This is a genomic window from Sphingomonas sp. P4_G2, from assembly GCF_056401155.1.
In genome coordinates this window covers 57,672-283,633 of record NZ_JBFUJY010000003.1, presented here as the reverse complement: position 1 = coordinate 283,633, position 225,962 = coordinate 57,672, and the positions used below count along the sequence as shown (strand labels likewise).

Genomic DNA, 225,962 nt, shown 5'->3' with positions numbered 1-225,962 from the left:
CGAAGGGCGGTATCGCGTGTTCATCGACATTTTGCGCAACAAGGGGGCGTTTCCCAATGCGCGGTGCTTTGCCGGGCATAACGGACCGATGCCGATCACGGTGTGGTGCTCGAACGATTATCTGGCGATGGGCCAGCACCCCAAGGTGATCGCGGCGATGGAAGAAGCGCTGCACGATGTCGGCGCCGGTTCGGGCGGCACGCGCAACATCGGCGGCAATACGCATTACCATGTCGATCTCGAGAACGAGCTGGCCGATCTCCACGGCAAGGAAGGCGCGCTGCTGTTCACGAGCGGTTATGTCTCGAACGAAGCGACCTTGGCGACCCTGGGCAAGATCCTGCCCGGCTGCATCATCTTCTCGGACGAGCTCAACCACGCCTCGATGATCGCCGGCATCCGCAATTCGGGCTGCGAGAAGCGCGTGTTCCGCCACAATGACCTGGCGCATCTCGAGGAACTGCTGGCCGCCGAAGACCCCAACGCGCCCAAGCTGATCGCGTTCGAGAGCGTCTATTCGATGGAAGGCGATATCGCGCCGCTGGCAGCGATCTGCGACCTCGCCGACAAATACAATGCGCTGACCTATCTCGACGAGGTCCATGCCGTCGGCATGTACGGACCGCGCGGTGGCGGCATTTCGGAGCGCGACCAGGTCGCCGACCGGATCACGATCATCGAAGGCACGCTGGGCAAGGCGTTCGGGGTGATGGGTGGCTATATCGCCGCCGACCAGACGATCATCGATGTCATCCGCAGCTATGCGCCGGGCTTCATCTTCACGACCTCGCTGTCGCCGGTGCTGGTTGCCGGCGTGCTGGCGAGTGTCCGCCACCTCAAGGCCTCGACCGCCGAGCGCGACGGGCAACAGGCATCGGCCCGGATGCTCAAGGCGATGCTGGCCGAGGCCGGGCTTCCGGTGCTGCCGGGCGACACGCATATCGTGCCGCTGATGGTCGGCGATCCGGTCAAGGCGAAGCGGATCAGCGACATCCTGCTCGCCGAATACGGCGTCTATGTTCAGCCGATCAACTACCCGACCGTGCCGCGCGGCACCGAACGCCTGCGCTTCACGCCCGGCCCCGCCCACGACGAAGCCATGATGCGCGATCTCACCAAGGCGCTGGTCGACATCTGGAACCGGCTCGAGCTGGAACTGCGCAAGGCGGCGTAGGTCCCTAGGCTCGGGCGCGTCGGCCTTAGACGAGTGCGATCAAGTTTGAATCGTCACCCCGGGCTTGTCCCGGGGTCCACTCTTCCACAACCGAGATGAGGCGTTGTTGCACGGTAGATGCCGGCACAAGGCCGGCATGACGGCCAAGCCTGATCGCGACGACCAGGCTTATACTTTCGCCGCGATCCGCCGTTCTTCTTCGCCCATATAATCCCGCGTGATCGGCAGGGCATCGCGGTTGCGCGCGAACTGAAGCTGGTAATTGACCATCCCACCATAGAGGAAGCTGACGCACGAGCCGGCGAGGTAGAAGATCCACATATTGTAGAAAACCTCGTCGTACATCGCGACGATCTTGTCGCGATTGGCGACGGCGCGGGCGTACCAATGCTGCAGCGTATAGCCGTAATGGAGGCGCAGCACCTCGACGTCGGTCATGTAATAGCGCAGGCCTTCATAGCCCTTGGTGATTTCCGACAGCGCCGGGATATAGCCGCCGGGGAAGATGTACTTGGCGGTGAATTCGTCGGTCACGCCCGCCCCGCCCGCGCGACCGATCGTGTGGAGCAGCATCACGCCGTCGTCGTTGAGCAAGTCGCGGCATTTGCGGAAGAAAGTGCGGTATTGCGGCGGGCCGACATGCTCGAACATGCCGACCGAGACGATGCGGTCGAACGTGCCGGTCATGTGGCGATAGTCGATCAGCTGGAACGTGACGTGGTCCGACACGCCGGCGTCCGCCGCGCGCTGCTTGGCGGTGGCGATCTGCTCGTCGCTGAGCGTGATGCCGACGACGTCGACGCCATAGGTCTTGTGCAGATAGAGCGCCATGCCACCCCAGCCGCAGCCGATATCGAGCACGCGCATGCCGGGCTTGAGCGCTAGCTTGGCGGCGATATGCGCCTTCTTGTCGAGCTGCGCCTGTTCGAGGCTTTCGTCGCGGTCGACGAAATAGGCGCAGCTATATTGGCGGTCGGTGTCGAGGAAGAGATCGTAGAGCGCGTTGCCGATGTCGTAATGATGCTTGACGTTGGCCCGCGCCGCCCGCGCGCGGTTGAACTGGTCTAGCTTGCGCTTGACCCCGACCACGGCCTTGGCGGCGAGGCCGGGATCGAGCGCGCCGGTCGCGTCTTCCCAGCGATTGTTCTTACTCGCCAGCGACAGCAGCTGCATGATGTCGCCACGCTCGATCACCATGCGGCCGTGCATGAACGCCTCGGCCACGCCCAAAGCGGGGTCGCGCAGGATCTGCCCTGGCACACTCTTGGTGGCGAAGCGGATCGCGACATCGGGATAATCGGGGTCCGCGGTGCCGAACGACTTGGTCGTGCCGTCGGCATAAGTGACGGACAGCGTGCCGCGCTTGAACGCGCGCTCGAAGAACAGGTCAATCAGGGCCATAGAGGACCGCTGCTATCGATTGAATGCGGCGACGGGAAGACCTCTTGTCCAGCTTCGCTGATCACGGCACCGGCGGCAAACCAAGAAAAGCAACCCGACGCACATCAAATACCGGCATACCAGTCGTAATTGACGTGATCTTCCCAATAACCGCCCTTGCCCAGGCCGATCCCCGCGAGGCTCGCCACCGCGTCGATCCGCATGACATATTTGGCGTTCTTGTAGCCAAGATGCCGCTCGACCCTGAGCCGGATCGGCGCGCCATGGCCGACCGAGACGCGCTTGTCGTTCATCGCCCAGGCCAGGATCGTCTGGGGGTGGAAGGCGTCGACCATGTCGATCGATTCGTAATAGGGGGCGCCGCTCCACAGATCGGCGCAGGTGAACACGATGTAGCGCGCCGAATTGCGCACCCCCGCCGCCTTCAGCACATTGCCCAGCATCGGCCCCTGCCACTTGCCGATCGCGCTCCACCCCTCGACGCAATCGTGACGAGTGATCTGCGCGCGTTGCGGAAAGGCGCCGATATCGCTCAGGCTGAGGCGTAGTGGCCGGTCGACCAATCCGCCGACCTCGAGCCGCCAATTGGCGAAATTCTCTGCGACGTGGCGGTTGTAATCGGCGGTGTTCGGGTTGGAATTGCCGTTAGTGCGGAACACCGGCGACATCTGCTCGGCACTGAATTCGGGGGCGAGCGCGTTACGGTCCATCAGCGCGCGCTGCAGGCCCATGTTGATCTTTTCGCCCGAGAACAGGATGCGGCGAAAGCCGGGTTGCTGGGCGAGCTTGTCGCAGCCCGACAGCAGCAGCCCGGCGCCCAGCGCGCCGCCGGTGACGAGCGTGCGTCGCGTGATGAGAGTCATTCGGCGGCCTCCGGTTCGGGCGTCGGCTCGGGGTTGGGCGCAGCGGGGAGTTTCCAGCGGCCGGTGATCATCGACCAGACTTCATTGATCGGTCCGGCGAGGATGACGAGCGTCAGATGGACGATGACGAACAGCACGATTCCCGACGCCGCGATGAAATGGATCGAGCGCGCCGATTGCCGCCCGCCGAATAGCTCGATCAGCCACGGCCAGGCCGCGTCCATCCCTGGCGACATGGCCAGCCCGGTGAAGATCATCAGCGGGATGAGGACGAAGATCGCGGCGACATAAGCGAGCTTCTGGAGCGTATTGTATGCCGCCGGATCGTCGGGATTGTGGAAGTCGAAACGCAGATGCGCGAGCAGGTCGGCCCAGAGATGGCGCGGCGCGATTTCCCTGGCGCGGACTCGCAGGTCGCGCTGGAAATGGCGATTGATCAGGCTGGCGATCATGAACGCGAGCAGGCCGAAGCCGAGCACCAGCGCGAACAGCAAATGCCAGCGCCGCGATATGGCGAGATTGTACCCCGCCGGGATCGTCAGCCAGCCCGAGCGCAGGATGGTGCCGTATGGCCTCAGATCGAGCCAGGCATGGTCGAAATTGGCGCCGTACTGGCCCCAATAGAGCCGCGGATGCGCGTTCAATATGCCGATACCGCTGCCGATCATGATGAAGATCGCGATCGCGTTGATCCAGTGCCAGATCCGCGTCGCCAGCCGGTGGCGATAAACGACATTGGTCGCGAGCGGCCGAGCGACCGGGGATTCAGCGGGGGCGTGCGGTTCGTCCATCATGCTTCCTTCGAACGATACGCCCGACCGGTTACACGCGATCGACGCTTCGTTTAGCCATAAGCGCGCGCGAAGAACACGATCGTCGTCACGCCCGTCACCAGCAACGTCCACACGCGCACCGCGGATGCAGGCAATTTCTTGCCGATATGCGCGCCCGCCCAGCCGCCCAGGATCGATCCCGCCAGCATCGGCAGGCACGCGATCCAGCGCACCATGCCGGCGGCGATGAACACGATCGCCGCGGCGAGATTGGCGATCGCCAGCATCAGCGTGCGCGGCGCGAACAATTCGCGCGGCGTGTGCCCGGCGAGCAGGCCATAGGTCGCCGTCGTCATCAACCCGACCCCGCCGCCGAAATAGCCGCCATAAATGCCGAGCAGCATCTGCACGACCATCAGGCTGCCGCGCCCGATCGTCACGCGGTCCCGCAACCACGACGCCGCGTGCTTGCCGAACGCCAGCACGACGAAGGCGTACAGCACCAGCCAGGGGATGATCACGTCGAACGCATGGCTCGGGGTCAGCACCAGCAGCACGCTCCCGGCCAGCCCGCCGACGAAGGTGATCGCCGACAATATCCGAACCCCGACGCCGCCGACCGGCCCCAGCTCGTCGCGAAACGCCCAGGCGCTCATCCCTGCCCCCGGCAACAAGGCGACGTTGGAGGTCGCATTGGCGGCGTTGGCCGGGATGCCCAGCGCCAGCAGCGACGGCAAGGTCGCGAACGTCCCGCCTCCCGCCAGCGCATTCATCGCGCCGCCGACAGCGCCCGCGCCGAACGCGAAGAGGAGGGAAAGGGTCGGACTCATCGCCCGCTCCCTTGAAGCGTTGGCGGCAAAAGTCGAGATCGCAATCGCGTCAGGCCGAGGCGCGAACGCGCGCCCGGCGAGGGAGGATCAGCGCACTATCCGGATCACGCCGCGGGCGGAGCGACCTGCATCGACCGCACCGGCGGCGTCCATTCGGCCTGATAGCTGATCGCCAGCGCCCATATCGCCAGGACCAGAATCACCAGCCAGGTGCCGAGCGCGCCGACCGTGCGCAACACGCTGGGTGCCGGGCGGACGATGCCGAAGGCGTGCGCCAGCCGCACCACGATGAACGTGGCGCCAACGATCCACAGCCACAGGCTCGGCCCGCTCGCCAGTTCGATCAACGCCATCAGGATCAGCACGGTCGGCGCATATTCGGTCAGATTGCCGTGCGCGCGGATCTTGGCGGTCATCGCCGCCTCGCCGCCATCGCCGAGCATGACCTTGCTGCTCACCCGATCGCGCCCGACGCCGAACGCCAGCCAGACGTTGATCAGCCCGGTCGCTGCCGCGATCACGAGCGTTACCGGTAATATCATGGCAATCCTCCCCTTGGTTTCCGTGGATGCGGCGTTTCGTTATTGCTCAGCCTTCATCCCGCCGCGCCGCCTTGGCCGCGCTCTCGACCTTGAGCGGGCGCGACACCGGGCAGACTTCCTGCAGATAGCCGTTCAGCGTGTTGGCCAGATTGTCCTCGACCAGCCGGTAATGGACATACTGACCGCGCTTCTCGCTCGTCACCAGCCCGGCATTCTCGAGCACGCTCAGATGCTGCGACACCGCGGGTTTGGAAATCTCGAAGCGCGCGGCGATCTCGCCCGCGGTCATTTCCGCCTTGGACAGATAGGCCAGGATCTTGCGGCGGGTGGTGGACGCCAGGGCTTCGAAGACGCGTTGCATGAATGCCTTATTAGGCGCTTGCTTAAATACTTTCCAGATGGCAATTAGGTAATTAAGGTACGGCTTAAATAATAGGGGTGTCGCCATGAGTCAGCGAGAGCATTGGGCCGATCACGATCGATGCGCGGTCAACTGGCTGGTCGAAACGCCGGGCGCCGACCCGTCGACCGGCCGCGTGCGCTGGGATCCGCTCCATTCGCTGTGGAATGGCGGCATGGCAGGCGTGGCGCTGATCGCCGGACCGCTGGTCGCGACGCCCGGCGCGCTGCTGCTGTTCGTCCTCACCACCGGCGGCGGCCTGTTGCTCGGCCATTCGGTCGGCTTTCACCGCCTGATGATCCATCGCAGCTTCCGGACCCCGCGCGCGATCGAATATTTCCTGGTCTGGTGCGGCACCGCGGTCGGGATGAGCGGCCCGTTCTGGATGATTCGCACCCACGATCTGCGCGACTGGGCGCAGCGCCAGGCGGATTGTCACGATTATCTCGCGCATCGCCGGCCGCCGCTGATCGATGCCTGGTGGCAATTGCATTGCCGGCTCGATCTCGCTCACCCGCCGGCTTATGACCTCGGCGCGCTCGAGCGGCAGGGTTTCTATCGGTTGCTCGATCGCTGGTGGATGGCGCAGCAGGTGCCGATCGCGCTCGCCTGCTGGGCAATTGGCGGCTGGTCCTGGGTGGTGTGGGGCGTCTGCGCGCGCGTCGCGATCTCGGTCCATGGTCATTGGCTGGTCGGCCATCTCGCGCATCGCCACGGCCCGCAATCCTGGCTGGTCGACGCGGCCGGCGTGCAGGCGCACGACGTGCCCTGGGCGGCGATCCCGACCATGGGCGAGGCATGGCACAACAATCACCACGCCTTTCCCGGCTCGGCGCGGATCGGGCTTTATCCGGGGCAGAGCGATTGGGGGTTCGTGCTGATCCGCCTGCTGCAACGGCTAGGACTCGCCTGGGACGTCTGCACACCCGACGCGCTGCCGTCGCGCGAGCGGCGGCTGACCGCGACGCCGCGCGGGTTGCAACGGCGCGCCAAATCGCTATAGGCGCACGCTTCGCGATGCATCCCGAGCCTTTGTACCGCGTGGCCGACCCGTCGGTTGCGCCGATAAACGTCCGGGCCTAGTCGTCTTGATCAATTCGATAGTTGAAGGTTGTCGCCGCAATGGCCGTTCCCAAGAAGAAAACCTCGCCCTCTCGCCGTGGCATGCGCCGCGCGCATGATGCGCTCTCGGTCGAGTCGTTCCAGGAGTGCCCGAATTGCGGCGAGCTCAAGCGTCCGCACAACCTCTGCCCGTCGTGCGGCCATTATAATGGCCGTGAGGTCGTCTCGGTCGAAGGCTGATCGGGGCCCAATTAGGGGGACTGTCGCGTGACCACCAACTCCTGGATCGCCATCGACGCGATGGGCGGTGACGAGGGGTTGGCGGTAATGTTGGCAGGCGTCGCGGAAGCGCGACGCCGGTTCGACGGCACGCATTTCTTCCTGGTCGGCGACGAGGCGAAGATCGCCGAGGGGTTGAAGAATCACCCCAATCTGACGGCGAATTCCGAAATCGTCCACGCGCCCGAGGTGATCAAGGGCGACGAAAAGCCCAGCGCCGCGCTGCGCCGCGCCAAGATCACATCGATGGGCGTCGCGATCGACCTGGTCAAACAGGGCCGCGCCGCCGCCGCCGTGTCGTCGGGAAATACCGGCGCACTGATGGCGATGGCCAAGGTCTCGCTGCGCACGATGAAGGGGATCGACCGCCCCGCGCTCGCCGGGCTGATGCCCAGCCTGGGCGCGAACGACACGGTTGTGCTCGATCTCGGCGCCAATACCGAGTGCGACGCGCGCAATTTGATGCAGTTCGCGGTGATGGGCGCGGCCTATGCCCGCACCCAGCTCGACCTCGCCAGCCCTCGCGTCGCGTTGCTCAACATCGGTACCGAGGACCAGAAGGGCACTGGTGAGATTCGCAACGCCGCCCAGGCACTGCGCGACGCGACCCATTTGCCGCTGACCTTTGCCGGCTTCATCGAGGGCGACAAATTGTCGCGCGGCGATGTCGACGTGATCGTGTGCGACGGCTTTTCCGGCAATATCGCGCTGAAGACCGCCGAGGGTACCGCCCGATTCGTCGCCGATTTGTTGCGCCGCGCATTCAGCAGTTCGGTGCGGTCGAAAATCGGCTTCCTGATCTCGCGCCCGGCGACCGAATTGTTGCGCCACCACCTCGATCCCAACAATCACAATGGCGCGGTCTTTCTCGGCCTCAACGGTCTCGTCGTGAAGAGCCATGGCGGCGCCAACGAAACCGGGGTCGCCAACGCGATTGCGGTGGCGGCGAAGAGCGTGCGCGACGACCTGGCGCGCAAGATCGCCGAGGATCTCAAATATTTCGAAGCGCATGAACCCGAAGGAGCAGTTGCGTGAGGCGTGCGGTCATCACCGGAACCGGGTCGGCGCTGCCGATGCGGCGCGTGTCGAACGCGGAACTCGCCGAGACCGTCGACACCAGCGACGAGTGGATCGTCGAGCGCACCGGTATCCGCTTCCGCTACATTGCCGGCCCTGACGAAACAACCGGCACGCTGGCCGCCGACGCGGCGCGCGCGGCGCTGACCGCAGCAGGCAAGGCGGCGGACGAGGTCGACCTGATCGTGCTCGCCACCGCGACTCCTGACCAGACCTTTCCGGCCACCGCGACCAAGGTCCAGGCGATGCTGGGGATCGACGATTGCGTCGCGTTCGACGTCGGCGCGGTGTGCTCGGGCTTCCTCTACGCGATCCAGGTCGCCGACAGCCTGATCAAGACCGGCAGCGCCAATTGCGCCCTGGTGATCGGCGCCGAGACGTTCAGCCGGATCCTCGATTGGGAAGACCGCACCACTTGCGTGCTGTTCGGCGACGGCGCCGGCGCGGTGGTGCTGGAGGCGCGGGACGTCGCCGAGGACGGCCCCGGTATCCTCGCCAGCCGGCTCCATGCCGATGGCCGCCACAATGAACTGCTCTATGTCGATGGCGGGCCGTCGACCACCGGCACGGTCGGCAAGGTGCGGATGAAGGGACGCGAAGTGTTCCGCCACGCGGTCAACAACCTCGCCAGCGTGATGGACGAATCGCTCGCCGCGGCGGGTCTGGTCCCCGGTGATGTCGACTGGGTCGTGCCGCACCAGGCCAATGCCCGCATCCTCGACGCGACCGCGCGCAAGCTCGGGCTGGCGGCCGGAAAGGTCGTCGTCACGGTCGACCAGCATGCCAATACCTCGGCCGCGTCGGTCCCGCTCGCGCTCGACACCGCGGTGCGTGACGGGCGGATCAAGCCGGGACAAATCGTCGTGCTCGAAGCGATGGGCGGGGGCTTCACCTGGGGCGCTGCGGTCGTCCGCATCTGAGGTCGGCCGGTCTGGCCATAGCCTTATTACGTCCGGTAACCGGTTCCGCGGTGCGAGCCCTGCCCCATAAAGGGTCACTAAGCCCATTTCATGCGTTCCTCCATTGTGTTACGGCAAGTTTCTGCCACGCAAGGGAGGGTGTGAATGGCAATTGTGGGTACGTTGACGCGGGCTGATCTGTCCGACGCGTTACAGCGTGAAGTGGGGTTATCCAGGGCCGATTCGGCCAAGTTGGTCGAGGAAATCCTGGATCACATGTGCGACGCGCTGGCGCGTGGCGAAAACGTCAAGATTTCGGGCTTCGGTACCTTCGTCCTGCGCGACAAGGGTCAGCGAATCGGCCGCAATCCCAAGACCGGTGTGGAAGTGCCGATCGCGCCGCGGCGCGTGCTGACCTTCCGCGCCAGTCAGATGATGCGCGACCGCATCGTCGACGCGGGCTGACGGAGCAGCGCATGGCCGCGCTCGATAAGGCGGCTGGCGCATTCCGTACGATTGGCGAGGTGTCGCAAGACACTGGATTGCCCCAGCATATCCTGCGCTATTGGGAAACGCGCTTCGCACAATTGCGTCCGCTGCAGCGCGCCGGCAAGCGCCGTTATTACCGGCCAGAGGATGTCGCGCTGATCCGGCGGATCGACGACCTGCTCAACCAGCAGGGCTATACGATCCGCGGCGTGCAAAAACTGCTGGCGAGCGAGGGGCGCGGGGGAGCGGCGGCTACGGTCGAGGCGACACCTGCGGCTCCTGTTGCGCCTGTTCCAGTGTTGGGGTCACCCGTGGATTTGAGCGCGCTCCGAGCGATTCGCAACCTATTGGCGGGTGCGCTCGAGGGGTAGGCTCGCCGCCTCCAATTTCCGCCATCCCCGCTTTCGCGGGGATGGCGGCCTATGGAAGCGCCGCGGTCGGTAGCCTTACCGCGCCCGCAACCCATCGCGCAGCATTTCAGCGACGATGTCCGCCACCGCTTCCGGCGTGCGATCCTCATCCCACACCCCATAACGCAGCCCGAGAAACACGTTCATCCCCATTACTGCCCAAGCGTGGATATCGGAGACGTCGTCGCGGATCTCCCCGCGCTCGGCGCCCGCCTTCAGCCGCTGCTCGATACGCTCAGCGGTGGTCGCGTAATGCGCGCGGAAGCTGGCCGGGTCGACGAACTCGGACTCGTCGATGATGCGGTAGATCTCCTTGTGGCCACGCACGAACTCGAGGAAGCTCAATAGGCCGGCGCGCTCGGCGGCGATCTGATCGGGCGCGGCGCGAATCGCCGGGGCGACAGTGTCGCGGACCTGGTCGGACATGTCGCGGACAAGCGCGCGGAAGATCGCATCCTTCGAATCGAAGTAGGTGTAGAAACTGCCCAACGCGACGCCGGCGCGGCGCGTGATCCCGCTGATCGACCCGTCGTGAAATCCTTTCTCGCCGAATTCGACCGCCGCCGCGTCGAGCAACGCGCGCAGCGTCCTCCGTCCGCGCTCGGTGCGCGGCGCCTTTCCCGCGCTGGCAATGGCATCGAGCCCACGGGCACCGGCGACGCCGGTCCCGACGACAGGCGTTGCAGTTGAGCCACGCTGGACCATTCTTTTCGCCTCCCCATCAACCGGCAAGTTGAAACCCGGTTCAGGTTTCAGTATAGGCCGGATCAACAAGCGTTCAACCGGGTCGTTTCCCGTACGGACGATAGACCATTGGGAGGGTTTGAAGGGATGATCCGTCACCGTCACGCACGCGCGCTCTATATCGGGGTCGCCGCCGCCGCCTTATTTGTCAGCCCGGCCTTCGCGCAGGACACACCGGCGGCGCAGCCGGTCGCGGACGATGTCCAGGCGAACGCCGACGCACCGGCCGATATCGTCGTCACAGCGCGGCGCCGCTCGGAAACCCTGCTCAATGTGCCGATCGCGGTGACCGCGTTCACCGCCGACAAGCTCGACAAGATGGGCGCGGTCGACCTGACCGACATCCAGAACACCACGCCGAACACGACGATCAAGGACGCGCGCGGCACCAATTCGACGCTCGCCGCCTTCATCCGCGGCGTCGGCCAGCAGGATCCGGTTCCGGGCTTCGAGGCGGGTGTCGGCATCTATCTCGACGACGTCTATCTCAACCGTCCGCAAGCCGCGGTGCTCGACATCTATGACGTCGAGCGGATCGAGGTGCTGCGTGGGCCGCAGGGCACGCTTTATGGTCGCAACACGATCGGCGGCGCGATCAAATATGTCACGCGCCGGCTGCCCGATCATTTCGAAGTCGCCGCGCGCGGTACCTATGGCTCGTACAACCAGGCCGACGGGATCGTCAGCCTGTCGGCGCCGATCGGGTCGATGCTCCGGGTCGGCGTGTCGGGCGCGCGGCTGACTCGCGACGGGTTCGGCCGCAACCGCAATCTCGGCATCGACAATTACAACAAGAACATCTGGGCGGGCCGCGGCACGATCGAGTTCGAAACGCCCGACAGCCGCCTGCTCGTCCGCATCACCGGCGATTACACTCACGACAAATCGGCGCCGCGCAACGGCCATCGCCTGTTCGCCGGCAAGCTGACCGGGTCGCCGGTGCTCGACAATGTCTATGACACCAATGCCGGGCTCAATTTCCCCAAACAGGATATCCAGGCCGGCGGCCTGTCGATGACCGCGACCGCCAAGCTGACCGACAATCTGACCTTCAAGTCGATCAGCGCCTGGCGCAAGGACCGCAGCTTCACCCCGATCGACTTCGATTCGACGCCGTCGGTCGATGTCGACGTGCCCGCGGTCTATCGCAACGAACAGACCAGCCAGGAATTCCAGTTCCAATGGTCGAGCAGCAAGGTCAACGGCATCGTCGGCTTCTATTATCTCGGCGCCAAGGCCTCGACCGCGTTCGACGTGCTGCTCAACACCACGCTGGCCAATCTCGATGCCTATACCGCCGGCGACGTGCGGACCGAGACCTCGTCCATCTATGGCGACTTCACCTTTGACTTCACCCCGCAGCTGAGCCTGTCGCTCGGTGGGCGCTATACCTGGGATCAACGCCAGTCGTTCGTCTACAAGGCGAACTTCCTCGGCGGGCCGCTTTATGGCGCGACCAGCGAGTTCGGTGGCAATCCGACGCTCAACCTCGGTGCGTCGACCAACTTCCGCGGAGAGGCGAACTTCAAGCGCTTCACGCCGCGTGCCAGCCTCTCGTTCAAGCCCAGCGCCGATCACATGTTCTACGTGTCCTATTCGGAAGGCTTCAAGGGCGGCGGGTTCGATCCGCGCGGCTCGGGCACCTCGGCGCCGATCAGCAATCCGGCGGCCGGCCGGACCTATCAGGACATCTATAACTACCTCTCGTTCGATCCCGAATCGGTCAAGAGCTACGAAATCGGCTGGAAGGGGTCGGCGTTCGACAAGCGGCTGACCTGGGCACTCGACGGCTTCTATTCCGACTATACCAACGTCCAGATCCCGGGTTCGGTGGCCTGCACGATCGGCGGTGTGGCTAGCTTCTGCGGCATCACGACCAACGCGGCGAAGGCCAAGATCAAGGGCGTCGAACTCGAGACCAATGCCATTCTGGCGCGCGATTTCGCTGGCCCGCGGTCGAACATCACGCTCAGCGGCACGCTTGGCTATATCGACCCGCAGTACAAACATTATATCGGCCCGACCGGTGCCGAGGTGTCGCAATATCGCCAGTTCCAGAACACGCCCAAATGGACGGTGTCGGGAACGCTCAGCGGGACGGTGCCGGTGGCCAGCGGCGATCTCAACGCCTCGACCACGGTGTCGTATCGCAGCCTGACGCATCAGTTCGAGGTGGCGAGCCCGTTCCTCGACCAGCCCGGCTACACGTTGTGGGACGCCAACCTGACCTACAGCTTCGGGTCGAAGCGGCAATATTCGTTCGGCGTGCACGCCAAGAACATCACCGATGTCCGCTACAAGACCAGCGGCTATCAGTATCTGGCGGCGAATGCGGCAACCGGGCAGATTCTCTACACCCCGACCGGTGGCGTCACCCCGACGCTCGGCAAGGAAGGCATCGCCACCGCTTTCTACGGCAATCCGCGCCAGGTGTTCGGAACCTTCTCGCTCAAATTCTGATGGCAGGGTAAAAGGGGGATGAGCCGGGTGCGCCAGCGTGCCCGGCTCGTTTCATAATAGGAGGGGCGCGATGACGAACAGGGCCGAGCGGCCGGGCTATCCGGCGTTGGTGCTGACGATGCTGCTGGTCGTCTATACGTTCAACTTCCTCGACCGGCAGATCCTCGGCATCCTGGCCAAGCCGATCCAGGCCAGCCTCCAGTTGAGCGATGCCCAGTTCGGCGCGATCGGCGGGACCGCTTTCGCGATCCTCTATTCCGTCCTTGGTGTGCCGCTCGCCTTGCTCGCCGATCGCGTCGGCAAGACCCGGGTGATCGCCGGATCTTTGGTGGTGTGGAGCGGGTTCACCGCCTTGTGCGGCACCGCGACCGGTTTCTGGTCGCTCTTCCTCTCCCGCCTTGGCGTCGGGGTCGGCGAAGCGGGCGGGGTCGCGCCATCCTATGCGCTGATCGCCGATTACTTCCCGGTCGAGCGCCGCGCCCGCGCGCTCGCTATCTATTCGATGGGCATTCCGATCGGGCTCGGTTCTGGGGTGCTGCTCGGCGCCTATATCGCCGCGTTGGTCGACTGGCAGACCGCGTTCATTACCGTCGGCGTCGCCGGTATCCTGGTCGCGCCGGTCTTCCTGTGGCTTGTCCGCGATCGCCCGCGGCCGGCCCCAGTCGCCGAAGCCGATGCGGTGCCGGTATTGGCGGTGATCCCGATCCTTGCCCGCAAGCCGGCTTATTGGCTGTTGTCGATCGGTGCCGGGTGCAGCTCGATGGCGGGCTATGGCCTGGCTTTGTGGGTGCCCAAGATCATCGCGGTCCATTACGGCTGGACCTCCAATCACGACCTGATCAAGGTCGGCCAGTTCATGGGCTCGCTGCTGCTGATCGGCGGGACCACCGGCATTTTTCTCGGTGGCGTGTTCGCCGACCGGCTCGGCACGGTCGACCGCGCCTGGTATGCGCGCTTGCCCGCCATCGCCTGGCTGATCACCGCGCCGACTTTCATGCTCGGGCTGTTCACGCCCTATCCGATGTTCGCCTGGTTCCTGCTCTTGATCCCCAACGCGCTCAACACGCTGTGGCTCGGTCCGATCGTCACCGCTGCCCAGCATCTGGCGCCGTCGCGAATGCGCGCGAGCGCGTCGGGCAGCTTCCTGCTGGTCAACAATCTGCTCGGCCTTGGTCTCGGGCCGCTATTGATGGGCACGCTGTCGGATGCGCTGAAGGCGAGCTACGGTGCCGATTCGCTACGCTACGCCGCGATCATCGGGGTCAGCTTGTACCTCGTCGCCGCCTTGCTCGCGTTCCTCGCGATCAAGCCGCTCAAGCGCGGCTGGGTCGAGGCGACGGACTGATCTTTACATCACGCTCTGGCCCAACGTCGCCGGGATCAGCCCGCGCAGGGCGTTGCCGACGAAGAAACCGTGAGTGAGATCGGCACGCGTCAGCGTCGCTTCGACGGCGCGGCCGCTCTCGATCAGCTCGGCGCGCAATATGCCGGGAAGCAGTCCGGCACTGAGCGGCGGGGTCAGCAGCACGCCGTCGCGCTCGACGAACAGATTGGTGAAGCTGCCTTCGGTCAGCTGGCCGTCGACCTCGAACACCGTCTCGAACCCCTGACGCGCGTCGTCATAAAAGGCGCGGTCGCTGGTCTTGTGGCGCAGGCGGAAATCGTCGGGCGCGACCGGCAGCGGCGCGATCGTCACCGCGACTGGCGTCTCGGGCATCGCCGGGATCGGCGCGACCTCGATCGCGACTGCGCCCGACGGCGCCAATAGCAAGCGGATGCGGGACGCCCCGCGCAGCCGGAAAGTCGCCGCCTGGAGTTCGTTGCGCGCGGCATGACGATCGAACGCGTAACCGAAGGCGGTCGCGCTCGCCTTCATCCGTGCGAGATGGCGTTCGAGCAAGGCGATCCCCTCGATCGGATCGAACGCCATCGTCTCGATCAGGTCGAAGCGGCGGGCGCCGGCGCCGACGAACGCGGTCTTGGCCTGCGCCTCGTCCCATTCCTCGCCCATCCGCGAATCGGCGACGATGCCGCCGCCCGCGCCCAGCAGCGCATGGTCCGCCCCATTCTCGATTACCAAGGTCCGTATCGCCACATTGAACATCGCCCCGCCGGCCGCATCGAACCGACCGATCGCGCCGGTATAGGGCCCTCGCGGCGCGCTGCCCATCTCGATCCCGGCCAGCGCCTCGATCGCGCGGATCTTGGGCGCGCCGGTGATCGATCCGCACGGGAACAACGCCGCCAGCACATCGATCGCATCCTGGTCGGGCGCCAGCGTCGCGGTGACGGTCGAGGTCATCGTGTGGATGGTCGGATAGGTTTCGACCGCGAACAATTCGGGCACCGCGACGCTGGCCGGTTCGGCGACGCGCGACAGATCGTTCCGCAGCAGGTCGACGATCATCAGATTCTCGGCGCGCTGCTTGGCATCGCCGCGCAGTTCCGCCGCGAACGCGCGGTCCTCCTCGGGCGTTTCGCCGCGCCGCGCGGTGCCCTTCATCGGCCGCGTGGTCAGCCGGCCGCCGTCGAGCGCGAAGAACAATTCGGGCGACAGCGACAGCAACCAATCGTGCCCGGTCCAGACCACCGCACCATAGCCGGCGCGCGCGCTGCCCCGCAGCCGCGCATAAGCGGCGAGCGGATCGCCGGCGATCGGCACGCGCGCGCGAAAGCTCAGATTGGCCTGATAGAGATCGCCCGCCTCGATCAGCGCATGCACCTCGGCGAAGCGATCGGCATAAGTATCGCGGTCGATATCGGGCACCGGCGTGCCGAGCCAGGCGGCGGCGGGGTCGGGCAGCCAGGATGCGACGTCGCCGGTCGCGATCTCGTCGAACCGCTCGAACAGGCCGAACCATAATAAGGGCGTCCCGGCCTGCGGCAGCGCGCCGACCACCGGTTCGAACGCGCTTGCCGCTTCATAGGCCAGGAACCCGGCGGCATGGAGCCCGCGATGCCGCGCCGCGCGCAGCCGCTCGAGCGCGGGTTTGACCGCGGCGATGTCGCGCGCCTCGATGATCTCGACCGGCGCGCGATAGAGCCGCGCGGGAGCGGCACCGCTCGCGCGGGCGTCATCGAGCAGAACGAAAGGGCGGTCGCGGCGGATCACTATGCCGCTGATGCAACCGGGCAAGGGGCTTCGGCAACCCCAAGCTTTGCCGCGACGGCGTCACGCGCCGTCGCGATCCGCTTGCGACAGGGCATTGCCCGTCGCGAATACAGACCTTAGGTCACCGCAATGGCCAGCACCGCGCAGCCGCTTCGCGCGGCGATCATCCCCGTCACGCCGCTCCAGCAGAATTGCACCTTGTTATGGTGCACCAGGACGATGCGCGGCGCATTCGTCGATCCCGGCGGTGACTTGCCCTTGCTCAAGTCGCAGATGGAAAAGCACGACGTCACGATCGAGAAGATCCTGGTGACGCATGGCCATTTCGATCATTGCGGTGGCGCGGCGCAGCTCGCCGAGGATCTCGGCGTCCAGATCGAGGGCCCGCATCCCGAGGACATGTTCCTGCTCGAAAAGCTCGACGAGGATGGGTTGCGCTACGGCGTGCCCGGCCGCTCGTTCGTGCCGTCGCGCTGGCTCGACCAGGGCGACACGGTCACCGTTGGCGAGGTCGAGTTCGCGGTCCACCACACGCCCGGGCACACGCCCGGCCATGTCGTGTTCCACAATGCCGAATCGAAACTGGCGATCGTCGGCGACGTGCTGTTCCGCGGATCGATCGGCCGCACCGATTTTCCGCGCGGCAATCACCAGGAATTGATCAACTCGATCGTCACGCGGCTGTGGCCAATGGGCGACGACACCTTCTTCCTGCCCGGCCATGGCGACCCAAGCACGTTCGGCCAGGAACGCCAGTCGAACCCGTTCGTCGCTGATTCGGTGATCGCCTGACGTTCTTCCCCGAGGGTCAGAGACCGTTTGAAAACTCGCGGTAGAGCGAGTTTTAAGCCGGTGCCGCGAAATGCGCCCGCGGCGCATTTCCAAACAGACTCTCAGCCCAGCGCGGCGAGCTTTTCCTCGGCGAGGCGGTCTAGTTCCGCCCGGCTCTTCTTCTCCGACGCGGTCTTGAGCTGGCCGCAGGCCGCATCGATGTCGCGGCCGCGCGGCGTGCGGACCGGCGCCGAGATACCGGCCTCGAAGATGATGTCGCTGAACCGGCGCACGCGCTCGGGCGTCGACGTGTCGTAGGGCGCGCCGGGCCAGGGATTGAACGGGATCAGATTGACCTTGGCCGGCAATTTGTACTTGCGGATCAGCCGGACCAGCTCGTGCGCTTCCTCGTCGCTGTCGTTCTTGTCCTTGAGCATCACATATTCGAACGTGATGCGTCGCGCATTGTTGGCGCCGGGATAATCGGCGCACGCCTGGAGCAACTCCTCGATCCCGTATTTGCGGTTGATCGGGACGATCTCGTCGCGGATTTCCTTGGTGACAGCGTGGAGCGAGACGGCAAGGTTGACCCCGATCTCGGCACCCGCACGCGCCATCATCGGCACCACGCCAGAGGTCGACAGCGTGATGCGGCGCTTGCTGAGCGCGAGCCCATCGCCGTCCATCACGACATGCAACGCGTCGCGGACATTGTCGAAATTGTAGAGCGGCTCGCCCATCCCCATCATCACGATGTTGGTGAGCATGCGTCCCTCGGGCTGCGACGGCCATTCGCCGAGCGCGTCGCGCGCCAGCATGACCTGGCCGACGATTTCCTGCGCCGTCAGGTTGCGCACCAGCCGCATCGTGCCGGTGTGGCAGAAGCGGCAATTGAGCGTGCAGCCGACCTGGCTCGACACGCACAGGGTCCCGCGATCGGCGTCGGGGATGAACACCATCTCGTAATCCTGGCCGTCGGGCCCGCGCAGCAGCCATTTGCGCGTGCCGTCGGTCGACACCTGCGCCTCGATCACTTCGGGCCGGCCGACGACGAAGCGCTCGACCAGCCAGGGATGCTGCGCCTTGGCGATGTCGGTCATCGCGGCGAAGTCGGTCGCGCCGCGATTGTAGATCCAGTGCCAGATCTGCTTGGCGCGCAATTTCGCCTGCTTGGCGTCCATGCCCGCGGCGAGCAACGCCTCGCGCAACTCGGCCTTGGACAGGCCGACCAGGTCGACACGCCCATCCTCGCGCGCCACCGTCTGGCGAGGCACGGGCACGGGATCGATGTGCCCCGGAATGGGCATGAGGGCGGCCGACTCTGTCTGCATGGCGCCGCACATAGGGGAAAAGGGCGCGATTTGCTAGGTGGGCAACTACACCGTGCCGACATGTGGACTAATCCTCCCCGTAAACGGGGAGGATTGGTGCTGGCCGCTACGCTCACGCCTGAATGTCGGTGCCTCCTAGGGCGTTATGCGGCGTCGACAGGTGAAGTCGTAAGCAGGGCTCCACGTCTCGTCACCGCCATCAAGTCAGTTGCAGCCGAGCGCCTTGAGGCTGGTCGCCATCGCGACGTCGAGCGGGGTGTGCTGCTCCGGCCCGATCGCGGCGACCAGGTCGTCATTGTCGAGCCGCACCGGATGTTCCCAGAACGGGCGCATCTCGACCATTTCCTTCATCGTCGGATTGAACAGCCCGATCAGCGGGAGCAATGCCCAAGGCATCCGCCAGGTCTTGACCGGCCGGCCCACCGCCTGCGCGATCGCGCCGGTGATGCGCGTGCCGTCGTCATCCCAGACGCCGGCGAAGTGATAGCGGGCGAACCGCGGCAACGCGTCGCTCTTGTCGAGCAGCCGCGCGAACGTCTCGCCGACATCGGGCAGATAGGCCCAGGCGTGCCCGATCCCCGCCTTGCCCGGCACCATCACCCGGCCGACCGGCTTGCCCGGCGTGACCAGGCCTTGGCTCAGCCAGCTATTGCCCGGGCGCGGCCCGAAAAAGTCGCCGGCGCGCAGGATCACCGCTTTCACACCCGATTGCTGAATCGCGCGCTCCATTTGGACGCGGATCGCGCCCTTTCTGGTGTTCGGATGCTGCGGACTGTCGGGCGCGATCACCGGCGAGGTGCGCGGATCGTAATTGTAGATCGTGCCGGGGAGCGCGAGCCGGGCATCGTTCGCCCGCGCCGCCGCGATGCTGTTGTCGAGCATCGGCATGGCGAGCTTTTCCCAATCGCGATAGCCCGGCGGGTTGACGGCATGGACGATCGCATCCACGCCTTCCGCCGCCGCCAGCACCGCCGCGCGATCCATCGCATCGCCGATCCGCCAGTCGATGCCGTCGCCCTCGCGCGGCGAGCGCGCCAGTCCGCGTACCGCCCAGCCATGCGCGATCAGCGCCCGCGCCGTCTCTCCGCCAACCCCGCCGGTCGCGCCCAATACCAGAACCGTCTTCGCCATTTTCCGTCTCCGCGATTTGATGACGGGGATATCGGCCAGTCGGCACTTGAATAAAATTGTCGCGATGTGACGACCGGCCTATACAAATTTGATGAGCGACGATTGGGAACGTCACCGCGCCTTCCTGGCGGTGCTGCGCGAAGGCAGTCTGTCTGGCGCGGCACGATGGCTGGCGCTGGCGCAGCCGACGGTGAGGCGCCGGATCGCGGACCTAGAGGCGGGGCTCGGCGTCGCCTTGTTCACCCGCGCGCCTGACGGGCTGGTGCCGACCGAGGCCGCGCTTGGCCTGCGCCAGCATGCCGAGGCGATGGAAATCGCCGCCGCCGCCTTTGCCCGCGGCGCGACGCAGGGGAGCGAGGTCGCCGGATTGGTCCGCGTGTCGGCGAGCGAAGTGATCTCGGTCGAGATATTGCCGCCGATCCTCGCCGATCTGCGCCGGCGCCATCCGCGGCTGGTGGTCGCGCTCAGCCCGAACAATCGCAACGAGGATTTGTTGCGGCGCGAGGCCGATGTCGCGGTCAGGATGGTACGGCCGGCGCAAGGCGCGCTGGTCGCGCGCCGGATCGGCGATATCCATGTCGGGCTGCACGTCCGCGCCGACCTGATCGCCGGGCGGCCGGCGCCCGCGACTTTCGAGGAGGTTATCGCGTTCGGGCTGATCGGAGTCGAGAACGACAACGCCGTGACCCGCGCGATGCGCGCTGGTGGCATCCCGATCCGGGTCGAGGATTTCGCGTTTCGGACCGACAGCGACCTCGCGCAAATGGCGGCGTTACGCGCGGGGCTGGGGATCGGCGTGTGCCAGGTGCCGCTGGCGGCGCGCGATCCGGCCTTGGTCCGCATCCTGCCCGACGCGTTCAGCCATCCGCTCGACACCTGGGTAGTGATGCATGAGGATTTGCGTACGTCCGCCCCGGTGCGCGCGGTGTTCGACGCGCTGGTGGCGGGGTTGCAGGATTATCTCGGCTCGGGAAAGGCCTGAGGCGAGGGGATGCAGTGCGATCGGCGCAATCTCCTCTCCCATTGGGAGAGGAAGGGGCCCGCTCGGCATAGCCGAGTGGGAAGGTGAGGGCAGGTGCGGAGGGATAGCGCTGCCCTCACCCTTCCGCCGCCTATGGCGGCTCCCTCCCTCTCCCAACGGGAGAGGGACCATGCCTACCCCCGACACGCCAGCGCCGCCGCATCGATCGCCGTAGCGGCGCCCGACAACGCATAGACATCGGCAAACGCCGACCCATCGCGCCCCAGCCCCTCCACACTCATCGACCGCCCGCTGCGCATCGCGGCGACGATCGCGGCGTCGGTGCGCGAATCGGGCGCCCAGGCGTCGTCGGTGCCGGCGACCAGATCGAACCGGCGCTCGCCGATCGACAGCGTCACGCGAGCATTGCCGGCGCGGCCGCGGCTGAGGCGGATATGGAGCTGGCTGCGGATATGCTGGCCGGGCCAGTTGGCGATGCTGGCGAAGCCGGCGCGATGGTCGGGATCGACCGGCTGCGCGATCGCGAAGCAGCGTCGCGGGCTCGGGTCGCTGAACGCGGCCCAGCGATTCCACACGCCGATCGTGTCGCGCGCTGTTGCCGGGGCGGCCGCGACCGTTGTTGCGATCAGCGCGATGGCAAGAACCGGCCGCCTCACACCGTTTCCCCGCCGCCGCCGAGATGGACGATCGTCTCGACGCCGCCTTCGATCATCACCAGCGATCCTTGCGGCAAATGGCCGGCGGCAGGCGCGCCGAAGCGGTCGACCCATGGCTGCCCGGTCATCACCCCGCGCATCACCCGGCTCGATATGCCGTGCATGATGACCAGCCGGTCGCCCGGATCGTCGTCGGTCTCCGCCAGCCAGGCCGACACGCGCTCGGCGATCTGCGGATAGAGTTCGCCATCGGGCGCGCTGATCAACAGGCCGCTCGGGCGGTCTACCACGTCGCCAACCTCGGCGATGACGTCCTGATAATAACGCCCGCCCCAGCTGCCCATGCCGATCTCGGTCAGCCGCGGATCGGTTCGCGCGTGATGCCAGTCGAGCCCGACATGCTCGGCGATCACCGCCAGCGTCTGCAGCGCGCGACCGGTCGGCGATGCCCATAGCGTCAGCGCGGGTTTGTCGCCCAAAAAATGGCGGAGCGCTTCGCCCATTTCGTCGGCCTGGCAGAATCCGGCGCGGGTCAGCGGGGTGTGCGGATGGTCGCCCTGCAACCGCCCGGCCGCGTTGAACACCGTCTCGCCGTGCCGCGCGATGAAGTCGCGTCCCCGCCTTGTAATCATCCCCCGCGCTTTCAACCCCCTGTGGCGCGAAAGCAACGGAATTCCTTGTTTATCTGAGGTTCATGCAACCTCTGGCGTCGCCACCTATTTGCCCCTTCCCGCGCCACCGACCCCCCGGTGCTCCGCGGGAATGTGAGTGAATGGAGTTATTTATGCGTAAGCTGATCCTTGCCACCGCCAGCCTCGCGGCGCTTGCCGTCGCCGTTCCCGCCTTCGCGCAGGATGGCCCTCCCAACCCGGATAGCGACACGACGTTCAGCGGTCCGCGCGCCGGCATCATCCTGGGCTATGACCGGATGCAGCCGGGCCAGGTGCCCAATTCGTCGATCGACGACAGCAACTCGGCGGACGGCCTGACCTATGGCGGCGATGTCGGTTACGACATCCGTTCCGGGAATCTGGTGTTCGGCGCCGAGGGCGAAGTGACCGGGTCGACCAGCAAGGTGACCAACAATCCGTCCGCAGCGGGGGCGCTGGGCTATGGACGGGTCAAGGCCGGTCGCGATCTCTATGCCGGCGCGCGCGTCGGCTATGTCGTCGCGCCGCGCACGATGATTTATGCCAAGGGCGGTTATACCAACCAGCGGCTCGATCTCGTCGCGTCGGACGGCACCACCGAAACCGGCCAGCATTTCAACCTGGACGGCTGGCGCGCGGGCGCCGGTGTCGAGCAATCGCTCGGCAGCAAGGCCTACGCCAAGGTCGAATATCGCTATTCCAACTATGGCAATGCCCGGCTGGAATATCCCAATGGCGGCAACACCAACAATTTCTCGGTCGATACCGACCGGCATCAGGTCGTCGCCGGGGTGGGTGTTCGCTTCTAAAGCGATTCATCCACAACAACAGGGGAAAACAGGGTGTGAAAGGAGGGTCGGGGCGCTTGCTCCGGCCCTTTTTCACGTTAAGGAAGACGGTAGGCGAATTGCCCCCGGATTCTCTCACGTCTGGCGGGTCGGAAAATCAGGGCACCGGCCCGGGGGTTAGGACATGAAGGCGACGATCGAACGCGCAACGCTCCTCAAGGGGCTGAGCCATGTGCAGTCGGTGGTCGAGCGCCGCAACACCATCCCGATTCTGTCGAACGTGCTGATCGAGGCGACGGCCGAGGGATCGCTCAAGCTGATGGCGACCGACCTCGACCTGCAGATCAACGAAAGCGTGCCCGCGGCGGTCGACACGCCGGGCGCGACCACCGTGTCGGCGCACACCTTGTTCGACATTGCGCGCAAATTGCCCGAGGGCAGCCAGGTCCAGCTCGCCGCGGCCGACGGCAAGATGACGATCGTCGCCGGGCGCGCGCGGTTCCAGCTCGGCACCTTGCCGCGCGACGACTTCCCGGTGATCGCCGAAGGCGAACTGCCGGTGCAGTTCGAGCTGCCGGCCGAGACGCTCAAGCAGATCATCGACAAGACGCGCTTCGCCATCTCGACCGAAGAGACGCGTTATTACCTCAACGGTATTTTCTGGCATGTCGCCGATGACGGCCAGCCGGTGCTCAAGGCGGCGGCCACCGACGGCCACCGCCTCGCCCGCGTCACCCTGCCGCGCCCCGACGGCGCCGAGGGCATGCCCGACATCATCATCCCGCGCAAATGCGTGGCGGAGCTGCGCAAGCTGCTCGACGAGATCGACGGCTCGGTCGGCGTGTCCTTGTCGTCGTCCAAGATTCGCTTCGACATGGGCCAGGCCCTGCTGACCTCGAAGCTGATCGACGGCACCTTCCCCGATTATTCGCGCGTCATCCCGACCGGCAACGACAAGATCCTCAGGATCGATCCGCGCAGCTTCGAGGAAGGCGTCGATCGCGTCTCGACCATCGCCACCGAAAAAACGCGCGCGGTCAAAATGACGCTCGACCGCGACAAGATCACCTTGTCGGTGACCAGCCCGGAAAACGGCACGGCGGCCGAGGAAGTCCCCGGCGATTACGCGGCGCAGGGCTTCGATATCGGCTTCAACAGCCGCTATCTGCTCGACATCCTCGGCCAGATCGAGGGCGACATGGTCGAAGTGCATGTGGCCGACGCCAGCGCGCCGACCCTGATCCGCGAGAACGACAAGTCGCCGGCGCTGTACGTGCTCATGCCGATGCGGGTGTGAGGCGGGAGCGGTAGAAGCGCGTTCTAATACCCCTCTCCCGCCTGCGGGAGAGGGAGGGGCCCGCCGCCGAAGGCGGTGGGAGGGTGAGGGTCTTCTTCCTTCTTTCTTCTTCTAGCGACGGGCTAACAGAAGACCCTCACCGCTGCGACTAATTCGCTTCGCTCATAAGTCTCGCTCCTCTCCCGCAAGCGGGAGAGGCTGGCCCGGTTGCGCCCTTTCGGGCATCAACGATATTGTCATCGACGCGGCGCATAAGGGGATCGGCACCGGCTTGACTCCGCGTGCCGCTTCACTTACTTACATGAGTGTCAGTAAGGAATCACCCGATGCCCGCAAAGCTCCCTCCCTTTCCCGGCACTACCGGCAAGCGTGACTGGAAGACCGCGTTCAGCTCGATCAGGAAGCTGCTCGCCAATGGCGATGACACGACGCAGGTGTTCAAGATCATGCGCGCCTTGAACGTCGGCAATGCGCCGATGAACTATGCGCGCTTCATCGCCACCGAAGAGGGCGGGCGGATGGCCTATGAGCGGATCGAGCTCGCGCAGCTGCTCTCTCAGCCCGGCTATGCCAAGCAATTCGCGCCGGGCACGGTCGGCGCGGCGTACAACCATTTCCTCGAATCGACCGGCTATTCGGCCGACGGTCTGGCCGAGGTCAGCAAGGTCAACCGCGAGGAAGACATGCCGCATCCTTATGCCTGGTTCGGGCGGCGGGTACGCGACACGCACGATATCTGGCACGTGCTGACCGGCTACAAGGCCGACGAAAGCATGGGCGAAGCGGCATTGGTCGCGTTCAGCTATGCGCAGGTCGGCGGGCTCGGCTGGGCGTTCATCGGCGGCGCGGCGGCGCTCAAGAGCCTCAAGGTCACCGGCAATTCGCTGTTCGCGAAGGCAGTGTGGGAAGGCTATAAGCGCGGCAAGAAGGCCAAGTGGATCTCCGGCGAGGATTATCTGCAGCTGCTGCACGAGCCGCTCGACGCGGCGCGCAAGCGGCTCGGGCTCGACGAGCCGGTCGCCTATCTGAAGGCACAGCGCGAATTGGGCGAAGAGATGGCCTCCTATCTCAGCGCGAAGAACCAGCAATCGGGCGCGGCGGAACCCGCCAAGCTGGCGGCCTAACCCAAAACTCCGCTGCTCCGCGGACGCATCGCTCTCGCGGAAAACCGGTACCCACTTTTCCGCGCGATGCTTTAGGGACAGGCGCGATGCTGTCGCGCCTGATCCTCACCGATTTCAGGAATCATGCCGAAGCCGTGCTCCACCCGGGGCGCGGCTTCGTCGTGCTGACCGGCGAGAATGGCGCGGGCAAGACCAACGTGCTGGAGGCGGTGTCGCTGCTCGCGCCGGGACGCGGACTGCGGCGGGCTGCGTTGAGTGATATGGCGCGTCAGGGAGGAAGAGGCGGATTTGGGGTGGCGACGACATTAAAGCCCCTCCCCTTCAGGAGAGGGGTTGGGGTGGGGGACGCGGGCGTCGACCTCTGCGAGGCATCCCCCACCCCCAACCCCTCCCCTGAAGGGGAGGGGCTAATAGAGATCGGCACCGGCACCCTGCCCTCGGCCCCCGAACGCCGCATCGTGCGCATCAACGGCGCCACCACGGCGGCCACGGCGCTGGCGGAATGGCTGACCGTACTGTGGCTCACGCCGGCGATGGACCGGTTGTTCGTCGAGCCCGCCGGCGAGCGGCGGCGCTTCCTCGATCGGCTGACCCTGGCGATGCGTCCCGACCATGCCCAGCACGCCAATCGCTACGAAGCGGCGATGCGCGCGCGCAACCGCGTGCTCGCCGACGCCAAGGACCATGGGCATCCCGATCCGCACTGGCTGACCGCGCTCGAGGCGCAAATGGCCGAGCATGGCGGGGCGATCGATGCCGGGCGGCGCGAGACGGTCGCGGCGTTGGCGGAGCGCTTGGCCTATCAACCCCAGGGGCCTTTCGCGCGTGCCGGCCTGACGCTCGAAGGATGGAGCGGCGCCGACACGCTCGCCGCCGACCTGGCGCAAGGCCGCCGGCGCGATGCCGCGGCGGGCCGCACGCTCGTCGGGCCGCATCGCAGCGACTTGATGGTGACGCATCTCGACAAGGATCAGCCCGCCTCGCTCTGTTCGACCGGCGAGCAGAAGGCGTTGCTGCTCGGGCTGGTGCTCGCGCATGCCGAACTCGTCGCCGACCGCGTCGGCCGCGCGCCAATCCTGCTGCTCGACGAGGTCGCCGCGCATCTCGATCCGGTCCGCCGGGCCGCCTTGTTCGATCGGCTCGCGGCAACCGGCAGCCAGGTCTGGATCACCGGCACCGAACGCGCGCCGTTCGACGACATCGGCGCGGCATCCTGGTTCATCGTCGCCGATGGAACGGTTTCGACCGCCTGAACGTCCCCTGTCCGTGCGCCTAAGGCCGGGTTCAGTCCCGCGCCGCTAGCCCATGTCGATGACACAGGGAGAATAGTCATGAAGATGTTGTTTGCCGCTGCGACCGCTTTGGTTGCGATTGCCACCCCCGCTATCGCGCAGGACCGCTGGGATTGGTCGGGCGGGCGTCCCGACGGCCCCGATTTCCGCATCGCCGGCCCCGGCGTGCGCATCCTCTATCCGGAACTGCGCGAATCGCGCCGCGGACGTGCCTTCGTGATGCGCAATTTCGACCGCAATCACGACCGTTTCCTGACCATCTTCGAGGCGCGTGAGGCCAACCGCGCGTTCGCGCGGATCGCCGGCCCGCGCCGCGGCGGGTTCGACTGGGAGTCGCGCGATCGTGGCTATGTCGTGGAAGAGCGCGGCGGCCGCGGCGGTGGCTGGGATCGCGGCGCGATGCACGGTTACGGCTTCCGCCAGACCGCGCGGGGCGCGACGATGCGGCTCGACGAGGACGTGCTGTTCGCCACCGACAGCGACGTGTTGCGCCCCGGCGCGATCGACAAATTGCGTCCGCTGGCAAGCTATCTGCGCGACAATCCCGGGGTCCGCGTGGCGATCGACGGCTACACCGATTCGCGCGGCAGCGATGCGCACAACCAGGACCTGTCCGAACGGCGCGCGGCGAGCGTCCGCGGCGCGTTCGATGCGATGGGCGTGACTCGCGCGCGCTTCTCGGTCACGGGACATGGCGAACGCGATCCCATCGCGACCAACGCCACGGTGGCGGGAATGCGTCTCAATCGCCGCGTCGAAGTGACCCTGTTGGGCCGACGCGCCAGCGAATTCTGATGCGAAAGGCCGGCACGCGACCCGCGTGCCGGCCCTCGCCAGAACGGGTGCTCCTGCCCGAGCGGGAGCCCGGATCGCACAGACAGCAATTGTGATCCTGGGCTCCTTCTCTTGCAGGAGCACCAATTTTCAGCTTGCCGCCGCCACCCGATTGGCGTGGGCATAGATCACTTGCCATTTGCCGCCGCGCTTCGCCCAGATGTCGGAAAAGCGGATGCGCACCGAATAGGGCTTGCCCTCGGACGTGCCCTTCATCGTGACGGCACCGCCCAGCACCGCGCCATCGGCCCAGACCTTGATCACCTGATCGTCGATCGCGAATGGCTCCATCGTGAAGCCCTTGGCGGTATAGTCGGCAATAAACTGCGCCTTGTCCTCGCGCTTGTCCTGGCTGTTGACCAACAGATAATCGTCGGCGAGCAGGCGCTTGAGCGCCTCGCCATCGCTCTTGACCTGGGCGAGGTCGAACTCCGCCGCCGCCTTGGCAAGATCGGCCGGAACACCCGGATAGGTCGGCATCGGCTGCGCGGCCGGTGCGTCCGCCATGGCAGGTGCCGACACCATGAGCGCGGCGGCGATTGCGATCCACTTCATTGCTCTCTCCCTATTTCTTGGCGACTATAGCGATCGTAACAAGGGCCACATACCCTCTCCCGCGTGCGGGAGAGGGAGGGGCCCGCCGCCGAAGGCGGTGGGAAGGTGAGGGTCTTCTTTCTTCTATTTCGGCCCAACCGCCTGGAAGAAGGAAGAAGACCCTCACCCAACCTGCACCGGGTGAACAGCGCCCCGCGCTGTTCAGGTCATGCCGGGGGCATGACCGACCCGATGCACCCGCACGCGGGAGAGGGCTTATGCTCGACACGCGCCGCTGGCGCCTATTACCACTCAGCCCAGCGTATCGTAGAGCCGCAAGATCCAGCTGAGATCGTAAGCCAGGTAGAGCGCCGCGAACAGCAAGTGGAAGCGGCGGTTGCCGGTCCAGGCGGCGATAGCGCACAAGACGATGCCGGCCGCGATCCGCGCCGGATATTCGGGGCCGAGCGCGCGGAAATGATCCGCGCCCTTGATCGCGGTGTCGATCAGGTCGGCGGCGAAGGTCGCGGCGAACAATCCGAAGAACCAGCGGCGTCGCGACAGGAAATAGGCTTCGTAGGTGTCGTGCTCGGCAAGATCGCCGGGAAACAACAGGCAGGCGAGCACAAACCAGAGAAAGGCGTAGAGCAGCAGGAACACGAACAGCTCGAACCGCCACGCGCCGAGCGAGATCAGCGCGAACTCCCACCACCAGAAATGGACGATCGAGAGCAGGATCACCGCGACCCACAACAAGTGCGTCGCCGACACCGGATTGCGCCCGGGATGCTCGACCATCCGCGCCAGTCCCGACAGGATTCGGGTAAGCCCGAGCCCCAGCACGACGCCGACCAGCACGCGGACATGGAGGTAGAGTTCGTGCGGATCGGGCGGCTGGGCCATGCCGGATGGGATCATTCCCGGCGGCCATTTGCAAGGGGTGCGATCGGGCCCGCGCGACTCGCCATTTTGCTTCCGTTTTCGAGGGCGAATCCCTATATGCTCGCTATGGCAACACCCCCTCAGACTTCAGATTACGGCGCCGATTCGATCAAGGTCCTCAAAGGCCTCGACGCCGTCCGCAAACGCCCCGGCATGTATATCGGCGACACCGACGATGGGTCGGGTCTCCACCACATGGTGTTCGAGGTTTCCGACAACGCGATCGACGAGGCATTGGCCGGTCATTGCGACCGGGTCGACATCTCGCTCAACCCCGACGGATCGGTCAGCGTGACCGATAACGGCCGCGGCATCCCGACCGGCATCCATGCCGAGGAAGGCGTGTCGGCGGCCGAGGTCATCATGACCCAGCTCCATGCCGGCGGTAAGTTCGAGAACACCTCCGACGACAATGCGTACAAGGTATCGGGCGGGCTGCACGGCGTCGGCGTGTCGGTGGTCAACGCGCTCAGTGAATGGCTGGACCTGACGATCTGGCGCGACGGCGAGGAGCATTATATGCGCTTCGCCCATGGCGACGCGGTTGCCCCGCTCAAGGTCGTCGGCAAGGCGGCGGAAGGCCAGAAGGGCACGCGCGTCACGTTCCTGCCCTCGCCGTCCACCTTCAAGATCACCGAATTCGATTTCGAGAAGCTCGAACATCGCTATCGCGAGCTCGCCTTCCTCAATTCGGGCGTGCGGCTGTTCCTGACCGACGCGCGGCACGAAGAGCCCAAGACGATCGAGCTCTATTATGAAGGCGGCATCGCCGCGTTCGTGAAATATCTCGACCGCACCAAGGCGCCGCTCTTCCCCGAACCGATCGCGATCTCCGGCCAGCGCGACGATATCGGCATCGACGTCGCGCTCGAATGGAATGATTCCTATTACGAGAACGTCCTGTGCTTCACCAACAACATCCCGCAGCGTGACGGCGGCACCCATCTCGCCGCGTTCCGCTCGGCGCTGACCCGCACGCTCAATGCCTATGCCGAGAAATCGGGGCAGATGAAGAAGGAAAAGGTCAGCCTGACCGGCGACGATATGCGCGAAGGCCTGACCGCGATCGTCTCGGTGAAACTGCCCGATCCCAAGTTCAGCTCGCAGACCAAGGACAAGCTCGTCTCGTCTGAAGTGCGCCAGCCGCTCGAAAGCCTGCTCGCCGACAAGATGGCCGAATGGCTCGAGGAAAATCCGGCCAATGCGCGCCAGATCATCCAGAAGGTGATCGACGCCGCCGCCGCGCGCGAAGCCGCACGCAAGGCGCGTGAGGCGAGCCGCAAGTCGGTACTCGGCATCTCCAGCCTGCCCGGCAAGCTCGCCGACTGCCAGGAAAAGGACCCGGCCAAGTCCGAACTGTTCCTGGTCGAGGGCGATTCGGCCGGCGGATCGGCCAAGCAGGGCCGCGACCGCCATTTCCAGGCGATCCTCCCCTTGCGCGGCAAGATCCTCAACGTCGAACGCGCGCGGTTCGACCGCATGCTGTCGTCGCGCGAGATCGGGACATTGATCCAGGCGATGGGCACCGGCATCGGGCGCGACGACTTCAACCTGGAGAAATTGCGCTATCACAAGGTCGTGATCATGACCGACGCCGATGTCGACGGCGCGCATATCCGTACCCTGCTGCTGACCTTCTTCTATCGCCAGATGCCCGAGATCATCACCGGCGGGCACCTCTTCATCGCCCAGCCGCCGCTCTACAAAGCGACGCGCGGGCGGTCCGAAGTGTATCTGAAGGATGAGGCCGCGCTGGAGGAATATCTGGTCGCCGCGGGCGTCGCCTCGAGCTCGCTCGACGGTGTCGGCACCGGCACTGCGCTGCGCGCTTTGGTCGATCATTCGCGCCGCATGCGATCGCTGATGCGCTTCGTGCCGCGGCGCTACGATCCCAGCATCATCGAGGCGCTGGCGATGGACGGCGTGTTCGATCCCGAAGCCAGCACCGCGCAGCGCGCGGAGCGGCTGCAGGCGACCACCATCAAGCTCGACGGCGGCGATCCCGAAGCGACCTGGACGGCGCAATTGACCGACGAAGGCTCGCTCCATTTCCAGCGACTGTGGCGCGGCGTCACCGATCATCATGTGATCGAGGCGGCGTTCCTGGTCTCGGCCGAAGCGCGCAAGCTGCACGGCCTGGCGGCCGAGCAGGTCGACAGCTACGGCAGCGCGGTCAAGCTGGTGCCGAGCAAGGCGCAGGCCGCGGCGACAGCTGCCGAGGAAGCCGCCGCCGAGGTCGACGAGGATGAGGATCTGCCGGTCGTTGTGGGCAAGGGCGAGTCGCTGATCGCGCGGCCGTCACAATTGCTCGAGGCGATCCTGGCGGCGGGACGCAAGGGTCTGTCGATCCAGCGCTACAAGGGGCTGGGCGAGATGAACCCCGAGCAATTGTGGGAAACCACGCTCGACCCGACCAACCGCTCGATGCTGCGCGTCGCGGTCGACCAGGCCGATGTCGCCGATGAGATCTTCACCCGCTTGATGGGCGACGTGGTCGAGCCGCGCCGCGAATTCATCCAGGAGAATGCGTTGAGCGTCGCCAATCTCGACGTGTGACGCGCGACGGTGTTGGGCGACCAAAAACATTGCGAATTGGGCCCAATAGATTGCGAGTTTGGGCCCAAATAGCCGCGCATTCCCTGGTTCCCGCCAGCAGCCTTGATGCGCTTGCCGCATTTGGAGCTGACTAGAGTCTTTTTCAGCTTTGCTGAATCGGTGCCGGCCCACAACACGCGCCGTTCGTGCGCCAGGCGGTGCATCCAGTAGGCAGCAAGGTCGTTGGCCAGGAACAGAAAGAACAACGACAACCACGTGTACGGCATGTCGAAGATCCGATCCCGATATACCGCTGCCATAACCGCGCCGTTGAGCGGCCCGACAGTTGATCGGGGCCTTGCTATCGGATGGTCGTCACGATCGTTGTCACCGATTCCGGCGCGGCGGTAAGGCGGGCGCCGGGTTTCGACGCGACCCGCACGGCCTTGTGTGCGGCATCGGTCACGATGATCTCTCGCACCGTCGCGTGGGGCAGCGCAATCGTCAGCGCGCGTTCATATGGGCCCGGATTCACGTGAACCAGCACCATCGTTCGGCCGTCCGGCGTCAGCGCACCGATCGTGTCGGCGTCGTCCACCGGGATAAGGCGGTAGCCGGGCCGGATGTGCCGGCTGAACATCGCCATCGCCCAATATTTGGCGGTGATATGGATCGGGTGCGGCGCCTGCGGTGCGGCACGCAAGTCCATCTTGATCAGGCCCCAGTTGGAGCCGGGCGCACCGTTGCGGGCACTGAGGGTCTCCACCGCCTGCCAGAAGACCCAGGCGGAGGGCTCCAACCGTTTTAGATCGTGGATCACATGTTCGGCAAAGGCCAGCGCCGAAGGCATGCCGTCGAAATCCTCGGGCTCCTTTTCCAGAGGAGTGTCGTTCTCGCTCATCCACAGGCGAATGCCGGAGACGCGCGCGATATCGCGCACCGCGGTCTGGTGGACGGTGCCATAGCTGTGGACATTGAGCTGGCCGATGCGCGCGCGTGTAGCCGGCGGATACCCTGCCCAATCGCGAACGAAGAGGTGCGAGTTGGTTTCGTCGGGGGCAGCGATCGTCGTCTTCAGCCCCTGATCCGCCAACGCCACCGCCGTGGCGTCGATCATCGCCGCCTGGCGCCCGGGGCTCCAATGCGCCCCTTCCTGTGTGTTCGCGGCGAACCAGTAATCGGTATTCGGCTCGTTGACCGGCGACAGCGTGCGGAACGTGATGTGGTGGCGCCGCTGCAACTCGCTTACGACGCGGGCAAGATATGTGGCGAACGGCCCCTCCTGTCCGGGACGCAGGTTCTCGTTGGTTCCTTTTTCCGCGCCGGATACCCGCCCGCTGACCGTCATGAACCAGGGCGGCGAATTGGAGAAGGCTTCGAAGATGGGCGCCCGGACGCGCGAGCGGATCGCATCGAGCCACCAGCGCTGGTTGGCGTCGGCCGACCAGTCCCACATCGCGGGATCGTCTGGCTGCCACCACGCATTCCCAATCGTGCCTGCCGGCTGTCGCCAAAAGCCCGGCACCGCGGCGCCTGGGCGAAGATAGGGCGCCGTCGCCGCCGCGTTGCCGCCGCCGATATTGTAGCGTGCGATAGTCCAGTCGAGGCCCTCAGGCCCATAGAATAAATCGGCCAGCCGCTCGCGCGTCGCGTCGGGGTAGCCGCCGGTAACCTCGGCGAACCACGCAAGCGCTGTGCCCCAGCCTTCGAAGACCGGTCCGGGACGCTCAATCGCGGGCCGGATAGTGATCGCGACCTCCGGGGACGCCGCCTGGGCCGACGTTGCCAGAGCCGCGATCGCGGCGAGGGTCGCGCGGATCAGGCGGGACCGGCCTACCAGGGGCCGGCATCTGGTGTGGGCAGGCGGTGCGTCAGTCCGCTGCATCGACCCTAACCGGAAAGCACCATGCCAACGCGTACCCATCGGTATCTCCTCAGCCTCGGCGCGATTGTCATCCGATCCGGGCAGTGTCTGTGCCTGATGCCGATCGTCGCGTTTTCTGCCCGGCCCGCCGCTCATTTGTAGGACTATAAAGATTCAGTCGTGCCGCATCAATGCGGCAGGGCGACCGTTTGGCACGATTATCTGCGCAATGAGAACTCGGTATCCTCCTGCGCTTGATCGATCAGGGCGATCGTCGCATCGCGCGCGCCGGGCGCATCCCCCTCCGCAATCGCGTCGAACAGGCGGCGATGTTGCGGCATCGAATCGCTTGGCTGACGGGTTTGCCGATGCTTGTAGATCGTCGTCCAGCGCACTGCAGCGCCGATCGTGCCGGCGAGACTGATGAGCAGTTCGTTGCCTGTCGCCTCCAGGATGATGTTGTGGAAACTCTGGTCGGCGGCCTGGCCGACCACGCTGGCCAGCCCGTGTTCCTGCATCTGTTCAAGAGCATGGCCCATCCGCGAAAGGTGTCGGGGCGTGCGCAGGGTGGCGGCCAGTTCGGCTGCGGCTGGCTCGATAATCATACGTAAATAGAATAGGTTGTGGACAAACCCAGCCGGAGGCTCGCCTTCGAACATCCAGGCCAGGAGATCGGGATCGAGCAGATTCCAGGACGATCTGTCTCGGATGCGTGTGCCAGCCTTGGGCTTGCTTTCGAGCAGCCCCTTGGCGGAGAGCATGCGGAGCGCCTCCCGCACCAGACCGCGCGAAACGCCCCGGTGTTCGGCGATCTCATGCTCGGCGGGCAGGAACGATCCTGGGGCATGTTGCCCTGTCACGATTGCAATGCCCAGTTCGCGTGCCAATTGGGCATGCGTCGGTCCCCGCCGGTGTTCGTCAGTCAATCGCCATCCCTTCGCGACGCACCCCCAGGCTCTTTTTGGAACCGCGCCGGCAATGCGCACGATAGCAAAATATTGCCTCTTGTCCTACAATAGCTCGGCGATTATTAAGTCGGACAATTGATCGGGACGGATGGGGAATGGTCTCCTGCGATGCCGACAATGTGGGGAAGGATGTATGATTCCGCTTCGCAATCGCCTGCTGGTCGGCGCGTCGCTCGCCGCAATCGGCATGGTCGCTGTGGCACAGTCCGCAATCGCACAAACCAGCACGGCGCCGGCCGTTGCCGCACCGGAGAAGGATGCGGCGGCGGGGAGCGAGATCGTCGTCACGGGCGTGCGCGCAAGTCTACGCTCGGCCCAGGCGACCAAGCGCAATTCGGATCAGATCGTCGATTCGGTCAACGCGCAGGATATCGGCAAGCTGCCCGACGCCAACACCGTCGAGGCGCTGCAGCGGATCACCGGCGTCCAGATCCAGCGCCGCTATGGCGAGGGCGCGACCGATTTCGACCATCGTACCCAACCCGCCATTACCGTTCGTGGCCTGACGCAAGTCAGCAACTTCATCGACGGACGCGCCGCGATCTCGGCATCTGGCGGCCGAACGCTCGATCTCGAGGCGACCCCACCCGAGCTGCTCGCAGGCATCGACGTCTTCAAGAATCCGCCCGCCAGCACAATCGAGGGCGATATCGCGGGCGTCGTAAACATCCGCACGCGACTGCCGTTCGACGCTCCCGGGCAGCTCGTCAGCGCGACCCTGAAAGGCAATTATTACGATCGCGCCGACAAGTTCGGCGGGTCGGGCTCATTGCTGTACAGCAATCGCTTCGAGACGGGCCTTGGCGAAATGGGCATCCTGCTCAATGCCACCTATGCGCGTAGCTCCTATCGCCAGGACGCGATCCTGATCGGCGCGTTTGGCCCGATCCCAACCGGAATCACGATTCCCGGCGCGCCCGCCAATGCGCAGGTCCCGTTCGGCGAACAGATCTATGACGATGGTGGCGATCGCAAGCGCTTCGGCATCGCCGGCGCCTTCCAATGGCAGGCGAGCAGCAATCTGCTCATCACGGCGCAGGCCCTCTTCTCGCGATATAAGTTTTTCCGCCAGGGCAAATATTTCTACTATAATAACAATGGTAATCCCACCACGACACCACTCAACGGGGCGGCGTTCACCTTCGATTCTGCGGGCTATGCCACCTCGGGCTCGCTCGCCAACCAGGTCTTCGAGTCGGCGCGATTCGATCAGGATCTGACCAACGACACGGGCAATTACACGCTCAATGCGAAATGGGATGTCACCGATCGGCTCCATGCTCGATTCGACGCGCAATATCTGAAGTCGTCCTACGATGCCGATCGCAACGGCTTCGTGATTTCGCTGTACGACCAGACCGGGCAAACACCCTATACGGCGAACAATCAAAGCATCGTCGATTTCGATTTGCGTGGTTCGCGACCGGTGTGGAACGTACGCAATCCGGGCTTACTGTCGAACCCTGCGAACTACGCCTTCACCTACATGGCGGATTCATTGCAACGGAACGACGCGAAGCAAGTGGCGCTGCAATCCGACCTCGAATATGACGTTGAGGGCGGCCTGCTGCAGAAATTGCGGGTCGGCGCGCGCTATGCGGAAAGCTCGATCGATCTTCGTGGCACCTGGAATGCCTTCTGCCTCCTGCCGTCAGGGCCGAACCCCAGTTGCTCCGCGCCTGCGGGCACGGCATTCGTCCCGGTGTCGGCGCATCCCGAGTTGGCGCTCGCGGGTCCAACGCCGAACTTCTTCGATGGGAGGACGCTGACGGGCGGAATTCTATATCCCGGCTTCTCGACCGGCAGCGGACTGTTCGACAGTCTCACCAAGACCGAAGCATTGTTCGGCGCCACGCCCAAGACTGCGTTCACCGCAGGCGACCTCAACCACCAGACCGAAAACACGCTCGCCGGCTATGTCATGGCGGATTACGCGACCGCACTCGGCGGGCTGAAAATCGATGGCACCGTGGGCGTGCGCGTGGTGCGCACCTCTACCGGCTCGCGTGGTACGGTGTTCAACAGCGACGGGACGCTGGTCCCACTCGAAGTCAGTCGCGATTATGTGAAGGCACTGCCCAGCTTCAACCTGCGGGCGCACCTGACCGACAAGCTTCAGATGCGTCTGGCCTTCAGCAAATCATTCGCCCGGCCGAATTTTGATCAGATGTCGACGAACGTTACGCTCAACCCCGCCACCCAGGTCAGTCCAATCACCGGACGACCGAGTGGCGGATCGGGCAATCCGTTCCTGAACCCGATCACCTCGACCAACTATGACGCGACGATCGAATGGTATTTCGCGCCCACGGGCTCGGTAACGCTCGGTGCGTTTTACAAGACTGTGGATGGGTTCCTCGCCGGTGGCACCGTCGTGCGTCGCTTCAACGGTATCGACTATGACATTGGAACCACGGTCAACACGGGCAGTGGCAAAATCAAGGGCTTCGAGGCAGCCTACCAGCAATTCTTCGACTTCCTGCCGGGCCTGCTGAGCGGGTTCGGTATCCAGGCGAACTACACATATGTCGACAGCAACGTCACCAACCCGTTCGCGACCGCGGGTAGCAATATCCCGACCCAGGTGCCGCTCGAGAAACTGTCGAAGCACAGCTACAACCTTGTCGGGCTTTACGAGAAGGGGCCCATTACAGCCCGTCTCGCCTGGAGCTGGCGCGGAAAATATCTCGATACAACCTACGGCAGCGGCGCGAACGGTATCCCGCAGTTCCAGAAGCCCTATGCCTCGCTCGACAGTTCGATCAGCTTCAACCTGAACAAGCATCTCGCAATATCGGTCGATGCCGTGAACATCACCAACCGGATGAACGTGACCTATATCGGCACGCCGAGCCAGCCATTGCAGTACACGCTGAATGACCGTCGGTTCGGTTTCTCGATCCGCGCGACCTATTGATCCCCGACCGCCGGCGTGGTGTTTCCTCCGACCACGCCGGCGATCCTTTAGGGGACGAGTGACATGACGATGCAAAGGGGCGGCGAGTGCCGGCAGTTGGCAGCATGAATCGGCCGCTGCGCAGCATCGCGATCGTCGGTGGCGGCACTGCCGGCTGGATGGCGGCGGCCGCGCTCGCGCGGGTGCTCGGCACCAGCGACGTCGCGATCACCTTGGTTGAATCCGAGGAGATCGGGACGGTTGGTGTCGGCGAGGCCACGATCCCGCCGATCCAAGCGTTTAATGCGCTGCTCGGCATTGATGAAGACGTGTTCGTCAAGGCAACCATGGGCAGCTTCAAACTCGGCATCGAATTCGTCGACTGGCTGCGGCCGGGCTCGCGCTATTTCCATCCGTTCGGCTTCTACGGCACCGATCTCGGCGCGGTGCCGTTCGAGGGGCTTTGGCAGCGATTGCGGTCGAACGGCGCGGCTGAGGCGCTCGACGCCTACTCGATCTGCGCCGCGGCGGCGCGGCAGGGGCGGTTCATGCGCCCGCTCTCCGATGGCGGCAACACCCCCCTTCACCGCATCGGCTATGCCTTTCACTTCGACGCATCGCTCTACGCCCGCTTTCTGCGCACCCATGCCGAGGCAGCCGGCGTGGTCCGGCACGAAGGACGGGTCGTCGACGTCGCGCTGCGCGGGAACGACGGCTTCATCGAGGCGGTCACCCTGTCGTCGGGCGAACGCATCGCGGCGGAATTGTTCATCGACTGCTCGGGTTTCCGGGCGCTCCTGCTCGGCGACGCGTTGCAGACCGGCTTCGAGGATTGGTCACACTGGCTGCCCAACGACCGGGCCGTCGCAGTGCCGAGCACGAATGTGGGTGCACCAACGCCCAATACGCGCGCGACCGCGCGGCCGGCCGGCTGGCAATGGCGCATTCCGCTCCAGCATCGCACCGGTAACGGTTACGTCTTCGCGAGCGGGCATGTGTCCGAGGACGAGGCGACCGCGACGTTGCTTGCCAATCTGGAGGGCGAGGCACTGGGCGACCCGCGGGTGCTGAGCTTCCGCGCGGGGCGGCGGGACGCCTTCTGGGTAAAGAACTGTGTCGCCCTGGGTCTCGCCAGTGGCTTTCTCGAACCGCTCGAATCCACCAGCATCCATCTGATCCAGGCCGGGATCGCCCGTTTGCTGGAGATGATGCCGACCCGGGCATTCGAGCCCGCCGATACTCGCCGCTACAACCGGCTGATGATCGCGGAATATGAAAGCATTCGCGATTTCATCATTCTCCATTTTCACGCCACCGAACGCGCCGACACACCCTATTGGGATCATGTCCGCAGCATGCCGGTGCCGGAAACGCTCGCCGAACGGATCCGGATCTACCGCGCCACGGGACGGGTCTTCCGCGAGGCCGACGAGCTCTTCTCCAAAACTAGCTGGCTGGCGGTGATGGATGGGCAGGGCCTTCGCGCGAAGGGCTTCGATCCGCTGGCCGGCGCGCTGCCGGAGGAAGAAGCGCGCGTGCGGATGGCGCGCATTGCCGCGGTGACTGCGGCTGCCGCGCGGCGGATGCCGCGGCACGAGGATTTCATCGCGCAGCATTGCAATGCGATGGCTGCGTAGCAGCGTCGGGACGGCATCGTTTGAAGCAAGGGGCGGCGCCGCCGCGGACAGGGAGATGGCTGTGAAGGTTTCGAGGATTCTGATCGGCGCTATCGCACTTGGCCTGGCAACCGGCGCACTGGCTGGAGACGAGCCGCGGGTGCAGCCGGTCCAAGTCGATCCGGCGCGCCCCGACTGGGAGAATCCGGCGGTCTTCGCGCGGAATAAACTGCCGGCTCATGCGACGGGTTTCCCCTTCGAGAGCCGCACCGCGGCGCTCTCCGGCGACCGGACCCGATCGACGCGCTTCCTGAGCCTCGACGGCCAGTGGAAATTCGCGCTGTCGCCCTCGTCGGACTCGGTCCCCGCCGGATTCGAGCAGCCGGGTTTCGATGTCTCCTCCTGGGCCAACATCAAGGTGCCCGCCGACTGGCAGGCGGAGGGATATGATCAGCCGCGCTATAACAACATCACCTATCCGTTCCCGGCGAACCGTCCGCTGATCCCGCATGCGACCAATCCTGTCGGCTCCTATCGCCGCGACGTCACCCTGCCGGCAGGGTGGGCGGGGCAGGATGTAATCCTGCACATCGGCGCGGCCGGGTCCGCTTATGACGTCTGGGTCAACGGTGCGAAAATCGGTTATTCCGAGGATTCGAAGCTGCCGAGCGAGTTTGACGTCACGCGCTTCGTCAAACCGGGCCGGAATGTCGTCGCCATCCAGATCCACCGCTGGTCGGACGGCTCCTATCTCGAGGACCAGGACTTCTGGCGCGTTTCTGGCATCGAGCGCGAGGTGTTCCTGATGGCGGTGCCTCGGGCGCGGGTGCGCGACATCTTCGTGCATGCCGGGCTCGATGCGGCCTATCGCGACGGCACGCTGTCGACCGAGGTCACCGTCACTCCCGCGACCGCGGCGATGACCGCACGGATCACGCTGCTCGACGGCGACCGCACGCTCCTCGTGCGCGCGATGCGCGTTGCTCCGAGCAGTGCCGAACGCACCGTCACGCTCGCGGCAACCGTACCCGGGGTGAAGCCGTGGTCGGCTGAATCGCCCAATCTCTACACGCTGCTGGTCGAACTGGTCGGGGCTGACGGCAACGTCGTCCAGGCAACGCCGCAGCGGATCGGCTTCCGCACGGTCGAAATGAAAAACGGCCTAGTCACCATCAACGGCAAGCCCATCGTGATCCGCGGCGTCAACCGCCATGAGCATGATCCCGAGACCTTCCACGTTGTTTCCGAAGCTTCGATGCGCCGCGATATCGAACTGATGAAGCGCAACAATATCAATGCGGTGCGGACGTCGCATTATCCCAATGACCCGCGCTGGTACGCGCTGGCGGACGAATATGGCCTCTATGTGATGGACGAGGCCAATATCGAGAGCCACGGTTATATGGATTATGCGAACAAGCATCCAGACCGGCGCGCCGAACTCCAGATCGGGTTCGATCCCGCATGGAAGGACGCACATGTCAGCCGCGTCACCAACATGGTCGAACGCGACAAGAACCATCCCTCGATCATCTTCTGGTCGATGGGCAACGAGGCGGGGATCGGGCCAAATTTCGCCGCCGCGGCCGCGGCCGCGAAAGCGCGCGATCCGGGCCGCCTCGTCAGCTATCTCGGTTGGGGCACCTGGGACGGCATCCACGATCATCGACCCAACTGGTATGCCGATATCTACGCGCCGATGTACGACAGCGCGGAGAAGATGGCCGACTATGCGACCAACTGGAACTTCAAGCAGCCGCTGATCCAGTGCGAATATTCCCACATGATGGGGAATTCCGGCGGTAATCTGAAAGACTATTGGGATGTGATCTACGCGCATCCCGACAAATTGCAGGGGGGCTTCATCTGGGACTGGGTCGACCAGTCGATGTATCGCTATACCAAGGACGGTCGGCGCTATTGGGGCGATGGCAGCGAATACGGGCCGAACCCGGGTGGGGAGATCGAGTTCGGCGATGGCCTCAACCAGTCCGACCGAACGCCCAATCCGGCACTCTACGAGGTGCGCAAGGTTTATGCGCCGATCCAGTTCGAGGCGTTCGACGCCGCAACCGGGCGCGTGATGGTGCGCAACCGCCACGATTTCCGCGACCTTTCGGGGTTCGCGTTCGAATGGGAGGTCATCGAGGACGGCGTGGCCGTCGCGCACGGCGCATTGCCGCCGATGACCACAGCGGCCCATGCCACCCAGGCTGTGACGCTGCCGATCGGTCCGATCGTGCGCAAGCCGGGCGCCGAATATTTCGTGACGATCCGCGCCCGCGCCCGCGACGGGGCAATCCCGCTGGTTCCGGCTGGGCATATCGTCGGCTGGGAGCAGTTCGCGCTGAACGCCACCGCCTCCGTTCCGCCCGCGACGCCCGCCGGGCGGGCTGCCGTGGCGGTAAAGGAGGCGGATGGCGCGATCACGCTTTCGGCCGGTACCGCAACCCTCGTGATCGATCGCAACAGCGGACTGGTTCGGCGCTATGCGCGGGACGGTGTCCTGCTCGCCAGCGGCGGCGCGCCGCATTTCTGGCGCGCGGTGACCGACAACGATATCGGCATCGGCACCGAGGTTCAGCTCAAGCCATGGAAGGCGATGAGCGAGACGCGCACCGTGCGCGGGGTTTCGACAGAGCGTTTCAAAGACGGCGGCGTCGCGGTACGGCTCGACTATGGCCTGGGCGATGGCGCTGCGCGCTTCGTCACCACCTATACGATGGCGGACGACGGCAGTGTTGCAGTGGTAGGCAAACTGACTCCGCTGCGTCAGGATATTCCGCCGCCGTTCCGGGTGGGGTTGGCCTTCGCGATGCCAACCGACATCGATACGCTCGAATGGTATGGGCGCGGCCCGCACGAAAGCTATGTCGATCGCAAGACCTCGGCGCCGATCGGTCTATGGCGTGGGGCGATCGCCGCGCAGAACCATGATTATATCCGCCCGCAGGAGACCGGCAACAAGGTCGATGTGCGCTGGATGGAGCTAAGCGGCGCCGGGCGCGGGCTGCGTGTCAGCGGCGATGCGCCGCTGATGATCAACGCGCTGGCGTTTCCGTATGCCGATCTCGACCGGCATGTGCCTGGTACGTGGAAGAGCACCGACGTCATACCGCACGGTCAGGTGACGCTGTTGATCGACGGCGCGCAATGGGGCGTCGGCGGGGACACTCAGTGGAGCGAGGTCGGCAAGCCGCTTGCCAAATACCGCGTCCCCCTGGCGCCGATCCGGTTCGCCTTCCGCCTCACGCCCTTTGCGGGCGCGGGGACGACCCCCGAGAAGGCATTGCCGGCCAGCGCGACCGGCGAGGAATGAGGGCTTACTCCGGCGCGCGCGGTAGCGCGCCGGGTTTCGCGCGACGCAGTTCAGGCCGTCCCGGGCAAACCTTGACGGCGGCGTTCGTCGCGGCGACGGCCTACCATATCCCATGCCCCGAAAGCATGGCGCCGGGGGCAGGTTGAGATGGATGACGCGCGACATTTCCGAAAATTCAGAACGCGGTGCCAAGCCGTATCTGCTACGAAAATCCGCTTTCCGACTGGAGATACAGCCTATATTACCGCTGCCTCGGAACGCTTTGTATCGGCGAGAGGATCTTGAAGCCGCACTGGAACACGTCGGAAATATGGTCTTCAAGAATAGGCGGCCTTTTGGGTAGGTGGCCAACGGAATGAGGGTTCTATTGCGGCTAACAATGGCAGCCTTTGGGGACCACGGTTCGACGCGCAGGGAGTGGCCGGTTACGAAATCTTTTGGGTCACCCGACGCGCGACGGTCATTGAACCGTCGCCGGACAGGTCTAGATCATGGGCGTAACGATAATCGTTGAAGGAGAGGATCGATGCGCTTTGGGGTGATGTTGGCGGCGGCAGCCGCAATCGCTGTGCCGATTGGTGTGGTGGCGAAATCGGACGTGTCGCCCGTGATCGCCAAGGCGCTGGCCGATCCGGCGCGCGCCGACCAGGCAGGCGACGATGCGCGCCGGCATGCCGCGGAGGTTGTCGCCTTTTCCGGCGTGAAACCGGGCTGGCAAGTGGTCGATTTTCTGCCGGGCCAGGGCTATTGGACACGCATCTTCACCGGCGCGGTCGGGCCGAGCGGCCATGTCTATGCTTTGTGGCCGAGCGCGGCCGGGGATCGCGCCAAGGCGACGGTCGATGCGCTCAACGGCCGCAAGCTGAGCAATGTCACCGCCGCGGTCGACGCCGGGCTGATCACGGTCGACAAGCCGGTCGACCTCGTCTGGACCGTGCAGAATTATCACGATCTGCCCAATGACGGGCGCGGCGAGCCCGCGCTCAACGCATTCAACGCCGCCGTGTTCAAGGCGCTCAAGCCCGGCGGTACCTATGTCGTGATCGATCACGTCGCCCCGGCGGGCAGCGGCCTGACCGATACCGGAACGCTCCACCGCATCGACCCGGCGATCGTCAAGAAGCAGGTGCTCGCCGCCGGCTTCACCTTCGCCGGCGAATCGAAGGCGCTGGCCAATCCCAAGGACGATCACACGCTCAAGGTGTTCGATCCCAAGATCCGCGGCGTCACCGACCAGTTCGTCTACAAATTCCGGAAGCCGCTCAAGTGATCCGGGCCGGGTTGGCGGTGCTGCTGGGCGCCGCCGCGCTCGGCGGCTGCACGCAGAAATGGGACACGGGCAATACCGCCACCGCGGACACGCGGCTGGCGCGTGACGTCGCGCTCGATGCGCGGCGCCACGGCCCGGAGATCGCCGCCTTCGCCGGGGTGAAATCCGGCGACAAGGTGATCGATCTGATCCCGGGCGGCGGCTATTGGACGCGCACCTTTGCCCGCATCGTCGGGCCATCTGGCCATGTCTACGGCATCTGGCCGCAGCCTTATGCGGCGGAAGCCGGCAGCGACGTCAAACGCTATGCGGCCGCCGCCGGCACGCCCGCCTTCGCCAATGTGTCGGCGAGCACCCAGCCGGCGACCAGCCTGACCGCGCCCGAAAAGGTCGACCTGGTCTTCACCTCGCAAAATTATCACGATTATCCCGACAAGTTCATGGGCTCGATCAACCCTGCCGTGCTCAACAAGGCGGTGTTCGACGCGCTCAAGCCGGGCGGCATCTATCTGATCATCGATCATGCCGCCGCGCCGGGATCGGGGATGCGCGACACCGATACGCTCCACCGGATCGACCCGGCGGTCGTCAAGCAACAGGTAGTCGCGGCGGGATTCGTGTTCGACGGCGAGTCGAAGCTGCTGGCTAATGCCGGCGACGATCACACCAAGCCGGTGTTCGACAAGACGATCCGCAGGCATACGGATCAATTCATCTACAAGTTTCGGAAGCCGTAGTCCTAGGTTGAGAACTCAAATAAGCCGTTGTTCTTGAAGCGATCCAGTTTCCAAAATTCGTCATCCCAGCGAAAGCTGGGATCTCAAGCGGCATCGCGTTACCGCCAGAGACCCAGCTTTCGCTGGGGTGACGGAGGAGGTTACTCGCGCTCACCTCGCAGCGGCCGGCTAAGCAGCGCGCCGATCACGTCGCCGACCGGCGCGCCGTCGAGCAAAGCACACACCGCTTCGGTCACCGGCATGTCGACCCCGGCCTTGGCCGCCGCTTCGCGCAGCACCGGCGCGGTAAAGGCACCCTCGGCCACCGTCCGCCGGTCGCTCAGCAATTCCCTCGCCGACCGCCCCTCGCCCAGCCCGACCCCGAGCGAGAAATTGCGGCTGCTGGTCGACGAGCACGTCAGCACCAGATCGCCCAGCCCCGACAGGCCGGCCATTGTCTCCGCCCGCGCGCCGCGCGCCAGCCCGAACCGCGTCATCTCGGCAAAACCACGCGCGATCAACGCGGCGCGGGCGTTCTGGCCCAGCCCCGCGCCCTCGACCACGCCGCAGCCGATCGCCAGCACGTTCTTGACCGCGCCGCCGATCTCCGCGCCGATGACGTCGTCCGACGCGTAGGTCCGGAAGGTCGGAAGTCCGATCAGCTCGGCGAGACTGGCGGCCAGATCGAGGTCTTCAGCCGCCAATGTAACCGCGGTGGGAAGGCCGGCGGCGACTTCGTGCGCGAACGTGGGGCCAGACAGGACCGCGATCGGCGATCCATCGATCACTTCCGCGGCGACCTCATGGAGCAGCTTGAAGGTGCCGGCCTCAATGCCCTTGGAGCAAAGGATCAATGCCTGCGCGTTGCGCGGCATGTCGTCGAGTACGGACCGCATATGCTGGGCGGGGGTGACCACGAACACCACTTCCGCTTCCGCTACCCAGGTGATGTCGGCGTTCGCGCAAATGCCGGGTGAAAGAGGGACGTTCGGCAGGAACGCCGGATTGAAGTGCGTGCTGTTGATCGCCTCGATCACCTCGGGTTCGCGCGCCCAGAGACGTACTTCGCGGCCGCTCGACGCTGCGACCTGTGCGAGCGCCGTACCCCACGCACCGCCGCCGAGAACGCCAATCACTCTTCCGCTCACGCTTTCACTCCTGCCCCACGCACCTTTTCCGCGTCCGGGTCGAGCGGCCAGCGCGGGCGCGCGGCGATGTCGAGCGGGTCGGTCAGGCCCGCCGCGAAGCGCTCGGCCCCGGCCCAGGCGATCATCGCGGCATTGTCGGTGCACAGCCATTGCGGCGGCACGCTGAACGGCAGCGCATAGTCGCCCGCCAGCGATTCGAGCGCGGCACGCACGGCGCCGTTCGCCGCGACCCCGCCGGCGACGACCAACGCGGTCGCATCGGTATCGCCCAATTGGCGGCGGGTGCGGTCGACCAGGCAATCGACGGCGGCTTGCTGAAAGCTCGCGGCGATGTCCTCGACGCGCCACTGCCCGGTGTCGTGCGCGCGCAGCACCGCGCTCTTCAGCCCGGCGAACGAGAAATGCGGCTCGGCCGATCCGAGCAACGGCCGCGGCAAGGGCACGATATCCTGGCCGATCGCGGCGGCACGCTCGACCGCGGGGCCGCCGGGAAAGCCGAGCCCGAGGATCTTGGCGGTCTTGTCGAACGCCTCACCCGCGGCATCGTCGATCGTCGTGGCGAGCCTGCGATAGCGGCCGACGCCTTCGACCAGCAGCAATTGGCAATGGCCGCCCGACACGAGCAGCAGCAGATAAGGGAAATCGAGCTCGGGATCGGCGAGCCGCGGGCTCAGCGCATGGCCTTCGAGATGATTGACCGCGACCAACGGCTTGCCCGCCGCATGCGCCAGCGCCTTGCCGGTGACCAGCCCGACCATCACGCCGCCGATCAGCCCGGGTCCCGCCGTCGCGGCAACCGCATCGACTTGCGACAGCGTCACGCCCGCTTCCGCCAGCGCCGCCTCGATCAACGGCTCGAGCGCCTCGACATGCGCGCGCGCGGCGATCTCCGGCACCACGCCGCCATAGGGGCGGTGCGCGGCTTCCTGTCCGGCCAATTTGTGCGCCAAGATGCGGCGGTCGCTGGTGACCAAAGCCGCCGCGGTCTCGTCGCACGAGGATTCGAGGCCAAGGATGAGAGTCATTTTATGTCTCTAACGGTTCGGCCTTGGCTTGTCGAAGCGCCGGAGTCTGCGCTGCCACCCGCCTTGGACTGCTATATCCGCGTCACCGCGTTGACCGCATCCGCCGCGCGCAGCGCCGCCATCAATTTCTCCAGATGCGCGGCGTCGCGCACTTCCAGGTCGATCTGGTTGGTGTGAAAGCCGGTGTCGCTGGTGTCGAACCGGATGTTGATGATGTTGGCGCGGTGCTGGCCGATAATCGTCGACACGGTGCCCAGCGCGCCGGGCTCGTTCTTCAACGTCACCTCGATCCGCGCCAGTCCGCCTTCGGACTTGTCGCCCCAGGCCAGGTCGACCCAATCGACATCGTCCGAATTGGCCAGCACCGGACAATCGATGCGGTGGACCTCGATCTCCTGGTCGGGCCGCCTCAGGCCGACGATGCGGTCGCCCGGTACCGGATGGCAGGTCGTATCGAGCTTGTAGGCGACGCCGGGGGTCAGGCCGGTGATCGAGATCGCCGACGATTGCTGCGGCAGCGCGCGGCCCGCGTCGGTGCTGGCCGATCCCGGCATCAGCGCTTCCATCAGTTCGGCATCGGTGATCCGCCGCCGCGCCACCGCCTCGATCAGCGCGTCCTCGTCGGTCAGTTGCAGCTTCTTCAGCGCGGTCTTGACCGCATCGACCGACAGCGGCGCCGGCAGGCGATCGACGATCTCGTCGTACAGCTTGCGGCCAAGGGTCAGCGTTTCCTTGCGCTCGATCGCGCGCAGATGCCGTCGGATCGCCGCGCGCGCCTTGCCGGTGATCGCGAAGTTGAGCCAATTGGGCTGTGGCGATTGCGCCTTGGAGCGCAGGATCTGCACCTGGTCGCCATTCTCGATCACCGTGCGCAGCGGGACGTGGCGGCCATTGATCTTGGCGCCGACCGCCTGGTCGCCGAGATCGGTATGGACGGCATAAGCGAAATCGATCGGCGTCGCGCCCTTGGGCAACTGATGCAGCTCGCCCTTCGGCGTGAAGGCGAAGATGCGATCCTGGTACATCGCCATCCGCGTATGCTCGAGCAATTCCTCGGGCGTCTCGGCGGTTTCCAGGATCTCGACCAGGTCGGTGATCCAGCTATGCTGGCCGTCGGCGCGGACCTTGCCGGTCTTGTACGCCCAATGCGCCGCCAGCCCATATTCGGCCTCGGCATGCATTTCGCCGGTGCGGATCTGGATTTCGACGCGCGTATCGCCGGCATGCATGATCGAAGTGTGAAGCGAGCGATAGCCGTTGCGCTTGGGCGTCGAGATATAATCCTTGAACCGCCCCGGCACGAACGGCCAGCGGCGATGGATGACCCCCATCGCGCGGTAGCAATCCTCCTCGGTCGGCACGATCGCGCGGAACGCCATCACGTCGGACAATTGCTCGAAGCTGATGTGCCGCTCCTGCATCTTCTTCCAGATGCTGTAGGGGTGCTTCTCGCGGCCCGATATGTCGGCATCGACACCGTGGCGAGACAGCAGCAATTTCACACCCGATCCGATCTTGGCGATGCGGTCGCCGCCTTCCTGCAATTGGTCGAGGCGCTTCTGGATCGATTCATACGCTTCGGGTTCGAGCTGCGCGAAGGCGAGCGTCTGCATCTCCTTCATGAACTCGTACATGCCGATCCGCTCGGCGAGCGGGGCGTAGATATCCATCGTCTCGCGCGCGATGCGCTTGCGCTTGTCCGGATTGGGGATGTGGTGGAGCGTGCGCATATTGTGCAGCCGGTCGGCCAATTTGACCAGCAGCACGCGGATGTCGTCCGACATCGCCAACAGGAACTTGCGCAGATTCTCGGCGGCGCGCTCGCTTTCGGTCTGCGCCTCGATCTTGGAGAGCTTGGTGACGCCGTCGACCATCCGCGCGACATTGTCGCCGAACAATTTCTGGATCTGCTCGGGGGTGGCGACCGTATCCTCGATCGTGTCGTGGAGGATCGCAGTGGCGATCGTCTCGTCGTCGAGATGCAGGTCGGTCAGGATGCCCGCGACTTCGATCGGATGGCTGAAATAGGGGTCGCCCGATGCGCGCTTCTGCGAGCCATGCGCCTGGAGCGAAAAGACGTACGCGCGGTTGAGCAAGGCCTCATCAGCCTCGGGGTCGTAAGAGAGGACCCGATCAACCAGTTCGTACTGACGCAGCATACCGCTAAGATGGGGCGGGTTGGCGCTGCTTTGCAACAAAATGTTGGCCGCGAGCAATTAAAGGCGCGCGGCCAACGAGGGGATGTATGATCGTGACAGGCTTACTGGGCCTTGGCGTTGCACTTTGACAGCGTGTCGGCGTCGAGCGCCTGGCCGCCGACGGTGAACGAGGTCAGCTTGCCGACGCGCTGCGCGACGAGCTGGCACAGCACGATATCGCGCTCCGGCGCCTTGGCGGCGGCGAACGCGCCGTCATGGAACTTCCACACGGTGTCGCGCGTGATCAGGCTGGTCTTGGTCGGCGCCTCGACAGGGGTGGCGGTGTAGTAACCGGGACCCTGGGGCTGCGCGACGGCGACGGTGGTGCTGACCATGGCGACGGCGATGGCGGCGAGAATCCTGGGGGCAATGCGGGACATGTTTTCCTCCTACGTCCGTTGCAACGCACAATAGGTTGCGAATCACCACCTAGTGTATTAGGTTTTCAGTTGCAACTAAAAATCTACATGGCATTTTCATGACGCAGGAAATGGGATACGCTTCGATGCATAGAGAGGAATTCTGATGGGCGGACACCTGAGGGAGCCGCTGCGCGAGCTCGCCGAATGCGGCCTTTCGGCGGCACTCGTGGCGATGGGCGAGCGCTGGAGCTTCATGATCCTGCGCGCTGCGTTCAACGGCCTGCACCATTTCGAGGAGTTCCAGTCGGAGCTCGGCATCGCGCGCAATATCCTGGCCAATCGTCTCGCGCGGCTGGTCGAGCATGAGATCCTGACCCGCGAGGCGATGCCCGAGGATCGCCGCAAGATCCAGTACCGGCTGACCGACAAGGGCATGGCATTGCTGCCGACAATGGTCGCGCTCCGACAATGGGGCGAGCGCTGGGAAACCGGCGTGCCGGCGGAGCCGGTGCTGGTCGATGCGCGCGACATGCGGCGCATCCGGCCGGTCGAGGTCCTGTCGCACGACGGACGCGTGCTCAACAAGGGCGACATGCACTGGGCGCTGCTCGAAGACGTGGTCGGTGACGACGAGCCGCTGCAGCAGGCGGCGGAGTAGCGATAAAAAGCCCCTCCCCTTCAGGGGAGGGGTTGGGGTGGGGCAGTGCGCCAAGCGCTGCACTCTACGAGGCCTCCCCCACCCCCTACCCCTCCCCTGAAGGGGAGGGGCTGAACTCACCCCAATTTCCCGATGAACTCCCGGATCGCCTCCGGGATCGCCACCGGCTGACCGGTCGGCAAATGGACGTTGACCGTGACCAGCCGTACGATCGAATGCAGCTCGCCGGTCGCGGCATGACAGAGTTCGAACACTTGCGTCATGCTGGTCGACCCGAGCCGCTCGACCTTGGCATAAGCAAGGATCACGTCGCCGTAAGAGAAGGGCTTGAGGAACTCGACCTCGGCATGGCGAACGTGGAATTCGGTCTCGGTCCAGACCGGCCCCAGTGCGTCGGCGATCCCTGTCCATTCCCAGAATTCGGTCCCGGCGACATCGGCATATTCGAGATAGCGCGAGTTGAAGACGACCTTTTGCCCGTCAATCTCTGCATAGCGGACCTTGATCGGGGTGGAGAAGGCGAAGCCGGGGCGTGTCATGCCTGGCGCATATCGCGTGCGTTACCAGACCGCCAGTTCGATCGATCGCGTCCGTTCGCCTCACCGTCTTGACTCCTAAATCTACATATGTTGTATTCTCTGCATGGCTACCAATCGTCGCCCTTCGAAACAGATGGTCCGGCTCCTCGACGCGCTGTCGGCGAGCCCTCGTGAGTGGCGCCACGGCTATGACATCATGAAGGAAACCGGGCTTCTGTCCGGCACGCTCTACCCGTTGCTGATGCGCATGACCGATCAGGGTCTGGTCGAGGCGGAATGGCGCGAGCCGGCGCAGCCCGGCAGGCCGCCGCGGCACGCTTATCGGCTGACGGCGCAGGGTCTCGCACTCGCGCGGGAAACGGTCGGGGATCGGGGTTTGTCGGGATTCAAGGAGGTGCCGGTATGACGGCGAAACTTGCTTGTGCCGTGATGGCCTTGGCGCAGGCCTGTCTTGGCGATCGACGCCGCGACTGGGCGCTGGCGATGCATGCCGAATTCGAGGTCGCGATCGACGATGGCAGGCCGCTTGCCTTCGCCTTTGGTTGCCTTAAGGGCGCGCTGCGCGACATGCCCAAGCATGCCGATGGGCGGTTTACGCTGACCAGCCATGCCGTCGCGCTGGGACTCCTCCCGATCGTCGCGCTGCTGATCATGGGCACGGGCGCCGGTTTCCCCTTTCTGCCGTCGGGACATGCCGGGATATCCGGATGGCTCGCAGGAAGCGGCGCACATTCGCCGTTGCTGACGCCCTGGAACCGTGGCTTTGCCCCGTCTTTGGCGATCCTGATCTGGGGACTCATCGCCGGGCATTTGCTGATGCCCTGGTTCATCCTCGAGCGCGATTGGGCGCGCGTCGGCACCTTGGCGCGCATCAACAGCGCGGCCACGGTCACGCTCCTCCTGTTCACCACCGTCCTGTTTCTCGACATGGCCTTCCTGCTGCTTCCGATGGCGGCGCTCGCGATCGAACTCGCAGCGAGCTGGTGTCTCTTCCGATGGCAGGCGGACCTGTTCGCCGGAGCGCCGCCCGGCACATCGGCCGCGTAACTTTTCGGGAATTCGTTTTGCGACGTCGAGATTGAACCGGGCGGCGGGCCGCCCGCCGGGGAGACGTGCGTCTTTCTTTCAACGCAGTGTAGAAGGAGACCAGAGATGAAAATGCCTCTCGCGATGATCGCAGTCGCGGTCGCGTCGGTCCCGGCCATGGCGGCCCCGGCGCAGCAACCCGCTTCGTCGCCCTTCCTCGGCCAATGGAAGCTCGACACTGCATCGATACCGGCGTCGGGTAGTGCGGGTCCCGCCAGCGTGACGGCGGAATTTGCCGATGGCGGCGCCGGCATCTGGAACACCATTTATGTGATCACGGCGAAAGACGGCAGCGCGCGGCGCATGACCTCGCGCGAACGGCTCGACGGCAAAGCCGTCCCGATCGCCGGCGATCAGACCGTCGCCGACAGCGTCGCGATGACGACTCCTTCGCCAGGCACATTGGTCATGGGATTGACCAAGGGCGGCACTCTCGCGTCGGTGCGGGTCTATACAGTGTCGGCGGATGGCAGCGAAATGATCGAGAATGCGACCTTCGTCGGCGACGACGGCAAGCCCATGGTCAGCCGCTTCCGCTGGGTACGATAGCGTCGGGGAAGCGGGCGGTCCGAATTGTCCCCACCGCCCGCTGCTCCTGGCCGACAGTCATTTCCGAGCACGTGACCCGCGCGCGCTCCCGATTGAAGATCAGGCAAGGCGGCTGACCGCCACCTGACCAATTTCCACTCGCCAGCCGGCAGCGTGTTTCACGCCACGCTACCGGCTTGCCCATCGCAGGAGATCGACATGCAACGGATGGCAATGCTCGCGGCGCTGTCGCTCGGGGCATGCGCAACGCTGCCGCCGCCAGCACCGGAACCGCACGTGACGGTCGAAATAACCGATCTGTCCCTGACCACGGTAAGCGGAAGGGCCGTACTCCGGCAGCGCGTCGCCGCGGCGGCGCATCAATTCTGCCGGCTTCACGGCGCGGAGATCACGCCGATCGAATCGCGCGAAGACCCCTGGTATTGCCCCGACATGATGCGCTCGGAAATCATGTACCGCATGACGCCGTCGACTCGCCGGGCCTATGCGATCGCCCGGCGCGAGGCGGGCCTGCGTGGCCGCGACCTCTGAACGCCACGTATCACCGTACCTCCGAAATGGCCGGCTTCGGCGGACCAGGATTCCGCGCGCACAGCCCGTCGAGGTAGAAATCGAGGTGCCGATGAGCGAGCGATCGCTCCTCGTCCGGCGGCAATCCCACCGCCAACGGCCGGGCGAAGCGCGTCAAGCCGAACACGATGTCCCGCTCGGACAGGTCATCGCGGAGAGAACCCTCCCGCATGGCGCGATCAACCAGGGATTTCATGAGCCTGGCCGCGCGGACACGGAGGTCGGGCCAGTCCGGTTTCTCCAGAAGCGGATGGAGAATGTTCACCGCGCCGATGCCGTTATCCAGGGCCATGTGCATATATTGGCGAAGCGCGTCGACGCCGTCGGGAACGGTTTCGATCAGGGCCTCTCCGGCACTGATGCTCTTTTCCAGCACGTGACGCGTGGCGGCATGGAGTAGCGACTGCTGGTCGGGGAAGTGCCGGTAGAGCGTTCCGATGCCAACCCCGGCGCGTTCGGCGATCGCGTCTCGCGCCGGCGCGCCGCCAACTTCCAGAACCAATTCGACAGCGACGTCGATCAGCCGTTGCCGGTTCTTTCGCGCATCAGCCCGCACCGTGCACCCGCGGCTGGTTTCCCGCCGACCTCCTTGACGCTTTCATAATCGGAGGATATTCCTCCGTTTGCTTGGGGTGTCAAGGCGAGCCTTGACCGCAATGGTAGCCGTCCGCGCGGCTCAAGGACTCGATCGAACGACGTACATCACCCCATCTGATCGGCCGCGAAGGGAGAGCGCGATGGATCGCAGGCAGTTTGTTCAAGCGTCTTTCGTCGCCGCGGGAATCCTTGCGTTCCCCGCGGGCGCATCGGGCCGCGACAAGAAAAGCGTGCCGACCAGATTGGATGCGGCGGCGTATCACGCGTCGCGGCGATATGTTTCCACACCGTTCGGGCGCATCGCCTTTGTCGAACGCGGACGCGGTCCCGCCGCCCTCTTCATCCACGGCTTCCCGCTCAGCGGCTTTCAGTGGCGCGGCGCTTTGCAACGCCTGGCCAACCGGCGGCGATGTCTCGCGCCAGACCTGATGGGGCTGGGCTATTCGGAGGTGGCTGAGGAGCAGGATCTCTCCCCTCATGCCCAGGCCGACATGCTCGTGGCGTTTCTCGACCGGCTTTCCATCCCGGCCGTCGACCTGATCGCCAACGATAGCGGCGGCACCATTGCGCAGCTTCTCATGGCGCAGCATCCCCGCAGAATTCGCACCGTCATTCTGACCAATTGCGACGTTCACGAGAACAGCCCGCCGCCGCAAATGCGCAATTCGATCCAGCAGGCTCGCGACGGCGTGTACGACAAGAAGATCGAGCGACATCTGGCGGATCGATCCTATGCCAGGTCTCCGCAAGGGATCGGAGGCGGTGCCTATGTCGATCCCGCGAATTTCAGCGATGAGGCGATCGAATACAGCCTCCGCCCGCTTATCGCCTCGCCGCCAAGAAGAGCCCAGCTCAACCGCTATCTGGCCGCGTTCGACCCCAATCCGCTTGTCGCGATCAAGCCATTGCTCGAACGCTGTGAGGCGCCAACGCGGATGGTTTGGGGAACGGCCGACCCATTGTTCCCGATCAAATGGGCGGAGTGGCTCGATCGCACTTTGCCCAAGTCGCGCGGAATACGCCTTGTCGACGGCGGCCGATTGTTCTGGCCGGAGGAGCATCCGGATCTTCTCGCCGAGGAAGCGCGAACCTTGTGGTCGATTTAGCAGCGCCGCCCGGTCGAGCAGCGATCGTCGCGCGCTGCTCCGTTTGTGCGAGCGGCATCAACTTTACTTGCCTTTGGAGACAGCGATGAGCGACCTCGTCCTCACGACATATGACTGGGTTCCCGAATTGCCGCGCGGCCTCGTGCGCGACCTGAGAGTGCGCTGGGCGTTGGAAGAGGCTGGGTTGCCCTATCGGGTGGAAAGCACGCCGTTTCACGATCGCGGCCCAGACCATTTCGCAGCGCAGCCGTTCGGCCAGGTGCCATGGTTGACCGATGGAGACGTGACCATCTTCGAGAGCGGCGCGATCCTGTTGCACCTGGCCGAGAAGAGTTCGGCCCTGATGCCCACGGATCGGCGCGGCCGGGCCGAGGTCATGGCATGGGTCATCGCCGCGCTCAATTCGGTCGACCTGCCCTGCCAACCCTGGGCCCTGTTCCGTTTCATGGGCTTTCCGGGAGAAGCGCCCGAGGCGAAGTTCGTCGAGGAATTCCTGAAGGCCCGGCTCGATCGCATGGAGGTGGCGCTGACCGGCCGTGAGTGGCTCGCGTGCGACTGCTTCTCGGTGGCGGATCTGCTGATGGCGGATGTCCTGCGACAAGTGGTTCGGTTCGACGGACTGGCAAACTACCCCAATTGCGCCGCCTTCGTCGCGCGCGCCACGGCTCGGCCGGCATTCGCCAAAGCCTATGCCGATCAGGTAGCCCATTTCGCTGCGGCTGACCCAGCCTGAGGAGGCGCCAATGTATGCCAAGGACGTTCCCCCCGGGACCCTTTTCTATCACGGTACCAAGGCCGAACTCGAGATCGGAAGTCTCCTGCGACCGGGCTTCGGGAGCAATTTCGTCGAGCGCGGGCTGAAACACATCTATTTCACCGCGACGCTCGAAGCGGCCACCTGGGGCGCGGAGCTTGCCAAAGGCGAAGGCCGGGGCCGCATCTTCATTGTCGAGCCGACCGGTCCATTCGAGGACGATCCGAATCTCACCGACAAGAGGCTCCCCGGCAACATGACCGCATCCTACCGCTCGGCCGATCCGCTATGGATCACCGGCGAGGTCGAGGACTGGGTCGGCCATTCCCCCGAGCGACTCCAGGAGATGAAGGACAATCTCGCCCGCATGAAGCAGGAAGGCAGCGACACGATCATCGAGGACTAGGATCCGTCGCCGTAATGTCGGGCCACTCGTCTGGCGAGCCCGTGGAAAGCTACTCGGCGGCGCAAGGCGCGCGCTGGTCAGCCAACATGGCGCACGTGCGCTCAGCAGTCTGCCGAACCCGTTCCAGCTGTTCTGCCGCATAATGCGCGCTGATGTTCGGAACGACATTGTCGATCATGATATGTTCGCTCTGCTTCATGGCAAATCCGCGCCAGAGGTAGACGTCGAATATTTCGCGGAGTGACACCTCCTGCCCTTGCGTGTCGAGCCAGGGATGCGATGTGCCGGACGTGCTGAACGAGAGCAGCGGTTTTCCTTTCAACGCATGCTGACCGACCTGGCCGACCATGTCGCGAAACGAATAGCCCGCGCCGAGTACGCGATCGACATATCCCTTCAGCATCGCCGGCGGCAAACCAAACCAGATCGGGTAGATGAGCACCAGAATGTCGCATGACATTAGCAACGCAAGCTCGGCCGCGACATCCGGCGAGGAGGTCCACGCATCGTGAAGCGGGCGTTCTTCCGCTCTCAGCACCGGGTCGAAATTCATTGCGTAAAGATCGCGCACCACGACGTCCTGCCCGCGGACCTCCGCTTCCTTGCTATAGGTCTCGACCATGGCGTGATTGAAGCTGTCGGAAGACGGATTCACGTACACCAGCAGATGACGAAGCGGCAGCTGTGCCGGTGCTAAGGCGGGGGCGGTACTCATCGATCGGCTCCAAATTTCTCACGGTTGCGGCCGTAACCGTCTCGTTTGACGGGTTTAGCCACAGTTACACGCGCTGATGCATCGGCCTTCATCAGGCCTGCGAACGGTCAGGGAGGCCTGCAGTCTCTTGATGAACTGCGGCTGCGGTGGCGCCCTCCTCAGCTAAGGCGCGCTTGTCCGGTATATCGAATTGGTCACAGGGAACTCCCGTTAAGCGGGAGCATCGTGGTCTCTCAGTCGCTGGATGCCTCGAAAAATGCGTCAGCGATGGAGCTTCATAGGCGCTGCGCATCTAAAGACCTAATCGCGCCCGGTGGGCCTGCCGATTGAGCCGCAAAAAGGAGTAAGTTTTTGCGAGTCATCCGTGACGGGCCTCGGCATTTTTATTTGAGTTTCAACCCAGTCTAGTATGGTATTTTCAATAAATGTTTCGTGGGTAAGTTAGATTTTAAATTGTCATGAGCGGAGGTCGATTTTAATTTAGGGCAGAATTACTACAGGTCGCGGCAGGAAATGTGGTAACGATGGACAACCGATCTGCGTCGGGGCCGATCAATATCCCGCGCGAATCTCCGCTGCGCACGCTGTCCAACGACGATCGCCCCAACCAACCGTCCCGCGTGCGCCTACCAAGGTAACCGACGTGAATAATCCAGGCCTCGATACGTTCATCACGACTCGCACCGGCGCGCGGTTTCACGTTCGACCCGTGAGTGTCGATGACGATTACACGATCAAGGACTTCTTCAGTCACGTAAGTCGGCCGGATCTCCGGTTTCGTTTTCTCACCGGCATCAACGAGGTTTCGCCCAGTCAGATCGCGATGCTTACCCATCCCGACCATCTGTTCAGTGAGAACTTTCTGGTCTTCACGGCCGATGGGTCGATGATGGTCGCCTCCGGCATGCTCGCTTGCGACAAGAGCTTCGATCACGGAGAGGTGGCGATCGCGGTCCGCGAAGATCACAAGCATCATGGCATCGGCTGGGAGCTGCTCGCCCATGTCGCCCGTTATGCGGACACCAAGGGACTGCGCTCGCTGGAATCGATCGAAAGCCGCGACAACCACGAGGCAATAGAACTCGAGCGCGATATGGGGTTCGTGATCAGCGATTATCCGGGCGATCCCACGCTGGTGCTGGTCAGCCGCTCGCACGCTCGCACGCTCGCGCCTAACGGGTCCTCAGAACAGCAACCGCACCCCGACCAGCGCGAGCACCACCGCCAGGATCGGGCCGAGCACGCGGTCCGACACGCGGCTGGCGATCAGGCTGCCGACGATGATCCCGGGGATCGATCCGATCAGCAGCGACACCAATAGCGCGCCATCGACCGATCCCAGTATCCAATGGCCGATGCCGCCGAGCAACGTCAGCGGCACGGCATGCGCGATGTCGGAGCCGACCAGCCGGTTGACTGGCAATGCCGGGTAGAGGATCAGCAACGCGGTCATCCCCAGCGCGCCGGCGCCTACCGAGGTGAGCGAGACCAGCAGCCCCAGCACTGCGCCCAGCAGGATGGTCGATCCCGCCAGTTTGCGCGGGCTCATCGTGCCGAAGCGCGGCGTCAAATAGGCGACGATGCGTCCGCGCAACAGGGTCGCCGCCGCCGACAGCAGCAAGGTCACGCCCAGGATCATCGACATGACGTGCCCGGTCGTCGCGGAAGCCGGGCCCGCCTGGCTGAGGACAAGCAGGGTCACGATCGTCGCCGGCACGCTGCCGATCGCCAGCCGCGCGACGACGCGCCAGTCGACCGTGCCGCGCCAGCCATGGACCGTGGTCCCGACCGTCTTGGTCGCCGAGGCGTAGAGCAAGTCGGTGCCGACCGCGGTGGTCGGGTGGAAACCGAACACCAGCACCAGCAACGGCGTCATCAGCGATCCGCCGCCGACGCCGGTCAGCCCGACGACCAGCCCGACCAGCACGCCGGCGAGCGAATAGAGCAGGTTGATCGTCATTGCCCGCTACGCGGCGTCACGAGGTTTGGCCGCGTGCGCCGCCGCGGCTAGCGGACGAACCGGGGAAGGAAGAACGGGTTGCGCCCGTTCAGCCACTATTGCTCGCCGGGGTGTTGACCCCCATCGACTGCAGGTAGCGCCGCACGTTGCGTGCCGCCTGCCGGAGCCTCTGCTCGTTCTCGACCATCGCAATGCGCACGTACCCTTCCCCATTCTCGCCATATCCCACCCCTGGCGCGACCGCGACCTTGGCGTGAGTCAGCAATTGTTTGGAGAACTCAAGGCTGCCTAAGTGCGTGAGCGCGGGCGGCAGTGGTGCCCAGGCGAACATGCTCGCCGGCGGGCTGGGAATATCCCAGCCGGCGCGGCCGAAGCTTTCGACCAATACGTCGCGGCGCTTGTGGTAGAGCAAGCGGTTCTTCTCGACGATATCCTGCGGTCCGTTGAGCGCGGCGCAGGCGGCGGCCTGGATCGGGGTGAAGGCGCCGTAATCGAGATAGGATTTTACCCGCGTCATCGCCGCGATCAGCTTGCGATTGCCGACCGCGAAGCCCATCCGCCAGCCGGCCATCGAATAGGTCTTGCTCAGGCTGGTGAACTCGATCGCGATGTCCTTGGCGCCCTTGACCTGGAGGATGGACACGGTCGGCTTGCCGTCGAAATAGAGCTCCGAATAGGCCAGGTCGGACAGGATCCAGACCTGGTTCTCCTTCGCCCAGGCGACGAGGCGCTCGTAGAATGCCAGGTCGACCGTCTCGGCGGTCGGGTTGGACGGGTAATTGACCACCAGGATCGACGGGCGCGGCACGGTGAACGCGATCGCGCGCTCCAGGCTCTCGAAATAATGCTCGTCGGGCGTGGTCGGCACCGCGCGGATCGTGGCGCCGGCGATGATGAAGCCGAACGTGTGGATCGGGTAGCTCGGATTGGGCGCGAGCACGACGTCGCCCGGCGCGGTGATCGCGGTCGCCAGGCTGGCCAGCCCTTCTTTCGAGCCCATGGTCACCACGACTTCGGTCTCGGGATCGAGATCGACCCCGAAGCGGCGGCCATAATAATTGGCCTGGGCGCGGCGCAGCCCGGGAATGCCCTTGGACTGCGAATAGCCATGCGCGTCGGGCTTTTGCGCGACCTCGCAGAGCTTGTCGATGACATGCTGCGGCGGCGGCAAATCGGGATTGCCCATGCCCAGGTCGATAATGTCCTCGCCTGCCGCGCGCGCTGCTGCCCGCATGCCGTTGACCTCGGCAATGACGTAAGGCGGCAGACGCTTGATGCGGTAGAAATCGTCGGACATTCAAAACTCCTTTCGCCTTCTCCTTAGGGCATAAGCGGGGGGCCGCGAAACCGCGTTGTTCCGGATGCGGCGATCCGTGCCGTAAAGCGGAGACAAAAGCGGGGTTGCCGCGTTCGCCATCGAGTAACCGGTGGAGAAACAAGATGATTGCCCTGATGCTCGTCGCAGCGGCCACCGTCGCCAGCGAAGCGCCGCCCACCAATGCTCCTCGCTGTCATGGAGTCGCGCTGGACGCGGCGGTCGGTCATTATGCCGATGTCGCGCGGGCGATGGACCCGCGCCGCACCGCTTCACTCTATGCCGCCGACGGGGTGCTGGTCGGGCCGAAAGGCGAGCCGGTCACCGGCCCCAGGGAGATCGAGGCGTTCCTGGCCGGGTTCGGCGGCTACAAGCTCGGCGAGCAGGTGATGACGGTCGATAGCATTGAGCGGACCGCCAGTGGCTGGCGCTCGATCGGCGAGTTCCGTCAGCGCGGCAACGACCCAAAGAACGAGGCCTTCGCGACCGGTGGGCGCTATCGCGCGGAGTGGCGGTGCCTTAAGGGAGGATGGCGCGTTCAGCGCATGCAGACCTTCGCCGGGGGACAATGATGGCCGACCAGACCGACGCACCCAGCCTCGAGGATATGCAGCACTGGACCTGGGTGATGGGCCGGGCGCAGCAGATGATGCTCGAAGCCGGGCTCGGCGCGGGTGTGCCGGTGATCCCCGGGTTCAACGATCCGGCGACCTTGGCCCGCGTCGGCGATTTCTGGTCGGACAGCCTCAAATTATGGCAGCGCTTCCTCGATCCCCAGGCCGCCGCCGATGGCGCGCAGGCCGCGATCAAGGATAGGCGCTTCAAGTCCGAAGCCTGGCAGAATCCGGTGTTCGACTGGATCCGCCAATCCTATCTGATGATCGCCGACCAGATGCTCAAACAGGTCGATGCGATCGAAGGGCTCGATCCCAAACAGCGCGAGCAATTCCGCTTTGCGACCCAAGGCGTGATCGACGCGATGAGCCCATCCAACTTCGCCTTCACCAATCCCGACGTGATCCAGAAGACGATCGAGACGCGCGGCGAGAATTTGCTCAAGGGCCTGTCCAACATGCTCAACGATCTGAGCAAGGGGCAGCTCACCCATACCGATGCCGAGGCGTTCGAGGTCGGGCGCAATCTCGCGACAACGCCGGGCAAGGTGATCTATCGCAGCCCGTTGTTCGAACTGATCCACTATACGCCGACCACCGAGTCCGTGCTGGCGACGCCGCTGGTGATCTTCCCGCCCTGGATCAACCGCTTCTACATCCTCGATCTGACGCCCGAAAAGAGCTTCATCCGCTGGGCGGTCGATCAGGGGCTGTCGGTGTTCATGGTGTCGTGGAAATCGGCCGATGCCAGCCTGATCGACACCAGCTGGGACGATTACGTGCTCGCCCAGATCGAGGCGATCGACGTGATCCGCGACCAGCTCGATGTCGAGGCGGTACACGCGATCGGCTATTGCGTCGCGGGCACGACACTCGCCGCGACGCTCGCTTATCTGACCGCCAAGAGCGAAGCGGACAAGGTCAGGACCGCGACCTTCTTCACCGCGCAAGTCGACTTCGCCGATGCCGGCGACCTGCTCAATTTCGTCGACGACGCCCAGCTCGACATGATCAGGCAATTGTCGCCCGAGGGGTATCTCGACGGGCGCTACATGGCGCTGACCTTCAACCTGCTGCGCGGCCGCGACCTGATCTGGAATTATGTCGCCAACAATTACCTGATGGGCCAGGATTATGCGCCGTTCGACCTGCTCCACTGGAACGGCGACACCACCAACCTGCCGGCGAAATGGCATTTGTCGTATTTGACCGATCTCTATCGCGACAATCTGCTGGTGCGGCCGGGGGCATTGGCGATCGCCGGCACGCCGATCGACCTGACCAGGGTCGCGACGCCGAGCTACATCCAGGCGGGGCGCGAGGACCATATCGCCCCGGCCGAGAGCGTGTGGAAGATCACGCATCTGTTCGCCGGACCGCTCAAGTTCGTGCTGGCGGGCTCGGGCCATATCGCCGGGGTGGTCAACCCGCCCGCCGCGGGCAAATATCAATATTGGACCAACGACACGCCCGCCGCGACCCTGGCCGAGTTCGTCGCCGGGGCAACCGAGACCAAGGGCAGCTGGTGGCCCGACTGGATCGGCTGGCTGCGCGTGCAAGACGCGACCGAGGTCAAGGTCAAGGGCGCGCGCGAGCCCGGCAAGGGCAAGAAGCGCCCGGCGATCGCCGATGCTCCGGGAGACTATGTCCGCGCGCGATAGGATCGGGCGCGGAACGAGTCGGCTGATCGGCCTGCCTTACCCGGCGGTTGACGGGCAGGTCGCGCGAGCAGCGCGACTTGCGCCGGTAAATCGCTCAAACACCTGTGTATTTCCCGAGGCGGAGGATGCGATGTGTTAACCAACTCCGCCTAAACTGGGGGCGTGAGACGTTCCGACCAACGCTTGTCGCGGGATCGGCGGCGGAGCATCAGGCTCCTTCTTCAGGAAGTCCCGCTTCCCGCACCGGTCCGTCGCGAATTCATCGACACGCTGTTCGACATGCGGCTGCCGATTCTCGGCATGGGCATCGTGACGGCGGCGATTGCGGGTCTCGTCGCGCGCGAATGGCAGGATCCGGTCATCGCCTTCCTGGCGCTGGCCGCGGCGCTGCTCACGGTCGTCCGGCTGCTGGTCCTGCGCGCCTATGACCGCGCGCGTCCCGTCGCCGACGCCGAGCTCGGCCGCTGGGAATTGCGGTACGCGATCGGCGCCTATGCGTTCGGGGCCCTGCTTGGTCTGCTCAATGTCTACGTCCTGAACTACCATTTCCCGCTCCTGCACCTGATCACGGTGAGCCTGGTGTTCGGCTTCGGCGCGGGCATCGTTTCCCGGATTTCGATCCGCCCGGTGATCTGCGTGATCAGCCTGTTGCTTGCGACCGTGCCGACCGTCGCCGCGCTCGCCGTTCACGCCGTCGAGCCGAACCCGATCGAACTTCACGCTCCGCTGTTCGCCACCGAAGCTTTCCTTGTTGCGATGATCACCATGCTCAGCCTGCAATCGGTCAGGCATCTCTATCGGTCGGCGGTACGGCATCTGACGGCCGAGCATGACATGGCGTTGCTGGCGAAATTCGACGCGCTGACCGGTCTGGCCAATCGCCTGCTGCTGCGCGAGCGCTTTCAGGACAGCAGCCTGATCGCCGCGGCACAGGGCGAGCAACTGGCGCTGCATTTCATCGACCTCGACGGGTTCAAGGCGGTCAATGACGGCCTGGGCCATCTCGCCGGGGATTCGGTGCTGCAACAGGTGTCGCGTCGGCTCGAAGGACTCGTCAGGGCCGAAGATACCGTGGCGCGGCTCGGTGGGGACGAATTCATCGTCTTGCAGACGCATGTCCGCGACCGGAGCGAAGCCGAAATGCTGGCGCGACGGATGATCAGGCAATTGAGCGCGCCGTACGAAGCGGACGGCGATTGGGTACGCATCTCGGCCAGCGTCGGGATCGCCATGATGCCCGAATTCGGCCGCGAACTGGAAACCTTGCTCTCCTGCGCCGACGCGGCGCTTTACCGCTGCAAGGGCGGCGGGAAAGGCAAGCTCCATTTCTGCACGTCCGACGACCGGATGAGCGACAAGCGGGCAGTCGCCTAACCGGCGATTGGATGACGGGGCTGGGCGCAACCGCTCTGCCAGAACAGTGCCTCAAGCCTTGCCAGGCGACGGTTTCGTGACCGTTGTGACGCTTATGTTGCACTGCACAAAAATCGCTTGACCTTTGCCTCCCAAGCCCTATTTTGTGCAATGCAGCAATGATGCCGCGGAGGATGTGATGGTGAGCAAGACCCCCGTAACCAAGGCGGCGAAACCCGCAGCCAAGGCGCCGGTGAAGCGCACGCCTGTCAAATCCACCAAGCCGGCTTCGGTTCCCGTCGAAACGAAGCCCGTGCCGACTCCCGCTCCGATCGTTGCCGAAACCCCTGCCGTAGAGCAGCCGATGGCGCCCGTCCTAGAAACCGCGCCTGTCGAGACCCCCGCAGTCGAGACCCCGATAGTCGAAAAAATTGCCGAAACAGTGACCGAAACCGTCGCCGCAGCCGCCCAAGAGGCGCCGGCCACCATCGAAAAGGAAGTTATCAAGATGAACGACACCATCAAGGAAGCCGCCGACAAGGGCCAGGCCTATTTCGCGGAATTCAGCGACAAGGCGAAGGCCGCGGCCGAAAAGGGCGCCAAGGCGTTCGAAGACATCAACGAGTTCGGCAAGGGTAACGTCGAAGCGCTCGTCGAGTCGGGCAAGATTGCGGCCAAGGGCTTCGAGACGCTCGGCCAGGATTATGCCGATTATGCGCGCAAGCAGTTCGAAGGCACCACCGCCGCGCTGAAGGGCTTCGCCGCCGTCAAGTCGCCGACCGAGTTCTTCAAGCTGCAGGCGGACTTCGTCCGTGGCCAGTTCGACTCGTTCGTCGCCGAGAGCTCGAAGAACACCGAAGCGATGCTGAAGCTGGCCGGCGATGTCGCCAAGCCGATTTCGAACCGCGTCGCGATCGCCGCCGAGAAGATCAAGGTCGCCGCGTAAGCGTCACCTTCACCTTCGGTGAGACATCGAAAGGGCGGTCGCCATCCGGCGGCCGCCCTTTTTGTTTGGCCTTTTCGTTTGGCCTTTTCGTTTGGGATGATGGCGTCGCTGGCTGACATTGTCAGCGGGCCGGGCTAGGCAAAATATCCCGCCGGGCCTCCAGGATCAGTGCATGCCATCTATCGATTTCGCCGCCTTCTCGTCGCGCGTCCTGGTCGATGCCGCCATCCCTGAACTACCCAACCATTATCGCGGCAAGGTCCGCGACAATTACGATTTGGCCGACGGGCGCCGGATCATCATTGCCAGCGACAGGCTGAGCGCGTTCGATCGCATCCTCTGCGCCATTCCGTTCAAGGGCGAAGTGCTGACCCAGACGGCGCGGTTCTGTTTCGAGCAGACGGCCGATATCTGCGCCAATCATGTGCTCGATTATCCCGATCCCAACGTCCTGATCGCCCGTCGACTGGAGATTCTGCCGGTCGAAATCGTGGTGCGCGGCTATCTGGCGGGAACCACCGGCACCTCGATCCTGACCCTCTACAAAAAGGGGCAACGCGCCATGTACGGCATGACGCTGCCCGATGGACTGGGCGACAATGCCAAGCTCGCCGAGCCCATCATCACGCCGACCAGCAAGGAGTTCGACGGCGGGCACGACGAGCCGCTGACGCCGACGGAAATCCTCGCGCGCAAGCTGCTGACCGCGGCGCAATGGGACGAACTCAGCGCCACCGCGCTGGCGTTGTTCGCGCGTGGGCAGAAGAATGCCGAGGAACGCGGGCTGATCCTGGCCGACACGAAGTACGAATTTGGCGTCGCGCCCGACGGAGCGATCGTCCTGGCGGACGAGATTCACACACCGGACAGCAGTCGTTATTGGCGAGCGTCCAGCTACCAGTTGCGTTTCGAGGCCGGCGAGCGGCCTGACAGTTTCGACAAGGACTTCGTGCGGTCATGGGTGACCACGCAATGCGACCCCTACAAGGACCCGATCCCCGAAATCCCGCAACAGCTGATCGCCGGCACCGCCGCCGTCTATGCCGAAGCCTTCGAGACGATCACCGGCCGTTCGTTCGCGCCCGATCTGGGGGGCGGCACGGTGTTGGAGCGTATCCGCACGAATCTGGCGCCATATTTCGACATGCATTGAACGCGCCGAGTCGGCCGCTTAGCCTCCATCGTCCGCATCGCGAAAGCCGCCGCCTGGTCATGCCAGCCGGATATTGCTCAAGCGAACATAGCCCCACGTAAGTTGCGCTCAGATACGTTCAGGGGCGCGCATTCACACCTCCAACGACGAAAAGCACTTAACGTGCGCCGCACCCTCTTGCCCCGGCGCACCGCAATGCCATATTTTGCGATCTGATATGCGAAACCCCGATTTCATGATGGCCAACGATCCCGATGGGGTCGGTAGCGGCAACGACGGTGACAACGACACCGGCGTCGGGCTCGCCACGCGTACCCGTACGAAGACCAAGCAGCCCACGCCGTACCGCGTGCTGATGCTCAACGACGATTACACGCCGATGGAATTCGTCGTGCTGTGCCTGCAGCGCTTCTTCCGCATGACTACCGAGGAAGCGACTCGGGTGATGTTCCACGTCCACCAAAAGGGCGTCGGGGTGTGCGGCGTGTTCAGCTACGAAGTCGCCGAAACCAAGGTCAGCCAGGTGATGGACTTCGCGCGGCAGAACCAGCATCCGCTGCAATGCACGCTCGAAAAGGCGTGAGTTCGAAGCTCTGATCCTCGGTTCATGTGCTCCTGCGAAAGCAGGAGCACAGGGCAGTGAAGTACCTCATCACCCTGGGTTCCTGCTTTCGCAGGAACACGAGGAAAGTGATTTATCCGGAACTTCACGCCGCTGGCAAAGCCGTCGGCTGGATCGAGGCTTAGCCTCGTCCGCCGGCCGTGCGGGGCGGTGCGCGGGCGCACCGGCGCGGGCGTGGCCGCGCCTCCGCCCCGCAAAATTACATTAACCATCAAGCGTTTCGCCGCGGGACACGGCTGATTCCGTGGGCGCTTCGGTAAGCTTTTTGCGGTAAGGCGCTCCGCGCCCGGGACGATGTGTCGGGCAAAGACGAAGGACATCGCTCGCACGTGATCGATTGGCGCAACTGGACGGTCCGGCAGACTCGCGTGGCATTGCTCGCGGGACTGGTCGGCGTGCCCATGCTCGCCGTGTCGGCCAAGGCCGCGGTGATCGCTTATTATGCTGCCCAGGCCAAGGCCGAGGCACCGCCGCTGCCGCCGATCGGCTATGAGAGCGAGGATCATTTCCCCGGCGCGGCCCTGTTCTTCGTCGCCGAGGAGCAAGCGGCGCCGACCGCGGGCACCACCGGCACCACCGCGTTGCCCGATCTGCCGGTTCCGGCCAATGCCGATCTGACGCCCGACACCGACGGCACCGTGCGCCCGGCCCAGCCCTTCTCGATGGCCGGCGCCAGCGCGCTCGACAAGGCACGCGCGCTCGATTGCCTGGCGACCGCGATCTATTACGAAGCGGCCTCCGAGAGTGAAGAAGGCCAGCGCGCCGTGGCGCAAGTGATCCTCAACCGCGTCCGCCACCCGGCCTTTCCCTCGACCGTCTGCGGGGTGGTCTATCAGGGCTCGGAAAAGAGCACCGGCTGCCAGTTCAGTTATGCCTGTGACGGGTCGATGGCGCGCGTGCCGATGCGCTCGGCGATGGACCGCGCGCGGCGCTTCGCGCTCGAGGCGCTCAGCGGTTATGTCGTGCGCGGAGTCGGGCTCGCGACGCACTATCATACCTATGCGGTGACGCCGTCCTGGAACCGCAGCCTGGTGATGACCGACGCGATCGGCATGCATTTCTTCCATCGCTGGAAAGGCTATTGGGGCACCCCCGCCGCGTTCAGCAATGCGCGCTATCGCGGCGGCGAGCCGGTGCCGGGACCGCACGCCAAGATAGCCCCGCCGCTGACGCCGCTGCCCTCCACTCAGTTCGCGGCCTATACGCCAGGAATAGCGGCGCCGGGCGTCCCGGGACTGGCGGTGCCGCCCGCGCCGAGCACCAATATCGCGCTGATCCAGCCCAAATATCAGGACACCAGCGTCGCCCGCGCAACGCCGCCGCCGGCCGAGGACAATCTGCCCGGCGCGTCGCAAATCCTCGACCGCTGGAAGGATTCGGGCAAGCCGCTGAAATAACGGCGGGCCCGCTCCTCAACCGTCATCCCAAACTCCCGTCATCCCAGCGAAAGCTGGGATCTTTGGCGATGGCGCGACGCAAGAGCCGCACGAGATCCCAGCTTTCGCTGGGATGACGGATAGCGGCCGTTGGGATGACGAGTGGCCGGTCCTATTTCCCCAGATACTGATCGAACCACGCCACCGTCCGCCGCTGGACGTCGGCCGCGTGGTCGGCGCCGCGGATGCCATGGCCTTCGTCGGGATAGATCACCAGGCTGGTCGGCACGCCGAGTTCCTTGAGCGCATGCCAATATTCGATCGACTGGGTCGGCGGCACCTCGATGTCGCGCTCGCCGACATAGATGAAGGTCGGGGTGCGCGCCTTCTTGATATAGGTGATCGCCGATGCCCTCACATAAGGCTCGGGATCGTCATAGGCCGACTTGCCGAAGAACGGGATCATCCACTGGTCGATGCCGTTGGTGCCGTAATAGCTGATCCAGTTCGACAGGCCCGCGCCGGCGACGATCGCCTTGAAGCGGTTGGTCTGGGTATTCGCCCACATCGCCATGAACCCGCCATAGCTGCCGCCGGTCAGGCCGAGCCGGTTGTCGTCGACCGGCGCGACCTTCTCGACCGCGTCGATCCCGGCCAGGATGTCGCGCAGGTCGCCGCCGCCGAAATCGCGGCGATTGGCCATGGTGAACGCCTCACCCTGGCCATAGCTGCCGCGCGGATTGGGCAGGAACACGTAATAGCCGGCGCGGACCAGGCTCGGCAGGCCGCCCATCGACGAAAATTTGGGGACATTGGCGGAGGCCGGTCCGCCATGGACGATGGTGATCATCGGCGCCTTCACGGCAGGATCGGCATTGACCGGTGTCAGCAGCCAGCCCTGCACGTCGTAACCGTCATTCTTCCAGCTGATGCTGCGCGCCTTCACCAGCGCGACCTGGCCGTCATTGTCGGTGGTGATCTTGCGGGGACTGCGCGCCGGCCCGGCATAGATAGCGGGGGCGTGTTCAAAGTCCGACACGATTGTCGCGACCGTCGCGCCGTCGCTACTATAGGCTGCGCGTCCGTCTTCCGCGGCGAAGCTCGACGGTTGTGCCCACAACACCGTCGTACCCTTGGCGCCCGGTGCCGCGATCTGCATGTCGGGGCCGGCCAGCCGCGTGGCGCGCAGGCCACCTTTGGTCCAGCTGAGCGAGGTCACGCTCGCCTTCTCGCCTTTGGTCATATCGACCGGTTCGCCCCCGGCGAACGGCACCGTCCAGATGTCGCCGCCGACCGAGCCGAAATCGCTCATCAGCCCGCCGATATAGGCGATTGTCTTGCCGTCGGGCGAGACGCGCGGCGCGTTGATCTGGGTCTTGGGTCGCGCGATCGGGCGCACCGCGCCGGTCGTGGCGTCGATCGCATCGAGCGTCGCCACCCACCAATTATCGTCGCCATTGCCGAGCGCGGTGGTCGCGACGAAGCCGGTGCCGTCCGGCGTCCAGCTATATTCGTAGACATAGCGGTCGGCGGGGGAGACCGGCTTGACGTCGGTCACCGGCGCGCCCGCCAGGGTGAACACCGCCAGCCGCTGTTCGTCGCTCTTCTCGCCGATCTCGCCAATTTGTCGGACGCCGGGCTGGGTCGCACCCGATTCCTTGGCAGCGTTGAGCGTCACCAGCAACGCGATCTTCTTGCCGTCGGGGGAGAAGCGCGGAGCCTGGGCGATGCCCTTCACGCTGGCGATGGTGCGCGTGGTCTTGCCGTCGGCCAGCGCCAGCGCGACCACGCCGCTCGCGCGATCGCGCTGCAGATAGGCAAGCGCCCCACCCGGCCCGAAAGTCAGCCCCGAATAGCTGCATTGCGTGCAGGGATCGAGCGTCGCCAGGATCTTGCCGTCCTTGGCCGACCGCACGACGATCCGGCCATGCGCGGGCTTGGCGGTGGCGCCTTCCTCTTCCTCGACGCTGGCGACGCGATCGCCCGCGGCGGACAGCGCCAGCCCCGAATAGGAATGAAGCGGCGCCGCGAGCGCGGGCGCGGAGGTGGCGGCGAGCAAGGCGGCGGCAAGAGCAAGACGCATCGGCGACTCCATGGGGAGGGAAGGATGCGATCGATACGCCGTCGCTAGGGATAGGCAAGCCCGGGAAGCGAGAGCCTATCGATAGCTAAAAGCCCTCTCCCGCGCGCGGGAGAGGGTTGGGTGAGGGTCTTCTTTCTTCTTCCAGGCGTTTGCCGAGGCAGAAGAAGTAAGAAGACCCTCACCCTCCCACCGCCTGACGGCGGCGGGCCCCTCCCTCTCCCGCAAGCGGGAGAGGGTTTTGGCTTACGAAAAAGGGGCCGGTTTCCCGGCCCCTCTCATTGCGCCCTCCTGCGCAAACCCGACTACCAGCGGCGCTGGCCGTCATGCTTGTCGAACCGCACCTTGGCGCTCAGCGCGTCGTAGCGGCGCTCAAGATCGGCGCGCTCGCGCATGTCGATCCGTCCGCCCGAGATGCGGTAACGATATTCGAGCTTCTGGATGCCGCGCAGCTGGCCTTGCAGCTGGAAAGCCTCACGGCGATTCAAATTGCCCGAGCGGATGCCCTGGTCGATCCGCGACTGGATCATCTGCGCGCGCTGGTTGAGCGGCGCGAACGGCGCGGCGACCGAAACGGCGGGGAAAGCGGCGGTGGCAAAGCCCAGCCCCATCAACACAACAGTCAGCTTTTTCATGTCTCTCACTCCTTACGCGACCGATCGAGCGGTCGAGAGACGATTTCGGCCCTAAGTGTCGCCGATCTGTGCCGGGAAATGTACCAATGTGTCGCGGATGATCGCGAGCGCGTCGGGTTCGTTCAGGTAGATGAACGGCGGCTGTCGGGAGTTCCACTTTCCCCTCCCTGCAAGGGAGGGGTTAGGGGTGGGTGAGCGCGGACGAGGCTCGATGCCTCGTCCGTCGCTGTTTTGACGAGCGCTCTTTAGTTTTTTTTTGGGCGCGCAGACGCGCGCACCCACCCCCTGCCCCCTCCCTGCAAGCAGGGAGGGGAGACTATTACCCGAACGAATAGGGCACCGGCCCGCGCGCGTCGGGATCGATATGGATCTCGCTCGCCGCCGGCGGAAAGGCGCGCTGGTCGCAATCGCTGCGCGGGCAGATGCGACACGACACGCCGATCGGCGTCGCCACGTCATCGGCGCGGAGGCCGTCGGCATAGACGAAATCGGCGGCATGCGCTTCCTCGCAGCCGAGCGTCACCGCATAGCGGCGCGGGCTGCGGGTGAAGCTGCCCGACGGCTTGACCAGCCCCTTGGCGATCGAGACGTAGCGCGTGCCGTCGGGCGTTTCGGCGAGCTGGACGGCGATGCGGTCGGGAATCGCGACCGCCTCGTGTACGCCCCAGAGCGGACACGCGCCGCCGAACCGCGCGAACTGGAAGCGCGTCGCCGAATGCCGCTTGGTGATGTTGCCCGCCATGTCGACGCGGCAGAAGAAGAACGGGATGCCCGCCGCGCCGGGGCGCTGCAGCGTCGACAGGCGATGGCAGGTCTGTTCGAAACTGACCCCGAACCGCAGGCTCAGCCGGTCGATATCGTGGCGCAGCTCGCGGGCCGTGGCGCGGAACCTGGCATAAGGCATAACCAGCGCGCCCGCGGCATAATTGGTCAGCCCGGCGGCGAGCAGCGCGCGGCCGGCATCGGAGGCGATCCCCGCGCTGGCGATGTCGCGGATCAATTCGGCGAATTCGAGCCGCGCGAGCTGGTGTGCGAGCGCGAAGCGCTGGCTCGCCTCGGGCAAGGCCGGGTCGAGCCGTAACAGCCGCGCCTCGGGATCGTAGGCGCGCACCGGCCCGCCGAGTTCGCGATCGGCGACGACATTGATCCCGAAGCGCCGGCCGAGCCGCGCCTCGAGCGCAAGGCGATCGATCGCATCCGCGCCCATCTCCTCCGCGATCGCCTCGGCCGCGCGGTCGAGCGCGTCGACATAATTGCGTTCGGCGTGAAACCAGTCGCGCACTTCCTCCCAGGGAAAGCGCGCCGCTTCGGCCGCGCCGGCCTCGAACCGGTCGTCGAACGCGCGTAACTGCTCCTGCGAGCGGCGGAACGCGGCGTGGAGCGCGACCATCCGCCGTGCCAGCTGCGGCTGTTGCCGCGCGCCGCGGCGCAACGTCGCTTCATCGAGCCGCGCATCGGGCACGCTGGGGTCGCTCGATGCCTCGATCGCGTCGACCAGCAGCATGCCTTCGTCGGCGGCGGCAATCGTCTCCCAATCGGTGGGGAAAGCGCGGGCCAGCGCGACCATCACCAATGGCGTGATCGGACGGTCGCCATTCTCGATCTGCGACAAATAGCTGACCGATACCGACAGCTGCGCCGCCAGCGCGCGCTGGCTCAGGCCGAGCCGCTGGCGCAGCGCGCGGATCCGGTGTCCGGCGAAGATACGGCGGATGCCTTCGGCCATGCCCACCGAATAGTTTGCAAACCTACCCTCGGCAAGTTTGCAACATTACAGTTGCGAAGGCGGGCTGCTAGGGGAAAGAGGTCGGGTCCTGAAGGAGTCTCCATGTCGTCGACCATCGCCGAACTCGAGAAGAAGCGCGCCGCGGCCCGATTGGGCGGCGGAGAGAAGCGCATCGCCGCGCAGCACGCCAAGGGCAAGCTGACCGCGCGCGAGCGGCTCGAGGTGCTGCTCGATGAGGGCTCGTTCGAGGAGCTCGACATGTATGTCGAGCATAATTGCGTCGATTTCGGCATGCAGGACCAGATCATCCCGGGTGACGGCGTGGTCACCGGATCGGGCACGATCAACGGCCGGCTGGTGTTCGTGTTCAGCCAGGATTTTACCGTGTTCGGCGGCTCGCTGTCCGAGCGTCACGCGCAAAAGATCTGCAAGATCATGGACATGGCGATGAAGGTCGGCGCGCCGGTGATCGGCCTCAACGATTCGGGCGGCGCGCGCATCCAGGAAGGCGTCGCCTCGCTCGGCGGCTATGCCGAGGTGTTCCAGCGCAACGTGCTCGCCTCGGGCGTGGTGCCGCAGCTCTCGTTGATCATGGGTCCCTGCGCGGGCGGCGCGGTCTATTCGCCGGCGATGACCGACTTCATCTTCATGGTGAAGGACTCAAGCTACATGTTCGTCACCGGCCCCGATGTGGTCAAGACGGTGACCAACGAAGTGGTGACGCAGGAGGCCTTGGGCGGTGCGGTCACCCACACCACCAAGACCTCGGTCGCCGACAATGCGTTCGAGGATGATATCGAGGCGCTGCTCGCCGCGCGGGATTTCATCGATTTCCTGCCAGCATCCAACCGCGAGCCCGTACCCGAACGTCCGTCATCGGATCCCTGGGATCGGATCGAGGACAGCCTCGACACCCTGATCCCGGCCTCGGCCAACCAGCCTTATGACATGCACGAACTGATCCGGAAGACGGTCGACGAAGGCGATTTCTTCGAAATCCAGCCCAAGCACGCCGGCAACGTGATCTGCGGCTTCGGCCGGATCGAGGGGCGGACGATCGGCATCGTCGCCAACCAGCCGATGGTGCTGGCCGGTGTGCTCGACATCAATTCGTCCAAGAAGGCCGCGCGCTTCGTGCGCTTCTGCGACGCGTTCGACATCCCGATCGTCACCTTCGTCGACGTCCCCGGCTTCCTGCCCGGCACCGCCCAGGAGCATAACGGCATCATCAAGCACGGCGCCAAATTGCTGTTCGCATACGCCGAGGCGACCGTGCCCAAGATCACCGTCATCACCCGCAAGGCCTATGGCGGCGCCTATGACGTCATGGCGTCGAAGCATCTGCGCGGCGACCTCAATTACGCCTGGCCGACCGCCGAGATCGCGGTGATGGGCGCCAAGGGCGCGGTCGAGATCATCTTCCGCGGCAAAACACCGGATGAGATCGCCGAACGCACCGCCGAATATGAGGCGCGCTTCGCCAATCCGTTCGTCGCCGCGGCCAAGGGTTTCATCGACGAAGTGATCCAGCCGCATTCGACGCGTCGGCGCATCGCTTTGGGCTTGCGCAAATTGCGCAACAAGAGCCTCGAGAATCCGTGGAAGAAGCACGACAACATTCCGCTTTGAAGAAAGGCCGCCCCTCATGATTTCACTCGTTGCCCTGTTGCTCCAGGCCGCGCCGGCTCCGGCGGCGGTCGCGCCGTGGACGGTGACGCCGCGCCCCAGCAGCGACCCCACGATCACCACGACGGTGACCAGCGCGCCGTCGGCCGACGGCAATGCCAAGCTCGTCGTGCGCTGCGACGCGGGCAAGGCGAAGGTCGTGTCGGTCCAGCTGTTCAGCCGCACGTCGCTCGGCGGCCCGCCGGCGCGGCCGGTGTCGCTGACCTTCGACGCCAACACGCCGATGATCGACAATTGGGAATTCGTGCCGCAGGGCGCGTTCCAGCGCGACGACGTCGCGGTGACCACCCTGACCACCGCCTTGGCCGCGGCCAAGACGATCAAGGTCCATACCACGACCACCACCGGCGAGCCGGTCGATGCCACCTTCGCCGGCCCGGCGAGCGCGCAGCCGATCACCACGGTGCTGGCGGCGTGCGGCTATACGCTTGGCCAGCCGCCGGTCCGCGCGCCCGAACCCAAGGACGGCAAAAAGGCGGATAAGTGAAGCTCGGCCGCCTCAATCATGTCGGGGTGGCGACGCCGTCGATCGCCGACGCCATCCCTTATTGGCGCGACGTGATGGGTGCGACCGTGATCCACGATCCGTTCGATCTGCCCGCGCAAGGGGTGAAAGTGTGCTTCGTCGACACCCCCAACACGCAGATCGAGCTGATCGAGCCGCTGGGGGAGGCATCGCCGATCCGCGCCTTTCTCGACAAGAACCCGGCGGGCGGCCAGCACCACCTTTGCTATGAGGTCGCGGACATTATGGAAGCCAAGGCCTGGTTCGAGGGCAAGGGCGCGAAAGTGCTCGGCGAGCCGCGCATCGGCGCACACGGCACGCCGATCTTCTTCGTCCATCCCAAGGACATGGGCGGGGTGCTGACCGAGATCATGGAGACGCCCAAGGAGGGGCATTGAAGCTTAACTCCCTCTCCCCTTGTGGGAGAGGGTTGCGCAGACTTAGGTCGGCGAAGCCGGCCTTAGTCGGAGCTGGGTGAGGGGTAAGCGGTCGCAAAGCGACCGCGCGAAGCTTCGCTTCGCGGACCCCTCTCCCAACCTTCGCTAGGCAGCGAGCTGCCAAGCTTCGGTATCCCTCTCCCCTTCCAGGGGCGAGGGAGGAAAAGAGGGGAACCGAATGGCCTACGAACACATCCTGTCCGAGCGGAAGGGCGACGTGCTGGTCGTGACGCTCAACCGTCCCGATCGCCTCAATGCCGCGCCGCCGGCGATGTTCGTCGAGATGCGCGAGGCGCTGGCCGATCTCGGCGGCGCGCGCGCGGTGCTGATCACCGGGGCGGGCCGCGCTTTCTGCTCGGGGGCCGATGTCGGTGGCGGTGCCTTGATGGCGAGCGAGCGCGGGCTCGATCCGGGCCAGGCGACCTATGACGCGCTGACCAGCAGCTACAATCCCACGCTCGCCGCGATCGCCGAGCTGTCGGTGCCGGTGGTGACCGCGGTGCGCGGGCCGGCCGCCGGGATCGGCTGCAGCCTGGCGCTGTCGGCCGATTTCTGCGTCGCGTCGGACACTGCCTATTTCCTCCAGGCCTTCGTCAATATCGGGCTGGTCCCCGATGGCGGCGCAAGCTGGATGCTGACCCGACTGATCGGGCGCGCGCGGGCCTCGGAAATGATGATGCTGGGCGAACGCGTGCCCGCGGCCAAGGCGGTCGATTGGGGCATGATCCACAAACAGGTCGCCGACGACGCGCTCGATGCCGAGGCGCTGGCGCTGGCCGAACGGCTGGCGGCGGGGCCGACCGTCGCGCTCGGCATGATGCGCCGCCAGCTGCACGAGGCGCTGGAGAGCGATTACGCCGCGGCGATGCAGCGCGAGGCCGACAATCAGCGCGCCGCGCGTGCGACGCAGGATTCGATGGAAGGCGGCATGGCCTTCCTCCAGAAGCGCAAGGCCGAGTTCAAGGGCGCCTGAGGCAAGAGAAGGAGCGCCCTTTCGGGGGCCGGACACGATCATGACGACCAACCCGACTCCCGACGACTGGAAGGCGCTCGCCGCCAAGGAAGTGAAGGGCAAGGACCTCATCTGGCACACGCCGGAGGGGATAGAGGTCAAGCCGCTCTACACGGCCGAGGATGTCGCCGGCATCGATCCCGGCCTGCCCGGCTTTGCCCCCTTCACGCGCGGCGTGCGCGCATCGATGTATGCCGGGCGGCCCTGGACGATCCGCCAATATGCCGGCTTCTCGACCGCCGAGGAATCGAACGCTTTCTATCGCCGCAACCTGGCGGCGGGGCAGAAGGGACTGTCGGTCGCGTTCGATCTTGCCACCCATCGCGGCTATGACAGCGACCATCCGCGCGTGACCGGCGATGTCGGCAAGGCGGGCGTCGCGATCGACACGATCGACGACATGAAGATCCTGTTCGACAGCATCCCGCTCGATCAGATGTCGGTCAGCATGACGATGAACGGCGCGGTGATCCCGATCCTGGCGTTCTTCATCGTCGCGGGCGAGGAACAGGGCGTGCCCCAGGCGCAGCTCGACGGCACCATCCAGAACGACATCCTCAAGGAGTTCATGGTCCGCAATACGTACATCTATCCGCCGGCGCCGAGCATGCGGATCATCGCGGACATCATCGCCTATACCTCGGCGCATATGCCGAAATTCAACTCGATCTCGATCTCCGGCTATCACATGCAGGAAGCCGGCGCGACGCAGGTCCAGGAACTCGCTTTCACCATCGCCGACGGGCGCGAATATGCGAAGGCGGCGATGGCGGCGGGGCTCGATATCGACAAGTTCGCTGGGCGGCTGTCGTTCTTCTTCGCGATCGGGATGAACTTCTTCATGGAAGTCGCCAAGCTGCGCGCCGCGCGCAAGCTGTGGCACCGCGTGATGAGCGACCTCGGCGCCAAGGACGAGCGCTCGAAGATGCTGCGCACGCATTGCCAGACCAGTGGCGTGTCGCTGCAGGAACAGGACCCCTATAACAACGTCATCCGCACCACGGTCGAGGCGATGGCCGCGGCCCTGGGGGGCACGCAAAGCCTCCACACCAATGCGCTGGACGAAGCGATCGCGCTGCCGACCGACTTCTCCGCCCGCATCGCGCGCAATACCCAGATCGTGCTGCAGGAAGAGACCGGGATCACCCATGTCGTCGATCCGCTCGGCGGCTCTTATTATGTCGAGGCGCTGACCCAGGAATTGTACGACCGCGCCTGGGAAATCATCGAACGCGTCGACGGAGAGGGCGGCATGGCCAATGCCGTTGCGCAAGGCTGGCCCAAGGCGATGATCGAGCAAGCCTCGGCAGGGCGCCAGGCGCGGGTCGACCGCGGCGAGGACGTGATCGTCGGGGTCAACAAATACCGGCTCGCCGACGAAGACGATATCGACATCCTCGACGTCGACAACCATGCGGTACGCGAGTCGCAGATCGCGCGGATCAAGCGGGTCAAGGCAGGGCGTGACGAGGCGAAGTGCCAGGCCGCGCTCGATGCGCTGCGCGAAGGGGCGAAAGGCAGCGCCAATCTGCTCGCCCTCGCCGTCGACTGCGCTCGCCAGCGCGCGACCCTGGGCGAGATATCGTCGGCGATGGAGGACGTCTTCGGGCGCTACGGCACCAAGCCGACCCCGGTCTCGGGCGTCTATGGCGGTGCCTATGGCCAGGATTCGCGCTGGGAGAATCTATTGTCGGGCGTCGCCGCGACCGAGCGCCGTCTTGGCCGCAAGCCGCGCATGCTGGTCGCCAAGATGGGACAGGACGGGCATGATCGCGGCGCCAATCTGGTCAGCTCGATGTTCGGCGATCTCGGCTTCGAGGTGGTGCCGGGCCCGCTGTTCCAGACCCCCAAGGAAGCCGCGATGCTCGCGCTCGACAGCGATGTCGACGTGGTCGGCGCGTCGAGCCTGGCGGCGGGGCACAAGACCTTGATCCCCGAACTGATCGGCCATCTCCGCGATGCCGGCCGCGCCGACATCAAGGTGATCGCCGGCGGCGTGATCCCGGCGCAGGACTATGATTTCCTGCGCGAGGCCGGGGTCCAGGCGATCTTCGGCCCCGGCACCAATCTGATCAAGGCGGCGGAGGATGTCCTCCGCCTGCTCGGTCACAATATGCCCCCTGAAGAAGAGGCTGCGCAATGACCGAGATCGAGGAGGAATTGGTCGAAACCGGGCAGAGCGACGAAACATTGCTCTACGACTATTTCAAGCACCTGACGTCGCTCTGCATCGTCTCGCTGGGCGGTGTGTTGGCGCTCGTGCCCAATGCAAAGGACCTGTCGCGTGGCATGATCATCGCCGTGCTCATTGTCCTTGGCGGTGCCGCGCTCATTTCCTTCACTGGCGCGGGGGAAATCGTCCGTGCGCGATACCGCCGCGAGCCGCTCGGCAAGAGCGTCAATCTCTACCGCATCGCCGCTCCCGTCCTGCTCTCGGTCGGCGTCGGCATGTTCATCTACCTCTTTACCCGGACCCTAAAGGCATGACCCGTTCCGACTGGACCCGCGACGAAATCGCCGCCCTTTTCGACCGCCCCTTTACCGAGCTCGTGTTCCACGCGGCCGAGGTGCATCGCGCGCATCACGCGGCGAACGAGGTGCAGCTCTCGACGTTGCTCTCGATCAAGACCGGCGGCTGTCCCGAGGATTGCGGCTATTGCTCGCAAAGCGCGAGCCACGAGACCGGGCTTAAAGCGACCAAGCTGATGGACGTCCGCGCCGTGCTCCAGGCCGCCGCCGAGGCCAAGGATAATGGCTCATCGCGCTTCTGCATGGGGGCTGCGTGGCGCAATCCCAAGGACAAGGACATCCCCGCGCTGGTCCAGATGGTGAAGGGCGTGCGCGAGATGGGCATGGAAACCTGCATGACGCTCGGCATGCTGACGCCCGATCAGGCGCGGGCACTGGGCGAGGCGGGGCTCGATTACTACAACCACAATATCGACACTTCGCCGGAAAATTACGCCAACGTCATCTCGACGCGCAGCTTCGAGGACCGGATCGAGACGCTCGACAATGTCCGCGGCGCGGGGATCAACGTGTGCTGCGGCGGCATCGTCGGGATGGGCGAGACGCGCACCGACCGCGTCGGCTTCATCCACGCGCTCGCCAGCCTGCCGGTTCATCCCGAGAGCGTGCCGATCAACGCCTTGGTGCCGGTCAAGGGGACGGTGCTCGGCGACATGCTGGCCGACACGCCGCTCGCCAAGATCGACGATATCGAGTTTGTCCGCACCGTCGCGGTCGCGCGGATCACCATGCCGGGCAGCATGGTTCGCTTGTCGGCCGGGCGCGAGAGCATGTCGGAAGCGGCGCAGGCCTTGTGCTTCCTCGCCGGCGCCAACTCGATCTTCACCGGCGAGAAGCTGCTGACCACCGGCAATGCCGGCGAGGACAAGGACGCGGCGCTGTTCGCAAAGCTTGGCCTGAGCTCGATGGCGGCCGAACAGCGCGACGTGATGGAGGCGGCGGAATGAGCGCGCCAGCCGATTTTGTCATCGTCGATGTGCCGAGCATGTTGGCGCAGAAGGTCACGATATCTGACGAATCCGGCGAGCGCGCGGATCCGAATTGGAATCGTGAAGCAGCCGAAAGCCAATATGTCTTTGCCGAGTTCCTCGCAGCAAAGGGATTGCTCGTCGACGGCGTGGCTGTCGAGCGGCGGCCCGATCTTACTATTCGCTGGTCTCAGCTCAGCGAACTGGGTCAAAAATTCGCTCGGAGCGACTTTCACAAGTGGCTCACATCCGTCGACAAAACGGGAATTCCGGAAGCCAAGAAGCTTGAAAAACTCGAACGTCGGAGGGTGAAATTCGCGGCGTTGCAATGATCGGAAGACTTTGATGTTCAAGAAAATCCTGGTCGCCAATCGCGGCGAGATCGCTTGCCGCGTGTTCCGCACCGCGAAGAAAATTAGGTTGGCGCCGATGGCGGCGGAGCAGCGTGCGGTGATGGAGGCCGCGGAATGAATTTGCGGCCGAGAACCGCGATTGCGCTTAGCTGCTTATATTGGGCAGGGGCGCTGACGCTCGGGTTTCTGGCCTTGGGAGCTCCCTGCGGGTTGGCACCGGGGATCGAGTGCGACACGCAAGGGCAGGCATTGCTCTGGCGAATCCTCGGGGTTGTTGGTCCGCTGGGCGTGCTTCTGCCTGCCATCGCGATCTATTTCGCCGCCGTTCGGTTCAACGGCCGGGGCAAAAAAGGCTCGCTGATGTTCAAGAAAATCCTGGTCGCCGACTGCGGCGAGATTGCCTGCCACGTGTTCCGCACAGCGAAGAAATTGGGGACCGCGACGGTAGAGGTTCAGCGCGATGTGAGGGAAGCGGCGGAGTGAGGATTGCCCTAATCGCATTTTTGCTCGGCTGCACGGCGGCCATCGGCGGATGTACAGCCCGATCGCAAGTTACTGCGGTTGGCCTCCTGTCCACGAGCGATCGTGCAGGAAATGGCCCTAAGATCGCACAACTGGCGGCCCAACAATGTTTCGACCATTCGAACAATCTTGGCGAGTTCCAGGATGCACTGAAAGCGACTGGCTGGCGATTCACGCGCAAGCAGCGGGCAGAACCATCCAATCCGCTTGCGCTTGATGCATGGGCAGTGCCGAACGTGACTGTGTTGCTGGGTCAGCCGCTTTCCAACGGTGCCCGGATATGTTCGCTGTTGGTTGAAGCGCCGGCCGCGCCTTCACTGCGATCGATGAAATCGGCGCTTTCCCGGCTGACTGGGCATGAACCCGGCGCCGACGGTGAGTGGTGGTGGAATCGCACTGCGACGCGCAAGCTCCACATGACCGCCGATGGCGATGGCGATCGCGGCCAAAATCTCTTCATCAATGTCGAAATTTATCCCTTGTCCTGGTGGCAGGGTCTTCTGGGGTAGCCAATGTTCAAGAAAATCCTGGTCGCCAATCGCGGCGAGATTGCCTGCCGCGTGTTCCGCACGGCGAAGAAGATGGGGATCGCGACGGTCGCGGTTTATTCCGACGCCGATGCGCGCTCGCCGCATGTGCTGATGGCCGACGAAGCGGTGCGGCTCGGGCCGGCGCCGGCGGCGGAGAGCTATCTCAAGGCCGAATTGATCCTCGACGCCGCCAGGATCACCGGCGCGGACTGCATCCATCCCGGCTACGGCTTCCTGTCCGAGCGCGAGAGCTTCGCGCGTGCCTGTGCCGATGCCGGCATCGCCTTCGTCGGCCCGCCGCCCAACGCGATCGCGGCGATGGGCGACAAGATCGAATCGAAGAAGCTGGCCAAGGAGGCGGGGGTCAATGTCGTGCCCGGTTTCCTCGGCGAGATCGCGGACACCGACGAGGCGGTGAAGATCGCCAGCGACATCGGCTATCCGGTAATGATGAAGGCCTCGGCCGGCGGCGGCGGCAAGGGCATGCGGCTTGCCTGGAGCGAGCAGGACGTGCGCGAAGGATTCGAGGCGACCAAGCGCGAGGGCCTCGCCTCGTTCGGCGACGACCGCGTGTTCATCGAGAAATTCATCGAGAGCCCGCGCCACATCGAGATCCAGGTGCTCGGCGATCAGCACGGCAACATCGTCTATTTGAACGAACGCGAATGCTCGGTGCAGCGCCGCCACCAGAAGGTTGTCGAGGAAGCGCCTTCGCCGTTCGTGTCGCCGGAGATGCGGCGCAAGATGGGCGAGCAGGCGGTCGCGCTGTCGCGCGCGGTCGGCTATTATTCGGCCGGTACCGTCGAGCTGATCGTGTCGGGCGCCGACACCAGCGGTGAGGGCTTCTACTTCCTCGAAATGAACACCCGGCTCCAGGTCGAGCACCCGGTGACCGAAGAGATTACCGGCCTCGACCTGGTCGAGCAGATGATCCGCGTCGCCGCCGGCGAGAAGCTGTCGTTTGGCCAGAGCGACGTCAAGATCAATGGCTGGTCGATCGAGAACCGCGTCTATGCCGAGGATCCGTATCGCGGCTTCCTGCCCTCGATCGGGCGGCTGGTGCGGTACGAGCCGCCGGCGGCCGACAGCCACCAATCTCCAAACCCCTCCCCTAAAGGGGAGGGGTTTGCCAAGGTTCGCGTCGACGACGGTGTCCTCGAAGGCGGCGAAGTCAGCATGTTCTACGACCCGATGATCGCCAAATTGATCACCTGGGCGCCGACCCGCGAGGAAGCGATCGACCGCCAGATCGCGGCGCTCGACGAATTCGCGATCGAGGGCCCGGGCAACAATCTCGATTTCCTGTCGGCGCTGATGCAGCATCCGCGCTTTCGCGACGGCGCGCTGACCACCGGCTTCATCGCCGAGGAATATCCCGACGGCTTCACCGGCGCGCCGGCCGCGCCCGATCTGCTCAAGGCGCTGGCCGCGGTCGCCGCCTTTGCCGCGACGGCGGAGGCCGATCGCGCGCGGCGGATCGACGGTCAGCTCGGCAAGCGCCTGCGTCCGCCCTCGGCCTGGACGGTGCGGATCGACGGCCAGGATCATCAGGTCGAAATCTCGACCGACGGCGTGGTGGTCGATGGCGACGATCTCGATTTGGCGCTCGAATATACGCCCGGCGACCATATCGTCACTGCCGAGCTCGGCGACGAGGACCTGACCGTGCGGATCGCGCGCACGCGCACCGGCTTCCGCCTGACCACGCGCGGCGCCTCGCATGTCGCGCGCACCTTGCCCGCGCATGTCGCGCCTTATGCCGAGCATCTGATCGAGAAGATCCCGCCCGATCTGTCCAAATTCCTGATCGCGCCGATGCCCGGACTGCTCGTCCGGCTCGACGTCAAGCAAGGCGATGCGGTCCAGCCCGGCCAGCCGCTCGCGGTGGTCGAGGCGATGAAGATGGAGAATATCCTGCGCGCCGAAAAGGCGGCGACGGTCAAATCGCTGGCGGCGAAAGCCGGCGACAGCCTGGCGGTCGATCAAGTGATTCTGGAGCTCGAATAGGCAGCTTGGAGTCTGTTTCAGCTAAGCTGAAACGGTTGCGGTGCCGGCCCGTTCCCCCACCCGACCTCCCATAGAATATCCTGATTGGGAGGTCGGGTGGGCGCGTTGGGTCGGCCATGCCCCGCATGGCCTGAACAGCGCGGGGCGCTGTTCACCCGATGCGGGGCCGGCACCGCGACAGCGAAGCGCCGAAGATGAACCGATCCGGCCCGATTGCGACAAAATAAGACATATTAAGCATGGACCTCTGTCCTACCGGCCGCCATGCTTTCGCTCATGAAACGGTCGCGTATCGCCTTGATGCTCACCGTCGTGCTGCCGCTCCAGGCCTGCATGGTGGGGCCGAACTACAAGCCGCCGGCGAGTGCTTCGCTCGGCGTGCCCGATGCCTATTCCGGACCGGCGACGACCGGCGCGCTGCCCGATATCTCGACTTGGTGGACGTCGTTCGGCGACCCGGAACTCACCAGCATCATCGACCGCGCGCGACGCGACAATCTCGACATCGCGCAAGCGGTGGCGCGGTTGAAACAGGCGCGCGAGGGGCTGGTCCAGGCACGCGCCTCGCTGTTGCCGACGGTCAGCGGATCGGCCGGCTATAGCCGCAATCTGCTCGATTCGGTCGGGCCGCGCGACAATTTCTCGATCGGCGCCGACGCCAGTTATCAGGCCGATCTGTTCGGCGGCACGCGCCGCTCGATCGAGGCGGCGCGGGCGACCGAGCAAGCCTCGGGCTACGACCTCGCCACCGTCCAGACCTCGATCGCGTCGGAGGCCGCGCGCAACTATATCCTGGCCCGCCAATATCAGGCCGCGCTCAAGATCGCGCGCGACAGCCTGGCGATCCAGGACGACAATCTGGAGATTGCCGGTTTCCGCGTCCAGGCGGGTTTGGTCTCGAGCCTCGATCAGGAGCAAGCGCGCGCGCAACGCGCCCAGACCGCCGCGCAAATCCCGACGATCGAACAGAATTATGCCGCCGCGGTGAACCGGCTGGGCGTACTGACCGGCCAGGCGCCGGGCGCGCTCAAGGCTGAGCTGGAGGCGGTGCAGCCGATCCCGATGGGTCCGGCCGATATTCCGACCGGCATTCCCGGCGACGTGCTGCGCCAGCGCCCCGACGTGCGATCGGCCGAACGCACTCTCGGCGCCGCGACCGCGCAGATCGGGGTGGAGAAAGCGGCGCTCTACCCGGCGCTCAACATCACCGGCGATATCGGCACCTCGGCCTCGGCGCTCGGCAGCATCGCCAATGTCATCACCGGCAGCCTGTTCGCCGGACTGACCCAATTGATCTTCGACGGCGGCCGCACGCGCAGCCGGGTACGGTCGCAGGAAGCCGCCGCCCAGGGCGCGTTCGCCGCCTACAAATCGACCGTGCTGACCAGCCTGGAAGATGTCGAGAACGCGCTCCAGGCGCTGCAGGCGGCGAAACAGCGCCAGCGTGAGTTCGCGGTCGCGCTCGATGCCTCGAACGCCGCGGCGATCCTCGCGCGCAGCCAGTATCGCGCCGGGCTGACCGATATCACCACGCTCAACAATAGCGAGGCGGCGTTGCTCTCGGCGCAGAATGGCTTGAACAGCGCGCGCGGCGACCAGGCGCAGGCGATGGTCGCGCTCTACCTCGCGCTCGGCGGCGGGTGGGATGCCACCAAGCCGCCCGAACTCCCGCAGGGATAACAATATGGCGACCAACCAGGCCGAACTCGACGACTTTCTCGGCGGGCGCCCGCCGTCCAAATTCAAGCGCTACGCCCTGTGGGCCGGGATCGCGATCGGCGTCGTGCTGGTCGTCCTGCTCCTGATGCGGCTGTTCGGCGCCGCCGCGACATCGGGCTATGCGACCGAACAGGCGCAAAAGGGCAATCTGACCGTCACGGTATCAGCGACCGGCAAGCTCGCGCCGATCAACCAGGTGACGGTCGGCTCGCAGCTGTCGGGCCAGGTGATCAAGGTGCTGGTCGACGTCAATGACCGCGTCACTGCCGGCCAGCCGCTGGCGCTGATCGACCCGTCGCAGTTCGACGATCAGGTCAAGCAGGCGCAGGCGACCTTGGCCGCGAACAATGCCGCGGTCGGCCAGGCGCAGGCGACGCTCGCCCAGTCCAAAGCCACGCTCTCGCGCTATCAGGAAGTCAGCCGGTTGTCGGGCGGCCGCGTGCCGGCCAAGACCGAGATGGATCAGGCGGTCGCCGATCGCGATCGCGCTCTGGCCAATCTCAGCGCCGCCAACGCCAACGTCATATCGGCGCGCGCCGCTTTGTCGTCGGCGCAGACCCAGCGGGTGCGCGCGGTGATCCGCTCGCCGGTAACCGGCGTGGTGCTGGCGCGCCAGATCGATCCCGGCCAGACCGTCGCGGCGTCGTTCAACACGCCGACTTTGTTCGTCATCGCCCAGGATCTGCGCCAGATGAAACTGGAGGTCGCGATCGACGAAGCCGATGTCGGCAACGTCAAGCAGGGTCAGCGCGCCACCTTCACCGTCGACGCTTTCCCCGGCAAGACCTTCCCGGCGATGATCACCCGGGTCGATGTCGGATCGAACCTGTCGGTTCAGGATGCGACCTCGTCGTCCTCGACCTCGTCGACCGGTTCCACCACCGCGCAAGTCGTGTCCTACGCTGCCGATCTCTCGGTCGCCAATCCCGACGAGGAATTGCGGCCCGGCATGACCGCGACCGCCGATATCGTCACGATGGAAAAGAAGAACGTCCTGCTCGTCCCCAACGCCGCCTTGCGCTTCAAGCCGCAGACGGCGGGAGCACCGGCGGCGCAGGCGAGCGGCGGAATCGCCGGCGCGCTCACTCCCCGGATGCGGCGGCGTGGCGGTGGCGGCGGTGACGGCGCGGCCCCGCTCGAACGCGGTTCCAGGCAGAGCGTCTATGTCAAACAAGCCGATGGCAGCCTCAAGGCGATATCGGTCACCACCGGCGACAGCGATGGCTCGATGACCGAGATCACCGGCGGCGATCTCCAGCCGGGGATGCAGGTCGTGACCGGCCAGCTTGCCGGCGCGACCAGCGGCAAGTCGGGCGGCAGCGGCAGCGGCCGGCGGCGCTCGGGCGGCGGGGGCGGACAGAGCGGTGGCTGATCCGCTCCCAGAGCCGCTGATCCGGCTGCGCGGCGTCACCAAGACCTATGGCACCGGCGCGACCGCATTCCAGGCGCTGAAGGGCGTCGACCTCGACATCGCGGCGGGCGATTTCGTCGCGGTGATGGGGCCGTCGGGGTCGGGCAAGTCGACGACGATGAACATCCTCGGCTGTCTCGACGTGCCGAGCGCCGGCGAGTTCACCTTCAAGGGCCATCATATCGAGAGCCTCGATCGCGACCAGCGCGCCTTGCTCCGGCGCAAATATCTCGGCTTCGTGTTCCAGGGGTTCAACCTGCTCGCGCGGACCTCGGCGCTGGAGAATGTCGAACTGCCCTTGCTCTATCGCGGCGACGCCAAGGCCGAACGGCGCGAAACCGCGCTCGGCGCGCTCGACAAGGTCGGGCTGAAGGAATGGTGGGACCACACCCCCGCCGAGTTATCCGGCGGCCAGCAGCAACGCGTCGCCATCGCCCGCGCGATCGTCACCCAGCCCGCGGTGCTGCTCGCCGACGAGCCGACCGGCAATCTCGACAGCGAACGCTCGGTCGAGATCATGGAATTGCTCACCGACCTCAACAAGAATGCCGGCATCACCGTGCTGATGGTCACCCACGAAGCCGACATGGCCGCCTTCGCCAAGACCATCGTCCATTTCAAGGACGGGTTGGTCGAACGGATCGAAGCGGGGCATCGGCAGGGGGAGAGAGTGGGATGAGCGATGTGCTTTCTTCTCCCCTTGGGGGAGAAGGATACGAAGCCTTGGCGACGCAGGAGCCTAGGCGAAGTTGGATGAGGGGAAGCGGCGCGAAGCGCCGCGCGGTCGCGTCGCGACCGCTTACCCCTCACCCAGCTACGACTAGGCAGCAAGCTGCCAAGTCTCCGCATCCCTCTCCCCCAAGGGGAGAGGGAGTTTAGCTATGCTCGGCACCACCTTCATCCTCGCGATCCGTTCGATCCGGCGCCACTTGCTGCGCTCGTTCCTGACCGTGCTCGGCATCGTCATCGGCGTCGCCGCGGTGGTGGCGATGGTGACTTTGGGCAAGGCGACCACGCTTCAGGTCCAGAAATCGATCGCGAGTCTGGGCACCAACGTGCTCCAGATCCGCCCCGGCCAGGGCTTCGGCCGTGGCGGCGGTGGGCCGCGGCCGCCCGATTTCGACCCGCAGGATGTCGAGGCGATCGGCAAGCAGATCACCGGCGTCACCGCGGTCGCCCCGCAAGCGCAATCGACCGGCACCGCGATCTATGAAGGCCAGAATTGGTCGACCACGATCAACGGTACCACCAACGGCTATTTCCAGGTCCAGCCCTGGCCGCTCACCAGCGGCCGCTACTTCACGCCTACCGAGGAAGCGTCGGGCAAGGCGGTCTGCATCATCGGCAGCACGGTCTATACCAACCTCTACAAGACCGCGCCCGCCATCGGCACCCGGATGCGCATCGCCGGCATTTCGTGCGACGTGATCGGCTTGCTGACGACCAAGGGCCAGTCCGGTTTCGGCGGCGACCAGGACGACGTCGTGATCATGCCGATCAAGGCGGTGCAGCGGCGGATGACCGGCAATACCGACGTGCGGCTGATCCTGATCGGCGTCGACGAAGCCTATTCGACCGCGCAGGTCCAGGCGTCGATCACCGATTTGCTGCGCGAACGCCGCCACATCACCGGCGGCAAGGACGACGATTTCAACATCTTCGACACCAAGCAGATTTCCGACACGCTGAGCAGTACGACCACCTTGCTCACCAACATCGTCACCGCGGTGGCCGGGATCAGCCTGATCGTCGGCGGCATCGGCATCATGAACATCATGCTGGTCTCGGTCACCGAACGCACGCGAGAGATCGGCATCCGCCTGGCGATCGGCGCGGTCGCCAACGAAGTGCTGATGCAATTCCTGGTCGAAGCGGTGGTGCTGTCGTGCCTGGGCGGATTGATCGGGCTGCTATTGGGTCAGCTCGCGGTGATATTATTGTCGATCCTCGGGCAATTGCCGTTCATCTTCGACGTCCAGATCAACGTCATCGCGTTCCTGATCTCGGGCGCGATCGGCGTGGTGTTCGGCTTCTTCCCGGCGCGCCGCGCGGCCTCGCTCAACCCGATCGACGCCCTGCGGCACGAATGAGCCTCTGACGGTCTGATCAGGATTCGAGGCGGCTGCGGATCTGTCCGAACTTGGCCATCAGTTCGTCGAGTTCCTCTTCGGTATCGACGTCGATCAGTTCGTCGGGATGCGTGACGACATGGCGGCCGGCCAGGATGAGGTCGCGCGCGCCGGCATCGCCATCGAGGCTTTCGAGCGCGTCGAAGCGGTTGGCGCCGAACAAGGCCGGCGGCTTGGGGTGGACGCCGTCGCTCGACGCGACGATCGTGTCGGGACCGGTCGCAGCGTGGAACAGGCGATAGATTTGCGCCGCAGTCACGCGCGGCATGTCGGCCAGCGCGATCAGCACCGCTTCGATCCCCGGACCGCGCGCCGCCGCGACGCCCATTTTCAGCGACAGCGACAATCCCTGTTCGGGGTGCCTGTTGTGCACCTCGTGATAACCGCGCGCGGCATAATCGAGCTGGACGCCATCGCGCACCGCCACGCGCCGGGCGAACGGTACCGCCTCCAGCGCGGTGACGACGTGCATACCGAGCGGCTGCCCCAGGAACATCTCGGTCAGCTTGTCGGACAGGCCGAAGCGCGCCGATTTGCCGGCGGCGAGCAGGATCAATGCGGTGGTTTCAGGCGCGATCATGCAATGCTCCCACCATACCGGCGGCGATCGACAAAGCGATCTCGGCCGGGCCGATCGCGCCGATGTCGATCCCGGCGGGCGCATCGATGCGGTCGAGGTCGGAGTCTGAAACGCCCAATGCGCCAAGTCGCTCCCGCCGCGCCGCGTGGCTCCGCCGCGATCCCAGTGCGGCGATATAACCGGTCGGTGCCGCCAGCGCGGCGGCGAGCGCGGGATCGTCGATCTTGATGTCGTGCGACAGCGTGATGACGGCGGTCGCGGGATCGGGCTTGAGCGCGGCGACCGCCTCGTCGGGCCAGCGGTCGTCGAGCGTCACGCCGGGGAAACGCTCGGCGGTCAGGAAGCGCGCGCGCGGATCGATCACCGTCGTCGCGATGCCGAGTTCGCGCGCCAGCCCGGTCAGCGCCTGCGCGATCTGCACCGCCCCGACGATCAGCAAGCGGCGCGGCGGTTCATAGCGATTGACGAACGCGGCGCCCTCGATCGGACGCAGGCTCGATTGGCCGGTGTCGAGATTGGTGACGACATCGAGCGCTGTGCCGCTCGCCCGCGCCTCGGCGATGCGGTCGAACAATTCGGGATCGAAGCCGTCGGCGGCGACCGGCTGGACCAGCACCGCGATCTCGCCGCCGCAGGGAAGTCCGACTTCCCACGCCGCGGCATCGGCGACGCCATAATGTTTGAGCTGGAATGGCGCGCCGGCAATCACCTCGGCGGCGGCGGTCATGATGTCGGTTTCGACGCAGCCGCCCGACACCGACCCCTCGAACCGCCCGTCCTGGTGGACGATCATATGGCTGCCGCGCGGGCGCGGTGCGGAGCCCCAGGTCGAGACGACGGTAGCCAGCGCCATCGGGGCGTCCCGCCAAGCCAAAGCGGCGGCGATGACGGCGTCGTTATCGGCCATGGGTAACTCCAAAATCCTCCCCAGGATGGGGAGGGGGACCAAGCCGCAAAGCGGCTTGGTGGAGGGGGCGCTCCTCATCGGAATCGGCTTGCGGGACGCCCCCTTCACCGCTCGCTTCGCGAGCGGTCCCCCTCCCCGTAAACGGGGAGGATTTTTGGTCAGCCCCCCTCATACCGGCGGCAACCCAGCCAGCAGCTTGTCGAGCGTAATCGGAAAGTCCCGCACCCTTATCCCGGTCGCATTGTAAACCGCATTCGCCACCGCCGCGCCGGCGCCGGAAATCCCCAGCTCGCCGACCGCCTTGGCCCCGACCGGATTCGCCTGATCATCGACCTGTTCGATGAAATGGCATTCGACCGCCGGCGCATCGGCATGAACCGCGACGTGATATTCGCCGAAATCGGGGTTCACGAATTGCCCGGTGCGGGTATCGACCACTGCCTCCTCGCTCAGCGCATAGCCGATGCCCCAGATCATCCCGCCGACCATCTGGTTGCGCGCGGTCTTCTCGTTGAGCACGCGGCCGACGTCGAACACGCCGATCAGCCGACGCACGCGGATTTCGCCGGTGACCGCGTTGACCGCGACCTCGGCGAATTGCGCGCCATGGCTGGCCTGGCTGGTGCGGCGGCTGACCTGGCCGGGGCCGGTCTTGCCATGGGCGGCGATCGGCTTCCCGCGGACCAGGTCGGCGATCGGCGAGGATCGCCCGCCGGCGCTGACGACGCCGTCGTGGAGCGATAACTCCTCGGGCGCCGCATTCATCCGCCGCGCGAGCTCGGCCAAGATGTCCTCGCACGCCAGCGCCACCGCCGACCCCGAGCTTCCGGCGCCGAACGATCCGCCCGATCCCGCGCTGACCGGCAGATCGCTGTCGCCCAGCCGCACGTCGATCGCCGATACCGGCAGTCCCAGCATCTCGCCGGCGACTTGCGCCAGCACGGTATAGGTGCCGGTGCCGATATCGGTCATGTCGGTCTCGATCACCGCGCGCCCCTCGGCGGTCAGCGTGACGCGCGCTTCGCTGTTGACGGTGAAATTGCCGCGCAGCGCCGCTGCCATGCCATGGCCGATCAGCCATTCGCCTTCGCGATTCTGGCCCGGCACCGGATTGCGCTGGTCCCAGCCGAACCGCCGCGCGCCCTCGTCATAGCATTGCAGCATCAGCCGGGTCGAAAACGGCTTGCCGCTGGTCGGGTCGGTCTCGGGCTCGTTGCGGCGGCGCAATTCGATCGGATCGAGCCCGAGTTGCTCGGCCAGCTCGTCCATCGCGCATTCGACCGCGAAGGTGCCGACCGCCTCGCCCGGCGCGCGGACCGCGCCCGAGGACGGCAAGTCGACGATCGTCAGCGCGGTGGTGAAGCGGCGGTGCTTGCCGGCATAGAGCGGGATCGTGCCGAAATGGACCGGCTCGAGGAATCCCTTGTCCGGTTTCTGCGAGGTCACGCTGTCATGCGCGAACGCGGCGATATGACCCTCGGCGTCGCAGCCGATGCGGATGCGCTGCACCGTGTCGCCGCGATGATGAACCAGGGCCGCGGTCTGGCGGCGCGGCAGCGCGATCTTGACCGGCCGCCCGATCTCGCGCGCGGCGACCGCGGCCAGGATCGTTTCGGGTCCGACCCCGGTCTTGCCGCCGAACCCGCCACCGACATAGGGCGCGAGTATGCGGACTCGCGCCGGATCGAGCCCCAATTGGGTGGCGATCGTCTCGCGCGCGCCGTTCAGGACCTGGAGCGAGGCGCGCACCACCAGATTCTCGCCTTCCCACCAGGCAATGGTCGCATGCGGCTCGAGCGCGGCGGGGAAATGCGGCGGGGTGGTATAAATCTGGTCGAAACGGACTTCCGCCGCCGCGATCGCCGCATCGACATCGCCGATGACGATATTGGGCAGGAAGCCGATCTTGTGGTCGACGATGGGCGTTTGCTCGGCAGGATCGAACCGCCCGTCGCGCGTTTCGTACGTCACCGCGACCGAGAGCGCGGCGTCGCGCGCGATTTCCAGGCTTTCGGCGACGATCAGCGCGATCGGCTGGCCGAAATGATCGATGTCATCGCTCCAGTCGCTCATCGGCTCGCGGCTGCTGCCGCCGCTCGACGGAAAATCGGGATGCTCGACGATCACCTTGACCACGCCCGGCATGGCGTCGGCGTCTTTGGTGTCGATGCTCAGCACCTTGCCGGCGCCGATCGATGCGCCAACGATATGCGCATAGAGCGTCCCGTCGGGCGCGCCTTCGACCGCATAAGGCGCGGTGCCGCTGACCTTGAGCGGACCTTCGTAGCGGTCGATCCCCTTGCCGATCAGGCCTTGCATGCCCTTGTCGAGCGCCGCCGGGCGATAGGGGGCGTCCATGGCATGATCGTTCATCGTCGCCTCCCGGTCACAAAACGCCGATAGGGCCGGGCGTCTGTAGATAGAGGAATCGGGTCGCGCATGACGGTTTTCAAGCGAATTCGCGCCGTAACGGTGCTGGGCATCGCCGCGCTGGCATCTTCCGCGATGGCGGGGCAGGGTGGAACAATGACGCCGCTCTCGGATCCCATCGTCATCGGCCATCGCGGCGCAAGCGGCGAACGTCCAGAGCACACGCTGGCGAGCTACAATCTGGCGATCGACGAGGGCGCCGATTTCATCGAGCCCGATCTCGTCCTGACCAAGGACAATGTCTTCGTCGCGCGGCACGAGAACGACATTACCGGCACCACCGACGTCGCCGACCACCCCGAATTCGCCAGCCGCAAGACGACCAGGCTGATCGATGGGGAAAGCCATACCGGCTGGTTCACCGAGGATTTCACCCTCGCCGAGCTCAAGACCTTGCGGGCCAAGGAGCGCCTGCCGCAATTGCGCCCGGCCAATGCCGCGTACGACGGCAAATTCGACATCCCGACGCTTGCCGAGATCATCGCTTTGGCGAAGAAGCGGTCGAAAGAGGTCGGCCGCACGATCGGCATCTATCCCGAAACCAAGCACCCGACCTATTTCGCCTCGATCGGCAAGCCGATGGAGCGCCAATTGGTCGCCGAACTCAAAAAGGCGGGCTGGGATTCGGCTGATGCCCCGGTGTTCATCCAGAGCTTCGAGGTGAACAACCTCAAGCTGCTCCATTCGATCACCAAGATCCGCCTGATCCAGCTGATGGATTCGACCGGCGGCCCCGCCGATAAGGCCGCGCCAAGCTATGCCGCGATGATCACGCCGGCGGGGCTGAAGGCGGTCGCCGCTTATGCCTGGGGGATCGGACCCAACAAGGACATGGTCGACAAGGGCGAAGGCGCGCCGTCGGCACTGGTCGCCGATGCCCATGCCGCCGGGCTGCGCGTGCATGTCTGGACATTCCGCGCGGAGAACTTCTTCCTGCCGGCCTCGCTCAGGAAAGGCATCGATCCCCGCGCGCATGGCGATGTCGACACGGCGATCCGGCGCCAGCTTGCGGCGGGCATCGATGGCTTTTTCACCGATTTTCCGCTAATTGGCGTCAAAGCGCGTGCTGCCTATCGGGCCGGCGCGGGCAAATGATCCTTGGGGACGAGTAGATGCGTAAGATCCTGATTGCCGCCGCGGCTGCCTTGCCGCTCCTGACCGGCGGGTGCCTCGCCAAGACCGCGGTCGATGTCGTGACCTTGCCGGTCAAGGCGACGGGCAAGGCGGTCGACTGGACCACCACCAGCCAGTCGGAAGCCGACCGCAATTACGGCCGCAAGATGCGCAAGCAGGAAGCCCGCGAGGGCGCCGCGCGCAAGAAGGCCGCGGAGGCGTGCAAGAAAGACCCGTCGCAATGCGGCACCTATGACGGCTACCGCGCGGGCGACCCGGCGCCGCAGAACTGAGGAAGTTCAAGCCCCTCCCCTTCAGGCGTTCCGGGTCGGTTGTGCCCCCGGCACAACCTGAACAGTCCGGGGGACTGTTCACCCGGAACGGGGTTGGGGTGGGGCAGTCACGGGCGAAGCGCTCTGCGAGGCATCCCCCACCCCCTACCCCTCCCCTAAAGGGGGAGGGGCTTGAATTGATTTCGTCCCCTTTTCTCCCCCCAACACCCCCGCAACCGCGCGCAGCGTTTCCGGGTGCATCTGCACCCCCATATGGCTGCTGACGATCTCGATCTCGCGGCATTGCGGGTCGTGGCACAAATGGCCGTTGACCAGCCCGTCGCTGGCCGACCAGATCGCGGTCGACGGCACCGGCAGCGGTAGCGCGATCTCCTCGCGGCGGGCGACGACGTCGGGCGAATCGACCTTTTCGCCGGTCAGCCATTCGAACGCGCGCCAGACATTGGTCGCGTGCGGATCGCCGGCGAACGGCGAGCTGACGGTGATCACCTCGCGCACCATGTCGGGCGCACGATGCGCCAGGAAGCGCGCCATGATCCCGCCCAGGCTGACCCCGATCAACGTCACCGGCGCGCCGGCGTCGCGATGATAGGCCTCCAACCGCGCGAGCAGTTTCTCGCCTTCCGATCCGATCGCCTTGGCGCCGCGATTGCGCCCCAGCCGCCAGCCTTCGACGCGATAGCCGAGCGCAGTCAGATAGCGCTTCATCACCACGTTCGACCGGTCCGAATTGAACAGGCCGGGCAGCAGCATGATCGGCCGCCCGTCGCCCGCCGGCGCCTTCATCAGCTCGGGCCATTCGACCGGGATGCGCGCTATCGTTCCCACCATTCGGGGGAATTCCGCCGCCCATTGCGCCTTGCTCGGCGGGGTCAGAACCATGCCATCACGTCGATCGGAAAAGGTGTCCATACGCCTACTCTCACGCCTGCCGCTCTAAGCGCGCCACCGGTCCATTCGTTGCATGTCCGGATCGCGCTGTACGATCCGCGGCCGTCATAGAAGACGTCGTTGACGTCGTACCCGCCCGCGACCTTGCCGCCCGGCCCGCGGCTGGCGCGGATATAAGCGACCAGCCGGCGATATTGCTCCTCGCTCAGCACGATCGCGCGGGTGTCGGGCGCGAGCGGCGGCTCGTCGACATGCTCGACATGGAGCACGGTGCGCGTGCTGCCGGTCGCGGCGCGCAGCACGGTGAGCGGATGGACGTCGCTCCAGGTCGGCGTCTCGACATAGAAGGCGCGATCGCCCCAGCCGACCGCGACCCAGCCGAACCGGGCATAGCGCGGATCGGCGATGTCGCCGGCCGGGAAATCCTGGCTCCAGTCGATCCCGGCGGCGCGGACCGGCAGCACCAGCCCGGTATGGATGCCATTATCCTCGACCAGGATACGCACGCCCTGCGCTGGCGGTGTCCAGCCGGCATTGGCCGGGATCGACCCGCCGACCAGACCCGCCGTGACATAGGCCAGGACGACGAAGATCAGCGCTCGGCCGAACCATCCCAGGACGCTCGAGGCGCGCGACACGATTTCTTTCCCCACGGTCGTCGTGATAGATGGTTTCAATGGCAACTGAAACGCACGTTCTTGATTCTCCGCCGCCCGGTGCCGCGTCCGACTGGACGATTCCGCAGGATTGGCAGCATTATACGCCGGAGGAGCACGCCACCTGGGATACGCTCTTCGCGCGCCAGGCGAAATTGCTCCCCGGCCGCGCATCCGAAGCCTATCTGCGCGGGCTCGACGTGCTCAAGCTCAGCAAGCCCGGCATCCCCGATTTCGAGGAATTGTCCGAGCGGCTGATGAAGCTGACCGGATGGCAAGTCGTCGCCGTCCCCGGCCTCGTCCCCGATGCCGTGTTCTTCGACCATATGGCCAATCGCCGCTTCGTCGCGGGCAATTTCATCCGCCGCCCCGACCAGCTCGATTATCTCCAGGAACCCGACGTCTTCCACGACGTGTTCGGCCATGTGCCGATGCTCGCCGACCCGGTGTTCGCCGATTATCTTGCCGTCTATGGCCAGGGCGGGCAGCGCGCCTTGGGGCTGGACGCGCTCAAATATCTCGGCCGGCTCTATTGGTACACGGTCGAATTCGGCCTGATCGCCGAGCCCGAGGGCCTGCGCATCTACGGCTCGGGGATCGTGTCGAGCTATGCCGAAAGCCAGTTCGCGCTCGACGATCCCAGCCCCAACCGGATCGGCTTCGATCTCGCGCGGGTGATGGGGACCGAATATCGGATCGACGATTTCCAGCAGAATTATTTCGTCATCCCGAGCTTCGAGGAATTGCTCCGCGTGACGGTGGAGACCGACTTCGCCCCGCTTTACGAACGACTGAAGGCGCAGCCTGACATTCCGATCGCGGCGATCCTGCCCGAGGACAATGTCATGACCCGCGGTACCCAGGACTATGCGCGGGGCAAGGGACCGGCGATCGTTGGCTAAATCGCCCTACGGACTCTGGATAGCTCTGATAGCCTTCGCGGTGGGTTGTGTTGTCCTGGTCCGCGCACAGCCCGTCGACCCTCCGCACTTGGCCGGGCTTGCACCCGGCGATTGCTGGTTCCGTGCTCAAGGCGTCAAGATGTTCTATGGCGAGCCGCGTTGCTACCGAACTCTGCCGCAACGCAGGATCTGTGGCGTGTGGATGCCGGGCTTCGAGCAATCCTTGTTTCTGCACGACGTCGCCGACCTCTCGGCGGTGCGGGCCATTCACTACGAGGATTTACCCTGGTTGGAAGTCGCCAATGGCGCGACCGGATTGCCGACGACAAACGACATCATGAGCCACCGTGCAGCCTACAGGCTTTGCTTTGTCGGGCGAGAGTCGGATTACTATGGCGCTTATGGCCATATGGGGATGTCGCGGACCGGCGTGTTGTTGGAAAAGGTTGAGATCATCCAGGAAATACCCATTCCCGCTGCGCTGAAATTTACCCCGCCCGTCGGCAATTAACTCACCGGATGCTCGCGGAAGCATTCGCCGGCATAGCGCTTGGTGTCTTCCTGTGACGGGCCGGTCATCAGCTCGCCGACGCTCTTGTTGGCGATCAATTTGTCGGCGACGCAGCCGCAGACGACCGAGAAGTCCTTGGTCGAGCCCGACGTCTTCTGCGCGCCTTCCTGGCATTGCGCGATGAACTTGGGCCGGAACGAATCGACGAACCCCTTGTCGAAGCTCGAACTCGAATTGCCGGCGGGACCGCCGCCGCTGCAGCCGGCGAGGATCAGCATGGCCAGGGTCAGCGGAACAGCACGAGTCATAAATCCCCCTTCGAGAATCAGATATCCAATGCCCAGCCGTCCCGGCCCTTGGGATCGAACGGCCTGGTCGGCACATAGCGGACCCTGCCGGCTTCGAGCTTCAGGATCGTCCAGTCGCCGCGCCGGTCGGTCTGTAGCAGAGTGCAACCGCAAGCGGCATAGGCTTCAACCACTTGATCGCGCTGCGTTTCGAGTAGCCCCGCCAGCACGATCGTCGCGCCCGGCGTCGCGACCGCCGCGAGTTCGGGCGCCATCGAGACGAGCGGCCCGGCGAGCACATTGGCGATGATCAGATCATAAGGCGCGGCCGCGGTGATCGCATCGTCGAGCGCGCCGTCGGCGACGATCAGCTCGACGCCGGCAATCGCGTTCGCCTCGGCATTCTCGCGCGTCACGTCGATCGCCATCGGGTCGATATCGGTCGCCATCACCCGCGCCTCGGGCCACAGATGCCGCGCGGCAAAGGCGAGCAGGCCGGTGCCGGTGCCGATATCGATGATATTGGCGAAGCGCCGCTCGGCCATCGCGTCGAGCATCTTCAGACAGCCCGAGGTGGTGGCATGGTGCCCGGTGCCGAACGCGCGCCCGGCATCGATCAGGAAAGCGCGCCCGCCCGCCGGCGGATCGATCGGATGCGCGCTGGTGTGGACGACGAAGCGGCCTTCGCGGATCGGCTCGAGCCCGGCCTGGCTCAACGTCACCCAATCCTCGTCATAGAGCGGCTCGACCAGCGGCGCGACATCGGCCGCGCTCGGCACCAGCGCGCGGATCGCCGCGATCATCGCCGCGTCGGGCTCGGCCTCGCTATAGGCATCGAGCCGCCAGCGCTCGACATCGTCCTCGACTTCCTCGGTCGTCATCAGCACCGCGTCGATCGCGATCTCGGCGGCATCGATCGCCTCGGCCTCGGCGCGCGTGCACGGCAGGGTCAGCCGCCAGCTGTCGATCGTGCGCTCCGCCTCAACGGACATAGCTGGCCCCGTTCACGTCGATCACCGCGCCGGTCATCGACGGCGGTGCGGAGGTCGCGAGATAGGCGACCGCATTGGCGATTTCTTCCGGATCGGCGACGCGCCCGAGCGGGATATCGGCGAGCAATTTATCGCCGCCGCGGCTCGACAGATACTCCTCGGCCATGCCGGTCATGGTGAAACCCGGACAGACCGCGAAAGCGAGGATGCCCTGGGCGGCGTAGCCGCGCGCGATCGACTTGGTCATCGCCACCATGCCCGCCTTGGACGCGGCATAATGCCAGTGCTGGGGACTGTCGCCGCGATAGGCGGCACGGCTGGCGACGTTGACGATCCGGCCGCCCGATTGGCGCTTTTGCCAATGCCGAACCGCGAACCGGCACAATTCGGCGCTCGCGGTCAGGTTGATCCGCATCGTGCGCTCCCAGCCGGCGACCCAGTCGTCGTCACCAAGGTCGATCGGATTGCCCTCGAACACCCCGGCATTGTTGATCACGACGTCGATGCTGCCGAGTTCGGCCAACGCCTTGTCCCACAATTGGCGCGGGCCGGCGGGGTCGGCGAAATCGGCGGCGATGCCGCTCGCGGTGCCGTGCCCGATCAGGCGGATGCCGTCGCCGGCGGAAAGAACCTGCGCGATCGCAGCACCGATGCCGCGGCTGCTGCCGGTCAGGAGGATGTTGGTCATGGGGTCGCGATTACGGGGTGCATCCGCGGCCGGCAATGCCTCCGAGGTGGGGGGCTGATTCAAATTCTTCGCGAGGCCGGGATGGGGTGAGGAGCCAAACCGGACATCGCCTCCAGCCCGGCTTATGGGACGTTCTTTCCCTTCTGATCGATCAGCACGGCTTGTTGCCATCGGCTCGGCGCCTTGTCGGTGCGATGGATGCAGCCGACCCAGCAACAGGGTCGCTTCTTCCCCTCCAGCAATTCTTCGCAGGTTCGCCCGATGCGGCGTTGGCGCGTCGCCGGCTGCTTCGCATCATCGACCCAGCAGATGAACTCGTTGCGACCGATCGGCGTCAGGCCTTCCCACAGCGCAAAGAGTTCGGGATCCGATCGCAGCGCTGCTTGCAGGTCGTCCGCTGCTTCGTGGACAGTGCCGTGCGGAAAAGCGTTCGCCACGAGACCTCCAGCCAATGCCACCGACCGCCCAATTCATCGACGCCGCATAGAGCGGCAGCCTCCGAGCTTGCCTGCTGGATAACGGAATGTCCATGATCGGGTCGTTAACGGTCTGACCGCTCTCGGATCGGGCCTACAGCACGCGAACGTCTGAGACTGGGTGGGAAACGGACATTGACCGCATGGGGTCCGACTGTAGTTTCTCCAGATGTCGACAGCTTACCTCTTCCGCTTTGGCTACGAGTCTCCCCACCAGTTTCGCATCAACCGCGCACTTGGGACCGATGACGAGTCGAGCGCAGCGTTTTGGATCGCAGGTGCGTCTGAACAGGAGGCTGTCAGATGGGGCCAATCTGTAGCCGACCGATTTGTGGCATGGTTGTTCGAGGAGGCTGGCGACGAAGGCTATTCGTGGCATGAAGGCCAGTTCGCGAACTGGATAGAGACAGAGCCAAGCGAGCTGGCAGCATGTCATGCGGCTAAACTGCCTGTCGTTGTGGTAGGCAAGGAGCCATCATTCGAGGCATTGGCAGGCTAATTGCCAACGTCCACAATGGGGTCGTTTGCCAACAGACGGCTTTTCAATTGGTTTCTACCTAGTTTGCCCTAGGTTGGGGGCTCAAATAAGCCGTTGTTCTTAAGGCGTTCCATTTCCATAACCCGTCATCCCAGCGAAAGCTGGGATCTCAAGCGGCATCGCGCCACTGCCAGAGACCAACATCGGGTCGGATCGTCCCCCAGACGATCCTTGAGCATGCGGGGCATGCTCAACCCGATGTTCTTTCGCTGGGGTGACGGGAGGATTCCACGGGGATGACGACAGAATATGAGTCCCCGACCTAGCCCCTCCACCAAGCAACTTTGCGTCTTGGAATCCATCCCGTGCCGGGGAGGGAATTAGCGGATCAGGCCGCCACGCTCGTCGAAAACTGGTCGGCCGCGTCTTTCAGCCCGCCCAGCCGGTCGTCGACATCGCTGACGTCGCTGGCCAGCGCGCCCATTTCGGCGGCGACGGCTTCGGTGTCTTCGCGGATCGTGGCGATGGTGTTCGACATCGAATCGGCGGCAAGCGCGGTTTCGTCGACTGCGGCAGTGATCGCGGTCACCGTCTGCGCCTGCGATTCCATCGCGAACCGGATGCGCGACGCCGATTCCTGCACCTCGGCGACAGTCGCCTTGATGCTGGCATTGGTATCGACGGTCGATCGGGTGGCGGACTGGATCGCGGCGATCTTGGCGGCGATGTCGTCGGTCGCCCGCGCGGTCTGGTTGGCCAGGCTCTTCACTTCCTGTGCGACCACCGCGAAGCCACGCCCGGCATCGCCGGCGCGCGCAGCTTCGATCGTGGCGTTGAGCGCGAGCAGATTGGTCTGACCGGCAATGTCGCGAATCAGCCCCAGGATCGATTCGATCGACTTGGCGTGATCGCTGAGCGCACCGCTGGTCTCGACCGCCTGGCCAGCCTGCGAGCTGGCGCGGGTGGCGATTTCGGCCGCCGCTTCGACTTCGGTCCGGGCATCCTCGATCGCGCGGATCAGTCCAGCGGCGGTCTGCGCCGCCTCGCGCATCGCCACCGCCGATTGTTCGGCCGCGGCCGCCACTTCGGCGGTCTTGTCGAGCATGCCTTGCGCCGAATTGGAGGTGCGCGCCGCCTGGCCGCGAATCTTGTTGCCGAGTTGCGCGGTGCCTTCGATCGACGCCGCGATCGATTCGCGGAATTTGTGCGAACTTTCCAGCCGCGCTTCCTGCGCGCGCGTGCTGACCAGATGGCTGATATAGCTCGTCAGCAAATGCGTCTCGACCAGGGACACGCGCTGCATCACATCGGCATAACGCGCCATGCGCACGCCATCCTGGGCGCACGCTTCCCCGATGATGCGCAACGTCGCCTGGTGCGCCGCGGCCAGCGAGGAGAGCAACGGCGCGAGCGGGACGCCGGCCTGGTCGGCGTCGCGGGCATGCGCGCAGGCCATCGCTTTCCAGTCGCGGCCGAGCGGATGCTCGAACTTGGCGCGCATATAGACGACGCTGCCGGCGATCTGCGCGTCGAACTTCTCCGGCGTGTAATAAGCGCGGACGTGCGCGGTCGCGGGATGCGCGACATAATGATCCCAGAAGACGCGGCAGATGTCGTGATAATGCGGTTCGACGATCGGCACGATTTCCGCGCAGATCGGCGCGACCTGACCATCCCAGTCGAACGGCGGCAGGTCGCGCTTGAGCGCCTGGCGCAATTCGTCGGGCCAAACGACCGGCGGAGTTTCTCCCACGTTATCCTCTCCTGGATTCATGCCGCTACCTTGGCGACGAAGTCGCTGGCGCTGGCTTTGAGCTGCCCGAGCTGACCGTCGAGCGAATCGAATCCCTTGCCGACGCCATCGATTTCGTTGGCGACGGCTTCGGTGTCCTCGCGGATCGTGGCGATGGTGTTCGACATCGAATCGGCGGCAAGCGCGGTTTCGTCGACCGCGGCGGTGATCGCGGTCACCGTCTGCGCCTGCGCTTCCATCGCGAAGCGGATGCGGTTGGCGCTTTCCTGCACTTCGGCGACGGTGGTCTTGATCGACGCATTGGTGTCGACGGTCGATCGGGTGGCGGACTGGATCGCGGCGATCTTGGCGGCGATATCGTCGGTCGCGCGCGCGGTCTGGTTGGCCAGGCTCTTCACTTCCTGCGCCACCACCGCGAAGCCGCGGCCGGCGTCACCGGCGCGCGCCGCCTCGATCGTCGCGTTGAGCGCGAGCAAATTGGTCTGGCCGGCAATGTCGCGAATCAGCCCCAGGATCGATTCGATCGACTTGGCATGATCGCTGAGCGCGCCGCTGGTCTCGACCGCCTGGCCAGCTTGCGAGCTGGCGCGGGTGGCGATCTCGGCCGCCGCCTCGACTTCGGTCCGGGCATCCTCGATCGCGCGGATCAATCCCGCCGCGGTCTGTGCCGCCTCGCGCATCGCCACGGCCGATTGCTCGGCCGCGGCCGCGACTTCGGCGGTCTTGTCGATCATGCCGCGCGCCGATCCCGAACTGCGAGCAGCCTGGTCGCGCAACGTCGCGCCTTCGCTGGTCGCGCGCTCGACCATCGCGGCGATGCCGTCGCGGAATTCGACCGACAGCCGGTCGCGCGCGCCCTGTGCCCGATGCTCGCGATAGGAATTATAGATATCGACGGTGATCTCGCCCTCGAGCGCGGAGAGCCGCATCAGGGTGTCGAGCAGCATCGGCAGGCGGGGATCGTCGCGATCGATTCGTGCCACCATCACGCCCAACGCGGCGCGGTCGCTGGCGGAGATCATCGACAGCAATGCCATTGGCGACACATCGGCGGAAAACGCCGCGGCGACCGAGCGCTCGATCGACTCGACCCAGGCGCGGCCCGACGTGTCGAGGAAGCGGTTGCGCAGAAAGTCGCAGCCGATGTCGATCATCTTCTGCGTCTCGTGCGTCGCCCAGATCCGCTCGTCGGCGAAGCACCGCAGCCATTGCTGCCAATAAGCTTCGGAAATAGCGTGGATTTCTGGCTCGAGCACGGCCCAGGCCTCGCGGCTCGACGCGGCGAGCGTGCCGTCGAAGTCGAACACCCTCAACCGCGCGCGAAGGTCGATCTTCGCGGCGATGGCGCCGGGGACGGGCAAGTCATGCGTGCTCAACGATTTTTCTCCGCCTTACCGGCCGCTGGGAGGAATTAGCCGGTCGGACGCCAGAGCTAGCGCGTACTTGGTTAAGGCAGGGTTAGGATGGGGGAGGGGGAGATACCACCAGATTGGATCTATCTGCCCTCTCCCGTTCACGGGAGAGGGTTGGGTGAGGGTCTTCTTTCTTCTAAAATCCTGCGCATGCGACCCGTCCGCCGTCAGATAAGCGAACACGCCTCCCAACTCCGCCGCGACCGAACCGACGCGGAGGAAAAGTTCTGGCAAGCCGCCCGCAACCGCCAGATCGACGGGTTCAAATTCCGCTTCCAGCACAGCCTGCTGCCGTACATCGCCGACTTCGCCTGCTTGGAGGCGATGTTGATCGTCGAGATCGATGGCGGGCAACATAGCGAAGCACGTGACGCCAAGCGGACGGCCTTCCTCGAATCCGAAGGTTTCGAGATTCTCCGCTTCTGGAACAATGACGTTTTGAGCAACTTGGACGGCGTTATTCACGTCGTTCGCGAAACGCTGATCCGCCGGATTCAAGAACAAGAAGACCCTCACCCTCCCACCGCCTGACGGCGGCGGGCCCCTCCCTCTCCCGCAAGCGGGAGAGGGGAAGTCGCGCGCTTCCGTCGCGAGGAGTCCCATTTGCCCTCTCCCGCTTGCGGGTGCACCGGGTCGGTCATGCCCCCGGCATGACCTGAACAGCGCGGGGCGCTGTTCACCCGGTGCAGGTTGGGTGAGAGTCTTCTTCTTTCTCCTTCTTTCTTCTTTCTCATCCCTCCGATCGAAGAATTAGGAAGAGCGCGAGAGAGGGGATTTAGGTGCTAGCCCCACCCTTGCATCCCGACGCTCCGGGGCTAAGAGGGCGCAGCGCTTTCGCAGGGGACTTTACTTGGCCACGCCGTCCAAACCCGACCGCCCGATTTCGCCCCACCTGACGCATTATCGGTGGGGTCCGCACATGCTGGTGTCGATCCTTCACCGCGCCACCGGCGACGGTCTCGCCATCGTCGGCGGATTGCTGTTCACTTGCTGGCTGGCGGCGCTTGGCGGCGGCAAGGAAAGCTACGACTGGTTCGTGTCGTGGTTCTCGGGCGGCTATTGGAGCGTCCTCGGCTATGTGCTCGGCGTCGGGCTCAGCTGGTCGCTGTTCCAGCATATGATGAGCGGCATCCGGCACTTCTTCCTCGATGCCGGCGCCGGCTATGAGCTCAAGACCAACAAGACCGGATCGATCCTGACGATCGTCTTCTCGATCCTCATCACTCTTCTGTTCTGGGGCGTGCTGCTCAAGGACGTCATCCTCGGAGTCGCCAAATAATGGGCCAGGGCACCGAACTCGGCCGCGTTCGCGGTCTCGGCAGCGCCAAGGAAGGCGCGCATCATTGGTGGCGCCAGCGCATCACCGCGGGATCGAACCTGTTCCTGTTGATCTGGTTCATGATCTCGCTAACCCGGCTCGGCGGGTTCGATTTTGAGACCGTCCATGCCTGGATCGCCTCGGCCTGGGTCGCGGTACCGCTTATCCTGCTGGTCATCTCGACCTGCTGGCATGCGCGGCTAGGGCTGCAGGTGCTGATCGAAGACTATCAGCACGACGAAAGCCGCGTCGTGACGATCGTCCTGATCGAATTCTTCCTCGCGGTGATCGCGGTCACCGCCATTTTCTCGATCCTGCGCGCGGCGCTGGCGGGGGCGTAATGAGCGACAGCTACAAGATCATCGATCACACCTATGACGCCATCGTGGTGGGCGCGGGCGGCTCCGGCCTGCGCGCGACCATGGGCGTCGCCGAAAGCGGCCTCAAGACCGCCTGCATCACCAAGGTGTTCCCGACCCGCAGCCACACCGTCGCGGCACAAGGCGGCATCGCCGCCAGCCTGGGCAATATGGGTCCCGATCACTGGACCTGGCACATGTTCGACACCGTCAAGGGCTCGGACTGGCTCGGCGACCAGGATGCGATCGAGTACATGGTGCGCGAGGCGCCGGCCGCGGTCTACGAACTCGAACATGCCGGCGTGCCGTTCAGCCGGACCGATGCGGGCAAGATCTATCAGCGCCCGTTCGGCGGCATGATGCAGAATATGGGCGAAGGCCCGCCCGCGCAGCGCACCTGCGCCGCGGCCGACCGCACCGGCCATGCCATGCTCCACGCGCTCTATCAGCAGAGCCTGAAGTACGACGCCGATTTCTACATCGAATATTTCGCGCTCGACCTGATCATGGAAGGCGGCGAGTGCAAGGGCGTGATCGCGCTCTGCATGGAAGACGGCTCGATCCACCGCTTCCGCAGCCATGCCACCGTGCTGGCGACCGGCGGCTATGGCCGCGTCTATCAATCGGCGACCAGCGCCCATACCTGCACCGGCGACGGCGGCGGCATGGTGCTGCGTGCCGGGCTCCCCTTGCAGGACATGGAGTTCGTCCAGTTCCACCCGACCGGCATCTACGGCGCCGGCGTGCTGATCACCGAAGGCGCGCGCGGTGAAGGCGGCTATCTGACCAATTCCGAAGGCGAGCGTTTCATGGAACGCTATGCTCCCTCGGCCAAGGACCTGGCCAGCCGCGACGTCGTCGCGCGCTCGATGGCCGCCGAGATCCGCGAAGGCCGCGGCGTCGGCGCCAACAAGGACCATATCTACCTGCATCTGGATCATATCGATCCCAAGGTGCTGCACGAGCGGCTTCCCGGCATCACCGAGACCGGCAAGATTTTCGCCGGCGTCGACCTGACCCGCCAGCCGCTGCCGGTCACGCCGACCGTCCATTACAATATGGGCGGCATTCCGACCAATTATCATGGTGAAGTCGTCCATCTTAAGGACGGCGATCCCGATGCGGTCGTCCCCGGCCTGTTCGCGGTCGGCGAAGCGGCCTGCGTCTCGGTCCATGGCGCCAACCGCCTTGGCTCGAACTCGCTGATCGACCTCGTCGTGTTCGGCCGCGCCACCGGCAAGCGCATCGCCGAGATCATCCGCAAGGATTCGAAGCACGGCACCGTCGTGACCGCCGCCGACGACCAGGCGATCGAACGGCTCGACCATTTCCGCAACGCCAAGGGCGCCAAGCCGACCGCGGAGATCCGCGCCGACATGCAGCGCACGATGCAGAAGCATTGCGCCGTGTTCCGCGACACCGCGTTGCTCGACGAAGGCGTCGGGCATATGGACGTGGTCTACAAATCGCTCGCCGATGTCGCCATCACCGACCGCTCGCTGATTTGGAACACCGATCTGGTCGAGACGCTCGAGCTCGATAATCTGCTCGGCCAGGCCGTCGTCACCATCCGCGGCGCATCGAACCGAAAAGAGAGCCGCGGCGCGCACATGCACGAGGATTTCCCCGAGCGCGACGACAAGAATTGGATGAAGCACACCATCGCGACGTTCGACGGCTGGGGCGGCAAGGGCGGCAGCGTGACGCTCGATTACCGCCCGGTCCACGACTACACGCTGACCGACGATATCGACTATATCAAGCCGAAGAAGCGGGTTTACTGATGCGCAAAAGCCCTCTCCCGTTTACGGGAGAGGGTTGGGTGAGGGTCTTCTTTCTTCTTCCATGCGTGTGTCGAAACAGAAGAAGACAGAAGACCCTCACCTTCCCACCGCCTTACGGCGGCGGGCCCCTCCCTCTCCCGCAGGCGGGAGAGGGGTTCACAGGCCAACGCCATATCTCCGCGCTGGCGTCCACCACTCCGCGGGTCTAGGAAATGCTCGCCTTGCCGCCCCCTGCTCTATCCTTCGGAGAGTCGTCCATGCGCCTGCCGCTTCGCCTTCTTCCCCTTTCGCTCGCCCTGATCGCGGTCCCCGCCGTCGCGGCGCTGTCGACCGGTGCCGCCGCGCCCGATTTCACCACGCGCGGCGCGATCAACGGCAAGGTCTTCCGCCTGCATCTGGCCGATCAGCTCAAGAAGGGGCCGGTCGTGCTCTATTTCTTCCCGGCCGCCTATACGTCGGGCTGCAATGCCGAGGCGCACGAATTCTCCGAACATATCGATGAGTTCAAGGCCGCCGGCGCGACGGTGATCGGCATGTCGACCGACGCGGTGCCGACCCTGGTCAAATTCTCGACCGAGAAATGCGCCGGCAAATTCCCGGTGGCGAGCGCGGGGCCGCGCATCGTCAGCGCCTATGACGTCGCGCTCGGCAAGCAGTTCACCGATCCCAAGACCGGCAAGGCGCGCGACATCACCAACCGCACCAGCTACGTGATCGGCCGCGACGGCAAGATCAGGTTCGTCCATTCGGACCTGTCGTACGTCGACCACGTCAAACTGACGCTGGATGCGGTCAAGGCGCTTAAATAGGGTCTTTGCAGCTTCGCTGAGACGGTGCCGTCGTTGTCACAAAGGCGGATAGGTAGTCACACGCAACGGCTACCTATCCGATAGGTTCGCAAACGCGATCTTAGCCTATCGCGGCTAGGACTTTGCCATCGCCCAGGTGCGATTTTGGCAAGGGAGCGGACGGTGGCGAGCGCCGTAGAAAATTCATCCAAGGCGTCGGATCGGCTCTATGCAGCGATCGGCGAATTCCTCGCGCGGCACCGCCTGAGCGTCGATCCGGCGCATTACGCCTTTGCCCACAAAGTGTTGAGCGATCCACGCGGGCCGCTGGCCGCCGCGGTCGCGCGGATAACCGATGGCGGTGTGCGGCTGAGCTCGCGCGATATCGAGGAGCTTGGCGGCAGGGCGGTGATGGGGGCCCCGGCGACCGCCGGCGGCGATTCGGCGCCCACCCTCAAGTCGCCGCCGCAGCTCACCGTCGTCGCCGACAACACCAAGGCCCAATCGCTGGTCGCGCGCGCGCAGATGCAGGTCGAGGATTTCGGCGACACGGTGCGGGCGATGCATGCCGATGCGCGCGGGTTCGGCCAGGATCTGCGCGCCTCGCGCGACGCGATCCGCGATGCGCGCGATGCCCGCGACGGCAGCGCGATCGATGAGGTGGTGCGCATGGCGAGCTCGATGCTCGACCGCGTCTCCTCGGCCGAGGCCAGATTGCAGGAAGCGACCCACGAGGCCGATCGGCTGCGCCACGAACTCGAGCAAGCACGCGACGATGCGCGCCGCGACCCGCTGACCGGCCTGCCCAATCGCCGCGCGTTCGAGGACGCCTTTGCCGCGGCCGTCGCCGACGGTGCCAATATCTGCATCGCGATCTGCGACGTCGACAAGTTCAAGTCGGTCAATGACCGGTTCGGCCATGCGGTCGGCGATCGCGTGCTGAAAGCGATCGCCGAAGCGTTGCGTGTGGGCTGCGACGAGCATCTCGTCGCGCGTTTTGGTGGCGAGGAATTCGTCGTGATGTTCACCGGCCTGACCCCGGCCGACGCCTTGTCGACGCTCGAGGGCGCGCGCGCCGCGGTCGCCGCCAAACGCTATCGCCTGCGCGAAACCGACGCGCCGCTGGGCGCGGTCACTTTCTCCGCCGGCCTGACTCAGGTCGCGCCGGAGGACACGATCGGCTCCGCCATGGGCCGTGCCGACCGCCTGCTCTACGCCGCCAAGGAAGACGGCCGCAATTGTATCCAATCGGGTCAGTGATACTCACCGACATATAGCGCAAAGTGCGATTTCATTGCGGTAAAAACCGCCATTGCACGCTTTCCGAAAATTACGAATCCAGCATTATCAATAGCTTATAAAACTGGCACGCTCCCTGCAATTCAGTCGGCATGGTCGTCGGATGGTCCGATAGCCATCCACAATAGGGAGTTAAGATCATGTCGGTTCGTTTCGCTTCGGCTCAGCAGGTTGCGGTTTCGGTGTTCAGCGCGCTCGTCTGCACGATGGTTCTCGTCAACGCCGCCACCTCGTTCGTCCCGGTCGCCTGACCGGGACGCACCCCTCCGCGGCGAGCGGGAGGGGGAGGCAAGCCAGCTCGCCAACCGGCGGCCGCGATAGGGCGGCCGCGCCGGGGCCGGGAAACGGCCCCTTCTTTTTATCTAGCGTCCGAGCAGGAAGGTCAGCGGGATATCGACCCGCGCCTGCCAGGCGCGCTCGCTATGCTCCGCGCCGGGAAACGCCCGGCTGACCCAGCCACCGCCGCGCGGCCCCGCCGCCCCATCGAGCTTGCGTTGGAACGGTTCGATCGATCCGTCATTGGTCCCGGTGCCATAATCGAAATAGAGCCGCGCGGTCCTGGGCGGCAGATGCGCTTCGAACCAGCGTTCGGCGAACCCGTCGCCGATCGGCCACGAGGTCGACAGGCACGCCGCCGCGCCGAACACTTTGGGATAGCGCACGACGGCATAGGCCGAGATCAGCCCGCCCATGCTCGACCCCATCAGCATGGTGTTTTGGGGGCCGTGTAACGTGCGATAGCGGCGATCGATCAGCGGCTTGAGCTCGGTCGCGAGGAAATTGACGTACGCGTCGCCGACGATCCTGGCACGTTCGACCGGCAGCTTCTTGAACAGGTCGGCCGAGGCCGGATCGCCCTTCGCCCCCAGCGCTGGCACCGCGGCTTGCGGCATATATTCGCCCAGCCGATTGTCGGTGTTCCACACCGCGACCAGGATCGCCGGCCGCACTTTGTTGGCCGCGATCAGCCGGTCGAGCGCGCGATGCACTTCCCAGCTCTTGCCCGAAAAGGGCGAAGGCGTGTCGTACACATTCTGCCCGTCGTGGAGGTAGAGCACGGGGTAGCGTTGCTTCGAGGTCGCGTAACCGGGCGGCAGCCAGATCTGCACGGTTCGCGCGGGCACCAGCTTGGACTGGACGGTGATCGGCGGCTGCAACCCGTCGGTAGGATCGCCGAGGGCCGGGGCGGTGACAAATGCCAGGACGAAAGCGATGAACAGGCGGATCATCCGCGCATTGACCGCGTAACCGCCTCTGTCGTCAACCTATTCCGCCGCCAGCGCTTCCTGCCGTTCCTGCGCCTGGCGTGCCCACATATCGGCATAGAGGCCGTCCTTGCGCAGCAGCTCGGCATGCGTGCCGCGCTCGGCGACCAGGCCGTTGTCGAGCACGACGATCTGGTCGGCATGGACCACGGTCGACAGGCGATGCGCGATGACGATCGTCGTGCGCCCGCGCTCGATCGCCTGGAGCGTGCCGAGGATCTCGGCCTCGGTACGGCTGTCCAGCGCGCTGGTCGCCTCGTCGAGGATCAGGATCGGCGGGTCCTTGAGCAGGGTTCGCGCGATCGCCACGCGCTGCTTCTCGCCGCCCGATAATTTCAGGCCGCGTTCGCCGACTCGCGTCTCGTACTGGTCGGGCTGGCGCTCGATGAAGCCGGCGATCGCCGCGCCCTTGGCGGCGCGCACGATCTCCTCTTCGCCAGCGCCTTCGCGGCCATAAGCGATATTGTAGCCGATCGTGTCGTTGAACAGCACCGTGTCCTGCGGGACGATGCCGATCGCGGCGCGCAGGCTGGCTTGCGTGACCGTGCTGATATCCTGGCCGTCGATCGTGACCCGCCCGCCGGTCAGATCGTAGAAGCGGTACATCAGCCGCGCGAGCGTCGACTTGCCCGCGCCCGAGGGGCCGACCACCGCGAGTGTCTTGCCCGCCGGAATGTCGAGATCGATGCCCTTCAGGATGTCGCGCCCCGGCTCATAGCCGAAATGCACATCCTCGAACCGGATATGCCCGCGGTCGATATTGAGCGGCAGCGCGCCGGGCGCATCGACGATTTCGGCGCCGGTATCGAGCAGGTCGAACATCGCCGCCATGTCGACCACGCCCTGGCGGATCGTGCGATAGACCATGCCGAGCAGGTCGAGCGGGCGGAACAATTGGGTCAGCAAGGTCGAGACGAACACGACGTCGCCGGGCGAGAAGCGGCCATGCGCCCAACCCCAGGCGATGAACACCATCCCGCCGCCGAGCATCAAATTGGTGACGAACGCCTGGCCGATATTGAGCCAGGCCAGGCTGTTCTCGCTCTTGACCGCGGCATTGGCATAGGCGCCGACCGCGGCCTCGTAACGCCTCGCTTCGCGTTCCTCGGCGCCGAAATACTTGACCGTCTCGAAGTTGAGCAGCGAGTCGACCGCATGCGCCACGGCGCCGGTGTCGAGATCGTTCATCCGCGTGCGCAGCGCATTGCGCCAATCGGTCACGATGCGCGTGAACCCGATATAGACGACGATCATCACCAACGTCGCCACGTCCAGCCACAAGCCGAAATTCGACCAGAAAATCTGCATGACGAAGCAGAGTTCGAGCAGGGTCGGCGCGATGTTGAACAGCAGGAAATAGAGCATCGTGTCGATGCTCTTGGTGCCGCGCTCAACCACCTTGGTCACTGCCCCGGTGCGCCGTTCGAGATGGAAGCGCAGCGACAGTCGGTGGAGGTGGCGGAAGACGGTGGCGGCGAGTTGTCTGGTCGCCTCCTGGCCGACGCGCTCGAACACGACGTTGCGCAGATTGTCGAACACGACGCCCGACAGCCGCCCGGCGGCATAGCCGATCACCATCAGCATGACGAATTGCGGGACGTTGGCGACGCCCCAATCGTTGCGCCCGGACATCGCATTGACCGCGTAGCGAAGCGCATAGGCCGTGACATAGACCTGCACCACCTTCGACAGGACGACGAAGGTCATCGCGATGACGATGCGTATCTTGAGCCCCGGCGCATCGGCGGGCCACAGATAAGGGAGGAAGCGCCGAAGCGTCGGGATCAGCGGGCGATCCTTGGTCGGCGGGAGTTCGGTGGGCGGCATCGCCGCTTTATGTAGGGTGCCGCGGGCAATCAGGGAACCGTCGTCATGCGCCAGGGATTATAGGCGCGACGGAGGAAGACATGGGTTCTGTATTCTACGTCATCGCGATCATGGGCTGCGGCGATGGCCAGACGCAATGCGCGCAGCAGCGGATCGAGCCGGTCCGTTATTATAGTGCGGCGCAATGCCGGGCAGCGATGCCGGCGGCGCTGATCCGCAACACCGATATCGACTATCCGACGATCACCGCGGCGTGCCGCCAGGTCGGCCAGTCGATGGCGGACAATAGCAAGGCGCAAGCGCGCCGCAGCTAAGCTGGCGCGGACTTCACCGCACCGGTAATGATGGCCCAGGCATAGGCCAGGGGACATCATGCGCAGGATTATCGGGACCATTATCGGGCTGGTGCTCGCCATCGCGCTGATCGATGGTGCGTGGGAGCTCGCCGAACGCAGGTTCCCCGCCGCGATCCCGGCCGACGCCAGCGACCGGGAGATGCTTGCGCGCTTCGTCATGGCGATGCCGCTCGCCGGCCAGGCGATCATCGCCGCGGGCTGGCTGCTCGCCGGTCTGGTTGGCGCGTTTGCGGCGCTGCGGATCGGCCAATGGCGGCCCGGCGGATGGATCGTCGCTCTCGTACTGGTCGCCGACGGCGTCTGGAACCTGACCCAGCTGACCCAACCTTTGTGGTTACAGGGTGCCACCCTGATCCTGCCCATCGCCGGTATGTGGCTCGCCGAGTGGCATTTTCACCGCGCGCGGCCGGGCGATCCGCTTATCAACTAGCGCCGACAATATGGGTTGTTGGCCCTGCACCGTGTTCCTGCGAAAGCAGGAACCCAGGGCCATGGAGTACGCCGCTACCCTGGGCTCCTGCTTTCGCAGGAGCACGGTCTAATCAACCAATTCGGCATCCGCACCGCGGCGGATCGGCAGCGACCAGCGGATCTGGTCGCGCAGCATCGCCTCGAGATCCTCGGCGCCGACATTGTGCGCGGCGGCGCGTTTTCTGAGCAAGGTCAGCAACAGCCCTGCGCGCGTCGGCGGCGGTGCCGGCTCGGCGCGGCCACGCTGCAGGGTACGCGCGAACTTTACGGACAACAGGGTCATATTGGGTAAGTTAGGCTGCCCGGCTTGCAGAGTCCTGACCGGACACCCTTTACGCACGGCTAACTACGTGGCCGCGCCCACAAATCCGGATCGCGCGGCACCGCGGGATAGAGCCGGTTGCGCTGCACGGCCTGACCGAGCGCCCGCGCGATCCAGCCGATCTTGGCGGCGGCCGAGGTGCCGGCGCGATGGTCCCAGGCATGGTCGCCGCGCGCGACCACTTCGCGCCCGATCGCGCCATAGATGCCCGCCGCCGCCAGCACGGCCCAGGCCGACCGCAGGCCAAGCCGCCGCGTGCCGACGCGCGCGCTCGCCTCGAACGCCGCCGCCCGCTCGACCAGGCGTCGCGCCAGCACGGCCAGGCGGGGACGGAAAGGCGGCTTCATATGCTGGCCGGGCGGCATGTCCATCTCGACCAGCCATTCCTCGGGCAGGTAACAGCGCCCGCCGCGGTCATCCTCTTCGATATCGCGCGCGATATTGGACAGCTGGAACGCCATGCCGAGGTCGCAGGCGCGGTCGAGCGTGTCCTCGTCGTCGGGCGACACTCCCATCGCCACCGCCATCATGCAGCCGACCGCGCCGGCGACGTGATAGCAATAATGATAGAGATCGTTTTCGTTGCGCGGTCCCCACTCCTCGAGGTCAAGCCGGAAACCCTCGATCAGATCATGCGCGAAGCGATGCGGCAGCCGCGTCTCCGCCGCGACGATGCGGAGCGCGTCGAACGCCGGGTCGCCGACCGTCTCGCCGGCCAGCGCGGCATCGGTCAGGCGGCGGATCAACGCGAGCCGCGCGGCGGGATCGGGGACGGCGGACAAATCACGGCCAAATTCCTGTCCGTCGGCGAGGTCGTCGCAGCGCCGGCACCAGGCGTAGAGCAGCCAGGCATGCTCGCGGGTCTTGCGGTCGAACAGCAAGGAGGCAGCGGCGAAACTCTTCGATCCGCGGGCGATCGACTCGTGCGCCGTGGCGACGATCGCCGCGCGGCTGGGAAGATCGCCGCTCGCGCTCACGTCCCCAACCGGTCGCGTCGAACGAAGGATCGGACGGTCACAGGTCCTTCGCGCCGATCTGTCCGATCGTGGTGGCCGGTTGAAACGCCGCCATCTTGTCGAGCAAGTCGCCCAACCTGGTCGCGACGATCAGCAGTCCCTGGTGCTGCGGCCGGACGAAGCCGACCCGCGCCATTGTCTCCCAGAATTCGATCAAGCCGTCATAATAGCCGTCGAGGTTGAGCAGCCCGACCGGCTTGGCGTGATAGCCGATCTGCGCCCAGCTCAGCGCTTCCCACAATTCGTCCATCGTGCCCGTCCCGCCGGGCAAGGTGACGAAGCCGTCGGACAGATCGGTGAACGCCTGCTTCCTCTGGTGCATCGTGCCGACGACATGGAGCTCGGTCAGGCCCTTATGCGCGACCTCGGCCGCGACGAGCGCTTCGGGAATGATGCCGATCACTTCGCCGCCCGCGGCCAGCGCCGAATCGGCGATCGCACCCATCAGCCCCAGCCGTCCGCCGCCATAGACGACGCCGATCCCGCGCTCGGCGAGCGTGCGGCCGACCTCGCGGGCGTTGTCGATGTAGCGCGGGTCGCTTGGGGAAGCGGAGCCGCAATAGACGGCGAGACGGTTCATAGATCCTCCCCGTTTACGGGGAGGGGGACCAAGGCGCGCAGCGACTTGGTGGAGGGGGCGGGCCACAAGGGATTCCGAGGAGGATATCCCCCTCCACCACACGACTTCGTCGCGCGGTCCCCCTCCCCACAAGTGGGGAGGATTTTTTCGATAAAACTCATTTCTGCTCCAGCATCAATTTGGCGGTCGCCTTGGCGCTCATCACCACGCCGGGAATGCCCGCGCCGGGATGCGTGCCGGCGCCGACGAAATAGAGGTTGGGGATATTCGCGTCGCGGTTGTGGACGCGGAAATAGGCCGACTGGGTCAGGATCGGCTCGAGGCTGAAGGCGCTGCCGAGATGCGCGTTGAGGTCGTGCGCGAAGTCCGACGGGGCGTAGCTGAACTTGGTGACGATGCGTTCGTGAATGTCGGGGATCAGCCGCGCGCCGATCTCATCGAGGATGCGCTTCTCCAGGATCGGGCCGATCTCGCTCCAGTCGACCGGGAACTTGCCGAGATGCGGAACCGGGGCGAGCGCGTAGAAGGTCGAATGCCCCTCCGGCGCCATCGTCGGATCGGTCACCGTCGGGTGGTGGAGATAGAGCGAGAAATCCTCGGCCAGCACGCCATGGTCGTAAATGTCGGCGAGCAATTCGCGATAGCGCGGGCCGAACAGGATCATGTGGTGCGGGATTCCCGGCCAGCTGCCCTTGATGCCGAAATGGACGACGAACACCGAGGGCGACCAGCGCTTGCGCTCGAGCCGGCCGACGCTGCGCTGCGCGCTGCGCGATCCCGCCAGCAAGTCGCGATAGGAATGCATCACATCGGCATTGGTCGCGACCGCGTCGGCCTCGCTCGACCAGCCACTGGCGGTGGTGACGCCGGTGGCGCGATCGCCGAGCGTCGCAATCCTCGTCACCGGATCGCCGAGCCGCAAGGTTCCGCCCAGCCGCTCGAACAAGGCGACCATGCCCGCGACCAATTTGTTGGTTCCGCCGCGCGCGAACCACACGCCGCCATCGCGCTCGAGCTTGTGGATCAGCGCATAGAGCGCGCTGGTTGTCATCGGATTGCCGCCGACCAGCAAGGTGTGGAAGCTGAGCGCCTGGCGCAGTTTCTCGTTCTTCACGAAGCCCGAGACGATCGAATAGACCGATCGCCACGCCTGATAGCGCATCAGCGCGGGCGCGGCGGCGACCATCTGGCCGAAATCGAGGAACGCGGTCGAGCCGAGTTTCTCATAGCCTTCGTGATAGACGTGCCCGGAATAATCGAGGAAGCGGCGGTATCCGGCGACATCATCGGTGTTGAGCCGCGCGATCTCGGCATGGAGCTGGGCGTCGTCGTTCGAATAATCGAAGCTGGTGCCGTCGCGCCAGTTGAGCCGATAGAAAGGCATCACCGGCATCAGATCGACATCGGTGGCGATGTCCTGCCCGGTCAGACCCCATAAGTCGCGCAGCGCCGCGGGATCGGTGATGACGGTCGGCCCGGCGTCGAAGGTGAACCCATCCTTCTCCCAGAAATAGGCGCGGCCGCCGGGCTTGTCGCGCGCTTCGACGATGATCGTCTCGACCCCGGCCGATTGCAGCCGGATGGCGAGGGCGAGCCCGCCGAAGCCGGCGCCGACGACGATCGCGCGCTTCATGCGTGCTGCCTGCGGATCGCCGCGATCGCGCGGCCGACCGGCACCGGCGGCTTGCCGGTCAGGATGCGGGCCTTGTCCATCACGCTCGATCGTCCGGCATAGAACCGTCCTATAAGGCCCGGACCCAGCCGGTAAAAGCGTTCGAGAATGCGGTAACGCTCTTCGGGTTCGGCGGCGCGGAACAGCATCGCGTCGAGCGTACGGTAAAACGCGCGGTCGGCCCAGGCGCCGCTCGCCATGCCATAGGTCAGATCGTACAAAGCCGGGGTCGACAGATCGCTCACCGTGGCGATCCGCGCCGCCAGCCGCACCGCATCGGGCAGCGAATAGCCGGTGGTCGGGTGGAACAGCCCGGCGCGCAGCCCGGCCTTGGGCACCCTGACCCCGCCGGCACGCCAGAACGCCTCGAAATCGCCGCCGATCGCGACCGGCAACGCCCCGCTTTCCTCGCGCGATACCGCCTCGGTCACCCAGCCGCGGCCAAGCGCATAATCGTGGATGCGGTCGACCAGGGCATCGCGATCGATCGCCGGCGTATCGCTGTAATAGGTGTCCTCGACGAACATCCGCGTCGCGGTGAAGGGCAAAGAATAGACGAAGCGATAGCCATCGATCTGCTCGACGGTCGCATCCATGATCGTCGGCCGCGTCACCTCATGCGGTTCGCTCAGCAGCAATTCGCGCCCGACGAATTTCTGCCAGCCGAGGTCGAGCGATGACATGTCGCCCGGACCGCGCGCGTCGATAATCCCCTTGGCCTCGATCCGGTCGCCGTCCGCCAGCACCACCGCGGTGGTGCCGACGGCCAGCGCTTTCTGCGCGATCAGCTGGCCCGGCGCGAGACTCGCGCGCACCACGCGATCGAAACGTTCGGACTCGATCGAATAATAACTGGTCGGAAGCGTCCGGGCATGCGCCGGAAAGGCGACCTCGTAGCCGCGCCAGCCATAGGAAACGAGCGGTGCGGCGAGCCAGCGATCCTCTTTGGCGACGTCACGCTCGAAGAACGACCAGACATGGTCGCCGCCGATCTGCGGGCTCGCCTCGATCAGCCTGAGGTCGAGGTCGGGGCGCTTCCTGCGCAGCGCGAGCGCGATCAGGCCGCCCGCCAATCCTCCGCCGACAATCGCAAGGTCACAGTCAACTTGGCCTGCCATGACGAATCGCTACCCGTTTTGGTCGGGAGCGCAACCCATGGAACGAGACGTTTGAGCCCTGCGGACGAATCCCCTGTGGAAAGATGCCGGATCGGGCGCGATCAGGCCGCCTGGCGCAGCGGCATTTCGGTCGCCATCGCCGCGGCGACCGACGGCCGCGCGCGCATCGCGGCGCGCCACGCCTTCAGCACCGGCCAGCCGTCCAGGCTCAATCCGGCATATTCGGTCCAGTTGAGCACCGCGAGCAGATAGGCGTCGGCGACCGAGAAGCTGTCGAGCAGATAGGTGCGCCCGGTCAGGTGCGTTTCGAGCAGGCCGAACCTCTTCTCGACCAGCTGCCGCGACCAGTCGCGCGCACCCTCGGTCGAGTGCCGCGACATCAACGGCGCGAACACGCCCTTGTGGATCTCGGTCGAGATGAAGTTGAGCCACTTGGTCAGCTCATACCGCTCGCGGGTATAAGGCGGCGGCGCCAGCACGCCCTCGGCGGCGAGATCGGCGATATAGGTCAGCACCGCAGGCCCCTCGGTCAGGGTCACGCTGCCCGCTTCCATCGCCGGGACATAGCCCATCGGGCTGATATCGGTGAAGGCGCGGCCATCTGGCAGCGCACCATCCGGCACGACCTGGACGAAATCGGCATCCAATTCGGCTTCGTTGATCGCGATGCGAGTCGCCAGGCTGCACGCGAACGGGATGAAATAGAGTTTCATGACAGTCCTCCTGGGGGCTTGTTTATTTCTGTACTAATCCGCATAAATGTATCCCGCGTCAAGGATTGTTTGCGATTTGGTACAAAAATTAGACCAGACACCGCGGCGGCGTGGCCGGCCGCGCGGCTTCGATACCGGGGAGGTGCTGGGCGCGGCCACCGAGCGCTTTCGTACGCGCGGTTATGCCGGAACCTCGCTCGACGATCTGGTCGACGCGACCGGATTGCAGCGCCCCAGCCTCTACGCCGCGTTTGGCGACAAGCGTGCGCTCTATCTGGCGACGCTCGAGCGCACGATCGAGCGCGCCGGGGCTGCTTTCGATCAGTTGATCGCGGCCGATCTGCCGCTCAAGCCAAGCCTGAAGGTGATGTTTCGTGCTGTCATTGAGGGATTCCTGACCGGCGAGACCGGGCCGTCGGGCTGCATCATGGTGTCGACCTCCGCCACCAGCGCGGTCGACGATGCCGAGATTCGCGCCCGGCTGGCGGCGTTCGTCAAGCTGGAGGACGGCAAGATCGAGGAATTGCTGGCCGCGCGCGGCGATCCGCGCGCCACGGCGCATGCGCGGTTGGCGACCTCGGTGATCCATTCGCTCAGCGTGCGTGCTCGCGCTGGCGCGACACGCGAGGAACTCGAGGCACTGGCGGCGGATTGCGTGGAATTGATCGCCGGGTGACGGCTGGCGACCGTTGCTCTAGCGTCGGGAGGTGATCCGCCAGCCTCTCACCGTCGATCGCCGCGCCTTGGTCGCCGCCATCGGCGCCATCGTCCTGTTCGCCGCGATCGAAATCGCCTGGGGTCGCCCGCCACTCTGTCCGTGCGGCCATATCGCTCTATGGGCCGGCGATCCCAACAGCCCGGAGAACAGCCAGCAACTCAGCGACTGGTATTCGCTCAGCCACATCATCCACGGCTTCCTGTTCTACGGGTTGCTCTGGTCGATCCTGCCCGGGCGACTGCGCCTCTGGGCGCTGCCACTCGCGGTGCTGATCGAGGGAGGTTGGGAATTGCTCGAAAACTCGCCGATCATCATCGACCGCTATCGCGCCGCGACCATCGCGGTCGGCTATTCGGGGGATTCTATCCTCAATTCGATGAGCGACATCGTGATGATGATGATCGGCTTCGCGATCGCGCGGCGGTTGCCGCTATGGGCAACGGTCGCGCTGGCGATCTTTTTCGAACTGCTCGCGCTCGCGGTGATCCGCGACAACCTCACGCTCAACGTACTGATGCTCGTCCACCCGATCGATGCGATCCGGGCGTGGCAGGCGGGCGGGTAGGCCAAGTGTCCCCTTTGTCGGGCTCGACCCAGGTCTAGGATCACCGCCATGACCAACCCCGACGACTGGCGGATCGACCATAGCGGGATCGGTGTGGCGGATGTCGCCGCGTCGGCGCGCTTCTACGACGTCGTTCTGGGTGCGCTGGGTTTGCAGTCGCTGGTCCGCATCTCGACCGTAAAGGCACCGTTGAAGGACGGCGACGACCTCGGTGGCGTCGCTTATGGCGCCTCGTTCCCGATCTTCTGGATCGACTGTTTCCATCCCGCCGGCGTGCACCAGCACACCGCGTTCCGCGCGCGCAGCCGCGCGGAGGTCGATGCCTTCCACGCTGCGGCACTGGCGGCGGGCGGGCAGGATAATGGTGCGCCGGGCTTGCGTACCCAAGGCTATCCGCCCGGTTATTATGCCGCGTTCGTACTCGATCCCGACGGCAACAATATCGAAGCGGTGTTCCGGGGCGAGTGAGTGATGTCGTCGGCCGGTACGGGCACGCCCGCGCGCCGTCGGGCTATGTGACGAATCGTTAATCGGCGCTCGATAGAATCGCTCGCAGGAGCCGATGCGATGTCAATTGGTGGATATCAGCCGGACCGGCCTATCGCCGATCCCCCGCTCTGGCTCGTGCAGATGAGGCGTCCCGGATCGGTGGTACTGCTCTTCTGCTTCGCAATGGCGACGGTCGCGCTCAAAAACTGGCTTTACCCACCCCCGCCATTCGTCAATCCGCGCATCGCAAGTTCGAGATATGAGCTGCCGGCCGGCTGTGTCAGAAAAACCTATTACAAGCGTGACGCCATCCCGGCCGCTTGCGCCGATCGGCGCTATTATCTTGGCGACGAATATCGCTACGGATTTCCACAGCATAGCAAGGGTCGGCCGGAATATTTTCGTGTTGGCAATGATGCTATCGATATCGCCTGCCCCATCTTTGGCGACGGATGCTTCGTCGATGCCGTGGTTCGGGATGTGTTCGTGGTCAAGTAGCGCGATGCGTTGGCGTCGCGGTGATCGCAGCCTAGACTGGCGATGTGACCGTCACGCTCGCCATCCTCCTCTCCGCGCTTGCGATGACGCTGATCGTCGGCGTCCGCTACCTGATCAGCAGTGGCGCTTTCGCGCTAGCGACACGTGCGGTGCGGCCGGGACTCTATGCCGGGCTCGGCAGGCAGATCCGGTGCGAGATCGCCTGGAGCCTCGCCTCGGCGGCGATCTATGGCATTCCCGCGGGCGTGGTTGCCTGGGGGTGGCAGAACCGCGGATGGACGCGGATCTATGGCGATCTCCACGCCTTCCCGCTCTGGTATCTGCCGCTGTCGGTGCTGCTCTACCTCGTGGCGCACGACACCTGGTTCTATTGGACGCATCGCTGGATGCACCGGCCGGCGCCGTTCCGGCTGGCGCATGCCGTCCACCATGCCAGCCGGCCGCCGACTGCCTGGGCGGCGATGGCGTTCCACCCGATCGAGGCACTAACCGGGGCGATCGTCCTTCCTGCCCTCGTCTTCGCGATTCCGATCCATATCGGCGCTTTGGCCTTCGTGCTTGGAATCATGACGCTTATGGGGGTGACCAACCATATGGGCTGGGAAATCTTCCCGCGCTTCATGTGGCGGGGACCATTGGGGGCATGGCTGATCACCGCCAGCCATCATCAACGGCATCACGCCGAGTATAGGTGCAATTATGGCCTTTATTTCCGCTTCTGGGATCGCCTCTGCGGCACCGACCGCGGGGTCGGCGGGTTCGCGCGCGGCGAAGGCCGGCGCCCTGCTGGTGCTGGGCGCGCTGCTCCCGGCGACGGCGCCGGCCGCCAGTCCGGCCGCCCCGGTCGGGAGCCTTGAGATCGATGTCGCCGGGATGCGCTCGGCGCGCGGGCTGATCCGAATCTGCCTGACAGCCGAGCCCAGGAACTTTCCCGGCTGCGTCGATGACAAGCACGCCGTCACGCGATCGGTCCCGGCCAGTCAGCACATCATCCGGTTCGACGATCTGCCGCCGGGCAACTACGCCGCCGCGCTGATCCATGACGAGAATTCGAACGCGAAGCTCGATACGCTGCTGGGCATTCCGCGCGAAGGATTCGGGTTCAGCCGCAACCCGCCAATTGGCTTTGGCCCGCCGCGCTTCGCCGCCGCCGAATTCGCGCTGGGCGGCGTTGCCGAAACGCAACAGGTGACGATGCGCTATATGCTTTAGTATCTGGGGCATGGACACAAAACGCCTGGGTGGCGTTGCTTTACCCAAACGTCATCCTGATCGGAGCCTGCCTGTGCGTCTTTTGCTGCTTGCCCCCGCCTTGTTGCTCGCCGCGCCCGCTTTCGCGCAGGACACTGGAGCGCCGCCGGCCCCCACCGCGCCGGAACAGCTCGATACCGGTAGGGACAATGTCACGATCGGCGCCGGCGCGGTCTACACGCCCGATTATGAAGGCGCCGATCATTCCGGCTTTTCCGTCGCGCCGGTGGTGATCGGATCGGTCTCGGGGTTCAATTTCCAGCTGATCGGCAATCGCGCCTCGATCGACCTCATCCCCAACAAGCCCGGGCCCAATTGGGATATTCAGGCGGGCCCGATCGCGGTGCTCGACCTCAACCGCTCGGCGCTGTCGTATATCGACGACCCCCGCGTCCGCGCGCTCGGCAAGCGCGACCGTTCGCTCGAGGTCGGCGGCTTTGTCGGCATCGGCAAGACCGGGGTGATCACCAGCCAGTACGACCAATTGTCGGTGTCGCTCAGCTATCGCAAGGGCGTCACCGGCGCCCAGCGCGGCGCGATCTGGTCGCCGACGATCAATTACATGACCCCGGTCAGCCGCAAGGCCGCGGTCGGCCTGTTCGCCTCGGCCGAGCATGCCGACCGCAAATATGGCCGTGCCTATTTCGACGTCGACGCGGCGGGCAGTTTTGCCAGCGGCCTGCCCCAGTTCAACACCCGCGCCGGGTGGAAGAGCTGGACCGCGGGCGGCTTCGTCACCGTGTCGCTGACCGGCGACCTGCTCCATGGGTTCAAGCTGCTCGCGGGCGGCAGCTACAAGCGCATGCTCAACGACTTCGCCGACTCCCCGATCGTCTCGATCGCCGGCAGCCGCGACCAATGGATGGGCGGTGCGGGCGTGGCCTATACGTTCTGATCCGGCGGACGATTGGCACCTATGTTAAGATGCCTTCGCATTCAGGATTAGGACAAGATGCCAAACTAGGCTAAGGATGCTTCATCACCGACCGTCTAGACGCATATCGGTGGCTGAGAGACTTTGCGAGCGCTCCCGCCTGAGGGAGCACACCATTTTGACCAGCCTAGAGCGCCTGACGCTCCAACCCTTGATCGACAAGCTGAAATTCTGGGCGCCGCTGAGCAACGCGGACGAAGCGGCGCTGCGCGCGCTCCCGGTCACCTTTCGACGCCTCAAGGCCGGACATTATGTCGTGTGGGACGGCGACCGGCCGCAGCATAGCTGCCTGTTGATCCACGGCTTCGCTTATCGCCACAAGATTGTGCGCGAAGGCAAGAAACAGATCTTCTCGCTGCACATGGATGGCGACCTGGTCGACCTGCAGAATTCGCTGCTCGGCCGCGCCGATCACAATGTCGAGACGCTGACCGATTGCGACGTCGCGCTGATCCCGGTCGATGCGATCCGCAAGATCGCGTTCGATCATCCGTCGGTGGGCATGGCGATGTGGTACGAAACGCTTGTCGAGGGATCGATCTTCCGCGAATGGATCGCCAATATCGGCCGGCGCGACGCGCGGGCCCGCATCGCGCACCTGATCTGCGAATTCGCGATGCGGCTGAAGGCCGCCAAGCTCGGCACGCCCGACGGATTCATGATCCCGATGAGCCAGGAATGGATCTCGGACGCGGTCAGCTTGACCTCGGTACATGTCAATCGCGTGCTGAAGGGGCTGCAGGCCGACGGCCTGATCCATCGCTCGCGCCGCTGGATCGAGGTGCGCGATTGGGATGGCCTGGTCGAGGCCGGCGATTTCAACCCGGCCTATCTCCATCTCGATCAGGTGCACCCGGCCGCGATATAGATGGCTTATTCGCCCCTGATGCGATCGACCAGGACGGCCAGCACGGTGATCGCGCGTGCCGGTTTCAGGATCATGGGAAGCTCGGGATGGGTTCGCGCGAGCTCGTCGGGCAATCCCGTACCGGTATAGATGACGACCGGCGTGCCGCGCTCGATCAGGCGGAGCGCCAGCGGGGTGACATCGCGATCGCGCAGATTGGCGTCGAGGATCGCGCCGGCGATATGCTCCTGATCGACACGGACCAACGCCTCCGCCACGCTCGCGATCGGTCCCACCACGCGGCCATCGAAATTCTCGACGATTTCGCATAGCTCGAGCGCAATCAGCGGCTGATCCTCGACGATCAGGATAGGCAGGCCGTCGAGCATGATATCTCCCAGGAGCGGGAGCGCCAAGTCTCTCAGTCGGGGATGCTCGCAAAAACGACCCGATCCGCCAACAACAATCCTAATCTCGATTGGTTTCGATTCATATCCTGGATTAAGTTGTACTTTGCGGCGTGTGGATATGTTGGAAGCAAGATCAGGGTTCGCGGATCGCGCTAGGGGTGACCGTCCGATGCGCGGTCGTCCATCGTCTTCGGGCTGCGCGAGCGCCTCCGATCGAAACAAGTGGCTTTCCTTCGCGCGCTCAAGCGCCTAGCGTGCACGCCATCCCCGGGGGAGCGCCGATCCGCGCTTGAGAGGAGGGCAGGAGCCCTCGACCCGTCGAACCTGATCCGGTTGAGACCGGCGGAGGGAGTGGGCGGTTTTCATCCGAAATCCGTGTCCTCGCTCCGACAATGGAGTGAGTATTATGGCCGACATCCCTGCGCGCACCGAAATCGGCGTGACCACCGGCCCCATCCGGGGCAGCCGCAAGATCCATGTCGGTCCGCTCAAGGTCGCGATGCGCGAGATCGACCTCGATCCGAGCTGCGACGAGCCCCCCTTGCGCGTCTACGACACGTCGGGCCCGTACACCGACCCCAATGCCCGGATCGACATCCAGGCCGGCCTGCCCAACCTCCGCCGACCGTGGATCGAAGCGCGCGGCGACGTCGAAAGCTATGACGCGCGCCACCTCAAGCCCGAGGATAACGGCCAGCTCGGCCCCGATCGCTCGGGTGGCGTCGATCCCTTCCCCAACGTGGTCAAGCGTCCGTTGCGCGCCAAGCCGGGGATGAACGTCAGCCAGATGCATTATGCCCGCCGCGGCATCATCACCCCCGAGATGGAATATGTCGCCGAGCGCGAGAATCTCGGCCGCGCCCGCCTGGCGGAATATGTCCGCGACGGCCAGGATTGGGGCGCCGCGATCCCCGATTACGTCACGCCGGAGTTCGTCCGCGACGAAATCGCGCGCGGCCGCGCGATCATTCCCAACAATATCAACCACCCCGAATCCGAGCCGATGGCGATCGGGCGCAATTTCCTGGTCAAGATCAACGCCAATATCGGCAATTCGGCGGTCGCCTCCAACGTCGCCGCCGAAGTCGACAAGATGGTCTGGTCGATCCGCTGGGGCGCCGACACGGTGATGGACCTGTCGACCGGCCGCAACATCCACGACACCCGCGAATGGATCATCCGCAACTCGCCGGTGCCGATCGGCACCGTGCCGATCTATCAGGCGCTGGAAAAGGTCGGCGGCATTGCCGAGGACCTGACCTGGGAAATCTTCCGCGACACCCTGATCGAACAAGCCGAACAGGGCGTCGACTATTTCACCATCCATGCCGGCGTCCGCCTGCCGTACGTGCCGCTGACCGCCAAGCGCGTCACCGGCATCGTCAGCCGCGGCGGCTCGATCATGGCGAAATGGTGCCTGTCGCACCACAAGGAGAGCTTCCTCTACGAGCGGTTCGACGAGATCACCGAGATCATGAAGGCGTATGACATCGCCTATTCACTGGGCGATGGCCTGCGCCCGGGATCGATCGCCGACGCCAATGACGAAGCGCAATTCGCCGAGCTCTACACGCTGGGCGAGCTGACCAAGCGCGCCTGGGCGCAGGACGTCCAGGTGATGATCGAGGGCCCCGGCCACGTGCCGATGCACAAGATCAAGGAGAATATGGACAAGCAGCTGGAGGCGTGCGGCGAGGCGCCGTTCTACACGCTCGGGCCGCTGACCACCGACATCGCGCCGGGCTACGACCATATCACCAGCGGCATCGGCGCCGCGATGATCGGCTGGTACGGCACCGCGATGCTTTGCTACGTCACGCCCAAGGAGCATCTCGGCCTGCCCGACCGCGATGACGTCAAGGTCGGCGTGGTGACCTACAAGCTCGCCGCGCACGCCGCCGATCTCGCCAAGGGCCACCCGGCGGCCAAGATGCGCGACGACGCGCTCAGCCGCGCCCGCTTCGAATTCCGCTGGCGCGACCAGTTCAACCTGTCGCTCGATCCCGACACGGCGGAGCAGTACCACGACCAGACCCTGCCCGCGGAAGGCGCCAAGACCGCGCATTTCTGTTCGATGTGCGGACCCAAATTCTGCTCGATGAAGATCACCCAGGAGGTGCGCGATTTCGCGGCCAAGCAGAATTCGGCGCCGGAGACCTTCATTGCCGCTGAGGAAGCGGAGGCCGGGATGGCGAAGATGAGCGAGCTGTACAACGAGACCGGGCGGGAGTTGTACATGGGTGCTGGGGGGCGGGAGCACGATTGATGAAGTGACGAACGGGCGATGACTTTACCCGTCGCCCGTTCGCTCGTTCGTTAAACCGGTGACGCTCCGGTCCGCGGGGTCGCATTGCTCAATAATGATACCGGCATTGCGCGATCTCGAGCGATTGCGCCTCGTCCTTGCCGCTCACCCGATAGACCAGCCGATGCTCGCGGTTGATCCGGCGCGACCACCAGCCTGACAGATTGCCGCTGAGCGGTTCGGGCTTGCCGGTTCCCCGGAACGGATCGCGCAGGCATTCCTTGATCAGCGCGTTGACGCGATCGAAGCCGCGGCGATCGTCGCCTTGCCACGAAAGATAATCTTCCCAGGCTCGCGACGAGAAGACGAGCTTCATGGCTCGATCAGTTGGCGCTCTTTACCCTTGCCGGCGTCGAGCTCGGCCACGCTGTCGAGCAAGCGTTTGGCGTTGGCCGGCGACTGCAACAAATACAGTGTCTCTTCGATCGACGCCCATTCGCTTTCGGACACCATGACGACGCCTTCGCCCTTCGGGCGGGTGATCGCGATCGGCGCCTTGTCGGCGACGACCTTGTCCAGCACCGCTTTCAGGTTCGCGCGAGTTTCGGAGATGCTCAGACTTTGCATGTCGATCATGTACGATAATTTGTACAAATTTGCAATGGCCCTACCCAGCGCGCGCCGCTAGAAATGGCGGAATGCAGACACACCTCGCCCATATCGCTCTCGTCGTTCGCGACTATGACGAAGCGCTCGCCTTCTACGTCGGCAAACTCGGCTTCACCCTGGTCGAGGACAGCTACCAGCCCGAGCAGGATAAGCGCTGGGTGACGATCCGCCCGCCCGGTGCGCCGGTCAATGCTACCACCATCCTGCTCGCGCGGGCGTCGACCGAGCATCAGGCCAAGTATATCGGCGACCAGGCCGGTGGGCGGGTGTTCCTGTTCCTGGCGACCGACGATTTCGATCGCGATCATGCCGCCTTTACCGCCGCCGGGGTCGAATGGGTGCGTCCGCCGGCGATATACGATTATGGCAAGGTGGCGGTGTTCCTCGACCTTTATGGCAATCGTTGGGATCTGGTGCAGTTGCGGAGGGGCACGCGGACGCGGCCTGACCTCTAGTTCGTCATGCCGGCCTTGTGCCGGCATCCACGGAGCCGCGAGTCCTGGGGCATGTGGGACGGTGGACCCCGGGACGAGCCCGGGGTGACGGTTAGGATTGTCGGGCCGCCGTCGCGCCCAATCCCACGCCACTGAACCCTTCCGCCCCCAACGCGTTTCTCCCCCCGAGCGGGGGCTGGAGACACGCCATGCGCCTGCTGTTCCTCACCCTCGCGCTGCTGCCTGCCGCGGCGATCGCGCAGGACAACACGTCGCCGCCACCGCCCGACGGGGTCGGGGTCGAGACGATCGGGCTCAACCCGGGTGAGGCCAAGAGTTTCGTCCTCCGCCCCGGCAAGAACCACCAATTGCTCGTCCCCGCCGCGATCGACGATCCCGGCGCGATTTCGGTCGCTTATACCGACAATGGAGGCAAATCGGCGATCACCGTGACCAGCGCGTCGGGGCCGATGACCTACAAGATATTGTCTGATCCGACCGGGAGCGGCGGCTATGTCGACGCCGGTACTTTCACCATGCGCGGCAACGGTACCGCGACGACCGAGACCTTCGATCGCGATCTCGGGGCGATCGTCGTCGGCGAGTTCAAGCCGGCGGGCTGAATTCGATTTCGGCAGAGACGAAAAAGGACGCCCGGACCCGCCGGACGCCCTTTCTTCAGCCAATCGGCCGCCGCTTAGAAGCGGACGCCGACGCCCGCCGCGACGTGGCGGCGCTGCAGGTTGATGCCGTAAAAGCTACCGTAATCGGCGTAGTTAACTTCGCCCATCAGATAGACGTTCCTGGTGACGTTGACGTCGACGCCCAGCGCGCCCTGCACGCCGTCCTTGTTGGCGTTGGCGGAAGCGCCGCCACTGCTCGCCTTGAAGCTGATATGGGCATAGCCTGCCTTGGCGTAGATCACGACCTTGGGTGACACGACGAAGCCGATGCGGCCGCCGACGCCCAGATTGCCGTTCTCCTTCAGGCAGTCGCCACCGTCGCACAGCGACACGCTCGACGCCTCATAGACCGCGTACGGACCGAACGTGACGTTCTTGGCACGAAGGTCGAAACCGATTTCGCCGCCGTACGACACTGCGCTGCCGATCTTGTAGACGCCGCTGTCATCGCTGACGGTCGGCGTTTCGTAACCGATGCGCGCCTCGAGACGAACGCCGGAAAGCTTGGCGTCGGCGGGCTTGTCCTGCCCATAAGCGACCCCCGGGACGCACGCCATCAATGCGGCGAGCGCGACAAACTTCTTCATGATTGCCCCCAAATTCTTACTGCTGTTGAACCGGCATTCCGCCAGGACGGCGGGCCGGAGGCGTGCCGCTAGGATAAGACACTTTCGCTGTCCAGTGGTCGGGCAGGCTTTTCTACCCATTATGGATAAGATTTTGGAATCGTTTCAATTCCGAATCCGTTCGCGATTGTTCGCGCGGCGCGATCGTCGTCGGGGAATTCAGGCAGGCGGGCTGAGCCGGGACAGGCTCACAGCCCCCTTGCGGCCGAAACCACGCGCCGCCGGAGCGGCCGTGGCGGGTTGCGGCTGATAGGCCGGCGCCGGCGCCGGGGCAGGAACCGCTGCCGCGATGCCGCCGTTTTCCAGTTCGGCAAGCCGGTCGATGCCGCCGGCTCGAACTCCGGCCGACCCGCAGGTCAGAGCCAGGCCTTGCTCGGATCGGTCTTGTCCACCCACACTTGGATCGCGTCGCCGCGATGCGCGTAGAATTCGTCGTCATTGCCGTCGATCTTGATCTCCGCGGTCTGGAACGACTGGTCCTTGGGCGAGGTGAAGCTGACGGTCAGAATGCCCTTGCCGACGATGTTCTTGCGGCGCTCGCCCGGATTCCCGCGTAGCGCCTCGAACTCGTCGGTCGTGTCGCAGGGCAGCATCTCGCCCATGCGTTCGGTGATCGGGCGGCCCTTCCGCTCGCCGACCACCGATCGGTACGAGCATTTGCGCTCGATACTCGCGATCTCGGCCTTGACCGACACCGCATTGGGATTGCCGCAGGCGGCGAGCGGCGCGGCGGCGATCACGATCAGACAGAAGGGGTGGAGGCGCATCGGTGAGGATTTCCCGGCTGGTTGGTTGATCACAGGCCCTTGCGGCCGAACCCGCGCGCCGCCGGGGCGGTCATCGCGGGTTGCGGCTGATAGGCCGGTGCCGAGGTCGAGGCGGCCGGACCGGCGCCGCCGCCGCTTTCCAGCTCCGCGAGCCGCGCGCTGACTCGCGATTCGAACGGATCGGCCTCGGCGAAGGTCCGGCGCGCCGGGCGGCGGAACAGCGGCGACAGCGCGGCGCGCAACGCCGATCGCAGCATGAAGCGCAGCATCGCGAAGAAGCCGACCACGACGATCGCGGCGACGAAGCCAAGCCCGCCCGATCCGCGCCGCGTCGGCGAACGATCGGGCAGCGGCTGTCCGGCGGCCGGCGCGCTATCGTCGTCGCTCGCCACCTGGCCGCGGCTGGCGGCGACGGGCGGGACATAGTCTTTGGTCGGATCCTCGCCCAGTGCGAACGTGACCGCGCTCAGCTTTTCTGGGTCGAGCTTGATATAGCGATCGTCGTGATAGAGCACGAAGCCCTGTCCGGTCCGCGCCACGTCGGCGCCGTTCACTCGCTCGGTCGAATAGAGATAGCCCAGATCGTAATATTGGCCGTCATGCTCGAACGGATCTTCGTTGGGCAGGTCGCGGACCAGGTCGATCCTGGAACTGGTCGGCATGCGGAAATTGGGCTCGGCCATGGCGGGCGCCGCGGGCATGACGGCGGCCAGCGCGACGGCCAGCACCGCGAGCGGACGGACGGATCGGGTCATCTCTTGCCCCCCTTGGTTCGAACATCGGGGGGATATCCAAAACGGGTAAACATAGGCTGAAGCCCCGTCTGGGGGCGCTGAATCGTTGCGATATCGATTCGACTCGTCGAACCGGGCGCGCTGGGTTAAGCTGCTGGAATCGTCATCGATTGGGGAAACGCGATGAACACGATCCTCGGCCTGTCGCTTCCGGCCTTTACCGAATTGCACGTCATCATCAGCCTGATCGGCATCGTCGCCGGGCTGGTCTTCTTTGCCGCCTTGACCGGCGGCCGCTGGCTGTCGCTGATCAATGGCCTGTTCCTGGTCTTCACCATCCTGACCAGCGTCACCGGCTTCCTGTTTCCGCCCAAGCCGATCGGACCGCCGTTCATTTTCGGCGTGGTGTCGCTGGTCGTCCTGGCGATCGCGCTTTACGCTTTGTACGGGCGCAAGCTCGCGGGCGGCTGGCGGCGCGTGTTCCTGATGACCGCTCTGTTCGCGCAATGGCTCAACATGGTCGTGCTGGTGGTGCAGAGCTATCAGAAGGTCCCGGCGCTGCACGCGCTGGCGCCGCTCGGCAACGAACCCGCCGTGCTGGCGACGCAAGCCGTGGTCGCGGTCGTGATCCTCTATTTTGCGTGGCGCACGCTACGGCGCCCCGCCGCCTGACGTCCAGAGCGACTGCCGCGATCTGAAGATGGCGAGCTAGCCCCTCCCCTTCAGGGGAGGGGTTGGGGTGGGGCAGTGCCGCAGGCGGTGCACTCTGTGAGACGTCCCCCACCCCCATCCCCTCCCCTGAAGGGGAGGGGCTTAGAACACGGTCAGCGGACCTGCGCGTCGTGCTTCTGGCGATAGATGGCGCGGCTGGTGCGGTCCTGCATCCGTTCGATGCGATAGCGTTCGCGACCGCTCAGCCCGCCGCCGTCGGCGCGGCTGCGTGCTTCGTAGCGGGCGATATGGCCTTCGCGGCGCTCGAGCCGATAGGTTTCGCGGGCGTTGAGCTGGCCCGAATTGACGCCGTTGGCGATGCGCTGTTGCTGGCGATGTTGGCGCTGGTTGATCCGCGCCTCTGCCGGGGCGGCGGCGGTCAACGCGGTCAGGCCGATCAGCGCGGCGCAAAAGAGCTTGGTACGCATGTCACTTCTCCTCTGGGGTATCGTCCCCGCGAGGATCAACGAACCGCCGCGGCTCACCCTTCGGTCCGGCCGAACCGGTCAGATCCAGCCCGGCGCGTGGACGATCTCCAGCTTGAGCCCATCGGGATCGGCGAAGAAGACGGCATAATAATCGCCCGAATATTCGGGATAATGCGCCGGCGGATCGAGCACCGGGATACCGTGTTCGACCAGCAGGGTATGCGCGGCGTCGACCGCCTCCCGGCTCTCGACCCGCCAGGCGAGATGGTGGAGGCCCGGCGCATAGCGGTCGTGCGATCCGCCGCTGGTCGCGACGCGGATGCCCAGCGAGGCGCCGAACGGCTCGCGCCCCTTCAAATCCCACTCGCAGCCGTCTGGCCGGTCCTTGACCATCGTATAGCCGAGAAAGTCGAGCATTGGCGCATAGACGCGCCGGGCCGCGGCGACGTCGCTGACGCTCAGGTCGATATGATGGAAGGCACCGCGATTGGCATTCGCGTCGGTCATGAGTCGACTCCTTCGATCCAAGAACATATCATGAACATTACACCCGATTCGGAGGACTGTCATGCTCGTGCAAACGCTTCACCGCCTGTTCTTCGCCATCAAGCCGGCGATGCACGCCATTCCCGCGATCGAGGCGGCGCGCCGGCTTCATTGTCCCGGCCGCCCGGTCCGCAGCGAGCATCTCCATGTCACGATGGAGATCTTCAACGACCATATCGGCCTGCCCGAAATGCTCGTCGATCGGCTGATCGCGGTGGGTAACGATATCGACATGCCCGGGTTCCTGCTGTCGATGGGGCGCGTGGTCGGGACGACGCGGTCGGTGGCGCTCCGGCCCAATGGCCGCTCGACCGGACTCGCCTTGCTGCAACGCGCGATCCGCGAGCGGGTGACCGATGCCGGGCTGGAGCCGCGCGATGGCTGGACGTTCAACCCGCATATGACGCTGGGCTATCGCGACGACGCGGCCTTTTCGCGCGCGATCGATCCGATCCTGTGGCAGGTCGAGGAATTGGTACTGGTCCACAGCCATGTCGGCGAAACGCGGCATGATGTGATCGGGCGATGGACGCTGTCGCCGGAATTGCCGTTGTTTCAGTGAGTTTTGGCTGTGGTCGCGGTTGCCGCGAAAATCCTCCCCGCTTGCGGGGAGGGCGTTGGGGCTTTGGTTCGCCCCCGGCGAACCAAGATCGTGTCCGGGGGACACGATCTCGCTCCAACGCGCGCGGCGTCAGCCGCGTGGTGGAGGGGGCGGGCCTCGACGGACTCGCTTGCGGCACACCCCCTCCACCAAGCCGCTTCGCGTCTTGGTCCCCCTCCCCATGAATGGGGAGGATTTAGTGGCGCGCGCTTCGCCTCTCACCCAATCGCCGGCAACGCCCAATCGATCGGTTTCTCGCCATGCGCCTCGAGAAACGCATTGGCCTTGGAGAAATGGCGACAGCCGAGGAAGCCGGTATGCGCCGACAGCGGCGACGGGTGCGGCGCGCGCAGCACCAAATGCCGCCCACCGCGCTCGACCGACTCGACGAACGCCGCCTTCTTCTGCGCGTGGCTGCCCCACAACATGAACACGACCGGTTTCTCGCGCGCATTGACCAATCGGATCACCGCGTCGGTGAAGCGTTCCCAGCCGCGCCCCTGATGCGACGCCGCCATTCCCATCTGCACCGTCAGCACCGCGTTCAACAGCAGCACGCCCTGCTCGGCCCAATGTTCGAGAAAGCCGTGCCGCGCGGGCGGAATGCCGAGATCGGCATGCATTTCCTTGTAGATGTTGGCCAGGCTCGGCGGCGTGCGCGTCCCCGGCTTGACCGAAAAACACAGGCCGTGCGCCTGGCCGGGGCCGTGATAGGGGTCCTGCCCGAGGATGACGACGCGGACATTCTCCAGCGGCGTCAAATCGAGCGCGCGGAACCATTCGGGTCCTTTGGGGAAGATCGCCTTGCCCGCCGCTTTCTCGGCGACCAGGAAGGCGCGCAGGCTCGCCATATAGTCGCTGGCGAACTCGCCGCGCAGCGGTTCGAGCCAGCTCGGATGGAGATTGGGCTCGCTCATCGCCTGGCCTCAGGCCGCGTGCTCGACCAGCGCCTTATATTCGGGATGACGCTCGATGAACGCCTTCACGAACGGGCAGATCGGGATGACCTTGAGCCCGCGGTCGCGCGCCGAATCGAGCGCCGCGCGGATCAGCTTCGACCCGACCCCGCGTCCCTCGAGCTTCTTGGGCACCAGGGTATGCGTGAAAGTGATCGTGTCGCCTTCCAGCTGGTATGCCGCGATCGCGCGATGGCCATCGACCTCGAGCTCGAATTCGTTCTCGGCGCGATTGTCGACGACTATATTCTCGGCCATTCCTGTTCTCCGCTGCTGTCCATTCCGCTTAACGGTAGCACTGCGCCATGCAACCCAGCCGCCGCACCGTTCTTGCCGCGCTCGCCGCATCATATCGATTGCAAACCGTTGCCGTTAAAGCCCTCTCCCGTTCACGGGTGCACCGGGTCGGTCATGCCCCCGGCATGACCTGAACAGCGCGGGGCGCTGTTCACCCGGTACAGGTTGGGTGAGGGTCTTCTTTCTTCTTCCAAGCGTGTGCCAATATAGAAGAAGGAAGACCCTCACCCWCCCACCGCCTTCGGCGGCGGGCCCCTCCCTCWCCCGCAAGCGGGAGAGGGATCCATCCGCCTTACCGATCGAGAGGCTTATTCCAATCGACGACTCTCCACGAAAAAAGCGGCCGGTTTCCCGGCCCCTATCGCCGCGGTGCGCCGGAATTTCGCCGGGCGGCTCGTCATCGGCCGCGATTTGATGGAAGTCTGAGCCGCGCATGGCTACATCCGCCGCCGTGACCGATCCCGCTAGCGTTCTCCACTCGACTTTTGGCTTCCCTGCGTTTCGCGGCGTGCAGGAATCGGTAGTGTCGCGTGTGCTGGCGGGGGAGAATACGCTCGCGGTGATGCCGACCGGGGCCGGCAAGTCGCTTTGCTACCAATTACCGGCGGTGATGCTCGACGGCACCTGCGTTGTCGTCAGCCCGCTGATCGCGTTGATGCACGATCAGTTGCGCGCGGCGGAAGCGGTCGGCATCCGCGCCGCGACCCTGACCAGCGTCGATGAGAATCGCGCGGAAACGCGCGGACGCTTCCTCGATGGCGAGCTCGATTTGCTCTACATCGCCCCAGAGCGCGCCTCGGGCAGCGATTTCCACGATTTGCTCGAGCGCGGACGCGTCGCCTTGTTCGCGATCGACGAAGCGCATTGCGTCAGCGAATGGGGGCACGATTTCCGCCCCGATTATCGCCTGCTGCGCCCGCTGCTCGACAAATTTCCCTGTGTCCCGCGGCTCGCGCTGACCGCGACCGCCGATGCGCATACCCGCGCCGACATCCTCGAGCAGCTCGGGATTCCCAAGGACGGGCTGATCGTCGCCGGGTTCGACCGGCCAAATATCCGCTATGCGATCAGCCCGCGCGACAATACCACGCGTCAGATCGCCGATCTGATCGCCGAAACGCCAGGCCCCGGCATCGTTTACGCCCAGACGCGCGCCGGCACCGAGAAACTGGCCGAGGCTTTGGCCAAGACCGGGCGCCCGACCCGCGCTTATCACGCCGGGCTCGAACCGCGCGTGCGGGCGAAGAACCAGGCCGATTTCGTCGCGTCGGAGGACATGGTGATCGTCGCCACGGTCGCGTTCGGCATGGGCATCGACAAGCCCGACGTCCGCTTCGTCGCGCATGCCGGCCTGCCCAAGTCGATCGAGGCTTATTATCAGGAAACCGGCCGCGCCGGGCGCGACGGCGACCCCGCGATCGCGCATCTGTTCTGGGGCGCCGAGGATTTCGCCAAAGCGCGCCAGCGGATCGGCGAGGTCGAAAGCGCACGGCAACCAGGCGAGCGCATCCGGCTCAACGCGCTTGGCGCCTTGGTCGAAACCGCGGGATGCCGCCGCAAGCTGCTGCTCGGGCATTTCGACGAGCGCGACGTGCCCGATCGCTGCGGCAATTGCGACAATTGCCTCGCCCCGCCCGCCGCGGTCGACGCGACCACCGTCGCGCAGAAATATCTCTCGGCGGTGTTCCGCACCGGGCAGAGTTTCGGCAGCGGCTATGTCGAAGCGATCCTGACCGGCCAGTCGAGCGAGCGCAGCCTGATGAACGGGCACGAGGCTTTGTCGGTATTCGGCATCGTCGATGGCGAGGAAGCCGCCTTGCTCCGTCCGGTCGGCCGCGCGCTCCAGGTCCGCGATGCGCTGCGCACCAATCCGCATGGCGGGCTCGAATTCGGGCCGGGCGCGCGGGCGATCCTCAAAGGCGGCGAGAAAGTCGAACTCGTCCTGCCGCCCAAGCGCGAACGGCGGCGCCGTGGCGGTTCGACCGCGGGCGGCGCCAATCCGGTGGGCGATCCCTTGTTCGAGGCGCTGCGCGAGAAGCGCCGCGAGCTCGCCAGGGACGCGAGCGTCCCGCCTTATGTCATCTTCCACGATTCGGTGCTGCGCGCGATGGCCGAGCTCAAACCCGACAGCCGCGCCGCGCTCGGCACGATTTCGGGCGTGGGCGAACGCAAGCTCGACGCTTATGGTGACGCCTTCCTGCAAGTCATCCGGGAAGCCGCGTGAGTCTGTTTCCCGAACAACGATGAGGTCCAGTGACGATGATCCGCAAGGTCGACGACAATATTTCGGTAGCACCGCAGATCGCGGTCGAGGACGTGGCGGCGATCAAGGCGGCCGGCTTCACCGCGATCGTCAACAACCGCCCCGATGGCGAGGAAGCCGGCCAGATTCCGGGGGACACGATCCGCGCGGCGGCGGAGGCGGCAGGGCTGAGCTACACGGCGATCCCGATCACTCATGCCGGCTTCAGCTATCCGCAGATCGAGGCGATGGCCGAGGTGCTGGCGGGCGCCGACGGCCCGGTGCTGGCTTTCTGCCGGTCGGGCACGCGATCGTGCAACCTCTGGGCCTTGGCCCAGGCCAGAAACGGCGCCGACGCCGACGAGTTGATCGCGAAGGGTGCGGGCGCGGGCTACAATCTCGACGGTCTCCGGCCGCTGCTCGATCAGTTGAAGGCGCAGGCATGACCCACACCCAGCTCGTCCAGCTCGCAGGGTCGATCGTCGCGATCCTGGCGCTGGCCGGGTTTGCGCGCTGGCTCAAGCTGGGCGAGAGCCGGATCGCCACGGAAGAGGACGCCCGCCGCTTCGCCGAAGAGGCATTGGCCGGATTCGAGGGGGGCCGTGCGCTGATCTCGGGCGATGGCAGCGCGGCTTTGGTCCAGGGACAAGGCACGATCGCGGTGCTCAAGCGCCACGGCGCCAAGGTCGCGGTGCGCCGGCTCGTTCCCCCGCTCCGGGTGCGCGAAGCGGTCGAGGGCGCGACGGTCGATACCGGCGAGAAACTGTTCGGACCGGTCACGTTGTTCGGCATCACCGCCGATCAGGTTCGGGGTCTGGAAGCGCCACTTACACTAGTGTAAGCAAGCCGCGGATGAGGGGTAAATATGCCCCTGAGGATGTTGATGACCGCGCCGCACTTGCCCGACATCGTCTCGCTCGCCGTGCCCGGCTTCGTGCTGCTGGTGCTGGCCGAGATGCTGGTCGCCCGGGTCAGGGACAAAAGCCGCTACGAGCCCAAGGACACGCTGACCAGCCTCGCGCTCGGCACCGGCAGCACTGTCGCGGGGGCGATCACCGCCGGACTGATCTATGCGATGGCGACCTGGCTCTACGGCCATTTCCGCATCGTCACCCTGCCCAATCCCTGGGCCTGGTATTGGTTTGTCCTGTGCTTCGTGATCGACGATTTCGCTTATTATCTGTTCCACCGCTCAGCGCATCGCGTGCGCTGGTTCTGGGCGAGCCACGTCATCCATCACAGCTCGCAACATTATAATTTGTCGACCGCGCTCCGGCAGACCTGGACCGGATTCCTCTCGATCGCCTTCATCTTCCGGCTGCCCTTGTTCCTGGTGTTTCCGCCGGCGATGGTGATCTTCGTCGGCGGGGTGAATCTGATCTATCAATTCTGGATCCACACCGAAGTGATCGGGCGGATGCCGCGCTGGTTCGAAGCGGTGATGAACACGCCGTCGCATCACCGCGTCCACCATGCGACGAACCCGCGCTATCTCGACAAGAATTATGCCGGCGTGTTCATCGTCTGGGATCGCTGGCTCGGCACGTTCGAGCCCGAGCGCGACGACGAGGCGCCGCGCTATGGCATCGTCAAGAATCTCGGCAGTTTCAACCTGATCTGGGCGGCGTTCCACGAATGGGTGGGAATCGCCAGGGATGTGTGGGCGGCGCCGGGGCTCAAGGCCAAATGGAATTACATCGCCAAACCGCCGGGCTGGAGCCACGACGGCAGCCGCGAGACGTCGGAAACTATCAAGGCGCTGTGGGAACAATGCGAGCGGGAGAAAGCTGGGTGGACGAAGCCGATATCGTCGTCGTCGGGGGAGGATCGGGCGGCGCCGCGGCGGCCGGACGGCTCAGCGAGGACGGTCGCTACACCGTAGCCTTGCTCGAAGCGGGCGGGCGCAACACCGGGCTGCGCACGCGCGTGCCCGGCTTCATGGCCTTCCAGACCGACAAGACCAATTGGCGGCTGGAAACCGTGCCGCAACCGGGGCTGAATGGCCGCCGCGGCTATCAGCCGCGCGGCAAGGGGCTGGGCGGATCGAGCGCAATCAACGCGATGCTCTATCTGCGCGGCAATGCCTGGGATTACGATAATTGGGCGGCGATGGGCTGTGACGGCTGGTCCTATGCCGACGTGCTGCCGGCGTTCAAACGGTCGGAGGGCAATGAGCGCGGGGCGAGCGACTATCATGGCGGCGACGGACCGCTCAGCGTGTCCGACCAGCATTGGCCGCACCCCGGCAGCCTCGAATTCGTCGAGGCGGCGGCGATGCTGCAGATTCCGCGCAACGAGGATTTCAACGGTGCGCGCCAGGACGGCGTCGGCCTCTATCAGGTGACGCAGAAGAATGGCGAGCGCTGGACGTCGAGCCGCGCTTATGTCGAGCCGGCACTGTCGCGGGCCAATTTCCACGTCGTGACCCAGGCATTGGCCGAACGCGTGCTGTTCGAAGACGGCAAGGCCTGGGGCGTCGCCTACGCCCGCGGCAACGAACGCCATGTCATCCGCGCGCGCAAGGCGGTGGTGCTGGCGGGCGGGGTGTTCGGAACGCCGCAATTGCTGATGCTGTCGGGGATCGGTCCCGCCGCGCACCTCGCCGCCAACGGCCTGACGGTCGCGGTCGACCGGCCCGATGTCGGCGCCAATCTGCAGGACCATGTCGATTACGTCGCGGCCTATGAAGTGCCGGGTCGCTTCTTCCTTGGCAGTTCGCTGGCTGGGACGCTCAGCATGGCGGGCGGGGTGATCCGCTGGTTGAAGAGCCGGTCGGGGGTGATGACCACGCCGTTCGCCGAGGCTGGCGGTTTCCTGACCGTGATGCCCGATGCACCGGCGCCCGACGTCCAGCTGCATTTCGTGCCGGTGGTGCTCGAGGATCACGGCCGGACCAAGGTCAAGGCGCATGGCTTTTCGTGCCATGTCTGCGTGCTGCGGCCGGAAAGCCACGGCACCGTCCGGCTCGCCTCGCCCGATCCGCGCGAAAGCCCGTTGATCGACCCTGCCTTCCTGACCGATCCGCGCGACATGGCAGTGATGAAGGCGGGGGTGCGCACGATGTACCGCATCCTCAACGCCCCGCCGCTCAGCCGGCATCGCGGCAAGGACCGCTATCCGATCGATTTTGGCGACGATGATGCGCTGGAGCGGTTGATCCGCGCGCGTGCCGATACCGTCTATCACCCGGTCGGCACCGCGCGAATGGGATCGGACGCCGGTGCGGTGTGCGATCCCAAGCTGCGCGTGCGCGGGGTCGGCGGCCTCTACGTCGCCGACGCATCGATCATGCCCAAGCTGATCAGCGGCAACACCAACGCGCCATCGATCATGATCGGGGAACGTTGCGCCGATTTCGTGAAGGCGGATTTGGCGAGCTGACTCCCCTCCCTGAAAGGGAGGGGTTGGGGGTGGGTGCGCGCGTCTGCGCGCCCAAAAAGACTCATTCGTCCACGGGCAAACAGCGTCAGGCGAGGCATCGAGCCTCGCCTGACGCTAAACCCACCCCTTGATCCCCTCCCTTTCAGGGAGGGGAGGAAAACTCAGTACACCCAGTCGACCGTCAGAAACACCTTGTCGGTATCGGTCGCGAAGGCGTCCGCGCGATAATGCGCGAAGCGTGCGGCAAGCATGTAGCGCTTGACCTTGGCCGAGGCGATCAGATCGAGTTCGTCGCCATAATGGAGCGACAACCGGTCGCTGTCGAAATGGTGATACGTCGCGCCGAGGCCATAGCCCGCCACCCAGCCCCGACCCTTCCAATTGGCGCCGAGCGTCGCATAAGCATCACGCAAGCCGTTGGGCGGGGTGGTGGTGAATTTGCTGTCCCAGCCCTGGAACTTGAAGAACGAGGCGAGCGGGGTCTGCACGCTGGTCAGCGCGACGCCCTTGTCGGCGCCGAGCACTTCGTAGCCTGCCGTCGCGCTCAGCACCTTGCCCGCCAGGCTCGCTTCGCCCAGCCAGTAATTGGCGGCATAATGGTTGGGATTGCGCGCATAGTCGCTCTGCCGCGCATAGCTCGCGGTGTAGCCGAGCTTCAGGTTTTTGCCGAGCGGCCGGCTGCCGGCGAAACGCACGCCATAAGTCTGGCTCGACAGGCGGAAGCCCGACAGCGACGTCGAATCCTGGTCGACCAGATAGGCGAAGCCCGACAGCGTCCCGACCGGCGTCGCGTAGCCAATGGTCCCGAAGTAATTGTCGCCGCCGATCGATTGCGGTCGCGTGGGCGTGCCCTGGATGCCGTTCACCGTGCGCACCGACCAGGAATAAGCCGCATCGACGGTCAGGCCCTTCAGGCCGCCCAGCCCCGAATATTGCACGCGCACGGCGTCGAACGTCTGCTCGTTCTGCCGCCACACCGCCGGGCCGACGAAGCGCTGGTCGGCGACGTCGAGAACCTGGCGCCCGGCGGTCAGCTTCAATCCTTTGTCGACGTAGCTCAGCTGCGCGCGGTTGAGCTCGATATTGCCGGGATCGGGTACGGTCGGCAGCGCGCGGCCGTTGAACCCGTCATTATAGCTGGTGGTGAAGGGAATATTGCCCTCCGCCTCGACCAGCGCGCTGAACGGCCCGGTGCTCGCCTGGATGCCGCTGCGGATCCGGAGCGTCACGGCGTCGGCGCTGTCGGCGATGCCGTCCTGATCGACATGTTCGTAACGCAGTCGCGCGTCGATCAGCGGCTTGAGCGTGATGTCCTGGGCCTGCGCGCCGGACGCGGCCAAGCCGGTGGCGACGAGCGCGAGCGCCCGCAAGGTGTGACGATGCATCCTGGTTACTCGGCCGCGTCGATCACCAGGGCGCCGCGCTCGGGCGTGTTCAGCGCGCCGAGCTCACCATCGGCCCGCGCCTTGCGGCCATAGACGATCTCGAACAGCGGCCCGGCCATCATCGTCGTGACGATCGCCATCAGCACCAGCATCGAGAACAAAGTCGGGCCGATAATGCCCTTTTGCAGCCCGATATTGATGATGATCAGTTCCATCAGCCCGCGCGAGTTCATCAGCGCGCCGATACCGAGCGCGGTGCGGTTATCCTCGCCCGACAGCCGCGCCGCCGCCCAGCAGGCGCCGAACTTGGCCAGGATCGACACCGCCAGCACGCCGAGCGCGATCAGCACCAGCTCGACCGAATTGACCATGTCCATCCGGGTGTTGAGCCCCGAATAGGTGAAGAACATCGGCAGCAGCAGAACGACCGCGAGCGGCTCGACCTTGCGCTTCAATTCCTCGACGAAGAGGCCGCGCGGCATGCAGACGCCGAGCAGGAAGCCGCCGAAGATCGCATGGATGCCGATCGCGTCCATCACGAACGCCGACAGGCAGAACAGCATCATGGTGATCGCGAGCACCGTGGTCGTCATCTCGCCGCGCGCCTCGACCGCGCGGCCCAGCGGCGCGAGCAGGCGGCGGCCGTAAAGCAGCATGAACGCGGTGTAGATCACGGCACCGCCGATCGCGAGCACCGCGACCCCGGGGCCCGCCCCGAACGTTGCGAGCACGACCGCCAGCACGCACCAGGACGTGGCATCGTCGAACGCGCCTGCGGTCAGCGACAAGGTGCCGAGCGATGAATTGGCGAGGCCACGCTCGTTGATGATGCGCGCGAGCATCGGGAAGGCGGTCAACGCGATGCACGCGCCCATGAACAGGGTCGCATTGGCGTTGCTGATCCCCGGCGCGAACAACCCCGGCACGGTCAGCAGCATCGGCGTGATCAGCGCGGCGAGCAGGAACGGCACGACGATGCCCGCCGCCGACACCCCGGCCGCGCTCTTCGCCTTCGCTTTGAAATGCTCGAGGTTGAGCGTCAGCCCGACCATGAACATGTACAGCCCGACGCCGAGCTGCGCGCCGGCATAGAGCACGTTGCGCGTTTCCTTGGGGAACAGAGCGAGCTGGAAATCGGGGAATAGCAGCCCGAGTAGCGACGGCCCGAGGATGACGCCGGCGATCATCTCGCCCACCACTTGCGGCTGGCCGAGCAATTTCTGCCCCGCCCAGCCGACGACGCGGCACGCGAGCAGGATCACCGCCAGCTGCAGGAAGAAATGCACGCTGAAATCGCCCGGCGTATAGCTCTTGGCGATCGCCCCTACCGCCGGGCCATGCGGCGCCAGGATTCCCGTTACCGTCGATATCAGACTGTCGATCACACCTTGCTGCGGCATGCGCTTTCCCCATCCCCATTCCGACCCTGAGCGGGCCATGTCACGGGCAAGGGAAAGCCGATTGGTAACGTTAGCAATGGGCTTTTTGCGCGCTTGCCGGTCGGCGCTGTCACTTTTTCGACCGCCAGGGGAAAAGTGTTGCGAGTGTGCTACAACGTAGTAACGTACCTACATAATCAGTCGCCCAATCAGGCCGAGCGAGCACCCAAAAATGCGAGTCGTTTCCAGCCGCGAATTCAATCAGGACGTCAGCCAGGCGAAGCGACTGGCGCGATTCGAACCGCTGTTCGTCACTGACCGCGGGCGGCCGACGCATGTGCTGATGAGCATGGAGGCGTTCCGGCGGCTGTCGGGCCAGAGCGAGACGATCGTTGACCTGCTCGCGGCGCCCAATGCGCCCGCCCCGGCCGACGACCTGCCGGTGCGCGCCGATCCCTGGCGCCATCGCGATGGCGAGCGCTGAATGCACTTGCTCGACACGCCGGTGGTGGTCGCGCTGCGCGACGCGCGCAGCGGGCGAGCCGACGCCGCGCTGAGCGCCTGGGCCTCCGGGGTTGCGCCGCAGAGCCTGTTCATCTCGGCGATCACGCTGCACGAACTCGAGGGCATCGCCGCCCGCACCGCGCGCAAGGATCGCGCGGCGGGCGCCTTGTGGCGCACCTGGCTCGACGATCAGGTGGCGCGCGCGTTCGACGGGCGCGTGCTGGCGATCGACGCCGCGATCATCCGCCGCGCCGCCGTGCTCGACTATGCCGATCAGCGCGACGGGCTGCTCGCCGCCACCGCGCTCGAACACGGCCTGGCCCTGGCGACCTTGCGGCCGCGTGCGTTCAAGGCGGGACGGGTCAAGACGTTCGACCCGTCGCGCTACGTTGCCGATGCCGGGGACGGCGACTGGCGCCAGGCATCGCGTGCGGCGCCGGCGTGGATCAAGGGCCTGTTCGTGCGCAGTTAAGGACGGTAGCGAAGGAATATGGAGGGAAAGCGCAGCATCCTGATCGTCGGCGGCGGCACCGCAGGCTGGCTGACGGCTGCCTATCTTGCCAAGTTCCTCGACATCGCCAATCGCTCCGATCTGTCGATCACCTTGGTCGAATCGCCCGATATCGGCATCGTCGGGGTTGGCGAAGGCGCGTTCCCGACGATCCGCACCACGCTGCAATTCCTCGATATCGACGAACGCGATTTCATCCGGGCGACCGGCGCGACGTTCAAGCAAGGCGTCCGGTTCGACGACTGGGTGCGCACCCCGGCGCCGGGCGCGCACGATCATTATTTCCACCCGTTCGAAGCGCCGCTTTACGCGCCCGACGCGAGCCTGGTGTCGCTCTGGCTGGCCGAGGATGAGGCGACGCGCCCGCCCTTTGCCGAGGCGGTGACGATCCAGCACCGCGTCGCCGAGGATCGCCGCGGACCCAAGCGTGCCGAGGAGGATGGGTTCGCTGCCCCGCTCAATTACGCTTATCATTTCGACGCGGCGGCGCTGGCGCGGCTGCTCGCCGATCGCGCGCGGTCGCTGGGGGTGGCGCATGTCGAGGATCGCCTGCTCGGCGCGACCCTGGACGATCAGGGCATGATCGCCGGGCTCGACTTCGAACGCTCGGGGATGCTGACCGCCGATCTGTTCGTCGATTGCACCGGCCTGCGCGCCGAACTGATCGGCAAGGCGCTGGACGAGCCGTTCGTCTCGGTGCGCCGCTATCTGTTCACCGACCGTGCGCTTGCCTGCCGGGTGCCGCGTGGCGACCCGGACGCGCCGCTGCCCAGCTATACCATCGCCGCCGCGCATGAGAGCGGCTGGATCTGGGACATCGGCCTGCGCGACTTGCGCGGGGTCGGTTCGGTCTATTCGAGCGACCATGTCGACGAGGCGCGCGCCCGCGACGTGCTGGGCGGTTATGTCGGCCGGGCCGAGCTTGCCGCCGACGCCCGGCTGATTGCCTTCGATCCGGGCTATCGCCGGCGGCAATGGGTCGGCAATTGCGTCGCGGTGGGGATGGCGGCGGGCTTCCTCGAGCCGCTCGAATCGACCGGGATCGTGCTGATCGAAGCCGCGGCGGCGATGATCGCCGAACTGCTCCCGCCGAGCGGGCCGGTTGACGCCTCGGCGGATCGCTTCAATGCGCTGATGACCGCGCGGTTCGACAATATCGTCAACTTCCTCAAGCTGCATTATTGCCTCAGCCGGCGCGATGAGCCGTTCTGGCGCGACAATGCCGACCCGAGTTCGATCCCCGACGCGCTCAAGGAGATGCTCGATCGCTGGCGCTCGCGCCCGCCCAGCCGGTTCGACTTCATGCTCGACGTCGAGACCTTCGCCTATTTCAACTATCAGTACATTCTCTACGGCATGGGCTTTCGCACCGATCCGCCCGGGGGCGGCATGCCGGACAATCGCCGCGCGGCGACCGTGTTCGCCCGCATCCGGCATTTCGGCGATCAGGCGGTCGACGACCTGCCGTCGCATCGCGAGCTGATCCGGCAGATCAATCAGGGCTGATTCCCCTCCTCGGAAGGGAGGTCAGGGCTGATCACACTCGGCTTACCCGTCATGCCGGCCTTGTGCCGGCATCCACCGTCCCGCGCACCATCGGCCGTTGGCGGAGCGACACGGTGGACCCCGGGACGAGCCCGGGTGTGACGAAGGACATTGCCTGACGCACGAGGCCCCGGCCTTCGCCGGGGCTGCGCTTCAAATGCATTTGCATTTGAAGCTTGAAAAGAGGGCCGGTGACTTTCGTCACCGGCCCAGGTCGTCCGCAGGAGGAACATCGTGGGGGCGCCGGATCGACCGGCGCCCCGATCTTGTCAGTAGTGGTAAGCCCGCTCGCCATGCTCGGCGATGTCGAGGCCTTCCCGCTCGACTTCTTCGGAGACCCGGAAGCCCCAGAGCTTGTCGATGATGACGTAGAGGATGGCGGCGCCGACGCCCGACCAGACGAGCGTGAGCCCGACGGCCTGGGCCTGGATCCACAACTGGGCGACCCAGTCATAGGGTGCCACGATCAACGTGCCAGGCTTGGTCGTATAGTCGGCAACGCCCTGACCACCCAGCGTCGGATTGGCGAGGATGCCGGTCATCAGCGCGCCGGTGATACCGCCGATGCAGTGGACGCCGAACACGTCGAGCGAGTCGTCATATTTGAACTTCGACTTCACGTAGCTGACGAAGAAGAAGCAGATCGGCGAGACCATCAGGCCGAGGATCACCGAGCCCATCGTGCCGGCATAACCCGAGGCCGGGGTGACGGCGACCAGGCCGGCGACGACACCCGAGGCGGCACCGAGCAACGACGGCTTGCCGCGCACGATCTGTTCGGTCAGCAGCCAGCTCATGCCGGCAGCGGCGGTGGCGATCATCGTGTTCATGAAGGCAACCGAGGCGATCGACGACGCTTCGAGGTTCGAGCCGGCGTTGAAGCCGAACCAGCCCACCCACAGCAGCGACGCGCCGATCATGGTCATGGTCAGCGAGTGCGGCGGCATCGGCTCGTTCGGATAGCCGAGACGCTTGCCGAGCAACAGGCACATCACCAGGCCGGTGATACCGGCGTTGATGTGGACGACGGTGCCGCCGGCGAAGTCGAGCGCCCCCTTGTTGTAGAGATATCCCGATTCACCGGTGACGGCGGCGAGCGCGTCCTTGCCCTTGAGCGCGGCGGCAGCGAGGGCGTCGGGCCCGTCCCAATACCAGACCATGTGCGCGATCGGGAAATAGATGAAGGTCGCCCATAGCGCGACGAACAGCATCAGCGGCGAGAATTTGATCCGCTCCGCCACCGATCCGACGAACAAGGCCGGGGTGATCATCGCGAACGTCATCTGGAACAGGACGTAGGTCAGTTCCGGAATATAGACGCCGTTCGAGAAGGTCGCCGCGGCGGCATTGGCATCGACGCCCTTCAGGAACAATTTGGTGAAGGGATTGCCGACGAATGGGCTGTACGTCGTGAACGTCTCCGAATAGCCCCAGCACACCCAGATCAGGCCGACCATGCAGACGATCATCAGCACCTGGGTCAGCACCGACAGCATGTTCTTGGTGCGGACCAGGCCGCCATAGAACAAGGCCAGGCCGGGTACCGACATCATCAGCACCAGCAGGGTCGACACCAGCATCCAGGTATTGTCGCCCTTGTTCATATTGGCGAGCGACGGCGTGGCAATGGCAGGTGTGGCGGCAGGCGCGGGCGCAGCGGCCACGGCCTGGGCAAAGGCCGGGTGGCACATCAGCGCAGCAACGCCCACGGCTCCCAATCCGGCCAGCATCTTGGTCGATTGTTTCATCATTCCCCCCATCTCAGAGAGCACTGTCATCGGTTTCGCCGGTGCGGATGCGCACCGCCTGACCGACGTCGAGCACGAAGATCTTGCCGTCGCCGATGGCGCCGGTGTTGGCGGATGCCTGGATCGCCTCGATCACTGCGCCCGCCATGTCGGTGGCGCAGGCGACCTCGATCTTGATCTTCGGCACCATGTTCGTGCTGTATTCGGCACCGCGGTAAATCTCGGTCTGGCCCTTTTGTCGGCCGAACCCCTTCACCTCGGTCACGGTCATACCCGCGACGCCCACGCCCGACAGTGCTTCACGCACCTCGTCGAGCTTGAACGGTTTGATGATGGCAATGACGAGTTTCATCGCGCCCCTTTCCGTTTTGTCCCGGAATGCTGCCTCGCAAGGGGCGTGCCAGAGTCGATTTAACGTGTTTACAAGCGGAATCGCGCAATGAAATATTACGGAGGCGTTAAAATTTGTGCAGCCGCGAAGGCGTGCTTATTTTTCAGGCAGAATCGCCTGCCCATTTTCTGGGCACGCCAACTAAGCATAACCAAGCCTACTTTCCGTCCCGCTTCGCTTCGTCGCAAGTTTTTGGCGTGTGGTTGCAGCGATGCTGTGGGCATCTACTTTAGCGCCGTCGCGCGCCGTGCCACTGTCTCCCCCTTAGAGAACATTTCAGAACGGTCGTCGCTTGCCATGGCTCGGAAGCCCCAAACACGATTTGTAGTGGAGATAGATGGACAACTCAGGCGCGTGTTCTCCGTTCGCGAAGTCCGAGATGGGCGTCTGATTGTCACCACTGGAGGAGAGGGGACTAAATTGTCGTTGAACGGCACGCTGGTCGAAGTGCTAACCATGAAGCATACGATCCATGTCAGCGAGAAATCAGAGACAAACGCCGTTACCGTGCACCTGACCCAGGAATTCGTGGACGGCCGGCGCAACGACCTTTTCAATCTCACTCACGCGGTCAAGAATGGCAATTTCCAGCCAATATATTCAAGGCTCGTCGGCGACCCTACGCGGGCGCGCATTCTAGATCGGCAGCCATGCGATCAAATTGTCAGCCTGGGGAGATACAACCCAAGAGCCGAGACGCTCGTACTGACGATCTGGTTGTCGGCTACCGACGTTGCTGACGCCTTTCCGGTCGATACCCACTACTCGACCGTCGTTCACAAATTTTATCGATACGGACTGATTGTTGCCTACGGCTTTGCGCCTACGCCCTCCACCCCCGTCGGCGGCTTCATCAACTTCGCCACCACCAGCAAGGAGCGCCTTACTGAAGCCCAGCGCCGTTTGAACTACATGGCCGGATTATCTGAGGGGTCAGCGCCTCACGAGACGGCCAAGCACGCAATTTTTGAACTGAACTACGTGCTCGACCAAATGATCAAGCCAACGTTGGTCGAGCCGCCTCAAATCAAACGCGGAATACTTTTACCTCCTCGATTCAGCCCCACACCCAAACAATTTACACGGTCGACCACTCTTTGAGCAGCCGCTGCGCCAGCGCCAGATCGTCCTCATCGACCATTACTCGCACCGGGATCAGCCGGAACGACCCCTCGGCCATATGCGTGCCGGCGTCGAAGGTGATCGCCGGAATGCCTTCGGATTCGAGCCGGCCGACGATGATATGCGCTTCGGGGTAGGAATAACCGCCGAGTTCGACCAGGCTCATTGCTGTTGTTGTTCCTGCTGCTGGTTCGGGGGCGGTCCCATCGTCGGATTTCGCACCGGCAGGCCGTCGATGCTCTTCAGCCGCACCGCATATTTGGCCTGGCGCACCTCCTCGCCATATTGGCGGTGATATTTGCTCAGCGTGTCACGCTCGCGCTCGAAGCTCATATGCGGGACGCCCCAGCCGCAGCTGGTCTGGACCTGATCGATCTCGATGACGAAGATCTGCCGCGTGCCGGGGAGCAGGTCGAAAGGCCGGGCATGCTCATTCCAGTCGGCGTCCTGCGGCAGCACCGGGCGGCCGTGGCCGTAGAGGCGCAGGATCAGCGTGGGATTGTCGAACGCGCAGAACATGATCGTGATGCGCCCATCGGCGATCAGATGCGCATTGGTCTCGTTGCCCGACCCCTGGACGTCGAGATAGGCGACGCGATTGGGGGACAGGACGCGGAACGAATCCATTCCCTTGGGGCTGAGGTTGACGCGCGCATCCGCCGCGGCGGTGGCGACGAAGAACACAGGCTGACGCTCGACGAAGGCGATATGCTGGTCGCTCAGCGCATCGAAGAATTCGGCCATTCTCTATCCTGTCATCCCAGCGAAAGCTGGGATCTCAAGCCGTATCATATGATTGCATGAGACCCCAGCTTTCGCTGGGGTGGCGGTCTAGACCATTCGCAGCAGCCGCATCCGATCGGCCCGGCCGATGAGTGCGCCGGATTCCGCCCCGGCCCCTCTAGCGCGTGCCCCGATCAGGCGCAGCGAAATAGGCCGTCGGCGTGGCCCCGAACGCCTTGTGAAAGGCGACGGTGAACGCGCTCGGCGTGCTGTAGCCGGCGTCGAGCGCGACCGCGGTGACGCTCTCCCCGCCGCCGAGCGAACGAACCGCGTGCATCAGGCGCGATTGCTGGCGCCAGCGGCCGAGCGAAAGGCCCGTTTCTGCCAGAAAGAGCCGTTCGATCGTCCGACGGCTCGCCCCCGCGTCGCGGCAGAGGGATGCCAATTGAGTTTCGGCACCCGGCGCGACGGCGAGCCGTTCGGCCACGCGCCGCGCCCTGACGTCGGACGGCATCGGCAGTTCGAGTGCGAGCGTCGGCAAGGCGCGCAATTGATGCGCGAGGAGCGCGCCGACATGGCGGTCGGCGCCATGCGCGCAGGCGTGCAGGATGAGCTCCTTGACGAGGTTGGGGACGCCGACGACGCAGCATTTGCGCGGCAGCCCAGGAATGCGCGCGGGCCGGAAATAGAGCGTCCGCATGGCGACCTGACCCGACATGGCGATGGCATGGGGAATGCCGGCGGGAATCCAGACCGCGCGATGCGGCGGCGTAACCCAGGTCCCTTCCGCGGTGCGCACGGTCATGACGCCCGACGAGGCATAGACCAATTGATCGCGGTCGTGTGCGTGCGTCGCGATCGTATCGCCCGATGCATAATCCCGCGCGAAGCTCGTCACCGCCGCTTCCCGTCCGGCTCTCTCGGCTCCGAGCGACGATTGGCGATCATTCGACATCGATTGTCGATTTATCGAAAGATTGCCGAAGGGAAAAGCGTAGCATCGCCCCGGTGCCGACGAACCGCGTCGGAAGGAGTCGATGATGTCGGTTGTTCGAGGCGTATTGCCGCGCCGGACCATGCTGTGCGGGATGGGCGCGGCAGTGGCCTTGCCGTTCCTGCATGCCATGGTCCCGCTCAGCGCGACGGCGGCGGCGCGCCGTCGGCCGAGGCAACCGCGATTGCTCGCGATCGAGATGGTGCACGGCGCGGCGGGCAGTACCGTTTATGGCCGCGCGCGCAATCTCTGGTCGCCTGCCGCCGACGGGTGCGGGTTCGCGTTGACGCCGAGCCTCGCGGCGCTGGCGCCGTTTCGCGAGCAGGTGACGATCGTCAGCAATACCGAATTGCGCCCCGCCGGATCGCTGTCGCCCGCCGAGGATGGCGATGGGGTCGATCATGCGCGCTCGTCCGCCGCCTTCCTGACCGGCGCGCATCCGGTACGAAGCGCCGAAGGCAAGATCCATGCGGGCGCGTCGATCGACCAGATCTTCGCGCGGTCGCTCCGGGGCAAGACGCGGGTCGGTTCGCTCGAACTGACCGTCGAGAGCCTCAACGAGCCGCCCGATCCGATCTGGCCGCAAGGCTATAGTCCCGCCTATCGCCACGCCATCAGCTGGGCAGACGCGCATATGCCGGCCCTGCCGGAAGTGTCGCCGGGCAAGGTATTCGCCAAGCTGTTCGGCGCAGGTCGCGGCGGTGCCGCGAACGGCGCCAGCATTCTCGATACCCTGATCGATCCCGCGCGGCGGCTGCAAGGCGATCTTGGCGGCGAGGATCGCCAACGGCTCATCGCGCATCTCGACGACATTCGCGATCTCGAGCGGCGGATTCGCGATTTCGAGATCGCGACGCATGCCGATCCGAGCGGCCGGACGGGCGATCCGCCCACATTCTCCGAACATGTGCGCATTCTCGGCGATCTGGTGCGGCTGGCGTTTGCGAGCGACCTGACCCGTGTCGCGACGATCAAGCTCGGGCTGGATCGCAGCCAGCGCATCTATCCCGAAAGCGGCGTGACGACGCCGTTCCACGCGGCTTCTCACCATCGCCAGGAGACCGAGCGGATCGACGCCTATGCGCGGCTGAACGCGTTCCACGTCGGCCGGGTCGCCGACTTGATCGCGGGTCTCGAACGGACCGGCGACGGAGAAGCGAACCTGCTCGATCGGTCGCTGGTGCTTTACGGCAGCCCGATGGGCGATTCGCATGTCCACGCCCATGACTTCCTGCCGGTTTTCCTGGCGGGCCACGCCGACGGCGCCTTGGCGGGAGGGCGACATATGGTCTGCGCGCCCGGGACGCCTTTCGCCAATCTGCTGCGGACGACGCTCGGCCTGCTCGATGTGCCGGTCAGGCGGGTCGGCGATAGCGGCGGCGTCCTGGCGGTCTGATTCGGACGGCGGACGGCGACAAATGCAGGCCGGTCAGACCATGCGCGGCACCCGCGGGTGGCCGAGCGGGCATTCGAGGGCATCGCGGTCCCACGCCGCCAGATCGGCGGCGGCGTCATAGGTCGATTGGCAGAAAGCGAGCAACGCCGCGTCCGGATCGGGCGCGGCGCGAACCGCGGCGTAGGGCAGGATGAACTCGCGCATGTCGGCGTTCCACGCGGCCTGTTCGGGTGCGACTCGCGCCTCCGCATAGCCGGCGGGCTCGGGATAGGCATAAGCGTAGAAAGCCGCGTGCGGGAAGGCGTCGCTGCCCGGCCAGAAGCCGACGCTGGCTTCCTCATGGCTGTACGCCTCGCAGGCGACGTCATCGGGCAGGCCCGGCATGCCGCCGGGATGTTTCGGTGCGGCGCGGCCCGAAAAGCGTGTCGCGGCGAGGTCGAAGCTGCCCCAGAACAAATGGATCGGGCTCGCCTTGCCGAGGAAGCCGGTGCGGAACTGGTAGAAGACGCGACGCACCTGGATCAGCGCGCGCCAGAAATCGCGCACCGCCTCGGCGTCGTAGGGTCGCTGCTCGCGATCCTCGGCGAAGCGCGGATAGCCGGGCATCTCGCTCGGGCTGCCGTCGAAATCCGATGCGGCGCCCAAGGCCTCGAGCGCGGCCACGACCTCGGCATGGAAGTCGGCAATCGTTCCCGCCGCCAGCGGGATCGATCGCATCCCGCCATCGCTGGTCGCGAATGTCACCGCATCCCCGATCAGATCGAAGTCGATCTGCAGGATGCGGCTCCCGCACGGGATCGCCGATGTCGTCCAGCCGCGCGCGGTCAGATAGAAGGGGACGTGCCAGCTATGGTTGAGCCACGGCGTCAGCGCGAGCCGCACCTTGCCGACGATCTGCGCGCGCAATTGCAGCCCGATTGCGGTCTCGCGCCAGGCGGGCCAATCGAGCTGCGGCCAGTCGTCTCCGTCACTGCTCATGGCTGGCCGATCCTGTATTCGCTTTGCACCAGCCCGCTCGGATAGGAGCGGGTCGCAATGTGGCTGAGGCGGATGTCGCGATCGAGCGACCCGAACAGCGGAATTCCCTCACCGATCAGCACCGGAACGCGGGTAACGATAAGGCGCTCGATCACCCCCGCGCGCAGAAAGCGCTGAATCGTGATCCCGCCGTCGATATAGAGATTGGCCACCCCGTCGGCGGCGAGGTCGGCGATGATCGTGGCGGGATCGCCGGCCCGTTGCTCGACCCGGCCGCCGCGCACCACCGACAAATCGAGCGGGCGGCTGCTCAGCACGACCACGCGCTTGTCGCCATAGGGCCAGGGATCGAAGCCGAGCACGATCTCGAACGTGTTGCGGCCGATCACGATCGCGTCGACGCCGGCCATGAATTCGTCATAGCCATGCGGTTCGCCGCCGCCCGCGGGCAGCCAGTCGAGCCCGCCATCGGCGCGCGCGATGAACCCATCCACGCTGGCGCCGACAAAAACCGATGCTGTCATCGTCACCTCCGCTGCCCCGTGCTCGCCATCCCTGATATGGCAGGGGGTACAGTGTCGCGCGATCCGCGGTAAGCCCTCCGACCGATGCGGTCATCCGATCGGGCCGCCGAAGATCAGCTTCCATCCTGCCACAACCAGCCAATGCACGATCACGCCGGGCCAGATGCTGCCGCTCCGGCGATACATCCAGACCAACGTGGTGCCCAATATCGCGACGATGGTCAGGAAGGCGGGGTCGAGGAAGGTTGCGCGCCACGGCGGCCCGATCGTCACCGCCTGAAGGGGATGCCAGAGGATGAATGCGGCAACGGCGCCGATTCCTGCCGGCATGGACATCGGCCGGTCGCGCGGCGGCACGATCAGGCCGCGGAACAGGATTTCCTCGCCCAGGCTCGGCACGATGACCAGCAAGGCAGCCTGAAGCAGCCACGTCCAGCCAAACGGCATCGGGTCGAACCGTGCGAGGCCGGTGGCGATCGCGACGGTGGCGATGATCGCCACCCCGCCCATCGCGATTAGCGACGCCCCCCACCAGCCGTCGCGATCGGGTAGCCGCAGCGCCTTCCCCAACCGGCGCCGCGCTTCGACGATCACGCCGCGCCATTTCCATAGTCGAAGCCACGCGCGGCCAGGGCGCGCCAGCGCCGCTGACGATGGCGGTAGAAGACCAGCGCGAACAGCCAGGCGGTGAAGGTGCCCAGCCCGGCGTGGATCTCGACCGTGTCGCGATAATCGGTGCGGCCGTCGGCGCGTGGCCTGATCTCGATCATGTGGTCCCACATGCGGATGCGGTCGCCGCTGCCATTGTCGCGCATCCTGAGCACGCCGTCGCCGCGATCGGGCGGAAATTCGATGCCGATATATTGCGTGCCGATCGGGATGCGCCCGAACAGCATCAGCCGGTAGAGATAGCGGCCGGTTTCCCAGCGCGCGGGCGGAACGGCGGGGTCGATCGGCACAAACGCCTGGAGCGGTGCCGCGACATGATCCAGTGCCGCGGGCTTGCGGACTTCGTCCCACACCCACTCGGCAGGCGCGTCGAGGATCGTCGCGACGTCGATCCTCACATCGCGGTGCCGCCGACCGTCAGCCCGGACACCAGCAAGGTCGGCTGGCCGACGCCCGCCGGCACGCTCTGCCCGCCCTTGCCGCACATGCCGACGCCTTCGTCGAGCGCGAAGTCGTTGCCGATGCCGGTCACCTTGGTCAGCACGCTCGGCCCGTCGCCGATCAGCGTCGCGCCCTTGATCGGCGCGCCCAATTTGCCGTTCTCGATCAGATAGGCCTCGGTACAGCTGAACACGAACTTGCCCGACACGATGTCGACCTGTCCGCCGCCGAACGATTTGGCGAAAATGCCTTTCTTGACCCGGCTGAGCAGCTCGGCGGGATCATCCTTGCCGCCCTTCATGAAGGTGTTGGTCATGCGCGGCATCGGCGCGTGCGCGAACGATTCGCGGCGGCCGTTGCCGGTCGGCTCGACGCCCATCAGCCGGGCGTTGAGGCGATCGTGGATATAGCCCTTGAGGATACCGTCCTCGATCAGGATATTCTCGCGCGTCGGCGTGCCTTCGTCGTCGATCGACAGCGATCCGCGCCGCGCGTTGATCGATCCGTCGTCGACCACGGTGACGCCCGGCGCCGCGACGCGCTCGCCGATCCGGCCGGAAAAGGCGCTGGTGCCCTTGCGGTTGAAATCGCCTTCGAGCCCGTGCCCGATCGCCTCGTGGAGCAGCACGCCCGGCCAGCCCGGCCCGAGCAAGACGGTCATCTCGCCGGCCGGAGCGGCGACCGAGTCGAGATTGACCAGGGCCTGGGCCAGCGCCTCGTCGATCGCCCGGTTCCAGGTCGCGGGTTCGAACAGCGACTCGTAGAGATAGCGCCCGCCGATCCCGAAGGTACCGGTCTCGCGGCGGCCATTATGCTCGACCACGATCGAGACGTTGAGGCGGACCAAAGGGCGCACATCGGTTGCGGTGAAACCGTCGGGACGGACCACTTCGATCACGTTCCACGACCCCGACAGGCCGACCGAGACCTGGGCGACGCGCGGATCGCGGGCGCGCGCGGCGGCGTCGATCGTCTGGCACAGGTTCACCTTGTCGGCGAACGGGATCAGATCGAGCGGATCGGCATCGGTATAGAGGTGCCGGTTGGTGTGCTGGGGCGGCGGCGCCTTGGGGCCGGTCGAGGGGGCGATCAGCGCCATCGTCTCCGACGCGCGCAGGATGGCGGCCGCGCTGATCTCGTTTGCATGGGCAAAGGCAGTGGTCTCGCCCGACACCGCGCGCAGGCCGAATCCCGAATGCGTGTCGTAGCTCGCGGTCTTCAGCCGCCCGTCGTCGAACCCGAAGGCTTCGGACCGGGCATATTGCAGATAGAGCTCGCCATCATCGGCATGGTCGAGCGCCGTCGCGGTCAGCCTTTTGGCCTCTTCTGGGTCGAGCTGGTCACGGTACAGGAACTGGCGGGGGTCGGCGGGACTGGTCATGTCGGCCAATATAGGCAGGCATCGGCCAGTGTCACGCTGCTGCGTTGGCCTTAAAGTGAAGCCCCCGCCGGATGGTCCGGAAGTTCGCTCTGGTCGGCGCCATCGGCCGGGCCGCCGATCAGCACGAAGCGGCGGTCGCAATAGCCGCAATCGACATAGCCGGCTTCGTCGATCTGCAGGAATACGCGCGGATGGCCCAGGGCAGCGCCGCCCGGAATGTCGGTCGCGCCGTCGCAGGCGACGCGGGGATGGGAGACGCGGATGGTTTCGGGCGGTGCGATCATGCTGGCGCGATAGCAAGGCGCGGCGAGCGCATCAATCTCTCCTGCTGCCTTGCCAAGCCCGACCCCGCGACGCACGATAAGGCCATGATCCTTGTAAAGCTTGCGGCGATCGCCGCTTTGATCGTGGCGGTCCCGGCCGCCGCCGTTCCCCAAGCCGCGACCAAGTCCGCCGCCAAGCCGGCGCCGGGCAAGCCCGCCGCCAAGGCCAAAGCAAAGCCGAAGGCGAGGACCAAACTCCCGCCGCCGGCGCTCAACATCTCGGAAAAGGACGGGTTTGGCGTCATGCAGGTCGCTGCGGCCGACGCCGCGGCGTTCATCGCCGCCTGGAAGATCGGCGAGGGCGCCAAGAACGAAACCACCCGCACGGTCGCCGACAAGCCGCTCTTCACCATGTTGATCTTCCGCGGCTGCAAGGCCGATGCCGACGGCAAGTGCGACATCGTCGCCGATTTCGTGATCAATCGGCCCGACGGCACGGTCAACGAGGATAACAAAGGCGTCGTGGTGTGGAACAAGGCCGCGCCGACCGATCCCAAGAAGCCGATGATCGGCGACGGCGCGCTCGGTTACGGCGTCGATTCGGAAGGGCCGTTCGGCGATTATCGCGTCGTCGCGACCGTGACCGACAAGGTGGCCGGTACGTCGGTCACCACCGAACAGACGCTAAGCATCGCCCCCGCCTTGGCTACCCCGGCAGTCAACTGAGTTCGACGGCGAAGGCCATCGTCACGACTTCGGGATCGTCCGCCCAGTGGTCGCCGGGCGCATGAAGCATGTCCCAATACGCCCGAAACGCCCGGCGCGGGTCGAGATACCGGCCCCCGACCGAGCCGGGCCAGCGCCACAGCAGGCCGGCAAGCTGGGGAATCGCGCCTTCCGCCCGCGCCTCCATTCGAGTCATCTCGCGCAATCGTCCCGGCCGCACGGAGACCACTGCCAGTGTCAGCCGGGTTGCCCAGGCGGGCATGTACATCGCGCCGATCCACTGGCTGTAGCTGTCGGTCGGGCGCCGCCCGCGCTCGTGGCGGCCGTCGCGATATTGCCGCCAGCCGTCGGCGAACACCACCAGCTCCGCGCGGCGGCGGCCAGTCGCGTGGAGCTTGCCGCCGACGATCCGCGCCGGGATGCATGCCTCGCGCACCTGGATGCGATCGCCGGGCGCGACCGAGGCCAGCGGGCTGTGCGTCGGCACGCGCATCTCGGTCTTGCGCCCGGTCAGCAATGCCATGGCGATGCCGGGGTCGGCGAGGACGAAGGCGCTCATTCTGGGAATGCTCTAGGCGCAACGATTGCGCGGGCATAGCAGCGCCGAGGCTTGGCGGAGCGGGTTCGCGCGCCTAAGTCCCGGCTATGACCGACGCCGCGATCGTAATCGACCAGCTTTGCAAGACCTATGCGGGGGGCAAGCAAGCCCTGGACGGGGTCAGCTTCGAGGTGCCGCGCGGGTCGGTGTTCGGGCTGCTCGGGCCGAATGGCGCGGGCAAGTCGACCCTGATCAACATCCTCGCCGGGCTGGTCAACAAGACCGGTGGCAAGGCGGAGATCTGGGGCTTCGATATCGACGAGCATCCGCGCAACGCCAAATATTCGATCGGGATCGTCAACCAGGAGATCACCTTCGATCCCTTCTTCACCCCGCTCGAGACGCTGGAGATCACCGCCGGGCTGTACGGCGTCCCCAAGAACAAGCGCATCTCGATGGAATTGCTCCGCGCGGTGCACCTCGAGGACAAGGCCAAGGCTTATTCGCGCACTTTGTCGGGGGGCATGAAGCGCCGGTTGATGGTGGCCAAGGCGATGGTCCATTCGCCGCCCGTGCTGGTGCTCGACGAACCGACCGCGGGTGTCGACGTCGAACTCCGCCAGCAACTCTGGGCTTATGTCCGCCAGCTCAACGAGCGCGGCGTGACGATCGTACTGACGACGCATTATCTCGAGGAAGCCGAGCAATTGTGCGACCGCATCGCGATCATCAACCATGGCAAGGTGATCGCCAACGAGCCGACCCGCGACCTGATCGGCATGGCGCAGGAAAAGGTCGTCGCGGTGACCGTCGACCGCGACATCGCGACGGCGCCGCAGGCGAGCTGCTTCCAGAAGGTCGAGCTGAAGGGCGATCGCGTGCTCGAAATCACCTATCGCAAGGATCTCGCCAATGCCGGCCAGGTGCTCGATGCGGTGCAGAAGGACGGGTTCGCGATCATCGACGTCTCGACCAAGGAGCCCGATCTCGAGGATGTGTTCCTCAATCTGACACGGGCGTCGAACCTGGCCTAAGTGTTTTGCAAGGCGGCGAGGGCCTCGGCCGAGGCGCGACCCGGCTCGGGATAGCTGCTGAACCGCGCGAAGACACGCCATGCGCCGTCGCTCTCAAGGCGCCAAAGGTCGGTCAGCCAGAACGCGCCCGACCGGTCGTGACCATCGAGCTCCGCCTCCTGCTCGGCGATCGAGGACATCACCGCGAGGCCTTCTCCGATCGCGCGGACCTGGACGTCGCGATAGGCGAAGCGCGAACAGCGATAGCGGTCGCAGGTCGCCAGCCATGTCTGCCGCGCCATCGGGCGCGTTGGAAAAGCCGAAACGGTGAGGGTGAAATCCTGAGCCAGGCTGTCTTCGAGTATCGCGCGGTCAAGCGTCACCCATGCCTGCATCCAGCGAGTCGCGGCGCGCTCCACTTCCTGTGCCGGATCCCCCATCACCCTCTCCTCACCGGCCGACTGTATCACGCGGCGGAATTTGCAAAAGCGCCCGTTCCGCGACTAGGCCGGTTTATTCCGCAGCGGAGACCCATGTGACCGACCCGCATACGTCCGACGTCCTGATCATCGGCTCCGGCGCCGCCGGGCTCACCGCCGCGCTCAACCTTGCCGACCGTTTTCGCGTCACTGTGCTTGCCAAGGGCGGGCTGGCCGAGGGGTCGACTGCCTGGGCGCAGGGCGGGATCGCCGCGGTGCTCGAGCCGGGCGACACGTTCGACAGCCATATCGAGGATACGATGATCGCCGGCGCGGGGCTCAACGACCGCAAGACCGTCGAATTCGTCGTCGAGAACGCGCCGCGCGCGATCGAGCGGCTGATCGAATTGGGCGTGCCGTTCAACAAGGAAGGCGGCGACCTCCATCTGACGCGCGAAGGCGGGCACAGCCATCGCCGCATCGTCCATGTCAACGACGCCACCGGCTGGGCCGTTCAAGAGGCGTTGCTCCACGCAGCCCAGGCGCACGACAATATCACATTGGTCCCCGACATGGTGGTGGTCGACCTCGCCACCTCGAAGCATGAGCAGCGCTATTCGGGCGCGGGCAATATCTGGGGCGTCTATGCGGTCAACCGCGCGACCGGGCGGGTCGAATTGTTCACCGCCAATGCGACGATCCTGGCGACCGGCGGGGCGGGGCGGACCTATCTGTTCTCGACCGCGCCGCGCGGCGCGACCGGCGACGGTATCGCGATGGCGTGGCGCGCCGGCTGCCGCATCTCGAACATGGAGATGATGCAGTTCCACCCGACCTGCCTGTACAATCTCGACGTCAAGAACTTCCTGATCACCGAGGCGGTGCGCGGCGAGGGCGGACAGCTCAAGATCCCCGACACCGGCTATCGCTTCATGCCCGATTTCGATCCGCGCGCCGAACTCGCGCCGCGCGATATCGTGGCGCGCGCGATCGACCATGAAATCAAGCGGCTCGGCCTCGATTACGTCCATCTCGACATCAGCCATATGGGCGCCGAGTTCGTCACCCATCATTTCCCGACGATCTATGAGAAGCTCAAGGGCCTCGGCATCGACATGACCAGGGAGCCGATCCCGGTCGTGCCGGCGCAGCATTATACCTGCGGCGGGATCGTGATCGATCTCGATGGCCGCACCGATCTGCCGCATCTTTATGCCGCCGGCGAATGCACCGAATCGGGGCTGCACGGGGCCAATCGCCTGGCGTCCAACTCGCTGCTCGAATGCTTCGTGTTCGGTGAGGCCTGTGCCCGGCACATCAACACGCATTGGGACGATCTGCCGCCACCGCCCGCGATCCGGCCATGGGACGAAAGCCGCGTGACCGATTCGGACGAAGAGGTGGTGATCAAGCAGAACTGGACCGAGATCCGCCGCTTCATGTGGAATTATGTCGGTATCGTCCGCACCACCAAAAGGCTCGAACGTGCCGCGCACCGGATCAAGATGCTGACCGGCGAGATCGAGGATTATTACGGCCATTTCCGGGTGACGCCGGACCTGATCGAGCTCAGAAATCTGCTCCAGACATCTGACCTGATCGTGCGCTCGGCGCTCCATCGCCACGAATCACGCGGGCTCCATTACACGCTCGATTATCCCGAAACTTTGCCGGTGGCGGTCGACACCGTATTGGTCCCTTAAGGTATTTCACGGATTCTCAGCGGGTTGGTTGCTCGCTCCGCCGCTTTTCAGGTGCGGTTCATCGCGGAGACCCTATATCAGGGATTCCGCAACCGTTTTCCTGCGATACTCTCATCGTCGAGAAAAACACGGGCGGGGGTCATGGGTCTTTCTGTGCAGCGTATTGGTAAGATAGCGTTTGGTGTGATCGTAGGCCTCGCGATTGCGGGCTGCGTCTCCGACAGTCAGTCCGGCAGGGTCTCGCGCAGCTTCGCGCCGCCGGTGGCGTATGCGCCGCCGCGCGAAGTGGTGCAGCCGATCCCGACGGCCAGGCCGGCAGTGCTGGCGCCCGCGGCGCTGACCGCGTTGGTGCCCTCGCTGACTCGCGATTTCGGCGGCAAGGTCGGCATCGCGGTGATGAGCATCGACGATGGCTGGACGGTCACCTCGAACGGCGACCTGAAATTGCCGCAGCAGAGCGTGTCGAAGCTGTGGGTGGCGATGACCGTGCTCGACCTGCGCGATCAGGGCAAATTGACGCTCGACGATCCCTATACGGTGCGCAAGGACGATCTGACGCTGTTCCACCAGCCGATCGCGGCATTGGTCAAGGACGACGGCTACAAGACCACCGTCGGTGAGCTGCTGCAGCGCGCGCTGACGCAGAGCGACAATACCGCCAATGATTGTCTGTTGCGGCTTGCCGGCGGGCCGACCGCGGTGCGCGCCTTCCTGACCAAGAAGGGGATCGCCGATATCCGCTTCGGTCCCGGCGAGCGCCTGTTGCAGAGCTTCACCGCCGGGCTCGAATGGAAGCCGCAATATTCGACCGGCCGCTCGTTCGAAGCGGCGCGCGCGAAAATCCCCGCCTCGACCCGGATGGACGCGTTCGAACGCTATGTCGCCGATCCGCCCGACGGCGCCGCACCGCGCGCGATCGTCACCGCGCTCGCCCGTCTCAAGAAGGGCGACTTGCTCTCGCCGAATTCGACCCAATATCTGATGGCGACGATGGAATCGTCGCGCACCGGGCGCGCGCGCCTGCGCGGCGCGGTTCCGGAAGGCTGGACCTTCGGGCACAAGACCGGGACCGGTCAGGACTTCAGCGGACGGACCGCGGGCTATAACGATGTCGGTTTCCTGATCGCGCCCAATGGCAAGGCCTATGCCATCGCCGTGATGATTGGCGACACGCCCAAGACCATCCCCGAGCGCCAGCAATTGATGCAGGCGGTCGTGCTGGGCGTGGTGACCAACCACCATTGGTGATTTGACCGCAATCCCCGGGGCGCGGTCCGGCAAGGCCGCGCCCTATGGGCTGTTCCATGAACAACGATCACGATTGGACGACGCTCGCCGGCGAGCTTGACGCGCGCGGCTGGGCGATCCTGCCTGGCCTGCTCGACACCGACAGCTGCGTGCGGATTGCCGCCGGCTATGACCAGCCGGCGCAGTTCCGCAGCCATGTGGTAATGGCGCGCCATGGCTTCGGGCGCGGCGAATATCGTTACTATCGCTATCCGCTGCCCGATCCGGTCGCCGGGTTGCGCGCCGCGCTCTATCCGCGCCTCGCGCCGATCGCCAATCGCTGGCACGAACGGCTCGGCCTGCCGGCGCGCTTTCCCGCCAAGCATGCGGATTTCCTCGCGCGGTGCCACGAAGCGGGCCAGACGCGGCCGACGCCGCTGCTGCTGCGCTACGGGCCCGGCGATTATAATTGCCTGCATCAGGATCTGTACGGCGAGCACGTCTTCCCGCTCCAGGTCGCGATCCTGCTGTCGCGGCCGGGCGAGGATTTCGCCGGCGGCGACTTCGTTCTGACCGAACAGCGGCCGCGTATGCAGTCGCGAGTCGAGGTGGTGCCGTTGAGCCAGGGCGACGCGGTGGTGTTCGCGGTCAACCATCGGCCGGTCGCGGGCACGCGGGGCGACTATCGCGTGGTGATGCGTCATGGCGTCAGCACGTTGCGGTCGGGGCGGCGGCATACGCTGGGGATCATCTTCCACGACGCGGCTTAGTTGCAGCCTTGGAAAAGGGGCCCTCCTCGCACCCTCTCCAGCGTCACCCCGGCCTTGTGCCGGGGTCCATAGTGCCTCGATCTCGGGGCTGGAACCGCTTGCCTCGCGTTCGCCTCCCGGTGGACCCCGGCACAAACCCGGGGTGACGGCGGAGACAAGGATGGCTTGTCCGCCACACCCCGGTTAGCGAATGCCCTCCGCCAACCTAACCATTTGTTCCTACGCGTGCGCCACGCTATCTCCTCCGACGATGCCTCATCTCTATCTCGTCGACGGCTCGGGCTATATCTTCCGCGCCTATCACCAGCTTCCTCCGCTGACGAACCGCCATGGCACGCCGGCGGGCGCGGTCTATGGCTATACGGCGATGCTGTGGAAGCTCGCCGATGCGCTCGACAAGGCGGAGGGGCCGACGCACCTCGCGGTCGTGCTCGACAAGGGGTCGCACACGTTCCGCAACGACCTCTACGACAAATACAAGGCGCAGCGTCCGCCGCCGCCCGAGGATCTGATCCCGCAATTCCCGCTGATCCGCGAGGCGACCCGCGCTTTCTCGCTGCCGTGCATCGAGGAAGAGGGGTTCGAGGCCGACGACATCATCGCCACTTATACCTGCCGCGCGGTCGAGGCCGGGTGGGACGTGACCATCGTCAGTTCCGACAAGGACCTGATGCAGCTCATCCAGCCGGGCGTCGACATGCTCGACACGATGAAGAACGAACGCCGCGGCCCGGAATATGTCGAGACCAAGTTCGGCGTGCGCCCAGACCAATTGGGCGACGTGCTGGCGCTGATGGGCGATGCGGTCGACAACGTCCCCGGCGTGCCTGGCATCGGCGCCAAGACCGCGGCCAAGCTGATCGTCGAATTCGACAATCTCGACGCGGTGCTGGCCGCCGCACCGGGCATGAAGCCCAGCAAGATGCGCGACAACCTGATCGAGCATGAGGAAATGGCCCGGCTGTCGCGCAAGCTGGTCGCGCTGCACACCAATACCGCGGTGCCGCACACGCTGGACGAGCTCAAGCTCGAGGGCATCCCGCCCGAGCCGTTGCGCGCGTTCCTCGAGGATCAGGGATTCAAGACCTTGCTGTCGCGGATGGCGGCGCACGCGCCGGGCCGCGAGCAGCCCGATCCGGTCGCCGCGGCGGTCGCGACGGCCGGGCCGGTCACGCCCGATTTCATCGAGCTGCCGCCGGTCAATTGCGACGCTTATGAAACCGTGACGAGTATCGACCGGCTCGAGGCGTGGATCGCCGAAAGCCATGCCAGCGGCACGATCGCGATCGACACCGAAACCGATTCGCTCGACAGCATGGCGGCCAATCTGGTCGGCATCTGCCTCGCCACCGCGCCGGGACGCGCCTGCTACATCCCGATCGGACACAAGAGCAGCGACGACATGTTCGGCGAAGTCCCGCCGCAGCTGCCGCTGGCCGAGGTGGTGAGCCGCCTCAAGCCGCTGTTCACCGCGCCCGGCGTGCTCAAGATCGGGCACAATATCAAATACGACATCAACGTGCTGATCCGCCACGGCCTGCCGGTCTCGCCGATCGACGATACGATGGTGATGAGCTTCGACCTCGATGCCGGCCAGTCGCTCAGCGGCCACGGCATGGACGAGGTGGCGCATGCCGTGCTCGAACATAGCTGCATCAGCTTTAAGGACGTGACCGGCAGCGGCAAGAAAGCGATCAGCTTCGCCCAGGTGCCGCTCGACCAGGCGACGCGCTATGGCGGCGAGGATGCCGACGTGACCTGGCGGCTATGGACGCGGTTCAAGCCGCGATTGGCGTATGAAGGCGCGACGCGCGTGTACGAAATGGTCGATCGCCCGATCATCCCGGTCGTCGCCGCGATGGAGCGCGCCGGGATCAAGGTCGATCGCGACCAGCTGTCGCGCCTGTCGAGCCGCTTCGCGCAGGAAATGGCGCGGCTGGAGGAAGAGATCCAGGCCGAGGCCGGGCAGCCGTTCCAGATCGGATCGACCCAGCAGCTCGGCGCGATCCTGTTCGACAAGATGGGATTGAAGGGCGGCAAGAAAGGCAAGTCGGGCGCCTATTCGACCGACGTCACTGTGCTCGAGAAGATGAAGGCCGAGGGCGTGGCGATCGCCGGGCTGGTGCTCGACTGGCGCCAGCTGTCGAAGCTCAAATCGACCTATACCGACGCGCTGCAGCAGCAGATCGATCGCGACACCGGGCGCGTCCACACCAGCTATTCGCTGACCGGCGCGCAGACCGGGCGGCTGTCCTCGACCGACCCCAACCTCCAGAACATCCCGATCCGCACCGAGATCGGCCGGCAGATCCGCGACGCCTTCGTTGCGGAACCGGGCAACGTCATTCTGGCGGCCGACTATTCGCAGATCGAGCTCAGGCTGGCGGCGCACATGGCCGACGTGCCGCCGCTCCGCGATGCCTTCCTGCGCGGCGAGGACATTCACGCCGCGACCGCCAAGGAGCTGTTCGGCGAGGTCAATCGCGATACGCGCGGCCGCGCCAAGACGATCAATTTCGCCATCCTCTACGGCATTTCGCGCTGGGGCCTCGCCGCCCGGCTGGAGATCGACGCGGAGGAAGCGCAGGCGATGATCTCGCGCTATTTCGACCGCTTCCCCGGCATCTCCTCCTATATCAACGAGACGCTCGAGGGCGTGCGGCAAAAGGGCTATACCGAGACCCTGTTCGGTCGGAAGACCTGGTTCCCGCAGATCCGTGCGCCGATCCAGCACGTCCGCCAGGGCGCCGAACGCGCCGCGATCAACGCGCCGATCCAGGGTACCAGCGCCGACATCATCAAGCGCGCGATGGCGCGGATGGGGCCGGCTTTGGCCGATGCCGGTCTGACCGGCACGAAGATGCTGCTCCAGGTCCATGACGAACTCGTGTTCGAAGTGCCCGAGAGCGAGGTCGAGGCGGCCAAGCCGGTGATCGAACGCGTCATGGCGACGGCGGCGGAGCCGGCCGTGCCGCTGTCGGTGCCGCTCGCGGTCGAGATTGGCACCGGCGCCAGCTGGGGCGCCGCGCATTGATCGATTCCGCGCTTGCCGGACGCATGGTTGAGGGGGTGGCGCGTGTCGACTGACGCTCGCGCCGCCGCGCCGGTCGTGCCCCCTACCGGCCCGGCCGACGACCTGGCCGTGCTGGCCAAGGGCGGGCGGACCAATATCGGCGGGTTCGCGCTGCGGCTGGTCGCACGCTTGCCGTTCCTGTTCGTCGCCGGACGGCTCTACGGACCCGATGCGGTCGGGCGGTTCGCGCTCGCGCTGGTGGTGGTCGAACTCGCCGCGTTGATCGCGACGCTCGGGTTGAAGCGTGGGCTGGCCCAGGCGCTGGCCACCACCGAGCGCCCGCATCCGCATGTCGTGTGGGACGGGATGGCGGTGGCGATGCTCGCCTCGACCATTGCCGGCGCGGTGCTGATCGCCTTGCCGCGCGTGATGTACCCGCATGGCGAGATCACCCTGATCGAGCGGCTATTGCCGTGCATCATCGTCGCCAGCGCCTGGTCCGACGTCGCGCTCTCGGCTTTGGCCTATCGTCACAATATCAAGGCGAGCGTCACCGCGCGCGCGGTGGTCGAGCCGTGGACGATCTCGATCGCCGCACTAGGCTTCTACTTCGTCAATGCGCGCGACGGGCTGGTGCTCGCCTATATGCTGTCGATGGTGGCGGCGATGATCGCGTCGTTGATCCCGCTGATCCGCAGCTACGGCCTGCCGCATGGCTGGACGCCGCAAGTGGCGCGGGTGGCGACGCTGGCGCGGCGTAACGCGCCGCTGGCGGGCGCCGACGCGATCGAATGGGCGACGCGCAATGTCGACCGTTTCATCCTGGGGCTGCTGTTTCCACCGGCGATCGTCGGCATCTATTATATGGCGCAACAGGTCGCCTCGCTGCCGCAAAAGCTCAAGACCAGCTTCGACCCGATCCTCGGGCCGGTCATCGCCACCAGCCTGGCGCGCGACGACAAGGCGGCGATCGCCGACCAGGTGCGCCAGGTCGGTTTCTGGATCATGGCGTTGCAGGCATGCCTGGCGCTGATGGGGTCGATCCCGGGCGAGGCGGTGATGGGGCTGGTCGGCAAGCAATTCGTCGCCGGCACCGCCGCGCTTGCCTTCCTGTTATGGGCGGAAGTGTTCGCTTCGACCGGCGCGGTGTGCGAATCGGCGCTCGTCTATATCGCGCGGCATCGCAACCTGATGATCTCGATCGGCGTGCTGGTGCTTCAGATCGTGCTGAGCTTCACGCTGGTCGCGGTGATGCGCTCGATCGACTGGGACCATTCCGTGCTAGCGGAATTCGGCACGCGCGATTCGGTCCAGGGAGTGAGCGTTGCGATCGCCTTGCTCATCGCGCTGAGCGTCGGGTCGGTGATCAAGTCCAACTTCCTCGCCCGGCTGTTGAAGGCGCGCGTGGCGGGATGGCGCTGGTCGCTGCTCGGGACCGCGGCCGTCACCATCCTGGTCGGGACGGCGTTCACCTCGCTGCCCAAAAGCTACGAATGGGTCGAGCTCTCGCTCGGCGAGCCCGCGATCCTGGTGACCTATCTGTTCGTGCTGTGGAAATGGGCATTCCGCCCCGAGGATCGGGCGTTGTTCAAGAAACTGCCCGGGGCGGGTGCCTCGGCATCGGTTACCTGAGCAGCGATTTTAGAGTTAAATGCCGCCAAACTGAATCGTCACCCCGGCCTTGTGCCGGGGTCCAACTCTCCACCACGGAATCCAGCCGGTGTCGCACGTTGGATGCCGGAACAAGTCCGGCATGACGGTTAAAGCTGATCGCAAAACGATTTTGGGCGCGGTTTCGATTCAACGGAGCGTCGGGCCGGACACGCCGCGCTTGGGGGCTGCCGGCAAATCGGCGAACAGCTTGATCATGCCGGGGCTGCGCGCATCGCCATTGGCGTAATCGCGCGCCGATTTACCCGCCATGTAATCGCGCTTGTCGGGATCGGCGCCGCCCTCGATCAGGTCGCGCACCATCTGTTCGTCGCGGCGCAACACTGCCTTGATCAATGGGGTCTGGCCGCCGTCGCCGGCCAGATTGGGGTTGGCCTTGCCCTTGAGCAGGAGAGGGATCAGGTCACCATAACCGCGATCGACCGCGAGCAGGAGCGGGGTATCGCCCTGTCGGTTCTTGATATTGGGATTGGCGCCCTTGGCCAGCAGATAGGAGACGTACCGCGAATCGTCGCGACGCACGACGATGTGCAGCGCGCCTTCGCCGCTCGACGGGTCCTGGGTGTCGATGATCCGCGACCCCGGCTTGGCCAGGATCGATTCGACGTCGTTGCCCTTGTCGTTCTTGACCGCGTCGAGGAATTGATAGCCGGGCGAGCCGCTGGCGAGCTGCGCCGCGGCGGGAAGGGCGGTGACGGCCAGCGCGCCGGCAAGCGCGATGCGGGAGAGACGTGCGATCATGATGTAATGCCCTGCGCGAAAAGTCGGGATCAACTTGCGTAGCCGCCCGTAAAAGATCAAGGCTGGCGCTGCGATGAACCTGCGTTTGCTTCCGATTTCGCTGCTGTTGGCGCTCGCCGCCTGCTCGAACGCCGCCCCAGCCGACCCCCCGCTGGCGGGCGCCAAGATCGGCGGCCCGTTCCAGCTGATCGATCAGGACGGCCGGGCGATCACCGAGAAGGCGTTCGCGGGCAAATATCGCATCATGTATTTCGGATACACTTATTGCCCCGATGTCTGCCCGACCACGGCGCAGACGATCGGCGCGGCGATGCGGCTGCTCGACAAGAAAGATGCCGCGCTGTCGGCCAGGGTGGTGCCGGTGTTCGTGACGGTCGATCCCGATCGCGACACGCCGGCGGTGGTCAAGCAATTCGTCAGCGCTTTCTATCCGCGCTTCGTCGGCATGACCGGGAGCGCGGCGGCGATCGACACGATCAAGACCGAATATGGCGTGTTCTCGTCCAAGGGAAAGACCACCCCCAATGGCGGCTATCTGGTCGAACATTCCAACGCCGCCTATCTGATGGACAGCAGCGGCAAGCCGCTCGCCTTGCTGCCGACCGAGCAGGGCGCGCAGGCGACCGCCGATGAAATCAAGCGCTGGGTGAAGACCAACCCGTGACGACCGACAGATTCTGGGAAACCAAGACATTGGCCGAGCTCGATCGCGGCCAATGGGAGGCGTTGTGCGACGGCTGCGGCAAATGCTGCATCCACAAGCTCGAGGATGAGGAGACCGGCGAACTCCATCCGACCAATGTCGCGTGCCGGATGCTCGATCGCCGCGCCGGCCAGTGCAAGGATTACCGCAATCGCCGCGCCTATGTACCCGATTGCGTGCGGCTGACGGTCAAGAACGTCTATACCACCGACTGGCTGCCCTCGACCTGTGCCTATCGCCTGCGCGCCAATGGCGAGAAGCTGCCGGACTGGCATTATCTCGTCAGCGGCGATCGCGAGGCGGTGCATCGTGCCGGCGAATCGACCCGCGGCTGGACGGTCAGCGAGGACGATGCCGGCGAGCTCGAATTCCATCTGGTCGATCGCAAGCTGTGACCGGCGATCTCGACGTCGTCCGCCATGCCCGCGCCCGGCGGATGCGGTTGTCGGTCGATCCGACGAGCGGGCGCGTGCGGCTGACCATTCCCCCGCGCGCCTCGCTCAAACAGGCAATGGCCTGGGCCAATGACCATCGCGGCTGGATCGACGCGCAACGGGCGAAACTGCCCGAGGGGCGGCCGTTCTTGCAGGGGGCGGAGATCCCGATCGAGGGTGTTGAGGTGACCGTCGACTGGTCTCCTGACCGGTCGCGTACCGTCGCGCTGATCGACGGACGGCTGGTTTGCGGCGGGCCGATTGAAGGCCTGTCACGTAGGATCGAGGCCTGGCTCAAGCGTCGCGCGCTCGCCGTCCTGACCGAAGAAACCGCCGAATTCGCGGCCAAGGCTGGCGTCACCGTCAGCCGCGTTACCGTCGCCGACCCGAAAGGCCGCTGGGGCAGCTGCGCCTCGACCGGCGCGATCCGCTATAGCTGGCGGCTGATCTGCGCGCCGCCTTATGTCCGCCGCTCGACCGTCGCGCACGAAGTCGCGCATCGGCTGCATATGGACCATTCGCCGGCGTTCCACGCCGCCTACCGGCAATTGCTTGAGGCAGATCCCGCACCGGCGCGCGCCTGGTTACGGCGCCACGGCGCGACGCTTCACTGGGTCGGGCGGGGCGGCTGAACCTCACGCGGGCGATCGGCCGGGGCCGATCCGTTCGGAACGACACGTTTGGGCCGGTTCGGATCGGTGCCCGAGCCGCCGGTCATGCGATCGATCCATTTGCGGTCGAGCCGATCGTCGGGCCGTTGCGCACCATCGTCGGCGGCGTCGGGCGCAGTCTGCGGCGGGTCATTTTCACTCTGCGGCGGCTCGCCCGCGTCACCCCCCCCGATTGGCGCATCGGGAGCGATCTGGTCGGGTGGAATGGGATTGCCGTCGGGGTCGACGAACAAGCCGTTGTCGGGCTGACCGAAGTCGCTTTCGTTGTCGAGCTGCCATTCGGGCAAGGTCACCTGGGTGTCGAACGCTTCGACCGGGCGGCCGGCGGTGGCGACCTTCATGAACGCCGCAAAGGCGCGCGCGGGCAAGGTGCCGCCCTGAAGGCCAGGAATAGACTTGGCGTCGTCGCGGCCCATCCACACGCCGGTCGTCAGGCCCGAGGAAAAGCCCAGGAACCAGCCGTCCTTGTTCGAGCTCGTCGTCCCGGTCTTGCCAGCGACCGGACGCCCGATCTGCGCCGCCTTGCCGGTGCCGGTGGCGACCGCGGTCTGCAACAGGTCGGTCATCTCGGCGGCGACATAGGGCGCGACCAGCACGTGGCTGCGGTCGACTTCGTGGTTGTAGATCGTCTCGCCCATCGAGGTGACCTTGGTGATCCCGTAGGGGGTCACCGCCACGCCCTTGTTGCCGACGCTGGCAAAGGCGCGAGTCATGTCGATCAGGCGGACGTCGTTCGATCCCAGCACCATCGACGGCACGGTCGAGATCGGGGTCGAGATGCCGAAGCGGCGCGCCATGTCGGCGACGGTCGAAAAGCCGACTTCCTGGCCGATCTTGGCCGCCACGGTGTTGACCGAATACGCAAACGCCGTGCGGATATCCATTTCGCCGGCATTGCGGCCCGACGAATTGCGCGGGCTCCAGCCGTTGATCGTCACCGGCTCGTCGACCACGCGGTCGCTCGGCCGATGCCCCGCCTCGAGCGCCGCCAGATAGACGAACAATTTGAACGACGATCCCGGCTGGCGCAGCGCGGTCACGCCGCGATTATAGTTCGACGTGACATAATCCTTGCCGCCGACCATCGCGCGCACCGCGCCATCGCGATCGAGGCTGATCAGCGCGCCTTGCGCGTTGCCGGGGGCGTAGCCGGCGATCGCGGCATCGGCCGCTTTCTGCATGCGGATGTCGATCGTCGTCCACACTTCGAGCGGGCGCGTCGGCTCGTCGATCAGATTTTCGAGCTGGGGCAGCGCCCAGTCGGTGAAATAGCGCACACTGTTCTGATTGGGCTCGGGCGCGAGCTTGACCGTCTTGGGATCGACCGCGGCGGCTTCGGCGGCCGAGATCTTGCCGGTTTCCTTCATCAGGCCGATCACCACGCCGGCGCGGTCGACCGCGGCCTGGGCATCGGCGGTGGGCGAATAATGCGACGGCGCCTTGACCAATCCGGCGATGATCGCCGCTTCGCCCAGGGTCAATTGGCCGGCGCCATGGCCGAAGAATTTGCGGCTGGCGGCGTCGATGCCGTACGCGCCGCCGCCGAAATAGACCTTGTTGAGATAGAGTTCGAGCACCTGGTCCTTGGAGAATTTGCGCTCCAGCGCCAGTGCCAGCACCATCTCGCGCGCCTTGCGGCCGAACTTCTTGGTCGACGACAGGAAGATGTTGCGCGCCAGCTGCTGGGTGATCGTCGACCCGCCCTGGGTCCAATGCCCCTGTTGGACGCGCACCTGGAACGAACGAGCCACGCCGATCGGATCGACGCCCGGATGGTTGCGGAAGCGGCGATCCTCGACCGCGACCATCGCATCCTTCATCACTTGCGGGATCTGGGCGTAGGGCAGCCATTCGCCATAGCTCGGCCCCAGGCTGACGATCGGGGTGCCGTCATCGGCCAGCACCCGGATCATCTGGCCGTTGGGCGAGGATTTCAGCTCGTCGAAACTCGGCAGCTGCGATTCGGTCACATAGACGGTGACGACGAGCGCAATGATCCCGAGCAAGGCGGCGACGCCGGTAAGGCGCAGGCCCAGCACGAGCCAGCGGCGCCAGCGGGGGACAATTTTGGACGCCTTGGCCATCGTTATGGGCGAGGGCTTAGAGGGTTAACCGAGTGTCGACAAGCGCCGGTTCACGCGGTTCGCCGCGCCAATCAATCCGCACGCGGGCGGAAATCGAGGCTGATCGAGTTCATGCAATAGCGCAGGCCCGTCGGCGGCGGCCCGTCGGGGAAGACATGACCGAGATGGCTGTCGCACCGTGCGCAGCGCGTTTCGGTGCGCGTCATGCCATGGCTGACGTCGCTATGGTTGGTGACGTGATCCTCGGCGATCGGCTGGGTGAAGCTCGGCCAGCCCGATCCCGAATCATATTTGTCGGTGCTGTCGAACAGATCGAGCCCGCACGCCGCGCAGTCATAGATGCCATCCGCCTTGTTGTCGTTATAGATGCCGGCAAAGGCGCGTTCGGTCCCCGCCTCGCGCAGCACATGATATTGCTCGGGGGTCAGGCGCTTGCGCCATTCGGTTTCGGAGAGCGAGAGATGTTCCATGGGCTGGAAGATCGTTACGCTGCGATCATGCGTCAAGCGGCTTGTGGTTGATCCGGGTTAGCCGGGCGGCGATTCCGGCGAGTTGCGGCGCCAGCCGGACCGCCGCGGTCAGCGCGCTCGCCCAGGCGGGCCGCTCGGCGGCGGCACGGATGCGGTTGGCGATGGCGAATGGCGTCGTCAGGTCGCGGGCGAGCCGCTGTCGATAGGCGATCGCGCCGGCCGGGCCATGGCGCAGATACTCGGACGCCGCCCGCGCACCGCTTTCGATCGCGATTCCCATGCCTTCGCCCGCCAGGCTGGGAATGCACGCCGCCTGATCACCGAGCCGGAACAGCCCGGCCGTACCGTTCACTGCGCGCCAGCCATAAGGGACGTTGGCGACCGCGTCGATCGACGCCGCGCTGGCGCGATGGGCCAAGCGCTCGCCCAGCCGCGGCGATTCGATCGCCAGCGCGGCGAGCAGTTGATCGCGCGATCCCGCCGCGCTCAGCCGCGACCGGTGCACCGCCATGCACAGATTGACCGTGCCGTCCTCCTGCCGTGCGATCCCGGCATAGCCGCGATCGAACAGATGCAGCTCGATCGTATCGCCAACCATCCGGTCGAGCGCGCCGCTCGGCCCCAGCCGGACGCGCAGGCCCAAAGTCGGGTCCTGGCCGCGCTCGGCACCACGTGCCAGCCCGCGCAAATCGTGCTTGCCCGTGGCGAGGAACAAGGCATCGGCGGCGATTTCGCTGTCGTCGGCCAGACGCAGGTAATCTCCTTCGAGCGCACGTACCGCGACGCCGCGCTCGACCGCCGCACCGGCGGTGATCGCATGATCGAGCAGTAAGGTATCGAGCCGCCGGCGCGACACCGCGAGCGCCGGGCGCGGCAGCCATGCCTCGGCCTGACGCGCGCCGGCAAACAGCCGCAGCCGGCGGATCTCGTCGCGGTTGAGCGCCTCGCGCCGGATGCCGAGCCGATCGAGCGCCTCGAGCGTCCGCCAGCTCAGGAAGCCGCCGCACAAGGCATCGCCGGTCTCGGCGTTGCGCTCGATCAGCAGATGCGGCGCGCCGGCCCGCGCCAGCAGCAACGCCGCCACCGCGCCGGCCGGTCCGCCGCCGACGATCAGCGCAGGCGTTCGACGCACAGTCGAAAGGGGAAAGCGCGATAGACGCGCGCGGCGGTGATGCCGGCCTCGGCCAGGATCGGCGGCCATTCCGCGGGACGATACGACCGCGCGATCGACAAGGTGCCGTCGAGCCGGACGATACGGTGCCAGCCGAAGGTACGGGCGAGGATCGGGAATCCCCAATGCGCGAAACCGTGGCGGTGGAGGTCGTTGACCAGCCATCCCATCCGCGCCTCGGCCTGCATGAAGCGCAGGAAAGCGACCAGCTGGTCGTGCGTCATGTGGTGCGCGACCAGGCTGGAAATCACCATGTCCCAGCCCTGGCCGGCGAGGTCGGCATAATCGCCGGTGATCCAGCGGATCCTCGTGTCGGGCGCGCTATGCTGCCGCGCCGCCGCTTCGCTGCGCGGATTGAGGTCGACGCCGACCAGCTCGGCCGCGATCCCGCGCTTCGTTGCCCAGCGCGCGATCGTGCGCAGCATGTCGCCGTCGCCGAACCCGACATCGAGCAATTTGAACGCCGTGCGTCCCTTGAGCGCGCGCTCGACGAACGACAGGGTCGGCCGCGCCGCCATCGTCACGACATTGACCTTGGCGAGATCGCCCACGACCGCGGCATAGGTCGCCGCGTCGAGGTCGTCGGCGTCCATCAGCTCATCGGCGATGGCGCGTTGGTTCAGGCTCACGCCGCGCTCCGGAACCCGAATCCTTCGGCCGCCAGCCCCGGCCCGAACGCCAGCGCGATGCCCTGATCGATGCGCGGCCCCTTGAGCATCTTGCCGAGCGCGAACATCAAGGTCGCCGAGGACATGTTGCCATAATCGTGCAGCGTCTCGCGCGATGCCCAGAGTGCGCCTTGCGGCAGATGATAAGCGGTCTCGACCGCGTCTAAGATCGAGCGTCCGCCGGCATGCACTGCCCAGCCGTCGATCGCCTCGACATCGCGCCCGCCGAGCGCGGCGGCGGCGAAGTCGGGATCGGCGAGTCCTTGCGCGATGCGTTGCGGGACCTCGCCCGACAAATGCATCTCGAACCCCTTGTCGGTGATGTCCCAGCGGATCAGTCGATCCGAATCGGGGAGCGTGGTGGCGAACGGCGTCTCGAGTTCGAAGCCGGCGGCATCGCTCGTCACCAGCGCGGCGCCCGCGCCGTCGCCGAACTGGAGCATCGCCAGCAGCTTTTCGATCTCGCCGGTATCCTGGAGATGGAGGGAGCAGAGTTCGACGCACACCACCAGCACGCGCGCGCCGGGTTCGGACCGCACGATGTGGCGCGCGCTGCGCAACGCGGCGACAGCGGCGTAGCAGCCCATGAACCCGACCAGCAGCCGCTCGACCGACGGCGCCAGGCCGAGCCGGCGCGCGACCACCTGATCGACGCCCGGCGCGACGAAGCCGGTGCAGCTCGCGACCACCAGATGCGTGATGCGGTCGATCTCGACCTGGTCGGCGAGCCGATCGATCGCTGCCAGGCTCAGCGTCGGCGCGGCCTCGGCATAGATGCGCATCCGGGCATCGGTGCCGGGCATGAAACCGCCTTCGTAGAACCCGCCCGGGCCGATCGGCGATCCGCCATCGTCGGCGCGCGGCAGCACGGTCCAGCGATGCTCGATCCCCGACCGCGCGACCATCCGGCCGAACAATTTGGCCAGGCGCGGGTCGGCGATCTTGGGCTGAGCCCAACCGATGAACGCGCTATGCGCTTCATGATCCGGCACCGCGGTGCCGATTGCGTTGAGATAGACGTTGCCGGGCACGATTGGCGACCTTTCGGGGCAAGGGACACCGGGTTAGTGCCTCGTAACCTGTACGCCACATTAACAGATGCCGTGGAGTTTTGCTCCGCCTGCGCTGCGCCGCTATCAGGCTCGCATGAACCCGATTTACGCCAGCATGGGCACGACAATCTTCGAAGCCATGTCAGCGCGCGCACGGGCGACCGGGGCGATCAACCTGGGCCAGGGGTTTCCAGAGGCGCAGGGGCCGGCCGATATCATCGACGCAGCGGCGAAAGCGCTGGTCGAGAAATCGAACCAATATCCGCCGATGATCGGCGTGCCCGAACTGCGCCAGGCAATCGCCGCGCATTATGCCGAGCATCAGGGGCTCGATCTGTCGCCCGACGAGGTGGTGGTCACCTCAGGCGCGACCGAGGCGATCGCCGCGGCGTTGCTCGCCCTGGTCTCGCCGGGCGACGAAGTGATCCTGTTTCAGCCGCTCTACGACGCCTATCTCCCGCTGGTCGAACGCGGCGGCGGCGTGGCGAAGTTGGTCCGGCTGAGTCCGCCCGACTGGCGCGTCACTGCCGACATGCTGGAAGGCGCGTGGTCGCCCAAGACCCGGCTGCTGGTGCTCAACAGCCCGCTCAACCCTTCGGCTTCGATGATCGGCGCCGAGGAACTCGCGGTGATCGCGCGATTCTGCATCGAGCGCGACCTGATCGCGATCTGCGACGAGGTGTGGGAAGAATTGGTGTTCGACGGCGCCCGCCACGTCCCGCTGATCGGCCAACCCGGCATGCGCGAGCGCACGGTCAAGATCGGCTCGGCCGGCAAGATGTTCGCGCTGACCGGGTGGAAAGTCGGCTGGATGTGCGCCGCGCCCGGCCTGGCGCGCGGCCTGGCCAAGGCGCACCAGTTCCTGACCTTCACGACGCCCCCCAATCTGCAATGGGCCGCGGCTTATGGGCTCGGCAAGGACAAGGCCTGGTTCGACAAGGAGCGCGCCGGCTTCCAGCGCTCGCGCGATCGGCTCGCGGCGGGATTGCGCGAGGCGGGCTATGTCACCTTGCCGTCGGCGGCGACCTATTTCATCTCGATCGACCTGACCGCCTCGGGCGTCGCGCTCGACGACGTCACCTTCTGCAACCGCCTGCTCGACGAAGCGGGAGTAGCGGCGATCCCGGTCTCGGCCTTTTATGCCGCAGACCCGGTGACCAATGTCGTGCGGCTGTGCTTCGCCAAGAGCGATGCGACGCTGGACGCGGCGATCGAGCGGATGGCGGGGTTCCGGAAGGCGCTTGGGCAAGAATAAGGCCCGCGGATCGCTCCGCAGGCCTCTTATCTCTAGGCAAAGCCGCAGCGTGGGACGGGCCGTGCGGTCCGTCGGCCGAGGCTTCGGCTTGTTCAGGGATTAGCTGACGCTAATCCCTGGCCTCAGCCATCATAATCCCCACCCAGATTCTGGTTGCGCGGCGGCGCGGCGGCGGTGAGGCGGAGGGCCTCGGCCGACTGCGACAGCGAGCCGATTTCGTCCGGCGTGTCGTCGTCGTCGACCTGGACCTTCTGCATGCCGCTGATCACCGCGTCCTGCAGATGATCGGGGCGCACCGTTTCCTCGGCGATTTCGCGCAAGGCCACGACCGGGTTTTTATCGCGGTCGCGATCGATGGTGAGGTCGGCGCCGCCCGAAATCTGGCGGGCGCGCTGGGCCGCGAACAGCACCAGATCGAAACGGTTCGAAACCTTGTCGACGCAATCTTCGACAGTGACGCGCGCCATGAAACGCTTTCCTTCAGCAAAACACCAAGATGGGAAGCCTTGGCGCTTAGGGCAATGGCGCGTGAAGAGTCAAGAAAATCGGGTTTTCCGCTTGTTGCCGTCGAGAACCGAGCCGCGCGCTTGCCCCGCGCGGCGTCGCGCTCCAATAGAGGCGCGATGGCCGGCGAACCCAGCTTCACGATCGACGGCGACACGCTCCGACTCATCACCGAGGGGCCCGAGCGGCTGACGGCATTGCTCGACCTGATCGACGGGGCCGAGCGATCGCTGCGGATCCTCTATTATATCTATGTCGACGACGATGCCGGGGCGAGGGTGCGCCAGGCACTGATCGAGGCGGCGGCGCGCGGGGTCGCGGTCAAGCTGATCGTCGATGGCCTGGGCAGCGAGCATGCCGAGAATCACCGCTTCTTCGATCCGCTCAAACATGCCGGGATCGACGTCTGCCGCTTCGTGCCGCGGCTCGGGCGGCGCTATCTGTTACGCAACCACCAGAAGCTCGCTCTGGCCGACGAGGCGCGGGTGATCATCGGCGGGTTCAACATCCAGGACAGTTATTTCGGCACCAACGAAGAGCAAGCCTGGCGCGATCTCGGCTTCTATATCGAGGGCCCCTCGGCTGCGCATTTGACCGGCTATTTCGATGCGCTCGATCGCTGGGCGAAGCACGATCAGGCGCCGCTCCGAACGCTGCGCGCGTTGCTGGCGAAATGGAGCGAACCCGATGGCGGGACGCGCTGGCTGTTCGGCGGCCCGACGCGCAAGCCTTCGCCCTGGGCCAAGGCGATGCGCGCCGATCTCGAGCGCGCGATGCGGGTCGACCTGATCAGCGCCTATTTCGCGCCGAGCCCGGGAATGCTGCGCCGGCTCGACCGGATCGGCATGCGCGGCGTCGCGCGCGTCGTGCTGGCGTCGAAGAACGATCATGGCGCCGCGATCTGGGCGTCGCGCTTCACTTATGCGGGGCTGCTCAGGAAAGGCGTCGAGATCTACGAATATCAGCCGACCAAGCTCCACACCAAGCTCTTCGTGATCGACGACACTGTCTATATCGGCTCGGCCAATTACGACATTCGCAGCCTGTTCCTGAACCTCGAGCTGATGCTGCGCGTCGAGGACAAGGCGTTCGCCGCTCATGTCCGGGCCTATATCGATGGCGAGATCGCCGACTCGGAGCGGATCACGCCCGAGCTTTACCAGTCGCGCACCGGCTGGTGGACGCGGATCAAGCAGGCGGCGGCGTTCTTCGTCATGACCGTGCTCGACTACAACGTCACGCGGAGCCTCAATTTCGGACCCGAGCGGCGATTGCGGAAATGAGCGAGCGGGTCGCCAGCTGCCATTGCGGGGCGCTGAGCGTCGCCTGCTCGGGCGAGCCGCGCAAAGTCTCGTTATGCCATTGCCAGCAATGCCAGCGCCGCACCGGCAGCGCGTTCAGTGTCGCGGTCTTCTACGATCGGGCCCAGGTCGCCGTGCAGGGCGAGGCGGCGAGTTATGTCCGCCCTTCGGCAAGCGGGTTCGCGGTCGATTTCCGCTTCTGCCAGGCCTGCGGGTCCAATTTGTTCTGGTACCCGGCACGGATGCCGGCGCTGGTTGGGGTCGCCTATGGCGGCTTCGCCGACCCTGATTTCGTGATTCCCGACCAGGCTGTGTGGTCCAGCGAAGGGCATCGCTGGGTGAACCTGCCCGACCATGTCGTCAGCTTCGAAGGCAATCCGTCGGCGCGCCGTTAACGTTGCCAGCGAACCAGCCGGTCAGAAGCGAAGGCCGCGCCCTTAGTCCTTCCACGCGAAGAAATTGTGCGAGGGCGGGATGTTCCACCATTCGATCGAATAGTCGATCCGGTCCCAATGCGGTTCGAGGAAGTCGCGGACCTTGGGACGGAATTGATAGACCAGGAAGGCGCCGCCGGTCTTGAGCACGCGGTGCGTCGCGGCGGCGATGGCGGGGGCGACACCCTTGGGCAAGGTCGAGAAGGGCAGGCCCGACAGCACGTAATCGGCTTGTTCGAAGCCGTGTTCGGCGATGATCTTTTCGACGTCGGCGGCCGAACCATGGACCGGGATGAAGCGCGAATCGGTGAACTTGATCCGGAGATAGTCGATAAAGTCCGGATTGGTATCGATCGCGATATAGGTGCCGTCGGCCGGCAGGCGGTCGAGAATCGCCTGGCTGAACGTGCCGACGCCGGGGCCATATTCGACGAACAATTTGACCTTGGGCCAGTCGGGCACCTTGAGCATCGCGTTGATCTGCGCCTTGGACGAGGCGATGATCGAGCCGACCATCACGGGCCGTTTGAAGAACCCGCTGAGGAACATTGCCCAGGGAGAGGGGAGCTTGCGCGCGCGCGTCTCCGCATTGTCGAGAGCGAAGCGGGGCTGGGACATGAGATTCCTTGTAGCTGTGCGCCAAATCGTACGCGACCGGAAACCCCTGTCGCAAAGCTGTAACGCCTGATCAAGCCTTTAGGTGTCGGCGACGGGTTGCGTCGCCTCGCGCGCGGGTCCATCGGCAGCTTAATGACGACGTTCGCCCCCGGAACAATCGCGGTGATCTTCGTGTCCGAGGTCACCGGCGAGGATCCCGAAGGCTATGCCGCCGCGGCGGCAGAAGCCAACGCGCTGGCCGCCGCGCAACCCGGCTATCGCGGCATCGACAGCGCGCGGGGCACCGATGGAATCGGCATCACGGTCAGCTATTGGGCGGACGAGGCGGCAGCGATCGCCTGGCGCCAGCAGGCGCGGCACGGCGAGATTCGCGATGCCGGACGCGGGCGCTGGTACCGCTGGTATTCGCTCCATGTCGCCGAAGTCGGGCGCAGCTACGATTGGGAGAAGGAATGACGGCGAGGTTCGACCGCGACTTCGCCTTGCTGTTCACCGTGATGCTGACGATCGCGGCGGGGAATACCGCCTTGCAGTCGGTCCTGCCCGCGATCGGGCGCTCGCTCCACGTCCGCGACAATGCGGTCGCCGCCGCTTTCTCCGTCTCGGCTTTGTTATGGGTAATCGCCGCACCGTTCTGGGCCAGTCGATCGGACCGGCGCGGCCGGCGGTCGATGATCCTGCTGGGGGTCGGCGGGTTCACCATCTCGCTGACCTTGTGCGGACTCTTCCTGGCGGCAGGGATCAATGGCTGGATCGGCGGGACCGCGGCCTTCATGCTCTTCATCGTCGGCCGGCTGATCTACGGCACGTTCGGTGCGGCGGCGCCGCCGGCGGTGCAGGCGATCGTCGCAGGACGCACCACGCGCGAGGAGCGGACCAAGGCTCTGACGTTGCTCGGGTCGGCGTTCGGGCTCGGCACCATCCTGGGGCCGGCGATCGCGCCGTATCTGCTGCTCGGCAGTGTCGGTGGGGTGGAGATCGGCCTGTCCGGTCCGGCGTTCCTGTTCGCCTTGTTCGGAGCGGGGATGTTTCTCGCCGTGCTGCGCATGCTGCCCAACGATCGCAACGAAGCGGCGATGGACGATCCCGCCGCGCATGGCGCCGCCAATGCCTATCCCTCGATCGGCGGGCAATCGTCCGGCGCGAGCATCACCGCCGCGACCGGACAGCATGTCGAGGAAGTCGGCTTCCTCGATCCGCGCGTCCGTGCCTGGATGATCGCCGGGCTGGTGTTCGGCCATGCCCAGGCGATGACGGGGCAGGCGATCGGCTTTCTGGTAATCGACCGTCTTCATTTGCCTCCGGCCGAGGCGCTGCAGCCGACCGGACTCGTGCTGATCATGGGCGCTGGTGCGGCGTTGCTCGTGCAATGGGGATTGATCCCGCTATTCAACCTGACGCCGCGCCTGATGATGCTGATCGGGCTCGCGATCGCGGCGGCGGGGTGCGCGCTGACCGGCCTCGCCACGTCGCTCTACGGCCTGGCGACCGCTTATGCCCTGGCGAGCATCGGCTTCGGCTTCACCCGCCCCGCCTTCACCGCCGGATCGTCGCTCGCGGTCGGATCGGCGGCGCAGGGCTCGGTCGCTGGCAAGGTCACGTCGATCAACGGCGCCAGTTTCGTGCTCGGACCGTCGATCGGGGTGGGGTTGTACGAGTTCTGGCACTCATTGCCGTATCTGACCGCGGGCGCGGCGTGCTTGGCGCTGATGGGATATTGTTGGGTGGGGTTGAAGCCGTCTGTCCGGACCGCCTAGAGCATCGCACGGAAAAGTGGGTACCGGTTTTCCGCAAAAAGCGATGCGACAACAAATAACTAGAGCGGAGTGCGTGATTCAGAAATCACGCACTCCGCTCTAGTCGGGAATCGCCACTCCCGCGCGGCGCGCGGACAGGGTTGCGCCAACGGCATAGATCGCCAGCGCGACCCAGATCAGCGCAAATGCTGCCCACTGCGCCGGCACCAATATTTCGCCATAGACTGCGACCGCCAGGATCAACTGCAGCGTCGGCGCCATATATTGGATCAGCCCGAGATCGGTCAGCCGCACGCGCCGCGCCGCGGCAGCGAACAGGATCAGCGGCGTCGCCGTCAGCAGCCCCGAGGCGGGGAGCAGCGGCCAGGCCGGTCCGCCGGCGAGCGAGGTGCCGGCAAACAGCAGCCAGGCCAAGGAGGGCGGTGCCAGGATCGCGGTTTCGACCAGCAATCCGTCGATCGCGTCGACCGGAGTCACCTTGCGCACCAGTCCATATAGCCCGAACGAGAAGGCCAGGGTCAGCGGGATCACCGGCACGCCGCCTTCTTCCCATGCCAGGAAAGCGACCCCGCACGTCGCCAGTCCTACCGCGACGATCTCAATCCGGCCGAGCCGCTCACGCAGCACGATTGTGCCGAGCAGCACATTGACCAATGGATTGATGAAATAGCCCAAGCTCGCCTGCGCGACCTGCTCATTGTTGATCGCGATGATATAGACCAGCCAATTGACTCCGATCAGCAGCGACGAGGCGGTGAGCGCGAGGATCAGCTTGCGGGTCGCGACGATCTTGCGCAGCGCCGGCCCATGCCGCAGCGCCACCGCCAGCACGCCGAGCAGGAGCAGCGACCACAGGATGCGGTGCGCGAGGATATCGGGCGCGGGGAGCGGCTTGAGCAGTTTGAGGAAGGCAGGAAGCAGGCCCCAGGTCGCATAGGCCGCGACGCCGTACAGGATGCCGGGATTGACGCGACGGTTCATGCCGGCGCGTGTGGCCGATATGATGCGGCGTGGCGAGGGCAGGAAGCCGGCGCTGCGCAGTAGAAAAGCTTTTTGCGCCGCTTTGGGAACGCCGGCGATGGCTGCCGGCGCGTACCGAATTCGGCGATCCGGTCGCCTCTCAGCGAGACGACCGGATATTTTTCTGACCGGCGCCCACCCGTTTTCGGGCGATCAATCCGTTCCCTTCGGCCCATGCGGCCGCAACTGTCCCGGCGAGATGAAGCCCAAAGGCTGCAGCGACGCCGCATCCTGCTTCATCGTCGCGGCGAGCTGTTCGTAATCGCGCTCCATCTCCGCGGTCACCGAGGCACGTGAATCAACCAGCGCGTCCTCGAAATCGGCCATCGTCACTTGCTTGACCTCGATATTCTTGCGCAGAGCGACCAGGCCTGCGCGCCGGGTCAGATCCTCGAGGTCGGCGCCGGTGAAGCGGTCGGTGCGCGAAGCGATGCGGTCGAGATCGACATCGTCGGCCAGCGGCATCTTCTGCGTCTGGATCGCCAGGATGCGGCGGCGACCCTTTTCGTCGGGCACGCCGACATAGATCAACTCGTCGAACCGGCCGGGACGCAGCAGCGCCGGGTCGATCAGATTGGGCCGGTTGGTCGCGCCGATCACGACGACCGACTGCAATTCCTCGAGCCCGTCCATCTCCGCGAGGATCGTGTTGACCACGCGCTCGGTGACTTGCGGCTCGCCCAGGCCACCGCCGCGCGCGGGGACCAGGCTGTCGAGCTCGTCGATGAAGATCACGGTCGGTGCGACCTGGCGTGCGCGCGCGAATAATTTGGCGATCTGCTGCTCGCTCTCACCATACCATTTGCTGAGCAGGTCGGACGATTTGGTCGAGATGAAGTTCGCCTCCGCCTCGCGCGCAACCGCCTTGGCGAGCAGGGTCTTGCCGGTGCCGGGCGGGCCATAGAGCAGGAAGCCCTTGGCCGGACGAATGCCCAGCCGGCGGAACGCGTCGGGGTCCTTGAGCGGTAGCTCGACACCTTCCTTGAGGCGCATCTGCGCGTCGTCGAGTCCGCCGACATCGTCCCAGCGGACGCGCGGTGCCTCGACCATCACTTCGCGCATCGCCGAGGGCTGGACGCGCTTCAACGCGCCGAGGAAGTCCTCGCGCGTCACCGCCAGCGTTTCGAGCACGTCCGCCGGAATGGTGCGGTCCTCGAGGTTGAGGCGCGGCATGATCCGCCGCACCGCCTCGATCGCCGCCTCGCGCGCGAGTGCTGCGAGGTCGGCGCCGACGAAGCCGTAGGTCGTGCGCGCGAGCTCGTCGAGATCGACATGATCGCCGAGCGGCATGCCGCGCGTATGGATGCCCAATATCTCGCGGCGGCCGCGCTCGTCGGGCACGCCGACGACGATCTCGCGGTCGAACCGGCCGGGGCGGCGCAGCGCCTCGTCGACCGCTTCGGGCCGGTTGGTCGCGGCGATCACCACCAGATTGGCGCGCGCTTCCAGCCCGTCCATCAAGGTCAACAGCTGCGCGACCAGGCGCTTCTCGGCCTCACCCGACACGTTACCGCGCTTGGGGGCGATCGAATCGATCTCATCGATGAACACGATCGACGGCGCATTCTTGGCTGCTTCCTCGAACACCTGGCGCAGCCGCTGTTCGGACTCGCCATAGGCCGAGCCCATGATTTCGGGCCCGTTGATCAGGAAGAATTGCGCGTCGCTCTCATTGGCGACGGCGCGCGCGAGCCGCGTCTTGCCGGTGCCGGGCGGGCCATGGAGCAACACGCCCTTGGGCGGTTCGACGCCGAGCCGCTGGAACAGTTCCGGATAGCGCAACGGCAATTCGACCATCTCGCGCAACTGGTCGATCGTGTCGGCCATGCCGCCGATATCGTCATAGGTAACGTCGGCGCGCCGCGCGTCCTTGGGTTCCTCATATTCGGGGCGCAGCTCGATCTCGGTATTCTCGTCGACCAGCACCACGCCCTTGGGGACGGTCGAGATCACCGCGAGGCGGATTTCCTGCAGCGCATAAGCTGGCGCGCGGAGATATTGCGCGACGTTTGGCGGCACGCCTTCGGGGTCGATGCGCTGCTGCCCCGCGGTCGCGACGACATCGCCGGCGCACAGTGGGCGGCCGAAAAAGGTGCGCTTGAGTGCGCCGGTCGATCCCTGCAGGCGCAGATTCTGCTGCGCGGGAGCGAACACGACGCGCGTCGCCGGCTTGGCCTCAGCCTTGCGCACATCGACATAATCGCCCGACCCGGCGCCGGCATTGGCGCGCTGCAGGCCGTCGATCCGGATCAGTTCGAGCCCTTCATCCTCGGGATAGGGCGCGACCGCGCGCGCCGGGGTGGTCGACTTGCCGACGATTTCGATGATGTCGCCTTCACCGATCCCCAATTGCGCCATCAGCGGACGCGGGATGTGCGCCAGTCCGCGGCCACTATCCTCGGGACGCGCATTGGCGACCTGAAGCTTGCGTTGGGGGGCATCGTCGCCGTCTGCCATGGGGGTCACCTTAGTTTCGCGAGCGGAAGAATCGAGAGCGTGTGAGATAGTGACCCGGTTCCCGAAGCGCGAGAGGGCGCCTATCAGGCGGCCGCGAATCGAGACAAAAAAAGGCCGGACCCAAGGGGCCCGGCCGGGAAAGTTTTTAGGAGAGGATGCCTGAAAGGCCTGCTCTATGTGCAGCGCAGCACATTATTGTGCAAGTGCGAAGTGATACCGGTAACATGCATTTTTCGCAATCAACCCTTTCCTTTCACGGAGAGGGGATGATAGCGTTCCAAGCATCGGTATGTGACGCGTTGCACAACTAACAGGGCCAAGGGAGAGAATTTCCATGCGGCGTTTGCCCCCGCTGACCGCGATCGAGGCCTTTATTCAGGTCGCCCGCACCGGGTCGGTCAAGGCTGCCGCGCAGGAACTCGCTTTGTCCGCGCCGGCGCTCAGCCGCCGGATTCAGGCGCTCGAACGCTTCATCGGCAAGCCCTTGTTCGAACGCCGGCACCAGGCGGTGGCGCTCAACAGCGACGGCGAACGGCTGCTGCAGCAGATCGCGCCGGTGCTCGACCGGCTGACCGACGCGGTCGAATATATGACCAGCGGGATCGAGGTCCTGCGCCTGCGTTTGGGGGTGTTGCCGCTGTTCGCCTCGCAACGCATCTTCCCGCACCTCGGCGACCTGCGTGCGCGCTATCCGCAGATCCATCTCGATATCGATACGGCGGGACACAATATGGCGCGCGTCGGCGACGGGCTCGACGCCGCGATCGCGCTGGCGCGCGAGCCCGATCCCAGCCTCTATGCCAAGCGGCTCGATACCAACAATGTCTATGTGATCGGCGCGCGGAGCCTGCTCGACGGGCCCGATCCGGTCACGCGCCCCGAACAGATCGAGAAGCTGACCGCGTTGATCCACCGCGACATGCCCGACACGTTCAGCGCCTGGCGCCATGCGGCGGGGCTCGACGAGCTCGAGCCGCTGGCGATCGACCATTTCGATTCGGGCGCGCTGATGCTCGAAGCGGCGGCCCAGGGTCTGGGCATCGCCTTCATGCACGAAAGCCATTTCGACGAGGCGCACGACCCGCGGCTGGTCAAATTGTTCGATATCGAGGTGGCCAGCCCGTACAGTTACTGGTTCGTCTGCCGCCCGCGCGCGATGCAGATGCGCCAGGTCAAATGGTTCCACGACTGGCTGGTCGAGGTCCTCGACGCCTAAGGGCGTCGCGGGCTGTTCAATCCTCTCCCGCCGCACCTCGTCATCCCCGCGAAAGCGGGGATGACGGAAGGTGGCGAGGAGCGGCTGTTGGTTGCGCTTACTCGGCGCGGGCCTTGAGGATCTTGCCGGGGTTCGCCGGCGGCTCGCCCTTGGGCAGCGCGTCGATAAGCTCCATGCCCTCGGTGACTTCGCCCCATACGGTGTATTGGCCGTCGAGGAAGCGCGCGTCGTCGAAGCAGATGAAGAACTGGCTGTTGGCCGAATTGGGATCCATCGTCCGCGCCATCGACGCAACGCCGCGGACATGCGGCTCGCGCGAGAATTCGGCCGGCAAGTTGGGCTTGTCCGATCCGTGCATGCCGGTGCCGGTCGGATCGCCGCCCTGCGCCATGAAGCCGGGGATCACGCGGTGGAATACGACGCCGTCGTAAAAGCCTTCATTGGCCAGCTCGGCGATGCGGTCGACATGTTGCGGCGCGAGATCCGGGCGAAGCTTGATGACGACGTCGCCGCTGTCCAGCGTCAAAGTCAGTGTCTCGGGGGTATCGGCCATCATTTTGCTCCATGAATCGGGGAATTTGCGCCCGCCCTAAACTGCTCGGTGGGTGCTGGCAAACCGCGCGGAAACCGCGTACGGCCCCCGATATGGATATGCCGGTGCCCGAAAAAAGGTCAGACGATGAGCGAGACCGATCTGGCGCCCACCGACGGCGCCACCGAACTCGATAACGTCGCGGATCAGCTGGACGAGGACGACCGGCTGAAACCCGAATTCGTGCGCGCGGTGCTCGACGCGGTCGAGGCCGGCGACAATGACGCGGCGCGCGCGCTGGTCGAGCCGCTCCACCCCGCCGACATCGCCGATCTGTTCGAGCTGGCGCCGCACGAGGATCGCGGGCCGCTCGCCAAGGCACTGACCGACCTGCTCGATGCCGACGTGTTCGCCGAGATGAACGATTATGTCCGCGAGGATTTGATCGACAGCCTCGCGCCGCAGCAGGTCGCCGACATCGCGTCGGAGCTCGATACTGACGACGCCGTCGCGATCATCGAGGACATGGAGCCGGCGGATCAGCGCGAAGTGCTCCGAGCGCTCGATCCCGACGACCGCGCCGCGATCGAGGAAGCTTTATCCTTCCCCGAGGAATCGGCCGGCCGCTTGATGCAGCGCGAGCTGATCGCGGTGCCCGAACATTGGACGGTCGGCGACGCGATCGATTATTTGCGCAGCCAGGAGGAACTGACCACCGATTTCTGGGAAATCTTCGTGGTCGATCCCGGGCACAAGCCGATCGGCACCTGCTCGCTGTCGTGGATCCTGCGCGCGCCGCGCTCGGTCGCGATCGCCGACGTGATGAAGCGCGAACAGACGTTGATCCCGGTCGACATGGACCAGGAAGAAGTCGCGCTGCGCTTCCAGAAATACGCGCTGATCTCGGCCGCGGTGGTCGATGCCGCTGGGCGGCTGGTCGGCATGATCACGGTCGACGACGTCGTCCATATTATCCAGGAAGAAGCCGGCGAGGACACGCTGCGCCTGGCCGGCGCCGGCGATGGCGACATCAACGAACCGATCGCGATGACGGTCCGGACCCGGCTGATGTGGCTGCTGATCAACCTGCCCACCGCAATGCTCGCGGCTTGGGTGGTCAGCCTGTTCGATGCCGAGATCGCCAAGTTCGCGGTGCTCTCGGCGCTGATGGGGATCGTCTCGGGCATGGGCGGCAATGCCGGCACCCAGACCCTGGCGGTGGTGGTGCGTGCGATCGCGACCAATCAGCTGACCGATTCGAACACCGCGCGGATGATCTGGCGCGAATTCCGCATCGCCGTGTCGAACGGCGCCGCGCTCGGCGTGCTGATCGGGATCGGCACCTATTTCATCTTCGGGCGGAGCGATCTGGCGACGGTGTTCGGCCTGGCGATCCTGATCAACAATATGGTTGCCGGCCTGGCGGGGGTGTTCGTGCCGGTGACGCTCGACCGCTTCCGGATCGACCCGGCGGTCTCGTCCTCGGTGTTCGTGACGATGTTCACCGATTGCATGGGCTTTTTCTCTTTCCTAGGTCTCGCCTTCTTGTGGGGCCTGGGCCGGTAACCCAAATCGGTCGAATGCCGCTTCATCTGACCAAGGTCGCGTTCGGCGTGGCGAGCCTGGAGGCGTTCGTCGCGCGCTGGGCGGCGCGCGAGGGCGATCCGCCCTACGAGCTCGGCACGCGCTATCTACCCAAGCGCTGGGAAGAGATTGCCGGGCAGGGATCTTTATTCTGGATCCTCAAGCACCAGCTCGTCGCGCGCTCGCCGATCGTCGGATTCGGCGAACTGCCCGGCGGCCGTACCGCGATCAGGCTCGATCCGCGCCTGGTCCTGGTCGAAGCACGGCCAAAGCGAGCGCACCAGGGCTGGCGCTATCTCGAAGATACGAGCGCGCCGCGCGACCTTGGTGCAGGTGGCGAAGGGGTAGGTGAACTACCGGCCGATATGGTGGGCAAGCTGGCTGAGCTGGGTTTGCTTTAGGTTGGGGACTCACATTCCTGTCGTCATCCCCGCGGAATCCTCCCGTTACTCCAGCGCACCCTACCGTCACCCCAGCGAAAGAACATCGGGTTGAGCATGCCCCGCATGCTCAAGGATCGTCCGGGGGACGATCCGACCCGATGTTGGTCTCTGGCGGTGACGCGATGCCGCTTGAGATCCCAGCTTTCGCTGGGATGACGAGTTTTGGAAATGAATCGCTTTAAGAACAATGGCTTATTTGGGTTCTCAACCTAAGGCTGCGCGCCGGTGCTACCGCATTCGATCGGCCCGACCGATTGGCCGCGGACGGTGCATTTCGGATTGCCGGTGACCGCGATCAGGCCAAGGCCCTTGTTGGTTAGGTCGGCGAGATAGCGTGCGCTTGCCCGCGTTTCGCCCGCGCCTTCGAGCGTGACGATGATCTCGCCCGCGTCGAGCGCCATCGCCGCGATCGAGCCGCCGCCATTGGTCGAGAACCGCGCCCGCGCGGTGCGTCCGGCGAGGGCGACATTGCCGTTGCCGATCACGGTGACCACGACGTCGTCGGCATCGACGCCGCGCGCGTCGATTGTCCCTGCGCCAGTGATCTGGACGTCGAGCCGCGCCGTACGCAGCCTACCGTTGAGCGCCAGCTTGGCGCCGCCGACCACGGTCGCGCCGCGCACCGCCGGCGTGCGCAGAATGATCACCGGCGGCGGGCCGCTTGCTTTGCCTCGTTCGCCCCAGCCCTGGCTGCCTTTGCGGACGGTCAGCGTGCCGCCGTTGACCGAGATGTCGAGGTCGCCGAGTGCCCGGTCGTCGCCCGACGCGCTGGCCGCGGCGCCGCCGCCGGTGCCGACTTCGACCTGCACCGAATATGGGCCATCCACCCGCACGCGGTCGAAATTGGTGACGACATAGCTGCGGTCGGCGGCATGCGCCGGCGTGGCGAGCGCGATCAGCGCGAAAGCGAGAGAGCGGCGGAGCATGGATGCGAGCATCGCACCGCCCCGCCGCTTTATGCAAGCTGGGTTAGAGTCTTTGCAGCCTTTCCGTCACGGTGCCGCGACCGGTTCAGCCTTGCTGAACCCAAATCAGCTGCAGCTGACGTCGCCCGAGCCCATCTTGGATGTGGTGCATTTGGCGCCGCCAGTGAGCGTGACGTCGCCCGAGCCCATCACGTTGACATTCGCCGCGCCGTTGACCGCCGCGGAGACGCCGCCCGAGCCCATGACATTGACGCTGGCCTGGCCGAGCGACAATTTGGGCGCGGTGATGTCGCCCGATCCGGTGACCGAGAAGGATCCGGTCCTGGCGCTGCCAGCGGTGCCCAGGCTGCCCGACCCGGTGACCGACAGCGCGACTGCCTGGACGCTGAGCGATCCGATATTGAGGTCGCCCGACCCGGTCGCGCTGGCCTGGAACTTCTCGCCATCGATATGGTCGACCGCCATGTCGCCCGACCCGGTGGTGCTCGCCGCGGTCATGCGCGGCATGGTGATGTAGATCTTGGCGCCCTTACGCTCGCCGCCCCAACTGAAGCTGCGCTCCTTGCGGCGAACCCTCAGCGTGTCGCCTTCCTTCACGATCTCGAGCTTGTCGAGGATCTTGGGATCGCCCTCCGCACGAACCGAAAAGCCCGAGCCGACACGGACATCGACATCGTCGGGCCCGGCGGCATCGACGCCGGTGAAGCCGTCGACCGCGAAGGTGCGGTTGCCGCCGGCGCCGCTGGGCGGCGTGCCTTCCGACCGGGCCGTGCCCGAACAGGCGGCGAGCGGAAGCAAAGCGAGCAGCATGTAGCGGTTCATGAGATCCTCCATTGTGTGTTGTCTACGTAACACACTACGGATGGGGCCGCAACGAAAAAGGGCGGCCCCAAAGGACCGCCCTATTTTATCAACGACTTGACCCGGGATTACGCCGGAATCTTGTCCTTGTTATGGATCGCCGCGGCCTTGCGCAGGATGTCGAGGATCTTCTCCAGCGCACCCTTTTCGTCGGTCTCTTCCATCGCCGCGAGCTCGCGGGCGAGGCGGGACGCCGCGGCCTCGAAGATCTGGCGCTCCGAATAGCTCTGTTCGGGCTGGTCTTCGGCACGGAACAGGTCGCGGACCACTTCGGCGATCGACACCAGGTCGCCCGAATTGATCTTCGCTTCATATTCCTGCGCGCGGCGCGACCACATGGTGCGCTTGACCTTGGGCTTGCCCTTGAGCGTGTCGAGCGCCTCGCGGAGCGTCTTGTCCGAGGACAGCTTGCGCATGCCGACACTCTCGGCCTTGTTGGTCGGCACACGGAGCGTCATGCGCTCTTTCTCGAACCGGAGCACGTACAGCTCCAGCGTCATGCCGGCGATTTCCTGTTTGAGAAGTTCAACGACACGGCCGACGCCGTGCTTGGGGTAAACAACGTAATCACCGACGTCGAAGGACAGCGCCTTGGCAGCCATGTAACTTCAACCTTTCACTTGGAATGTCGCCCGAATAAACGCACGACGCCCGGACATGGCGCCGGCAGGGGCTTGATTGGATGTGTGTGTCTCCACACGAGAGACTCGGAAAGGGGCTCTCGTCCTGACCTATTTAACATAGCCGTAATAAAATTACCAGCCCGACGTCGTTTTCATCCGACGGAGCATCCCCCGAAATGGGTACGGCCCCGTCCCATTGCTGGGCGAGGCCGCTTTGATCTCGATCAACTTTGCTGGCGCGCTCAGTCGCCCTGGCCGGCCTCGGGCGAGAAATACTTGTCGTATTTGCCGTCTTCGCCCTTGTGCTCGTCGGCATCGGCGGGGGTCTGGTCGTTCTTGCGCGTGACGTTGGGCCATTGGCTGCTGAACGTGTTGTTGAGCTCGAGCCACTTTTCCAGGCCGTTCTCGGTATCGGGCAGGATCGCCTCGGCCGGGCATTCGGGTTCGCACACGCCGCAGTCGATGCATTCGCTGGGATTGATGACGAGCATGTTCTCGCCTTCGTAGAAGCAGTCGACCGGACACACCTCGACGCAGTCCATATACTTGCAGCGGATGCAGGCGTCGGTCACGACGTAGGTCATTTCTGGCTCCCCAGGAGTACGATTTGGGCCGTGCTATGCGCGTGTCCCGCGCCCGTCAATCGATCGCGGCTTTCTGCGAGACGTTTTTAAGTTGCGGGCGCGCTGCCGGCCTGGAGATCCTGATAGCAACGCTGCGCCTCGGAAGGCGGGCCGCGGCGAATCGGCAGCGCTTCGATCCGGATGGTGCGGACCTCGCCGCGATGGGTGGCGAAGGTCAGGATGTTGCCCGGGCGCACCGGTGCCGCGGCGCGATCGGTCGGGCGACCGTCGATCCGCATATGCCCCTCCTCGGCAAGGCGTTGCGCAAAGCTTCGCGTCTTCACGATCCGCGCGAACCACAGGAACTTGTCGAGACGCATCGTCGGTCCGTTAGCGGGAAGCTGCTCAGCCATCGAGCATCCCGGCGAGCGCGGCGAAGGCATTGTCGCGCGGCGGTGCCTTGGGCTTGGCGTTGGGCGTCAGGCCTTGCCACATCCAGCGCGGCTTGCCGTCGTCGCTTGGCCGCGCGGCGCGAAAGCCGAGCTGCGCCATCAGCCGCGCCAGCGTGTCGGGCTGGATCCCGATCGAGGTCGCGAGCGCCGCGTCGGGCGCGAACGGCGCGCGTCCCTTGCGCGAATCGTGCGCGGCGCGCGCGATACGTTCGACCAGATCGATCCGCACTGCCTGTTGACCGAGCGGGCGGAAGCCGAAGGGCAAGTCGGCGCCGGGCGCGTTGCGTGGCAACACCGTGGCGCCGTCGCGCGGGCCCTCGCCGAGCCGCATCAGCATCCGCCGCCAGCGCGCTGGACCCGGCTTGAGCAAAGCGGGCGCGAACAGGTCAAGCGTACCGATCGTCACGCCCATCTTGTGCAACTTCTTTCGCGCGAGCGGGTCGAGCGCCTCGACCTGCGCGCCGATCGCGCGCCGCGGCAACAATCCGCCGGCATCGAGCAGCGCCCCCGCGACCGCGCGCAGCGGCGCACCGGCGGCGGCATCGCGCAGGCAGGCGTCGAGCGCGCCGAATACCGGCAAACGCCGCGCCAGCTGCTCTGCGACCCAGCGGTCGAGCCGTGCTTGCACAGCCTTGCGTACCGCAGGATCGAGCGCTTCGACCGGACGATCCAGCAGGACGCGCGGCTGGGCGAGATTGGCGCCAGCGGTCAATTCGGCCACGCCGACGCCGCGCCATTCGATCCGGGGGAAGGACAGAGAGAGCTCGTCGTCACCCGAGTCAGCCAGTTCGCGACCGCGCTTCGCCAGCTCGGCACCGAGCCTTTTCTCCGCCGCCGCGAGCAGCAGGCGCTTGTCTGCATGCCGCGCGTCGGCGGCGACGGTGAAGCGGAAGCCTTCCAGCGTGCCGATCGGATGATCCTCGACCAGCACTTCGCCTTCCTCACCGATCACCACCGGCAGCGCGCCGGCATCCTTGCCGATCTGGCGCAGCAATGCGGTCGTGCGCTTGTCGACGAAGCGCTGGGTCAGCGATGCGTGGAGCGCGTCGGACAGGCGCTCTTCGACCGCCGCGGTGCGCGCCGCCCAATGCGCCGGGTCGGCCAGCCAATCGCTGCGATGCGCGATATAGGCCCAGGTGCGGATCGCCGCGATTCGCCCCGCGATCGTCTCGACATCGCCGGTGACATCGTCGAGCCGCGCGACCTGATCGGCGAACCAGGGCGCGGCGATATGGCCGTTGCCGGTGCTGAGATCATTATAGAGCTTGGCGACCAGCCGGGCATGCGGATCGACGCCGAGCTTGCGGAAATCGGGCACGCCGCATGCCGCCCATAACCGTGCGACCTGGCCCGGCGATCGCGCGCGGTCGCGGACGGCATCGTCCTCGGTCAGCCGCTTGAGCACCGCGAGATCGGTCGCGACCGGTGCCGCGCGCAGCACGCGATTGTCGGGTTTGGCTTCCAGGCTGGCGATCAGCGCATCGACTGAATCGCAATCGGGCTCGCCATCGCGCCAATAGAGGAAATCGAGCCGGGGAAAATGATGGTGCTCGATCGCGTGGATTTCCTCGGGCGTGAACGCACCGGGGCCGTCGGCGGTCAGCGCGCCGAACGTCCCGTCGCGCTGATGCCGCCCGGCGCGCCCGGCGATCTGCGCCATCTCGCTCACCGTCAGCCGGCGCTGGCGATAGCCGTCGAACTTGGTCAGGCTGGCGAAGGCGACATGGTTGACGTCCATGTTGAGGCCCATGCCGATCGCGTCGGTCGCGACGAGATAATCGACCTCGCTGGCCTGGAACATCGCGACCTGGGCGTTGCGGGTGCGCGGGGACAAGGCGCCCATCACCACCGCGGCGCCGCCGCGAAGACGGCGGATCATCTCGGCGACGGCATAGACTTCCTCGGCGCTGAACGCGACGATCACCGAGCGCTTGGGCAGCCGCGACAGCTTGCGCGCGCCGGCATAGGACAGAGTCGAGAAACGCGGGCGGTTGACGATCTCGGCGTCGGGGACCAGCGCCTTGACCATCGGCCGCAACGTCTCCGAGCCAAGGATCATCGTCTCCTCGCGGCCGCGCGCGCGCAACAGACGGTCGGTGAAGACATGGCCGCGCTCGGGATCGGCGCCGAGTTGCGCCTCGTCGAGCGCGACGAATGCCAAGTCACGCTGGAGCGGCATGCTCTCGGCGGTGCACAGGAACCAGCGCGCGTCGGGCGGAACGATACGCTCCTCGCCGGTGATCAGCGCGACCTGCTTGGCGCCCTTCAATTTGACGACGCGATCATAGACTTCGCGCGCGAGCAATCGCAGCGGGAAGCCGATCATCCCGCTCGAATGACCGCACATCCGCTCGATCGCGAGATGCGTCTTGCCGGTGTTGGTGGGCCCGAGCACCGCGGTGACCGGGGACGAGAACGCACGCATGACGGCTTATAGATCGGCGCGCCGGGCGATCGACGCAAGCGAGACTTGATTAAGCCATGATAGTCGCGCCCATGGTGCGAGTCCGTAAGTAATCGCCCCTAGGGCAAGTCACCGCGACGAAAAGATCCCGAATTTGCCGGTACTTGAAATAGTTCCGCGTCAAATGGAGTTTGTCCCTCGCGCTGCACGGCTTGCCGCACGGATCGGCGCTTAACGAGGCGGTTAAATTGACTTTAACACCCCATCGGCAGAGTGTTTGGACAGCGCCGGGGGTGGATCGGCGATTACGTAACGGGGACGTTTCGTCGTGTTTCTGCGCAGTGAGCATTATGAGCAATCGGGTGGCGCTGCTCCCAGCTCGACCGGCCGTGCGCTCGTCCTCACCACCGACCTCTCTTTTGTCGACCGGGTGCGTGCCTCCATGGCGCAAATCGACTGGACGCCCGATCTCGGCGCGCGGATCGGATCGCGCGACTGGTTCCGCGGACTCGCTACCTGCACCGCGCTGGTCGGCGCGTGCTGGGCGCTGTCGCCGGGCATCGGTCAGCCGCTGGTCGCTGCATCCGCTTTGCCGCTCAAGGGCAAGGCGTGGGAAAATGCCCGTGCGCAATCGATCGCGCCACTCGCCTTGGGTGCCGATACCGGTCAGCGCATGGCGGCGACCGATCTGGTGCGGCCGCTGGCCGAAACCCCCGATCGCCCGACCCAGGCCTTTGCATCGGCGATGAGTGACGGCGACAGCCTGGCAACGCTGCTGCGCCGCGCCGGCGCCGCCAAGTCCGATATCGCTCGCGTCGCCGATCTGGTCGCGGGCGCGCTGCCGCTCGACAATATCCGCCCTGGAACGCGGTTCGAAGGCGTGCTCGGCCGTCGTGCCAAGAAAAGCGATCCGCGCCCGCTCGAACAATTGAGCTTCCAGCCGGCATTCGATTTCCGCCTGACGATCAAGCGCACCGCCAACGGCCTGACGATGAATCGCCAGGCGATCGCGGTCGACGACACGCCGCTGCGTATCCAGGGCCTGGCCGGATCGAGCCTGTACAAATCGATGCGCGCCGCCGGCGTGCCCTCGACCGTTGCCGCCGATTACATCAAGGCGATCGCGACGCGGATCTCGATCGGCGGCGATGTCGCGTCGGACGACACCTGGGACGTCATGCTATCGCAGCGCCGCGCCGCGACCGGCGAGGTCGAACTCGGCAAGATCCTGTTCGCCGGGCTCGATATGGGTCGCCGCAAGGTCCAACTGGTCAAGTGGAGCCGCAACGCCGACGAGGATGAGGATGGCGGCAACGGCCATGGCGATTGGTACGACGCCAGCGGTCAGACCGAGCGCCAGGGTTTCATGGGCCTGCCGGTCGCGGGCCGGATCAGCTCGTCCTTCGGCATGCGGATGCACCCGATCCTCGGCTATTACCGGATGCACAAGGGCATCGACATCGCCTGCGCTTATGGTTCGCCGGTCTATGCGGTATTCGACGGCATTGTGAATTGGGCCGGCTACAAAGGCGGCTATGGCAGCTTCGTCGGCATTCAGGCGCAGGGCAGCGGGGTCGGTACCGGTTATGGCCATTTGAGCCGGGTGCTGGTGCGCAACGGCCAGCATGTTCAGCGCGGCCAGATCGTCGCTTATTCGGGCAATTCGGGACTATCGACCGGCCCGCATCTGCATTTCGAAGTCTATCGCAGCGGCCAGGTGGTCAATCCGCGCGGCTTCTCCTTCTCGAGCGTCGCCGCGCTGACCGGCGCTGCCTTGCGCGCGTTCAAGTCGCACGTGTCGGAATTGCTGTCGGTCCATCCGGGAACGCCGCGCAAGTCCAGCTGACGCGATAAGTCTCGCTCTTGGGTAAGCAGGGGCTCAAAATTACAAGTGATTCCGTTGGTAACTCCCGCCTCCTGATTTCGCAGGATCAGGCGACCGTTTTCGTGTGCGCCCGATCAGCGGCCCTGCGAGCGCCAGCGGCGAATGGTGCGGCCGATGATCTGATCCTCGCCGCCGGTCTCGCGCCACAACGTGGAGAAGGTCGGATCGTCCGACGCCGGGCGCTTGTTGGCCTCCAGCCCGTCGAACGCGACGCGGATCGGGATGGCGACGCCTTCGCCGCAGATGATGCACTCGCGGTTGCGCAGCGCGGGGATCGCGTCGAGGAACCCGCGCGCGCCTTCGGGCATCGCCGCGCGGACGAACGCCTGGTCGCGATCGTTGTTGAGGCGCATCGAGATGATCGTGCCGCATTGCGACAGCACGCCTTCGGCCAGATCCGACGGACGTTGCGTGATCAGACCCAGGCTGACGCCGTATTTGCGGCCTTCCTTGGCGATGCGGCTGAGGATCTTGCCGACCGACGATCCGTCGGCGTTGCGCTCGTTGGGGATGTAGCGGTGCGCCTCCTCGCAGACGAGCAGGATCGGGCGCCGCGCTTCGTTGCGCGACCAGATCGCGAAGTCGAACACCATGCGCGACAGGACAGCGACCACCACCGAGGTGATTTCGCTCGGCACGCCCGACACGTCGATGATCGAGATCGGCTTGCCGTCGCCGGGCAGGCGGAACACGCGGCTGATGAAGTCCTGCATCGTGTCGGCGACGAGCATGCCGGAGAACATGAAGCTGTAACGCGGATCGGCCTTGATCTCATCGATCTTGGTCTTGATCCGGAGATAGGGCGCGGTGTCGCCGGCGCGGTCCATCTTGCCCATTTCGAGCTGGATCAAATTGGTCAGGTCGCTGAGCAGGTACGGCACCGGGGCGTCGACCGTCAGCTTGCTGATCTCCTGCCCCAGCCGCCCCTTGGCGCGCGCGGCGAGCAGGCACTTGGCCAGGATGTCGGCGTCGATCTGCCGTTCGGAGTTGGACGTCGTCAGGAACACTTCGCAATGTTCCTCGAAATTCATCAGCCAATACGGCATCTGCAGGTTCGACACGTCGTAGATCGCGCCGGTGGTCTGGAACGCCGCCGCATATTCGCCGTGCGGATCGACCATCACGATATGACCCTGCGGCGCGAGCTCGCAGATCTTGTGCAGGATCAACGCGGCGCTGGTCGATTTACCGGTACCGGTCGATCCGAGCAGCGCGAAATGCTTGCCCAGCATCGCGTCGACATAGAGCGAGGCGCGGATGTCCTTGGTCGGATAGACCGTGCCGATCTCGATATTGGCGCGGTCGTCGGCGGCGTAGATCTGCCTGAGGTCGGCGGTCGATACCGGAAACACCGCGGCGCCCGGGGCGGGATAGCGCGTGACGCCACGACGGAATTTGTAGAGCTTGCCGGTCAGTCGTTCCTCATCGCCTTCGCCGAGAAAGTCGATCAGCGCCAGGATGCCGGCCTCGACCAGGCGCAGCGAGCGGATATTGGCGATCATCCAGCAGGCGCCGACGCGAATCTTGACCTGCGCACCGACCGAGCCGGCCGATGCCAGCACGGAATCGGGATCGGCGGCATAGCTGGCAATGGCATCGGGATCGAACAGCACCTGCCCCCCCGAACCGGCGATCTCGATCAGCCCACCAATCTCTCTGCCGAGGCTCGGAGCGGGGGTCGGCGCGGCGGTGTCATCGGCCGTCGTCCGCGCGAATGCGCTACCCCCCAGCATTTCGGTCATCGGAATCCCCTGGTCATTCCGAGTCGCTATGGCACGTCAGGGGTAAATATTGAGTTTGCTATCGCTGACCGGCTCGGGCGAACCCTTCTCGAGGTCATGCCGAACCCGTTCCGACATCCACCGTGCAGCAAGCGCCACACCGGAACGAAAGCGCGCGTTCCCCCTCTCCCGCCTGCGGGAGAATGAGGGGCCCGCCGCGAAGCGGTGGGAGGGTGAGGGTCTTCTTTCTTCTTCTGTTTCGACACACGCCTGGAAGAAGAAAGAAGACCCTCACCCAACCCTCTCCCGCTTGCGGGAGAGGGCAGATACGACTTCTTGCGACTGTTTCGGCACGGAGACATCAAACCCGCCGCGCGATATACCCCGCGCCCCAGCCGAACAGCACCGACAGCGCCACCGCGACCAGCCCATAGGCGATCGAACTGCGCTGCGCCGACCGCGCCACGAACCGTTCGAACCCCGATTTGCGGATGTCGATATCCCTGGTCGCGACCGCCAATATGTGCCGGTCGCGGATCAGGAAGGTCTCCGCGGTGAACCGGCCGACCGGCACGCGCGCCGGAATATTGACGCGCGCACGGTACAGCACGCCGTCACTGATCTCGACCGCATTGGGCTGCTCGTAATAGAGACCCGACCGGCGCTTGAGGTCGACCAGCCCGCGCGCGAAGCGGTCCTGCTCGTCCTGCGGCGCACTCGACGCCGGGGACAATTGCAGGCTGTCGAGCCCGAGTTCGTAGATCGCGCGCGTGCGGCCATCGACCACCTGATCGATCGGGCGCGACGACACCATGCCGTAGAAACTCGGCGCCGAGCGATAGCGCAGCCGCGACGCATTGACCCAGATGCCGGCGATCTTTTCCTTTTCGCGCACCAGGATCGATTGGGTCGGCCCCTTCACCACCACAACAATGTCGGTCGGCGCATCGTCGTCGGGCAGCCGCCCGCCGGGATAGAGGATTGCGCCGAACAGCAGCAGATCCGCGCCGGTGAACGAATAAGCGATCTCGATCTGGCGCTGCGAGACGTCGGGGACCAGCACCGGTTTCGATACCGGCTTGGCCTGCCCCATTAGCGGTGGCGCGATCAGCAGAGCGAGCGCGGCACGCGCCTTCAAGATAGCTCTACCGAATAGATTTCATCCGGCCGCCAACCCAATCCGATCGCGATACGCAACCCGACCAGCAGGACCAGCACAGCAAGCGCCAGGCGGAGATATTCGGGCTTCACCCGCGCGGCGAAGCGCGCGCCGAGCTGTGCGCCGGTCACCGACCCGATCAACAGCAGCACCGCCAGCACGATATCGACCGCCTTGGTCGTGGTGGCATGGACCATCGTCGCCCAGGCAGTGACGAACAGGGTCTGGAACAGGCTGGTGCCGACCACGACCTGCGTCGCCATGCCGAGCAAATAGATCATCGCCGGGACCAGGATGAAGCCGCCGCCGACGCCGAGCAGGATAGTCAGGATGCCGACCCCGAAGCCGAGCAGCAGCGGCGCGAGCGGCGAGACGTAGAGCCCCGAGCGATAGAAGCGCATCCTGAGCGGCAGGGCCGCGACCAACGGATGGTGGCGCCGCTTGCGTGCCGGCGGGGGCGCTCCGCCGCGCGCGGCGAGGATGTACTGGATCGATTCCCTGGCCATGGTCGAGCCGATCCAGCCGAGCATCAGCACATAGATGACCGCGATCACCGTATCGATCTGCCCGGTCCGCTGGAGAATGCGGAAGATCCACGCGCCGACTCCCGACCCGACGAACCCGCCGGCGACCATCAGCCCGCCCATCTGGAAATCGACCCCGCGCCGCTGCAGATGCGCGAACACGCCGGAGACGCTCGCCCCGGTCACCTGGCTCGCTGACGAGGCAGCGGCGACGGTCGGCGGGATGCCGTAGATGATCAGCAACGGCGTGGTCAGAAACCCGCCGCCAACCCCGAACATCCCCGACAACAGCCCGACGAACAGCCCGAGCGTGACGATCACCAGCGCATTGACCGACATGTTGGCGATGGGGAGATAGAGATCCACGGGGCTACGTTAGACGCAGGTTGTGGCGGGTGGAAGGCGGTTGGGCGTTAGGAGGGTGCGTTCGGCTAATGGTCGTTGGCGGCCCGGCAGGTTTCACCCGGCCGGACCGCCAAGGCGGAGATGAGGGTGGAAGGCGCAGGATAGCGGCGAACGGCCCTATTCCTTGCTGCCCTCCGGCTGATCCTCGGTTGCAACCGCGCCTGGCGCGGCCGCCACACCCGAGAGCATGCCGTTGAGGCTGCCCCCGCCAATCCCCAATTCCGCCATCAGCCCGTCGATCAGCGGGCCGCCGACCCGGTAGCGCATGGCCGCGGCAACCGCGGAATCGGCAAGGTTTCCGGGGCTGCCAGCACCGTCCGAAGCACCTGAATCTCCGTGCAGGCCGCGCGCGTCGAGGATCGAAATCTTGTCGATCTGCTCCATAGGCTTGCTCGCTGCTGCGATGATCCCGGGCAGCGCCTCCAGCATCGCCTTGCGAACCAGCAAGGCCGTTTGCGAATCGTTGAGTATGTTGGTGGCTTCGTTGAGCGCGGTCTGACCCGCAGCATCGACCTTGAACGCTGCCTCCCGGCCCTCGGCACGCGCCTTTTCGGCATCGGCCTCGGCTTCGGCCTCGGTGCGTAAAGCGGCAGCGCGGGATTCAGCGGCCTCCTTCTCGGCCGTAGCGGCGACGGTGATCTGGACCGCCTCTTCCTGCGCCCGCTTGGTGGCCGCGATCACCGCGACGTTCTTCTCGCGATTGGCGATCTCCGTCGCCTTCGCGGTCAGGACGCTTTCCTCGGCACGCACCGCCAGCGCACGCGCTTCGTTGGCCGCGGCGGTCGCGGTCGATTCCTCCTCGGATTTCTGCGCGGTCTGCACCGCGGTGGTGATGCGCGCGATCTCGATGGTGCGGTCGCGCTCGATCGTCGCGGTCTGCACCGCCCCGTCGCGGGCGATGGTTGCCGTCTGGATCACCTTGTCGGCCTCGGTCTGCGCGACCGTCTGCGCCTGCTCGGCATTGATCCGGGCGATTTCGGCCAGCCGGGTCTGTTCGGCTTCGGCAGTGGCGATCGCGGTCGCCTGCTCTGCCCGGCGGGCGGCCAGTGTCTGTTCCTGCGTCAGGCGCGCCTGCTCGGCCTCCTGCGCGATCGCCAGCGACTGGTTGTTCGCATCGAGGTTGCGTTGCTCGATCTCGACGCGGTTGGTCGCGACGATATCGTTGCGGATCTTCTTGCGCTCCTCGATCGTGCGGGTGAGCACGGTCAAGCCCTCGGCGTCGAACGCGTTATTCTCGTTGAAATGCTCGAACGCGGTCTGATCGAAATGGGTGATGCTGACCGATTCCAGCTGAAAGCCATTCATGTCCAGATCGGTCATCAGCGCTTCCTGGACCTTCTGGATGAAGTCGGCGCGGTTGGCGTGCAGATGCTCCATCGTCATCGTTGCCGCGACCGAGCGCAGCGCCGAGACGAGCTTGCCGTCAAGCAGCGACTTCACCGCATCGGGACTGTTGACCGATTCGCCGAGCGTCTGCGCCGCGGCGGCGATCGACTGCGCATCGGGCTTTACCTTGATGTGGAAAAGCCCGACGACGTCGACGCGCAATTTGTCGAGCGTGATCAGCGCATCCTTGTTGAGGCGCGAAACTTCGAGCTTCACGGTGGTCAGCCGGACTTGCATCAATTCGTGCAGCACGGGGATCACCATGATGCCGCCGTTCAGCACCACCTTCTCGCCGCCAAAGCCGGTGCGGATCAGCGCGATGTCCTTCGTGGCGCGGCGATACAGGCGGGTGAGGATGATCCCCATCACGACGAGCGCAAGGAGCGCGATACCGGCATAAATCAGGACGTTCAGCAGCGATGCGGACAAAAGACCCTCCCCCAAATTTGAAATTTCTAGCGTTCAGATTGGCCGGAACGGCGTGCTGATGTCCGGAATGGCGAAGAACACCGCCCCTTGCTTGCCAACCAACAGGGCGCTTTCGCCCTGCGCGATCACGTCGGCGTCGTCATGCGGCTCGACCATGACGTAATGCGCCTGGCCGAACTGATCGACGACCTTCGCGCGCGCCGGATGCCCGCGCGACGCCGCACCTTCCAGCACGGTACCGCGGTGCCGCAGCAAGTCTTCGGCATTGATGACCGAAGACTCATAGGACGGAAAGATTCGCGCCAGGCCAGCGGACACAAACGCATTCGCGACGCCGGCGATCACCAGCGCCGCAGCGCTCGCGATGCCCCAGTGCAGCGGGCTTCCGATCAGGAGCGTGGCGATCTGCTGGATGGCGACGCCGGCGACACTGAAGCAACATAGCAACGACGTCAGCCAAATCAGGATCGGCAAGTCGCGCCCGAACCCCAGCCAGTCGAGCAGACCCGGCCCAGCCTCGGCACCGCTGGCATCCAAATGCGAACCCAGGTCGAGATGCCCCAGACCCAGCCCCACTCCCTCGATGATGCCGATGCCCAGCATGACCACGAAGGAGACCGCGAACGGCGCATAATCCGTAGTTAAAAGAAGGCTGAACACCCGTCGATCATATCGGAATTCATTTGGAAGAATATAGTAAAGTTCCGCCATCTTGGAGCTGAGCGGACGTATGTTTTCGGGTGCCGAGACAGTCCAACTATAGGACAGCAGCCAGGCGCATAGCAGCGACCATCTTCTAATCGTCCGAGCGGTGACTAGCTGCTTTCGGACATCCGCATGAGAGAGCAGACGGTTGCGCCTGGCCAAGCAAACTATCCATCCGTGCCAGCGGCGCTCACGGACTGGAGACTGGCTGCTGCCAGGAAGCTCAACCGGATAGCTGCCTTATCAGTAGGTTACGGTGACGATGATGGTGTCGCTGTAACTGCCCGCGGGTACATTTTGGCTGGAGCGGATCCGGCCGTAGACCGTCATCGTCTGATCGACACTGAGCAGTGCCGTAAAATTCCGGGTTATGCGGAACGAGCCTCCCGAGCCGTTTCCCAGAATTTGGGTTCGGGCCGCGTCGGTATAAAGATTATAGTCAAGGACCGACGCACCATTGTGCAGGGCGCGCTGAGTGTAGGTTCCGGATGAGCCGGTGCTGAGATCGACCGTGAACGATCCGGCCAGTGCAACGAGCAGCGTGCAGTGGACCTGTATGTTGCCGGTGGAATCGGTGGGCGACGCGTTGACGACGGTGTACGTGCCGAAACTCACGCCGGTCGCGGTGACGGTGCAGCTGCAGGCGGACAGCGGGGCGCACGCCGCCTTTGCCGGTGATGGAACAAGCAGCAATGTGCCCGCCAGCATCGCCATCAGGACGATCAGGTACCGCGGGGTCATGGCGCGCTCACGGGATTGCCGCACCGTAACGGCCCGAGGCGCGGCAGCACGTCATCCTCGGGCAATCCGCCAAGCCTGACTCGACATGGGCCCTGCCGGGTCTCGAACTCGATGATCATGTCCCGCCGTGCTTCGCGCACGAAGATTTCGCCGCCATAGCCGACGAATGCCGTCTCGCCGGTATCGGTCCGCACCGTGGTGCCGGCATCGACCGGCGCGCCGTCGAGTGCCTGGAGCAAGATCGTCGCGGGGTGATCCCGTTCGATCGCGAAGCGCGCAATGACCGCTCCGCGATACCGCGGCACGATCATGAGCGTGTCGCTCGACATGTGCGCGTCGATCGGGATGTCGCCGGGTGCGATCGCGATCCGGTTCTGCTCATAAGCGCGCAGATCCGGTATGATCGCACGACCCCGGGCGTCGGTGCGGGCGACGAGGCGGTTTTCCTGGTAGATGCGGACATCCGCCAGGCCGGGCACGTCGATGACGCCCAGCGCATCCTCCACGCGCCGGGTGGCGTAGGGGCGGCCGCCGGCGAAAAGCAATCCGCCGCTGGCGAGCATCCTGACGCCGGCGCTCCCCTCGACGCGCGCGGCCTCGACCCTGATTTCGCCCGGATCGCCGCGCCAGCTGAGCTCGGCCTGCTGGCGGTCGCTTTCGCCGGCACCCGCCGTCAACCGATAGCCCCAGCCTCCTTCGGCGGGCGGCGTCCTGCGTATTTCGGCGAGAACATTGCGGGTGTCCGCTTGCACATAGCCGCTGCTGCGCGGCCCGAAGGGAATGGTGAAACCCGCGCCGACCGTGGTTTGCGTGGCGGACCCCCGGGTCGCGCTGCGGAGCGCGAAAACGCTCAGATAGCCGCGATCCCTGATTCCGATGCTGTAATTGGCCGAGGCGAGCCGGGTGCGGTTACGATCGGCATATTCGAGATCGGTATAGACGATGCCAAAATTGCCGCGGCGTCCCAGCGAGACGCTGCCCGAGGCCTGTAACTGACCCGTTATGCGTTCCGCGTCGCGATGGATGCCTAGCTGGTCGAACTGGCGCGACGCACGCTGATAGCTCACCGCGAGGCTCCATCCTGGCGTGATCCGGCTGAAGAAGATGCGGTAGAGCGCTCCTTGGCCGTCCTCTCCCCGCGAAACTGCACCGGCAATTCCGAACTCGCCGATAGCGGGCCAGACGATATTGGCCCCGCCGCCGATCATCTGGACATCGCCGCTCACTTCCGTGCGGCCTTCAAGGGTCAGCCAGTCGGTGACTCCGCGGCGATAGGATCCGGCCGCGAAGGGGTTGGCATAGCTGAAATTCCGGATGCCGTAGTCAAGGCGCTCGGCACCCGCCTCGAGCGACCAGGCGCTCAGGCCCCGCCTGAGCAGGCGCGAGCTGATATAATAAGAAGACGTCACCCGGCGTTCCACGCCAAGCGCATCGCGGATGACGAGTGTCACGTCGCCCGCGCCATTCACCAGAGGTACCTGATTGATCGAGAAGGGCCCCGGCGCAACGTCGGCCTGGAAGCGCCGCGCGTTATTCACCAGCAACTCGACATTCGAAGGGATCGCCGTCCGGCCGGTAAAAGCGGGAGTGGAGAAAGTGATGAGATTTGGTTGCAAGCTGAAGTCGGTACCAAGCCGGACGCCGCCGAAGCGTATCTGGCGCGACCAGTCGCGTGCGTCGGTGACGGTATCGCCGACGATCAGGCGGACTAGCGTATCGGGATCGTCGCGCAGGAAATAGCTGTCGAAACGCGTGACCCGGCTCGATCCCGTTTGCTGGCCGACCGCCATGGTGGTCGCGAGCAGGCCCCAATCGTCCGATATTCCGGCTTCCAGGAAGGCTGCTGCCTGTACCTTGTGATCGTATTGGACGGACAGATCGTAATTGAGAAACGCCGCGAAGGCGCTCTTTGTCGGTCGTACGCGCGTGGCCGGCACCGAGACATTGCTGGAATCGAAAAGCTCGGCGGAAATGATCAATGCGATACGTTGACCGGCCGGGTCGAATTGCAGCGTCATCCCGGCGATGGCGGTCAGCTGAACAAAGGCTTCATTCTCGATCACGGTCGTCGCAGCCGGGGGAACCCTGACCCCCCAGCGCGCCAGATCGGAGGGGCGGACGAAGAAGTCGCCGCCGCGCCGTGCCACCAGATATTCACCCTCCGGCACGCCGTTAATGGTGATCGCGACAAACAGCAGGTCGAACCGATCCGGGCGCTGCTGCCCCGCTGGCGGGTCCGGAGCGGCAGACTGTGCGCCTGCGGCAGTCGCGTCGGCAAGGAGGCAGAGCGCCGCCATGATGGTCCTAGGGACGGCCGGTTTCATGGGGAGCCGCCTCGGCGACGAGATCGGCGGCCAGATTACCTTGATCCGTCACAGCGCTCAGTTTGAGGGCCTCGCCGGCGCGAACCGGCGCGTCGACATCGAGCATGATCTGCCGCGACGCGCCGGGCAGCAGATAAACCGACATGTCGCCGGCGCCCAGCTTCGCACCGTTCCGCCCGGCCAGTGCGAGCCGGTTGATCTGGACGTGAGCAGTGCCCTGGTTGCGGATCTCGAACGTCACCTTGTGGGGCCCCGCCGCCCAGGCGCGCCAGGAGAGGCGACCGATCGGGTTGGGCGCTGGCACGAAGATCGGAATGCTTATCCGCAACAAGGTTCGCACTTGCCCGGGCTCACTCGGACGCAAACCCGGCACTTCTTCCAGAATGACGCGATAGCTCTTCTCGACCGTGCCGGGGCTGGTGCGCAAGCCGAAGCGCGCAATCTGTTCGCCCTGGCCCGCAATCTCGAACAGGCCCGGATTGGCGAGAACGTCACGGGTTTCCTCGAACTTGTCCTCGCCATCCACCTGGCGCCAGGAAAAGACGCGCAGCTGGATGCGGGCAGTCTCGGCGCTGCCGTTCTGGATCGTCATCGTCTGCACCGGCTCTTTCGGGGTCAGGACGATACGGACGGGATATACTTTGAGCGAGGAAGCCTGCGCCGCCAATGGCAGCAGCAATATCGCAACGATGGCGGCTCCGGCGCGCATCGGTTCAGGCCTAATAGTTTACGGTGACGGTGATCGTGTCGGTATAACTGGCTGCGGGCACATTCTGGTTGGCCGATACGCGGCCATAGATTGTCAACGTCGACGGCAGCACGGGGGCGGTGGTCGCCAGTGGCGTGTCGGTACCGGGTGTATTGCCCCAGTTATTGGTGCGGGCCGCTTCCTGGTACAGCGCATAGCCAAGCGTGTTGGCGCCGTTCGTCATCCGCCGCGTTGTGACCGTGGCGCCGCTCGCCGTGCCGGTGTTGAGACCGACCGTGAACGAGGAGCCGACGGTGCAGAACACCGAAAGCGTGGTCGAGCCGTCGAGCGGCGTCGCCGCCGTCGGATCATAGGTTCCGAAAGCGAGCGGGTTCGCCGTGACGACACAGGCTTTGAGAACGGTAGCCGTTACCGCGAAGGTGGTGGTGGTGGTGTCCGCCTGCGCGGCGGGAGACATAAGGAGCCCTGCGCTCACAATACCCAGCCAGCACGGGAGCAGAAATTTTGCACGAGAAACCATAAAAGCCTCCATACTGAACACGACAATTTCAAATAGCTCGTACGACAGCTTGTCGATTGTCGAACGTAGTCGGCTCAGATCAATTTAGGATAAAACGCATGATATCATATACTTGATATTTCTGTAAATTACGTTGATAGACGTATGCATTTGATACAAGCAAAAGATTAATATCGTATGGATTTAATCATGGATCAGGTTCGTATCTATATCGAAACTACCTAATTAGAAGCGAATGGAATGTTAATCGATTGCCAGCCGATTCCAGGATTATAATGTCGAGACTGTATAATAATACTCAATCACAACATTAAAATTTGTCAAAATTCGAAAATACGATTTCGACAATATTCATCGTACCGCGCCGACAATTTATCGCGTTGCGTTGATGGCTCATGTCCGCCGGCCCCAAGCCGTCACCCCAGCGAAAGCTGGGGTCTCATGAGAATCGCGCCATCGCCCGAGATCCCAGCTTTCGCTGGGATGACGGATTTGGTGCCGATGACCGATTAGAGCATCGCGCGGAAAAGTGGGTACCGGTTTTCCGCAAAAAGCGATGCGACAACAAATAACTAGAGCCGGTCTTCTCCGCGCGCACCAGGTCTGCCTCATTCAGCACCGCGACGTGCGTCGACATCGTCGGCTCGAACTGCCGCTGTCACGCGATCGCAACCGAAACGACGCGAAAATGGCATCATGCGGAGGCACAGGCGCCTCGTTCTGCAGTGCAGCAACGTCCACAACCAAGGGGCCGCCGTGATCCGTTCCACTACCAGCTTGTTCGCGCTCGCCGGCGCATTGTTCTGCGCCGACGCGGCGTCCGCGCAGACCGCCGTGGCGGATGCGAGCACGACGCAGCCCGGCGATGCCCAGCCCGCGAGCGCGCAGCCCGACGATACCCAGCTCGACCCCGCGGCGACGATCGTGATCACCGGCCGGTCGACGCGCTCGTCGACCGAGCTGCCGGGTACCGAGATGCAGAAGATCCTGCCCGGCGTCTCACCGCTCAAGGCGATCCAGACCTTGCCCGGCGTGCTCTACATCACCGCCGATCCCTGGGGCTATAACGAGCAGAACGCGCAGATCTTCATCCACGGTTTCGCCGCCAACCAGCTCGGCTACACGATGGACGGCGTGCCGCTGGGCGACCAGAGCTACGGCAATTATAACGGCCTGTCGCCGCAGCGCGCGGTGATTTCGGAGAATGTCGGCCGCGTCGTCGTGTCGACCGGCGCCGGCGATCTCGCCACCGCGTCGAACAGCAATCTCGGTGGTACGGTCGAGACCTATTCGTCGGCGCCGCTCGACAAGTTCGGCGTCCAGGTCGGCCAGACCGTCGGCAGCTTCGATACGTCGCGCACGTTCGTGCGGATCGATACCGGTGCCTTTGGTGTCGACGGCAACAGTTCGGCCTATGTCTCGGCGGCGCGCCAGCACGCTCGCGCCTGGGATTTCAACGGCACCCAGGGCGGCTATCAGGCCAACGCCAAGTTCGTCAACGACCGCAAGGCCGGCAAGCTGACGCTCTATTTCGACTATAACGACATGACGCAGCCGAACGAGGACGCGACCACTTTCTTCAAGCCGTCCGCCGGCGGCACCGCGACCCCGGTCCAGCTCTATACGCCTTATACCAAGCCGTTCTTCTATCCGGACCTGGCGACCTACCGGACGTCCTATCTGAACGCGTTCGGCAATTCGCCGGCGGCGCAGGGCGGCAATTACCGCAATTATTATTCGGACGCGCAGCGGACCGACTATCTCCTTTACATGCGCTACGACGCGCATCTGTCGGACCGCGTGACCTGGTCGACCACCGGCTATTTCCACCACAATGACGGCGCCGGCGTGGTGGCTGGTCCGCTCGGCCAGTCGATCACTACCGCGCAGCCTTATCTCGACCCCAATTATGCTGCCGCCGCGGCCGCCAAATGCCAATTTGGCACAAACGGCAATGGCGTTCGTCCCGCGGCGTGCACGACGATGACCGACGCCCAGGCGCAGGCGGTCGGGGCCGCTCTGGTCGCGGCGACCGGCGGTTCGGGCCTGATCACGCGCACCACCGAATATCGCATCGACCGTGGCGGCATCATCTCCGCGCTCAACCTGGATGTCGGCAACCACAAGATCGAGTTGGGCGGCTGGTTCGAGCGCAACAGCACGACGCAATATCGCCGCTGGTACGCGGTCGACATCAACAATCCCGCCTCGAGCACGCCGTACATCCGTCCGCTCGACGCCCAGTCGCCCCTGTTCACGCAATATCAGGGCGAGGCGCGGATCAACGAATTGCAGCTTCATTTGCAGGACAGCTGGCAAGTGACCGACAAATTACTGGTCAACGCCGGCTTCAAGACCAGCGCGCAATGGGCCAATGGCTGGTTCCCGGTTCAGCCCAAGGCCGGATCGCTGTCGGGCCTGACCGGCGGCCTGCCCCAGGGCAGGATCGATACCCAGAACTGGTTCCTGCCCGCCTTCGGCGCCAATTATAATTTCAACGGCCACGAACAGCTCTATTTCAACGTCCAGAAGAATCTGCGCCAATATCAGGCCTATCTGGCCGGCGGCGGCGGGCCCTGGTTCACCGGCAGCCAGGCCGCGTTCAACGCCTTTGCCGATCAGGGCAAGCCAGAGAGCAGCTGGACCTATGAAGGCGGTCTGCGCACCAGCCGCGGCTTCGGCAACGGCATCGGCTTCGACGCGCAGGTCAATTACTATCACGTCGTCTTCAACAACCGCTTGCTGGCGATCTCGACCAATCCGGGCGGCATCGCCGGCGGCCAAATCACCGGTGGTACGTCGATCCTGGTCAATGTCGGCGACGTCCATACCGACGGCGTCGACGCCGCCTTCACTTTCCGCGTCGGCCGTACCTTCTCGCTCTACAATGCCACGTCGTACAATCTGTCGAAATATCAGAGCGACTATTCGGCCACCGCGACCGGAATCGGCGCCGCGACCGGCACCTGTATCGGCGGTTATCTGGTGACCGCCGGCGTCGTGCCGACCTGCGGCAAGCAGCTGCCCGGCACGCCGAAATGGATGAACAAGACCGTCGCGACTTTGTCGGTCGGGCCGTTCGAGGCGCAAGTGATCGGCGATTTCGTCGGCCGCCGCTTCGCCACCTTCACCAACGACGCCAGCGTGCCGTCCTATTTCCTGACCTCGCTGCGCCTCGCCGCCAAGCTGCCGGACAATATCCTGCCGCTGCGCAAATTGGAGGTCTCGCTCAACGTCACCAACCTGACCGACCGCAAGGGCGTGTCGACCCTGTCGATCGGATCGGCGACCAACAATTATTCGGCCTATCCGATCGCGCCGCGCCAATGGTTCCTGACGCTGTCGGCGGCCTATTGACGACGGTCCGCTTTCGGGGAGTTCATCCCGAAAGCGGACGTCATGTCCCAGAGCTCGAGGTCTAGCTCTTACCAGCCAAAGGTCACGCCGGCGCGACCACCGGTCGAGCCCTTGACGGTCGACCCTGCAAAACCGCCGCTCACCCAGACGTGGTCGGAGACCCGAGCTATTGCTGAGCCGGCGAAGCCCTGTTCGCCACGATAGGTCGCCAGATTGAAGGACACGGCGAACGTGGTGTTGGGCGGCATCACCGTGCCGCCTAGCGCCATGGCCGCCGCGATGCCGCCTTCGGCCTGCCGCGCCCGCCGGGCGAGCACCACGGTTCCCTGCTCGAGCGCACCAACGCGGCCTTCGATCAGCGTAGCGCGCGTTTCGAGTGCGGAGGTCCGTCCGCCAAGTCCGGAAAGCATGCCGATGTCCAATGCGGACGTCGCCAGATTGCCGAGCCCATCGGTCGTGATCAGCTTCAGTGCGCCGGTCTGTGCCAGCAAGCTGGCCGACGAAACGACGCCCGCCAGCGTCACGGTCGACCCCGCATTGCCGAGCGCGACTTGCCCCGCGCGCGAGGTCGCGACACCGTCGCCGATCGCGACGCTGCCCGCCTGATCCGCCATCGCCATGTTGCCCAGCGCGATGGCGCCCTGGCCAGTGGCGCTGTTCTGGTTGCCGATCGCGACCGCGCCCTGACCGATGGCGCTATTGGTGTTGCCGAGCGCAACCGCGCCCTGGCCCGTGGCGATATTGGGATCGCCGATCGCGACCGCGCCGTTGCCCGACGCGACATTGCCGGCGCCGATCGATACCGCCTTGCCGTCAATCGCCCTGGCGGCGTCGCCGATCGCTACCGAAGAGTCGCCGCTTGCGACGCTGGAGGGGCCAACGGCGATCGCGTTGGCGCCGGTCGCCTCGGGTGCCAGCCCGGTAGCGTTCGACCTAAAGTATTTTCCGTTGGCCAATGCCGTGTCGGCGGTTGTCTGTGCCGTGGCTGCGTTGGCGAGCGCCGTATCCGCTGTTGCCTGCGCCATTCCCGCGTTGGTCAGCGCGGTATTGGCGGTGGTCTGGGCCGCTCCCGCGTTGGTGAGCGCCGCATCGGCGGTAGCCTGCGCCGCACCGGCGCTGCCCGCGCCGGCGGTGGCCGCCGTCAGCGCGGCGTTGGCTGTAGCCTGAGCGGCATCCGCCTTCGCTTCCACAACGTCGAGTTGGCCCTTGTTGACGGCGTCGAACGCATCGATGCCGGCGGCAACATTGACGACACGGCGTTCGCCGCCAACCAGCCCGACCGAAACGCTATTGGCTTGATCGGCCACCGAGCCATTGCCTAAAGCGACGCTGTTAATGGCGGTCGCCTGGCTACTAGCACCGATCGCGGTCGTGAAATCTTCGGTTGCTTTGGCATTGTTGCCTACAGCGGCAGAGTCGCGATTTTCTGCTCTGGCAGCATGGCCGTACGCTACACTGCCAATACCCTTGGCCACGCTTTGTGCGCCAAACGCGCTACTGTCATTCCCCAGCGCCAGGGTGCCGGCACCATAGGCAGCGCTGTAATCTCCGGAAGCCCTGGTGTAGGAGAAATTGTTGGAATTATATCCCCCCGTCGCCGTGCTGTAATTTCCGAACGCATTGACGCCGTTGCCGACCGCGGTGCTGGCATCCCCCGATTTCGCGGCATAGCCGAGCGCCGTACCGAAAAATCCCGCCTTGGTCCCTGCGCCGATGGACACCCCGAAATTAGTCGCCTCTGCAGTCCGCCCCAGCGCAACGCCATATTCGCCAGTCACCTTGCTCTCGCGGCCGACAGCAACGCCGTCGGAATGGCTGACCGACGCATCCTTGCCGATAGCGATCGAATAGGCGCCTGACGCCGCCGAATTGGCGCCGAGCGCGGTGGCGTAGATCTGGTCCGCTTTGGCCCCCGCGCCCAGCGCGACGGCGTCGTCCGCCGATGCGGTCGCGTCATTGCCGAACGCGTTCGCCGCGCCGATCGCAATCGAACGCGTGCCCGTTGCGGTCGCTTTATTACCCAAAGCGACCGAGGACATCCCGCTCGCGTCGGCGATATAGCCGACCGCGGTGGCGAAGGTCCCCGCGTTCGACGAACTCCCGATGGCCGTCGCAAAGCCGGTCGCCAGCGAATCGTTCCCGACGGCCACAGTCCCGCTTTGACTCGCCCGCGCGCGCACACCGATCGCCAGCGTTCCATAGGCGCCGGACGACGCATCCATGCCGATGACGGTTGTTTCGCCGTAAGGGGCGAGGGCGCGCGCGCCGATCGCGATCTGGCCGGAGGTGGCGTTGTTCGGGATCGAATTGTCACCGGCCAGACTGCCATTGCCTATGGCGATCGCATCGGCGAGCCCGGCCCGCGCGTCGATCCCGTTGGCGACGCTGTTGTCGCCCGCCGCTTGCGCATTGAACCCGGTCGCGGTCGCACCGTCGCTCGTTGCCCGGCTGCTCGATCCGACCGCTGTCGCGTGAACGCTGGTCGCGTTCGCGTTCTGGCCAACCGCCGTTGCCGCGATCCCCGAAGCCGCTGAATTGCCGCCGAGCGCGGTGGCGCGGTCGAGTGTCGCGGCGGCGTTGAACCCGAGCGCTACGGTCTCAAGACCGGTGGCATTGGCAAAAGACCCGCCAGCAAAGGCGTTGGCTGAATTCGCCGACGCATAGGCGCCGATCGCAGTCGCATTGCCGGCATTGGCGACGGTGGTACGTCCCACCGCCGTCGCGCCGTCGCCGCTTGCATTGGCCCCTGCGCCGATACCGGTGGATGCCTCGCCTGTGGCCGTGGCGCCCGATCCGCAGGCCGTGTCGTTATTGCCCGGCGTGATCGTCCCGGCAGGGACGCCGGTCGTGTTTTGGCAGTTCACATCCTGCGCCTGGGCGGTACCCGGCAAGGCAAGACCTGCAATCAGCGCCAACGGTGCTGCGCCGACGAGAAACGATGTGACAGTACGCATGCTGATTATCCCCTGTTGCGGTCGATCATTCGACCCGCAGCAGCAAGCGCGCAGCGTCCGCCGCGTCCGCGGTATCGCCTTGCCCCCGACCGCTGCTTCACCTACGAAAAACAGCCCAAATCATTCGGACGGCGAGCAGGACGAGGAACGACCGCGATTCCGGACACCGCATCCGAAAATAATTTCTCCGGAGGCGCCGACACGCTGATGGGAGTGCTCTATTCAGAGCTGCGCGCGATCGCCCGACGCGAGCATTTCCGCGCTGGCGGTGGCCAGACGCTCCAGACGACGGCTCTGATTTCAGAGGCCTATATCAAGCTGAAACGGCGCGACGGCTGGGAGAGCGAATCGCACTTCCTCGGCTGTGCCGCGACCGCGATCCGGCACATTCTGATCGACGCGGCCCGCGCCCGGCTGACGTCGAAGCGCCACGCCCTCGAATATTCCTTTACCGAGAGTATCGATTCACCCGGTGCGGGGGTGCCCGAGGATCGCGACGTCATTCGCCTCGGCGATGCGTTGAAGGCGCTGTCCGAGCTTGACCCCAATCTTGCGCAGTTGATCGATTGCCGGTTCTTCGCCGGGCTGAGCGAGGAAGAGACCGCGAGCGTGCTGGGCGTAACCGACCGGACAGTGCGCCGTTGGTGGGTTCAAGCGCGCGCCTGGATCCACCACGAGATGGCTGTTGCCTAGAGCGTGATGACGTGAGTTTGACCCGCCGTGACGGAGCGGAATTTGGCGCAGGGCGAGGAACGAGGAGCGGAGCGATGCGAATGCATCGTGACCGACGAGAGACGCTGCACTGCGTCAAAAGGCGCCCGCCGCTTTGCGGTTGTCCGGGCGCGCCCGCTGGTCTGCGTCGCGGTCCTTGCGCGTAGCGCCGCTACGCGCTGCACACCGCTCCTTGCCAGCGAACACGCCCGGGCAATCACGACGGGGCAAACTCACGTCATCACGCTCTTCACGTCATCACGCTCTAGTGACCCGCGCGCGCAATGCGGGCACGCAGCGCCGGCAACGACGCCAGAAATGACGTTCCCGACGGACCGGCCTGAGTAAAGAGCGCTTCGGCCTTGATGAGGGCCTGTCTGGCCTCAGCTAAGCGCCCTTCATTCAAGCGAATGACCGCAAGTGTTCGCGCGAGTGCGCCTTGCGGCAGGCTCGGCTTCTTCATTGCGCCGATCGGCGAGGCCACGTCGTCCAGGGCGCGTTCGGCTGCGGCGGTGTCGCCGGTCTCCGCGGCCGCTTCGGCAATCCCCAGGCCGATGAACAATGTGGGCACAGCCGCCGGGCCCAGATTCTCCACCGCCATCGGCCGTGCTTCGGTGAAAGCGCGAAGCGCTTCAGGGAACTTGCCCAGCGCCAAACGGGCGCGGCCTAGTTGCAGCAGATCGACGGCGAGGCCGGCCGACTGACCGAACACTGCGCGTCGCTGCGCCGCGACTTGCTGGAAAATCGCCTCGGCATGCTCCGCTTGATTGAGCTTCAGCAACCGGACGCCTCGTAGCTGAGCAATAGCCAGCCCCTGCATACTGCCCTGCTGGCCGGTGCGGGTAAGGATGGCGTCGGCACGGGCGAAAACGGCGGGCATAGCGTCGAGCTGGTTGGCCTCGACCATGTAAACCAGCAGGTTATTGTATATTGTCAGCAGGTCGCGATGGTTCTCCGCATAGACAAGATCGGCCTGCGGCAATGTGGCAGTCAGCAGCCGGATTGCCTCTTCAACCCTGCCGGTGCGGCGCAGCAATTGGGCCCGGTCGCTGTTGATCTCGACCAACTCTGACCGAAAGCGCTCCGGATCGGCGCGAAAGACTGCCTCGGCGGCGTCGAGCAGCGGCGCCATTTCATCGGTCTTGTTCATCGCCGCGGCAGACGAGGCCAGCCGCATACGCATCTGCGCAGTCGCGATCGGATCGTCCCGGCCAATCTGCTTCGCCATTGCCTGGCGGATCAAGCTGTCGGCGCCGGCAGCGTCCTCGAGGTTGACGTAGAGATCGAACAAGGTGGTGATGAGCGTCGCCGATCGCGCGCTGGTGTCGAGTGATCCGACGAGCCGCTCTGCCGTCTGGTCGAGCATCTGCTTTACCGTCGCTCCTTCGCCCGCTGAGGTCGCGGTATCGCGGAACATGACCGTCAACATGCGGACGATCGATTCGGACCGTCGCGCCTCCGCCAGTGCGACGTCGCGTTCGATGGCGGTCTGGCGCGCCTGCCACGCGATCCCGCCGGCACCGATCAACAGCGCCGCGAGCGCGGCGGCGGCGGCGCCGACCGCGATCCGGTAGCGGCGCACGAAGCGCCCCACGGCATAGCCAGTCGACCCGGCGCGGGCGCGCACCGGCTTCAATTCCAGATGCCGCCGGATGTCGTCGGCGAGTTCGGTCACACTGCGATAGCGATCGAGTGGGTTGCGGCGCATCGCCTTCATCACGATCGCATCGATATCGCCGGCGACGGCACTGGCCGGGAACGGCATCTTGCCAGAGGCTGCCAGGCGGCTTGGCAAAGGGGGGTCGTCGTTGAGCACGCGCCGGATGATCGACGGCAAAGACGCTCCCTCATCGCGCCACGGTCCGCGACCGGCCACCAGTTCGAACAGCACCGCGCCCAACGCATAAACGTCGGTCGCCACCGTCGTGGCCGCATTGTCCAACTGCTCGGGAGCCGCATAGTCCGGTGTCATCAGCGCCGCGGTGGTCGCCATCGCCGCGTCTTCATCGATGATCCGGGCGATGCCGAAATCGAGCAGTCGGGGCCGGCCGGCTTCGTCGACGAGGATGTTCGATGGCTTGAGGTCGCGGTGGATGATGAGGTTGGCATGGGCAAAGACGACCGCATCGCATACCTCACAAAACAGCTTGAGCCTGGCGGCGAGCGGAGCGGTATGATCGCGGCACCAGGCGTCGATCGGTTGGCCGGAGACGAACTCCATCGCCATATAGGGGCGGCCATCCGGCGCGACGCCGCCGTCGATCAGCCGGGCGATACCCGGATGCTCGAGGCTGGCCAGCAACCGGCGTTCGCGATCGAATAGTTCGGCGCGCGCCACCGCTTCGGGGCGGAGCAGTTTGAGCGCGACACGCTGCTCGAAGTCGCTCGATCGGCGATGGGCCAGATAGACCTCGCCCATACCACCGCGGCCGATCAGCCGCTCGATCTCGAACCCGCCCACGCATTCTCCAGGCGTCAACGAGCTATAGGTCAATGCAGACTGCGGCGCGTCGAGGGGCGGCGCGGCGCCGTCGAGGATGCCTTGCGCCGCGCTGGCATCGAGCAACAGCTGGACCTTCGCGGCGACCGAACGGTCCTCCAACATTGTCAGCCGGCGCGTGCGTTCTTCGCGCGGCAAATCCACGAGGTCGTCGAACGTGGCCTGAATTAGCGCCCATTGCGTCTTCGTCGTTTGGCCTGTCACGTGCCCCTCCCCGTTCCGAGGCGCAAGAGCGCCGGAGGCATGGTTGTTTCGTGCAAAGGCGGCCGGGTCAATCGAACAGGAGGAATTGAATCGCAGGACAAATTCGTGCGGTGCCTGGGAGCGCACTGCGCCGATAGCGATCCGCGCGAACGAAACGGCTTTCGCCTATCCGATCGCGCCGCGCCAATGGTTCCTGACGCTGTCGGCGGCCTATTGAGGCGTTTGCGTCGCCGACGTCTTCCGCCGTCAGGTCCGCGGCAATGCCATTTCGCGCAGTGCGTCGCGGATCAGCGCGTGGACCTGGCGGGGCGGCATGTGGGCGAGTTGGCCGAGTGTATGGCGTCGGGCGAGCCGCTCGGCGACGAGATAGCCGATATAATAACCCGATCGCCAGGGCAGACCACGCGCGGCCACGGCCTTATTCCCGTAGGTGAAATAGGTCCGGTAGACATCCGGGTCGATCTGATCGAGATGCGCGAGCAGGTCCGCGGCGATTCTTGACCTCAAGGGCGCCGCTCGTTGCGCAAGGTCGGCCGGCAGCATCAGCGCCTGCTCGATCGTCGCGCCGCGGGTCAGCGCCCGGCTGGCATAGGTCGCGAGCCCTTCCGCCCAGAGCGTGCGCCACAGCGGCTGGCGGTCGGCATCGTCGTCGCTGAAGCCGCCGGCCATGAAATGGTAACGGTGGAACATCTCGTGAGCGATGAAGACGGGAAGCGCGATGAGGCTCCGCTCGCCGTCAAGCGCATCCACCCCCAGGACGAGGGATCGCTGTCCGTCGACGATACGGCCGGCACCATCGAACTGGCCCAGGCTGTCGGTGAGATAGATCGGGAAGTCGCAGCGAAAGCCGGCGAGGTTGCGGAACGATGCCTGCGTACGGTCGACCAATTGGCGCAACGTGACCATCAGTCCGGCACGCGTCTGGCTTTCTCGCGCCGAGGCCAATGAGGCAAGGATGAGCGTATCCATATTCTGGGCGGGCGAGAGATCGAGTACCTGCGGTGCGTAGAGACCCGGATACCGCGCGATGATGCCTTGCCGGAACGCCTTCAGCTGATCGGCCGGCGGCAGGTCGGCGGCGCGATGCGACAGCGTATCGGCGGGCGTATAGGCATCGATCACGCGACAAGGCGAGGCATGGACGGCCCATGGCGCCAGCAGGCACCAGACCGTCAGCAACAACTTGCTATTCCGAGGTAATTTCCACGACATCATGGACATGCAGTCTGCCCGCCGCTGGGTTCATGATCGAGCCGTCTAACCCGGAGCGCGAGCGAATGTAAGCGGCGTCGCGGAGGCAGGGCGACCGAAAATGGCGTTGTTCCGCCGCCACACGTTCGAAAGGATATGTGGAGTGGGCGGCGGCTGAAGCTTTTGTGCTTGCGCCTTATCCCGATTTGGTCCCTTTTGCCGCTGCAGGAGAGCGATGCTTGAGGGCCGTAAAGGGAGACGGCTCAATGAATCGCCTACGCATCACACAACGCACCTCTGTCGCCAGCCTGGCGCTGATCGCTGGCCTGTCGGCAATGCCGGCATTTGCCCAGGACACCGCCGGCGCCACCCCCACAGCAGCAGCATCCGACGCGAGCGACGAAATCGTCGTCACCGGATCGCGCATTCGCCGTAGCCCATTGGATAGCGACAAACCGGTCGTCACCGTTGACGAGGCAGCGATGGCCAAGACCGGCCTGAGTTCGGTCGCCGACGTGCTGCAACGCCTGCCCAGCGCGGGCGGCGGGCTGAACACCAAGGTCAACAATGCCGGCAATATTGGCGGTCCGCCCGACGGCACCGGCGTCAGCTCGGGCTCGGCGGAAATCGACCTGCGCTATCTCGGCGCCAAGCGCACGCTCGTGCTGGTCGACGGCTTGCGGTTCGTCAACGGATCCGCCGCGGGCGGCATCCCGGCCTCGGTCGATCTCAACGAAATCCCGACCAACATGATCGAGCGGGTCGAAGTGCTCCAGTCCGGTGCCTCCCCGCTCTACGGCTCGGACGCGGTCGCCGGGGTGGTGAACATCATCACCCGCCAGGCGCAAAAGGGGCTCAAGGCGTCGGCGCAATTCGGCACTTACCGCGAGGGCGATGGCCATACCACCGACCTCCAGTTGAGCTACGGTATCCAGTCGCCATCGACCGGAACCTCGCTGGTGTTCGGCGGCACCTATACCAAGCAGGAAGCGGTGAGCACCGCCAACCGCGCGATCTCGCTGTTCCCGACCGCGGGCATCACCTCCTGTGCGGTGGCGATCAGCGGCTGCAGCAGCGCCATTCCCAATGGCCGATACGACGTGCTCGGCCAGAGCCTGACGCTGGTCGCGCCGGTGGTCGGTCGCAAGCCGGTCTATCCGACCGATTTCCGCGCTTATACCAATGCCGACCGGTTCAACTTCGCGCCGTACAATTACCTGATCACGCCGAACGAGCGGATCGGCGGGTTCTTCAATTTCAAGCAGGAATTGTCGAGCTCGGTCAATTTGCGGGTCAAATTGGTCTATAACCATCGCCATTCGACCACCGAGGCGGCGTTCCTGCCGCTGTTCATCGGGCCCGACGCCGGCAACGGCAATCTGCTCGACACGATTTCGGTCGATGCCACCAATCCGTACAATCCGTTCGGCGTGACCTTGTCATCGGGCGCCGACGGCACGCCGGCCAATTATTCGACCATCCGGCGACGCTTCGTCGAAGGCGGGCAGCGTGTCTTCACGCAAGACGTCAACACCTTCTCCGGGACCGTCACGGTCGATGGCTCGTTCTTCCTCGGCTCCAAGAAATGGTATTGGGACGCCAATGCCGTGCTCGGCCTGAACGATGCGCATCAGCTGTTCACCGGCAACCTCAACGCGGCAAAACTTGCCCGGGCACTGGGTCCGGTCGCGAATTGCACCGGGGACTGCGTGCCGTTCAACATCTTCGGTGGCGCGGGCTCGATCACCCCGGCGATGCTCAATTACGTGACGTTCGATGAACGCGACAAGAGTTTGCAACGGCTGTACGATTACACCGCCAATCTGTCGGGCGAGCTGTTCGACCTGCCCGCCGGCCCGGTCGGAATCGCCATCGGCTACGAACATCGCGTCCAGAAAGCGAGCTACGATCCCGATCCGGTGATCGTGGCCGGACTCGGCGCCGACGTCCCGACCAGCCCGGCGCGCGGCGGTTTCAATGTCGACGAAGTCTATGGCGAGCTTCGCGTGCCGATCCTGGCCGACACGCCGTTCTTCTATCGTCTCGAACTCGACGGCGCGGTCCGCCATTCGGACTATTCGTCGTTCGGCAGCAGCACCACGTTCACCGCATCGGGCCTGTGGAAGCCGGTCGCCGACCTGCTGTTCCGTGGCGGCTATGCCGAGAGTCTTCGCGCGCCCAGCATCGGCGAACTTTATGCCGGTCTGTCGCGCAGCGACGCGACGATCAACGACCCCTGCACCAGCGGCGCCGGCGGTTTGTTTCCGACCAACGCGACGGTCAGGGCGAATTGCATCGCCAACGGCGTACCGGCGAACGGCAGCTATAACGACCCGACCGGCGGACAGCTCGGCGTGTTCTCGAAGGGCAATTCAGCGCTGAAGCCGGAAACCGCCAAGACCTTCACCGCGGGCGGAGTGTACAGCCCGAGCTGGTCGAAAGGCTGGGCGTCGGCGCTCAGCCTGGAGGTCAATTACTATAATATCAGCCTGAAGAATGCGATCGACTCGGTCCCGGCGTCGCTAACGCTGGCCCGCTGCGCGTTCAACGCCGACCCGATCAGTTGTTCCGCGATCAAGCGCACACCAAGCGGCACGATCGCGGGCATCAGCGCGGGATTGCTCAACCTCAACGCGATCAAGACCGACGGGCTCGACGCCACCTTCATCTATCGCTCGCCCAAGATCCATGGCGGGACGATCGGGCTGACGGCCAATGCCGCCTATCTCCTCAAGTACAATGTCGCGCCGCCATCGGCGCCGGTCCAGGTCTGCGCCGGGACCGAACGCTGCCTGGCGACCGACCAGGCGTTTCCGCGCTTCAAGCTGAACAGCACGATCGACTGGTCGATGCCCGCGTTCGGCGCATCGTTCACCGCGCGCTATATCAGCGCGGTGACCGAAGGGAACGGCCATGTCATGTCCGCGACTTTCTATGGCGACGTGCAGCTTTACTATTCGCCGGCCTGGATGGATCATAACATGCGGCTGACGGTCGGCGTGAACAATGTGTTCAACAAGACGCCGCCGATCTGCAGTTCGTGCGACAGCGCGAACTTCGATCCGACCACGTACGATATCCCGGGTCAGTTCGGTTATGCGCGGCTGTCCTACGGGTTCTGATCGTCATTGACGGTGACGGGCGGGTCTGACTGAACGGAATTCAGCCATTCTCGCCCGTTACTGCACATGCCGCCGGCGCACCCTGACGCCTAGCGGCGCAGTTCCTTGCGATACGTCACGAACGTTGCGGGCACTTTCAGCGGATGCGGATAGGGCCGGCTGCCGTCCGTTTGCCGGTATCCCCGCCGCTCGTAATAGGCGATCAAGCGGGCCTTGTGCTGCAGCACCTCGATGATCGCGTGGGTTGCGGCGAACGCTTCGACGGCCAACAGCTCGGCGTGTCCGAGGAGTTGGCCTCCCAAGCCTTTGGCTTGCAGGGACGGATCGACGCTCACCAGACGGATTTCGCATTGCCCTGGTGGCACCGCCACCACCAGCGAGGATCCGACCACGCGCCCCGCGATCTCGGCCACCGATAGTCGCGCATTGGCTGCGCCGAGCTGGACCTCCAGATCGCCACGACTGACACGCTCGCCCTCGGGCAATTCCCCTTCGTGCGACCAGCTCGCCGAGGCAGAGCGCCCGCGATAAGCGCGTTGGATTACCGCCTGAAGCTCGTCCAGGTCAGAAAGCTTGGCCGGCCGGATGATCACGCGAGGAGTGTCCACTGCGGTAGATTAGCGCGCTCACCTTAGTGAGGGGTTATGGTTCCTTCACCATAGATTAGTTAGTCTGGCGATTATCGGAATGGCATGGAACACAATATGTTAGAGCAGTTGCGGCGGTTGCATGCGGATATTCTGGCCAAGCTCGACGAACTGGATGCACTGACGAGCTTGCCGCGACCGCCGATGGATCGACTCCCCGCGCTCAGGCAGGCGCTGACCCGCAGCAGCAGAGCGCGAACGATGCTGCTCGAGCGCGCCTATGACCAGCTGATCGCGGATGCTCCTCCCGCGAGGAAGGCCGGGCTGGAATTGCTCAGAGCGCAAGGCAAGGACAATTTGATCACGTCGACCCAGCACATCGGCTCGTGGACCTTGCGGCAAATCGCCGACCGCTGGCCTGATTATTGCGCCGCCTCGACCAAGATACGGGCAGACATGCGCCAGCGGATCAGGAGCGAGAAGGAGTTGATCTATCCTTTGCTTGCCGAGACTACTCAATCGTCACAATAATATAGGCATTGGCGAATGCAGGGAGGATTAGATGGTTCATTGGCTTCCGGTGGTAATCGGCGTGGTTGTCGCAATCGGCCTCGCGCTAGGTGGGCTCTTTTATGCGCGCTCCAAAAAGGCTGACGCGAAGGGTGAGCTCGGGGATTTTATTGATCATGGCAGCCAAGGCGGTTGAAGGTCGAATTGGGATTTATGCACGTGGCGCCGTAACTGCGGCCAGGTTAGATGTGTTTAGTAAACGGTCACCGAAATACACATCTGCCGCGCGTGCCATCAGCCTAATCCGAACCGCGCTGTTCGTGAGTGAGGCGTAACCACGGATGACGCCGCCGGTAATGAGCTACTCGCCGCCACCGTCCTATATAGGTGAGGCCACAATGGTCCGTGCTCGGACATCGAGGTAAGCGGAGGCGATCGATGACTGTTCGTGCGAATGAGGTGGGGCGCCACCGCGTTGTCATCGTTGGCGCGGGCTTTGGCGGTCTATGGGCGGTAAAATGCCTGAAAGGCGCGCCGGTCGACATCACCGTCATTGATCAACGCAACCATCATCTGTTCCAGCCGCTGCTCTACCAGGTCGCCACGGCGGCGCTGGCCCCATCCGAAATAGCGTGGCCGATCCGATCGATGCTGCACGATCGCCGCGACGTCACGACCATCCTCGCGACCGTAACCGGTGTGGATAAAGCGGGTCGTGCCGTGCAGCTCGCGGACGGTAATCGGATCGCCTATGACACGCTGATCCTCGCGACCGGCGCGCGGCACGGCTATTTCGGCCATGACGAATGGGAAGAGTTCGCGCCCGGCCTCAAGACGATCGAGGACGCCACGGCCATCCGCGGCCATATCCTCGCGGCGTTCGAGGCGGCGGAGCGCGAAACCGATCCCGTTCGCCAGCAGGCCTTGCTGACCTTCGCTATCGTCGGCGCCGGTCCCACCGGCGTCGAACTTGCCGGCACGATCGCCGATCTTGCCCATGATACGCTGCCGCGCGACTTCCGCGCGGTCGATACGCATCGTACCAAGGTGCTGCTGGTGGAAGCCGGGCCCAAGGTGCTCAACGGCTATCCCGACGGGCTTTCGAGCTATGCGAAGAACGCGCTGGAGAAGCTCGGCGTCGATGTCTGCCTTGGCGCGCCGGTGACGCAGATCGAGCGGGGCGCCATCACGTTCGGCGAGCGGCGGGTCGAGGCGCGGACGATCGTCTGGGCCGCGGGTGTGCGTGCCTCGCCTGCCGCGGACTGGCTGCAGGCGGCGGCCGACCGCAACGGCCGGATCATCGTGGAACCCGACCTCAGCGTGCCCGGCCATCCGGAGATTTTCGCGATTGGCGATACCGTCTCGGTCAAGGCGCCCGACGGCTCGCCGGTGCCGGGGATCGCGCCGGCCGCCAAGCAGGAAGGCGCATTTGTCGGCGAGACGATCCGGCGGCGGCTTGCCGGCAAGCCCGAAACCGGGCCGTTTCGCTACCATCACCAGGGCAGTCTGGCGCAGATCGGCAAGCGCAAGGCAGTGATCGATTTCGGCCGGATCAGGCTGCGCGGCGCGATCGCCTGGTGGCTGTGGGGAATCGCCCACATCTATTTTCTGGTCGGGGTGCGCGCGCGGCTCAGCGTGGCGCTCAATTGGCTATGGATTTACACGCGGAATCAGCGTGCTGCCCGGCTCATCACGCAGTCGAAGGGCGAAGCCGCGATCGACTGATGCCGCTTTCATACTTCCCCCAACCCAAGTTGCCCTTCGCCGGAAATTTGAGGATTTATGCACGTGGCACCCTAATTGGATTGGTGATCTGAACTTGGCGCGGCAGTCATGCGGTCGCGCAACCAGTCCAGCTATGGCCCTGACGAACTCTTCATCGAGCGGCTCCGCCATATGGTGATGGGTAACTACGCAAACGAGTTTCGAAGTGCCCGGCAACGCGCTAACGTCTGGGTGAAAGCAGGGGACGCAGCAGGGGGCGAGTTTGTCAGCGGCGATCGACTTCACGTATCAATACGGCTTCGCCTCGAACGTCGCGCTCGCATCAGGCAAGCCGCAATTGTCCCTGGCGACCTGTGATGCGAGCCAAGCCAAGCCCTATTTCTTCGATGGCCGCGTCCGTCAGCCGCGGATCATGGGCGAGATGCTCTACACCCTGAGCGATGTCGTCCGGACGCACTTCTTTCTCCCGCGCCCCGCGATCCTCGATCCCGTCCTGACCAGCAACGAGACCATGCTGCGGCTCGAAGGATTCAGTGGTTGCTGCGGGGTCTATGCCCGGGTCGATCTGCCCGCAGAGGCATTTGACGGCGAATGCCACGGGCGCGGCACCACCAATGTCGATTTCAACACGCCGATGCGCAATGCGCTGCTCCGGTTGCGAGATGAGGAGGATGTGCAGTTCGCGGTCGGCGCGGATGAAGTGGTGCTGAGCAAGGGCAACGAACAGACGATCGAGAAAAAGGTCAAGCTGCCGCTGCGCTGGATCAAGGGGTTCAGCGAGGTTCAGGCATACCAGCCGCGGCTGCAATTGCGCGCAGAGGTGAGCGCCGCCGAAGCGCTGCGCTTCGTGCGTACGTTGCCGAAGGCGGCCAAGCCGAAGATGCCGAGCTACGCGGTCCCGACGGGCCGCGCGCTGAGGCTCAGCCAGCGCCCGGCGCCGGGCGCGGTTCCGATCCTCGGCACGCATCGCGTCAAGGTGATCGAGCCGTTGCTGCCGCGCGCGCAGAGTCTGAGAATCTGGTCCGACGATGAAAGCGGCGCCAGCGCCTGGGAAGTCCGCTACCCGATCGGCGCCTTTTTCCTGATGATCAGCCCCGAAGTGTTTCGCGGCTTTTCGGGCGAGGGACAGATCCTTACGGCCTTGGCCAATCCGCCGTCCGATGCGATCCTGTCGAAAGTCCGTGCGAGCCTGAAATGGCAATCGCAGCTCGACGCCGCCGCGCTCGGCACAACGCTCGGCCTCGACGAGACTGAGGTGACCTCGGCACTTGCCGTGCTCGGCAGCCGCGGGCTGACTGGCTACGATGCCGATGCGCAGCATTATTTCCATCGCGAGCTGCCGTTCGATCTCGACAAGGTCGAGGAGATGCAGCCGCGGCTCGGCAATGCGCGTAAGTTGATCGAGCAGGGACTGGTCAAACGGATCGCCGGCGATCCCGCGACCTACGAGGTACAGGGTACCGGCACGATCCATCGCGTCCGTCTCACGGGCGAGCAGCACAGCTGCACCTGTCCGTGGTTCAGCAAATATCAGGGCCAGCGCGGCCCTTGCAAGCACATCCTCGCGGCGTCGCTCGCGCAGGAGGACAACGAGAAGGACGCGGCTGCTCGATGACGCCAGAAACGCTCGAAGCGCTGATCCTCGACAGCGAGGATGCGCTGCAGGTGGCGCACGCGTTCACCGGGTTGGACGAGAAAGAGCGCGCGAAACTCTCGACCACCGCGCAGAAGATCTATCGTCAGCTCTATCAGAGCAAGGCCGACAAGAGTGCCTCACCGCGCCTTGCGGCATTGCTCACCGCGCGCGGCCCGAACACGTGGACGTATTGGAGCGCCCGCGAAACTCGTAACGCGCTACTGGCGATGTTCGCCGTCGGTCCAGTCTCGGCAGTCAAGAAGCGCGATATCTTCGTCTGGCAAGAACATATGCCACCGCTCGACATCATCTTGCGCGACCGACGACCTGAATGGCTCGACGACTGGATCGCGCACATGCTCGACAGCGAGAGCAACCGTCTCGATTTCGCGATCCTGCGCGGCTGGGTGCGTGACGGGATTTGCCGCAAGCCCGAGGTGGACGGCTATTATCGCATGTTCGCCTGGTATTTGATGCGGACCAATATCCATGATCGCAAGGCACCACCGGTCCCACCGATCACCGTGCAATTGCTCGCTGATCCCGGTCTGCTTCCTGACATCGACGGGCTGTTCCGGGTCGAGAACATCGCCTTCAACACCAATGCCTGGCTGACCAAAGGTGCCGGCGACGATTATGAGACCTGGACCGAAGCGCTGGTCAAGCTGTCCACTGCCGGCCACGTCGATCGCGAGCACCTGCTTGGCCTCGCGCTGGCGGGGCTGACGCTCGACCTCAAGCAGAACCAATTGTCGGGCTTCCACGGTTTCTACAGGAAGATGGCGGCCACGCCGGACGAACAGTCGCGCCACCAGCAGCGTTACATCGACCTGTTGTGCCATCCGGTCGGACACGTCGTGAAATTCGCGATCGACATGCTCGGCGATCTGGAAAAACGCGATTCGCTTGATACCAAGCCTGTGCTGCGCGAGGTGCAAACGGTGTTCTCGAGCGAAGGCAAGGGCAACGCCACCGCGGCGCTCAAACTGATCGCCCGCGTGCTCGCTCGGTCGAAGGGGAAGGATCCCGAGGCACTCGGCGCGATATGCGAGGCGCTTCGCCACGCGAATGCCGACGTCCAGGCGCAGGCGCTCGACCTGCTGGAGAAGTACGTCGCCACGCTCGGCGACGCACAGCGCGACGTGCTTCGCTCGGCCGAACCCTTTATCGCCGCGAGTAACCGTCCACGGGTGGCCAAGCTGCTTGGCAGCGCGGCAAGCACCGACGCGCCGGCTGTCGAGCTGGTCGATGAAATCCCGCACTATCAACCGATTGCTGCCGAGCCCAATGCGCACCGTGTCCTCGATAGTGCCGGGTCGGTCGAGGCGATCGCCACGGTCGACGCGCTGATCGAGGCGGTACTTCATGCGGCCGAGGTGGTCGACTCGCCCGATGAGATCGAGCGGATCATCGACGCGGTCAGCCGACTGGCCGGCGATCGTCCGTTCGATTTCGCCGCACGCACCGCGCCGTTGCTCCATCGTCTGCAGAACGGTCAATCGAGCGCCGGCGTGACGGTTGGCTTCGCCGGGGTCGGCCTCGCGCTGCTCGATCTGCTCCACACCTGGGTGACCGGGAGGCTGCATCGCACGACGCGCGAAAACGCGGCTTATTACACAGTCGAGGATTCTTTCGCGCCATTGATCGCGCACCTGCGAGTGGTGACCGCGAGAGTCGCGCGGCGGGAGAGCCAGCCCCTGCTCTGCGCGCCGACGCACAAAGGCGGGTGGATCGACCCACTCATATGGGTCGACCGGCTGCAAGCGCTCCAGGCGCCGGGGCTTGCCGAAAGCATGGATTTCCGCCTGTCGCTGTTGCGATTGGCCCCTGACAACCGAACCGAGGCGCGCGGGCGGCTGGCGGGCCTGCCCGAGCCGCTGCGGCGGATCGCCAGCTTCGCGCTGGGCGGGGACGATGCACCGGATCGGGCCGATCGTAGCAACCACGCGGCGTGGATCACCGCGGCTCGCTGCCGCGCTCCGCTCGCCGACTGGACCACCGCGTTCGTGCCGCTCGAACTCAGCGACGCCTGGCCCGACAGTATCACGCCTGCGCGCTATGCGTGGCGCGCCGGGCAAAAGGTCACCGAGGCCCACGGCCAGCGCTGGAAACATCCGGAGCTGGCGCTGTCGGTGACGTGCGATGGTGCGGAGGTGGCGACGGGAACCGGTCTGTTCGGGCGGGTCCGGCATGTTTTTGGTCAGCGGATCACCACGGACTGGGCGGCCCTGCCGAGCGCGGCGCTGAACCGCCGGGTGGAAAGCGCGCGCTATTGGTCGGGCGAGTTGCACGTGTTGTGGGTGACCCAATGGCTGGCAACGATCTGGCCGCAGAATCCCGCCGCGTCGCACATCAAGGGCGTGAGGCAGCTAGCGCAGCGGATGGACGAGAACAGCAGCAGCTGGTCGCCCTCATCTGGCTTCTTCCAGGCATTGTTCCAGCGCGGACGGCCATGGGGCGAGACCGGACATCTGCTGCTGTGCATCGGGCTGATTGGCAAGGATGCCGATGCCCGGGGCTTATCGGTCGATGCGCTGATCGAAGGGATCGATGCCCGGTTGTTCGACCCCGCGCTGTTCGCGGCGACGATGGTGCAATTGGCGCAGGGCGAATGGGTAAAGTTCAACCGGCTCGGCGAGGCACTGATGCTCGTCGTACCGGTGTCGCCGCTCCACGCCGCGGTGGTCAGCGATGCCCTGCAGCAATGCCTTCCCCGCCTCGACCTCCGGCAGAGGAACATTTTCCATCTGCTCGAGGTGATGGTCGAGGCGCAGGCATTGACCGGGCAGAAGTTGACGAGCGACGCGCGCGCTGCGCTAGAGACCTTCGACGGCAGCGGAAAGGCGGCGAAGATCGCGAAGCATCTGCAATCTTTCACCTAGCTGCAGGCACATTTGGCCTTCACCGGCTATTGAATTGTCCGGATTTACGGCGGACGTCTGCAACGGGCGAAGCCATCGCCACCAATGCCGCTTTCATACTAGACTTCCTTCCCACCTCCGCTAGCCTCCCTCGCGCTCAACGAAGCCACGACAGAAGGGGGATGTATGAAGCTCGCGGCCCGTCTCGCGGTCCTTGCCCTGGCGCTTTCACCGGCGCTCGCATTCGGCGACAATTCCCCGCACATCACCGTCGCCACGCCCGGGGTCGGCAACGGCTCGATCGAGCGCTTCACCGCGCGGTTCAGCCAGCCGATGGTGGCGCTGGGCGATCCGCGCGCGCCGGCGCCGTTCGACGTCACCTGCACGGTCAACGGCCAGGGGCGCTGGGCCGACCAGCAGACGTTCGTCTGGGAATTCGCCAATCCGCTGCCGGGCGGGACCAAGTGCGAGTTCAAGGTCAAGGCCGGGACCAAGAGCGTGTCGGGCTATGCGCTCAACGACAGCAATACCTATACGGTCGACGCCGGCGGGCCGATGGCCAAGGCGATCCTGCCGGGCGAGAATAGCGACGAGATCGAAGAGGGCCAGGTCTTCCTGGTCGCCGCCAACCTGCCGGCGACGCCGCAATCGGTCGGCGCCAATGCTTATTGCTCGGTCGCCGGGCTGGGCGAGAAGATTCCGGTCGACGTGCTGCCGCCCGACACCGCGGGCAAGCTGATCGCCGAGATGGGCACCGACGGCAATTACGCGGTGCAGAGCTTCCTCGAGAGCGGCGGCCTGCCCGCGACGGTGCCGGCGAGCGAGGCCGATCGCGC

217 protein-coding genes, 3 pseudogenes and 1 riboswitch (2 of these 221 cut by a window edge) are annotated in these 225,962 nt (G+C 65.2%); of the genes and pseudogenes, 118 read left to right on the top strand and 102 right to left on the bottom strand.

The features are described from left to right. Positions 1–1,174, top strand: partial view of a 5-aminolevulinate synthase gene (hemA, locus tag AC1DRD_RS10925; protein ID WP_478041399.1) — the 3' portion only. 71 nt of this gene lie to the left of the window's left edge; the window shows 1,174 of its 1,245 coding nt (coding positions 72–1,245); its start codon lies off the left edge, out of view; its stop codon occupies positions 1,172–1,174. Between the two features lie 168 nt (positions 1,175–1,342). On the opposite strand, the gene AC1DRD_RS10920 is transcribed toward hemA, so the two are convergent. From AC1DRD_RS10920 to AC1DRD_RS10895, 6 genes are all read right to left on the bottom strand, one after another. After that, complete coding sequence (locus AC1DRD_RS10920; protein ID WP_478041398.1) at positions 1,343–2,575, bottom strand: class I SAM-dependent methyltransferase; 1,233 nt, start codon at positions 2,573–2,575, stop codon at positions 1,343–1,345. 104 nt (positions 2,576–2,679) lie between these two features. Then, positions 2,680–3,438: a molybdopterin-dependent oxidoreductase gene (locus tag AC1DRD_RS10915; RefSeq protein ID WP_478033183.1), complete on the bottom strand. Its 759-nt coding sequence runs from the start codon at positions 3,436–3,438 to the stop codon at positions 2,680–2,682. Next, positions 3,435–4,229, bottom strand: a complete 795-nt coding sequence (locus AC1DRD_RS10910; protein WP_478041397.1) for a cytochrome b/b6 domain-containing protein — start codon at positions 4,227–4,229, stop codon at positions 3,435–3,437. The genes AC1DRD_RS10915 and AC1DRD_RS10910 overlap by 4 nt, the downstream gene beginning before the upstream one ends. A gap of 53 nt (positions 4,230–4,282) precedes the next feature. Then, the gene (locus tag AC1DRD_RS10905; protein WP_478041396.1) at positions 4,283–5,041 is read right to left on the bottom strand and encodes a sulfite exporter TauE/SafE family protein; all 759 of its coding nucleotides are present in this window, start codon (positions 5,039–5,041) and stop codon (positions 4,283–4,285) included. A 104-nt stretch (positions 5,042–5,145) separates the two neighbouring features. Next, entirely contained in the window at positions 5,146–5,583 is a 438-nt protein-coding gene (locus AC1DRD_RS10900; protein WP_478041395.1) for an MAPEG family protein, read from the bottom strand. Positions 5,584–5,629: 46 nt separating this feature from the next. After that, the gene (locus AC1DRD_RS10895) at positions 5,630–5,944 is read right to left on the bottom strand and encodes a metalloregulator ArsR/SmtB family transcription factor (protein WP_066827055.1); all 315 of its coding nucleotides are present in this window, start codon (positions 5,942–5,944) and stop codon (positions 5,630–5,632) included. 85 nt (positions 5,945–6,029) lie between these two features. Between AC1DRD_RS10895 and AC1DRD_RS10890 the strand changes: the two genes are divergently transcribed. The 6 genes from AC1DRD_RS10890 (at position 6,030) to AC1DRD_RS10865 (ending at position 10,160) form a co-directional block, all read left to right on the top strand. Further along, positions 6,030–6,986, top strand: coding sequence for an acyl-CoA desaturase (locus AC1DRD_RS10890; protein WP_478041394.1), 957 nt, complete (start codon positions 6,030–6,032; stop codon positions 6,984–6,986). A gap of 119 nt (positions 6,987–7,105) precedes the next feature. After that, positions 7,106–7,285 carry a 50S ribosomal protein L32 gene (rpmF, locus tag AC1DRD_RS10885; RefSeq protein WP_066804991.1) on the top strand — a complete coding sequence of 60 codons (180 nt, stop codon included), beginning with the start codon at positions 7,106–7,108 and terminating at the stop codon, positions 7,283–7,285. 27 nt (positions 7,286–7,312) lie between these two features. After that, the gene (plsX, locus tag AC1DRD_RS10880) at positions 7,313–8,359 is read left to right on the top strand and encodes a phosphate acyltransferase PlsX (RefSeq protein ID WP_478033176.1); all 1,047 of its coding nucleotides are present in this window, start codon (positions 7,313–7,315) and stop codon (positions 8,357–8,359) included. Then, the gene (locus AC1DRD_RS10875) at positions 8,356–9,321 is read left to right on the top strand and encodes a beta-ketoacyl-ACP synthase III (protein WP_478041393.1); all 966 of its coding nucleotides are present in this window, start codon (positions 8,356–8,358) and stop codon (positions 9,319–9,321) included. Before plsX ends, AC1DRD_RS10875 begins: the two co-directional genes overlap by 4 nt. Positions 9,322–9,465: 144 nt before the next feature. Beyond that, on the top strand, positions 9,466–9,765 hold the full coding sequence (locus AC1DRD_RS10870) for an integration host factor subunit alpha (RefSeq protein ID WP_478033173.1): 300 nt from the start codon (positions 9,466–9,468) through the stop codon (positions 9,763–9,765). 11 nt (positions 9,766–9,776) lie between these two features. Beyond that, complete coding sequence (locus AC1DRD_RS10865; RefSeq protein ID WP_478041392.1) at positions 9,777–10,160, top strand: MerR family transcriptional regulator; 384 nt, start codon at positions 9,777–9,779, stop codon at positions 10,158–10,160. Between the two features lie 75 nt (positions 10,161–10,235). Here the strand turns inward: AC1DRD_RS10865 and AC1DRD_RS10860 are convergent, their stop codons facing one another. After that, entirely contained in the window at positions 10,236–10,904 is a 669-nt protein-coding gene (locus AC1DRD_RS10860) for a TetR/AcrR family transcriptional regulator (RefSeq protein WP_478041391.1), read from the bottom strand. 126 nt (positions 10,905–11,030) lie between these two features. Here AC1DRD_RS10860 and AC1DRD_RS10855 point away from each other — a divergent pair, with 126 nt between their 5' ends. Further along, entirely contained in the window at positions 11,031–13,403 is a 2,373-nt protein-coding gene (locus AC1DRD_RS10855) for a TonB-dependent receptor (RefSeq protein ID WP_478041390.1), read from the top strand. Positions 13,404–13,473: 70 nt separating this feature from the next. Continuing rightward, positions 13,474–14,748, top strand: a complete 1,275-nt coding sequence (locus AC1DRD_RS10850; RefSeq protein ID WP_478033167.1) for a spinster family MFS transporter — start codon at positions 13,474–13,476, stop codon at positions 14,746–14,748. Between the two features lie 3 nt (positions 14,749–14,751). Here the strand turns inward: AC1DRD_RS10850 and pabB are convergent, their stop codons facing one another. After that, the gene (gene pabB, locus AC1DRD_RS10845; RefSeq protein WP_478041549.1) at positions 14,752–16,518 is read right to left on the bottom strand and encodes an aminodeoxychorismate synthase component I; all 1,767 of its coding nucleotides are present in this window, start codon (positions 16,516–16,518) and stop codon (positions 14,752–14,754) included. A gap of 126 nt (positions 16,519–16,644) precedes the next feature. On the opposite strand from pabB, the gene AC1DRD_RS10840 reads away from it, so the two are divergent. Next, positions 16,645–17,307, top strand: a complete 663-nt coding sequence (locus AC1DRD_RS10840; RefSeq protein WP_478033165.1) for an MBL fold metallo-hydrolase — start codon at positions 16,645–16,647, stop codon at positions 17,305–17,307. A gap of 101 nt (positions 17,308–17,408) precedes the next feature. Here the strand turns inward: AC1DRD_RS10840 and rlmN are convergent, their stop codons facing one another. Together rlmN and AC1DRD_RS10830 are read right to left on the bottom strand one after the other, a co-directional pair. Then, positions 17,409–18,593: a dual-specificity RNA methyltransferase RlmN gene (gene rlmN, locus AC1DRD_RS10835; RefSeq protein ID WP_478033164.1), complete on the bottom strand. Its 1,185-nt coding sequence runs from the start codon at positions 18,591–18,593 to the stop codon at positions 17,409–17,411. 228 nt (positions 18,594–18,821) lie between these two features. Beyond that, on the bottom strand, positions 18,822–19,748 hold the full coding sequence (locus AC1DRD_RS10830; RefSeq protein ID WP_478033163.1) for an NAD-dependent epimerase/dehydratase family protein: 927 nt from the start codon (positions 19,746–19,748) through the stop codon (positions 18,822–18,824). A 91-nt stretch (positions 19,749–19,839) separates the two neighbouring features. Between AC1DRD_RS10830 and AC1DRD_RS10825 the strand changes: the two genes are divergently transcribed. Continuing rightward, entirely contained in the window at positions 19,840–20,730 is an 891-nt protein-coding gene (locus tag AC1DRD_RS10825; RefSeq protein ID WP_478041389.1) for a LysR family transcriptional regulator, read from the top strand. A gap of 173 nt (positions 20,731–20,903) precedes the next feature. Here the strand turns inward: AC1DRD_RS10825 and AC1DRD_RS10820 are convergent, their stop codons facing one another. Beyond that, the gene (locus AC1DRD_RS10820) at positions 20,904–21,386 is read right to left on the bottom strand and encodes a hypothetical protein (protein ID WP_478041388.1); all 483 of its coding nucleotides are present in this window, start codon (positions 21,384–21,386) and stop codon (positions 20,904–20,906) included. Further along, positions 21,383–22,018 (bottom strand): histidine phosphatase family protein, encoded by a 636-nt coding sequence (locus AC1DRD_RS10815; protein WP_478041387.1) that lies wholly within the window; start codon positions 22,016–22,018, stop codon positions 21,383–21,385. Before AC1DRD_RS10815 ends, AC1DRD_RS10820 begins: the two co-directional genes overlap by 4 nt. 152 nt (positions 22,019–22,170) lie before the next feature. On the opposite strand from AC1DRD_RS10815, the gene AC1DRD_RS10810 reads away from it, so the two are divergent. From AC1DRD_RS10810 to AC1DRD_RS10790, 5 genes are all read left to right on the top strand, one after another. Next, positions 22,171–22,845 carry an outer membrane protein gene (locus AC1DRD_RS10810; protein ID WP_478041386.1) on the top strand — a complete coding sequence of 225 codons (675 nt, stop codon included), beginning with the start codon at positions 22,171–22,173 and terminating at the stop codon, positions 22,843–22,845. Positions 22,846–23,008: 163 nt separating this feature from the next. Beyond that, a complete protein-coding gene (gene dnaN / locus AC1DRD_RS10805; RefSeq protein WP_478041385.1) occupies positions 23,009–24,121 on the top strand; it encodes a DNA polymerase III subunit beta in 1,113 nt (370 codons plus the stop codon). Between the two features lie 326 nt (positions 24,122–24,447). After that, the gene (locus AC1DRD_RS10800; protein ID WP_478033155.1) at positions 24,448–25,245 is read left to right on the top strand and encodes a Coq4 family protein; all 798 of its coding nucleotides are present in this window, start codon (positions 24,448–24,450) and stop codon (positions 25,243–25,245) included. A gap of 86 nt (positions 25,246–25,331) precedes the next feature. Next, positions 25,332–26,498: a DNA replication/repair protein RecF gene (recF, locus tag AC1DRD_RS10795; protein WP_478041384.1), complete on the top strand. Its 1,167-nt coding sequence runs from the start codon at positions 25,332–25,334 to the stop codon at positions 26,496–26,498. Between the two features lie 78 nt (positions 26,499–26,576). Then, positions 26,577–27,332: an OmpA family protein gene (locus AC1DRD_RS10790; protein WP_478041383.1), complete on the top strand. Its 756-nt coding sequence runs from the start codon at positions 26,577–26,579 to the stop codon at positions 27,330–27,332. Between the two features lie 129 nt (positions 27,333–27,461). Here AC1DRD_RS10790 and AC1DRD_RS10785 read toward each other — a convergent pair whose 3' ends face one another. Both AC1DRD_RS10785 and AC1DRD_RS10780 read right to left on the bottom strand, forming a co-directional pair. Beyond that, positions 27,462–27,926 (bottom strand): nuclear transport factor 2 family protein, encoded by a 465-nt coding sequence (locus tag AC1DRD_RS10785; RefSeq protein ID WP_478041382.1) that lies wholly within the window; start codon positions 27,924–27,926, stop codon positions 27,462–27,464. Positions 27,927–28,217: 291 nt separating this feature from the next. Continuing rightward, positions 28,218–28,808, bottom strand: coding sequence for a hypothetical protein (locus AC1DRD_RS10780; protein WP_478041381.1), 591 nt, complete (start codon positions 28,806–28,808; stop codon positions 28,218–28,220). Between the two features lie 105 nt (positions 28,809–28,913). On the opposite strand from AC1DRD_RS10780, the gene gyrB reads away from it, so the two are divergent. After that, entirely contained in the window at positions 28,914–31,403 is a 2,490-nt protein-coding gene (gene gyrB, locus AC1DRD_RS10775) for a DNA topoisomerase (ATP-hydrolyzing) subunit B (RefSeq protein WP_478041380.1), read from the top strand. A 340-nt stretch (positions 31,404–31,743) separates the two neighbouring features. Here the strand turns inward: gyrB and AC1DRD_RS10770 are convergent, their stop codons facing one another. Both AC1DRD_RS10770 and AC1DRD_RS10765 read right to left on the bottom strand, forming a co-directional pair. Continuing rightward, a complete protein-coding gene (locus tag AC1DRD_RS10770) occupies positions 31,744–33,306 on the bottom strand; it encodes a glycoside hydrolase (protein ID WP_478032291.1) in 1,563 nt (520 codons plus the stop codon). Positions 33,307–33,464: 158 nt separating this feature from the next. Continuing rightward, positions 33,465–34,172 (bottom strand): FadR/GntR family transcriptional regulator, encoded by a 708-nt coding sequence (locus tag AC1DRD_RS10765; RefSeq protein WP_478032293.1) that lies wholly within the window; start codon positions 34,170–34,172, stop codon positions 33,465–33,467. Between the two features lie 175 nt (positions 34,173–34,347). On the opposite strand from AC1DRD_RS10765, the gene AC1DRD_RS10760 reads away from it, so the two are divergent. From AC1DRD_RS10760 to AC1DRD_RS10740, 5 genes are all read left to right on the top strand, one after another. After that, entirely contained in the window at positions 34,348–37,131 is a 2,784-nt protein-coding gene (locus tag AC1DRD_RS10760; protein ID WP_478032294.1) for a TonB-dependent receptor, read from the top strand. Positions 37,132–37,235: 104 nt separating this feature from the next. After that, positions 37,236–38,747 (top strand): tryptophan halogenase family protein, encoded by a 1,512-nt coding sequence (locus AC1DRD_RS10755; protein WP_478041379.1) that lies wholly within the window; start codon positions 37,236–37,238, stop codon positions 38,745–38,747. Between the two features lie 55 nt (positions 38,748–38,802). Next, positions 38,803–42,045 carry a glycoside hydrolase family 2 TIM barrel-domain containing protein gene (locus tag AC1DRD_RS10750; RefSeq protein ID WP_478041378.1) on the top strand — a complete coding sequence of 1,081 codons (3,243 nt, stop codon included), beginning with the start codon at positions 38,803–38,805 and terminating at the stop codon, positions 42,043–42,045. A gap of 526 nt (positions 42,046–42,571) precedes the next feature. Next, positions 42,572–43,315, top strand: coding sequence for a class I SAM-dependent methyltransferase (locus AC1DRD_RS10745; RefSeq protein ID WP_478041377.1), 744 nt, complete (start codon positions 42,572–42,574; stop codon positions 43,313–43,315). Then, a complete protein-coding gene (locus tag AC1DRD_RS10740; protein WP_478041376.1) occupies positions 43,312–44,052 on the top strand; it encodes a class I SAM-dependent methyltransferase in 741 nt (246 codons plus the stop codon). The genes AC1DRD_RS10745 and AC1DRD_RS10740 overlap by 4 nt, the downstream gene beginning before the upstream one ends. A gap of 140 nt (positions 44,053–44,192) precedes the next feature. Here AC1DRD_RS10740 and AC1DRD_RS10735 read toward each other — a convergent pair whose 3' ends face one another. The 4 genes from AC1DRD_RS10735 to AC1DRD_RS10720 all read right to left on the bottom strand — a co-directional run bounded on the left by AC1DRD_RS10735 (position 44,193) and on the right by AC1DRD_RS10720 (position 48,782). Beyond that, entirely contained in the window at positions 44,193–45,179 is a 987-nt protein-coding gene (locus tag AC1DRD_RS10735; RefSeq protein ID WP_478041375.1) for an NAD(P)H-dependent glycerol-3-phosphate dehydrogenase, read from the bottom strand. Then, positions 45,176–46,204, bottom strand: a complete 1,029-nt coding sequence (gene tsaD, locus AC1DRD_RS10730) for a tRNA (adenosine(37)-N6)-threonylcarbamoyltransferase complex transferase subunit TsaD (RefSeq protein ID WP_478032300.1) — start codon at positions 46,202–46,204, stop codon at positions 45,176–45,178. The genes AC1DRD_RS10735 and tsaD overlap by 4 nt, the downstream gene beginning before the upstream one ends. Positions 46,205–46,275: 71 nt before the next feature. Further along, positions 46,276–48,363 (bottom strand): RelA/SpoT family protein, encoded by a 2,088-nt coding sequence (locus tag AC1DRD_RS10725; protein ID WP_478032301.1) that lies wholly within the window; start codon positions 48,361–48,363, stop codon positions 46,276–46,278. 101 nt (positions 48,364–48,464) lie between these two features. After that, positions 48,465–48,782: a CC_3452 family protein gene (locus AC1DRD_RS10720; RefSeq protein ID WP_478032303.1), complete on the bottom strand. Its 318-nt coding sequence runs from the start codon at positions 48,780–48,782 to the stop codon at positions 48,465–48,467. A gap of 145 nt (positions 48,783–48,927) precedes the next feature. Here AC1DRD_RS10720 and AC1DRD_RS10715 point away from each other — a divergent pair, with 145 nt between their 5' ends. Next, complete coding sequence (locus AC1DRD_RS10715) at positions 48,928–49,422, top strand: winged helix-turn-helix transcriptional regulator (protein WP_478041374.1); 495 nt, start codon at positions 48,928–48,930, stop codon at positions 49,420–49,422. Between the two features lie 116 nt (positions 49,423–49,538). Here the strand turns inward: AC1DRD_RS10715 and AC1DRD_RS10710 are convergent, their stop codons facing one another. After that, on the bottom strand, positions 49,539–49,961 hold the full coding sequence (locus AC1DRD_RS10710) for an acyl-CoA thioesterase (RefSeq protein WP_478041373.1): 423 nt from the start codon (positions 49,959–49,961) through the stop codon (positions 49,539–49,541). Positions 49,962–50,064: 103 nt separating this feature from the next. On the opposite strand from AC1DRD_RS10710, the gene AC1DRD_RS10705 reads away from it, so the two are divergent. The 4 genes from AC1DRD_RS10705 to AC1DRD_RS10690 all read left to right on the top strand — a co-directional run bounded on the left by AC1DRD_RS10705 (position 50,065) and on the right by AC1DRD_RS10690 (position 52,127). Continuing rightward, positions 50,065–50,367, top strand: a complete 303-nt coding sequence (locus tag AC1DRD_RS10705; protein WP_478041372.1) for a PadR family transcriptional regulator — start codon at positions 50,065–50,067, stop codon at positions 50,365–50,367. Beyond that, the gene (locus AC1DRD_RS10700) at positions 50,364–51,008 is read left to right on the top strand and encodes a hypothetical protein (protein WP_478041371.1); all 645 of its coding nucleotides are present in this window, start codon (positions 50,364–50,366) and stop codon (positions 51,006–51,008) included. The genes AC1DRD_RS10705 and AC1DRD_RS10700 overlap by 4 nt, the downstream gene beginning before the upstream one ends. A gap of 105 nt (positions 51,009–51,113) precedes the next feature. Next, positions 51,114–51,596, top strand: a complete 483-nt coding sequence (locus tag AC1DRD_RS10695; protein WP_478041370.1) for a hypothetical protein — start codon at positions 51,114–51,116, stop codon at positions 51,594–51,596. 198 nt (positions 51,597–51,794) lie between these two features. Further along, positions 51,795–52,127, top strand: coding sequence for a UrcA family protein (locus AC1DRD_RS10690; RefSeq protein ID WP_478041369.1), 333 nt, complete (start codon positions 51,795–51,797; stop codon positions 52,125–52,127). A gap of 10 nt (positions 52,128–52,137) precedes the next feature. On the opposite strand, the gene AC1DRD_RS10685 is transcribed toward AC1DRD_RS10690, so the two are convergent. Then, entirely contained in the window at positions 52,138–52,722 is a 585-nt protein-coding gene (locus AC1DRD_RS10685; RefSeq protein WP_478041368.1) for a TetR/AcrR family transcriptional regulator, read from the bottom strand. A 181-nt stretch (positions 52,723–52,903) separates the two neighbouring features. Here AC1DRD_RS10685 and AC1DRD_RS10680 point away from each other — a divergent pair, with 181 nt between their 5' ends. The 3 genes from AC1DRD_RS10680 (at position 52,904) to arr (ending at position 55,029) form a co-directional block, all read left to right on the top strand. Next, positions 52,904–53,869, top strand: coding sequence for an alpha/beta fold hydrolase (locus AC1DRD_RS10680; protein WP_478041367.1), 966 nt, complete (start codon positions 52,904–52,906; stop codon positions 53,867–53,869). Positions 53,870–53,954: 85 nt separating this feature from the next. Further along, the gene (locus AC1DRD_RS10675) at positions 53,955–54,602 is read left to right on the top strand and encodes a glutathione S-transferase family protein (protein WP_478041366.1); all 648 of its coding nucleotides are present in this window, start codon (positions 53,955–53,957) and stop codon (positions 54,600–54,602) included. Between the two features lie 10 nt (positions 54,603–54,612). Next, a complete protein-coding gene (gene arr, locus AC1DRD_RS10670; RefSeq protein WP_478041365.1) occupies positions 54,613–55,029 on the top strand; it encodes an NAD(+)--rifampin ADP-ribosyltransferase in 417 nt (138 codons plus the stop codon). A gap of 49 nt (positions 55,030–55,078) precedes the next feature. On the opposite strand, the gene AC1DRD_RS10665 is transcribed toward arr, so the two are convergent. After that, the gene (locus AC1DRD_RS10665; RefSeq protein WP_478041364.1) at positions 55,079–55,744 is read right to left on the bottom strand and encodes an NAD(P)H-dependent oxidoreductase; all 666 of its coding nucleotides are present in this window, start codon (positions 55,742–55,744) and stop codon (positions 55,079–55,081) included. Positions 55,745–56,567: 823 nt separating this feature from the next. Here AC1DRD_RS10665 and AC1DRD_RS10660 point away from each other — a divergent pair. Beyond that, a pseudogene (locus tag AC1DRD_RS10660) lies at positions 56,568–56,837 on the top strand (N-acetyltransferase family protein); the annotation flags it as partial. A gap of 90 nt (positions 56,838–56,927) precedes the next feature. Here AC1DRD_RS10660 and AC1DRD_RS10655 read toward each other — a convergent pair. Both AC1DRD_RS10655 and AC1DRD_RS10650 read right to left on the bottom strand, forming a co-directional pair. Further along, positions 56,928–57,704, bottom strand: coding sequence for a sulfite exporter TauE/SafE family protein (locus tag AC1DRD_RS10655; RefSeq protein ID WP_478032317.1), 777 nt, complete (start codon positions 57,702–57,704; stop codon positions 56,928–56,930). A gap of 88 nt (positions 57,705–57,792) precedes the next feature. After that, on the bottom strand, positions 57,793–59,001 hold the full coding sequence (locus tag AC1DRD_RS10650; RefSeq protein ID WP_478032318.1) for an LL-diaminopimelate aminotransferase: 1,209 nt from the start codon (positions 58,999–59,001) through the stop codon (positions 57,793–57,795). A gap of 143 nt (positions 59,002–59,144) precedes the next feature. Here AC1DRD_RS10650 and AC1DRD_RS10645 point away from each other — a divergent pair, with 143 nt between their 5' ends. The 7 genes from AC1DRD_RS10645 (at position 59,145) to AC1DRD_RS10615 (ending at position 66,765) form a co-directional block, all read left to right on the top strand. Further along, positions 59,145–59,591 carry a nuclear transport factor 2 family protein gene (locus AC1DRD_RS10645; protein WP_478032320.1) on the top strand — a complete coding sequence of 149 codons (447 nt, stop codon included), beginning with the start codon at positions 59,145–59,147 and terminating at the stop codon, positions 59,589–59,591. Continuing rightward, positions 59,591–61,294: a PHA/PHB synthase family protein gene (locus tag AC1DRD_RS10640; RefSeq protein WP_478041363.1), complete on the top strand. Its 1,704-nt coding sequence runs from the start codon at positions 59,591–59,593 to the stop codon at positions 61,292–61,294. Before AC1DRD_RS10645 ends, AC1DRD_RS10640 begins: the two co-directional genes overlap by 1 nt. A 162-nt stretch (positions 61,295–61,456) precedes the next feature. Beyond that, positions 61,457–62,668, top strand: a complete 1,212-nt coding sequence (locus tag AC1DRD_RS10635) for a diguanylate cyclase domain-containing protein (protein ID WP_478032323.1) — start codon at positions 61,457–61,459, stop codon at positions 62,666–62,668. Positions 62,669–62,846: 178 nt separating this feature from the next. Further along, positions 62,847–63,593 (top strand): phasin family protein, encoded by a 747-nt coding sequence (locus tag AC1DRD_RS10630; RefSeq protein ID WP_478041362.1) that lies wholly within the window; start codon positions 62,847–62,849, stop codon positions 63,591–63,593. 172 nt (positions 63,594–63,765) lie between these two features. Further along, a complete protein-coding gene (locus AC1DRD_RS10625) occupies positions 63,766–64,746 on the top strand; it encodes a phosphoribosylaminoimidazolesuccinocarboxamide synthase (protein WP_478041361.1) in 981 nt (326 codons plus the stop codon). A 235-nt stretch (positions 64,747–64,981) separates the two neighbouring features. Further along, positions 64,982–65,329 (top strand): ATP-dependent Clp protease adapter ClpS, encoded by a 348-nt coding sequence (gene clpS / locus AC1DRD_RS10620; RefSeq protein ID WP_478032538.1) that lies wholly within the window; start codon positions 64,982–64,984, stop codon positions 65,327–65,329. 368 nt (positions 65,330–65,697) lie between these two features. Then, positions 65,698–66,765 (top strand): cell wall hydrolase, encoded by a 1,068-nt coding sequence (locus AC1DRD_RS10615; protein WP_478041360.1) that lies wholly within the window; start codon positions 65,698–65,700, stop codon positions 66,763–66,765. Positions 66,766–66,916: 151 nt separating this feature from the next. On the opposite strand, the gene AC1DRD_RS10610 is transcribed toward AC1DRD_RS10615, so the two are convergent. From AC1DRD_RS10610 to AC1DRD_RS10600, 3 genes are all read right to left on the bottom strand, one after another. Further along, on the bottom strand, positions 66,917–68,827 hold the full coding sequence (locus AC1DRD_RS10610; protein WP_478041359.1) for a S9 family peptidase: 1,911 nt from the start codon (positions 68,825–68,827) through the stop codon (positions 66,917–66,919). 302 nt (positions 68,828–69,129) lie between these two features. After that, positions 69,130–69,459, bottom strand: coding sequence for a hypothetical protein (locus tag AC1DRD_RS10605; RefSeq protein WP_478032331.1), 330 nt, complete (start codon positions 69,457–69,459; stop codon positions 69,130–69,132). 319 nt (positions 69,460–69,778) lie between these two features. Beyond that, positions 69,779–71,185 carry a helix-turn-helix domain-containing protein gene (locus AC1DRD_RS10600; protein WP_478041358.1) on the bottom strand — a complete coding sequence of 469 codons (1,407 nt, stop codon included), beginning with the start codon at positions 71,183–71,185 and terminating at the stop codon, positions 69,779–69,781. 102 nt (positions 71,186–71,287) lie between these two features. Here AC1DRD_RS10600 and AC1DRD_RS10595 point away from each other — a divergent pair, with 102 nt between their 5' ends. From AC1DRD_RS10595 to AC1DRD_RS10520, 16 genes and pseudogenes are all read left to right on the top strand, one after another. Further along, the gene (locus AC1DRD_RS10595; RefSeq protein WP_478041357.1) at positions 71,288–72,814 is read left to right on the top strand and encodes an acyl-CoA carboxylase subunit beta; all 1,527 of its coding nucleotides are present in this window, start codon (positions 71,288–71,290) and stop codon (positions 72,812–72,814) included. Between the two features lie 16 nt (positions 72,815–72,830). Next, positions 72,831–73,358: a hypothetical protein gene (locus AC1DRD_RS10590; protein WP_478041356.1), complete on the top strand. Its 528-nt coding sequence runs from the start codon at positions 72,831–72,833 to the stop codon at positions 73,356–73,358. After that, positions 73,355–73,774, top strand: a complete 420-nt coding sequence (gene mce / locus AC1DRD_RS10585) for a methylmalonyl-CoA epimerase (RefSeq protein ID WP_478041355.1) — start codon at positions 73,355–73,357, stop codon at positions 73,772–73,774. Before AC1DRD_RS10590 ends, mce begins: the two co-directional genes overlap by 4 nt. 217 nt (positions 73,775–73,991) lie before the next feature. Continuing rightward, the gene (locus AC1DRD_RS10580) at positions 73,992–74,786 is read left to right on the top strand and encodes an enoyl-CoA hydratase-related protein (protein WP_478041354.1); all 795 of its coding nucleotides are present in this window, start codon (positions 73,992–73,994) and stop codon (positions 74,784–74,786) included. A 40-nt stretch (positions 74,787–74,826) separates the two neighbouring features. After that, entirely contained in the window at positions 74,827–76,968 is a 2,142-nt protein-coding gene (gene scpA, locus AC1DRD_RS10575; RefSeq protein WP_478041353.1) for a methylmalonyl-CoA mutase, read from the top strand. Then, positions 76,965–77,312, top strand: coding sequence for a hypothetical protein (locus AC1DRD_RS10570; RefSeq protein WP_478032340.1), 348 nt, complete (start codon positions 76,965–76,967; stop codon positions 77,310–77,312). Before scpA ends, AC1DRD_RS10570 begins: the two co-directional genes overlap by 4 nt. Then, positions 77,309–78,301 carry a biotin synthase BioB gene (bioB, locus tag AC1DRD_RS10565; protein ID WP_478041352.1) on the top strand — a complete coding sequence of 331 codons (993 nt, stop codon included), beginning with the start codon at positions 77,309–77,311 and terminating at the stop codon, positions 78,299–78,301. Before AC1DRD_RS10570 ends, bioB begins: the two co-directional genes overlap by 4 nt. Continuing rightward, a complete protein-coding gene (locus tag AC1DRD_RS10560; RefSeq protein ID WP_478041351.1) occupies positions 78,298–78,654 on the top strand; it encodes a hypothetical protein in 357 nt (118 codons plus the stop codon). The genes bioB and AC1DRD_RS10560 overlap by 4 nt, the downstream gene beginning before the upstream one ends. A gap of 13 nt (positions 78,655–78,667) precedes the next feature. Further along, positions 78,668–78,757, top strand: a pseudogene (locus AC1DRD_RS10555) (biotin carboxylase N-terminal domain-containing protein); the annotation flags it as partial. A 278-nt stretch (positions 78,758–79,035) separates the two neighbouring features. Next, positions 79,036–79,137: pseudogene (locus AC1DRD_RS10550) on the top strand (biotin carboxylase N-terminal domain-containing protein); the annotation flags it as partial. A gap of 17 nt (positions 79,138–79,154) precedes the next feature. After that, positions 79,155–79,706 carry a hypothetical protein gene (locus AC1DRD_RS10545; RefSeq protein ID WP_478032343.1) on the top strand — a complete coding sequence of 184 codons (552 nt, stop codon included), beginning with the start codon at positions 79,155–79,157 and terminating at the stop codon, positions 79,704–79,706. Between the two features lie 3 nt (positions 79,707–79,709). Beyond that, positions 79,710–81,734 (top strand): ATP-binding protein, encoded by a 2,025-nt coding sequence (locus AC1DRD_RS10540; protein ID WP_478041350.1) that lies wholly within the window; start codon positions 79,710–79,712, stop codon positions 81,732–81,734. Between the two features lie 276 nt (positions 81,735–82,010). Further along, positions 82,011–83,414 carry an efflux transporter outer membrane subunit gene (locus AC1DRD_RS10535; RefSeq protein WP_478041349.1) on the top strand — a complete coding sequence of 468 codons (1,404 nt, stop codon included), beginning with the start codon at positions 82,011–82,013 and terminating at the stop codon, positions 83,412–83,414. Positions 83,415–83,418: 4 nt separating this feature from the next. Next, positions 83,419–84,825: an efflux RND transporter periplasmic adaptor subunit gene (locus tag AC1DRD_RS10530; RefSeq protein ID WP_478041348.1), complete on the top strand. Its 1,407-nt coding sequence runs from the start codon at positions 83,419–83,421 to the stop codon at positions 84,823–84,825. Beyond that, positions 84,818–85,543, top strand: a complete 726-nt coding sequence (locus AC1DRD_RS10525) for an ABC transporter ATP-binding protein (protein ID WP_478041347.1) — start codon at positions 84,818–84,820, stop codon at positions 85,541–85,543. The genes AC1DRD_RS10530 and AC1DRD_RS10525 overlap by 8 nt, the downstream gene beginning before the upstream one ends. A 202-nt stretch (positions 85,544–85,745) precedes the next feature. After that, positions 85,746–86,954 (top strand): ABC transporter permease, encoded by a 1,209-nt coding sequence (locus AC1DRD_RS10520; protein ID WP_478041346.1) that lies wholly within the window; start codon positions 85,746–85,748, stop codon positions 86,952–86,954. Positions 86,955–86,970: 16 nt separating this feature from the next. Here the strand turns inward: AC1DRD_RS10520 and AC1DRD_RS10515 are convergent, their stop codons facing one another. From AC1DRD_RS10515 to AC1DRD_RS10505, 3 genes are all read right to left on the bottom strand, one after another. Continuing rightward, positions 86,971–87,573: a nucleotidyltransferase family protein gene (locus tag AC1DRD_RS10515; protein ID WP_478041345.1), complete on the bottom strand. Its 603-nt coding sequence runs from the start codon at positions 87,571–87,573 to the stop codon at positions 86,971–86,973. Beyond that, positions 87,560–88,480: an XdhC family protein gene (locus tag AC1DRD_RS10510; protein WP_478041344.1), complete on the bottom strand. Its 921-nt coding sequence runs from the start codon at positions 88,478–88,480 to the stop codon at positions 87,560–87,562. Before AC1DRD_RS10510 ends, AC1DRD_RS10515 begins: the two co-directional genes overlap by 14 nt. A 168-nt stretch (positions 88,481–88,648) precedes the next feature. Beyond that, entirely contained in the window at positions 88,649–90,853 is a 2,205-nt protein-coding gene (locus AC1DRD_RS10505; protein ID WP_478041343.1) for a xanthine dehydrogenase family protein molybdopterin-binding subunit, read from the bottom strand. A 132-nt stretch (positions 90,854–90,985) separates the two neighbouring features. On the opposite strand from AC1DRD_RS10505, the gene AC1DRD_RS10500 reads away from it, so the two are divergent. Both AC1DRD_RS10500 and AC1DRD_RS10495 read left to right on the top strand, forming a co-directional pair. Next, positions 90,986–92,005 (top strand): glycerophosphodiester phosphodiesterase, encoded by a 1,020-nt coding sequence (locus AC1DRD_RS10500; RefSeq protein WP_478041548.1) that lies wholly within the window; start codon positions 90,986–90,988, stop codon positions 92,003–92,005. A gap of 17 nt (positions 92,006–92,022) precedes the next feature. Beyond that, positions 92,023–92,316, top strand: coding sequence for a hypothetical protein (locus AC1DRD_RS10495; RefSeq protein ID WP_478041342.1), 294 nt, complete (start codon positions 92,023–92,025; stop codon positions 92,314–92,316). Between the two features lie 144 nt (positions 92,317–92,460). Here the strand turns inward: AC1DRD_RS10495 and AC1DRD_RS10490 are convergent, their stop codons facing one another. Together AC1DRD_RS10490 and AC1DRD_RS10485 are read right to left on the bottom strand one after the other, a co-directional pair. After that, a complete protein-coding gene (locus AC1DRD_RS10490) occupies positions 92,461–93,198 on the bottom strand; it encodes a lipase family alpha/beta hydrolase (RefSeq protein ID WP_478041341.1) in 738 nt (245 codons plus the stop codon). Further along, a complete protein-coding gene (locus tag AC1DRD_RS10485; RefSeq protein WP_478041340.1) occupies positions 93,189–93,845 on the bottom strand; it encodes a TIGR02117 family protein in 657 nt (218 codons plus the stop codon). The genes AC1DRD_RS10490 and AC1DRD_RS10485 overlap by 10 nt, the downstream gene beginning before the upstream one ends. A gap of 38 nt (positions 93,846–93,883) precedes the next feature. Between AC1DRD_RS10485 and phhA the strand changes: the two genes are divergently transcribed. Beyond that, on the top strand, positions 93,884–94,765 hold the full coding sequence (gene phhA, locus AC1DRD_RS10480; RefSeq protein ID WP_478041339.1) for a phenylalanine 4-monooxygenase: 882 nt from the start codon (positions 93,884–93,886) through the stop codon (positions 94,763–94,765). Between the two features lie 139 nt (positions 94,766–94,904). Beyond that, complete coding sequence (locus AC1DRD_RS10475) at positions 94,905–95,276, top strand: hypothetical protein (RefSeq protein ID WP_478032359.1); 372 nt, start codon at positions 94,905–94,907, stop codon at positions 95,274–95,276. On the opposite strand, the gene AC1DRD_RS10470 is transcribed toward AC1DRD_RS10475, so the two are convergent. The 6 genes from AC1DRD_RS10470 to AC1DRD_RS10445 form a co-directional block, all read right to left on the bottom strand. After that, positions 95,273–95,584, bottom strand: a complete 312-nt coding sequence (locus AC1DRD_RS10470; RefSeq protein ID WP_478032360.1) for a hypothetical protein — start codon at positions 95,582–95,584, stop codon at positions 95,273–95,275. The genes AC1DRD_RS10475 and AC1DRD_RS10470 overlap by 4 nt on opposite strands. A gap of 17 nt (positions 95,585–95,601) precedes the next feature. Beyond that, positions 95,602–96,555: a 50S ribosomal protein L11 methyltransferase gene (locus AC1DRD_RS10465; protein ID WP_478032361.1), complete on the bottom strand. Its 954-nt coding sequence runs from the start codon at positions 96,553–96,555 to the stop codon at positions 95,602–95,604. Beyond that, positions 96,545–97,243: an SDR family NAD(P)-dependent oxidoreductase gene (locus AC1DRD_RS10460; RefSeq protein WP_478032363.1), complete on the bottom strand. Its 699-nt coding sequence runs from the start codon at positions 97,241–97,243 to the stop codon at positions 96,545–96,547. Before AC1DRD_RS10460 ends, AC1DRD_RS10465 begins: the two co-directional genes overlap by 11 nt. A 122-nt stretch (positions 97,244–97,365) precedes the next feature. Continuing rightward, positions 97,366–97,680 carry a YdeI/OmpD-associated family protein gene (locus AC1DRD_RS10455; RefSeq protein ID WP_478032364.1) on the bottom strand — a complete coding sequence of 105 codons (315 nt, stop codon included), beginning with the start codon at positions 97,678–97,680 and terminating at the stop codon, positions 97,366–97,368. A gap of 905 nt (positions 97,681–98,585) precedes the next feature. Beyond that, positions 98,586–99,950: a methyl-accepting chemotaxis protein gene (locus AC1DRD_RS10450; protein WP_478041338.1), complete on the bottom strand. Its 1,365-nt coding sequence runs from the start codon at positions 99,948–99,950 to the stop codon at positions 98,586–98,588. A gap of 17 nt (positions 99,951–99,967) precedes the next feature. Next, positions 99,968–101,311, bottom strand: a complete 1,344-nt coding sequence (locus tag AC1DRD_RS10445; protein WP_478041547.1) for a methyl-accepting chemotaxis protein — start codon at positions 101,309–101,311, stop codon at positions 99,968–99,970. A 165-nt stretch (positions 101,312–101,476) separates the two neighbouring features. On the opposite strand from AC1DRD_RS10445, the gene AC1DRD_RS10440 reads away from it, so the two are divergent. From AC1DRD_RS10440 to AC1DRD_RS10415, 6 genes are all read left to right on the top strand, one after another. Next, positions 101,477–101,893: an endonuclease domain-containing protein gene (locus AC1DRD_RS10440; protein ID WP_478041337.1), complete on the top strand. Its 417-nt coding sequence runs from the start codon at positions 101,477–101,479 to the stop codon at positions 101,891–101,893. Positions 101,894–102,281: 388 nt separating this feature from the next. Beyond that, on the top strand, positions 102,282–102,641 hold the full coding sequence (gene sdhC / locus AC1DRD_RS10435) for a succinate dehydrogenase, cytochrome b556 subunit (RefSeq protein ID WP_478041336.1): 360 nt from the start codon (positions 102,282–102,284) through the stop codon (positions 102,639–102,641). Then, positions 102,641–103,021, top strand: a complete 381-nt coding sequence (gene sdhD, locus AC1DRD_RS10430; RefSeq protein ID WP_478032370.1) for a succinate dehydrogenase, hydrophobic membrane anchor protein — start codon at positions 102,641–102,643, stop codon at positions 103,019–103,021. The genes sdhC and sdhD overlap by 1 nt, the downstream gene beginning before the upstream one ends. Further along, positions 103,021–104,823 carry a succinate dehydrogenase flavoprotein subunit gene (sdhA, locus tag AC1DRD_RS10425; RefSeq protein ID WP_478041335.1) on the top strand — a complete coding sequence of 601 codons (1,803 nt, stop codon included), beginning with the start codon at positions 103,021–103,023 and terminating at the stop codon, positions 104,821–104,823. Before sdhD ends, sdhA begins: the two co-directional genes overlap by 1 nt. Positions 104,824–105,080: 257 nt before the next feature. Then, positions 105,081–105,632 carry a peroxiredoxin gene (locus tag AC1DRD_RS10420; protein WP_478032372.1) on the top strand — a complete coding sequence of 184 codons (552 nt, stop codon included), beginning with the start codon at positions 105,081–105,083 and terminating at the stop codon, positions 105,630–105,632. A gap of 162 nt (positions 105,633–105,794) precedes the next feature. Beyond that, positions 105,795–106,871, top strand: a complete 1,077-nt coding sequence (locus tag AC1DRD_RS10415; protein WP_478041334.1) for a GGDEF domain-containing protein — start codon at positions 105,795–105,797, stop codon at positions 106,869–106,871. Between the two features lie 401 nt (positions 106,872–107,272). Here the strand turns inward: AC1DRD_RS10415 and AC1DRD_RS10410 are convergent, their stop codons facing one another. Both AC1DRD_RS10410 and AC1DRD_RS10405 read right to left on the bottom strand, forming a co-directional pair. Beyond that, on the bottom strand, positions 107,273–108,139 hold the full coding sequence (locus AC1DRD_RS10410) for an alpha/beta hydrolase (protein ID WP_478041333.1): 867 nt from the start codon (positions 108,137–108,139) through the stop codon (positions 107,273–107,275). A 36-nt stretch (positions 108,140–108,175) separates the two neighbouring features. Then, positions 108,176–110,002: an ABCB family ABC transporter ATP-binding protein/permease gene (locus tag AC1DRD_RS10405; RefSeq protein WP_478041332.1), complete on the bottom strand. Its 1,827-nt coding sequence runs from the start codon at positions 110,000–110,002 to the stop codon at positions 108,176–108,178. An 80-nt stretch (positions 110,003–110,082) separates the two neighbouring features. Here AC1DRD_RS10405 and AC1DRD_RS10400 point away from each other — a divergent pair, with 80 nt between their 5' ends. After that, complete coding sequence (locus AC1DRD_RS10400; protein WP_066827762.1) at positions 110,083–110,316, top strand: hypothetical protein; 234 nt, start codon at positions 110,083–110,085, stop codon at positions 110,314–110,316. Between the two features lie 58 nt (positions 110,317–110,374). Then, positions 110,375–110,788 (top strand): hypothetical protein, encoded by a 414-nt coding sequence (locus AC1DRD_RS10395; protein ID WP_478041331.1) that lies wholly within the window; start codon positions 110,375–110,377, stop codon positions 110,786–110,788. 108 nt (positions 110,789–110,896) lie between these two features. On the opposite strand, the gene AC1DRD_RS10390 is transcribed toward AC1DRD_RS10395, so the two are convergent. From AC1DRD_RS10390 to AC1DRD_RS10365, 6 genes are all read right to left on the bottom strand, one after another. Then, positions 110,897–111,112, bottom strand: coding sequence for a hypothetical protein (locus AC1DRD_RS10390; protein ID WP_478041330.1), 216 nt, complete (start codon positions 111,110–111,112; stop codon positions 110,897–110,899). 59 nt (positions 111,113–111,171) lie between these two features. Next, a complete protein-coding gene (locus AC1DRD_RS10385) occupies positions 111,172–112,128 on the bottom strand; it encodes a phytoene/squalene synthase family protein (protein ID WP_478041329.1) in 957 nt (318 codons plus the stop codon). A gap of 37 nt (positions 112,129–112,165) precedes the next feature. Further along, complete coding sequence (locus AC1DRD_RS10380; RefSeq protein ID WP_478041328.1) at positions 112,166–112,747, bottom strand: LOG family protein; 582 nt, start codon at positions 112,745–112,747, stop codon at positions 112,166–112,168. Positions 112,748–112,904: 157 nt separating this feature from the next. Beyond that, positions 112,905–114,380, bottom strand: coding sequence for a phytoene desaturase (locus tag AC1DRD_RS10375; RefSeq protein WP_478041327.1), 1,476 nt, complete (start codon positions 114,378–114,380; stop codon positions 112,905–112,907). Continuing rightward, complete coding sequence (crtY, locus tag AC1DRD_RS10370; RefSeq protein WP_478041326.1) at positions 114,377–115,537, bottom strand: lycopene beta-cyclase CrtY; 1,161 nt, start codon at positions 115,535–115,537, stop codon at positions 114,377–114,379. The genes AC1DRD_RS10375 and crtY overlap by 4 nt, the downstream gene beginning before the upstream one ends. 101 nt (positions 115,538–115,638) lie before the next feature. Next, a complete protein-coding gene (locus tag AC1DRD_RS10365; RefSeq protein WP_478041325.1) occupies positions 115,639–116,250 on the bottom strand; it encodes a glutathione binding-like protein in 612 nt (203 codons plus the stop codon). Between the two features lie 76 nt (positions 116,251–116,326). On the opposite strand from AC1DRD_RS10365, the gene AC1DRD_RS10360 reads away from it, so the two are divergent. The 8 genes from AC1DRD_RS10360 (at position 116,327) to AC1DRD_RS10325 (ending at position 121,573) form a co-directional block, all read left to right on the top strand. Next, positions 116,327–116,926 (top strand): TetR/AcrR family transcriptional regulator, encoded by a 600-nt coding sequence (locus AC1DRD_RS10360; RefSeq protein ID WP_478041324.1) that lies wholly within the window; start codon positions 116,327–116,329, stop codon positions 116,924–116,926. 34 nt (positions 116,927–116,960) lie between these two features. Further along, complete coding sequence (locus AC1DRD_RS10355; protein WP_478041546.1) at positions 116,961–117,533, top strand: DUF2585 domain-containing protein; 573 nt, start codon at positions 116,961–116,963, stop codon at positions 117,531–117,533. A 48-nt stretch (positions 117,534–117,581) separates the two neighbouring features. Next, a complete protein-coding gene (locus tag AC1DRD_RS10350; protein WP_478041323.1) occupies positions 117,582–118,001 on the top strand; it encodes a VOC family protein in 420 nt (139 codons plus the stop codon). 99 nt (positions 118,002–118,100) lie between these two features. Then, the gene (locus tag AC1DRD_RS10345; RefSeq protein ID WP_478041322.1) at positions 118,101–118,520 is read left to right on the top strand and encodes a hypothetical protein; all 420 of its coding nucleotides are present in this window, start codon (positions 118,101–118,103) and stop codon (positions 118,518–118,520) included. Between the two features lie 83 nt (positions 118,521–118,603). Beyond that, a complete protein-coding gene (locus AC1DRD_RS10340; protein WP_478032542.1) occupies positions 118,604–119,377 on the top strand; it encodes a sterol desaturase family protein in 774 nt (257 codons plus the stop codon). Continuing rightward, positions 119,310–119,732, top strand: a complete 423-nt coding sequence (locus AC1DRD_RS10335) for a DUF2141 domain-containing protein (protein ID WP_478041321.1) — start codon at positions 119,310–119,312, stop codon at positions 119,730–119,732. The genes AC1DRD_RS10340 and AC1DRD_RS10335 overlap by 68 nt, the downstream gene beginning before the upstream one ends. Before the next feature lie 73 nt (positions 119,733–119,805). Next, positions 119,806–120,666, top strand: a complete 861-nt coding sequence (locus AC1DRD_RS10330) for a MipA/OmpV family protein (protein WP_478032389.1) — start codon at positions 119,806–119,808, stop codon at positions 120,664–120,666. Between the two features lie 157 nt (positions 120,667–120,823). Then, complete coding sequence (locus tag AC1DRD_RS10325; protein WP_478032391.1) at positions 120,824–121,573, top strand: Crp/Fnr family transcriptional regulator; 750 nt, start codon at positions 120,824–120,826, stop codon at positions 121,571–121,573. A 5-nt stretch (positions 121,574–121,578) separates the two neighbouring features. On the opposite strand, the gene AC1DRD_RS10320 is transcribed toward AC1DRD_RS10325, so the two are convergent. After that, positions 121,579–121,941 carry a response regulator gene (locus AC1DRD_RS10320; protein WP_478032393.1) on the bottom strand — a complete coding sequence of 121 codons (363 nt, stop codon included), beginning with the start codon at positions 121,939–121,941 and terminating at the stop codon, positions 121,579–121,581. Between the two features lie 279 nt (positions 121,942–122,220). After that, positions 122,221–122,331: riboswitch (TPP riboswitch) on the top strand. A gap of 37 nt (positions 122,332–122,368) precedes the next feature. Between AC1DRD_RS10320 and thiC the strand changes: the two genes are divergently transcribed. Then, on the top strand, positions 122,369–124,228 hold the full coding sequence (thiC, locus tag AC1DRD_RS10315; protein WP_478041320.1) for a phosphomethylpyrimidine synthase ThiC: 1,860 nt from the start codon (positions 122,369–122,371) through the stop codon (positions 124,226–124,228). 88 nt (positions 124,229–124,316) lie between these two features. Here the strand turns inward: thiC and AC1DRD_RS10310 are convergent, their stop codons facing one another. Together AC1DRD_RS10310 and AC1DRD_RS10305 are read right to left on the bottom strand one after the other, a co-directional pair. Next, positions 124,317–124,583 carry a Txe/YoeB family addiction module toxin gene (locus AC1DRD_RS10310; protein WP_478032396.1) on the bottom strand — a complete coding sequence of 89 codons (267 nt, stop codon included), beginning with the start codon at positions 124,581–124,583 and terminating at the stop codon, positions 124,317–124,319. Next, the gene (locus AC1DRD_RS10305) at positions 124,580–124,843 is read right to left on the bottom strand and encodes a type II toxin-antitoxin system Phd/YefM family antitoxin (RefSeq protein ID WP_478032397.1); all 264 of its coding nucleotides are present in this window, start codon (positions 124,841–124,843) and stop codon (positions 124,580–124,582) included. Before AC1DRD_RS10305 ends, AC1DRD_RS10310 begins: the two co-directional genes overlap by 4 nt. A gap of 62 nt (positions 124,844–124,905) precedes the next feature. Between AC1DRD_RS10305 and AC1DRD_RS10300 the strand changes: the two genes are divergently transcribed. Both AC1DRD_RS10300 and AC1DRD_RS10295 read left to right on the top strand, forming a co-directional pair. After that, positions 124,906–125,331 (top strand): VOC family protein, encoded by a 426-nt coding sequence (locus tag AC1DRD_RS10300; protein ID WP_478032398.1) that lies wholly within the window; start codon positions 124,906–124,908, stop codon positions 125,329–125,331. Positions 125,332–125,519: 188 nt separating this feature from the next. Further along, the gene (locus AC1DRD_RS10295; RefSeq protein WP_478041319.1) at positions 125,520–125,933 is read left to right on the top strand and encodes a hypothetical protein; all 414 of its coding nucleotides are present in this window, start codon (positions 125,520–125,522) and stop codon (positions 125,931–125,933) included. Between the two features lie 74 nt (positions 125,934–126,007). Here the strand turns inward: AC1DRD_RS10295 and AC1DRD_RS10290 are convergent, their stop codons facing one another. From AC1DRD_RS10290 to AC1DRD_RS10280, 3 genes are all read right to left on the bottom strand, one after another. After that, positions 126,008–126,580, bottom strand: a complete 573-nt coding sequence (locus AC1DRD_RS10290) for an outer membrane protein (RefSeq protein WP_478032400.1) — start codon at positions 126,578–126,580, stop codon at positions 126,008–126,010. A 395-nt stretch (positions 126,581–126,975) separates the two neighbouring features. Further along, positions 126,976–127,386, bottom strand: a complete 411-nt coding sequence (locus AC1DRD_RS10285) for a hypothetical protein (protein WP_478041318.1) — start codon at positions 127,384–127,386, stop codon at positions 126,976–126,978. Positions 127,387–127,415: 29 nt separating this feature from the next. Continuing rightward, positions 127,416–128,141, bottom strand: coding sequence for a hypothetical protein (locus AC1DRD_RS10280; RefSeq protein WP_478041317.1), 726 nt, complete (start codon positions 128,139–128,141; stop codon positions 127,416–127,418). Positions 128,142–128,303: 162 nt separating this feature from the next. Between AC1DRD_RS10280 and AC1DRD_RS10275 the strand changes: the two genes are divergently transcribed. Next, complete coding sequence (locus AC1DRD_RS10275) at positions 128,304–128,792, top strand: hypothetical protein (protein ID WP_478032404.1); 489 nt, start codon at positions 128,304–128,306, stop codon at positions 128,790–128,792. 152 nt (positions 128,793–128,944) lie between these two features. On the opposite strand, the gene AC1DRD_RS10270 is transcribed toward AC1DRD_RS10275, so the two are convergent. Then, positions 128,945–129,259 carry a hypothetical protein gene (locus AC1DRD_RS10270; RefSeq protein ID WP_478041316.1) on the bottom strand — a complete coding sequence of 105 codons (315 nt, stop codon included), beginning with the start codon at positions 129,257–129,259 and terminating at the stop codon, positions 128,945–128,947. Positions 129,260–129,337: 78 nt separating this feature from the next. Next, the gene (locus AC1DRD_RS10265) at positions 129,338–129,766 is read right to left on the bottom strand and encodes a VOC family protein (protein ID WP_478041315.1); all 429 of its coding nucleotides are present in this window, start codon (positions 129,764–129,766) and stop codon (positions 129,338–129,340) included. A gap of 61 nt (positions 129,767–129,827) precedes the next feature. Here AC1DRD_RS10265 and AC1DRD_RS10260 point away from each other — a divergent pair, with 61 nt between their 5' ends. Beyond that, entirely contained in the window at positions 129,828–130,367 is a 540-nt protein-coding gene (locus tag AC1DRD_RS10260) for a 2'-5' RNA ligase family protein (RefSeq protein ID WP_478041314.1), read from the top strand. Positions 130,368–130,624: 257 nt separating this feature from the next. Here the strand turns inward: AC1DRD_RS10260 and ung are convergent, their stop codons facing one another. Together ung and AC1DRD_RS10250 are read right to left on the bottom strand one after the other, a co-directional pair. Next, positions 130,625–131,323 carry a uracil-DNA glycosylase gene (ung, locus tag AC1DRD_RS10255; RefSeq protein ID WP_478041313.1) on the bottom strand — a complete coding sequence of 233 codons (699 nt, stop codon included), beginning with the start codon at positions 131,321–131,323 and terminating at the stop codon, positions 130,625–130,627. Between the two features lie 9 nt (positions 131,324–131,332). Further along, on the bottom strand, positions 131,333–131,620 hold the full coding sequence (locus AC1DRD_RS10250; RefSeq protein ID WP_478041312.1) for a GNAT family N-acetyltransferase: 288 nt from the start codon (positions 131,618–131,620) through the stop codon (positions 131,333–131,335). A 472-nt stretch (positions 131,621–132,092) separates the two neighbouring features. Here AC1DRD_RS10250 and recQ point away from each other — a divergent pair, with 472 nt between their 5' ends. From recQ to AC1DRD_RS10225, 5 genes are read left to right on the top strand one after another with little or no spacing between them, the layout of a single operon-like run. Next, the gene (recQ, locus tag AC1DRD_RS10245) at positions 132,093–133,883 is read left to right on the top strand and encodes a DNA helicase RecQ (protein WP_478041311.1); all 1,791 of its coding nucleotides are present in this window, start codon (positions 132,093–132,095) and stop codon (positions 133,881–133,883) included. Between the two features lie 35 nt (positions 133,884–133,918). After that, the gene (locus AC1DRD_RS10240; RefSeq protein WP_478041545.1) at positions 133,919–134,347 is read left to right on the top strand and encodes a protein tyrosine phosphatase family protein; all 429 of its coding nucleotides are present in this window, start codon (positions 133,919–133,921) and stop codon (positions 134,345–134,347) included. Further along, the gene (locus tag AC1DRD_RS10235; RefSeq protein ID WP_478041310.1) at positions 134,344–134,742 is read left to right on the top strand and encodes a hypothetical protein; all 399 of its coding nucleotides are present in this window, start codon (positions 134,344–134,346) and stop codon (positions 134,740–134,742) included. The genes AC1DRD_RS10240 and AC1DRD_RS10235 overlap by 4 nt, the downstream gene beginning before the upstream one ends. A gap of 24 nt (positions 134,743–134,766) precedes the next feature. Beyond that, complete coding sequence (locus tag AC1DRD_RS10230) at positions 134,767–135,783, top strand: sterol desaturase family protein (RefSeq protein WP_478041309.1); 1,017 nt, start codon at positions 134,767–134,769, stop codon at positions 135,781–135,783. Then, on the top strand, positions 135,693–137,282 hold the full coding sequence (locus AC1DRD_RS10225) for a GMC family oxidoreductase (RefSeq protein WP_478041308.1): 1,590 nt from the start codon (positions 135,693–135,695) through the stop codon (positions 137,280–137,282). Before AC1DRD_RS10230 ends, AC1DRD_RS10225 begins: the two co-directional genes overlap by 91 nt. Positions 137,283–137,443: 161 nt before the next feature. On the opposite strand, the gene AC1DRD_RS10220 is transcribed toward AC1DRD_RS10225, so the two are convergent. Both AC1DRD_RS10220 and AC1DRD_RS10215 read right to left on the bottom strand, forming a co-directional pair. Beyond that, positions 137,444–138,667 carry an alginate export family protein gene (locus AC1DRD_RS10220; RefSeq protein ID WP_478041307.1) on the bottom strand — a complete coding sequence of 408 codons (1,224 nt, stop codon included), beginning with the start codon at positions 138,665–138,667 and terminating at the stop codon, positions 137,444–137,446. 5 nt (positions 138,668–138,672) lie between these two features. Continuing rightward, positions 138,673–140,067 (bottom strand): cation:proton antiporter, encoded by a 1,395-nt coding sequence (locus tag AC1DRD_RS10215; protein ID WP_478041306.1) that lies wholly within the window; start codon positions 140,065–140,067, stop codon positions 138,673–138,675. Between the two features lie 211 nt (positions 140,068–140,278). On the opposite strand from AC1DRD_RS10215, the gene AC1DRD_RS10210 reads away from it, so the two are divergent. From AC1DRD_RS10210 to AC1DRD_RS10200, 3 genes are read left to right on the top strand one after another with little or no spacing between them, the layout of a single operon-like run. Then, positions 140,279–140,530 (top strand): type II toxin-antitoxin system Phd/YefM family antitoxin, encoded by a 252-nt coding sequence (locus tag AC1DRD_RS10210; protein ID WP_478041305.1) that lies wholly within the window; start codon positions 140,279–140,281, stop codon positions 140,528–140,530. Further along, positions 140,531–141,022 (top strand): PIN domain-containing protein, encoded by a 492-nt coding sequence (locus AC1DRD_RS10205; RefSeq protein ID WP_478041304.1) that lies wholly within the window; start codon positions 140,531–140,533, stop codon positions 141,020–141,022. It abuts the gene before it with no gap. A gap of 18 nt (positions 141,023–141,040) precedes the next feature. After that, entirely contained in the window at positions 141,041–142,567 is a 1,527-nt protein-coding gene (locus AC1DRD_RS10200; protein WP_478041303.1) for a tryptophan halogenase family protein, read from the top strand. 308 nt (positions 142,568–142,875) lie between these two features. Here the strand turns inward: AC1DRD_RS10200 and AC1DRD_RS10195 are convergent, their stop codons facing one another. Together AC1DRD_RS10195 and AC1DRD_RS10190 are read right to left on the bottom strand one after the other, a co-directional pair. After that, on the bottom strand, positions 142,876–144,354 hold the full coding sequence (locus AC1DRD_RS10195; protein ID WP_478041302.1) for an ammonium transporter: 1,479 nt from the start codon (positions 144,352–144,354) through the stop codon (positions 142,876–142,878). Positions 144,355–144,367: 13 nt separating this feature from the next. Next, complete coding sequence (locus AC1DRD_RS10190; RefSeq protein WP_478032421.1) at positions 144,368–144,706, bottom strand: P-II family nitrogen regulator; 339 nt, start codon at positions 144,704–144,706, stop codon at positions 144,368–144,370. Between the two features lie 87 nt (positions 144,707–144,793). On the opposite strand from AC1DRD_RS10190, the gene AC1DRD_RS10185 reads away from it, so the two are divergent. Further along, on the top strand, positions 144,794–145,846 hold the full coding sequence (locus AC1DRD_RS10185) for a hypothetical protein (protein WP_478041301.1): 1,053 nt from the start codon (positions 144,794–144,796) through the stop codon (positions 145,844–145,846). Here the strand turns inward: AC1DRD_RS10185 and AC1DRD_RS10180 are convergent. The 3 genes from AC1DRD_RS10180 to AC1DRD_RS10170 form a co-directional block, all read right to left on the bottom strand. Then, complete coding sequence (locus AC1DRD_RS10180) at positions 145,824–146,033, bottom strand: putative signal transducing protein (RefSeq protein WP_478041300.1); 210 nt, start codon at positions 146,031–146,033, stop codon at positions 145,824–145,826. The two genes, AC1DRD_RS10185 and AC1DRD_RS10180, sit on opposite strands and share 23 nt — an antisense overlap. Further along, on the bottom strand, positions 146,030–146,611 hold the full coding sequence (locus AC1DRD_RS10175; RefSeq protein ID WP_478041299.1) for a pyridoxamine 5'-phosphate oxidase family protein: 582 nt from the start codon (positions 146,609–146,611) through the stop codon (positions 146,030–146,032). The genes AC1DRD_RS10180 and AC1DRD_RS10175 overlap by 4 nt, the downstream gene beginning before the upstream one ends. Positions 146,612–146,768: 157 nt before the next feature. Then, positions 146,769–147,488 carry an AraC family transcriptional regulator gene (locus AC1DRD_RS10170; RefSeq protein WP_478041298.1) on the bottom strand — a complete coding sequence of 240 codons (720 nt, stop codon included), beginning with the start codon at positions 147,486–147,488 and terminating at the stop codon, positions 146,769–146,771. Between the two features lie 142 nt (positions 147,489–147,630). On the opposite strand from AC1DRD_RS10170, the gene AC1DRD_RS10165 reads away from it, so the two are divergent. Beyond that, on the top strand, positions 147,631–148,980 hold the full coding sequence (locus AC1DRD_RS10165; protein WP_478041297.1) for a DUF1552 domain-containing protein: 1,350 nt from the start codon (positions 147,631–147,633) through the stop codon (positions 148,978–148,980). A gap of 33 nt (positions 148,981–149,013) precedes the next feature. Here the strand turns inward: AC1DRD_RS10165 and AC1DRD_RS10160 are convergent, their stop codons facing one another. The 6 genes from AC1DRD_RS10160 to AC1DRD_RS10135 form a co-directional block, all read right to left on the bottom strand. Beyond that, a complete protein-coding gene (locus AC1DRD_RS10160) occupies positions 149,014–149,958 on the bottom strand; it encodes a DUF5996 family protein (protein ID WP_478041296.1) in 945 nt (314 codons plus the stop codon). Then, positions 149,955–150,482: a dihydrofolate reductase family protein gene (locus AC1DRD_RS10155; RefSeq protein ID WP_478041295.1), complete on the bottom strand. Its 528-nt coding sequence runs from the start codon at positions 150,480–150,482 to the stop codon at positions 149,955–149,957. The genes AC1DRD_RS10160 and AC1DRD_RS10155 overlap by 4 nt, the downstream gene beginning before the upstream one ends. A gap of 90 nt (positions 150,483–150,572) precedes the next feature. Next, entirely contained in the window at positions 150,573–151,076 is a 504-nt protein-coding gene (locus AC1DRD_RS10150; protein WP_478041294.1) for a CPBP family glutamic-type intramembrane protease, read from the bottom strand. Further along, positions 151,073–151,549: a hypothetical protein gene (locus AC1DRD_RS10145; RefSeq protein WP_478041293.1), complete on the bottom strand. Its 477-nt coding sequence runs from the start codon at positions 151,547–151,549 to the stop codon at positions 151,073–151,075. Before AC1DRD_RS10145 ends, AC1DRD_RS10150 begins: the two co-directional genes overlap by 4 nt. Then, positions 151,546–152,973, bottom strand: a complete 1,428-nt coding sequence (gene tldD / locus AC1DRD_RS10140) for a metalloprotease TldD (RefSeq protein WP_478041292.1) — start codon at positions 152,971–152,973, stop codon at positions 151,546–151,548. Before tldD ends, AC1DRD_RS10145 begins: the two co-directional genes overlap by 4 nt. Positions 152,974–153,023: 50 nt before the next feature. After that, positions 153,024–153,257 (bottom strand): zinc-finger domain-containing protein, encoded by a 234-nt coding sequence (locus AC1DRD_RS10135; protein WP_478032547.1) that lies wholly within the window; start codon positions 153,255–153,257, stop codon positions 153,024–153,026. Between the two features lie 84 nt (positions 153,258–153,341). On the opposite strand from AC1DRD_RS10135, the gene AC1DRD_RS10130 reads away from it, so the two are divergent. Beyond that, positions 153,342–153,962, top strand: a complete 621-nt coding sequence (locus tag AC1DRD_RS10130; protein WP_478041291.1) for a hypothetical protein — start codon at positions 153,342–153,344, stop codon at positions 153,960–153,962. Here AC1DRD_RS10130 and AC1DRD_RS10125 read toward each other — a convergent pair. Then, positions 153,955–154,521, bottom strand: coding sequence for a hypothetical protein (locus tag AC1DRD_RS10125; protein WP_478041290.1), 567 nt, complete (start codon positions 154,519–154,521; stop codon positions 153,955–153,957). The genes AC1DRD_RS10130 and AC1DRD_RS10125 overlap by 8 nt on opposite strands. An 86-nt stretch (positions 154,522–154,607) precedes the next feature. On the opposite strand from AC1DRD_RS10125, the gene AC1DRD_RS10120 reads away from it, so the two are divergent. After that, on the top strand, positions 154,608–155,534 hold the full coding sequence (locus AC1DRD_RS10120; RefSeq protein ID WP_478032434.1) for an ABC transporter ATP-binding protein: 927 nt from the start codon (positions 154,608–154,610) through the stop codon (positions 155,532–155,534). Here the strand turns inward: AC1DRD_RS10120 and AC1DRD_RS10115 are convergent. Then, positions 155,531–155,953, bottom strand: a complete 423-nt coding sequence (locus tag AC1DRD_RS10115) for a nuclear transport factor 2 family protein (protein ID WP_478041289.1) — start codon at positions 155,951–155,953, stop codon at positions 155,531–155,533. The two genes, AC1DRD_RS10120 and AC1DRD_RS10115, sit on opposite strands and share 4 nt — an antisense overlap. A 95-nt stretch (positions 155,954–156,048) precedes the next feature. Here AC1DRD_RS10115 and nadB point away from each other — a divergent pair, with 95 nt between their 5' ends. The 5 genes from nadB to AC1DRD_RS10090 all read left to right on the top strand — a co-directional run bounded on the left by nadB (position 156,049) and on the right by AC1DRD_RS10090 (position 164,277). Continuing rightward, positions 156,049–157,635, top strand: a complete 1,587-nt coding sequence (nadB, locus tag AC1DRD_RS10110) for an L-aspartate oxidase (protein WP_478041288.1) — start codon at positions 156,049–156,051, stop codon at positions 157,633–157,635. Between the two features lie 183 nt (positions 157,636–157,818). Beyond that, positions 157,819–158,883, top strand: a complete 1,065-nt coding sequence (bla, locus tag AC1DRD_RS10105; protein WP_478041287.1) for a class A beta-lactamase — start codon at positions 157,819–157,821, stop codon at positions 158,881–158,883. Between the two features lie 56 nt (positions 158,884–158,939). After that, the gene (locus AC1DRD_RS10100) at positions 158,940–159,632 is read left to right on the top strand and encodes a 2OG-Fe(II) oxygenase (RefSeq protein ID WP_478041286.1); all 693 of its coding nucleotides are present in this window, start codon (positions 158,940–158,942) and stop codon (positions 159,630–159,632) included. A 250-nt stretch (positions 159,633–159,882) separates the two neighbouring features. Beyond that, positions 159,883–162,666: a DNA polymerase I gene (polA, locus tag AC1DRD_RS10095; protein ID WP_478041285.1), complete on the top strand. Its 2,784-nt coding sequence runs from the start codon at positions 159,883–159,885 to the stop codon at positions 162,664–162,666. 42 nt (positions 162,667–162,708) lie between these two features. After that, positions 162,709–164,277 carry a lipopolysaccharide biosynthesis protein gene (locus tag AC1DRD_RS10090; RefSeq protein ID WP_478032443.1) on the top strand — a complete coding sequence of 523 codons (1,569 nt, stop codon included), beginning with the start codon at positions 162,709–162,711 and terminating at the stop codon, positions 164,275–164,277. Between the two features lie 168 nt (positions 164,278–164,445). Here the strand turns inward: AC1DRD_RS10090 and AC1DRD_RS10085 are convergent, their stop codons facing one another. Continuing rightward, positions 164,446–165,057, bottom strand: a complete 612-nt coding sequence (locus tag AC1DRD_RS10085) for an ankyrin repeat domain-containing protein (protein WP_478032444.1) — start codon at positions 165,055–165,057, stop codon at positions 164,446–164,448. Positions 165,058–165,130: 73 nt separating this feature from the next. Between AC1DRD_RS10085 and AC1DRD_RS10080 the strand changes: the two genes are divergently transcribed. Genes AC1DRD_RS10080 through AC1DRD_RS10070 form a run of 3 tightly spaced genes read left to right on the top strand, consistent with a single transcriptional unit; the run spans position 165,131 to position 166,826 of the window. After that, positions 165,131–165,721, top strand: a complete 591-nt coding sequence (locus AC1DRD_RS10080; RefSeq protein ID WP_478032445.1) for an SCO family protein — start codon at positions 165,131–165,133, stop codon at positions 165,719–165,721. Further along, positions 165,718–166,155, top strand: a complete 438-nt coding sequence (locus AC1DRD_RS10075) for a YcgN family cysteine cluster protein (RefSeq protein ID WP_066819991.1) — start codon at positions 165,718–165,720, stop codon at positions 166,153–166,155. The genes AC1DRD_RS10080 and AC1DRD_RS10075 overlap by 4 nt, the downstream gene beginning before the upstream one ends. Before the next feature lie 41 nt (positions 166,156–166,196). Further along, positions 166,197–166,826: a M48 family metallopeptidase gene (locus tag AC1DRD_RS10070; RefSeq protein ID WP_478032548.1), complete on the top strand. Its 630-nt coding sequence runs from the start codon at positions 166,197–166,199 to the stop codon at positions 166,824–166,826. Here AC1DRD_RS10070 and AC1DRD_RS10065 read toward each other — a convergent pair. The 5 genes from AC1DRD_RS10065 to AC1DRD_RS10045 form a co-directional block, all read right to left on the bottom strand. After that, positions 166,802–168,949 (bottom strand): transglycosylase domain-containing protein, encoded by a 2,148-nt coding sequence (locus AC1DRD_RS10065; protein WP_478041284.1) that lies wholly within the window; start codon positions 168,947–168,949, stop codon positions 166,802–166,804. The two genes, AC1DRD_RS10070 and AC1DRD_RS10065, sit on opposite strands and share 25 nt — an antisense overlap. Before the next feature lie 71 nt (positions 168,950–169,020). Further along, positions 169,021–169,419 (bottom strand): peptide-methionine (R)-S-oxide reductase MsrB, encoded by a 399-nt coding sequence (msrB, locus tag AC1DRD_RS10060; RefSeq protein ID WP_478032449.1) that lies wholly within the window; start codon positions 169,417–169,419, stop codon positions 169,021–169,023. Positions 169,420–169,444: 25 nt separating this feature from the next. Then, positions 169,445–170,551, bottom strand: coding sequence for an NAD(P)/FAD-dependent oxidoreductase (locus tag AC1DRD_RS10055; RefSeq protein WP_478041283.1), 1,107 nt, complete (start codon positions 170,549–170,551; stop codon positions 169,445–169,447). Next, positions 170,530–171,219 carry a methyltransferase domain-containing protein gene (locus tag AC1DRD_RS10050; protein WP_478041282.1) on the bottom strand — a complete coding sequence of 230 codons (690 nt, stop codon included), beginning with the start codon at positions 171,217–171,219 and terminating at the stop codon, positions 170,530–170,532. Before AC1DRD_RS10050 ends, AC1DRD_RS10055 begins: the two co-directional genes overlap by 22 nt. Then, positions 171,216–172,289, bottom strand: coding sequence for a type III polyketide synthase (locus AC1DRD_RS10045; protein WP_478041281.1), 1,074 nt, complete (start codon positions 172,287–172,289; stop codon positions 171,216–171,218). The genes AC1DRD_RS10050 and AC1DRD_RS10045 overlap by 4 nt, the downstream gene beginning before the upstream one ends. Before the next feature lie 115 nt (positions 172,290–172,404). Between AC1DRD_RS10045 and AC1DRD_RS10040 the strand changes: the two genes are divergently transcribed. Continuing rightward, positions 172,405–173,565 (top strand): aminotransferase, encoded by a 1,161-nt coding sequence (locus AC1DRD_RS10040; RefSeq protein ID WP_478041280.1) that lies wholly within the window; start codon positions 172,405–172,407, stop codon positions 173,563–173,565. Between the two features lie 122 nt (positions 173,566–173,687). Here the strand turns inward: AC1DRD_RS10040 and rpoZ are convergent, their stop codons facing one another. Next, the gene (gene rpoZ / locus AC1DRD_RS10035; protein WP_066584135.1) at positions 173,688–174,032 is read right to left on the bottom strand and encodes a DNA-directed RNA polymerase subunit omega; all 345 of its coding nucleotides are present in this window, start codon (positions 174,030–174,032) and stop codon (positions 173,688–173,690) included. A gap of 156 nt (positions 174,033–174,188) precedes the next feature. On the opposite strand from rpoZ, the gene AC1DRD_RS10030 reads away from it, so the two are divergent. Continuing rightward, positions 174,189–175,352: a phospholipase D-like domain-containing protein gene (locus AC1DRD_RS10030; protein ID WP_478041279.1), complete on the top strand. Its 1,164-nt coding sequence runs from the start codon at positions 174,189–174,191 to the stop codon at positions 175,350–175,352. Beyond that, positions 175,349–175,765 carry a GFA family protein gene (locus tag AC1DRD_RS10025; RefSeq protein ID WP_478041278.1) on the top strand — a complete coding sequence of 139 codons (417 nt, stop codon included), beginning with the start codon at positions 175,349–175,351 and terminating at the stop codon, positions 175,763–175,765. Before AC1DRD_RS10030 ends, AC1DRD_RS10025 begins: the two co-directional genes overlap by 4 nt. Positions 175,766–175,807: 42 nt before the next feature. Here the strand turns inward: AC1DRD_RS10025 and AC1DRD_RS10020 are convergent, their stop codons facing one another. After that, positions 175,808–176,422, bottom strand: a complete 615-nt coding sequence (locus AC1DRD_RS10020; RefSeq protein ID WP_478032458.1) for a class I SAM-dependent methyltransferase — start codon at positions 176,420–176,422, stop codon at positions 175,808–175,810. Between the two features lie 132 nt (positions 176,423–176,554). Between AC1DRD_RS10020 and AC1DRD_RS10015 the strand changes: the two genes are divergently transcribed. Together AC1DRD_RS10015 and AC1DRD_RS10010 are read left to right on the top strand one after the other, a co-directional pair. Continuing rightward, the gene (locus AC1DRD_RS10015) at positions 176,555–176,878 is read left to right on the top strand and encodes an antibiotic biosynthesis monooxygenase family protein (protein ID WP_478041277.1); all 324 of its coding nucleotides are present in this window, start codon (positions 176,555–176,557) and stop codon (positions 176,876–176,878) included. Continuing rightward, a complete protein-coding gene (locus AC1DRD_RS10010) occupies positions 176,875–178,179 on the top strand; it encodes an MFS transporter (RefSeq protein WP_478041276.1) in 1,305 nt (434 codons plus the stop codon). The genes AC1DRD_RS10015 and AC1DRD_RS10010 overlap by 4 nt, the downstream gene beginning before the upstream one ends. A 99-nt stretch (positions 178,180–178,278) precedes the next feature. On the opposite strand, the gene rarD is transcribed toward AC1DRD_RS10010, so the two are convergent. Both rarD and AC1DRD_RS10000 read right to left on the bottom strand, forming a co-directional pair. Then, positions 178,279–179,160 carry an EamA family transporter RarD gene (gene rarD, locus AC1DRD_RS10005; protein ID WP_478041275.1) on the bottom strand — a complete coding sequence of 294 codons (882 nt, stop codon included), beginning with the start codon at positions 179,158–179,160 and terminating at the stop codon, positions 178,279–178,281. Between the two features lie 192 nt (positions 179,161–179,352). Beyond that, the gene (locus AC1DRD_RS10000) at positions 179,353–181,656 is read right to left on the bottom strand and encodes a CDC48 family AAA ATPase (protein WP_478041274.1); all 2,304 of its coding nucleotides are present in this window, start codon (positions 181,654–181,656) and stop codon (positions 179,353–179,355) included. A 334-nt stretch (positions 181,657–181,990) separates the two neighbouring features. Here AC1DRD_RS10000 and AC1DRD_RS09995 point away from each other — a divergent pair, with 334 nt between their 5' ends. Then, positions 181,991–182,872 carry a LysR substrate-binding domain-containing protein gene (locus tag AC1DRD_RS09995; RefSeq protein ID WP_478032464.1) on the top strand — a complete coding sequence of 294 codons (882 nt, stop codon included), beginning with the start codon at positions 181,991–181,993 and terminating at the stop codon, positions 182,870–182,872. Positions 182,873–182,969: 97 nt separating this feature from the next. Here AC1DRD_RS09995 and AC1DRD_RS09990 read toward each other — a convergent pair whose 3' ends face one another. Continuing rightward, positions 182,970–183,425 (bottom strand): peptidylprolyl isomerase, encoded by a 456-nt coding sequence (locus AC1DRD_RS09990; RefSeq protein WP_478032465.1) that lies wholly within the window; start codon positions 183,423–183,425, stop codon positions 182,970–182,972. A gap of 126 nt (positions 183,426–183,551) precedes the next feature. Here AC1DRD_RS09990 and mgtE point away from each other — a divergent pair, with 126 nt between their 5' ends. Beyond that, positions 183,552–184,970 carry a magnesium transporter gene (gene mgtE / locus AC1DRD_RS09985; RefSeq protein WP_478041273.1) on the top strand — a complete coding sequence of 473 codons (1,419 nt, stop codon included), beginning with the start codon at positions 183,552–183,554 and terminating at the stop codon, positions 184,968–184,970. Positions 184,971–184,984: 14 nt separating this feature from the next. Beyond that, positions 184,985–185,389 (top strand): DUF1489 family protein, encoded by a 405-nt coding sequence (locus AC1DRD_RS09980; protein ID WP_478032468.1) that lies wholly within the window; start codon positions 184,985–184,987, stop codon positions 185,387–185,389. Between the two features lie 251 nt (positions 185,390–185,640). Here the strand turns inward: AC1DRD_RS09980 and AC1DRD_RS09975 are convergent, their stop codons facing one another. The 6 genes from AC1DRD_RS09975 to AC1DRD_RS09950 form a co-directional block, all read right to left on the bottom strand. Further along, positions 185,641–186,357 (bottom strand): GIN domain-containing protein, encoded by a 717-nt coding sequence (locus AC1DRD_RS09975; protein ID WP_478041272.1) that lies wholly within the window; start codon positions 186,355–186,357, stop codon positions 185,641–185,643. Between the two features lie 105 nt (positions 186,358–186,462). After that, positions 186,463–187,179, bottom strand: a complete 717-nt coding sequence (locus AC1DRD_RS09970) for a head GIN domain-containing protein (protein ID WP_478032470.1) — start codon at positions 187,177–187,179, stop codon at positions 186,463–186,465. 107 nt (positions 187,180–187,286) lie between these two features. Beyond that, positions 187,287–187,820 (bottom strand): CarD family transcriptional regulator, encoded by a 534-nt coding sequence (locus AC1DRD_RS09965; protein ID WP_066813023.1) that lies wholly within the window; start codon positions 187,818–187,820, stop codon positions 187,287–187,289. 263 nt (positions 187,821–188,083) lie between these two features. Continuing rightward, positions 188,084–188,425 (bottom strand): ferredoxin FdxA, encoded by a 342-nt coding sequence (gene fdxA, locus AC1DRD_RS09960; RefSeq protein ID WP_478032472.1) that lies wholly within the window; start codon positions 188,423–188,425, stop codon positions 188,084–188,086. A gap of 86 nt (positions 188,426–188,511) precedes the next feature. Beyond that, positions 188,512–188,817 carry an RNA-binding S4 domain-containing protein gene (locus AC1DRD_RS09955; protein ID WP_478041271.1) on the bottom strand — a complete coding sequence of 102 codons (306 nt, stop codon included), beginning with the start codon at positions 188,815–188,817 and terminating at the stop codon, positions 188,512–188,514. Then, positions 188,810–191,281, bottom strand: coding sequence for a helicase-related protein (locus AC1DRD_RS09950; protein WP_478041270.1), 2,472 nt, complete (start codon positions 191,279–191,281; stop codon positions 188,810–188,812). Before AC1DRD_RS09950 ends, AC1DRD_RS09955 begins: the two co-directional genes overlap by 8 nt. 307 nt (positions 191,282–191,588) lie before the next feature. Here AC1DRD_RS09950 and AC1DRD_RS09945 point away from each other — a divergent pair, with 307 nt between their 5' ends. After that, complete coding sequence (locus AC1DRD_RS09945) at positions 191,589–193,106, top strand: peptidoglycan DD-metalloendopeptidase family protein (RefSeq protein WP_478041269.1); 1,518 nt, start codon at positions 191,589–191,591, stop codon at positions 193,104–193,106. A 113-nt stretch (positions 193,107–193,219) separates the two neighbouring features. Here the strand turns inward: AC1DRD_RS09945 and AC1DRD_RS09940 are convergent, their stop codons facing one another. The 9 genes from AC1DRD_RS09940 to AC1DRD_RS09900 form a co-directional block, all read right to left on the bottom strand. Continuing rightward, a complete protein-coding gene (locus tag AC1DRD_RS09940; RefSeq protein ID WP_478032477.1) occupies positions 193,220–194,887 on the bottom strand; it encodes a helicase HerA domain-containing protein in 1,668 nt (555 codons plus the stop codon). Between the two features lie 340 nt (positions 194,888–195,227). Beyond that, positions 195,228–195,959 (bottom strand): TIGR02186 family protein, encoded by a 732-nt coding sequence (locus tag AC1DRD_RS09935; RefSeq protein ID WP_478032549.1) that lies wholly within the window; start codon positions 195,957–195,959, stop codon positions 195,228–195,230. 41 nt (positions 195,960–196,000) lie between these two features. Then, complete coding sequence (locus tag AC1DRD_RS09930; protein ID WP_478032478.1) at positions 196,001–196,915, bottom strand: sulfite exporter TauE/SafE family protein; 915 nt, start codon at positions 196,913–196,915, stop codon at positions 196,001–196,003. 156 nt (positions 196,916–197,071) lie between these two features. Then, the gene (locus AC1DRD_RS09925) at positions 197,072–198,769 is read right to left on the bottom strand and encodes a flotillin family protein (RefSeq protein ID WP_478041268.1); all 1,698 of its coding nucleotides are present in this window, start codon (positions 198,767–198,769) and stop codon (positions 197,072–197,074) included. 33 nt (positions 198,770–198,802) lie between these two features. Next, positions 198,803–199,429, bottom strand: coding sequence for an OB-fold-containig protein (locus AC1DRD_RS09920; protein ID WP_478032480.1), 627 nt, complete (start codon positions 199,427–199,429; stop codon positions 198,803–198,805). Between the two features lie 288 nt (positions 199,430–199,717). Next, complete coding sequence (locus AC1DRD_RS09915; protein WP_478032481.1) at positions 199,718–200,215, bottom strand: Csu type fimbrial protein; 498 nt, start codon at positions 200,213–200,215, stop codon at positions 199,718–199,720. After that, entirely contained in the window at positions 200,212–202,539 is a 2,328-nt protein-coding gene (locus AC1DRD_RS09910) for a fimbria/pilus outer membrane usher protein (protein WP_478041267.1), read from the bottom strand. The genes AC1DRD_RS09915 and AC1DRD_RS09910 overlap by 4 nt, the downstream gene beginning before the upstream one ends. Beyond that, positions 202,520–203,248 (bottom strand): fimbrial biogenesis chaperone, encoded by a 729-nt coding sequence (locus AC1DRD_RS09905; RefSeq protein ID WP_478041266.1) that lies wholly within the window; start codon positions 203,246–203,248, stop codon positions 202,520–202,522. Before AC1DRD_RS09905 ends, AC1DRD_RS09910 begins: the two co-directional genes overlap by 20 nt. Positions 203,249–203,258: 10 nt before the next feature. Next, positions 203,259–203,705 carry a Csu type fimbrial protein gene (locus AC1DRD_RS09900; RefSeq protein ID WP_478032485.1) on the bottom strand — a complete coding sequence of 149 codons (447 nt, stop codon included), beginning with the start codon at positions 203,703–203,705 and terminating at the stop codon, positions 203,259–203,261. Between the two features lie 819 nt (positions 203,706–204,524). Here AC1DRD_RS09900 and AC1DRD_RS09895 point away from each other — a divergent pair. Next, positions 204,525–207,125, top strand: a complete 2,601-nt coding sequence (locus tag AC1DRD_RS09895) for a TonB-dependent receptor (protein WP_478041265.1) — start codon at positions 204,525–204,527, stop codon at positions 207,123–207,125. A 68-nt stretch (positions 207,126–207,193) separates the two neighbouring features. On the opposite strand, the gene AC1DRD_RS09890 is transcribed toward AC1DRD_RS09895, so the two are convergent. Next, positions 207,194–210,079, bottom strand: coding sequence for a hypothetical protein (locus AC1DRD_RS09890; protein WP_478041264.1), 2,886 nt, complete (start codon positions 210,077–210,079; stop codon positions 207,194–207,196). Between the two features lie 156 nt (positions 210,080–210,235). On the opposite strand from AC1DRD_RS09890, the gene AC1DRD_RS09885 reads away from it, so the two are divergent. Next, the gene (locus tag AC1DRD_RS09885; protein ID WP_478032551.1) at positions 210,236–210,772 is read left to right on the top strand and encodes an ECF-type sigma factor; all 537 of its coding nucleotides are present in this window, start codon (positions 210,236–210,238) and stop codon (positions 210,770–210,772) included. A 283-nt stretch (positions 210,773–211,055) separates the two neighbouring features. Here AC1DRD_RS09885 and AC1DRD_RS09880 read toward each other — a convergent pair whose 3' ends face one another. Continuing rightward, the gene (locus AC1DRD_RS09880; RefSeq protein ID WP_478041263.1) at positions 211,056–213,494 is read right to left on the bottom strand and encodes a serine/threonine-protein kinase; all 2,439 of its coding nucleotides are present in this window, start codon (positions 213,492–213,494) and stop codon (positions 211,056–211,058) included. A gap of 85 nt (positions 213,495–213,579) precedes the next feature. On the opposite strand from AC1DRD_RS09880, the gene AC1DRD_RS09875 reads away from it, so the two are divergent. After that, the gene (locus tag AC1DRD_RS09875; RefSeq protein ID WP_478032490.1) at positions 213,580–213,711 is read left to right on the top strand and encodes a hypothetical protein; all 132 of its coding nucleotides are present in this window, start codon (positions 213,580–213,582) and stop codon (positions 213,709–213,711) included. Between the two features lie 29 nt (positions 213,712–213,740). Here AC1DRD_RS09875 and AC1DRD_RS09870 read toward each other — a convergent pair whose 3' ends face one another. Next, a complete protein-coding gene (locus AC1DRD_RS09870) occupies positions 213,741–214,676 on the bottom strand; it encodes a DUF2268 domain-containing putative Zn-dependent protease (RefSeq protein WP_478041262.1) in 936 nt (311 codons plus the stop codon). Between the two features lie 275 nt (positions 214,677–214,951). Between AC1DRD_RS09870 and AC1DRD_RS09865 the strand changes: the two genes are divergently transcribed. Further along, a complete protein-coding gene (locus tag AC1DRD_RS09865; RefSeq protein WP_478041261.1) occupies positions 214,952–217,807 on the top strand; it encodes a TonB-dependent receptor domain-containing protein in 2,856 nt (951 codons plus the stop codon). 89 nt (positions 217,808–217,896) lie between these two features. Here AC1DRD_RS09865 and AC1DRD_RS09860 read toward each other — a convergent pair whose 3' ends face one another. Next, entirely contained in the window at positions 217,897–218,400 is a 504-nt protein-coding gene (locus AC1DRD_RS09860) for a GNAT family N-acetyltransferase (protein ID WP_478041260.1), read from the bottom strand. A 111-nt stretch (positions 218,401–218,511) separates the two neighbouring features. Here AC1DRD_RS09860 and AC1DRD_RS09855 point away from each other — a divergent pair, with 111 nt between their 5' ends. From AC1DRD_RS09855 to AC1DRD_RS09830, 6 genes are all read left to right on the top strand, one after another. After that, positions 218,512–218,925, top strand: coding sequence for a hypothetical protein (locus tag AC1DRD_RS09855; protein ID WP_478041259.1), 414 nt, complete (start codon positions 218,512–218,514; stop codon positions 218,923–218,925). A gap of 31 nt (positions 218,926–218,956) precedes the next feature. After that, positions 218,957–219,100 carry a hypothetical protein gene (locus AC1DRD_RS09850; RefSeq protein ID WP_478032497.1) on the top strand — a complete coding sequence of 48 codons (144 nt, stop codon included), beginning with the start codon at positions 218,957–218,959 and terminating at the stop codon, positions 219,098–219,100. Between the two features lie 242 nt (positions 219,101–219,342). After that, on the top strand, positions 219,343–220,629 hold the full coding sequence (locus tag AC1DRD_RS09845) for an NAD(P)/FAD-dependent oxidoreductase (RefSeq protein ID WP_478041258.1): 1,287 nt from the start codon (positions 219,343–219,345) through the stop codon (positions 220,627–220,629). Positions 220,630–220,891: 262 nt separating this feature from the next. Further along, a complete protein-coding gene (locus AC1DRD_RS09840) occupies positions 220,892–222,244 on the top strand; it encodes an SWIM zinc finger family protein (RefSeq protein ID WP_478041257.1) in 1,353 nt (450 codons plus the stop codon). After that, on the top strand, positions 222,241–225,147 hold the full coding sequence (locus AC1DRD_RS09835) for a DUF6493 family protein (RefSeq protein ID WP_478041256.1): 2,907 nt from the start codon (positions 222,241–222,243) through the stop codon (positions 225,145–225,147). Before AC1DRD_RS09840 ends, AC1DRD_RS09835 begins: the two co-directional genes overlap by 4 nt. Positions 225,148–225,312: 165 nt before the next feature. Continuing rightward, positions 225,313–225,962: the 5' end (the start) of an alpha-2-macroglobulin family protein gene (locus AC1DRD_RS09830; protein ID WP_478041255.1), read on the top strand. Its footprint extends 5,155 nt past the window's final position; the window shows 650 of its 5,805 coding nt (coding positions 1–650); its start codon is at positions 225,313–225,315; its stop codon lies off the right edge, out of view.

Bases quoted from the DNA above. Each gene is read 5' to 3' on its own strand.
- recF (WP_478041384.1), top strand. From the start codon at position 25,332: ATGCTGTCGCGCCTGATCCTCACCGATTTCAGGAATCATGCCGAAGCC.
- AC1DRD_RS10815 (WP_478041387.1), bottom strand. From the start codon at position 22,018: ATGATTACAAGGCGGGGACGCGACTTCATCGCGCGGCACGGCGAGACG.
- AC1DRD_RS10380 (WP_478041328.1), bottom strand. From the start codon at position 112,747: ATGAACCGTCTCGCCGTCTATTGCGGCTCCGCTTCCCCAAGCGACCCG.
- AC1DRD_RS10785 (WP_478041382.1), bottom strand. From the start codon at position 27,926: ATGAAGTGGATCGCAATCGCCGCCGCGCTCATGGTGTCGGCACCTGCC.
- AC1DRD_RS09965 (WP_066813023.1), bottom strand. From the start codon at position 187,820: ATGGCTGCCAAGGCGCTGTCCTTCGACGTCGGTGATTACGTTGTTTAC.
- AC1DRD_RS09970 (WP_478032470.1), bottom strand. From the start codon at position 187,179: ATGAACCGCTACATGCTGCTCGCTTTGCTTCCGCTCGCCGCCTGTTCG.
- AC1DRD_RS10725 (WP_478032301.1), bottom strand. From the start codon at position 48,363: ATGCTGCGTCAGTACGAACTGGTTGATCGGGTCCTCTCTTACGACCCC.
- AC1DRD_RS10810 (WP_478041386.1), top strand. From the start codon at position 22,171: ATGCGTAAGCTGATCCTTGCCACCGCCAGCCTCGCGGCGCTTGCCGTC.
- AC1DRD_RS10250 (WP_478041312.1), bottom strand. From the start codon at position 131,620: ATGGCCGAGAATATAGTCGTCGACAATCGCGCCGAGAACGAATTCGAG.
- AC1DRD_RS10610 (WP_478041359.1), bottom strand. From the start codon at position 68,827: ATGCGTCTTGCTCTTGCCGCCGCCTTGCTCGCCGCCACCTCCGCGCCC.
- AC1DRD_RS10855 (WP_478041390.1), top strand. From the start codon at position 11,031: ATGATCCGTCACCGTCACGCACGCGCGCTCTATATCGGGGTCGCCGCC.
- AC1DRD_RS09995 (WP_478032464.1), top strand. From the start codon at position 181,991: ATGCGGCGTTTGCCCCCGCTGACCGCGATCGAGGCCTTTATTCAGGTC.
- AC1DRD_RS10490 (WP_478041341.1), bottom strand. From the start codon at position 93,198: ATGGTTCTGACCCCGCCGAGCAAGGCGCAATGGGCGGCGGAATTCCCC.
- AC1DRD_RS10705 (WP_478041372.1), top strand. From the start codon at position 50,065: ATGGCTACCAATCGTCGCCCTTCGAAACAGATGGTCCGGCTCCTCGAC.
- AC1DRD_RS10125 (WP_478041290.1), bottom strand. From the start codon at position 154,521: ATGAGCGCCTTCGTCCTCGCCGACCCCGGCATCGCCATGGCATTGCTG.
- AC1DRD_RS09855 (WP_478041259.1), top strand. From the start codon at position 218,512: ATGTTAGAGCAGTTGCGGCGGTTGCATGCGGATATTCTGGCCAAGCTC.
- AC1DRD_RS10570 (WP_478032340.1), top strand. From the start codon at position 76,965: ATGACCGAGATCGAGGAGGAATTGGTCGAAACCGGGCAGAGCGACGAA.
- AC1DRD_RS10160 (WP_478041296.1), bottom strand. From the start codon at position 149,958: ATGAGCAGTGACGGAGACGACTGGCCGCAGCTCGATTGGCCCGCCTGG.
- AC1DRD_RS10175 (WP_478041299.1), bottom strand. From the start codon at position 146,611: ATGGCCGAATTCTTCGATGCGCTGAGCGACCAGCATATCGCCTTCGTC.
- AC1DRD_RS10230 (WP_478041309.1), top strand. From the start codon at position 134,767: ATGCCCCTGAGGATGTTGATGACCGCGCCGCACTTGCCCGACATCGTC.
- rpoZ (WP_066584135.1), bottom strand. From the start codon at position 174,032: ATGGCGCGCGTCACTGTCGAAGATTGCGTCGACAAGGTTTCGAACCGT.
- AC1DRD_RS09900 (WP_478032485.1), bottom strand. From the start codon at position 203,705: ATGTCTCCCGCCGCGCAGGCGGACACCACCACCACCACCTTCGCGGTA.
- AC1DRD_RS10195 (WP_478041302.1), bottom strand. From the start codon at position 144,354: ATGAAACAATCGACCAAGATGCTGGCCGGATTGGGAGCCGTGGGCGTT.
- rpmF (WP_066804991.1), top strand. From the start codon at position 7,106: ATGGCCGTTCCCAAGAAGAAAACCTCGCCCTCTCGCCGTGGCATGCGC.
- AC1DRD_RS10690 (WP_478041369.1), top strand. From the start codon at position 51,795: ATGCAACGGATGGCAATGCTCGCGGCGCTGTCGCTCGGGGCATGCGCA.
- AC1DRD_RS10165 (WP_478041297.1), top strand. From the start codon at position 147,631: ATGTCGGTTGTTCGAGGCGTATTGCCGCGCCGGACCATGCTGTGCGGG.
- AC1DRD_RS10340 (WP_478032542.1), top strand. From the start codon at position 118,604: ATGACGCTGATCGTCGGCGTCCGCTACCTGATCAGCAGTGGCGCTTTC.
- AC1DRD_RS10010 (WP_478041276.1), top strand. From the start codon at position 176,875: ATGACGGCGAGGTTCGACCGCGACTTCGCCTTGCTGTTCACCGTGATG.
- AC1DRD_RS10605 (WP_478032331.1), bottom strand. From the start codon at position 69,459: ATGAAAAAGCTGACTGTTGTGTTGATGGGGCTGGGCTTTGCCACCGCC.
- AC1DRD_RS10580 (WP_478041354.1), top strand. From the start codon at position 73,992: ATGGCCTACGAACACATCCTGTCCGAGCGGAAGGGCGACGTGCTGGTC.
- AC1DRD_RS10300 (WP_478032398.1), top strand. From the start codon at position 124,906: ATGCAGACACACCTCGCCCATATCGCTCTCGTCGTTCGCGACTATGAC.
- AC1DRD_RS10265 (WP_478041315.1), bottom strand. From the start codon at position 129,766: ATGACCGACGCGAATGCCAATCGCGGTGCCTTCCATCATATCGACCTG.
- AC1DRD_RS10750 (WP_478041378.1), top strand. From the start codon at position 38,803: ATGGCTGTGAAGGTTTCGAGGATTCTGATCGGCGCTATCGCACTTGGC.
- sdhA (WP_478041335.1), top strand. From the start codon at position 103,021: ATGAGCGACAGCTACAAGATCATCGATCACACCTATGACGCCATCGTG.
- dnaN (WP_478041385.1), top strand. From the start codon at position 23,009: ATGAAGGCGACGATCGAACGCGCAACGCTCCTCAAGGGGCTGAGCCAT.
- AC1DRD_RS10280 (WP_478041317.1), bottom strand. From the start codon at position 128,141: ATGACCCGATCCGTCCGTCCGCTCGCGGTGCTGGCCGTCGCGCTGGCC.
- sdhC (WP_478041336.1), top strand. From the start codon at position 102,282: ATGCTGGTGTCGATCCTTCACCGCGCCACCGGCGACGGTCTCGCCATC.
- arr (WP_478041365.1), top strand. From the start codon at position 54,613: ATGTATGCCAAGGACGTTCCCCCCGGGACCCTTTTCTATCACGGTACC.
- AC1DRD_RS10675 (WP_478041366.1), top strand. From the start codon at position 53,955: ATGAGCGACCTCGTCCTCACGACATATGACTGGGTTCCCGAATTGCCG.
- AC1DRD_RS10210 (WP_478041305.1), top strand. From the start codon at position 140,279: ATGCGAGTCGTTTCCAGCCGCGAATTCAATCAGGACGTCAGCCAGGCG.
- msrB (WP_478032449.1), bottom strand. From the start codon at position 169,419: ATGGAACATCTCTCGCTCTCCGAAACCGAATGGCGCAAGCGCCTGACC.
- AC1DRD_RS10530 (WP_478041348.1), top strand. From the start codon at position 83,419: ATGGCGACCAACCAGGCCGAACTCGACGACTTTCTCGGCGGGCGCCCG.
- AC1DRD_RS10560 (WP_478041351.1), top strand. From the start codon at position 78,298: ATGAGCGCGCCAGCCGATTTTGTCATCGTCGATGTGCCGAGCATGTTG.
- AC1DRD_RS10070 (WP_478032548.1), top strand. From the start codon at position 166,197: ATGCGGTTGTCGGTCGATCCGACGAGCGGGCGCGTGCGGCTGACCATT.
- AC1DRD_RS10475 (WP_478032359.1), top strand. From the start codon at position 94,905: ATGTTCTATGGCGAGCCGCGTTGCTACCGAACTCTGCCGCAACGCAGG.
- AC1DRD_RS10065 (WP_478041284.1), bottom strand. From the start codon at position 168,949: ATGGCCAAGGCGTCCAAAATTGTCCCCCGCTGGCGCCGCTGGCTCGTG.
- AC1DRD_RS10505 (WP_478041343.1), bottom strand. From the start codon at position 90,853: ATGAACGATCATGCCATGGACGCCCCCTATCGCCCGGCGGCGCTCGAC.
- AC1DRD_RS10200 (WP_478041303.1), top strand. From the start codon at position 141,041: ATGGAGGGAAAGCGCAGCATCCTGATCGTCGGCGGCGGCACCGCAGGC.
- AC1DRD_RS10865 (WP_478041392.1), top strand. From the start codon at position 9,777: ATGGCCGCGCTCGATAAGGCGGCTGGCGCATTCCGTACGATTGGCGAG.
- AC1DRD_RS10290 (WP_478032400.1), bottom strand. From the start codon at position 126,580: ATGAAGAAGTTTGTCGCGCTCGCCGCATTGATGGCGTGCGTCCCGGGG.
- AC1DRD_RS10235 (WP_478041310.1), top strand. From the start codon at position 134,344: ATGACCCACACCCAGCTCGTCCAGCTCGCAGGGTCGATCGTCGCGATC.
- AC1DRD_RS10720 (WP_478032303.1), bottom strand. From the start codon at position 48,782: ATGTCCCGCATTGCCCCCAGGATTCTCGCCGCCATCGCCGTCGCCATG.
- AC1DRD_RS10020 (WP_478032458.1), bottom strand. From the start codon at position 176,422: ATGTCCCAGCCCCGCTTCGCTCTCGACAATGCGGAGACGCGCGCGCGC.
- AC1DRD_RS09975 (WP_478041272.1), bottom strand. From the start codon at position 186,357: ATGCTCCGCCGCTCTCTCGCTTTCGCGCTGATCGCGCTCGCCACGCCG.
- tldD (WP_478041292.1), bottom strand. From the start codon at position 152,973: ATGACCAGTCCCGCCGACCCCCGCCAGTTCCTGTACCGTGACCAGCTC.
- rarD (WP_478041275.1), bottom strand. From the start codon at position 179,160: ATGAACCGTCGCGTCAATCCCGGCATCCTGTACGGCGTCGCGGCCTAT.
- AC1DRD_RS10080 (WP_478032445.1), top strand. From the start codon at position 165,131: ATGAACCTGCGTTTGCTTCCGATTTCGCTGCTGTTGGCGCTCGCCGCC.
- AC1DRD_RS10185 (WP_478041301.1), top strand. From the start codon at position 144,794: ATGAAATATTACGGAGGCGTTAAAATTTGTGCAGCCGCGAAGGCGTGC.
- AC1DRD_RS09910 (WP_478041267.1), bottom strand. From the start codon at position 202,539: ATGAAACCGGCCGTCCCTAGGACCATCATGGCGGCGCTCTGCCTCCTT.
- AC1DRD_RS09850 (WP_478032497.1), top strand. From the start codon at position 218,957: ATGGTTCATTGGCTTCCGGTGGTAATCGGCGTGGTTGTCGCAATCGGC.
- AC1DRD_RS10510 (WP_478041344.1), bottom strand. From the start codon at position 88,480: ATGGCCGATAACGACGCCGTCATCGCCGCCGCTTTGGCTTGGCGGGAC.
- AC1DRD_RS10860 (WP_478041391.1), bottom strand. From the start codon at position 10,904: ATGGTCCAGCGTGGCTCAACTGCAACGCCTGTCGTCGGGACCGGCGTC.
- AC1DRD_RS10680 (WP_478041367.1), top strand. From the start codon at position 52,904: ATGGATCGCAGGCAGTTTGTTCAAGCGTCTTTCGTCGCCGCGGGAATC.
- AC1DRD_RS09935 (WP_478032549.1), bottom strand. From the start codon at position 195,959: ATGGGGCAGGCCAAGCCGGTATCGAAACCGGTGCTGGTCCCCGACGTC.
- sdhD (WP_478032370.1), top strand. From the start codon at position 102,641: ATGGGCCAGGGCACCGAACTCGGCCGCGTTCGCGGTCTCGGCAGCGCC.
- AC1DRD_RS10030 (WP_478041279.1), top strand. From the start codon at position 174,189: ATGGCCGGCGAACCCAGCTTCACGATCGACGGCGACACGCTCCGACTC.
- AC1DRD_RS10915 (WP_478033183.1), bottom strand. From the start codon at position 3,438: ATGACTCTCATCACGCGACGCACGCTCGTCACCGGCGGCGCGCTGGGC.
- AC1DRD_RS09845 (WP_478041258.1), top strand. From the start codon at position 219,343: ATGACTGTTCGTGCGAATGAGGTGGGGCGCCACCGCGTTGTCATCGTT.
- AC1DRD_RS10085 (WP_478032444.1), bottom strand. From the start codon at position 165,057: ATGATCGCACGTCTCTCCCGCATCGCGCTTGCCGGCGCGCTGGCCGTC.
- AC1DRD_RS10590 (WP_478041356.1), top strand. From the start codon at position 72,831: ATGATTTCACTCGTTGCCCTGTTGCTCCAGGCCGCGCCGGCTCCGGCG.
- AC1DRD_RS10630 (WP_478041362.1), top strand. From the start codon at position 62,847: ATGGTGAGCAAGACCCCCGTAACCAAGGCGGCGAAACCCGCAGCCAAG.
- AC1DRD_RS10900 (WP_478041395.1), bottom strand. From the start codon at position 5,583: ATGATATTACCGGTAACGCTCGTGATCGCGGCAGCGACCGGGCTGATC.
- AC1DRD_RS10365 (WP_478041325.1), bottom strand. From the start codon at position 116,250: ATGAAACTCTATTTCATCCCGTTCGCGTGCAGCCTGGCGACTCGCATC.
- AC1DRD_RS10500 (WP_478041548.1), top strand. From the start codon at position 90,986: ATGGCGGGGCAGGGTGGAACAATGACGCCGCTCTCGGATCCCATCGTC.
- AC1DRD_RS10830 (WP_478033163.1), bottom strand. From the start codon at position 19,748: ATGGCGAAGACGGTTCTGGTATTGGGCGCGACCGGCGGGGTTGGCGGA.
- AC1DRD_RS10180 (WP_478041300.1), bottom strand. From the start codon at position 146,033: ATGAGCCTGGTCGAACTCGGCGGTTATTCCTACCCCGAAGCGCATATC.
- AC1DRD_RS10310 (WP_478032396.1), bottom strand. From the start codon at position 124,583: ATGAAGCTCGTCTTCTCGTCGCGAGCCTGGGAAGATTATCTTTCGTGG.
- AC1DRD_RS10025 (WP_478041278.1), top strand. From the start codon at position 175,349: ATGAGCGAGCGGGTCGCCAGCTGCCATTGCGGGGCGCTGAGCGTCGCC.
- AC1DRD_RS10000 (WP_478041274.1), bottom strand. From the start codon at position 181,656: ATGGCAGACGGCGACGATGCCCCCCAACGCAAGCTTCAGGTCGCCAAT.
- AC1DRD_RS10625 (WP_478041361.1), top strand. From the start codon at position 63,766: ATGCCATCTATCGATTTCGCCGCCTTCTCGTCGCGCGTCCTGGTCGAT.
- AC1DRD_RS09955 (WP_478041271.1), bottom strand. From the start codon at position 188,817: ATGGCTGAGCAGCTTCCCGCTAACGGACCGACGATGCGTCTCGACAAG.
- AC1DRD_RS10205 (WP_478041304.1), top strand. From the start codon at position 140,531: ATGCACTTGCTCGACACGCCGGTGGTGGTCGCGCTGCGCGACGCGCGC.
- AC1DRD_RS10405 (WP_478041332.1), bottom strand. From the start codon at position 110,002: ATGCCGCCCACCGAACTCCCGCCGACCAAGGATCGCCCGCTGATCCCG.
- AC1DRD_RS10285 (WP_478041318.1), bottom strand. From the start codon at position 127,386: ATGCGCCTCCACCCCTTCTGTCTGATCGTGATCGCCGCCGCGCCGCTC.
- AC1DRD_RS10870 (WP_478033173.1), top strand. From the start codon at position 9,466: ATGGCAATTGTGGGTACGTTGACGCGGGCTGATCTGTCCGACGCGTTA.
- AC1DRD_RS10295 (WP_478041319.1), top strand. From the start codon at position 125,520: ATGCGCCTGCTGTTCCTCACCCTCGCGCTGCTGCCTGCCGCGGCGATC.
- AC1DRD_RS09990 (WP_478032465.1), bottom strand. From the start codon at position 183,425: ATGGCCGATACCCCCGAGACACTGACTTTGACGCTGGACAGCGGCGAC.
- gyrB (WP_478041380.1), top strand. From the start codon at position 28,914: ATGGCAACACCCCCTCAGACTTCAGATTACGGCGCCGATTCGATCAAG.
- AC1DRD_RS10520 (WP_478041346.1), top strand. From the start codon at position 85,746: ATGCTCGGCACCACCTTCATCCTCGCGATCCGTTCGATCCGGCGCCAC.
- AC1DRD_RS10040 (WP_478041280.1), top strand. From the start codon at position 172,405: ATGAACCCGATTTACGCCAGCATGGGCACGACAATCTTCGAAGCCATG.
- ung (WP_478041313.1), bottom strand. From the start codon at position 131,323: ATGAGCGAGCCCAATCTCCATCCGAGCTGGCTCGAACCGCTGCGCGGC.
- AC1DRD_RS10410 (WP_478041333.1), bottom strand. From the start codon at position 108,139: ATGATCCGCCTGTTCATCGCTTTCGTCCTGGCATTTGTCACCGCCCCG.
- AC1DRD_RS10755 (WP_478041379.1), top strand. From the start codon at position 37,236: ATGAATCGGCCGCTGCGCAGCATCGCGATCGTCGGTGGCGGCACTGCC.
- AC1DRD_RS10920 (WP_478041398.1), bottom strand. From the start codon at position 2,575: ATGGCCCTGATTGACCTGTTCTTCGAGCGCGCGTTCAAGCGCGGCACG.
- phhA (WP_478041339.1), top strand. From the start codon at position 93,884: ATGGCAACTGAAACGCACGTTCTTGATTCTCCGCCGCCCGGTGCCGCG.
- AC1DRD_RS10320 (WP_478032393.1), bottom strand. From the start codon at position 121,941: ATGCTCGACGGCCTGCCTATCCTGATCGTCGAGGATCAGCCGCTGATT.
- fdxA (WP_478032472.1), bottom strand. From the start codon at position 188,425: ATGACCTACGTCGTGACCGACGCCTGCATCCGCTGCAAGTATATGGAC.
- AC1DRD_RS10240 (WP_478041545.1), top strand. From the start codon at position 133,919: ATGATCCGCAAGGTCGACGACAATATTTCGGTAGCACCGCAGATCGCG.
- AC1DRD_RS10130 (WP_478041291.1), top strand. From the start codon at position 153,342: ATGATCCTTGTAAAGCTTGCGGCGATCGCCGCTTTGATCGTGGCGGTC.
- AC1DRD_RS10400 (WP_066827762.1), top strand. From the start codon at position 110,083: ATGGGTTCTGTATTCTACGTCATCGCGATCATGGGCTGCGGCGATGGC.
- AC1DRD_RS10215 (WP_478041306.1), bottom strand. From the start codon at position 140,067: ATGCCGCAGCAAGGTGTGATCGACAGTCTGATATCGACGGTAACGGGA.
- AC1DRD_RS10780 (WP_478041381.1), bottom strand. From the start codon at position 28,808: ATGGCCCAGCCGCCCGATCCGCACGAACTCTACCTCCATGTCCGCGTG.
- AC1DRD_RS10715 (WP_478041374.1), top strand. From the start codon at position 48,928: ATGGGCGGACACCTGAGGGAGCCGCTGCGCGAGCTCGCCGAATGCGGC.
- AC1DRD_RS10655 (WP_478032317.1), bottom strand. From the start codon at position 57,704: ATGACGATCAACCTGCTCTATTCGCTCGCCGGCGTGCTGGTCGGGCTG.
- AC1DRD_RS10120 (WP_478032434.1), top strand. From the start codon at position 154,608: ATGACCGACGCCGCGATCGTAATCGACCAGCTTTGCAAGACCTATGCG.
- AC1DRD_RS10465 (WP_478032361.1), bottom strand. From the start codon at position 96,555: ATGTCCGTTGAGGCGGAGCGCACGATCGACAGCTGGCGGCTGACCCTG.
- AC1DRD_RS10895 (WP_066827055.1), bottom strand. From the start codon at position 5,944: ATGCAACGCGTCTTCGAAGCCCTGGCGTCCACCACCCGCCGCAAGATC.
- AC1DRD_RS09980 (WP_478032468.1), top strand. From the start codon at position 184,985: ATGCCGCTTCATCTGACCAAGGTCGCGTTCGGCGTGGCGAGCCTGGAG.
- AC1DRD_RS10305 (WP_478032397.1), bottom strand. From the start codon at position 124,843: ATGATCGACATGCAAAGTCTGAGCATCTCCGAAACTCGCGCGAACCTG.
- AC1DRD_RS09865 (WP_478041261.1), top strand. From the start codon at position 214,952: ATGAATCGCCTACGCATCACACAACGCACCTCTGTCGCCAGCCTGGCG.
- scpA (WP_478041353.1), top strand. From the start codon at position 74,827: ATGACGACCAACCCGACTCCCGACGACTGGAAGGCGCTCGCCGCCAAG.
- AC1DRD_RS10890 (WP_478041394.1), top strand. From the start codon at position 6,030: ATGAGTCAGCGAGAGCATTGGGCCGATCACGATCGATGCGCGGTCAAC.
- AC1DRD_RS10650 (WP_478032318.1), bottom strand. From the start codon at position 59,001: ATGTCCGACGATTTCTACCGCATCAAGCGTCTGCCGCCTTACGTCATT.
- AC1DRD_RS10770 (WP_478032291.1), bottom strand. From the start codon at position 33,306: ATGGGTACGCGTTGGCATGGTGCTTTCCGGTTAGGGTCGATGCAGCGG.
- AC1DRD_RS10760 (WP_478032294.1), top strand. From the start codon at position 34,348: ATGATTCCGCTTCGCAATCGCCTGCTGGTCGGCGCGTCGCTCGCCGCA.
- AC1DRD_RS10710 (WP_478041373.1), bottom strand. From the start codon at position 49,961: ATGACACGCCCCGGCTTCGCCTTCTCCACCCCGATCAAGGTCCGCTAT.
- AC1DRD_RS10135 (WP_478032547.1), bottom strand. From the start codon at position 153,257: ATGATCGCACCGCCCGAAACCATCCGCGTCTCCCATCCCCGCGTCGCC.
- AC1DRD_RS10220 (WP_478041307.1), bottom strand. From the start codon at position 138,667: ATGCATCGTCACACCTTGCGGGCGCTCGCGCTCGTCGCCACCGGCTTG.
- tsaD (WP_478032300.1), bottom strand. From the start codon at position 46,204: ATGACTCTCATCCTTGGCCTCGAATCCTCGTGCGACGAGACCGCGGCG.
- AC1DRD_RS10015 (WP_478041277.1), top strand. From the start codon at position 176,555: ATGACGACGTTCGCCCCCGGAACAATCGCGGTGATCTTCGTGTCCGAG.
- AC1DRD_RS10800 (WP_478033155.1), top strand. From the start codon at position 24,448: ATGCCCGCAAAGCTCCCTCCCTTTCCCGGCACTACCGGCAAGCGTGAC.
- AC1DRD_RS10260 (WP_478041314.1), top strand. From the start codon at position 129,828: ATGCTCGTGCAAACGCTTCACCGCCTGTTCTTCGCCATCAAGCCGGCG.
- AC1DRD_RS10155 (WP_478041295.1), bottom strand. From the start codon at position 150,482: ATGACAGCATCGGTTTTTGTCGGCGCCAGCGTGGATGGGTTCATCGCG.
- polA (WP_478041285.1), top strand. From the start codon at position 159,883: ATGCCTCATCTCTATCTCGTCGACGGCTCGGGCTATATCTTCCGCGCC.
- AC1DRD_RS09950 (WP_478041270.1), bottom strand. From the start codon at position 191,281: ATGCGTGCGTTCTCGTCCCCGGTCACCGCGGTGCTCGGGCCCACCAAC.
- AC1DRD_RS09835 (WP_478041256.1), top strand. From the start codon at position 222,241: ATGACGCCAGAAACGCTCGAAGCGCTGATCCTCGACAGCGAGGATGCG.
- thiC (WP_478041320.1), top strand. From the start codon at position 122,369: ATGGCCGACATCCCTGCGCGCACCGAAATCGGCGTGACCACCGGCCCC.
- AC1DRD_RS10850 (WP_478033167.1), top strand. From the start codon at position 13,474: ATGACGAACAGGGCCGAGCGGCCGGGCTATCCGGCGTTGGTGCTGACG.
- AC1DRD_RS10395 (WP_478041331.1), top strand. From the start codon at position 110,375: ATGCGCAGGATTATCGGGACCATTATCGGGCTGGTGCTCGCCATCGCG.
- AC1DRD_RS10460 (WP_478032363.1), bottom strand. From the start codon at position 97,243: ATGACCAACATCCTCCTGACCGGCAGCAGCCGCGGCATCGGTGCTGCG.
- AC1DRD_RS10595 (WP_478041357.1), top strand. From the start codon at position 71,288: ATGTCGTCGACCATCGCCGAACTCGAGAAGAAGCGCGCCGCGGCCCGA.
- AC1DRD_RS10535 (WP_478041349.1), top strand. From the start codon at position 82,011: ATGAAACGGTCGCGTATCGCCTTGATGCTCACCGTCGTGCTGCCGCTC.
- AC1DRD_RS10745 (WP_478041377.1), top strand. From the start codon at position 42,572: ATGCGCTTTGGGGTGATGTTGGCGGCGGCAGCCGCAATCGCTGTGCCG.
- AC1DRD_RS10905 (WP_478041396.1), bottom strand. From the start codon at position 5,041: ATGAGTCCGACCCTTTCCCTCCTCTTCGCGTTCGGCGCGGGCGCTGTC.
- crtY (WP_478041326.1), bottom strand. From the start codon at position 115,537: ATGGCAGGCCAAGTTGACTGTGACCTTGCGATTGTCGGCGGAGGATTG.
- AC1DRD_RS09940 (WP_478032477.1), bottom strand. From the start codon at position 194,887: ATGACCGAAATGCTGGGGGGTAGCGCATTCGCGCGGACGACGGCCGAT.
- AC1DRD_RS10390 (WP_478041330.1), bottom strand. From the start codon at position 111,112: ATGACCCTGTTGTCCGTAAAGTTCGCGCGTACCCTGCAGCGTGGCCGC.
- AC1DRD_RS09890 (WP_478041264.1), bottom strand. From the start codon at position 210,079: ATGCGTACTGTCACATCGTTTCTCGTCGGCGCAGCACCGTTGGCGCTG.
- AC1DRD_RS10115 (WP_478041289.1), bottom strand. From the start codon at position 155,953: ATGGGGGATCCGGCACAGGAAGTGGAGCGCGCCGCGACTCGCTGGATG.
- bioB (WP_478041352.1), top strand. From the start codon at position 77,309: ATGACCCGTTCCGACTGGACCCGCGACGAAATCGCCGCCCTTTTCGAC.
- AC1DRD_RS10100 (WP_478041286.1), top strand. From the start codon at position 158,940: ATGAACAACGATCACGATTGGACGACGCTCGCCGGCGAGCTTGACGCG.
- AC1DRD_RS10840 (WP_478033165.1), top strand. From the start codon at position 16,645: ATGGCCAGCACCGCGCAGCCGCTTCGCGCGGCGATCATCCCCGTCACG.
- AC1DRD_RS10495 (WP_478041342.1), top strand. From the start codon at position 92,023: ATGCGTAAGATCCTGATTGCCGCCGCGGCTGCCTTGCCGCTCCTGACC.
- AC1DRD_RS10420 (WP_478032372.1), top strand. From the start codon at position 105,081: ATGCGCCTGCCGCTTCGCCTTCTTCCCCTTTCGCTCGCCCTGATCGCG.
- AC1DRD_RS09905 (WP_478041266.1), bottom strand. From the start codon at position 203,248: ATGCGCGCCGGAGCCGCCATCGTTGCGATATTGCTGCTGCCATTGGCG.
- AC1DRD_RS10600 (WP_478041358.1), bottom strand. From the start codon at position 71,185: ATGGCCGAAGGCATCCGCCGTATCTTCGCCGGACACCGGATCCGCGCG.
- AC1DRD_RS10700 (WP_478041371.1), top strand. From the start codon at position 50,364: ATGACGGCGAAACTTGCTTGTGCCGTGATGGCCTTGGCGCAGGCCTGT.
- AC1DRD_RS10640 (WP_478041363.1), top strand. From the start codon at position 59,591: ATGGCCGACCAGACCGACGCACCCAGCCTCGAGGATATGCAGCACTGG.
- AC1DRD_RS10540 (WP_478041350.1), top strand. From the start codon at position 79,710: ATGTTCAAGAAAATCCTGGTCGCCAATCGCGGCGAGATTGCCTGCCGC.
- AC1DRD_RS10345 (WP_478041322.1), top strand. From the start codon at position 118,101: ATGTCAATTGGTGGATATCAGCCGGACCGGCCTATCGCCGATCCCCCG.
- AC1DRD_RS10270 (WP_478041316.1), bottom strand. From the start codon at position 129,259: ATGCGTACCAAGCTCTTTTGCGCCGCGCTGATCGGCCTGACCGCGTTG.
- AC1DRD_RS10695 (WP_478041370.1), top strand. From the start codon at position 51,114: ATGAAAATGCCTCTCGCGATGATCGCAGTCGCGGTCGCGTCGGTCCCG.
- mgtE (WP_478041273.1), top strand. From the start codon at position 183,552: ATGAGCGAGACCGATCTGGCGCCCACCGACGGCGCCACCGAACTCGAT.
- clpS (WP_478032538.1), top strand. From the start codon at position 64,982: ATGATGGCCAACGATCCCGATGGGGTCGGTAGCGGCAACGACGGTGAC.
- AC1DRD_RS10645 (WP_478032320.1), top strand. From the start codon at position 59,145: ATGATTGCCCTGATGCTCGTCGCAGCGGCCACCGTCGCCAGCGAAGCG.
- AC1DRD_RS10375 (WP_478041327.1), bottom strand. From the start codon at position 114,380: ATGAAGCGCGCGATCGTCGTCGGCGCCGGCTTCGGCGGGCTCGCCCTC.
- AC1DRD_RS10790 (WP_478041383.1), top strand. From the start codon at position 26,577: ATGAAGATGTTGTTTGCCGCTGCGACCGCTTTGGTTGCGATTGCCACC.
- rlmN (WP_478033164.1), bottom strand. From the start codon at position 18,593: ATGCCCATTCCGGGGCACATCGATCCCGTGCCCGTGCCTCGCCAGACG.
- AC1DRD_RS10825 (WP_478041389.1), top strand. From the start codon at position 19,840: ATGAGCGACGATTGGGAACGTCACCGCGCCTTCCTGGCGGTGCTGCGC.
- AC1DRD_RS10275 (WP_478032404.1), top strand. From the start codon at position 128,304: ATGAACACGATCCTCGGCCTGTCGCTTCCGGCCTTTACCGAATTGCAC.
- AC1DRD_RS10515 (WP_478041345.1), bottom strand. From the start codon at position 87,573: ATGATCGCGCCTGAAACCACCGCATTGATCCTGCTCGCCGCCGGCAAA.
- AC1DRD_RS10910 (WP_478041397.1), bottom strand. From the start codon at position 4,229: ATGGACGAACCGCACGCCCCCGCTGAATCCCCGGTCGCTCGGCCGCTC.
- AC1DRD_RS10665 (WP_478041364.1), bottom strand. From the start codon at position 55,744: ATGAGTACCGCCCCCGCCTTAGCACCGGCACAGCTGCCGCTTCGTCAT.
- AC1DRD_RS10470 (WP_478032360.1), bottom strand. From the start codon at position 95,584: ATGACTCGTGCTGTTCCGCTGACCCTGGCCATGCTGATCCTCGCCGGC.
- AC1DRD_RS09915 (WP_478032481.1), bottom strand. From the start codon at position 200,215: ATGACCCCGCGGTACCTGATCGTCCTGATGGCGATGCTGGCGGGCACA.
- AC1DRD_RS10350 (WP_478041323.1), top strand. From the start codon at position 117,582: ATGACCAACCCCGACGACTGGCGGATCGACCATAGCGGGATCGGTGTG.
- recQ (WP_478041311.1), top strand. From the start codon at position 132,093: ATGGCTACATCCGCCGCCGTGACCGATCCCGCTAGCGTTCTCCACTCG.
- AC1DRD_RS10190 (WP_478032421.1), bottom strand. From the start codon at position 144,706: ATGAAACTCGTCATTGCCATCATCAAACCGTTCAAGCTCGACGAGGTG.